The organism is Agromyces sp. Root1464 (genome assembly GCF_001427265.1).
GTDB lineage: Bacteria > Actinomycetota > Actinomycetes > Actinomycetales > Microbacteriaceae > Agromyces > Agromyces fucosus.
On sequence record NZ_LMFU01000001.1, the window covers coordinates 737,050 to 963,152 of the forward strand.

The 226,103-nt window shown below is 70.8% G+C and carries 209 protein-coding genes and 2 tRNA genes (2 of these 211 only partly in view); 103 read left to right on the plus strand and 108 right to left on the minus strand.

The features are described 5' to 3' along the window. On the minus strand, nucleotides 1–1,040 hold the 5' portion of the coding sequence (locus tag ASD23_RS03370; RefSeq protein WP_056006219.1) for an alcohol dehydrogenase catalytic domain-containing protein. 151 nt of this gene lie to the left of the window's left edge; 1,040 of the gene's 1,191 nt are visible here — the first part of the coding sequence; the start codon lies at nucleotides 1,038–1,040; the stop codon falls past the left edge of the window. Nucleotides 1,041–1,144: 104 nt separating this feature from the next. Between ASD23_RS03370 and ASD23_RS03375 the strand changes: the two genes are divergently transcribed. Then, entirely contained in the window at nucleotides 1,145–1,471 is a 327-nt protein-coding gene (locus ASD23_RS03375; RefSeq protein ID WP_056006222.1) for a DUF7882 family protein, read from the plus strand. A gap of 27 nt (nucleotides 1,472–1,498) precedes the next feature. Here the strand turns inward: ASD23_RS03375 and ASD23_RS03380 are convergent, their stop codons facing one another. Beyond that, nucleotides 1,499–1,690, minus strand: coding sequence for a hypothetical protein (locus ASD23_RS03380; RefSeq protein ID WP_056006225.1), 192 nt, complete (start codon nucleotides 1,688–1,690; stop codon nucleotides 1,499–1,501). 133 nt (nucleotides 1,691–1,823) lie between these two features. On the opposite strand from ASD23_RS03380, the gene ASD23_RS03385 reads away from it, so the two are divergent. After that, nucleotides 1,824–2,360 (plus strand): SRPBCC family protein, encoded by a 537-nt coding sequence (locus ASD23_RS03385; RefSeq protein WP_056006228.1) that lies wholly within the window; start codon nucleotides 1,824–1,826, stop codon nucleotides 2,358–2,360. Nucleotides 2,361–2,391: 31 nt separating this feature from the next. On the opposite strand, the gene ASD23_RS03390 is transcribed toward ASD23_RS03385, so the two are convergent. Then, the gene (locus tag ASD23_RS03390; RefSeq protein WP_235507615.1) at nucleotides 2,392–2,784 is read right to left on the minus strand and encodes a DUF7882 family protein; all 393 of its coding nucleotides are present in this window, start codon (nucleotides 2,782–2,784) and stop codon (nucleotides 2,392–2,394) included. A 74-nt stretch (nucleotides 2,785–2,858) separates the two neighbouring features. Beyond that, nucleotides 2,859–3,023, minus strand: coding sequence for a hypothetical protein (locus ASD23_RS19035; protein ID WP_165877426.1), 165 nt, complete (start codon nucleotides 3,021–3,023; stop codon nucleotides 2,859–2,861). A 252-nt stretch (nucleotides 3,024–3,275) separates the two neighbouring features. Here ASD23_RS19035 and ASD23_RS03395 point away from each other — a divergent pair, with 252 nt between their 5' ends. Together ASD23_RS03395 and ASD23_RS03400 are read left to right on the plus strand one after the other, a co-directional pair. Continuing rightward, the gene (locus ASD23_RS03395) at nucleotides 3,276–3,542 is read left to right on the plus strand and encodes a DUF7218 family protein (protein WP_056006231.1); all 267 of its coding nucleotides are present in this window, start codon (nucleotides 3,276–3,278) and stop codon (nucleotides 3,540–3,542) included. 89 nt (nucleotides 3,543–3,631) lie between these two features. Continuing rightward, nucleotides 3,632–4,534 (plus strand): DNA topoisomerase IB, encoded by a 903-nt coding sequence (locus ASD23_RS03400; RefSeq protein WP_235507616.1) that lies wholly within the window; start codon nucleotides 3,632–3,634, stop codon nucleotides 4,532–4,534. Nucleotides 4,535–4,570: 36 nt separating this feature from the next. On the opposite strand, the gene ASD23_RS03405 is transcribed toward ASD23_RS03400, so the two are convergent. Further along, complete coding sequence (locus ASD23_RS03405; RefSeq protein ID WP_056006234.1) at nucleotides 4,571–7,081, minus strand: ATP-dependent DNA ligase; 2,511 nt, start codon at nucleotides 7,079–7,081, stop codon at nucleotides 4,571–4,573. Between the two features lie 87 nt (nucleotides 7,082–7,168). Here ASD23_RS03405 and ku point away from each other — a divergent pair, with 87 nt between their 5' ends. Continuing rightward, nucleotides 7,169–8,083, plus strand: a complete 915-nt coding sequence (gene ku, locus ASD23_RS03410; RefSeq protein WP_056006236.1) for a non-homologous end joining protein Ku — start codon at nucleotides 7,169–7,171, stop codon at nucleotides 8,081–8,083. A 78-nt stretch (nucleotides 8,084–8,161) separates the two neighbouring features. Here ku and ASD23_RS03415 read toward each other — a convergent pair whose 3' ends face one another. The 9 genes from ASD23_RS03415 to serS form a co-directional block, all read right to left on the minus strand. Then, entirely contained in the window at nucleotides 8,162–8,611 is a 450-nt protein-coding gene (locus tag ASD23_RS03415; protein ID WP_056006239.1) for a hypothetical protein, read from the minus strand. 34 nt (nucleotides 8,612–8,645) lie between these two features. Then, on the minus strand, nucleotides 8,646–9,884 hold the full coding sequence (locus ASD23_RS03420) for a hypothetical protein (protein WP_157376994.1): 1,239 nt from the start codon (nucleotides 9,882–9,884) through the stop codon (nucleotides 8,646–8,648). A 273-nt stretch (nucleotides 9,885–10,157) separates the two neighbouring features. Beyond that, nucleotides 10,158–10,841 carry a cytochrome c biogenesis CcdA family protein gene (locus ASD23_RS03425; RefSeq protein WP_082571150.1) on the minus strand — a complete coding sequence of 228 codons (684 nt, stop codon included), beginning with the start codon at nucleotides 10,839–10,841 and terminating at the stop codon, nucleotides 10,158–10,160. A gap of 418 nt (nucleotides 10,842–11,259) precedes the next feature. After that, nucleotides 11,260–11,348: transfer RNA gene (locus ASD23_RS03430), tRNA-Ser, on the minus strand. Between the two features lie 79 nt (nucleotides 11,349–11,427). Beyond that, nucleotides 11,428–12,714, minus strand: a complete 1,287-nt coding sequence (locus ASD23_RS03435) for an LCP family protein (RefSeq protein WP_082571151.1) — start codon at nucleotides 12,712–12,714, stop codon at nucleotides 11,428–11,430. A 27-nt stretch (nucleotides 12,715–12,741) separates the two neighbouring features. Further along, nucleotides 12,742–12,826 (minus strand) — tRNA-Ser (locus tag ASD23_RS03440). A 194-nt stretch (nucleotides 12,827–13,020) separates the two neighbouring features. Then, nucleotides 13,021–14,292, minus strand: a complete 1,272-nt coding sequence (locus ASD23_RS03445) for an LCP family protein (protein WP_056006248.1) — start codon at nucleotides 14,290–14,292, stop codon at nucleotides 13,021–13,023. A 74-nt stretch (nucleotides 14,293–14,366) separates the two neighbouring features. Next, nucleotides 14,367–15,197, minus strand: a complete 831-nt coding sequence (locus ASD23_RS03450; protein WP_235507617.1) for an HAD family hydrolase — start codon at nucleotides 15,195–15,197, stop codon at nucleotides 14,367–14,369. Beyond that, nucleotides 15,194–16,459: a serine--tRNA ligase gene (serS, locus tag ASD23_RS03455; protein ID WP_056006251.1), complete on the minus strand. Its 1,266-nt coding sequence runs from the start codon at nucleotides 16,457–16,459 to the stop codon at nucleotides 15,194–15,196. The genes ASD23_RS03450 and serS overlap by 4 nt, the downstream gene beginning before the upstream one ends. Before the next feature lie 107 nt (nucleotides 16,460–16,566). Between serS and ASD23_RS03460 the strand changes: the two genes are divergently transcribed. Continuing rightward, nucleotides 16,567–17,574 (plus strand): diacylglycerol/lipid kinase family protein, encoded by a 1,008-nt coding sequence (locus tag ASD23_RS03460; RefSeq protein WP_056007767.1) that lies wholly within the window; start codon nucleotides 16,567–16,569, stop codon nucleotides 17,572–17,574. Here ASD23_RS03460 and ASD23_RS03465 read toward each other — a convergent pair. The 4 genes from ASD23_RS03465 to pheA are packed head-to-tail and all read right to left on the minus strand — an operon-like array spanning nucleotide 17,531 to nucleotide 20,284. Then, nucleotides 17,531–18,424: a hypothetical protein gene (locus ASD23_RS03465; protein ID WP_056006254.1), complete on the minus strand. Its 894-nt coding sequence runs from the start codon at nucleotides 18,422–18,424 to the stop codon at nucleotides 17,531–17,533. The two genes, ASD23_RS03460 and ASD23_RS03465, sit on opposite strands and share 44 nt — an antisense overlap. A 1-nt stretch (nucleotide 18,425) precedes the next feature. Then, nucleotides 18,426–18,680, minus strand: a complete 255-nt coding sequence (locus ASD23_RS03470) for a hypothetical protein (protein WP_056006258.1) — start codon at nucleotides 18,678–18,680, stop codon at nucleotides 18,426–18,428. 26 nt (nucleotides 18,681–18,706) lie between these two features. Continuing rightward, on the minus strand, nucleotides 18,707–19,303 hold the full coding sequence (locus ASD23_RS03475) for a hypothetical protein (protein WP_056006262.1): 597 nt from the start codon (nucleotides 19,301–19,303) through the stop codon (nucleotides 18,707–18,709). A 27-nt stretch (nucleotides 19,304–19,330) separates the two neighbouring features. Next, nucleotides 19,331–20,284 (minus strand): prephenate dehydratase, encoded by a 954-nt coding sequence (gene pheA / locus ASD23_RS03480; protein ID WP_056006266.1) that lies wholly within the window; start codon nucleotides 20,282–20,284, stop codon nucleotides 19,331–19,333. Nucleotides 20,285–20,382: 98 nt separating this feature from the next. Here pheA and ASD23_RS03485 point away from each other — a divergent pair, with 98 nt between their 5' ends. Together ASD23_RS03485 and pgm are read left to right on the plus strand one after the other, a co-directional pair. Continuing rightward, complete coding sequence (locus ASD23_RS03485) at nucleotides 20,383–21,660, plus strand: DUF445 domain-containing protein (protein ID WP_056006269.1); 1,278 nt, start codon at nucleotides 20,383–20,385, stop codon at nucleotides 21,658–21,660. 27 nt (nucleotides 21,661–21,687) lie between these two features. Then, on the plus strand, nucleotides 21,688–23,313 hold the full coding sequence (pgm, locus tag ASD23_RS03490) for a phosphoglucomutase (alpha-D-glucose-1,6-bisphosphate-dependent) (protein ID WP_056006272.1): 1,626 nt from the start codon (nucleotides 21,688–21,690) through the stop codon (nucleotides 23,311–23,313). Nucleotides 23,314–23,318: 5 nt separating this feature from the next. Here pgm and ASD23_RS03495 read toward each other — a convergent pair whose 3' ends face one another. Then, on the minus strand, nucleotides 23,319–24,629 hold the full coding sequence (locus tag ASD23_RS03495; RefSeq protein WP_056006275.1) for an amidase domain-containing protein: 1,311 nt from the start codon (nucleotides 24,627–24,629) through the stop codon (nucleotides 23,319–23,321). A gap of 205 nt (nucleotides 24,630–24,834) precedes the next feature. Between ASD23_RS03495 and ASD23_RS03500 the strand changes: the two genes are divergently transcribed. Continuing rightward, nucleotides 24,835–25,185: a GntR family transcriptional regulator gene (locus tag ASD23_RS03500; protein ID WP_056006278.1), complete on the plus strand. Its 351-nt coding sequence runs from the start codon at nucleotides 24,835–24,837 to the stop codon at nucleotides 25,183–25,185. Further along, nucleotides 25,182–26,195, plus strand: a complete 1,014-nt coding sequence (locus ASD23_RS03505; protein WP_056006281.1) for a DUF1648 domain-containing protein — start codon at nucleotides 25,182–25,184, stop codon at nucleotides 26,193–26,195. The genes ASD23_RS03500 and ASD23_RS03505 overlap by 4 nt, the downstream gene beginning before the upstream one ends. Here the strand turns inward: ASD23_RS03505 and ASD23_RS03510 are convergent. Next, entirely contained in the window at nucleotides 26,161–27,489 is a 1,329-nt protein-coding gene (locus ASD23_RS03510; RefSeq protein ID WP_056006283.1) for an MFS transporter, read from the minus strand. The two genes, ASD23_RS03505 and ASD23_RS03510, sit on opposite strands and share 35 nt — an antisense overlap. After that, nucleotides 27,482–28,294, minus strand: coding sequence for a M15 family metallopeptidase (locus ASD23_RS03515; protein WP_056006286.1), 813 nt, complete (start codon nucleotides 28,292–28,294; stop codon nucleotides 27,482–27,484). Before ASD23_RS03515 ends, ASD23_RS03510 begins: the two co-directional genes overlap by 8 nt. A gap of 228 nt (nucleotides 28,295–28,522) precedes the next feature. Here ASD23_RS03515 and ASD23_RS03520 point away from each other — a divergent pair, with 228 nt between their 5' ends. From ASD23_RS03520 to ASD23_RS03585, 15 genes are all read left to right on the plus strand, one after another. Further along, complete coding sequence (locus tag ASD23_RS03520) at nucleotides 28,523–29,824, plus strand: ABC transporter substrate-binding protein (RefSeq protein ID WP_056006289.1); 1,302 nt, start codon at nucleotides 28,523–28,525, stop codon at nucleotides 29,822–29,824. Between the two features lie 81 nt (nucleotides 29,825–29,905). Beyond that, complete coding sequence (locus tag ASD23_RS03525) at nucleotides 29,906–30,949, plus strand: carbohydrate ABC transporter permease (RefSeq protein WP_056006291.1); 1,044 nt, start codon at nucleotides 29,906–29,908, stop codon at nucleotides 30,947–30,949. 110 nt (nucleotides 30,950–31,059) lie between these two features. Then, nucleotides 31,060–31,890, plus strand: coding sequence for a carbohydrate ABC transporter permease (locus tag ASD23_RS03530; protein WP_235507651.1), 831 nt, complete (start codon nucleotides 31,060–31,062; stop codon nucleotides 31,888–31,890). Continuing rightward, nucleotides 31,887–33,359, plus strand: coding sequence for a glycoside hydrolase family 1 protein (locus ASD23_RS03535; protein WP_056006294.1), 1,473 nt, complete (start codon nucleotides 31,887–31,889; stop codon nucleotides 33,357–33,359). Before ASD23_RS03530 ends, ASD23_RS03535 begins: the two co-directional genes overlap by 4 nt. Before the next feature lie 25 nt (nucleotides 33,360–33,384). Beyond that, the gene (locus ASD23_RS03540) at nucleotides 33,385–34,404 is read left to right on the plus strand and encodes a LacI family DNA-binding transcriptional regulator (protein WP_056006297.1); all 1,020 of its coding nucleotides are present in this window, start codon (nucleotides 33,385–33,387) and stop codon (nucleotides 34,402–34,404) included. A gap of 348 nt (nucleotides 34,405–34,752) precedes the next feature. Beyond that, nucleotides 34,753–35,892, plus strand: a complete 1,140-nt coding sequence (locus tag ASD23_RS03545) for a polyprenyl synthetase family protein (protein ID WP_056006300.1) — start codon at nucleotides 34,753–34,755, stop codon at nucleotides 35,890–35,892. A 59-nt stretch (nucleotides 35,893–35,951) separates the two neighbouring features. Beyond that, nucleotides 35,952–37,196, plus strand: coding sequence for an inositol-3-phosphate synthase (locus tag ASD23_RS03550; protein ID WP_056006303.1), 1,245 nt, complete (start codon nucleotides 35,952–35,954; stop codon nucleotides 37,194–37,196). Continuing rightward, nucleotides 37,193–38,137 carry an SCO3242 family prenyltransferase gene (locus ASD23_RS03555; protein ID WP_056006306.1) on the plus strand — a complete coding sequence of 315 codons (945 nt, stop codon included), beginning with the start codon at nucleotides 37,193–37,195 and terminating at the stop codon, nucleotides 38,135–38,137. The genes ASD23_RS03550 and ASD23_RS03555 overlap by 4 nt, the downstream gene beginning before the upstream one ends. After that, the gene (locus ASD23_RS19040) at nucleotides 38,134–38,979 is read left to right on the plus strand and encodes a sugar phosphate isomerase/epimerase family protein (protein WP_200941669.1); all 846 of its coding nucleotides are present in this window, start codon (nucleotides 38,134–38,136) and stop codon (nucleotides 38,977–38,979) included. Before ASD23_RS03555 ends, ASD23_RS19040 begins: the two co-directional genes overlap by 4 nt. Further along, nucleotides 38,976–39,608 (plus strand): EboA domain-containing protein, encoded by a 633-nt coding sequence (locus ASD23_RS19045; protein WP_200941670.1) that lies wholly within the window; start codon nucleotides 38,976–38,978, stop codon nucleotides 39,606–39,608. Before ASD23_RS19040 ends, ASD23_RS19045 begins: the two co-directional genes overlap by 4 nt. Before the next feature lie 2 nt (nucleotides 39,609–39,610). Further along, complete coding sequence (locus ASD23_RS03565) at nucleotides 39,611–40,528, plus strand: TatD family hydrolase (protein ID WP_056006310.1); 918 nt, start codon at nucleotides 39,611–39,613, stop codon at nucleotides 40,526–40,528. Beyond that, nucleotides 40,528–41,694 (plus strand): metabolite traffic protein EboE, encoded by a 1,167-nt coding sequence (gene eboE / locus ASD23_RS03570; RefSeq protein ID WP_056006313.1) that lies wholly within the window; start codon nucleotides 40,528–40,530, stop codon nucleotides 41,692–41,694. Before ASD23_RS03565 ends, eboE begins: the two co-directional genes overlap by 1 nt. Next, nucleotides 41,691–43,100, plus strand: coding sequence for an alkaline phosphatase family protein (locus ASD23_RS03575; protein WP_129231319.1), 1,410 nt, complete (start codon nucleotides 41,691–41,693; stop codon nucleotides 43,098–43,100). The genes eboE and ASD23_RS03575 overlap by 4 nt, the downstream gene beginning before the upstream one ends. Further along, the gene (gene idi, locus ASD23_RS03580) at nucleotides 43,097–43,681 is read left to right on the plus strand and encodes an isopentenyl-diphosphate Delta-isomerase (RefSeq protein WP_056006316.1); all 585 of its coding nucleotides are present in this window, start codon (nucleotides 43,097–43,099) and stop codon (nucleotides 43,679–43,681) included. The genes ASD23_RS03575 and idi (ASD23_RS03580) overlap by 4 nt, the downstream gene beginning before the upstream one ends. Before the next feature lie 112 nt (nucleotides 43,682–43,793). Then, nucleotides 43,794–45,947, plus strand: coding sequence for a hypothetical protein (locus ASD23_RS03585; protein WP_056006319.1), 2,154 nt, complete (start codon nucleotides 43,794–43,796; stop codon nucleotides 45,945–45,947). Nucleotides 45,948–46,070: 123 nt separating this feature from the next. On the opposite strand, the gene ASD23_RS03590 is transcribed toward ASD23_RS03585, so the two are convergent. The 3 genes from ASD23_RS03590 to ASD23_RS03600 all read right to left on the minus strand — a co-directional run bounded on the left by ASD23_RS03590 (nucleotide 46,071) and on the right by ASD23_RS03600 (nucleotide 48,488). Next, nucleotides 46,071–46,955: a DNA-methyltransferase gene (locus tag ASD23_RS03590; protein WP_056006322.1), complete on the minus strand. Its 885-nt coding sequence runs from the start codon at nucleotides 46,953–46,955 to the stop codon at nucleotides 46,071–46,073. Between the two features lie 92 nt (nucleotides 46,956–47,047). Continuing rightward, on the minus strand, nucleotides 47,048–47,383 hold the full coding sequence (locus ASD23_RS03595; protein WP_056006323.1) for a hypothetical protein: 336 nt from the start codon (nucleotides 47,381–47,383) through the stop codon (nucleotides 47,048–47,050). A 55-nt stretch (nucleotides 47,384–47,438) separates the two neighbouring features. Next, nucleotides 47,439–48,488 carry a lipoate--protein ligase family protein gene (locus ASD23_RS03600; RefSeq protein ID WP_056006326.1) on the minus strand — a complete coding sequence of 350 codons (1,050 nt, stop codon included), beginning with the start codon at nucleotides 48,486–48,488 and terminating at the stop codon, nucleotides 47,439–47,441. Between the two features lie 70 nt (nucleotides 48,489–48,558). Between ASD23_RS03600 and ASD23_RS03605 the strand changes: the two genes are divergently transcribed. Beyond that, nucleotides 48,559–49,203, plus strand: a complete 645-nt coding sequence (locus ASD23_RS03605) for a histidine phosphatase family protein (protein ID WP_082571152.1) — start codon at nucleotides 48,559–48,561, stop codon at nucleotides 49,201–49,203. A 60-nt stretch (nucleotides 49,204–49,263) separates the two neighbouring features. On the opposite strand, the gene ASD23_RS03610 is transcribed toward ASD23_RS03605, so the two are convergent. Then, the gene (locus ASD23_RS03610; protein ID WP_056006329.1) at nucleotides 49,264–50,112 is read right to left on the minus strand and encodes an alpha/beta fold hydrolase; all 849 of its coding nucleotides are present in this window, start codon (nucleotides 50,110–50,112) and stop codon (nucleotides 49,264–49,266) included. Between the two features lie 194 nt (nucleotides 50,113–50,306). Between ASD23_RS03610 and ASD23_RS03615 the strand changes: the two genes are divergently transcribed. The 5 genes from ASD23_RS03615 to ASD23_RS03635 all read left to right on the plus strand — a co-directional run bounded on the left by ASD23_RS03615 (nucleotide 50,307) and on the right by ASD23_RS03635 (nucleotide 59,914). Then, the gene (locus ASD23_RS03615) at nucleotides 50,307–54,410 is read left to right on the plus strand and encodes an NPCBM/NEW2 domain-containing protein (protein ID WP_082571153.1); all 4,104 of its coding nucleotides are present in this window, start codon (nucleotides 50,307–50,309) and stop codon (nucleotides 54,408–54,410) included. 44 nt (nucleotides 54,411–54,454) lie between these two features. Further along, the gene (locus ASD23_RS03620; protein ID WP_056006332.1) at nucleotides 54,455–55,099 is read left to right on the plus strand and encodes a hypothetical protein; all 645 of its coding nucleotides are present in this window, start codon (nucleotides 54,455–54,457) and stop codon (nucleotides 55,097–55,099) included. 216 nt (nucleotides 55,100–55,315) lie between these two features. Then, a complete protein-coding gene (locus ASD23_RS03625; protein ID WP_082571154.1) occupies nucleotides 55,316–55,813 on the plus strand; it encodes a MarR family winged helix-turn-helix transcriptional regulator in 498 nt (165 codons plus the stop codon). Between the two features lie 5 nt (nucleotides 55,814–55,818). Then, on the plus strand, nucleotides 55,819–57,321 hold the full coding sequence (locus tag ASD23_RS03630; protein ID WP_082571155.1) for an MFS transporter: 1,503 nt from the start codon (nucleotides 55,819–55,821) through the stop codon (nucleotides 57,319–57,321). A gap of 295 nt (nucleotides 57,322–57,616) precedes the next feature. Beyond that, on the plus strand, nucleotides 57,617–59,914 hold the full coding sequence (locus ASD23_RS03635) for a PQQ-binding-like beta-propeller repeat protein (RefSeq protein WP_157376998.1): 2,298 nt from the start codon (nucleotides 57,617–57,619) through the stop codon (nucleotides 59,912–59,914). Between the two features lie 4 nt (nucleotides 59,915–59,918). Here the strand turns inward: ASD23_RS03635 and gdhA are convergent, their stop codons facing one another. After that, nucleotides 59,919–61,277, minus strand: coding sequence for an NADP-specific glutamate dehydrogenase (gdhA, locus tag ASD23_RS03640; protein ID WP_056006337.1), 1,359 nt, complete (start codon nucleotides 61,275–61,277; stop codon nucleotides 59,919–59,921). A 140-nt stretch (nucleotides 61,278–61,417) separates the two neighbouring features. On the opposite strand from gdhA, the gene ASD23_RS03645 reads away from it, so the two are divergent. Both ASD23_RS03645 and ASD23_RS03650 read left to right on the plus strand, forming a co-directional pair. Continuing rightward, nucleotides 61,418–62,344: a 2-hydroxyacid dehydrogenase gene (locus tag ASD23_RS03645; protein ID WP_056006339.1), complete on the plus strand. Its 927-nt coding sequence runs from the start codon at nucleotides 61,418–61,420 to the stop codon at nucleotides 62,342–62,344. Between the two features lie 67 nt (nucleotides 62,345–62,411). Further along, the gene (locus tag ASD23_RS03650) at nucleotides 62,412–63,395 is read left to right on the plus strand and encodes a serine hydrolase domain-containing protein (protein WP_056006342.1); all 984 of its coding nucleotides are present in this window, start codon (nucleotides 62,412–62,414) and stop codon (nucleotides 63,393–63,395) included. 11 nt (nucleotides 63,396–63,406) lie between these two features. Here ASD23_RS03650 and ASD23_RS03655 read toward each other — a convergent pair whose 3' ends face one another. The 3 genes from ASD23_RS03655 to ASD23_RS03665 form a co-directional block, all read right to left on the minus strand. Beyond that, nucleotides 63,407–65,044, minus strand: a complete 1,638-nt coding sequence (locus ASD23_RS03655) for an alpha/beta hydrolase (protein WP_056006345.1) — start codon at nucleotides 65,042–65,044, stop codon at nucleotides 63,407–63,409. 136 nt (nucleotides 65,045–65,180) lie between these two features. Then, complete coding sequence (locus tag ASD23_RS03660; protein WP_056006348.1) at nucleotides 65,181–66,152, minus strand: aldo/keto reductase; 972 nt, start codon at nucleotides 66,150–66,152, stop codon at nucleotides 65,181–65,183. 148 nt (nucleotides 66,153–66,300) lie between these two features. Then, nucleotides 66,301–67,077 (minus strand): IclR family transcriptional regulator, encoded by a 777-nt coding sequence (locus ASD23_RS03665; RefSeq protein ID WP_056006351.1) that lies wholly within the window; start codon nucleotides 67,075–67,077, stop codon nucleotides 66,301–66,303. A gap of 214 nt (nucleotides 67,078–67,291) precedes the next feature. On the opposite strand from ASD23_RS03665, the gene ASD23_RS03670 reads away from it, so the two are divergent. The 5 genes from ASD23_RS03670 (at nucleotide 67,292) to ASD23_RS03690 (ending at nucleotide 72,542) form a co-directional block, all read left to right on the plus strand. Next, a complete protein-coding gene (locus ASD23_RS03670) occupies nucleotides 67,292–67,882 on the plus strand; it encodes a DJ-1/PfpI family protein (RefSeq protein ID WP_056006354.1) in 591 nt (196 codons plus the stop codon). Between the two features lie 79 nt (nucleotides 67,883–67,961). Next, complete coding sequence (locus ASD23_RS03675) at nucleotides 67,962–69,131, plus strand: NYN domain-containing protein (protein WP_082571156.1); 1,170 nt, start codon at nucleotides 67,962–67,964, stop codon at nucleotides 69,129–69,131. A 104-nt stretch (nucleotides 69,132–69,235) separates the two neighbouring features. Continuing rightward, nucleotides 69,236–70,270, plus strand: a complete 1,035-nt coding sequence (locus tag ASD23_RS03680; protein ID WP_056006356.1) for an NAD(P)-dependent alcohol dehydrogenase — start codon at nucleotides 69,236–69,238, stop codon at nucleotides 70,268–70,270. A gap of 87 nt (nucleotides 70,271–70,357) precedes the next feature. After that, on the plus strand, nucleotides 70,358–71,080 hold the full coding sequence (locus ASD23_RS03685) for a FadR/GntR family transcriptional regulator (RefSeq protein WP_056006359.1): 723 nt from the start codon (nucleotides 70,358–70,360) through the stop codon (nucleotides 71,078–71,080). A 79-nt stretch (nucleotides 71,081–71,159) separates the two neighbouring features. Then, entirely contained in the window at nucleotides 71,160–72,542 is a 1,383-nt protein-coding gene (locus ASD23_RS03690) for an alpha-hydroxy acid oxidase (protein ID WP_056006362.1), read from the plus strand. Here the strand turns inward: ASD23_RS03690 and ASD23_RS03695 are convergent. The 3 genes from ASD23_RS03695 to ASD23_RS03705 are packed head-to-tail and all read right to left on the minus strand — an operon-like array spanning nucleotide 72,532 to nucleotide 73,771. Next, nucleotides 72,532–73,059, minus strand: a complete 528-nt coding sequence (locus ASD23_RS03695; RefSeq protein ID WP_056006365.1) for a hypothetical protein — start codon at nucleotides 73,057–73,059, stop codon at nucleotides 72,532–72,534. The genes ASD23_RS03690 and ASD23_RS03695 overlap by 11 nt on opposite strands. 3 nt (nucleotides 73,060–73,062) lie before the next feature. After that, a complete protein-coding gene (locus ASD23_RS03700) occupies nucleotides 73,063–73,410 on the minus strand; it encodes a hypothetical protein (RefSeq protein ID WP_056006368.1) in 348 nt (115 codons plus the stop codon). Next, nucleotides 73,391–73,771 carry a hypothetical protein gene (locus ASD23_RS03705; protein ID WP_199470624.1) on the minus strand — a complete coding sequence of 127 codons (381 nt, stop codon included), beginning with the start codon at nucleotides 73,769–73,771 and terminating at the stop codon, nucleotides 73,391–73,393. The genes ASD23_RS03700 and ASD23_RS03705 overlap by 20 nt, the downstream gene beginning before the upstream one ends. A 252-nt stretch (nucleotides 73,772–74,023) precedes the next feature. On the opposite strand from ASD23_RS03705, the gene ASD23_RS03710 reads away from it, so the two are divergent. Then, on the plus strand, nucleotides 74,024–75,787 hold the full coding sequence (locus tag ASD23_RS03710; RefSeq protein WP_082571157.1) for a SulP family inorganic anion transporter: 1,764 nt from the start codon (nucleotides 74,024–74,026) through the stop codon (nucleotides 75,785–75,787). Here ASD23_RS03710 and ASD23_RS03715 read toward each other — a convergent pair whose 3' ends face one another. The 4 genes from ASD23_RS03715 to ASD23_RS03730 form a co-directional block, all read right to left on the minus strand. Beyond that, on the minus strand, nucleotides 75,788–76,771 hold the full coding sequence (locus ASD23_RS03715; RefSeq protein WP_056006371.1) for an endonuclease/exonuclease/phosphatase family protein: 984 nt from the start codon (nucleotides 76,769–76,771) through the stop codon (nucleotides 75,788–75,790). Nucleotides 76,772–76,893: 122 nt separating this feature from the next. Next, nucleotides 76,894–79,179: a glycoside hydrolase family 3 C-terminal domain-containing protein gene (locus ASD23_RS03720; protein WP_056006374.1), complete on the minus strand. Its 2,286-nt coding sequence runs from the start codon at nucleotides 79,177–79,179 to the stop codon at nucleotides 76,894–76,896. Continuing rightward, nucleotides 79,176–79,958 carry a phosphatase PAP2 family protein gene (locus tag ASD23_RS03725; protein ID WP_056006377.1) on the minus strand — a complete coding sequence of 261 codons (783 nt, stop codon included), beginning with the start codon at nucleotides 79,956–79,958 and terminating at the stop codon, nucleotides 79,176–79,178. Before ASD23_RS03725 ends, ASD23_RS03720 begins: the two co-directional genes overlap by 4 nt. Then, nucleotides 79,958–81,274 (minus strand): MFS transporter, encoded by a 1,317-nt coding sequence (locus ASD23_RS03730; protein ID WP_056006380.1) that lies wholly within the window; start codon nucleotides 81,272–81,274, stop codon nucleotides 79,958–79,960. Before ASD23_RS03730 ends, ASD23_RS03725 begins: the two co-directional genes overlap by 1 nt. Before the next feature lie 89 nt (nucleotides 81,275–81,363). Between ASD23_RS03730 and ASD23_RS03735 the strand changes: the two genes are divergently transcribed. The 5 genes from ASD23_RS03735 to ASD23_RS03755 all read left to right on the plus strand — a co-directional run bounded on the left by ASD23_RS03735 (nucleotide 81,364) and on the right by ASD23_RS03755 (nucleotide 87,476). Further along, nucleotides 81,364–81,942, plus strand: a complete 579-nt coding sequence (locus ASD23_RS03735; RefSeq protein ID WP_056006383.1) for a TetR/AcrR family transcriptional regulator — start codon at nucleotides 81,364–81,366, stop codon at nucleotides 81,940–81,942. Nucleotides 81,943–81,946: 4 nt separating this feature from the next. Beyond that, nucleotides 81,947–83,158 carry an ROK family protein gene (locus tag ASD23_RS03740; protein ID WP_056006386.1) on the plus strand — a complete coding sequence of 404 codons (1,212 nt, stop codon included), beginning with the start codon at nucleotides 81,947–81,949 and terminating at the stop codon, nucleotides 83,156–83,158. Between the two features lie 166 nt (nucleotides 83,159–83,324). After that, a complete protein-coding gene (locus ASD23_RS03745; RefSeq protein ID WP_235507618.1) occupies nucleotides 83,325–84,641 on the plus strand; it encodes an MFS transporter in 1,317 nt (438 codons plus the stop codon). Nucleotides 84,642–84,653: 12 nt separating this feature from the next. After that, nucleotides 84,654–86,135 carry a carboxylesterase/lipase family protein gene (locus tag ASD23_RS03750; RefSeq protein ID WP_056006389.1) on the plus strand — a complete coding sequence of 494 codons (1,482 nt, stop codon included), beginning with the start codon at nucleotides 84,654–84,656 and terminating at the stop codon, nucleotides 86,133–86,135. A gap of 84 nt (nucleotides 86,136–86,219) precedes the next feature. Further along, nucleotides 86,220–87,476 carry an ROK family protein gene (locus tag ASD23_RS03755; RefSeq protein WP_056006394.1) on the plus strand — a complete coding sequence of 419 codons (1,257 nt, stop codon included), beginning with the start codon at nucleotides 86,220–86,222 and terminating at the stop codon, nucleotides 87,474–87,476. On the opposite strand, the gene ASD23_RS03760 is transcribed toward ASD23_RS03755, so the two are convergent. Together ASD23_RS03760 and ASD23_RS03765 are read right to left on the minus strand one after the other, a co-directional pair. Continuing rightward, nucleotides 87,428–88,204, minus strand: a complete 777-nt coding sequence (locus tag ASD23_RS03760; protein ID WP_056006397.1) for a polyprenol monophosphomannose synthase — start codon at nucleotides 88,202–88,204, stop codon at nucleotides 87,428–87,430. The genes ASD23_RS03755 and ASD23_RS03760 overlap by 49 nt on opposite strands. A gap of 73 nt (nucleotides 88,205–88,277) precedes the next feature. Further along, complete coding sequence (locus tag ASD23_RS03765; RefSeq protein ID WP_056006399.1) at nucleotides 88,278–89,756, minus strand: peptide MFS transporter; 1,479 nt, start codon at nucleotides 89,754–89,756, stop codon at nucleotides 88,278–88,280. A gap of 141 nt (nucleotides 89,757–89,897) precedes the next feature. On the opposite strand from ASD23_RS03765, the gene ASD23_RS03770 reads away from it, so the two are divergent. Beyond that, nucleotides 89,898–90,461 (plus strand): RNA polymerase sigma factor, encoded by a 564-nt coding sequence (locus tag ASD23_RS03770; RefSeq protein WP_056006402.1) that lies wholly within the window; start codon nucleotides 89,898–89,900, stop codon nucleotides 90,459–90,461. Nucleotides 90,462–90,789: 328 nt separating this feature from the next. After that, nucleotides 90,790–91,398 carry a hypothetical protein gene (locus ASD23_RS03775; RefSeq protein WP_157376999.1) on the plus strand — a complete coding sequence of 203 codons (609 nt, stop codon included), beginning with the start codon at nucleotides 90,790–90,792 and terminating at the stop codon, nucleotides 91,396–91,398. 25 nt (nucleotides 91,399–91,423) lie between these two features. On the opposite strand, the gene ASD23_RS03780 is transcribed toward ASD23_RS03775, so the two are convergent. Continuing rightward, the gene (locus ASD23_RS03780) at nucleotides 91,424–91,939 is read right to left on the minus strand and encodes a CGNR zinc finger domain-containing protein (protein WP_056006409.1); all 516 of its coding nucleotides are present in this window, start codon (nucleotides 91,937–91,939) and stop codon (nucleotides 91,424–91,426) included. Between the two features lie 132 nt (nucleotides 91,940–92,071). On the opposite strand from ASD23_RS03780, the gene ASD23_RS03785 reads away from it, so the two are divergent. From ASD23_RS03785 to ASD23_RS03795, 3 genes are all read left to right on the plus strand, one after another. After that, nucleotides 92,072–92,905: an alpha/beta fold hydrolase gene (locus tag ASD23_RS03785; protein WP_056006412.1), complete on the plus strand. Its 834-nt coding sequence runs from the start codon at nucleotides 92,072–92,074 to the stop codon at nucleotides 92,903–92,905. Nucleotides 92,906–93,124: 219 nt separating this feature from the next. Next, the gene (locus tag ASD23_RS03790) at nucleotides 93,125–94,600 is read left to right on the plus strand and encodes an APC family permease (RefSeq protein WP_056006415.1); all 1,476 of its coding nucleotides are present in this window, start codon (nucleotides 93,125–93,127) and stop codon (nucleotides 94,598–94,600) included. Continuing rightward, the gene (locus ASD23_RS03795; protein ID WP_056006418.1) at nucleotides 94,597–95,358 is read left to right on the plus strand and encodes an IclR family transcriptional regulator; all 762 of its coding nucleotides are present in this window, start codon (nucleotides 94,597–94,599) and stop codon (nucleotides 95,356–95,358) included. The genes ASD23_RS03790 and ASD23_RS03795 overlap by 4 nt, the downstream gene beginning before the upstream one ends. 40 nt (nucleotides 95,359–95,398) lie before the next feature. Here ASD23_RS03795 and lepB read toward each other — a convergent pair whose 3' ends face one another. The 4 genes from lepB to ASD23_RS03815 form a co-directional block, all read right to left on the minus strand. Beyond that, the gene (lepB, locus tag ASD23_RS03800; protein ID WP_056006420.1) at nucleotides 95,399–95,932 is read right to left on the minus strand and encodes a signal peptidase I; all 534 of its coding nucleotides are present in this window, start codon (nucleotides 95,930–95,932) and stop codon (nucleotides 95,399–95,401) included. Next, nucleotides 95,929–96,591, minus strand: a complete 663-nt coding sequence (locus ASD23_RS03805; RefSeq protein WP_056006423.1) for a DUF305 domain-containing protein — start codon at nucleotides 96,589–96,591, stop codon at nucleotides 95,929–95,931. The genes lepB and ASD23_RS03805 overlap by 4 nt, the downstream gene beginning before the upstream one ends. Nucleotides 96,592–96,652: 61 nt before the next feature. Continuing rightward, complete coding sequence (locus ASD23_RS03810) at nucleotides 96,653–98,518, minus strand: copper amine oxidase (RefSeq protein WP_082571159.1); 1,866 nt, start codon at nucleotides 98,516–98,518, stop codon at nucleotides 96,653–96,655. 11 nt (nucleotides 98,519–98,529) lie between these two features. Continuing rightward, nucleotides 98,530–99,279 (minus strand): hypothetical protein, encoded by a 750-nt coding sequence (locus tag ASD23_RS03815; RefSeq protein ID WP_056006430.1) that lies wholly within the window; start codon nucleotides 99,277–99,279, stop codon nucleotides 98,530–98,532. A gap of 279 nt (nucleotides 99,280–99,558) precedes the next feature. On the opposite strand from ASD23_RS03815, the gene ASD23_RS03820 reads away from it, so the two are divergent. Beyond that, nucleotides 99,559–100,299: a DUF4097 family beta strand repeat-containing protein gene (locus ASD23_RS03820; RefSeq protein WP_056006432.1), complete on the plus strand. Its 741-nt coding sequence runs from the start codon at nucleotides 99,559–99,561 to the stop codon at nucleotides 100,297–100,299. Here the strand turns inward: ASD23_RS03820 and rocD are convergent. Together rocD and ddaH are read right to left on the minus strand one after the other, a co-directional pair. Continuing rightward, nucleotides 100,286–101,533, minus strand: a complete 1,248-nt coding sequence (gene rocD / locus ASD23_RS03825) for an ornithine--oxo-acid transaminase (protein WP_056006434.1) — start codon at nucleotides 101,531–101,533, stop codon at nucleotides 100,286–100,288. The genes ASD23_RS03820 and rocD overlap by 14 nt on opposite strands. Further along, nucleotides 101,530–102,315, minus strand: coding sequence for a dimethylargininase (gene ddaH / locus ASD23_RS03830; protein ID WP_235507653.1), 786 nt, complete (start codon nucleotides 102,313–102,315; stop codon nucleotides 101,530–101,532). Before ddaH ends, rocD begins: the two co-directional genes overlap by 4 nt. Before the next feature lie 450 nt (nucleotides 102,316–102,765). On the opposite strand from ddaH, the gene ASD23_RS03835 reads away from it, so the two are divergent. Together ASD23_RS03835 and ASD23_RS03840 are read left to right on the plus strand one after the other, a co-directional pair. After that, complete coding sequence (locus ASD23_RS03835; protein WP_056006438.1) at nucleotides 102,766–103,674, plus strand: hypothetical protein; 909 nt, start codon at nucleotides 102,766–102,768, stop codon at nucleotides 103,672–103,674. Further along, the gene (locus ASD23_RS03840; protein WP_056006441.1) at nucleotides 103,671–104,438 is read left to right on the plus strand and encodes a hypothetical protein; all 768 of its coding nucleotides are present in this window, start codon (nucleotides 103,671–103,673) and stop codon (nucleotides 104,436–104,438) included. The genes ASD23_RS03835 and ASD23_RS03840 overlap by 4 nt, the downstream gene beginning before the upstream one ends. Before the next feature lie 24 nt (nucleotides 104,439–104,462). Here the strand turns inward: ASD23_RS03840 and ASD23_RS03845 are convergent, their stop codons facing one another. Then, a complete protein-coding gene (locus ASD23_RS03845) occupies nucleotides 104,463–105,263 on the minus strand; it encodes an LLM class F420-dependent oxidoreductase (RefSeq protein WP_056006444.1) in 801 nt (266 codons plus the stop codon). Nucleotides 105,264–105,353: 90 nt separating this feature from the next. On the opposite strand from ASD23_RS03845, the gene ASD23_RS03850 reads away from it, so the two are divergent. Together ASD23_RS03850 and ASD23_RS03855 are read left to right on the plus strand one after the other, a co-directional pair. Next, on the plus strand, nucleotides 105,354–105,791 hold the full coding sequence (locus ASD23_RS03850; protein WP_056006447.1) for an Lrp/AsnC family transcriptional regulator: 438 nt from the start codon (nucleotides 105,354–105,356) through the stop codon (nucleotides 105,789–105,791). Nucleotides 105,792–105,825: 34 nt separating this feature from the next. Then, complete coding sequence (locus ASD23_RS03855) at nucleotides 105,826–106,188, plus strand: GntR family transcriptional regulator (RefSeq protein ID WP_056006450.1); 363 nt, start codon at nucleotides 105,826–105,828, stop codon at nucleotides 106,186–106,188. A gap of 136 nt (nucleotides 106,189–106,324) precedes the next feature. Here ASD23_RS03855 and rimK read toward each other — a convergent pair whose 3' ends face one another. Continuing rightward, nucleotides 106,325–107,515, minus strand: coding sequence for a 30S ribosomal protein S6--L-glutamate ligase (gene rimK / locus ASD23_RS03860; RefSeq protein WP_056006453.1), 1,191 nt, complete (start codon nucleotides 107,513–107,515; stop codon nucleotides 106,325–106,327). 25 nt (nucleotides 107,516–107,540) lie between these two features. On the opposite strand from rimK, the gene ASD23_RS03865 reads away from it, so the two are divergent. Together ASD23_RS03865 and ASD23_RS03870 are read left to right on the plus strand one after the other, a co-directional pair. Next, the gene (locus ASD23_RS03865; RefSeq protein WP_056006456.1) at nucleotides 107,541–108,032 is read left to right on the plus strand and encodes an ATP-dependent zinc protease family protein; all 492 of its coding nucleotides are present in this window, start codon (nucleotides 107,541–107,543) and stop codon (nucleotides 108,030–108,032) included. A gap of 3 nt (nucleotides 108,033–108,035) precedes the next feature. Continuing rightward, complete coding sequence (locus ASD23_RS03870; RefSeq protein WP_056006465.1) at nucleotides 108,036–109,043, plus strand: hypothetical protein; 1,008 nt, start codon at nucleotides 108,036–108,038, stop codon at nucleotides 109,041–109,043. A gap of 31 nt (nucleotides 109,044–109,074) precedes the next feature. Here ASD23_RS03870 and ASD23_RS03875 read toward each other — a convergent pair whose 3' ends face one another. After that, nucleotides 109,075–112,089: an alpha-N-acetylglucosaminidase TIM-barrel domain-containing protein gene (locus ASD23_RS03875; protein ID WP_162248726.1), complete on the minus strand. Its 3,015-nt coding sequence runs from the start codon at nucleotides 112,087–112,089 to the stop codon at nucleotides 109,075–109,077. 167 nt (nucleotides 112,090–112,256) lie between these two features. Between ASD23_RS03875 and ASD23_RS03880 the strand changes: the two genes are divergently transcribed. Further along, complete coding sequence (locus ASD23_RS03880) at nucleotides 112,257–113,477, plus strand: ROK family transcriptional regulator (protein ID WP_082571162.1); 1,221 nt, start codon at nucleotides 112,257–112,259, stop codon at nucleotides 113,475–113,477. Nucleotides 113,478–113,498: 21 nt separating this feature from the next. Here the strand turns inward: ASD23_RS03880 and ASD23_RS03885 are convergent, their stop codons facing one another. Further along, the gene (locus ASD23_RS03885) at nucleotides 113,499–117,116 is read right to left on the minus strand and encodes a proline dehydrogenase family protein (RefSeq protein ID WP_056006474.1); all 3,618 of its coding nucleotides are present in this window, start codon (nucleotides 117,114–117,116) and stop codon (nucleotides 113,499–113,501) included. A 154-nt stretch (nucleotides 117,117–117,270) separates the two neighbouring features. Between ASD23_RS03885 and ASD23_RS03890 the strand changes: the two genes are divergently transcribed. Together ASD23_RS03890 and ASD23_RS03895 are read left to right on the plus strand one after the other, a co-directional pair. Then, nucleotides 117,271–118,254, plus strand: a complete 984-nt coding sequence (locus ASD23_RS03890) for a LysR family transcriptional regulator (protein WP_056006477.1) — start codon at nucleotides 117,271–117,273, stop codon at nucleotides 118,252–118,254. A 25-nt stretch (nucleotides 118,255–118,279) separates the two neighbouring features. Beyond that, nucleotides 118,280–118,681: an META domain-containing protein gene (locus tag ASD23_RS03895; protein ID WP_056006480.1), complete on the plus strand. Its 402-nt coding sequence runs from the start codon at nucleotides 118,280–118,282 to the stop codon at nucleotides 118,679–118,681. Between the two features lie 3 nt (nucleotides 118,682–118,684). Here the strand turns inward: ASD23_RS03895 and ASD23_RS03900 are convergent, their stop codons facing one another. Beyond that, on the minus strand, nucleotides 118,685–119,677 hold the full coding sequence (locus ASD23_RS03900) for a helix-turn-helix transcriptional regulator (RefSeq protein WP_056006483.1): 993 nt from the start codon (nucleotides 119,675–119,677) through the stop codon (nucleotides 118,685–118,687). Between the two features lie 60 nt (nucleotides 119,678–119,737). Between ASD23_RS03900 and ASD23_RS03905 the strand changes: the two genes are divergently transcribed. From ASD23_RS03905 to ASD23_RS03915, 3 genes are all read left to right on the plus strand, one after another. Further along, nucleotides 119,738–120,718, plus strand: a complete 981-nt coding sequence (locus ASD23_RS03905; protein WP_200941671.1) for an ATP-binding cassette domain-containing protein — start codon at nucleotides 119,738–119,740, stop codon at nucleotides 120,716–120,718. Between the two features lie 31 nt (nucleotides 120,719–120,749). After that, on the plus strand, nucleotides 120,750–121,532 hold the full coding sequence (locus ASD23_RS03910; protein WP_056007795.1) for an ABC transporter permease: 783 nt from the start codon (nucleotides 120,750–120,752) through the stop codon (nucleotides 121,530–121,532). Between the two features lie 80 nt (nucleotides 121,533–121,612). Beyond that, the gene (locus ASD23_RS03915) at nucleotides 121,613–122,503 is read left to right on the plus strand and encodes a LysR family transcriptional regulator (RefSeq protein WP_056006486.1); all 891 of its coding nucleotides are present in this window, start codon (nucleotides 121,613–121,615) and stop codon (nucleotides 122,501–122,503) included. Between the two features lie 126 nt (nucleotides 122,504–122,629). Here the strand turns inward: ASD23_RS03915 and ASD23_RS03920 are convergent, their stop codons facing one another. The 4 genes from ASD23_RS03920 to phnA all read right to left on the minus strand — a co-directional run bounded on the left by ASD23_RS03920 (nucleotide 122,630) and on the right by phnA (nucleotide 128,095). After that, a complete protein-coding gene (locus tag ASD23_RS03920) occupies nucleotides 122,630–124,144 on the minus strand; it encodes an aldehyde dehydrogenase family protein (RefSeq protein WP_200941672.1) in 1,515 nt (504 codons plus the stop codon). A gap of 15 nt (nucleotides 124,145–124,159) precedes the next feature. Beyond that, nucleotides 124,160–125,251: a zinc-binding dehydrogenase gene (locus ASD23_RS03925; RefSeq protein ID WP_200941673.1), complete on the minus strand. Its 1,092-nt coding sequence runs from the start codon at nucleotides 125,249–125,251 to the stop codon at nucleotides 124,160–124,162. Between the two features lie 95 nt (nucleotides 125,252–125,346). Then, on the minus strand, nucleotides 125,347–126,681 hold the full coding sequence (locus ASD23_RS03930; protein WP_056006492.1) for an MFS transporter: 1,335 nt from the start codon (nucleotides 126,679–126,681) through the stop codon (nucleotides 125,347–125,349). Between the two features lie 58 nt (nucleotides 126,682–126,739). Next, nucleotides 126,740–128,095: a phosphonoacetate hydrolase gene (phnA, locus tag ASD23_RS03935; protein ID WP_056006495.1), complete on the minus strand. Its 1,356-nt coding sequence runs from the start codon at nucleotides 128,093–128,095 to the stop codon at nucleotides 126,740–126,742. Nucleotides 128,096–128,265: 170 nt separating this feature from the next. Between phnA and ASD23_RS03940 the strand changes: the two genes are divergently transcribed. Continuing rightward, nucleotides 128,266–129,906 carry a phytoene desaturase family protein gene (locus ASD23_RS03940; protein ID WP_056006498.1) on the plus strand — a complete coding sequence of 547 codons (1,641 nt, stop codon included), beginning with the start codon at nucleotides 128,266–128,268 and terminating at the stop codon, nucleotides 129,904–129,906. Here ASD23_RS03940 and ASD23_RS03945 read toward each other — a convergent pair whose 3' ends face one another. Both ASD23_RS03945 and ASD23_RS03950 read right to left on the minus strand, forming a co-directional pair. After that, the gene (locus ASD23_RS03945) at nucleotides 129,907–130,266 is read right to left on the minus strand and encodes a DoxX family protein (protein ID WP_056006501.1); all 360 of its coding nucleotides are present in this window, start codon (nucleotides 130,264–130,266) and stop codon (nucleotides 129,907–129,909) included. 211 nt (nucleotides 130,267–130,477) lie between these two features. After that, on the minus strand, nucleotides 130,478–130,909 hold the full coding sequence (locus ASD23_RS03950) for a hypothetical protein (protein WP_235507619.1): 432 nt from the start codon (nucleotides 130,907–130,909) through the stop codon (nucleotides 130,478–130,480). 85 nt (nucleotides 130,910–130,994) lie between these two features. On the opposite strand from ASD23_RS03950, the gene ASD23_RS03955 reads away from it, so the two are divergent. After that, complete coding sequence (locus ASD23_RS03955) at nucleotides 130,995–131,504, plus strand: SRPBCC domain-containing protein (RefSeq protein ID WP_056006510.1); 510 nt, start codon at nucleotides 130,995–130,997, stop codon at nucleotides 131,502–131,504. A gap of 117 nt (nucleotides 131,505–131,621) precedes the next feature. Beyond that, nucleotides 131,622–132,731, plus strand: coding sequence for an AI-2E family transporter (locus tag ASD23_RS03960; protein ID WP_056006512.1), 1,110 nt, complete (start codon nucleotides 131,622–131,624; stop codon nucleotides 132,729–132,731). A 3-nt stretch (nucleotides 132,732–132,734) separates the two neighbouring features. On the opposite strand, the gene ASD23_RS03965 is transcribed toward ASD23_RS03960, so the two are convergent. The 7 genes from ASD23_RS03965 to ASD23_RS03995 all read right to left on the minus strand — a co-directional run bounded on the left by ASD23_RS03965 (nucleotide 132,735) and on the right by ASD23_RS03995 (nucleotide 139,609). Further along, nucleotides 132,735–133,298, minus strand: coding sequence for an acyl-CoA thioesterase (locus ASD23_RS03965; protein WP_056006515.1), 564 nt, complete (start codon nucleotides 133,296–133,298; stop codon nucleotides 132,735–132,737). A gap of 104 nt (nucleotides 133,299–133,402) precedes the next feature. Then, nucleotides 133,403–134,047, minus strand: coding sequence for a dihydrofolate reductase family protein (locus ASD23_RS03970; RefSeq protein ID WP_056006518.1), 645 nt, complete (start codon nucleotides 134,045–134,047; stop codon nucleotides 133,403–133,405). Between the two features lie 5 nt (nucleotides 134,048–134,052). Further along, nucleotides 134,053–135,204: a bifunctional 2-methylcitrate synthase/citrate synthase gene (locus ASD23_RS03975; protein WP_235507620.1), complete on the minus strand. Its 1,152-nt coding sequence runs from the start codon at nucleotides 135,202–135,204 to the stop codon at nucleotides 134,053–134,055. Nucleotides 135,205–135,251: 47 nt separating this feature from the next. Continuing rightward, a complete protein-coding gene (prpB, locus tag ASD23_RS03980) occupies nucleotides 135,252–136,163 on the minus strand; it encodes a methylisocitrate lyase (RefSeq protein ID WP_056006521.1) in 912 nt (303 codons plus the stop codon). Next, entirely contained in the window at nucleotides 136,163–137,701 is a 1,539-nt protein-coding gene (locus ASD23_RS03985) for an MmgE/PrpD family protein (RefSeq protein ID WP_056006524.1), read from the minus strand. The genes prpB and ASD23_RS03985 overlap by 1 nt, the downstream gene beginning before the upstream one ends. A 31-nt stretch (nucleotides 137,702–137,732) precedes the next feature. Then, complete coding sequence (locus tag ASD23_RS03990) at nucleotides 137,733–138,398, minus strand: GntR family transcriptional regulator (protein ID WP_056006526.1); 666 nt, start codon at nucleotides 138,396–138,398, stop codon at nucleotides 137,733–137,735. A gap of 83 nt (nucleotides 138,399–138,481) precedes the next feature. Beyond that, nucleotides 138,482–139,609, minus strand: coding sequence for an enoyl-CoA hydratase/isomerase family protein (locus ASD23_RS03995; protein WP_056007807.1), 1,128 nt, complete (start codon nucleotides 139,607–139,609; stop codon nucleotides 138,482–138,484). Nucleotides 139,610–139,681: 72 nt separating this feature from the next. On the opposite strand from ASD23_RS03995, the gene ASD23_RS04000 reads away from it, so the two are divergent. Further along, nucleotides 139,682–140,128 (plus strand): ArsR/SmtB family transcription factor, encoded by a 447-nt coding sequence (locus tag ASD23_RS04000; RefSeq protein WP_056006529.1) that lies wholly within the window; start codon nucleotides 139,682–139,684, stop codon nucleotides 140,126–140,128. A gap of 301 nt (nucleotides 140,129–140,429) precedes the next feature. Further along, complete coding sequence (gene trhO, locus ASD23_RS04005) at nucleotides 140,430–141,338, plus strand: oxygen-dependent tRNA uridine(34) hydroxylase TrhO (RefSeq protein WP_056006533.1); 909 nt, start codon at nucleotides 140,430–140,432, stop codon at nucleotides 141,336–141,338. 9 nt (nucleotides 141,339–141,347) lie between these two features. On the opposite strand, the gene ASD23_RS04010 is transcribed toward trhO, so the two are convergent. Both ASD23_RS04010 and ASD23_RS04015 read right to left on the minus strand, forming a co-directional pair. Continuing rightward, complete coding sequence (locus ASD23_RS04010; RefSeq protein ID WP_056006536.1) at nucleotides 141,348–142,223, minus strand: carbon-nitrogen hydrolase family protein; 876 nt, start codon at nucleotides 142,221–142,223, stop codon at nucleotides 141,348–141,350. A 1-nt stretch (nucleotide 142,224) separates the two neighbouring features. Continuing rightward, nucleotides 142,225–143,808 (minus strand): APC family permease, encoded by a 1,584-nt coding sequence (locus tag ASD23_RS04015; protein WP_082571164.1) that lies wholly within the window; start codon nucleotides 143,806–143,808, stop codon nucleotides 142,225–142,227. Between the two features lie 139 nt (nucleotides 143,809–143,947). Between ASD23_RS04015 and ASD23_RS04020 the strand changes: the two genes are divergently transcribed. Beyond that, the gene (locus ASD23_RS04020) at nucleotides 143,948–144,547 is read left to right on the plus strand and encodes a TetR/AcrR family transcriptional regulator (RefSeq protein WP_056006539.1); all 600 of its coding nucleotides are present in this window, start codon (nucleotides 143,948–143,950) and stop codon (nucleotides 144,545–144,547) included. 28 nt (nucleotides 144,548–144,575) lie between these two features. Here the strand turns inward: ASD23_RS04020 and ASD23_RS04025 are convergent, their stop codons facing one another. Next, the gene (locus ASD23_RS04025) at nucleotides 144,576–145,679 is read right to left on the minus strand and encodes a serine hydrolase domain-containing protein (protein ID WP_056006542.1); all 1,104 of its coding nucleotides are present in this window, start codon (nucleotides 145,677–145,679) and stop codon (nucleotides 144,576–144,578) included. A gap of 49 nt (nucleotides 145,680–145,728) precedes the next feature. Continuing rightward, nucleotides 145,729–146,322, minus strand: coding sequence for a TetR/AcrR family transcriptional regulator (locus ASD23_RS04030; RefSeq protein WP_056006545.1), 594 nt, complete (start codon nucleotides 146,320–146,322; stop codon nucleotides 145,729–145,731). Nucleotides 146,323–146,427: 105 nt separating this feature from the next. Between ASD23_RS04030 and ASD23_RS04035 the strand changes: the two genes are divergently transcribed. Beyond that, nucleotides 146,428–147,687, plus strand: a complete 1,260-nt coding sequence (locus ASD23_RS04035) for an FAD-dependent monooxygenase (protein ID WP_056006548.1) — start codon at nucleotides 146,428–146,430, stop codon at nucleotides 147,685–147,687. Nucleotides 147,688–147,798: 111 nt separating this feature from the next. Here ASD23_RS04035 and ASD23_RS04040 read toward each other — a convergent pair whose 3' ends face one another. The 3 genes from ASD23_RS04040 to ASD23_RS04050 form a co-directional block, all read right to left on the minus strand. Beyond that, on the minus strand, nucleotides 147,799–149,253 hold the full coding sequence (locus ASD23_RS04040) for an aminobutyraldehyde dehydrogenase (protein WP_056006550.1): 1,455 nt from the start codon (nucleotides 149,251–149,253) through the stop codon (nucleotides 147,799–147,801). A 72-nt stretch (nucleotides 149,254–149,325) separates the two neighbouring features. Further along, the gene (locus ASD23_RS04045) at nucleotides 149,326–150,744 is read right to left on the minus strand and encodes an NAD(P)/FAD-dependent oxidoreductase (RefSeq protein ID WP_235507621.1); all 1,419 of its coding nucleotides are present in this window, start codon (nucleotides 150,742–150,744) and stop codon (nucleotides 149,326–149,328) included. Further along, complete coding sequence (locus tag ASD23_RS04050) at nucleotides 150,741–152,042, minus strand: glycosyltransferase (protein ID WP_056006554.1); 1,302 nt, start codon at nucleotides 152,040–152,042, stop codon at nucleotides 150,741–150,743. The genes ASD23_RS04045 and ASD23_RS04050 overlap by 4 nt, the downstream gene beginning before the upstream one ends. Before the next feature lie 133 nt (nucleotides 152,043–152,175). Between ASD23_RS04050 and ASD23_RS04055 the strand changes: the two genes are divergently transcribed. Continuing rightward, nucleotides 152,176–152,787, plus strand: coding sequence for a TetR/AcrR family transcriptional regulator (locus ASD23_RS04055; RefSeq protein WP_056006557.1), 612 nt, complete (start codon nucleotides 152,176–152,178; stop codon nucleotides 152,785–152,787). On the opposite strand, the gene ASD23_RS04060 is transcribed toward ASD23_RS04055, so the two are convergent. Genes ASD23_RS04060 through ASD23_RS04075 form a run of 4 tightly spaced genes read right to left on the minus strand, consistent with a single transcriptional unit; the run spans nucleotide 152,766 to nucleotide 156,729 of the window. After that, nucleotides 152,766–153,893, minus strand: a complete 1,128-nt coding sequence (locus ASD23_RS04060; protein WP_082571165.1) for an ABC transporter ATP-binding protein — start codon at nucleotides 153,891–153,893, stop codon at nucleotides 152,766–152,768. The genes ASD23_RS04055 and ASD23_RS04060 overlap by 22 nt on opposite strands. Beyond that, on the minus strand, nucleotides 153,890–154,732 hold the full coding sequence (locus ASD23_RS04065; RefSeq protein WP_200941675.1) for an ABC transporter permease: 843 nt from the start codon (nucleotides 154,730–154,732) through the stop codon (nucleotides 153,890–153,892). Before ASD23_RS04065 ends, ASD23_RS04060 begins: the two co-directional genes overlap by 4 nt. Then, nucleotides 154,725–155,621, minus strand: a complete 897-nt coding sequence (locus ASD23_RS04070) for an ABC transporter permease (protein WP_199470631.1) — start codon at nucleotides 155,619–155,621, stop codon at nucleotides 154,725–154,727. The genes ASD23_RS04065 and ASD23_RS04070 overlap by 8 nt, the downstream gene beginning before the upstream one ends. Before the next feature lie 4 nt (nucleotides 155,622–155,625). Further along, entirely contained in the window at nucleotides 155,626–156,729 is a 1,104-nt protein-coding gene (locus ASD23_RS04075) for a polyamine ABC transporter substrate-binding protein (protein WP_056006560.1), read from the minus strand. A 121-nt stretch (nucleotides 156,730–156,850) separates the two neighbouring features. Between ASD23_RS04075 and ASD23_RS04080 the strand changes: the two genes are divergently transcribed. Both ASD23_RS04080 and ASD23_RS04085 read left to right on the plus strand, forming a co-directional pair. Continuing rightward, nucleotides 156,851–158,032: a hypothetical protein gene (locus tag ASD23_RS04080; protein WP_056006562.1), complete on the plus strand. Its 1,182-nt coding sequence runs from the start codon at nucleotides 156,851–156,853 to the stop codon at nucleotides 158,030–158,032. After that, entirely contained in the window at nucleotides 157,996–158,964 is a 969-nt protein-coding gene (locus ASD23_RS04085) for an SIS domain-containing protein (RefSeq protein ID WP_056006564.1), read from the plus strand. The genes ASD23_RS04080 and ASD23_RS04085 overlap by 37 nt, the downstream gene beginning before the upstream one ends. Nucleotides 158,965–159,037: 73 nt before the next feature. Here ASD23_RS04085 and ASD23_RS04090 read toward each other — a convergent pair whose 3' ends face one another. Then, nucleotides 159,038–159,556 carry a hypothetical protein gene (locus tag ASD23_RS04090; protein ID WP_056006567.1) on the minus strand — a complete coding sequence of 173 codons (519 nt, stop codon included), beginning with the start codon at nucleotides 159,554–159,556 and terminating at the stop codon, nucleotides 159,038–159,040. Then, nucleotides 159,553–160,452 (minus strand): LssY C-terminal domain-containing protein, encoded by a 900-nt coding sequence (locus tag ASD23_RS04095; RefSeq protein ID WP_082571166.1) that lies wholly within the window; start codon nucleotides 160,450–160,452, stop codon nucleotides 159,553–159,555. Before ASD23_RS04095 ends, ASD23_RS04090 begins: the two co-directional genes overlap by 4 nt. A 48-nt stretch (nucleotides 160,453–160,500) precedes the next feature. Between ASD23_RS04095 and ASD23_RS04100 the strand changes: the two genes are divergently transcribed. The 5 genes from ASD23_RS04100 to ASD23_RS04120 all read left to right on the plus strand — a co-directional run bounded on the left by ASD23_RS04100 (nucleotide 160,501) and on the right by ASD23_RS04120 (nucleotide 165,637). Then, the gene (locus ASD23_RS04100; RefSeq protein WP_056006569.1) at nucleotides 160,501–161,715 is read left to right on the plus strand and encodes a cysteine desulfurase-like protein; all 1,215 of its coding nucleotides are present in this window, start codon (nucleotides 160,501–160,503) and stop codon (nucleotides 161,713–161,715) included. An 84-nt stretch (nucleotides 161,716–161,799) separates the two neighbouring features. After that, a complete protein-coding gene (locus tag ASD23_RS04105; protein WP_056006573.1) occupies nucleotides 161,800–162,573 on the plus strand; it encodes an isocitrate lyase/PEP mutase family protein in 774 nt (257 codons plus the stop codon). A 186-nt stretch (nucleotides 162,574–162,759) separates the two neighbouring features. Next, entirely contained in the window at nucleotides 162,760–163,659 is a 900-nt protein-coding gene (locus tag ASD23_RS04110; RefSeq protein WP_056006576.1) for an ATP-binding cassette domain-containing protein, read from the plus strand. After that, complete coding sequence (locus ASD23_RS04115) at nucleotides 163,656–164,486, plus strand: ABC transporter permease (RefSeq protein ID WP_056006579.1); 831 nt, start codon at nucleotides 163,656–163,658, stop codon at nucleotides 164,484–164,486. Before ASD23_RS04110 ends, ASD23_RS04115 begins: the two co-directional genes overlap by 4 nt. A 2-nt stretch (nucleotides 164,487–164,488) precedes the next feature. After that, entirely contained in the window at nucleotides 164,489–165,637 is a 1,149-nt protein-coding gene (locus ASD23_RS04120) for a winged helix DNA-binding domain-containing protein (RefSeq protein WP_056006582.1), read from the plus strand. 15 nt (nucleotides 165,638–165,652) lie between these two features. Here ASD23_RS04120 and ASD23_RS04125 read toward each other — a convergent pair whose 3' ends face one another. Further along, the gene (locus ASD23_RS04125; protein WP_056006584.1) at nucleotides 165,653–166,042 is read right to left on the minus strand and encodes a winged helix-turn-helix transcriptional regulator; all 390 of its coding nucleotides are present in this window, start codon (nucleotides 166,040–166,042) and stop codon (nucleotides 165,653–165,655) included. Nucleotides 166,043–166,219: 177 nt separating this feature from the next. Here ASD23_RS04125 and ASD23_RS04130 point away from each other — a divergent pair, with 177 nt between their 5' ends. Next, nucleotides 166,220–166,870, plus strand: coding sequence for an FMN-dependent NADH-azoreductase (locus ASD23_RS04130; protein WP_056006587.1), 651 nt, complete (start codon nucleotides 166,220–166,222; stop codon nucleotides 166,868–166,870). Between the two features lie 40 nt (nucleotides 166,871–166,910). After that, nucleotides 166,911–167,291: a DUF1304 domain-containing protein gene (locus tag ASD23_RS04135; RefSeq protein ID WP_056006594.1), complete on the plus strand. Its 381-nt coding sequence runs from the start codon at nucleotides 166,911–166,913 to the stop codon at nucleotides 167,289–167,291. Between the two features lie 223 nt (nucleotides 167,292–167,514). On the opposite strand, the gene ASD23_RS04140 is transcribed toward ASD23_RS04135, so the two are convergent. From ASD23_RS04140 to hemB, 3 genes are all read right to left on the minus strand, one after another. After that, entirely contained in the window at nucleotides 167,515–167,889 is a 375-nt protein-coding gene (locus ASD23_RS04140) for a hypothetical protein (protein ID WP_056006597.1), read from the minus strand. 130 nt (nucleotides 167,890–168,019) lie between these two features. Further along, entirely contained in the window at nucleotides 168,020–169,345 is a 1,326-nt protein-coding gene (hemL, locus tag ASD23_RS04145) for a glutamate-1-semialdehyde 2,1-aminomutase (protein ID WP_056006599.1), read from the minus strand. Further along, entirely contained in the window at nucleotides 169,342–170,340 is a 999-nt protein-coding gene (gene hemB / locus ASD23_RS04150) for a porphobilinogen synthase (protein ID WP_082571168.1), read from the minus strand. Before hemB ends, hemL begins: the two co-directional genes overlap by 4 nt. A 96-nt stretch (nucleotides 170,341–170,436) precedes the next feature. Here hemB and ASD23_RS04155 point away from each other — a divergent pair, with 96 nt between their 5' ends. Next, on the plus strand, nucleotides 170,437–171,336 hold the full coding sequence (locus ASD23_RS04155) for an SDR family NAD(P)-dependent oxidoreductase (RefSeq protein ID WP_082571169.1): 900 nt from the start codon (nucleotides 170,437–170,439) through the stop codon (nucleotides 171,334–171,336). 67 nt (nucleotides 171,337–171,403) lie between these two features. Here the strand turns inward: ASD23_RS04155 and ASD23_RS04160 are convergent, their stop codons facing one another. From ASD23_RS04160 to hemQ, 4 genes are read right to left on the minus strand one after another with little or no spacing between them, the layout of a single operon-like run. After that, nucleotides 171,404–172,198 carry a uroporphyrinogen-III synthase gene (locus ASD23_RS04160; protein ID WP_056007832.1) on the minus strand — a complete coding sequence of 265 codons (795 nt, stop codon included), beginning with the start codon at nucleotides 172,196–172,198 and terminating at the stop codon, nucleotides 171,404–171,406. A 14-nt stretch (nucleotides 172,199–172,212) separates the two neighbouring features. After that, nucleotides 172,213–173,166, minus strand: coding sequence for a hydroxymethylbilane synthase (hemC, locus tag ASD23_RS04165; RefSeq protein WP_268753184.1), 954 nt, complete (start codon nucleotides 173,164–173,166; stop codon nucleotides 172,213–172,215). Continuing rightward, nucleotides 173,163–174,413, minus strand: coding sequence for a ferrochelatase (locus ASD23_RS04170; RefSeq protein WP_056006601.1), 1,251 nt, complete (start codon nucleotides 174,411–174,413; stop codon nucleotides 173,163–173,165). The genes hemC and ASD23_RS04170 overlap by 4 nt, the downstream gene beginning before the upstream one ends. Continuing rightward, nucleotides 174,413–175,147, minus strand: a complete 735-nt coding sequence (gene hemQ / locus ASD23_RS04175; protein ID WP_056006604.1) for a hydrogen peroxide-dependent heme synthase — start codon at nucleotides 175,145–175,147, stop codon at nucleotides 174,413–174,415. The genes ASD23_RS04170 and hemQ overlap by 1 nt, the downstream gene beginning before the upstream one ends. A 73-nt stretch (nucleotides 175,148–175,220) precedes the next feature. Here hemQ and ASD23_RS04180 point away from each other — a divergent pair, with 73 nt between their 5' ends. Further along, complete coding sequence (locus tag ASD23_RS04180; RefSeq protein ID WP_056006607.1) at nucleotides 175,221–175,661, plus strand: pyrimidine dimer DNA glycosylase/endonuclease V; 441 nt, start codon at nucleotides 175,221–175,223, stop codon at nucleotides 175,659–175,661. Nucleotides 175,662–175,667: 6 nt separating this feature from the next. Here the strand turns inward: ASD23_RS04180 and ASD23_RS04185 are convergent, their stop codons facing one another. Beyond that, the gene (locus ASD23_RS04185) at nucleotides 175,668–176,237 is read right to left on the minus strand and encodes a MarR family winged helix-turn-helix transcriptional regulator (RefSeq protein ID WP_056006610.1); all 570 of its coding nucleotides are present in this window, start codon (nucleotides 176,235–176,237) and stop codon (nucleotides 175,668–175,670) included. Between the two features lie 74 nt (nucleotides 176,238–176,311). Here ASD23_RS04185 and idi (ASD23_RS04190) point away from each other — a divergent pair, with 74 nt between their 5' ends. Genes idi (ASD23_RS04190) through ASD23_RS04220 form a run of 7 tightly spaced genes read left to right on the plus strand, consistent with a single transcriptional unit; the run spans nucleotide 176,312 to nucleotide 181,926 of the window. Next, the gene (gene idi / locus ASD23_RS04190; RefSeq protein WP_056006614.1) at nucleotides 176,312–176,875 is read left to right on the plus strand and encodes an isopentenyl-diphosphate Delta-isomerase; all 564 of its coding nucleotides are present in this window, start codon (nucleotides 176,312–176,314) and stop codon (nucleotides 176,873–176,875) included. Beyond that, on the plus strand, nucleotides 176,872–177,936 hold the full coding sequence (locus ASD23_RS04195) for a polyprenyl synthetase family protein (RefSeq protein ID WP_056006616.1): 1,065 nt from the start codon (nucleotides 176,872–176,874) through the stop codon (nucleotides 177,934–177,936). The genes idi (ASD23_RS04190) and ASD23_RS04195 overlap by 4 nt, the downstream gene beginning before the upstream one ends. Then, nucleotides 177,933–178,856: a phytoene/squalene synthase family protein gene (locus tag ASD23_RS04200; RefSeq protein WP_056006619.1), complete on the plus strand. Its 924-nt coding sequence runs from the start codon at nucleotides 177,933–177,935 to the stop codon at nucleotides 178,854–178,856. Before ASD23_RS04195 ends, ASD23_RS04200 begins: the two co-directional genes overlap by 4 nt. Continuing rightward, entirely contained in the window at nucleotides 178,853–180,418 is a 1,566-nt protein-coding gene (gene crtI, locus ASD23_RS04205; RefSeq protein ID WP_056006622.1) for a phytoene desaturase family protein, read from the plus strand. The genes ASD23_RS04200 and crtI overlap by 4 nt, the downstream gene beginning before the upstream one ends. Further along, nucleotides 180,415–180,750, plus strand: coding sequence for a lycopene cyclase domain-containing protein (locus tag ASD23_RS04210; RefSeq protein ID WP_056006625.1), 336 nt, complete (start codon nucleotides 180,415–180,417; stop codon nucleotides 180,748–180,750). The genes crtI and ASD23_RS04210 overlap by 4 nt, the downstream gene beginning before the upstream one ends. Beyond that, nucleotides 180,747–181,052 (plus strand): lycopene cyclase domain-containing protein, encoded by a 306-nt coding sequence (locus tag ASD23_RS04215; RefSeq protein ID WP_056006628.1) that lies wholly within the window; start codon nucleotides 180,747–180,749, stop codon nucleotides 181,050–181,052. Before ASD23_RS04210 ends, ASD23_RS04215 begins: the two co-directional genes overlap by 4 nt. After that, nucleotides 181,042–181,926 (plus strand): prenyltransferase, encoded by an 885-nt coding sequence (locus ASD23_RS04220; protein ID WP_056006631.1) that lies wholly within the window; start codon nucleotides 181,042–181,044, stop codon nucleotides 181,924–181,926. Before ASD23_RS04215 ends, ASD23_RS04220 begins: the two co-directional genes overlap by 11 nt. Before the next feature lie 46 nt (nucleotides 181,927–181,972). Here ASD23_RS04220 and ASD23_RS04225 read toward each other — a convergent pair whose 3' ends face one another. From ASD23_RS04225 to ASD23_RS04265, 9 genes are all read right to left on the minus strand, one after another. Beyond that, nucleotides 181,973–183,082, minus strand: coding sequence for a class I SAM-dependent methyltransferase (locus ASD23_RS04225; RefSeq protein WP_235507622.1), 1,110 nt, complete (start codon nucleotides 183,080–183,082; stop codon nucleotides 181,973–181,975). Nucleotides 183,083–183,119: 37 nt separating this feature from the next. Then, a complete protein-coding gene (locus ASD23_RS04230) occupies nucleotides 183,120–183,788 on the minus strand; it encodes a GntR family transcriptional regulator (protein WP_056006634.1) in 669 nt (222 codons plus the stop codon). A 7-nt stretch (nucleotides 183,789–183,795) separates the two neighbouring features. Continuing rightward, nucleotides 183,796–184,107, minus strand: coding sequence for a DUF3618 domain-containing protein (locus tag ASD23_RS04235; protein WP_157377000.1), 312 nt, complete (start codon nucleotides 184,105–184,107; stop codon nucleotides 183,796–183,798). Continuing rightward, a complete protein-coding gene (locus tag ASD23_RS04240) occupies nucleotides 184,091–184,498 on the minus strand; it encodes a phage holin family protein (protein WP_056006637.1) in 408 nt (135 codons plus the stop codon). Before ASD23_RS04240 ends, ASD23_RS04235 begins: the two co-directional genes overlap by 17 nt. A 19-nt stretch (nucleotides 184,499–184,517) precedes the next feature. Continuing rightward, on the minus strand, nucleotides 184,518–185,003 hold the full coding sequence (locus tag ASD23_RS19050) for a hypothetical protein (protein ID WP_056006640.1): 486 nt from the start codon (nucleotides 185,001–185,003) through the stop codon (nucleotides 184,518–184,520). 99 nt (nucleotides 185,004–185,102) lie between these two features. After that, a complete protein-coding gene (gene hemG, locus ASD23_RS04250; protein ID WP_082571172.1) occupies nucleotides 185,103–186,644 on the minus strand; it encodes a protoporphyrinogen oxidase in 1,542 nt (513 codons plus the stop codon). After that, on the minus strand, nucleotides 186,641–187,801 hold the full coding sequence (gene hemE, locus ASD23_RS04255; protein ID WP_056006644.1) for a uroporphyrinogen decarboxylase: 1,161 nt from the start codon (nucleotides 187,799–187,801) through the stop codon (nucleotides 186,641–186,643). The genes hemG and hemE overlap by 4 nt, the downstream gene beginning before the upstream one ends. 304 nt (nucleotides 187,802–188,105) lie before the next feature. Next, nucleotides 188,106–188,930, minus strand: coding sequence for an SGNH/GDSL hydrolase family protein (locus ASD23_RS04260; RefSeq protein WP_056006649.1), 825 nt, complete (start codon nucleotides 188,928–188,930; stop codon nucleotides 188,106–188,108). Next, the gene (locus ASD23_RS04265) at nucleotides 188,927–189,712 is read right to left on the minus strand and encodes a hypothetical protein (protein WP_200941676.1); all 786 of its coding nucleotides are present in this window, start codon (nucleotides 189,710–189,712) and stop codon (nucleotides 188,927–188,929) included. Before ASD23_RS04265 ends, ASD23_RS04260 begins: the two co-directional genes overlap by 4 nt. A 52-nt stretch (nucleotides 189,713–189,764) precedes the next feature. Between ASD23_RS04265 and ASD23_RS04270 the strand changes: the two genes are divergently transcribed. The 7 genes from ASD23_RS04270 to ASD23_RS04300 all read left to right on the plus strand — a co-directional run bounded on the left by ASD23_RS04270 (nucleotide 189,765) and on the right by ASD23_RS04300 (nucleotide 196,173). Next, the gene (locus tag ASD23_RS04270; RefSeq protein WP_056006652.1) at nucleotides 189,765–190,256 is read left to right on the plus strand and encodes a MarR family winged helix-turn-helix transcriptional regulator; all 492 of its coding nucleotides are present in this window, start codon (nucleotides 189,765–189,767) and stop codon (nucleotides 190,254–190,256) included. A gap of 121 nt (nucleotides 190,257–190,377) precedes the next feature. Next, on the plus strand, nucleotides 190,378–190,878 hold the full coding sequence (locus ASD23_RS04275) for a hypothetical protein (protein ID WP_056006657.1): 501 nt from the start codon (nucleotides 190,378–190,380) through the stop codon (nucleotides 190,876–190,878). Beyond that, on the plus strand, nucleotides 190,875–191,195 hold the full coding sequence (locus ASD23_RS04280; RefSeq protein ID WP_056006660.1) for an ArsR/SmtB family transcription factor: 321 nt from the start codon (nucleotides 190,875–190,877) through the stop codon (nucleotides 191,193–191,195). The genes ASD23_RS04275 and ASD23_RS04280 overlap by 4 nt, the downstream gene beginning before the upstream one ends. A gap of 220 nt (nucleotides 191,196–191,415) precedes the next feature. After that, nucleotides 191,416–192,141: a hypothetical protein gene (locus ASD23_RS04285; RefSeq protein ID WP_056006663.1), complete on the plus strand. Its 726-nt coding sequence runs from the start codon at nucleotides 191,416–191,418 to the stop codon at nucleotides 192,139–192,141. 57 nt (nucleotides 192,142–192,198) lie between these two features. Next, on the plus strand, nucleotides 192,199–193,611 hold the full coding sequence (locus ASD23_RS04290) for a glutamyl-tRNA reductase (protein WP_082571247.1): 1,413 nt from the start codon (nucleotides 192,199–192,201) through the stop codon (nucleotides 193,609–193,611). Further along, nucleotides 193,589–194,413 carry a GNAT family N-acetyltransferase gene (locus tag ASD23_RS04295; protein ID WP_162248727.1) on the plus strand — a complete coding sequence of 275 codons (825 nt, stop codon included), beginning with the start codon at nucleotides 193,589–193,591 and terminating at the stop codon, nucleotides 194,411–194,413. Before ASD23_RS04290 ends, ASD23_RS04295 begins: the two co-directional genes overlap by 23 nt. A 200-nt stretch (nucleotides 194,414–194,613) precedes the next feature. Next, nucleotides 194,614–196,173 (plus strand): HNH endonuclease signature motif containing protein, encoded by a 1,560-nt coding sequence (locus ASD23_RS04300; protein WP_056006669.1) that lies wholly within the window; start codon nucleotides 194,614–194,616, stop codon nucleotides 196,171–196,173. 345 nt (nucleotides 196,174–196,518) lie between these two features. Here ASD23_RS04300 and ASD23_RS04305 read toward each other — a convergent pair whose 3' ends face one another. Then, a complete protein-coding gene (locus tag ASD23_RS04305) occupies nucleotides 196,519–197,904 on the minus strand; it encodes a glycine--tRNA ligase (RefSeq protein ID WP_056006672.1) in 1,386 nt (461 codons plus the stop codon). Between the two features lie 127 nt (nucleotides 197,905–198,031). Here ASD23_RS04305 and ASD23_RS04310 point away from each other — a divergent pair, with 127 nt between their 5' ends. The 4 genes from ASD23_RS04310 (at nucleotide 198,032) to ASD23_RS04325 (ending at nucleotide 206,277) form a co-directional block, all read left to right on the plus strand. Beyond that, the gene (locus ASD23_RS04310; protein WP_162248728.1) at nucleotides 198,032–199,366 is read left to right on the plus strand and encodes an alpha/beta hydrolase-fold protein; all 1,335 of its coding nucleotides are present in this window, start codon (nucleotides 198,032–198,034) and stop codon (nucleotides 199,364–199,366) included. Next, a complete protein-coding gene (locus tag ASD23_RS04315; protein ID WP_056006675.1) occupies nucleotides 199,363–201,948 on the plus strand; it encodes a rhomboid family intramembrane serine protease in 2,586 nt (861 codons plus the stop codon). Before ASD23_RS04310 ends, ASD23_RS04315 begins: the two co-directional genes overlap by 4 nt. A gap of 310 nt (nucleotides 201,949–202,258) precedes the next feature. After that, nucleotides 202,259–203,419 (plus strand): sugar phosphate isomerase/epimerase family protein, encoded by a 1,161-nt coding sequence (locus ASD23_RS04320; protein WP_056006678.1) that lies wholly within the window; start codon nucleotides 202,259–202,261, stop codon nucleotides 203,417–203,419. 83 nt (nucleotides 203,420–203,502) lie between these two features. After that, nucleotides 203,503–206,277 (plus strand): PQQ-dependent sugar dehydrogenase, encoded by a 2,775-nt coding sequence (locus tag ASD23_RS04325; protein WP_082571176.1) that lies wholly within the window; start codon nucleotides 203,503–203,505, stop codon nucleotides 206,275–206,277. 264 nt (nucleotides 206,278–206,541) lie between these two features. Here ASD23_RS04325 and ASD23_RS04330 read toward each other — a convergent pair whose 3' ends face one another. Further along, nucleotides 206,542–207,882 carry an alpha-hydroxy-acid oxidizing protein gene (locus tag ASD23_RS04330; RefSeq protein ID WP_056006684.1) on the minus strand — a complete coding sequence of 447 codons (1,341 nt, stop codon included), beginning with the start codon at nucleotides 207,880–207,882 and terminating at the stop codon, nucleotides 206,542–206,544. Between the two features lie 125 nt (nucleotides 207,883–208,007). Between ASD23_RS04330 and ASD23_RS04335 the strand changes: the two genes are divergently transcribed. Continuing rightward, the gene (locus ASD23_RS04335) at nucleotides 208,008–208,415 is read left to right on the plus strand and encodes an NUDIX domain-containing protein (protein ID WP_056006687.1); all 408 of its coding nucleotides are present in this window, start codon (nucleotides 208,008–208,010) and stop codon (nucleotides 208,413–208,415) included. A 65-nt stretch (nucleotides 208,416–208,480) separates the two neighbouring features. Next, the gene (locus ASD23_RS18510) at nucleotides 208,481–210,262 is read left to right on the plus strand and encodes an alpha/beta fold hydrolase (protein ID WP_082571177.1); all 1,782 of its coding nucleotides are present in this window, start codon (nucleotides 208,481–208,483) and stop codon (nucleotides 210,260–210,262) included. Here the strand turns inward: ASD23_RS18510 and ASD23_RS04345 are convergent. The 3 genes from ASD23_RS04345 to ASD23_RS04355 all read right to left on the minus strand — a co-directional run bounded on the left by ASD23_RS04345 (nucleotide 210,235) and on the right by ASD23_RS04355 (nucleotide 213,825). Then, complete coding sequence (locus ASD23_RS04345; RefSeq protein ID WP_056006690.1) at nucleotides 210,235–210,756, minus strand: GNAT family N-acetyltransferase; 522 nt, start codon at nucleotides 210,754–210,756, stop codon at nucleotides 210,235–210,237. The two genes, ASD23_RS18510 and ASD23_RS04345, sit on opposite strands and share 28 nt — an antisense overlap. A gap of 1 nt (nucleotide 210,757) precedes the next feature. Beyond that, nucleotides 210,758–211,666, minus strand: coding sequence for a serine hydrolase (locus ASD23_RS04350; protein ID WP_056006693.1), 909 nt, complete (start codon nucleotides 211,664–211,666; stop codon nucleotides 210,758–210,760). 86 nt (nucleotides 211,667–211,752) lie between these two features. Further along, on the minus strand, nucleotides 211,753–213,825 hold the full coding sequence (locus ASD23_RS04355; protein WP_056006699.1) for a M13 family metallopeptidase: 2,073 nt from the start codon (nucleotides 213,823–213,825) through the stop codon (nucleotides 211,753–211,755). Nucleotides 213,826–214,003: 178 nt separating this feature from the next. Here ASD23_RS04355 and ASD23_RS04360 point away from each other — a divergent pair, with 178 nt between their 5' ends. Next, nucleotides 214,004–215,425, plus strand: coding sequence for an MATE family efflux transporter (locus ASD23_RS04360; RefSeq protein WP_082571178.1), 1,422 nt, complete (start codon nucleotides 214,004–214,006; stop codon nucleotides 215,423–215,425). Nucleotides 215,426–215,469: 44 nt separating this feature from the next. On the opposite strand, the gene ASD23_RS04365 is transcribed toward ASD23_RS04360, so the two are convergent. The 5 genes from ASD23_RS04365 to ASD23_RS04385 all read right to left on the minus strand — a co-directional run bounded on the left by ASD23_RS04365 (nucleotide 215,470) and on the right by ASD23_RS04385 (nucleotide 221,204). Then, the gene (locus tag ASD23_RS04365) at nucleotides 215,470–216,696 is read right to left on the minus strand and encodes an amidohydrolase (protein ID WP_056006702.1); all 1,227 of its coding nucleotides are present in this window, start codon (nucleotides 216,694–216,696) and stop codon (nucleotides 215,470–215,472) included. Between the two features lie 31 nt (nucleotides 216,697–216,727). Then, nucleotides 216,728–217,195: a GbsR/MarR family transcriptional regulator gene (locus ASD23_RS04370; protein WP_056006705.1), complete on the minus strand. Its 468-nt coding sequence runs from the start codon at nucleotides 217,193–217,195 to the stop codon at nucleotides 216,728–216,730. Between the two features lie 52 nt (nucleotides 217,196–217,247). Then, a complete protein-coding gene (locus ASD23_RS04375; RefSeq protein ID WP_056006708.1) occupies nucleotides 217,248–218,894 on the minus strand; it encodes an ABC transporter permease in 1,647 nt (548 codons plus the stop codon). Continuing rightward, complete coding sequence (locus ASD23_RS04380) at nucleotides 218,891–219,832, minus strand: ABC transporter ATP-binding protein (RefSeq protein WP_056006711.1); 942 nt, start codon at nucleotides 219,830–219,832, stop codon at nucleotides 218,891–218,893. Before ASD23_RS04380 ends, ASD23_RS04375 begins: the two co-directional genes overlap by 4 nt. 304 nt (nucleotides 219,833–220,136) lie before the next feature. After that, entirely contained in the window at nucleotides 220,137–221,204 is a 1,068-nt protein-coding gene (locus tag ASD23_RS04385) for a LacI family DNA-binding transcriptional regulator (RefSeq protein ID WP_056006718.1), read from the minus strand. An 86-nt stretch (nucleotides 221,205–221,290) separates the two neighbouring features. Here ASD23_RS04385 and ASD23_RS04390 point away from each other — a divergent pair, with 86 nt between their 5' ends. Continuing rightward, nucleotides 221,291–222,055 carry an SDR family NAD(P)-dependent oxidoreductase gene (locus ASD23_RS04390; protein WP_056006721.1) on the plus strand — a complete coding sequence of 255 codons (765 nt, stop codon included), beginning with the start codon at nucleotides 221,291–221,293 and terminating at the stop codon, nucleotides 222,053–222,055. A gap of 90 nt (nucleotides 222,056–222,145) precedes the next feature. Here the strand turns inward: ASD23_RS04390 and ASD23_RS04395 are convergent, their stop codons facing one another. The 4 genes from ASD23_RS04395 to ASD23_RS04410 form a co-directional block, all read right to left on the minus strand. After that, on the minus strand, nucleotides 222,146–223,336 hold the full coding sequence (locus ASD23_RS04395) for a glycine C-acetyltransferase (RefSeq protein ID WP_056006725.1): 1,191 nt from the start codon (nucleotides 223,334–223,336) through the stop codon (nucleotides 222,146–222,148). 2 nt (nucleotides 223,337–223,338) lie between these two features. Beyond that, complete coding sequence (gene tdh, locus ASD23_RS04400) at nucleotides 223,339–224,382, minus strand: L-threonine 3-dehydrogenase (protein ID WP_056006729.1); 1,044 nt, start codon at nucleotides 224,380–224,382, stop codon at nucleotides 223,339–223,341. Nucleotides 224,383–224,502: 120 nt separating this feature from the next. Then, a complete protein-coding gene (locus ASD23_RS04405; protein WP_056006734.1) occupies nucleotides 224,503–225,693 on the minus strand; it encodes a Gfo/Idh/MocA family protein in 1,191 nt (396 codons plus the stop codon). Nucleotides 225,694–225,730: 37 nt separating this feature from the next. Continuing rightward, nucleotides 225,731–226,103, minus strand: the end of a protein-coding gene (locus ASD23_RS04410; protein WP_157377001.1) for a LacI family DNA-binding transcriptional regulator. 743 nt of this gene lie beyond the right edge of the window; the window shows 373 of its 1,116 coding nt (coding positions 744–1,116); its start codon lies beyond the right edge, outside the window; its stop codon occupies nucleotides 225,731–225,733.

A 226,103-nucleotide genomic window follows, 5' to 3' on the forward strand; every position in this document is an offset into this window, starting at 1 on the left:
AGCGGCATCAGCTCGGGAAGCCAGTGCTGCACGTTCGCCTGGCCGAACCGCATCGTGAGCTGCTTGTCGAAGATCGTCATCATGGGCATCGGGTCGAGGTTGCCCGCGTAGACCCCCACGACCGACACCGTGCCCCCACGACGCACCGCCTCGATGGCGAGGTGCAGGGCCGCGAGGCGGTCGAGGCCGGCCTTCGTCATGACGGGCTTGGCGATGCCGCTCGGCAGGACCCCCACCGCGTTCTGCGCGAGGGCCGCGGCCGGACTGCCGTCGGCCTCGAGCCCGACGGCATCGACGACGGCATCCGGACCTCGACCGCGTGTGAGCTCACGGATGCGCTCCAGCACGTCATCGTCGAGGTCGAGCGTTTCGGCGCCGTACCGCTCGGCCATCAAACGCCGTTCGACGACGGGGTCCACGGCGATCACCCGGATCCCGTCGTGCACGGCGATCCGCACCACCATCTGCCCGATGGGTCCGAGGCCGAGCACGGCGATCGATCCGCCGGGCGGGACGCCGGCGTACCGGACCGCCTGCCAGGCCGTCGGCAGCACGTCCGTGAGGAAGAGGTACCGCTCGTCGGGGAGGTCATGACCGACGACGTGCGCGTTCGCGTCGGCGAGGCGCACGCGCAGGTACTCGGCCTGGCCGCCGGGAACCCGACCGTAGAGCTCCGTGTAGCCGTAGAGCATGGCGCCGGTGCCGTGGTCCGTGTTCCGGGTGGTCTCGCACTGGCTGCTCAGGCCGCGGACGCACATGTGGCACGTTCCGCACGCGATCACGAACGGCACGACCACCCGGTCGCCCGCCTTCACCCGCCGAACGGCCGCCCCGACCTCCTCGACGACCCCCATGGCCTCGTGCCCGAGGATGTCGCCGCGGTGCATGAATGGACCGAAGACGTCGTACAGGTGCAGGTCCGAGCCGCAGATCGCGGTGGACGTCACGCGCACGATCGCGTCGGTCGGCTCGATCAGCCCCGGATCGGCGACCACGGAGACCTCGACGGAGCGCGCTGAATGCCAGGTGACTGCTCTCATGCTCCGTTCCTAGTCCCGACACGGCGTCGCGTGCAGGGGCTTGACACCGCCCCGCCACGGATGCCGCGTGCGAACGAGCGGCCTGAACGGCTAGAGTCCCGGCCATGGGCAAGTTCATCTACAACTCATCCCCCCGCGAGATCGAAATCGACGATCGCACCCTCGCCCACTTGCGTGTCGCGATCCTCAACAAGCTGCGACGCTCCGAGAGCTTCGCCATGACCTGGGATCACGGCGTGGAGAACGGCAGCGGCCGCACGACCTTCTGGCTCCACGACTCGGTTCCGCTGCAGTTCGTCTTCAGCGGCAATCGTCCGCCGGTGCTGAACCGCCTCTGGATCGAGCAGATGCTGCTCTCGGCCAACAGCACCGCCGGGCTGCACTTCGTGCCCGAGCCGCCCGAGAGCGAACAGTTCGAGGGCGTCGAGTAGCTCGCCCGCGCCGGGCGAACCTCGCGCTCAGTCGACCGCTTCGACCTGGGTGCGGATGAAGGCCTCGTCGGACGGCGACAACCGCGACGGGGCCGTCTCTCCCGTGATCGCCTCGATTTCCCGTGCCGTCTCGGCATCGATCGGCGCACTCAGGTCGGCCAGCACTCGATGCTTGGCCGCGATCGTCAGGTGCGGCCACCACGTCTCGACGTTCGACATCGCAACTCCATCCCTCATACCTCCCGTCTAGCAGGTGCTCCCGCGGGCGACAAGCCCCTCGCGGGTGCGCGGGGGGCGTGCCTAGCGTTGATCTCGGACGCCGAACGTGCGTCCGGAACAGGAGGACACGACCATGAGCACGACCCTGACGGCCTCGACCGAAGCCGATGTCCCCGTGCGCACCGCCTACGACCAGTGGACGCAGTTCGAATCCTTCCCCGAGTTCCTCGGAGGCGTCGAGGAGGTGCGCCAGGTCGATGACGCACTCACGCACTGGGTCGTCTCGATCGGCGGCGTGAAGCGCGAGTTCGACGCCGAGATCGGCGACCAGGTACCCGACGATCACGTGGCCTGGTCTTCGATCGGCGAAGTGGTGCATCGCGGACGCGTCGAGTTCACCCCGGTGGAGGCCGATCGCACGCGCATCGACCTCGAGATCGAGTGGGAGCCCGAGGGCTTCGTCGAAGAGGCGGGAGCCGCTCTTCAGCTCGACGACATGCAGGTCCAGCGCGATCTCGCGCGCTTCAAGGACTTCATCGAGGATCGTCATCGCGCGACCGGCGCCTGGCGCGGCGAGATCCACGGTGGCGACACCGGTCGCAGCCTCGGATCGAATGCGGTGATGCAGGACGACGACGTGATCGGCACGGATCCCGACCTGCGCGTCTGACCGCGACCTGGGTCGGTCGGGGCTCGCTCCGCTAGACCCCGACCGGTGCGTCGTCGGTCTCGACCTGCTGGACGTCGACACCGACCTGCACGGGCTGATCGGCGAGCATCGGGATCGGATCGGTGTCGAGGTTCTCGGGCACGAGACGGATGCCACCGGTGCTGTTCGCCGAGCGCATCAGGTCTTCGATCCACTGGCGGCTGAGTTCCGGTGCCACGGGCTCGTCGAAGACGAAGCGCAGCGGAATGCTCGCGTGCACCCAGAGGGTGCTCCGCCCGCGCGGCTGGTCTTCGGCGTGCTGCCACGACAGCGTGAACGACTCGCCCCGCCGGAGCTTCGTCGTGATGGCGATCTTCAGGTGGGCGAGGGTGCGGTCTTCGATGCCGATCGGGGTGCCGGAGTCGCCGTAGTACAAGGTTCCCACGCGTCCGATTATACGGCGTGGACACGCAGAACGGGCGGCCCGAGGGCCGCCCGTTCCGGGAGTCGAAGTGCCGGTCAGACCGTGCGGTTCCCGCCGATGAAGCGAACGAGGAACACGATGAGCGCGATGACCGCCAGGACGACGCCGACCCAGATCAGGAAGTTGAGTGCAGGGACGACTCCGCCGGTGATGAGCAGGACGACGGCGGCGATGGCGATGATGGCGACGAGGATGTTCATGATTCTCCTTCAGGTGTTCCGCGCTCGTGATCGACGAGCGCGGCGAGTGGTTCACGCCCGACGGGCAGAACCTCGAGGCGGGGGTACGCCTCGTCCCTCGACGCTATGGCCCAGCCGGCACCGGCGGCTAGGGGTTGACCCCCGCTCTCGCCGGCTGCTACTTGCGCGTGCGCGCAGGGCTGTCAATCCCCTCCCCTCGAGCGACGTCCGGGCGTAGCGTGGCTCGCGGAATCGATGAGAGGAGCACCCGCCATGCCAGGACGCAGGAACGCATCGCTGAAGGACCCCGAACTCTACGAGGAGCTCCGCGACGACGGGGCGTCGAAGGAGAAGGCCGCGCGGATCTCGAACGCCGCCGCCAAGCAGGGCCGCAGTGCCGTCGGCCGCAAGGGCGGCAAGCACGGCGACTACGAGGATTGGACGGTCGACGCCCTGCGCAAGCGGGCGAAGGAGCTGGGGATCAGCGGCTACAGCGGCAAGCGCAAGTCCGAACTCATCTCCGCGCTCCGCAACCACTGACGGCCCCGGCCGTGCCGCGTCTCAAACGGGTCGAGCCCTACCTGTCCCCCGGGTTCGTCCGGGTGAGACGCGGTCGCGGATTCGGCTACGTGCACAGCACGGGGAGCAGCGCGAGCCGGGCGGAGCGAGCGCGCATCACCGATCTCGCGATCCCGCCGGCGTGGCAGGACGTCTGGATCTCGGATGCTGCGAACGCCCACATCCTCGCCGTCGGCGTGGACGCCGCCGGGAGGCGGCAGTACCTCTACCACCCGGTGTGGCGCGAACGACAGGACGCCGAGAAGTTCGAGCGCATGACCGCACTCGCCTCCGCCCTGCCCGCGGCCCGTCGGAGCGCCGCCCGCGACCTGAAAGCGTCCGAGCTCACGCGCGAACGGGTGCTCGCCGCCGCCTTCCGCACGCTCGATCTCGGCGGCATCCGCATCGGTTCGGAGGAATCCCTCGCCGGCTTCCGCAGCCGCGGCCTGACGACATTGCTGGTGCGCAACGCCCGGCTCGAAGACGACGACACCGTTCGCTTCCGATTCCGCGCGAAGGGCGGCGTCGCGCAGGACCTGCGGATCTCGGATGCCGCGCTGGCGGGGTTCATCGAGCACACTGATGGCGAGCGGTCGCCCGCTGGCCGCCTCTATGCGTGGCGCGACGGCCGCTCGATGCGCGCGGCAGCTCCCGTCGACGTGAACGGCGACATCCGAGAGCGCACCGGCGGCGGCTTCACGGCGAAGGACTTCCGTACGCTCCGCGGCACCATGACCGCCGCCGAGCACTTGGCCGGCATCGGTCCGGAGCCCTCCACCCGCGCCCGCAAGGCGGCCGTCCGCGAGGCGATCGAGGAGGCGGCTCGCGTACTCGGCAACACACCCGCGATCGCGCGCGGCAGCTACATCGACCCGCGGGTGCTCGTCGCCTACGAGGACGGCGTCGTCGTGGCATCCGGCGCCGATCGCGAGGCGCGCCTGATCGAGCTGCTCGATCACGTCGGCGGTGCCTGACGCCCGGGGTCATGTCGAGCCGGCCGGCTCAACGCCTCAGGTCTCGCGAACGACCTCGGCCGGTGACTTGTCGGGCCGAAGGCCCCGCCACCGCGGATGCCGCGCGACCCCGGTGGTCGTCCAGTCGCCGAGTTCGATCTCGCCGACGAGTTCGGGGCGCACCCAGACCGCGTCGCGCACGTCTGCCGCGGGCACCTGCACGAACGGCGACCCGGCCTGCTCGAGCGGCTGCAACGCCGCCAGCAGCCGATCGAGCTCGCGTTCGCCGAACCCGGAGCCGACGCGGCCGGCGTACTCGAGGCCGCCGACCTCGAGGCCGCCGTCGCCGGGAATGCCGACGAGCAACGAGCGGATGCGCCCGGTGCGCGTGCCGATGCCGCGGCGGTAGCCACCGATCACGACCTCCTGCGTGAGGGTGAGCTTGAGCTTCAGCCAGTCGCTGCTGCGGGCGCCGGGCCGGTAGCGGGAGTCGGGCCGTTTCGCGACGAGCCCCTCGAGCCCGAGCCGGCGGCTCTCCTCCAGCGCCTCATCGGGACTGCCCGTGGCGGGTGCGGGAACCTCGACCGGCACGCCCCGTTTCATCCTGACGAGGCCGGCGAGTCGTGCGCGGCGTTCGCGGTACGGTTCGTCCACGACCGGTCGTCCGTCGACCTCGAGGACGTCGAAGAGCAGCAGGCGCACGGGCACGGATGCCGCGACGCGCTCGATCTCGCGCAGCTTCGTGAGGTTCATCCGTCGCTGCAGCCGCCCGAAGTCGGGCCGCCCGTCGGCATCGAGCGCGACGATCTCCCCGTCGAGCAGTGCGTCGCCGCGGACGACGGCGGGGAGGCCTGCGAGCTCGGGGTAGCGGGAGGTGATGTCGATCCCGTTGCGGCTGAGGAGTCGCACGCCGCCGGCGCCGACGCGCGCGAGCACGCGGATGCCGTCCCACTTCCACTCGAGCGCCCAGTCCTCACCCGCGAGCATGCCGGGGGTGCCCGGCGTCGCGAGCATCGGCCGTTGAGTGATCGGGCCGACGCGGTGGACACTGCTGGTTGAGCCCGTCGAAATACTGCGGGCTGAGCCTGCCGAAACCGGGGGGCCGGCACGATGAACCGGCTCGGCTTCGGCGGGCTCGACCCGCCGAACGGGGTTGCGCGCCTCCTCGACTCGCTCGGGGCGGGCGCTCTGGTCCTTCATGCGGTGCAGCAGCCACGAACTCTTCTCGCCCTGTCCGTCGGTGCGGATGAGCGCGAGTCGCACCGCCCCGCCGAGCGGCCCGCCGGGCTGCCCGTCGACGTCGATGATGATCTCGTCGTCACGCCATTTCTCGGTCGCGTAGGTGCCGGAATCCCAGATCGTCATGGAACCGGCGCCGTACTCGCCCTTCGGGATGGTGCCCTCGAACGAGGCGTACTCCATCGGGTGATCCTCGGTCTGCACGGCGAGGTGGTTCGTGCCCGACGACTCCGGCACGCCCTTCGGCACCGCCCAGCTCTTCAGCACCCCGTCGCGCTCGAGTCGCAGGTCGAAGTGCAGACGCCTCGCGCGGTGCTCCTGGATCACGAAGCGCGGCTCCCCTGCGCTCGCCGCGCCCCATGCCGATGCCGGCATGGGCTCGGGAGTGGCCGAGGCGCTCCGCATCGACAGGTACTGCGCGAGCGGCCCGCCGTGCGAGGCATCCGTGATCGCGCGCATCGGGTCGCCGGCCGCGGCGACACGTTCGAGCACCTCGGATGCCTCGAGCTGACGGAGCCCGGCATCCTCGAGCTCCTCCCACGTGCGCGGCGCTGCGACGGTCGGCCACGGTCGCCCCCGCAGCGAGTACGGCGCGATCGTCGTCTTCTTGCCGTTGTTCTGGCTCCAGTCGATGAGCACCCGGCCCGTGCGCAGGGTCTTGCGCATGCTCGACACGACGAGTTCGGGGTGATCGGCCTCGAGCGCCCTGGCGAGCTCGTGCGCGACCGCGGAGACCTGGTCGGAGGTCTGCGAACCGTCGAGCGCGGTGTAGAGGTGGATCCCCTTGCTGCCGCTCGTGACGGGCATCGCCTCGAGGCCCATGCCCGCGACGAGGTCGCGCACGAGCCTCGCGACCTCCGCGCACTCGGCGAGCCCCATGCCCTCACCCGGGTCGAGGTCGAAGACCATGCGGTCGGGGTTGGCCGGCTCCCCCGTGGCATCGAACCGCCACTGCGGCACATGCACCTCGAGTGACGCCTGCTGGGCGAGCCAGACGAGCGTCGCCCGGTCCCCGGCGATCGGATACGCCTTGTCGCCGTCGGAGTGGTGCTGGATGCCGCGGCGCACCCACTCGGGCGCATGCTCGGCGAGGTTCTTCTCGAAGAACGGCGGCTCCGGGGCATCCGCGGTGCCGACGCCGTGCACCCAGCGCTTTCGCGTCACCGGACGCCCGGCGACGAGCGGCACCATGACGGGGGCGATCTCCGCGTAGTAGGAGATCACCTCGCCCTTCGTCATGCCCGTCTCGGGATACATGACCTTGTCGAGGTTCGTCAGCCGCAGGCGGCGGCCGTCGACCTCGACGAGTTGGCGCGCGCCGTCGGCCATGTCCACCATCATGCCGGTGTCGGCGCCGGATCACGAGGATGCCGCGAGGGGTATCGCACACGCCTGCCCCTGGTGTGTACTGGAGGCATGCGAGCCGTCTGGAAGGGGGCGGTCACATTCGGCCTCGTCAATGTGCCCGTCAAGCTGTACAGCGCCACCGAAGACCACGACGTGTCACTGCACCAGGTGCACGACGAAGACGGTGGGCGCATCAGGTACCAACGCAAGTGCGAGGTCTGCGGCAAGGTCGTCGACTACAAGAACATCGACAAGGCGTACGACGACGGCGAGCAGACCGTCGTCATCACCGACGACGACCTGAAGTCGCTGCCGGCCGAGCGCAGCCGCGAGATCGAGGTCGTCGAGTTCGTGCCGAACGACCAGATCGACCCGATCATGTTCGATCGCAGCTACTACCTCGAGCCCGATTCCGCATCGTCCAAGGCGTACGTGCTGCTGCGCGAGACCCTCGAGTCGACCGACCGCACCGCGATCGTGCAGATGGCGCTGCGGCAGAAGACCCGGCTCGCGGCGCTGCGCGTGCACGGTGACGTGCTCATGGTGCAGACGCTGCTCTGGAGCGACGAGGTGCGCGCCGCCGAGTTCGCCTCGCTCTCCGAGCCGGTCAAGATCTCGGCGAAGGAGCTCGATCTCTCGAAGCAGCTCGTCGAGAGCCTCGTCTCCGACTTCGACCCCGAGCAGTACGTCGACGAGTACCAGCAGGAGCTGCGCACCCTCATCAAGGCCAAGCTCGAGCAGGGCGAGGGCATCGACACCGCCGCCACGTTCGGCGAGGAGCCCGAGGAGGAGACCGGCGGCGAGGTCATCGACCTCATGGAGGCGTTGCGCCAGTCGATCGCTGCGAAACGCGAGGCGGGCGATTCTGGCGGCAAGGGCTCGAAGAGCACTGCGAAGGGCACGGGGAAGAAGAAGGCGACGTCGAAGTCCTCGCAGGGCGAGAAGAAGACGACGAGCACGCGAAAGCGCGCGGCCTCCGAGTGAACGGATGCCGCGCGCTCATCGAATGCGTGCAGGTTGGCGACCTTCGGCGTGCTGCCGGAGGCGCCCCTTCGTCGAACCCTATTCGGCGGTGCACACCTCGGTGACCTTGACCGCAGCGGCCTGGATGTCCTCGGTCTGCGCGGCCTGGGCATCGGCGTCGATCTCGGCGCCCGCCTCGACCTCGGCCTCGGTGGGCAGCGTCTCGGCCCAGTCGCTCGCGGCGTCGATCTTCTCGTCGAACGCATCGAGCGCATCCGCGAGGGCCGAGTCGTCGGCGGCCTGCTCGTCGAGCGCGTCGACGCGCTCGGAGAGCTCGTCGAGGTAGGCCTGGAGTTCGGCCGGGTCGGACGCGGTCAGGATCGCGTTCTGCGCCCCGTTCGAGATGTCGCGCACCTCGACGCGGACGACCTCGCACGAGTCGGCCGTCGCGCTCGCCTCGGTGCCGCCGCCCGTGCCGCCGGTGGCGCAGCCCGAGAGAAGCAGCGCGCCCGCGAAGACGAGCGCAGTGGAAGTGATGATTCGTTGCATATGCAATGCCCCCAGATCGTTGAACCAGAAAAGTCTACTCAGGGTCGCCGACACGCGCTCTGGAGCGCGTTCTCACCCTCGCCACGAGCGCGGCCCCGACGAGGATCGCCGCGAGCGCCGTCGTCGCGGCGCCGATGAGGCGAGGCTCGCTCGGCCCGCTCTCCGCGAGCTGCGGATTCGGAGCGGCCGCGGCACCCGAAGGGACCGGGCTCGGCGTCGGAACGGCCGGAGCGAGCATCGCCTGCATGATGATCCGCCCGCCGACGGAGTCGAAGCCGACCCTCTTGCCGACGAAGAAGGCGAACCCGGTGTTGAAGTGGCCGTTGTTGTCGGGAACGTCACTGCAGTGGAGCATGTTCGGCGGAGCATCCGACGTGACGAATGACGCGAACGGCGTCGCACCCTCGCTTGCGGCCATCGTCACGTGCAGGCCGGCGGGGAACTTGCCGTCCTGGTATTGGGCGCAGTCGAATGCCTCGTCGTAGACGGTACCCTGCGGCTCGTCGGTGTCGAAGGTCGTGTCGTGGCACGCGGCATCGTCTCCGACCGTCCAGCACACCGGCGGCGCCTTGACATAACGGACCTGGCCGCTCGCGTAGGTACCTCCTGCCGGAATCTGTTGGACGACGACGCCGTCGGGTGCCGGTGCGACACCGCCGATCGAGAGCGTCCCGCCCTCGAGCGACGGGATGTCGAGGAGGAAGCCGGCCGCAGCAGGCCCCGCGGCAGTGGCGGACATGAACGGGGACTCGAGCGAGCCGTGCGGTCCTGCCCCGGCGACCTGCCCGATGCCGAGCACGCCGCCCGCCGCACCGTGCAGCGGCCACGACGCCGGACATGGCGTGTCCGGCTTCGAGCAGTCGATCTCGTCGCCCTTCAGGAACTCGACCCCTGACAGGGTGTTCGTGCCGAACGTGATGTCGGCTGTGCCGAGCTCGCCCGTGATCACCGCACTCACGTAGTCCTGCGAGGCACGCTCGCCCAGCGGCTGCCAGACGTCGACGACCACGCCGGGTGCGAGCACGAGGCCGTTCGACCCGGTGTCGAGGTTGACCTGCACGGGAGTGCTTCCGACGATGATGGTGACCATCGGGGCCGCGTCGACGGGCGGATCGTCATCGATCGTGATCGGCATCGTCGCCCAGGCCTGCCCGTCGTCGGCCGATGCGGGCATCGAGCTCGCCCCCGCGAGCAGCACCGCCGCCCCGAACGTGCTGGTGATCGCCGCTGCGACCCGCGTGATGCCTCTGGTCCCCCACCGAATGCTCCCCATGCGGTCCGACTCTGGCAGGCCGTCGCCCGCCGGGGTCGGCGGCGCGCGCGGATCGAGCGAGCGAGCAGGTCGGGCGTATCGCACTCGACGTCAATGTGACGTGAAGAATGGCATCGAAAAGGAGAAAAGGCCCCCGCGAAACGCGGGAGCCTGTCGAGTGGGGGAGGTCTGAAAACTCGGAGTTAGGCGTCAGGCCAAAGGGTACGGAGCGTGCGGCACATCAATGGGCCTCTACACAGCATCAGGCTCGGGGCTGAACAGTTTGACACCAACTCACAAAAGGGTGGTACCCGCCGTTTGGCTGACGATCCACGTCGATATTGGACCCCACAGCCCTGTCAGGACCAGCAGCCCGATCACGAGAAGGCAGCAAGACAGCGCAACGTTGACGTATCGTCCAACACGGCGAGCCCAGACGCGCTGTCTGCCGAAACGCGCGAAGAGCAGCCCAAACAGTACGAGTGGCGTGACCAGCCCGAGGAAGTAGGCGAAGCCGAGGCCAATGCCGACAGGGACGGTCGAGATTTGGCTGCCAAGTCCGTAGATCATTGCGAGCGAGGGGCCCAGGCAGGGGTACCAAACCGCTGCAAGGGTCATGCCCAGCAAAGGAGCCTTGACCCACGGCGCCACGGCATCGAGATTCGTCCCCTGGGGCACCCGGATCTTCACGTAGCCGAGCGCCGCGAGTCCCGCGACGATTAGCAACGCTCCCGCGATCCAGGAGAACGGCGGCTGCGTGAGATCGACCCTCACGCTGAAGGCGAGCGCGAGTGCAACGGACCCGACGAGCACGATCGATGCGCCCAACGCGAAAGACGCCGCGAGCCCGATCGCGCGCGGGAGACTTCCGGTGCTGCCACCGCCGCGGACTGCACTCATAACACCGGGAAGAATCGGCAGCGTGCACGGGGACAGCAGAGCGAGCGTGCCTGCTGCGAACGCCAGTAGAACCTGCATCGCCACCTCCCAACACTAGCGCCGGGCCCATGAGCCCGGCGCTAGCGCCATCATCGCCCGACTAGATCGTGAAGCTCATCGAGATGCGGGCTGACGCGGAGGCGTACTTGACCGCTTTCCGCGGTTTTCTGCTGAATCTGCTGGTCCGGGAAACGATGCACCGGTCGGGCGCCACGCACCTCGAGGCCCGCCCCGCGTACGGTTGTGCGCCGCTGGGGAGCTTCGGCCAACCGGCGTGCCCAAAAACAAGAACCTGAGACTATCCGGCGGCTCCCGGCGCAAAGTCGCTCGGCCAACAGCTAATCAGAGCCGCAGACGCCACCAGGAACACGAAAAGCCCCCGCAGACCGCGGGGGCTTTTTCATTTCGGGCGAGATTTCAGACCATTTGAATCAAGAAATCAGATCTCGCCGTTGTGCGGAGACGAGGGGATTTGAACCCCTGGTCCCCTTACGGGGACTCCACCTTAGCAGGGTGGTGCACTCGGCCGGACTATGCGACGTCTCCTCGCGCGCACTTGCGTGACACGCGAAAGTCATCATAACCCGACGACGCCTCGGATGACGATTCGGCCGAGTCGGTCGGGCTACTGGTCGTCGAGCGTTCGCCCGGCGGAGCACCGGGTCTCGGCCGCGGTCTGCCCCGTGACGTCGCTCGGCAGCGCTTCGACCGTCGGCGCGGGCGCCGCAGGGTCCGCTGGGGGCGCCTCTCCCTCGACCGGAGCTTCGGGCGCCGGGGCGGCATCGACCGCGGTCGGGTCGCCCGCCGAGGCGAAGGACGCCTCCTGCGCCGCGGGATCGAACGTCACGGGCAGGTCGTTCTGCAGGGCGATGCGAATGGCTTCCGCCGATTCCGCCGGCACCTGCGCGCCATCTGCACTGTAGGTGGGGTATTGGATGAAGGCGATCTTGTCCAGATCGGTGTCCTTCAGCGCCTTCGCGATCGAGATCATCGTGTTGGGGTTCATGAGGCTGTCAGACAGCTGCATGTTCGCGAGCGCTGCCTTCGCGATGCCGTAGAGCTTGACGGGGTCGCCCAGCGTGCCGTTCGACTGCAGGGTGCGCGCGAGCGCCGACATGAAGACCTGCTGGTTCGAGATGCGGCCGAGGTCGCTGCCGTCGCCGACGCCGTGTCGGGTCCGGAGGAACTGGAGCGCCTGGAGGCCGGCGAGCTCGTGCATGCCGGCGGGAAGGTAGAGGTCGGTGTGCTCGTCTTCGATCGGCTCAGCGACGCACACGGGGACGCCGCCGACAGCCTCGGACAGACCGGCGACGCCCATGAACTGCACGGTGCCGGCGAACGGAATGGTCACGCCGACGAGCTGCTCGACGGTCTTCACGACGCACGGCATGCCGCCGAGCGAGAGCACCGAGTTGATCTTCACGCCGTACTGCTCCGACAGCGGATCACCGGCCGGGTCCGCCGGATCGACGCACTCCGGCACATCGACGAGCATGTCGCGCGGGAAGCTGATCACCGAGGCGTTCGAGTGGTCTTCCGAGATGTGCATGAGCATCGTGACGTCGTTGAGGACCGCCGTCTCCTCGTCGGGGTCGCCGAAGCCGTCGCCCTGACCTTCACGGCTGTCGCTGCCGATGAGCAGCAGGTTCACGCCGCCCGGCATCGCGCCGATGTCGGGCACGCCCTCGAGCACGTCTTCGTTGCCGAGCGTGACCGTGGGCTTCGCGGTGTTGGCGAGATCCCATGCGGCGTACGCCGCGACCGCGGAGCCGGACACCAGCGCAACGGCGAGGACCGAGGCCGTCGCCTTGCCGATCGTCTTCCAGATGGAACGTCGCTTGAGTCGTCCGTGCCGGACGACAGGGGTCGACCCCACGGCGCGTCGTGCACTCGAGCGCAGTTCGTCTGCCACCGCTGTCCTTTCGTCTCGTCGGTCTCGCGGAGGGCGTGGGATTCGAACCCACGAGGCATTGCTGCCCACTGGTTTTCAAGACCAGCTCCATCGGCCGCTCGGACAGCCCTCCATGCCCGCGCGACGCACCCGGAGGTGCTCGATCGTGCAGACAGGCCCGATTCTAGCCGAAGCATGTTTCAGCCAGACTTCGAGCCGAAGCAGGTCTCCGTCGGATCTCCAGCCGAAGCATGTTTCAGCCAGCCTCTCAGGCCAGCCTGAAAAGGCGCTGAAGCGCGACCGAGGGACGGTCGGCGGAGCCCCGGATCAGCCCTCGTTGGCCTTGGCGCACCGCACCGTGTCACCGGTGATGCCCGTCACGTCACCGGGCAGCGGAGCGGTCGGCGGCGCGCTCGCCTCGGCAGGCGGTGCCTCGGCCGAGCCGTCGACGGGCGGAGCGGCCGGGTCGGCCACTGTGCCGAACTCGGAGTTGTCGATGGCGGTCGGGTCGATCACCAGCGGCTGATCGGCCTGCAGCGCGGCGTTCACCGCCTCGGCGGAATCTGCCGGGAGCACCCGAGTGCGGTCGTCGGAGTATTCGGTCGGGTACTGCACGAACGCGATCTTCGACAGGTCGACGTCGGCGAGGGTACGAGCGATCGAGACGAGCGTCGTCGGATTCTGGAGCGCGTTGGAGAGTTCCATGTTCGAGAGCATCGCCTTGGCGATCGAGTAGAGCTTCACCGGGTCACTGAGCGTTCCGTCGCTCTGCAGCGTTCGTGCGAGCGAGGCGAGGAAGGCCTGCTGGCTGGCGATGCGGCCGAGGTCGCTGCCATCGCCGACGCCATGCCGGGTGCGAAGGAAGGCGAGCGCCTCGTACCCCGAGATGCTGTGCGTGCCGGCATCGAGGTGCAGGCCCGAATAGTCGTCGTCGACCCGGTCGGCGAGGCAGACCTCGACACCGCCGACGGCTTCGGACAGCGCCGCCACGCCATTGAACTCGACGACACCCGCGACCGTGATCGGGACCCCGGTCAGCTGGCTGATCGTGCTGACGACGCACCCGAGTCCGCCGTGGCCGAGCACGCTGTTGAGGGGCACGCCCGACATCGACGAGAGCGGCCCGCTCTCGGGGTCGACCGGATCGGGGCACTCGGGCACCGGCACGATCATGTCGCGCGGGAAGCTGACGACTTCGACGTGCGAATGGTCCTGCGAGATGTGCAGCAGCATCGTCACGTCGTTGAGTACAGCGGAGTCCTCTTCAGGGTCACCGAAGGATCCGTCCGCGGGACGCTTGTCGCTGCCGACGAGCAGGAAGCTGAGCCCGCCCTCCATGGCACCGATGTCGGGCACCCCGGCGAGCAGATGCTCGTCCTCGAGTTCGGTGCCGGGCTTGATCGACTGCACGAGATCGACGGCGGCGTACGCGGCGATCGACGTCGCGGCCACGGCGAGCACGGCGATGACGGATGCCGCGAGCTTCAGGTACGTCGAAGCGGCGCCGTGCTTCGGCAGCCGACCGTGCCTCGGCACCGTCGCCGGCTCGGCGGTCACCGCCTGATCGGCAGCGGCCTGCTGTTCGCCCGAATCGCTCATCGCACCCCCTCTGACTGGCCGATTCTATGCTGGCGGCCTCGGAGGTTCCCGTCACGCGCGCAGCGGCCCGGCCGTCATGGCAGCGAGTCGAGCACCGCCGCGAGCCCGGCCTCGTCGACCGGGCCCCCCACCTCGTTCGCGGCTTCGCGCACCTCGTCGGGCGCCTGGCCCATCGCGACGGCGCGGCCCGCAGCGCCCGCCCACGCGAACATCTCGAGGTCGTTGCGGCCGTCGCCGGCAGCCAGCACCCGGTCGTTCGGCAGGTCGAGCCACCCTCTGACCCGTTCGAGCGCGGTCGCCTTGTTGACGCCGTCGGGCGCGATGTCGAGCCAGGCGGTCCAGCCGATGGCGTAGCTCACGTGGTGCAGGCCCATCTGGTCGACGATGCCGAAGAACTCATCGAGTCCGTGCTCGAGGCTCGTGACCACGACACGCGTCGCGCGCTGGTCGAGCAGCTCCTCGAAGCGCACCTCGCGGGCGTTCTCGAGGTTCCACTCGGTCATGCCCTCGGTGTAGAGGCGGTAGCCGTCGGGCAGTTCGACCATGAACTTGCCGGAGGGCAGGAACCCGCGGATGCGCTCGAGCACGAGCGTCGGGTCGAAGGTCTCGACGTGGCGACGGAGGTACCCGCCGGGGGCCGAGTCGTCGCGCTGCATCGTGATGGCACCGTTCGCGCACACCACGTACTCGGGCGTGAGGCCGAGCTGCTCGAGCACGGGCGCGGTCGTCGCCCACGAGCGCCCGGTCGCGAGCGTCACGATGTGGCCCCGGTCGCGTGCTGCGGCGACGGCCACGACGACCTCGGGGTCGATCGAGCCGTCTTCGTGCATGATGGTGCCGTCGACGTCGAGCGCGACGAACCACTGCTCGTCGACGTCGAGCCGCGGCATCCGCTCGATGCTCATGCGATCGGCTCGAGCACCTCGAGGCCGCCGAGGTAGCCGCGAAGCGCCTCGGGCACCACGACCGAACCGTCGGCCTGCTGGTGGGTCTCGAGGATCGCGACGAGCCAGCGCGTGGTCGCGAGCGTGCCGTTGAGCGTCGCGACAGGCGCCGTCTTGCCGCTCTCGGTGCGGTGGCGGATGTCGAGGCGGCGCGCCTGGAACGTCGTGCAGTTCGAGGTCGAGGTGAGCTCGCGGTAGGCGTTCTGCGTGGGAACCCAGGCCTCGACGTCGTACTTGCGGGCTGCGCTCGAACCCAGGTCGCCCGCCGCGGTGTCGATCACGCGGTACGAGAGCCCGAGGTCTTGCAGCATTCCCTCTTGCCAGCCGAGCAGGCGCTCGTGCTCGGCCTCGGCGTCGGCCGGGTCGATGTAGGTGAACATCTCGAGCTTGTTGAACTGGTGCACGCGGATGATGCCGCGGGTGTCTTTGCCGTGGCTGCCGGCCTCGCTGCGGTAGCAGGTCGACCAGCCGGCGTAGCGGATCGGGCCGTTCGACACGTCGATGATCTCGTCGGCGTGGTAGCCCGCGAGGGCGACCTCGCTCGTGCCCGTCAGGTAGAGCTCCTGCTCGGGCAGGTAGTACACCTCGTCGGAGTGGGCGCCGAGGAACCCGGTGCCCTGCATGATCTCGGGCCGCACGAGCGTCGGCGTGATGAGCGGGGTGAAGCCCGCCGCGATCGCCCGGTCGAGGCCCATGTTCATGAGCGCGAGCTCGAGTCGGGCGCCGATGCCCTTCAGGTAGTGGAAGCGCGCGCCCGAGACCTTGGCACCGCGCTGCATGTCGATCGCGTCGAGCAGCTCGCCGATCTCGAGGTGATCACGGGGCTCGAAATCGAACGCCGGGATCTCGCCGACTTCGCGCAGCACGATGAAGTCGTCTTCGCCGCCGGCCGGCACGCCGTCGATGACGATGTTGCCGAGTCGCTGCACCGCGAGCGTGAACTCGGCCTCGGCGTCGCCCGCGGCCTGGTTCGCAGCCTTCACGCGCGCGGCGAGTTCCTGCGCCTCGGCCACGAGGGCGGCCTTGGCGTCTTTCGGCGCCTGCGCGACCTGCTTGCCGAAGGCGTTCTGCTCGGCTCGGAGCGCTTCGAACACCGTGATGGCCGTGCGCCTCGCGGCATCGGCCTCGACCGCGGCGTCGACGAGCGCCACGGACTCGCCACGGAGCTCTTGCGAGCGCTTGATGAGGTCGGGGTTCTCGCGAAGCAGCACGGGATCGATCACCCGAGCAAGTCTAGCCGCGGCATCCGACCGCCTGATCTGCGGTTCCGCCGAACGCGGTCGCAGGCCGCCGGGGTGAATTCACGGCGCGATGCAATACCGTGGGCTGCGTGACGGCAGAACAGCAGGGGGCAGCGGATGTCGCGGGCCGACGCCCGCGGGCGGCCGTGATCTTCAATCCGACGAAGCAGGGCGTCGAGGCCCTCCGCGCCGCCGTCGGCGCGGCCGAGGAGCGCCAGCACTTCGCTCCGACGCTGTGGATCGAGACCGAGGCCGACGACCCCGGCAAGGGCATGGCGCGCGAGGCGATCGAGGCGGGCGTCGACCTCGTGATCGCCGCGGGGGGCGACGGCACCGTGCGCTCGGTCGCCGCCGGCCTGCGCGGCACCGGCGTGCCGCTCGGACTCGTGCCCATCGGCACGGGCAACCTCTTCGCCCGCAACCTCGAGATCCCCGTCAGCGACCAGGCCGACGCCGTCGTGCTCGCCTTCGCGGGCCTCGACCGCGCCGTCGACGTCATCGTGGCCGACGTCACTCGCCCCGACGGAAGCGAGGAGACCCACGTCTCGCTCGTGATGAGCGGCATCGGCATCGACGCCGCGATGATCTCGAACACGAACCCCGATCTGAAGAAGCGCGTCGGCTGGCTGGCCTACGTCGACGCCGGCCTGCGGGCGCTGCCCGCGTCGAAGCCGTTCCGCGCCGTGCACCGGGTCGACACCGGCCGGCACCACCGTTCGAAGGTCTCGAGCATCCTCGTCGCGAACCTCGGCTACCTGCCGGGCAACATCGAGTTGATCCCCGACGCCGAGATCGACGACGGGCGCCTCGACGTGGTCGTGCTGGCGCCGCGCAACCTGTTCGGCTGGCTCCTCATCTGGCGCAAGGTCACCTGGGAGAACCGGGTGCTGCGGAAGTCGGCCCTCGGCCGGCAGTTCCTCGACCTCACGGGCGGCAACCGGCGCAGCGAGATCGTCTACCTGCGCGGTCGCGCCGTCGACCTCGAGATCGAGGGCGACGCCGAGGAGTTCGAGATCGACGGCGACGAGTTCGGGCTCGTGACCGCGGCGCGGTTCACGGTCGATCCGGCGGCGCTGATCGTGCGCGTGCCGCGGTGAGCGTCGCGCGTCGCACCTCGACCGCGACGAGCGCCACGAACGCCGCGATCGCGGCGAGCGCGAGCGATCCGACGAGGGACTGGGCGAACTGGCCGAGCTCGATCCGGGCGAACACCTCTGCCTGATCGGCGACGTCGGCGGGGTTCCCGTTCCCGTCGAGCATGAGGCTGCCGTTCGCGTTCGACCCCTCGAAGACCCTGCCGATGGCCCACACGACCCCGATGACGGCGACCGCGGCGATGCCGACGAGCGCCCACCACGCGGCCCCTCGACCGAACCGCGGACCACCGCCCTCGGTGGCCGCGTCGTCGCCCCGGGTGGGCATGAGCGCTGCGACCGCGGTCACGACGACGACGCCCATCGCGCCGGCCGTGAGCAGTGACGGTGCCAGCGTCCAGCCGAGTTCCCTGAGCCACTGGTCCTCGTTCGAGAACGATCCCGTCGAGTACCCGATGTCGGAGCTCACGATCCACGACAGGAGAGCCCCGGCTGCGAACACCGCCGCCGTGACCGCCCATCCGGCGATGAGCCAGGCGCGCACCGACGGGCCCGAGGCCCCGGGCTCGGGGGCGAACACGTCGGAGTCCTCGCGCGTCTCGACCGACACGGGCAGCGGATCGGGATCGGATGTCGCACCAGCCGTCGGGGCCGGGGCTGCGGGCTCGGGCACGGGCACGGGCGCCGCCACCGTCTCTGCGGCGGTCACCGGCACCGGCACCGGATCGCGAGGGTCGGCGATCGGCTTCTCCGCAGGCGCGACCGGCACAGCATCCGTCTCCCGCCCGGAGTACCCGCGCTGGTAGCGCGGGTCGAACCGCGGATCGAGACCGCTCGCAGGGTCGTCGGTCACGTCAGCCCCTCGGGTCCGGATGAGCAGTCCGACTCCTGCTCGCGGAGGCGATCACCAGGATGCCGAGCACTGCTGCCACTCCGACGAACGTCCCGATCGGCGGGACGAAGTTGGCGACGCGGATCATCCGGAGCTGCCACAGTTGCTCCTCGGTCGGCTCGCCCTCGGTCATGATCCCCTGATCGGTCGCCAGCATCTGGACGCCCCAAACGGCGACGACAGCGCTGAGTACGGCCACGACCACGAGCAGGATCACGGCAGGATTCGTCGCGAGTCGGGCGATCATGGTCGCTCCGCGGTTACATCTGAAGCCATGGTCGCCTCGACACCCCGAGGAGGGCGGGGTCCCACCTGGGTACGGGCACGCCGAATGCCGCTCCACACGAGCATCACCACGACGCCCAGGCATCCGACCTCCACCAGCGTCGGTGCCACGCTCCACGAGACCGTCTGGAGCAGGCGATCGGCTTCGTTCGAAGGCCCGAAGTAGTTCGCGCTCGAGATGCCCGCCCAGAAGAGCGCGGCCCCGATCGCGATGGCCACCGCCGACACCGCCCAGCCCGCGAGGTATGGCACGTCGACTCCGGGTTCGGGGGCGGGCTCCGCCTCGGCGATCCACCCCGCGAACGCCTCGGGGCCGTCATCGCCGGCCACCGGCCGCTCCGCGAGCGCTCCGGCGGGATCGACCCCGCGATCGCGCGACGGGGCGATCAGCGAACGCATCGACTCCGGCGGCTCGGGCACCCGTGACACCGCCGGCAGCGGCGCGGCGGCGGCATCCGCTCGGGTGGCGGCATCCGAGCCCGCGTGCCCGGTGTACCCGCGCTGATAGCGCGGGTCGAACCGCGGATCGATTCCGGTCGTGGCGCCTTCGCTCACAGAACTCCTCGGGTCAGGGCTTCCCGATCAGTCGGGTTCGCCGCTCAAGAGGCCCCGCAGCCAGTCGCGCGCCTCGATGAAGATGCCGTCATCGTACTTCGAGTGGTAGGCGACCGTCTGCTCGTCGGCCCGCGGATACGAGCCCAGGAAGATGACATTGGGACTCGTGCGCCTGAGGCCGAGCAGGGCGTCGGCGACGCGCTCGTCGGCGATGTGCCCATCGACGTCGACGACGAAGCGGTAGCGGCCGAGGGCATCGCCGATGGGCCGCGACTGGATGAGCGAGAGGTTCACGCCCCGGGTCGAGAACTGCTCGAGCATCGCGAGCAGGGCGCCCGGCTCGTCGTCGGGCAGCTCGACGATGAGGCTCGTCTTGTCGGCGCCGGTCGGCTCGGGCAGTTCGCGCGAACGGCTGACGAGCACGAAGCGCGTGACGGCGTTGGGGTTGTCGCCGATGTCGCGGGCGAGCACGTCGACGTCGAGGTGGTCGGTGATGCCGGGCGGCGCGACGGCCGCGTCGGCCTGGCTGCCTTCGAAGAGGGATGCCGCGGCGGAGACGTTGCTCGTCGCGGGGATGTGCCCGTGGTTCGGTAGCTCGCGCTCGAGCCACCCGCGCGACTGGGCGTAGGCGACGGGGTGGGCGTTCACGACGCGAACGTCGGCCAGCGCGGTGCCCGGCCGGGCGACGAGCACGAAGTTCACCGGCACGAGGTACTCGCCGAGGATGCGGAGGCCGGGCACGGTCGCGAGGGCGTCCTGCGTGGCCGAGACACCGCCGTCGACCGAGTTCTCGATCGCGATCATCGCGGCCGTCGAGCGACCGCTCGTGACGTCGGCGAGCGCTTCGCCGACGTTGTTGACGCCGCGCCAGTGCTTTCCGGATGCCGCGGCGACCTGCTTCAGCGCCGCCTCGGTGAACGTGCCCGCCGGCCCCAGGTAGGAGTAGGTCTCCTCGGGCGGTGTGGGCGCGGCATCCGTCATGCAGGCCAGCCTAGCCACCGGGTCATGGGCGAGCGGCTAGCGTCGACACCGTGCGACGCGGTTCGATCGCGGAGCGCCTCGCACGTGAGGAGGGACCGATGACCACGATCGACGCGAACCGGACCGTGCCCACCGATGCCGAACGGCTCGCGGCGCTGCGACGCATGAAGCGCGTCGCGGCCGGGCTGCTCGTCGTCGCGGCGGTCGTCTTCGCGGTGTCGTTCTCGCTGCAGGACGAGGTGCCGTGGCTCGCCTACGTTCGCGCGGCCGCCGAGGGCGCCATGGTCGGCGCGATCGCCGACTGGTTCGCGGTGACGGCGCTGTTCCGTCATCCGCTCGGCATCCCCATCCCGCACACCGCGATCATCCCGAGGCGCAAGGACGAGATCGGCGCGACCCTCGGCGCGTTCGTCGAGCACGAGTTCCTCTCCGACGAGGTCGTGCTCGGCAAGCTCCGCTCGATCGGCATCGCCCGCCGGCTCGGCGGCTGGCTCGCGACGCCCGCCAATGCCGAGCGGCTGACCGCCGAGGCATCCGTCGCCGCACGCGGCGTGCTGACCCTGCTCGGCGACGACGACGTCGAGGACGTGATCGAGCGGCTCGCCCGCCGGCACCTGTTCGAGCCCGAGTGGGCTCCGGCGATCGGCCGCGTGGGCGCCCAACTCGTGGCCGCCGACCAGCAGCGCGCGGCCGTCGACGTCGTGCTCGAGAAGGCCGAGGCGTGGCTCGAGGCGCATCCCGAGGCGTTCGGCAGCATGGTCTCCGACCGTCTCCCCCGCTGGCTTCCCGGCTTCGTCGACCGGCTCGTCGACGACCGCGCCTCCCGCGAGGTGCTCGCGTTCGTGCGCGCCGTGCGCGCCGATCCCGCGCATCCGCTGCGCCTCGCGATCGACCGCTACCTCGCAGAGCTCGCCGATGAGCTGCAGCACGACCCGGCGATGATCGCGCGCGTCGAGAACCTCAAGGCCGAGCTGCTCGCGAGCCCGCGCGTGCGCGAGTTCGCCGGCGAGGCGTGGGCCTCGGTGAAGGCGACGCTCGACGCCGCGCTCGCCGACCCGTCGAGCGAGCTGCGGGCCGGCCTCACCTCGGCGGTCGTCGAGGTCGGCGCACGCCTCGTCGTCGATGAGCAGCTCGCCGGCAAGGTCGACGCGTGGGTGACGGATGCCGCGGCTTACGTCGTGCGCAACTACCGCCACGAGATCGCGGGGGTCATCACCGAGACCGTCGAACGCTGGGATCCCCGGGAGACGACCGAGAAGCTCGAGCTGCAGGTCGGGCGCGACCTGCAGTTCATCCGCATCAACGGCACCGTCGTCGGCGCGCTCGCCGGGCTCGCCATCTACTCGATCGCCACTGCGGTGCACGCCCTCGTCTGAGCCGCCGCTCGGTGCCAGACTGGTCGCATGCACGAGCGCGCAGGCACCCCGGCCATCGAATCCGACCTCATCGACGTGGAGGCCCTCGTGAGGGCCTACTACGAGCTGCATCCGGATGCCTCGGTGCCCGAGCAGCGCGTCGCCTTCGGCACCTCGGGCCACCGCGGCTCGGCCTTCAACACGGCGTTCAACGAAGACCACATCCTCGCGATCACGCAGGCGATCGTCGAGTACCGCGCCTCGCAGGGCATCACCGGCCCCCTGTTCATCGGCGCCGACACGCATGCGCTGAGCGCCCCGGCGCAGACGACCGCACTCGACGTGCTCGTCGCCAACCGAGTGCGCGTGCTCGCCGACGAGTTCGACGACTACGTGCCGACGCCGGCGCTCTCGCACGCGATCCTGAAGTGGAACAACGACCCGGCCAAGCGCGCAGAGGGCGAGGCCGACGGCATCGTCATCACGCCGTCGCACAACCCGCCCCAAGACGGCGGGTTCAAGTACAACCCGCCGCACGGCGGGCCCGCCGACTCGGATGCCACGAAGTGGATCGCCGACCGCGCCAACGAACTCATCGCGGGCGGCCTGAAGGACGTCAAGCAGGCCGAGCCGAGCGGCGTCGAGACCTACGACTTCCGCGGCAACTACGTGGACGACCTCGCGAACATCATCGACTTCGACGCGATCCGCGAATCCGGCATCCGCATCGGGGCCGACCCCCTCGGCGGGGCATCCGTCTCGTACTGGGGCGCGATCCGCGACCGCTACGAGCTCGACCTGACCGTCGTGAACGAGCGCGTCGACCCCGCCTGGTCGTTCATGACGCTCGACTGGGACGGCAAGATCCGCATGGACCCGTCATCGCCGAGCGCCATGGCCTCGGTGCTCGCGCACGAGGGATACGACATCCTCACGGGCAACGACGCCGACGCCGACCGGCACGGCATCGTCACGCCCGACGGCGGACTCATGAACCCCAACCACTACCTCGCCGTCGCGATCGAGTACCTGTTCGCGCACCGACCCGAATGGCGAGCGGATGCCGCGATTGGCAAGACCCTCGTCTCGAGCTCGATGATCGACCGGGTCGCCGCGGCGCTCGGCCGTCGCCTCTGGGAGGTGCCGGTCGGCTTCAAGTGGTTCGTGCCCGGACTCGTCGACGGCTCGGTCGGCTTCGGTGGTGAAGAGAGCGCGGGCGCCTCGTTCCTGCGCTTCGACGGCACCGTCTGGACGACCGACAAAGACGGCATCCTGCTCTGCCTGCTCGCATCCGAGATCCGCGCGGTCACCGGGAAGTCGCCGTCGGCGCTCTACGCGGAGCTCGTCGAGCGGTTCGGCGACCCCGCCTACGAGCGCACGGATGCCGCGGCATCCGCTGCCCAGAAGGCGGCCCTCGGCAAGCTCGACGGCGACGCGATCCCGGCGACGGAGCTCGCGGGCCAGCCGATCACGGCGAAGCTCTCGCACGCACCCGGCAACGGCGCGGCGATCGGCGGCGTGAAGGTCGAGACGGCCGACGCGTGGTTCGCGGCCCGCCCGAGCGGCACCGAAGACGTCTACAAGATCTACGCCGAGTCGTTCAAGGGGCCGGAGCACCTGCGGCTCGTGCAGGCCGAGGCGAAGGCGATCGTCGACGGGGCGCTCGGGGGCTGAGCGGCCTACTTCAGCGAGAAGTAGGTGACGCTGCCGCCGCCCGAGGCGAGCGCCTCGTCGACGTTCCAGTAGTCGGCGTCCTTCGTGTGGCCGCCGACCCAGACGGTCGTGCCGTTCGCGCCGTGCTCGACCCGGGTGACGACGGCGGTGTGGTCGCGATCGCCCGAGCCGTCCCAGTCGAACTGCGCGATGTCGCCGACCTTGACGAGCCCGCGCTGCGAGTCGTCGAGCGGGGTCGCGAGGTCGGGGCGGCCGTACAGCCAGTCGCGCATCGCGGTCGAGCTCGACCAGCTCGGCGACATCGCGCCGGTCGCCTGGTCGTAGTACCAGCCGGCGTCCATGGCCCAGCCGCGGGCGACGAGCGACTGGCTCGTGAAGTTCGCGCAGTCGACACCGCTCAAGACGGTGTACTGCGCGGTGTTGTAACTGCTCCAATAGGTGAGCACGTAGCCCACCTGGGCGTCGATCGCGGGGTTCGAGGTGTACGTGAGCGTGAGGGACGTGGTCGGCGCGTACACGGCGGCCTCGTCGATCTCGGTGAGCTGGGCGGCGAGTGAGGCCGGAGCCGCGGCACCGGCGACGGTCGCGGTGCCGGGGGTGGCGACGGCGACCGGGGCGCCCGAGGCATCCGTGAACGCCACGGCCACGGCGCCGAGGGCGGTGTCGGCGACTGCGGGCACCTGGAAGGTCAACTGCTCGGCGGTCGCGGCGACGATGGGAGCCGCAACGCCGCCGACGGCCACCTGGGCGACCTGGTCGAGCTGCTCGCCGGCGACCGTGACCTGCGTGCCGCCGGTGAACGGCGCAGCTGCGGTCGAGAGCCCGCTCGTGACGGTCGGTCGCTTCGCGATCGAGACCGGCGCGCTGATGACGTCGCGTTCGGCGGCGGATGCGGCCGAGGTGATCGAGGCCTCCTGAGCCGCGGCGAGCCGCGTCTCGTCATCGGCGGATGCCGCGGCGACGGCGCCGAACGCGCTGACGCTCAGGATCGCGCTCGCGCAGCCGAGCGCCATGAACCTGCGGGGCGCGCCGCTCGACGGGCGGCGGTTGCGCACGCGCTCGGCTCGGTGGCGCGCACGGCGTTCGGCGCGACGCTCGAGCTCGGCGCTGTCGGCGCTGTCGGCGCGCGCAGCACCGGCGTCGGCGGAAGCACCAGCGGCCGAAGCACCGGCGTCGGACGTCGCCGCGGTGACGGCATCCGTCGCGGATTCGCCGGGGAGTGCAGCGGCCCCCGATGACGGAGCGCGATACGTCGAGCGGCGTCGTGCGGGGAGTTCAGCGGGCGTGGAGGCAGACGAGAAGAAGGCGAAGGGCACAGGCGGGGGGATTCCGGGTACGTGATCGGGGGGCGGTTGACACCCCATCACGCGAATTTGTGAGGAAGCCTCTCAAACTCTGGGAAGCCGGTGAGAGCGCGCTCTCGCCGGAAATCCGGGGCCGCGACCGACCATCCGGCCCCCGTGCGCGCGGGCTGATCAAAACTGTTCTAGTATTTATAGAACAGTTTGAAAGGTTCACCGCATGCTGATCCGAGTCGACCCCGCGAGCGACACGCCGATCTTCGCCCAGATCGTCGCGTCCGTGCACGCCGACGGTGCCGCGGGACGACTCGCCGCGGGCGACCGCCTGCCCTCGGCCCGTGATGTCGCCGGCTCGCTCGGCATCAACCTGCACACGGTGCTGCGCGCCTACCAGCAGCTCCGCGACGAGGGACTCGTCGACATGCGGCGCGGCCGAGGGGCCGTCGTCACCGATGCGGTCGAGCCCCTCGCGCACCTGCACCACGACATCGCCGCGCTGGTCGCGCGTGCGCGCACCCTCGGCCTCGCCGCCGACACCCTCGCCGCCCTCGTGAAGGAGACCTACCGATGACCGCGCACGCCGACGTCCGCATCGCCCGCCGCCGCTTCCTGCTGATCGGCTGCGCGCTGCCGGCCGCCATCACCCTCGTCGCCGTCGCCCTCATGGTCGCCTGGCTCCCTGACGTTCCGCCGACGGTCGCCACGCACTGGAGCGGGAGCGGCCCCGATGGATTCGGTCCCGCCTGGGTCGTCCCACTCGCCACGGCCGTGCTCGGGTTCGGCCTCGCAGCGCTCTTCGCGGGCATCATGTTCGTCGGCACGCGCGACGGCCAGTGGGGGCCGATGCTGCGGCTGCTCGGCGCGCTCTCGATCGGCACCAACGTGCTGCTGGTCGTCGGCATCACCTGGACGTTCGGGATGCAGCGCGGACTCGCCGACCCGCAGGACGCCCCCGGCGTCGGATGGCCGCTGCTCGTGAGCGGGCTGCTCGCCGTCGGCGCGGGAGTCGGCGCATGGTTCGCGCAGCCGAACGTCACGACCGACGGTCGCACCCCGGCTCGCACGGTCGAACCGCTCGACCTCGCCGCCGGCGAGCGGGCGATGTGGGTGCGCACGACGGCCATGGCCCCAGCGGCCGTGGTCGCGATCATCCTGAGCATCGTCGCCCTCGCGATCGGCACCGCGGTCGTCGCCGCCGCGGGCTCGACGGCCTGGTGGGTGATGCTCGGGGTGACCGTGCTGCTCGTGCTCCTCGCCGTCACGACGTTCGTGTTCCGGGTCCGCGTCGACGACCGCGGCCTCCTCGTGCGCTCCCCCGTCGGCGTCCCGCGCTTCAGCGTGCCGCTCGCCGAAGTCGAGGCGGTGTCCGTCAGGAACGTGCACCCGACCGCCGAGTTCGGCGGCTGGGGCATCCGCATCGCACCCGACGGCGCGTTCGGCATCGTGCTCCGCGCCGGCGAGGCGCTGCAGGTCACGCGTCGGGGCGGTCGGCGATTCGTCGTGACCGTCGACGACGCCGCCACCGCGGCCGCACTGCTCGAGGCACTCAGCTCACGGGAGCGCGTCGACCCGCCTCGCTGAGCCCGGCACGGCGGGCACGCAGCCCGGCGACGATGAGCGGCACGAGCACGAGCAGCGCGACGACGTTCACTCCGGCGAAGCCCGCGGCTCCCAGCACGACCCCCGAGAGTGCAGCGGATGCCGCGGCCGCGAGGTTCATCGCGGCGTCGGTGGCGCCCTGCAACGGCACCCGGATCGACGGCTCGACCGAGGTCGTGAGCAGCGTCGATCCGCCGATGAGTCCGCACGACCAGCCGAGGCCCAGGAGGCCGAGCGCGAGCGGCACGAGCAGCATGTCGTCGGCGGGCGCGAGGATGCCGATGAGCGCCGCCGCCGTGAGGATGCCGACGCCGATCACGATCACGCGCGGCGGGCCGATGCGGTCGGCGAGCCAGCCGACGAGCGGGCTCGCCCCGTACATGCCGATGATGTGGATGCTGATCACGACGCCGACGAGCGAGAGCGAGAGGCCGTGGGCGGTCATGTGCACCGGGGTCATCACCATGACGCCCACCATGACGGTGTGCGAGCACACGATGGCGAGGATCGCGAAGAGCGACCGCGGTTCTCGCACGGCGATGCGGAACGCGGCCCACGCCCCGATGGGCTCGGCGGCGGGCGCCGCTCCCCCGGCGTCGACGACGCGGTCGGGGGCGAGCTCATCGGCCTGCGTCCCGGCGGCGTCGGGAGCGCTGCTCGCGGCATCCGTCGCCATCGTGCCCGGCTTCGGGAGCCGAAGGAGCGTGGCAACGAGCAGGGTCGAGAGCGCGAACGCGACGCCCGAGAAGAGGAACGGGCCGACGAGCGGCGGCAGGCCGAGCGCGATGCCGACGGCGTTCCCCGTGGCCGACAGCAACGGCCCCGCGACCGAGCCGATGGTGGTCGCCCAGAGCACGATCGACATCGAGCGTGCCTCGAACCCCGCGGCCGCGACCTCGGTCGCGGCGAAGCGCGCCTGCAGGCCCGCGGCACTGCCGGCACCGAACGCCGCCAGGCCGAGGAAGACGAGGGGAACCCAGCCGCTCGCAGCGGCGGCGATCACGAGCAGGGCGCCCGTCATCGCGAGCGCATAGCCCGTCGCGAGCGCCACGTGGCGGCCCGAGCGGACCGCGAGCCGCGCGAGCGGGATTGCGACGATCGCGGCCCCGAGCACGCTCGCCGACTGGGCGAGGCCCGCGAGGGCGACGACGCCCGTCAGCTCTTCGACGAGGAGCGCGGCGACGGCGATGCCCGAGGCCACGCCGACGCCCGCGAGCAGTTGGTTGACGACCAGCACCGTGAGCGAGAGGCCGCGATGCGGCACGCGCTCACTCATACTCGGGCGCTGCGGGCAGGCCGAAGAACTCCTCGAGCGTCGTGATGCCGGTCTCGTGCATCTCGGTCGCGAGCGGCACCCCGACGTAGCGGAAGTGCCACGGCTCGAACTCGTAGCCGGTGACGGGCGTCTTGTCGGCCGGGTAGCGCAGGATGAAGCCGAAGCGCCAGGCGTTGTCGCGCAGCCAGACGCCCTCTGCGGTGTCGGCGAAGCACGCGTCGAGCGAGCAGTCGCCGCTCTCGGCGCCGATGTCCATCACGAGGCCGGTCTGGTGCTCGCTGAACCCGGGCCGGGCCGTCAGCAGGTCGTCGCCGTCGTAGATCTCCTCTTGGGCGCTGTACGAGCGGAACGCGCTGTTCGACGCGAGCGTCAGGTCGGCCTCGTCGGACGCGGCCTGGAACATCGCGACGACCGCGTCGGCCGCCTCCTGTCGCATCATCGGGTCCCAGGTGTGCGGCACGTCGACGTCGACGAGGTCGTCGGGCTCGAAGTCCTGTGGATTCAGGGGGCGCAGCTTGTCGACGACCACCCAGATGCTGTTCGGGTCGTCGAGGGAGTGCGCCGTGCGGTCGAAGGTGTCGACGGCGGCGGGCTCCTGCGCCGCGCCGGACACCGGACGTGGGGTCGCGCTCTCGGCCGAATCGGATGCCCCGGCGCCGGGCGAACCCGCGGCCGAACCGCCCGCGACCGCGCCGATCACGACGACGGCGACGGCGAGCAGGGCGAGGCTCAGCGAGCCGGCGATCACGAGACGACGCTTCTGCTGCGCCTCGTCGGACGGGTGCTGGCGTTCACTCGATGACACCGTTCGAGTCTACGCGGGGCTTGCTGACCGCCCACCAGAGCCCGCCTCCGATGCCCGAAGAGAACGCGCGGGCCAGCGACGGGAACACGGCGTGAGAGCGCTCTCTTGACTTTTGCCGGACGACTGCATAGAGTCACCTCTCGAATCGTGAGAGCGCTCTCACCGGTTGGGAAGAGAGCGCTCTCACGCTGCGCACATTCCCGTCCACGCACACACAAAGGAGTGACCGTGAAGCTCTCACGCCACACGAAGGTCGCCGCAGCCGTTGCCGGCGCAGCGACCATCGCCCTCCTCGCCTCCGCCTGCTCGTCCGGCGGCGGCGAAGAGACCGACGGCGACATCACACTGACCGTCACGACGTTCGGCACGTTCGGATACGACGACCTCTACACCGAGTACGAGGAAGCCAACCCCGGCGTCACGATCGAGGCGACCAACATCGACACGGGCGGCAACGCCCGCACCGACGCCTTCACCAAGCTCGCCGCCGGCTCGGGCCTCTCCGACGTCGTCGCGATCGAGGAGGGCTGGCTCGGCGCGATCATGGAGGTCTCCGACCAGTTCGTCGACCTCACCGAGTACGGCATCGACGACCGCAAGGCCGACTGGGTCGACTGGAAGTACGAGCAGGCGACCGACCCCGAGGGCCGCGTCATCGGCTACGGCACCGACATCGGCCCGAGCGGCATCTGCTACAACGGCCCGGCACTCGAGGCTGCCGGCCTCGCGAGCGACCGCGAGAGCGTCGCCGAACTGCTGAACGGCGACTGGGCGCACTACTTCGACGTCGGACGCCAGTACCAGCAGGCGACCGGCAAGGCCTGGTTCGACCACTCGGGCTTCGTCTGGAACTCGATGGTCAACCAGATGCCCGAGGGGTACTACACGAGCGACGGCGAACTGAACGTCGAAGACAACGCGGACCTCAAGGCGAACTTCGACCTGCTCTCGGGCGCGGTCGACGACGGTCTCTCGGCTGCCCAGGCGGCGTGGGACTGGAACGGCGGCAAGTCGTTCGTCGACGGCACCTTCGCGACCTTCGTCTGCCCGGGCTGGATGCTCGGCGTGGTCGAAGGCCAGGTCGAGACCGGCGGCGGCGACGCCTCCACCGGCTGGGACTTCGCCGACGTCTTCCCCGGTGGCGCAGCCAACTGGGGCGGCGCCTTCCTCTCGGTCCCCGAGACCTCGGAGCACAAGGAAGCCGCAGCGAAGCTCGCGGACTGGCTCACCCAGCCGGAGCAGCAGGTGAAGCAGTCGGCGGCCGCAGGCAACTTCCCGAGCACGGTCGAAGCACAGGAGACCCTCGCCTCGGAGGCGACGCCGAACGAGTTCTTCAACGGCGCACCCACGGGCGCCATCCTCGCCGCTCGCGCTGAGGGCGTCGTCGCCCAGTTCAAGGGCCCCGACGACTCCGTGATCCAGGAGAACGTCTTCGGCCCGGCGCTGTCGGCGCTCGACCGCGGCGAGGTCGACGGCACCGCCGCATGGGACCAGGCGATCGAGCTGCTCCACGAGCTCGTCGGCGAGTAACCCCGCCACGGTACGGATGTCCCTCGGGCACGTCGCCCGAGGGACATCCCTCCCCCGCCAACTCCCACGACTGGACTTCGCATGACCACGACCATTCGGCCCCCCGCGAGCGGGACCCCGACGCCGCAGCGCCGATCCGCGGCATCCGAACCCCTGACCTTCCGTCAGCGCCTCTCGCGCTTCGACGTCAAGGCGAGCCCGTACTTCTACGTCTCGCCCTTCTTCATCCTCTTCGCCCTCGTCGGCCTCTTCCCGCTCGGCTACACGCTCGTCGTCTCGATGCACGAGTGGGACCTCCTGAAGGGCCAGGGGCCGTTCGTCGGGTTCGAGAACTTCGTCGAGATCCTCGGCGACTCCATGTTCTGGAACTCGATCGGCAACACGATCAGCATCTTCCTGCTGTCGTCGATCCCCCAGCTGACGATCGCCCTCATCGTCGCGTACCTGCTCGACCAGGGCCTGCGCGCGCCGACCTTCTGGCGCATGAGCGTCCTGCTGCCCTACATCGTGACCCCCGTCGCAGTGGCGATCATCTTCTCGAGCGCGTTCAACGAGGCCGACGGCCTCGTCAACAACATCCTCAACGTCTTCGGCATCCCCGACCAGGCGTGGAAGCACGACACCTTCCTCAGCCACATCGCGATCGCCACGATGGTCAACTTCCGCTGGACGGGCTACAACGCCCTCATCCTGCTCGCGGCGATGCAGTCGGTGCCGCGCGATCTCTACGAGTCGGCCGCGATCGACGGCGCCGGCGCCGTTCGCCGCTTCTTCTCGATCACGATCCCCTCGATCCGCCCGACGCTCATCTTCGTCATCATCACCGCCACGATCGGCGGCCTGCAGATCTTCACCGAGCCGCGCCTCTTCGACGTCTCGACCGCCGGCGGCATCGGCGGCAGCGATCGACAGTTCCAGACGACCGTGCTGTTCATGTGGGAGCTCGCCTTCTTCCGCCGCGACTTCGGCGAGGCCGCCGCCGTCGCCTGGCTGCTGTTCCTGCTCATCGTCGGATTCGGCCTCATCAACTTCCTGATCTCCCGGCGCATCGCCACCGGCGGCGACAAACCCGACCGCCGCGCGCGCCGTGCACGCGAACGCGCCACCCGAGGAGGAGCGGCATGAGCACCCTGATCCCCGAACCCATCCCCGCGGTGATGATCGATGACGACGTCGAACCCGATCGACCCGCGCGTCCCCGCTGGGGCGACGGCGGCAACGGCCGCCGTCGCGCGATGGGCACGGCCGGCATCGGCAGCCGTCCCGGCTTCCTCACCTATGGGCTGCTCGCCGCGTTCATCATCGGCGGCGCCTACCCCCTCTGGTGGTCGGTCGTCGTCGGCAGCGGCACGAACGCCACCCGCGGCGAGACGCTCCCGCTCCTGCCGGGCGGCAACTTCCTCGCCAACGCGACCAAGGTGCTCGACGCGATCCCGTTCTGGCTCGCCCTCGGCAACTCGATCATCATCTCGTCCGTCATCACGATCTCGGTCGTGACGTTCTCGACGCTCGCCGGATACGCGTTCGCCAAGCTCCGCTTCCGCGGCCGCGACGGACTCATGGTGTTCGTCATCGCGACCATGGCGATCCCCACGCAGCTCGGCATCATCCCGCTGTTCATGGTCATGCGCGAGTTCGGCTGGACGGGCACCATCGGCGCCGTCATCGTGCCGACGCTCGTCACCGCCTTCGGCGTGTTCTTCATGCGGCAGTACCTCGTCGACGTCATCCCCGACGAGCTCATCGAGGCCGCCCGCGTCGACGGCGCGAACCAGATCCGCACCTTCTTCAACGTCGCACTGCCCGCCGCTCGGCCCGCGATGGCGATCCTCGGCCTCTTCACCTTCATGATGGCGTGGACCGACTACCTGTGGCCGCTCATCGTGCTGAGCCCGACCAACCCCACGCTGCAGACGGCGCTCAGCCAACTGCAGTCGGGGTACTACGTCGACTACTCCGTCGTGCTGACCGGCGCGGTGCTCGCCACCATCCCCCTGCTCGTGCTGTTCGTCATCGCGGGCAAGCAACTCATCTCGGGAATCATGCAAGGAGCTGTGAAGGGTTGAACGAGAATCACGCGTCGTTCCGACGGAACTGGCCGGCCGACTTCATCTGGGGCTCGGCGACCGCCGCGGCCCAGATCGAGGGCGCCGCGCACGAAGGCGGCAAGGAGGACTCCATCTGGGATGCCTTCGCACGAGTCCCCGGGGCCGTCGCCGGCGGCGACACCCCCGACCGAGCGGTCGACCACTACCACCGCATGCCGGAGGACGTGGCGCTCATGCGCGGGCTCGGCCTCGACTCCTACCGGTTCTCGACGAGCTGGGCGCGGGTCGTGCCCGGCGGTCGGAGCGTCAACCAGGAGGGACTCGACTTCTACTCGAGGCTCGTCGACGAACTGCTCGGCGCCGGCATCCTGCCGTGGCTCACGCTCTACCACTGGGACCTGCCGCAGGCCCTGCAGGAGCGCGGCGGCTGGGCGAACCGCGACACCGCGTACCGCTTCGCGGACTACGCCGAGGCCGTGTACGGCGCACTCGGCGACCGCGTCACGCACTGGACGACGTTCAACGAGCCGCTCTGCTCGTCGCTCATCGGCTACGTCGGGGGCGAGCACGCACCCGGCCTGAACGACCCGGTCGCGGGGCTCGCAGCCGTGCATCACCAGCACCTCGCGCACGGCCTCGCCGTCGAGCGGCTCAGGGGCCTCGCGGCAGCGTCTTCGGAATCTGGCGCGGGGCGCGACATCCGGCTCGGCATCACGCTGAACCTCACGAACGCGGTGCCGAACGATCCCGCCGACCCGGTCGACCTCGAGGCCGCACGCCGTATCGACGCCCTCTGGAACCGGATGTACCTCGACCCCCTGCTGCTCGGCGCGTACCCCGACGACCTGCTCGGCGACGTGCGGGAGTTCGGGCTCGACGAGCGGATCCTGCCCGGCGACCTGGCGCAGATCTCGCAGCCGATCGACTTCCTCGGCGTGAACCACTACCACGACGACAACGTCTCGGGACATCCGCTGCCCGCCGATGCCGCGCCATCCCTGCGACCGACCGACCGGCCGGGCCGCTCGCCGTTCCCCGGCAGCGAATACGTCTCGATGCCGTCTCGGGGGCTGCCCCGCACGGCGATGGACTGGGAGGTCAACCCCGCGGGCCTCACCCGCCTGCTCGTGCGGCTCGGTGCCGAGTATCCGAACCTGCCGCCGCTCTTCGTGACGGAGAACGGCGCCGCCTACGACGACGTCGTCTCGGCCGACGGCGCCGTGCATGACCTCGAGCGCACCCGGTACGTGCTCGACCACGTCGATGCGATCGCCGAGGCGATCGAGCAGGGCGCGGACGTGCGCGGGTACTTCGTCTGGTCGCTGCTCGACAACTTCGAGTGGGCCTGGGGCTACGAGAAGCGGTTCGGCATCGTGCGCGTCGACTACGACACGTTCGAGCGGACGCCGAAGGACAGCGCGCACGCGTTCGCGGCGTTGATCGCGAACGCGAAGAGGCAGCTCGCCGCGACGACTATCGTGGGGTGAACCGGAGCACTGGAAGGGGCCCACGATGAGGGGGAGCATTCCGGCCGGCCACGCGCCGACCCTCGAGATGGTCGCGGCTCAGGCCGGCGTCTCTCGCGCCACGGTCTCCCGGGTCGTCAACGGCTCGCCGAAGGTGAGCCCCGAGGTCGTGGAGACCGTGCAGGCCGCGATCACGGCCCTGAACTACGTGCCGAACCGTGCAGCGCGATCGCTCGCGAGCCGGCGCACCCAGGCGATCGCCCTCATCGTTCCCGAGTCGGCCGCCCGCGTCTTCGATGACCCGTTCTTCGCCTCGATCGTGCAGGGGGCCGCGCTGGCACTGGCGGGCACCGAGTACACCCTGAACATGCTCATCGAGTCGGAGCTCGACCCCGACAAGACCCGGCGCTACCTGCTCGGCGGCAACGTCGACGGCGCGCTCGTCGTCTCGCATCACACGGGTGACCATTCCTTCGCGCACCTCTCGCGCTCACTGCCCCTCGTGTTCGGCGGGCGACCGCTCGACCCCGAGGAGTCGAGCGGGTACACCGTCGACGTCGACAACGAGCAGGGCGCCACGGCAGCCGCGCAGCACCTCATCGGTGCCGGACGCACCCGCATCGCGACGATCGCCGGCCCACAGGACATGCCGCCCGGAGTCGATCGCCTGCACGGGTTCACCACGGTCGTCACCGGAGCCGGGCTCGCCGACGACCTCATCGAGTTCGGCGACTTCACGGCCGCCTCCGGCGCCGCGGCGATGCACCGACTGCTCGAGCGCGCGCCGGAGCTCGATGCCGTCTTCGCCGCCAACGACCAGATGGCGATGGGCGCCCTCTCCGCCCTCGCGGACGCCGGTCGCTCGGTGCCCGACGACGTCGCCGTCGTCGGCTTCGACGACGACCGCTACGCCGCCACCGCGGTGCCGCCGCTCACGACCGTGCGGCAGCCGTCGTCCGAGATGGGTGCCGAGATGGCACGCAAGCTCGTGCGCCTCATCGCCGGCGAAGACGTCGAGTCGGCGACGATCCTGCCGACCGAGCTCGTAGTGCGCCAGTCGGGCTGAGCCCGCCCGCTCGGTTCGTACCGGGACGCCGCCGCCGCGAACCGGCCGCCCCGGTCGAGCCATTCGTCCCGGTTCTCTTCGCCGACGCCCGCGAGAACGACGGCCTGAATTCCCTCGTCCACGGCGGAAGTCCGCGTTGGAACGAGCGCCGCTCACCCCGATCGGCGTGAGTTTCGCAACCACGCCCGGAAGTTTTGTCGATTGACGTTCAACTTCTGCGCGACTTATGCTGAGCTTCAGTAAGAAGCTGAGCGTTTTTGACACTTCTGTCGACATATTCGACGGGGTGACCAAACCTCCCCTGCGAGGACACGCCACCGCCCTGTCAACGTCGACGGAGGAGTAGCCATGAAGCCGACCCCGGCGACCGCGATCGCGGCCGCGCCCGAAGCGGCCCGCGCGAGCGCCGTCCTCGAGGCGGAAGCCCCGACCTTGGCCCTGCTCGTCGAGGAGTTCGCGCGACGGGCGCCGGCGATCACCGCGGCCCACTGGGACCGGGTACAGGCGCGGTGCGCCGCCGCGGGCCCCGCCGCGGGCGAGCTCATCGCCGAGGCCCGGGCGTCCGACGGCGGCAAGCACATGCGGCCCCGACTCGTCGCAGCCGCGTTCCTCGGCATGGGCGGCTCCGACGCCGACCTGCTCGCCGAGGTCGCCGGCGCCCAGCAGCTCCTGCACCTCGGCCTCTGCATGCACGACGACCTCATCGACGGCGATCGCGTGCGACATGGCCGGCCCAACCTCGTCGCCCGATACGCCGACGCCGGGCGGGTCGCCGGGCTGCCGGCCGTCGCGGCCGAGCGTCAGGCGATGACCGCCGCCCTGCTCGCCGGCGACCTCGCGATCAACGCTGCGCTGCTGGCGCTCCTCGAAGCGCCGGCTCCGGCGTCGGTGCAGCAACGACTCGCCGCCGAGGCATCCGCCGCACTCGAGACCACGATCGCGGGCGAGTTCCTCGACGTCCGCTCCGAACTGCTGCGGCCCGATGCATCCGAGCCGCTGCTCGTCGCCGAACTGAAGACCGCCGCCTACAGCGTGGCCCTCCCCCTGCGTCTCGGCGCCGTCGCGAGCGGCGCCGCGTCTGCGGCCGAGCTCGAGTGCCTGCAGCAGATCGGCATCGCCTTCGGCATCGCGTACCAGCTCGCCGACGACGAGCTCGGCCTCTTCGGCTCGGCTGACGCGACCGGCAAGTCGGTGCTCTCCGACGTGCAGCAGGGCAAGCGCACCGAGCACGTGCGCCTCGCCTACCAGCGGGCCGACGTTGCCGGCCGTGCGCGGCTCGACGCGACACTGGGCGACCCGGCTGCTACCGAGGCGGATGCCGCCGCGATCCGCGACATCGTGACCCGCACCGGCGCGCGCGCCGCGGTCACCCGCACGATCGACGAGCACGTGGCACGCGGCATCCGCCTCGCCGAAGCCGGACTGCCCGAGCGGCTCGCCCGCTACCTGACCGATCTCGCCCGATCCCTTCGGGGGCGGACGAGTTGAACGACGACGACACCCGTCACGACACGACCCATCGACCAGACACCACCCGGAGGAACGACATGACGCAGCACGAGACATCCGCGACGGCGATCGGTACCGACGCCTGGCACGAGGGTCCGGTCGGTCTCTGGCTCATCGGCGCACGCGGCTCGATCGGCACCGTGGTCGCCGTCGGACTGCACGCGATGCGCGCCGAGCTCGCCCCGCCGACCGGGTGCACGACCGCGGGCGAGGCGTTCGCGGGCGTCCCGCTGCCGGCGTTCGCCGACCTCGTGATCGGCGGGCACGACGTCAGCACGACCCCGCTCCGTGAACGGGCGCACGCGCTCGTCGACTCCGGCATGCTCGCGCACCGCTTCGTGGCGACGGCCGACGACGCGCTCGATCGCGCCGACGCCGAGATCCGTCCGGGATACGACCGGAGGACCCACACCGGGTCGCAGGCCGACGCCGTTCGCCGCATGGCCGCCGACATCACCGACTTCCGCGAGCGGCACGGCCTCGGTCGGGTCGTCGTCGTCGACATCTCCTCGACGGAGCCGATCCTCGAGGACCACGTCGAGTTCCACGACCCCGAGCTGTTCACCGCCGCGCTCGAGGACCCCGATCGGCCCCTGCTGCCGGCGAGCTCGATCGCCGCCCTCGCCGCGATCGAGTCGGGCAGCGCGTACGCGTGCTTCACCCCCTCTGCCGGCATCGACGTGCCCGTCATCCGCTCCCTCGCGACCGAACGCGGCATCCCCTTCGCCGGTCAGGACGGCAAGACCGGCGAGACGCTGCTGCGCACCGCGCTCGCCCCGATGTTCACGGCTCGCGGCATGCGCGTGCTCTCGTGGGCCGGCTCCAACCTCCTCGGCGGCGGCGACGGCGCCACCCTCGCCGACCCCGAGGCCGTGCGCAGCAAGCTCGCGACCAAGACCCGTGGCCTCGTCAGCCTCGTCGGCGACCACGTCGTCGCTCCCCTGCACATCGACAACGTGCCCGACCTCGGCGACGTGAAGACCGCCTGGGACCACATCCACGCCGAGGGATTCCTCTCGTCGCGCATCACGATGCAGACCATCTGGAGCGCGTACGACTCGATGCTCGCGGCACCGCTCATCCTCGACATCGCCCGGCTCCTCGCCCTCGCCGCCGCCGACGGCCAGCGCGGTGCCATCCCCGCGTTCGGGTTCTTCTTCAAGGACCCGTGGGGCAGCGATGTGCACGACTTCTCGCAGCAGACGATCGCCCTGCATGACTGGGCGCATGCCACGGGAACGCGTGTCCGTGCCGCCGCGGAGAGCGCGGTGACGCCGGCATGACCTCGCCCGGGGACCTCCTCGACCTCGTCCGCGCGCCCGCCGCGCTGACGGTGATCGGCGACACCCTCGCCGGCGGGCACGCCGGGGGCGCCCGGTTCACCGGCCGGCAGTGGCTGCTGCCCGCGGCATCCGTGCTGCTCTACAGCGGCGGCATGGCGCTGAACGACTACGCCGACCGCGAGCTCGACGCCGAGGAGCGGCCCGAGCGGCCCATCCCCTCGGGTCGGGTGTCGGCGGGCACCGCGCTCGCAGTCGTGAGCGGATGCTTCGCGGCGGGCCTCGCCCTCGCGGCGGCGGGCGGCGGACGGCGGGGCCTCGGCGTCGCGATGCCGCTCGTCGGCGCGATCGTGCTCTACAACACCGTGGCGAAGTCGACGCCGCTCGGGCCGGTCTCGATGGCCGCCTGCCGCGGGCTCGACGTCATGATGGGGGCGGGCGGAGCGCGACGGGCCGCTCCCGCCGCCGCGACCGTCGCGCTGCACACGGCCGGGGTCACGCTGCAATCGCGCGGCGAAGTGCACGGCGGATCGGTCGGCGTCGCCAGCGCGACCCTCGCGATGACCGCGGCGAGCGCGGTCGCGGCCGCTGCCGGCGACCGCGGCGCCTTCGACGCGCGGATCGCCGCGAGTCGGGTCGACCCGACCGGCATCAGCCCGACCGGGAAGGCCTCGACCGCGTGGCGCATCGGCGCCACGCTCGCGACCGTCGCCGCGGCGGCGTCCTACCTCGCCGCGACGGTGCCGACGCAGCTCCGCACGCTCGACGACCCGTCGGCGGGGAACGTCCGCACCGCCACCCGGGCGGGCATCGGCGCGATGATCCCGCTGCAGACCACGCTCGTCGCGCGCACCGGCGCCCTCGGCTCTGCCGCGCTCCTCACGGGCGTCGATCTCGCGCGTCGCGCGCTCTCGGCGCGCCGCAAGCGGGGCGATGTGACATGAGCCGCGGCTTCAGCATCGGCTACGGCACGAACGGATTCGCCGACCACACCCTCGACGACACGCTCACGGTGCTCGAGGCCGAGGGATACGGAGCCCTCGCGCTCACGCTCGGCCATCCGCACCTCGACCCGTTCGCCGACGACGCGTTCGAGCGCGCCGCACGGCTTCGCGGACGCCTCGACGAGCTCGGCTGGCCGGTCGTCGTCGAGACCGGCAGCCGGTACCTGCTCGACCCCTTCGTGAAGCACCGCCCGACGCTCGTCGACCGGGAGGCCGAGCCGCGACTGCGCTTCCTCGCGCGCGCCGTCGAACTCGCAGCGGTGCTCCGTGCCGACTGCGTCTCGCTCTGGTCGGGGGTCGTGCCGGGCGACGTCGCAGCCGACGAAGCATGGTCGATGCTCGTGGAGCGCATGCGCGAGGTCGTCGACCTCGCTGACGCCGCCGGCGTGCGCCTCGGCTTCGAGCCCGAGCCGGGCATGCTCGTCGAGACGGTCGCCGACGCCCTGCGCCTCCGCGACGAACTGGGCCGCCCCGAGGCGTTCGGCATCACCGTCGACCTCGGCCACTGCGTCGCGGTCGAGCCCGACGGCGTCGTCGGCGCCCTCCGCGCCGCGGGCGACCTGCTCGTCAACGTGCAGGTCGACGACATGATGCCCGGCGTGCACGAGCACCTCGAACTCGGGCAGGGCCGGCTCGATCTCGCGGCGGCCCTCGCGACGCTGGAGGAACTCGGCTATCGGGGCGTGGCAGCCATCGAGCTGCCGCGACACTCGCACGATGCGCCGGGCGCAGCAGCCCGCGGCATCCGTGCCATTCACGAGGTGTTGAAGGAGGAACGATGACCCATCCATGGACGATCGCGGCGGTCGACGACGTGACGGCGGACCCACGGCGCATCTCGGTGCTCTTCCCGGCGGCCGGGCGTTCCGTCGGACGCGACCCCGTCGACCCCGAGCACGATCCGCTCGGACTCGTGCACGGCACCGACGACGACCGGGCCCGCGCGGTGCTCGTGCAGGCGCTCATCGCCGCCGTCGACGACGACGGCATCGCGGCCGACACTGTCGCCGAGCTCTACCGGTACGGCGACGACGCCGAGCGGCGCGGCGTGCTCCGCGGCCTGAACGCGCTGTGCGGGCCGAACGCCGAGCCGATGCTCGCCGCGCCGCTCGTCGCGACCGGTCGCGAACTCGTCGCCGACGCACTGCGCACGAACGACCCGCGCCTCGTCGCCGCCGCGCTCGGTGACTTCTCGGCCCGCGAGCTCGACCAGCACGGCTGGCGCCACGGCGTGCTGAAGGCGCTCTTCATGGGCATCCCCCTCGACGCCGTCGCGGGCATCGACTCGCGCGGCGACGCCGAGCTCGCCCGCATGGCCGCAGCGCTCATCGCCGAGCGCCGCGCCGCCGGCCGCGAGATCAGCGCCGACATGACCCGACTCTCCACGATCCAGACCACGCCCGGAGGCTGACCATGCGAATCTTCGACCCGCACATCCACATGAGCGCGCGCACCACGAACGACTACGCGGCGATGTACCTCGCCGGCGTCCGCGCCGTCGTCGAACCGGCGTTCTGGCTCGGGCAGCCGCGCACGAACGTCGGCAGCTTCGTCGACTACTTCGACGGGCTCATCGGCTGGGAGCGGTTCCGCGCCGCGCAGTACGGCATCCGCCATCACGCCACGATCGGACTGAACCCGAAGGAGGCCAACGACCCGCGCTGCCGCGAGGTGCTGGCCGTGCTGCCGCGCTACCTCGCCAAGGACGGCGTGGTGGCGGTCGGCGAACTCGGCTACGACTCGATGACCGCCGAGGAGGACGAGGTCTTCGTCGCGCAGCTCGCGCTCGCCCGCGAGTTCGAACTGCCCGCGATGGTGCACACGCCGCATCGCGACAAGGCGGCCGGCACGCTGCGCACGCTCGACGTGATCCGCGACGCCGGCATCGACCCCGGGATGGTCGTCGTCGACCACCTCAACGAGACGACGGTCGCATCCGTCGCCGACAGCGGCTGCTGGATGGGCTTCTCGATCTATCCCGACACGAAGATGGACGAGGCGCGCATGGTCGCGATCCTCCGCGAGCACGGCACCGAACGGGTCCTCGTGAACTCGGCGGCCGATTGGGGCAACTCCGACCCGCTGAAGACCCGCAAGACGGGCCACGCCATGCTCGACGCCGGCTTCACCGAGCACGACGTCGACGTGGTGCTCTGGCAGAACCCGGTCGCGTTCTACGGCCAGAGCGGGCGGCTGCACCTCGACCCGGTGCCCGGGTTCGACGAGTCGACGGATGCCTCGGGCGCTGCGGATGCCTCGAACGCTCCCACCGTCCCCGCGGCCGGCGCGACCTTCGAGGGCAACTCCGTGCTGCGGGGGGCGAGGGTCTGATGGAGCTCTCGTACTGCACCAACGTGCACCCGGCCGAAGACCTCGAGGGGGTGCTCGAGCAGCTCGACGCCTTCGCCGGCCCGGTGCGCGAGCAGGCCGGCCTCGACCGGCTCGGCGTCGGCCTCTGGCTGCCCGCCGAGCTCGCCCTCCGGCTCGCGTCCAGCGAGCCCGACCGCGAGCGGCTGCGCGAGCGCCTCGACGCCAACGGGCTCGAGCTCCGCACGGTCAACGCCTTCCCGTACAGCGCGTTCCACGCCGACGTCGTGAAGCTCGACGTGTACCGACCCGACTGGACCGACCCGCGCCGCGCGTCCTTCACGCTCGACTGCGCGCGCGTGCTCGCCGAGCTGCTGCCCGCCGGGGCATCCGGCAGCATCTCGACGCTGCCGCTCGGCTGGCGCGACCCGTGGACCGCCGGTGATGACGCGCGCGCAACCGAGGCGCTCGTGCACGTGTCGCGGGAGCTCCGGCGCCTGCGCGACGAGACCGGCCGCACCGTGCGCCTCGCGATCGAGCCCGAGCCGGGCTGCACGCTCGACACCGTCGACGACGTCGTGCGCTGGCTCGCGCCGCGCGTGGCCGAGGGCATCGACCCCGAGTTCATCGGCGTCTGCCTCGACACCTGCCACCTGGCCGTCTCGTTCGCCGACCCGGTCGCCGCCGTTCGGCAGATCGCCGAAGCGGGCCTCCGCGTCGTGAAGGTGCAGGCCTCGGCCGCGCTGCACGTCGAGCACCCCGGCGACCCGGCGAACCGCGAGGCGGTCGCCGCCTTCGTCGAGCAGCGCTACCTGCATCAGACGCGCGAGCTCTCCCCCGACGGCACGGTGCTCGCCGTCGACGACCTGCCCGAGGCGCTCGCCGAGCTGCCGGCCGACGGCCCGTGGCGCGTGCACTTCCACGTGCCGCTGCACCTGGCGCCGAGCGCGCCGATCTCGGCGACGACCGAGGTGCTGCGAGCCGCCGTCGACGCGGTGCGCGGCATCCCCCACGGCGACGAGGCCCACCTCGACGTCGAGACCTACACCTGGAGCGTGCTGCCCGGCGGCGTCGACGACCTCGTCGCCGGCATCGCGGGCGAGGTGCGCTGGGCGGCCGACGAGCTGCTCGGCGCGCCGCCCCGGCCCGCCCCGGCCGACACCCGCTCACTCTCGGAGGTGGCCTCGTGACATCCGTTCTGCTGCTCGACGTCGTCGGCCTGACACCGCGCGCCCTCTCGCACATGCCGAGGCTTCGCGCCATGGCCGCGTCGGGCGCCCAGACGAGTCTCGGCACCGTGCTGCCCGCCGTGACGTGCAGCGTGCAGTCGACGATGCTGACCGGGCTCGCCCCCGCCCAGCACGGCATCGTGGGCAACGGCTGGTACTTCCGCGACCAGGGCGAGGTGCACCTGTGGCGCCAGCACAACAGGCTCGTGCAGGGCGAGAAGGTCTGGGAGACCGCGCGCCGGGCGAAGCCCGGGTTCACCGCCGCGAACGTCGGCTGGTGGTACGCGATGGGCGCGACGACCGACATCACCGTGACCCCGCGGCCGATCTACCACGCCGACGGGCGCAAGTCGCCCGACGCCTACGTGCGACCGCCCGCACTGCACGACGAGCTCGTGGGCGCACTCGGCGAGTTCCCGCTGTTCCAGTACTGGGGTCCGACGGCCACCATCGCCTCGACGCGATGGATCGTCGAGGCGACCCGCAAGATCATGCGCGAACAGCGCTCCGACCTCGTGATGGCCTACCTGCCCCACCTCGACTACGACCTGCAGCGCTTCGGTCCCGACGGGCCGGAGGCCGACGCCGCCGCCGCCGAACTCGACTCCGCGCTCGCGCCCCTGCTCGACGATGCCGCCGCATCGGGCGTCACCGTGATCGCGGTCGCCGAGTACGGCATCGCCGAGGCGCGGCATCCGGTCGACGTCAACCGGGCGCTCCGACGCGAGGGACTGCTCGAGGTCTACGTGCAAGACGGCCGCGAGCAGCTCGACCCCTGGACGTCTCGGGCCTTCGCCGTCGCCGACCACCAGGTGGCGCACGTCTACGTCGCCGACGACGCCGACCTGCGCCGCGTGCGCGAGGTGCTCGAGGCGCTGCCGGGCGTCGACGAGGTGCTCGATCGCGAAGCGCAGGCCCGCTACGGCCTCGACCACGAACGCTCGGGCGAGCTCGTCGTGGTCGCCGAACCCGGCGCCTGGTTCACGTACTACTACTGGCTCGACGACGACCGGGCTCCCGAGTTCGCGCGCGGCGTCGACATCCACCGCAAGCCCGGGTACGACCCGGCCGAGCTGTTCTTCGACCCGGCCGACCGCCTCGCGAAGGCCAAGGCGGGGCTCGGCCTCGTGCGCAAGAAGCTCGGCCTGCGGTACGCGATGAACGTCGTGCCGCTCGACCCCTCGTGGGTGCGCGGCACGCACGGCCGGCTGCCCGACAGCGCCGCCGACACGCCGCTGCTGCTGTGCTCGGACGCGAGCCTGCCGTTCTGGGGCGCGCGGTCGGCCGACGACCTCGTGCCGGCGGCGAGCGTGCGCGACCTCGTGCTGCAGGCGTCGGGGGTTCCTGCGACCGCGGTGGCGCGATGAGCGCGTCGCCGATCGGCGCGCCCGCCGTCGGTGTGCCGATCGGCACGCCGGCCGCGGTCGAGCAGGTCGTGCTGCTCGACCTCAACGGGGCACCGATCGGCACGATGGACAAGGCCGCGGTGCACACCGCCGACACCCCGCTGCACCTCGCCTTCTCGTGCTACGTCTTCGACCGGGACGGGCGGATGCTGCTGACCCGCCGTTCGCTGCGGAAGCGCACCTGGCCCGGGGTCTGGACCAACACGGCGTGCGGGCACCCGGCTCCCGACGAGCCGGTCGAGGAGGCCGTTCGCCGGCGGCTCGCCACCGAGCTCGGCGTGACGGCGGTCGCGCTCCGAGCCGCACTGCCCGACTTCCGCTATCGGGCGGTGGCGCCCGACGGCGTCGTCGAGAACGAGGTCTGTCCCGTCTACCTCGCCGAGTTCACGGGCGACCCGGCGCCCGATCCCGACGAGGTGATGGACTGGCGATGGGTCGACCCGGCGGCGTTCGCGCGCACGGCCGTCGAGGCGCCGTTCCTCCTCAGCCCGTGGAGCGTGCTGCAGGCGAAGGGCCTGCTCGAAGCCGGCTTCCTGGCCTGAGTCGCCGCCGCGCACGCCGCGATTCCGGCGCAGGGGGACACCGCTCCGCCTATGGCGGCCATAGGCTCAAGTGGTATTGCACATGTGACATACCATTCGCGACGCTTGGCCCATGAACCTACGCGCCAGCAGTCGCAGCATTGCGGCCGCAACGACCGGAACACTTGTCCTGACCGCCCTCACGCTCGGCGTCCCCTCCGCGCACGCCGCCGAGGCCGGCGGAGCGGCCGCCGCATCCGCCCCCCAGTCGTGCACCATCGCCCCACCGGCCAACGAGCTCTCCGAGTCGCCCGTCGGCTGCGTCACCGCCGCGGTCGCGCTCGACCGGGTGCCGGGGCTCGGCGAGACGGCGACCGTCACGGTCCAACTCGACACCGAGGTCCCGATCGACGACGCCCAGCTCGCCGTGCGCCTGCCCGCGGGCCTGCGAATCGTCACCGACGGATTCTCGGCTCCGACCGAGCGCGGCCTCGACACCGTCGCGACGCAGGACCTCGCACTCGACGAGTCCGGCCGGACCGTGACCTTCGAGGTGATCGCCGACGTCGCCGGTCCCGCGCAGATCCAGGTCGACGTCGTCGATACCGCCCAGCCGGCCGAGGAGCGCAGCGCGCACGCCTCGACCGAGCTCACGATCGGCCGGACCGCCGCCGAGTCGGCGCCCGGCGCGGCCGGAACATCGTCGACCACCCACGGGAAGAACGGCGACGCCGACACCAAGCGCTCGGCGACCGAGAAGCCGAAGGTCGGCGAGGTGACCGCGGCATCCGACGCGATCTGCGCCGTCGGCGACCTCGACATCGCCGACTGGACGGGCGACTGGCGTGCCGCGCGTCGGGTCGCCGTCGCGGTCCTCGGGCAGACGACCCCCGACGCCCCCGCGGCGACGCTGGCGACCGGCCTCACCGATGCCGAGGACGGCAGCTACGAACTCTGCTTCACCTCGCCGGCTCCCGAGCTCGCGTCGCTGAGCGTCGAGTTCACCACCCGCAACGCGTGGTGGGAGATCGACGACATGACGGGTGCCACCTCGTACACGACCCGCTCCGCCCCGGTCACCGACGTCGCGGCGGGCACCGTGCAGGACTTCGGCACCTCGGTGCCGAGCGCCCTGCACATGCGGGCGTTCAACGCCTTCGACATCCACAACGCGCTCTACGAGCTGCGCGGTTCGGGCACCGACTGCTGGACCGCGGAGCAGACGACCGACTGCGAGAAGCTCAAGGCGCGCTGGGCACCGGGCAACACCGACGGCGGCTACTACCAGACCGCCGCGAACGTGCGCTCCGTCTACCTCACCGACGCGATGCCCGACACCCTGCACACGGTCGTGCACGAAGCCGGGCACAACTTCCAGCACCTGCTCTACAACTGGCGCTGGCCGACGGGCGACTGCCCCTCGCCGCACTCGCTGCACCGCGTCACGGGGGCGATGTGCGCCTGGACCGAAGGATTCGCGAACGCCGTCACGGGCTACGCCATGGGCGACGGCCGCTACTACTACAACACGACCGACTGGATGGACCTCATGCAGACGGGACTTCAGGACACGACGATCGCGCCGGCTCGGCCCAACCCCGACAACGGCGAGCACGTCGAAGGCCGCGTCGCGGGGGCGATGATCTCGCTGTGGCGCGAGCTCGACGGCGGCCCCGAGGCGACCTTCCGCAACCTCGACCAGTACGACTCGTTCGACTTCGCCGAGTGGTTCAACGTCGATCGACCGAAGTCGGGGCTCTCAGTCGACCGGCAGGCACGCGACATCCTGAACGAGCACACGATCGACTTCCGCGATGTGCGTCGCACCGAGTCCCTCGTCAACGGCGACCTCGAAGACCAGGCCGCGGGATGGGACATCACCGGTGGCGTCGTCGGCACCTGGAGCTACTTCGGCGCGGAGAGCGGCCGGTACTACGCCTGGATGGGCGGCAACGGCGTCGCGAATGTCGACTCGCTGAGCCAGCCGGGCGTGCAGATCCCGAGGAAGGGCACCACGGTGCTCGATTTCTTCATGCGCATCAACAGCCCCTCCGAGGATCGCACGGTCAAGGCCGACAAGCTCGAACTGCAGATCGAAGCCGGCGGCCAGACCACCACCGTGTACACCTGGTGGAACGGCGACCGGGTGCCCGCCTACTCGAAGCGAAGCGTCGACTTGTCCCGATTCGCGGGCCAGACGGTCACCCTGAAGTTCGTGAGCACCGAAGACGACGGTCAGCAGACCGACTTCGTGATCGACGATCTGTCGGTGCAGACCACGCGCTGACGCGTCGCACGACACAGCGGCTGATCCGGCCGCACGGCACGCGGGCCTCGCCCGGGCACACCCGCCCGAGCGGGGCCCGCGTCGTCGCGGTCGGCGCGACTCACGGGCAACCACCTCAGCCCGTTACGGCGTCGGGCCTGCCTGGAACACGACGCCCGCGACATCCGTGAACCGGCCCTTCATGACGGCGATCGCCTCGGGGTTCTCGTCGACGAGCACGAAGCGCCGGCCCAGGGTCGCCGCGACGGCGCCCGTCGTGCCCGACCCCGCGAAGAAGTCGAGCACCCAGTCGCCCTCGCGCGTCGAGGCCTGCACGATGCGGCGGAGGATGCCCTCGGGCTTCTGCGTCGGGTAGCCGGTCTTCTCACGGCCCGTCGGCGACACGATCGTGTGCCACCACACGTCGGTCGGCAGCTTGCCGAGCTCCGCCTTCTCGGGCGTCACGAGCCCGGGCGCCATGTAGGGCTCGCGGTCGACGGCACTCGAGTCGAACCAATACCCCGACGGGTTCTTCACGTAGACGAGGATCGTGTCGTGCTTCGTCGGCCACTTGCGCTTGGCCTTCGCGCCGTAGTCGTAGGCCCAGATGAGCTCGTTGAGGAAGCACTCGCGACCGAACAGGGCGTCGAGCAGCACCTTCGCGTAGTGCGCCTCGCGGTAGTCGAGGTGCAGGTACAGGGTGCCGTCGTCGGCGAGCAGTCGCCACGCTTCGATGAGGCGCGGCTCGAGGAAGCCCCAGTAGTCGTCGAAGCGGTCGTCGTAGCGCAGCAGGTCGCCGCGGATGCGCTCGTAGCGCTTGCCCGCGAACCCGGTGATGGCTCCGGATGGCTCGGGCTCGGCGTCATCCGTCGGTACGACGCGCACGTGGCGGGTCGACTGCCGCGACTGCGCGCGGCCGGTGTTGAACGGCGGGTCGAGGTAGATGAGCGTGAAGCGGCCGTCGGGGAAGGTCGGCAGCACGGCGAGGTTGTCCGCATGGATGATGCGGTCGGGTTCGTCGAAGCTCACCGGTCCAGTCTGTCAGTCGTCGAGACATCCGCCGGCGGAGCAGCGAAGCGTATCGAGGCAGCCCATGGCCCGACCCGGCCGAGGGAGGAAACTCAGTCGCGGTCGACGTCGAGGCGGATCGTGCCGCGGAAGCGGTCGGCCCCTGCAGGCTCGGGCCGCGAGGCATCCGTGCCGTCATCGTCGAACGCGATGCCCTTGTCGCCGTCACCCGGAATCGGCGAGGGAACCGGCAGGCGGCTCTGCCGGTCGAGCTCGACCTGCGCCTCGTGCTTGCGGGGCGCGAAGACCTCGTCGCCGATCATCATGACGCCGCCGCCACCGCCACCGCGCTTGGTCTTGTCGGAGAGGTCGATCCAGCCGCGCCGCACGGCGAACGCCACGAAGGCGCAGGCCACCGCGGCGATGCCGACCCAGATCCACCAATCCACCCGGCGAGTCTAACGGGGATCGCTGAGCCTTCCTCGCGCGCGGGTCGGTGCGCGGTCAGGGCACCCGCTGGAGCCACTCCTGCGTCGAGAACTTGGACTCCACGAGCGCCTCGGCCTCGGCGAGTTCGTCGGCACTCACAGTGCCCGGCGTCGCGCCGTAGAGCGAGGCGAAGGTCTGCTTCAGGCTCTCGATGATCGCCGCCCGCGACAGCCCGGTCTGCGAACGCAGCGGGTCGACGCGCTTCGCAGCGCTCGCGATGCCCTTGTCGCTGATCTTCTCGCGACCGATGCGCAGTACCTCGAGCATCTTCTCGTTGTCGAGGTCGTAGGCCATGGTCACGTGGTGCAGCACCCCGCCCGAGCCGAGCCGCTTCTGGGCGGCGCCGCCGATCTTGCCGAGCGGGCTCGCGATGTCGTTGAGCGGCTGGTACGTCGCCTCGATGCCGATAGCACGCAGCCCCTGCAGCACCCAGTCGTCGAGGAACGCGTAGGAGTCGGCGAAGCTCATGCCCTGCACGAGCTCGCCCGGTACGTAGAGCGAGTACGTGACGACATTGCCGCGCTCCATCATCATCGCGCCGCCGCCCGAGATGCGGCGCACGACCTCGAAGCCGTACTTCTCGGCGCCTTCGGGGTCGACCTCGTTCCTGACCGACTGGAAGCTGCCGATGACGACCGCAGACTCGTCCCACTCCCAGAAGCGCAGCGTGGGCTTGCGGCGGCCCTCGCCGACGCGGGTCGCGAGCACCTCGTCGAGCGCGAGGTGCGTGCGCGGCGGCACGGCCGCGTCGTGCACGATCTCCCATTCGTAGTCGGCCCAGCTCGTGGCATCCGTCATCGCCCGTCGCACCGCGACTGCGATCGCCTCGGGCGAGAAGCCGAGCATGACCGCGTCGTGGCGGAGGCCGGCGGTGATCGCCGCGGCGATCTGCTTCGCATCGGATGCCGCGGAGAGGCCGGTGAGCGCCGCGTCGAGGTCGCCCAGCGCCTCGTCGGGCTCGAGGAAGAAGTCGCCCGCCACGCGCGGATCCGTGATCACCCCGTCGCGCACCTCGAAATCGACGACCACGAGCTTGCCACCGGGCACCTTGTATTCACCGTGCATGCGGTACAGCCTACGGATGCCGGGCTTGGATGCGGCAGCCTACGATCGAGGGGACGGCAGGGGGCCCGAGATGACGACGTTCTACCTGGCACGCCACGGCGAGACGACCTGGCACGCCGACCACCGGTACGCGGGCAATTCGGATGTCCCGCTGACGCGCCACGGCCTCGGCCAGGCCGCGGCACTCGGCGCCTGGGCGGTCGATGCGAGCCTGGATGCGATCGTGGCCTCGCCACTCTCCCGCGCGCGGCGTTCGGCCGCGCCATCCGTCGAGACGACCGGCCTCGCCCTCCGCATCGACGACCGCCTCGTCGAGATCGACTTCGGCGACGGCGAGGGGCTCACCCCGACCGAGCTCGCCGAGCGCTTCCCCCAGGAGTGGGCGGCATTCTGCCGCGCGCCTGCGACGAACCCGCTGCCGGGCGGCGAACGCGGCCGCGACGGCATCGCCCGCGCCCTGCCGGTGTTCGATGAACTCGTCGAGGAGTTCCCCGAGGGACGCGTGCTCGTCGTCGGGCACGCGACGCTCATCAGGCTGATGTTCTGCGAGCTCGCGGGTATGGACCCAGACGGCTACCGCGACTTGCTGCCGGTGCTCGGCAACTGCAACATCACGACGATCGTCTATCCGTGGGCGACCGAGTCGCAGCTCACGAGCCATCCGCGCATCCGGCTGCTCGGCTTCGACGTGCCCCCGGGGCGCGCGGCGATCTGAGGCGCGTGCGGCCGCGGCATCCGCTGCCGCCGTCGAGCCCGCGAGCGGTCGGACGCCCGCTCAGTCGGCCGCGAAGCGCTCGTCGAGCCAGCCGATGAGGTCGGCGCGCACCTCGGCACGGTTCGTCTCGTTGAACACCTCGTGCCGCGCGCCCGCGTAGACGATGAGCTGAACGTCGACGAGGCCCGAGCGGTGCACGTAGGCGTTCGCGAGCTTCACCGCACTCGCTTCGCCGCCGAGCGTGTCGTCGGAGCCGACCATGATGAGCAGCGGCAGTTCGGCGGGCAGGTGACGTGCCGGGCGACCGAGCAGGCGCGCCGCGTCGATCGTGCCGAAGAGCTTCCGCAGCGGAACGTGGGTCGTGTACGGGTCGGCCATGAACGCCGTCGCGACTTCGGGGTCGCGGCTCAGCCACTCGACCGGCGTGGGTCCGTGCCGCTTGTGCCGGGCGTTCAGGTCGCCGCCGTTCATGTCGACGAGCGTGCGATGAGCCGTGCCGGTGAGCACGACGCCGTCGTACTTCTCGGCGCTGCGGTTCACAATGATCTGCGACATGAGCGAGCCCCACGAGTGCCCGAGCAGCACGAGCGGCGACTCGGGCCCTTCGGCGTCGCGGATGACTCCGGTGAACTGCTCGACCGCGTCGATCGTCGCCCGGAGCCCGCCGGGGCCGAGCCGGCCCATGCGCGTCAGGTCGCCGCCGTGCTGCTCGAAGCCGGTCTGCCCGTGCCCGCGATGGTCGTCGGCCCAGACCGAGTAGCCCGCGCCGTTCAGCGCCTCGATGAGCTCGGCGTACCGGCCGATGTGCTCGCCGACGCCGTGAGCGAGCTGGATCACGGCGGTCGCGTCGGGCACTCGCCACGACTCGTAGTGGATCCGGACCCCGTGCTCATCGGTGAAGGTCGCCATGCCGACATCATGGCAGGCGACCGGGTCCGCGGGCCCCCGGGCGGGGAGGAATCCGCCGGACCTGCCACCGAGCTATCGAGCGAATCACGGATTCGTGTCCCGTACCCCTTGACCCGAGTGACCAAGAAGTGATCTCATATGAGCGTTTGGCCCTTCTTAACGTCAATTGCAATCAACGGTGAAAGCGAGCAACGATGAGCCCCGACCGCACGAGCCGCGCACGACGGGGCCATCGCGCCTCGTCGGTCGTCGCGGCAGCAGCCATCGCCGTGCTGGCGACGACGGGCGTCTCGCCCGCCTTCGCCGCACCTGAGCCACCGGCTGCAGCCGCCGGCGCGGCGGCCGCGACCACGCCGATCACCCCGAAGCCGGTGACCCCCGAGGTCGCCGTCGACGCCGCGGGCACTCCCCTCGGCGCGATCAGCGCCGTGGAGCAGGACGGCGCGAGCGTCACCCTCACCGCGGCGGGCGGCGCGATGCGCGTCTCGTTCCTCGACGACCGCACCTTCCGGCTCGAAGCCGATCCGAGCGGCAGCTTCACCGACCCGGCCAACACCCCGCAGAACGACCCCGCGCGCACGGCGAACATCGTCGTCGGCGCCGACAGCTTCGACGCCCCGCAGATCACCGTCACCGAGGGCGACACGATCACCATCGCGACCGAGGCCGTCTCGCTCGTCATCGACCGCGCGACCGGCGCCTCGACCGCGACCCGTGCCGACGGCTCGGTCATCTGGTCGGAATCCGCCCCGATCACCTTCGGCGCCTCGAGCGCCACGCAGCACCTCGCCCCGATCGAGGGCGAGCAGTTCATCGGCGGCGGCATGCAGAACGGCCGCTCGGTGCACACCGGCGCCACCGTCAACATCGCGAAGAACTTCGACTGGGACGACGACGGCTACCCCAACGCGGTGCCGTACTACATGTCGTCCAACGGCTACGGCGTGCTCCGCAACACCTTCGCCCGCGGCAGCTACGACTTCGCCGCGCACACGACGACGCACGAGGAGAGGCGGTTCGACGCGTACTACTTCGTCGGCGACTACAAGCAGTCGCTCGACTCCTACACCCAGCTCACGGGTCGCCCGATGATGCCGCCGGTCTACGGACTCGAGTACGGCGACGCCGACTGCTACAACCGCGGCAGCTCGACGTACACGGCGTTCAAGGACCCCGCCAAGCTGCAGACCCCCCAGGCGCTCGACTTCGCGAAGGACTTCGTCGAGAACGACATGCCCGCCGGCTGGATGCTCGTCAACGACGGGTACGGCTGCGAGTACGTGGACCTGCCCCAGACCGTCGACGCCATTGAGCAGGAGACCGGCCTGAAGACCGGCCTCTGGACCCAGCGCTCCCTCACCAACCAGGAGTTCGAGGTCGGCGAGGCCGGCGTTCGCCTGCGCAAGCTCGACGTCGCGTGGGTCGGCCAGGGCTACCGTCAGGCACTCACGGGCTGCGAGGCCGCGCACGGCGGCATCGAGCAGTACTCCGACGCACGCGGCACCTCTCTCATGGTCGAGGGCTGGGCCGGATCGCAGCGCTGCGGCATGCAGTGGACCGGCGACCACTCGGGCAACCTCGACGCGGTGCGCTGGCAGGTCTCGGCGCTCACCGGCGCCGGCAACTCGGGCCTCGCCTTCAGCACGGGCGACGTCGACGGCATCTTCGGCGGTTCGACGAAGAGCTACGTCCGCGACCTGCAGTGGAAGGCCTTCGCCCCCGCGCTCTACTCCATGAGCGGCTGGGCGCAGACCGACAAGCGGCCGTGGCTGTACGGCGACGAGGCGACCGCGATCAACCGCGACTACCTGCAGCTCCGTCAGCGCCTGATGCCCTACATCTACACGCTCGCCGAGGAGTCGCACCGCACGGGCGTCTCCATGATGCGCTCGATCGCGCTCGAGTACCCGAGCGACCCCGGCGCCTACAGCGTCGAGGCGAACAACGAGTTCCTGCTCGGCGAGGACTACCTCGTGGCGCCGGTGTTCACCGACTCCGATGTGCGCAACGGCATCTACCTGCCCGCCGGCGACCGCTGGGTCGACTACTGGACCGGCACGGTCCACGAGGGCGGCAAGGTCGTCAACGGTTACTCGGCCCCGCTCGACACGCTGCCGATCTTCGTTCGCGCCGGCGCGGTGGTGCCGCAGGGCATCACGGCCCGCAACGCCTCGCTCGTGCCCGAGGACTCGGCGATCACCCTGACGACGTACCCGCAGGGCGACTCCTCGTTCACGCTCTACGAGGACGACAAGGTCACGCGTTCGCACGCCGAGGGCGAGGCGAGCCACCAGGACTTCGAGGTCAGCGCACCCGCTGCCGCTGCGGAGGGCGACGTGACCGTCACCCTCGGCGAGCGCGAGGGCGAGTACGACGGCAAGGCCGCCGGCCGCGACTACCGCCTCGAGGTGCACACGGGCTCGGAGCCCGCCGCGGTCGAACTCGACGGCACGGCACTCGAGCAGGTCGACGACGTCGCCGCACTCGAGGGACGCACCGGCTGGGCCTACGACGGCGACCGCACCGGCGGCGTCGTGGTGGTCTCGACCGGCGAACTGGCATCGGATGCCTCGGCGCAGGTCGTGCTCTCCGGCACGAGCGCCGTGGGCGGCCGCGATCAGGACGCCTCGGCGGCATCCGTCGACGTCACCCTCGACGACCGCGTGTTCCAGGGGGCGCAGACGACGGCCACCGCGACGTTCACCAACACGGGCACCGCGGCGAAGGACGACGTGGTGCTCTCCCCCGTGCTGCCCGAGGGCTGGAACCTCGTGTCCACGACGGGCGGAACGGCCGACCGCGTCGAGCCCGGCGCTTCGATCACCGCCGAGTTCGTGCTCGAGGTGACCCCGGAATCGGGCGCCGACCTGCAGACCCTCACCGTGAAGGCCGCCTACACGTCGGCGTCGAACCAGCAGGTCGAGGTGACGGGGGCGAACCAGCTCTACGTCGCCTACGGTTCGCTGCAGGGCGCGTTCAACGCGGTGTCGATCACCGACCTCGACACGGCGACCGCCGGCAACTTCGACGGCGGCGGGGCATCCTTCTCGAAGGCCGCCCTCGAGACCGCGGGGGTCACCCCCGGCGGCACCGTCACCGTTGGCACCGGAGACACGGCGATCGAGTACACGTGGCCCACCCCGGTCGGCACGCCGAACTCGGTGACGCCGGCGGGGCAGACCATCGCCCTCTCGGGTCAGGGCACGCACCTCGCGGTGCTCGCCTCGGCGGCGACAGGAGCCGGCGTCAACCCCGAGCTGACGATCACCTACACCGACGGCACCACCGCGAAGCAGAACATCTACTTCCCGAACTGGCTGCTGCAGGCCTCGGGCCTGCAGGGCTCGACCGTCGCCATCACGTCGCTCGGCCGCAACAGCGCCACGAACCCCGCCGTGTACGAGTACCCGACGGGCAAGTACCAGGTCTACTCGAACCTCATCCGCCTGAACCCGGGCAAGGAGGTCGCCTCGGTCGTGCTGCCGAACGAGAGCCGGATGAAGATCTTCGACTGGCAGATCGTCGACCAGCCGCTGCCGGCGGTGCCGGAGGGCTCCGCGTGGGCATCCGACCTCGACTGGCTGAGCGCCACGAACGGGTGGGGCGTCATCGGCAAGGACGTCGCGAACAAGGACTCGGCGTCGTCGCCCGACCTGCCCCTGAAGATCAACTACACGGACCCCGCCACCGGCACGTCGCCCGTGTACGAGAAGGGGCTCGGCGTCCACGCCCAGTCGAAGATCACCTACTTCGTCGGCGGCAAGTGCTCGGCCTTCACCGCAGAGGTGGGGCTCGAGTCGGGCTTCGGCGGCAACGTGATCTTCAAGGTCGACACCGACGGCGTCAACCGCTACCAGTCGCGCACGTTCACGCCGGGCTTCGCGCCCGAGTCGGTGGACATCGACCTGACCGGTGCGCAGTACGTCGACCTCATCGTCCAGGCGCCCGGCAGCATCAACGGGGCGCACGGCATCTGGGGCGACGCCCGGTTCGAATGCGAGTCGGCCGTTCCCGAGGTCGACGTCGAGGTCGTCGCCGAGACCCGGTGCATCGCCTCGAAGGCGTACGTGACCGTGAAGGCGACGAACCGCGAGGACGAGGCGATCTCGGTGAAGACCACGAGCGCCTACGGCGAGAAGTCGTTCGCCACGGTCGCCGCCGGCAAGAACGCGGTCGCGACGTTCAACTCGCGAGCGGTGAGCGTCGAAGCGGGTCAGGTCACCGTCGAGGCGACCCGCACCTCCGACGGAACCGTGACACCGCGTGTCGTGGACTACGACGCCCGCAACTGCGGGTGATCGCCGAAGCCCCGTCCAATCCCCATCCGAGTAAAGGAATCGAAATGAAGAAGATCAGCACCTCCACCGCGTTGCGGGTCACCGCCGTGACGTTCGGCGCGCTCATGTTGACGGCGGCGGGCGCTGCCGCGGCGAACGCGGCCGACCCCGTCGGCGACGACAGCACGGTCGACGTGAACGTCGAGGTCACCGAGTTGAACGAGCCCGGCGTGCTAGCGATGACCGTCGCCGGCACCTCCGTCACGCTGGCGGAGGACGGCTCGACCGACCTGGTGCGCCAGTTCACGGGAACGCTCCCGACCGTCACCGTGACCGACACGCGCGCGGCCGAGGACATCCCCGAGGGTGCCGCCTGGTACGTGCTCGGCTCGAGCACGGCCTTCGCCGGCGACGCCGGGCAGCCCGACATCGGGGCGGGCCACCTCGGCTGGAGCCCGGAGCTCATCGACGGCGGCGAGTCGGGCCTGGTCGCCATCGGCGACGAGGTCGACACCGTGGTCGACGACGACGCCGACCCGGCGAACAACGTCGGCCTCGTCGACCAGGAGCTCTTCGCCTCGGCGTGGAACTCCGGCGAGATCGCCAGCGAGGGCGCATGGACCGCGAACGCGGGCCTGTTCCTCCGCACCGAGAGCTCGGTCGCGGCCGGCAACTACAGCTCGACGCTGACGCTGTCACTGTTCGAGTAACGCCCCAGAGACGCCCGCATCCGTGAGGATGCGCGGTGCAGCTCCGACGTGGTCGACCCATGGGTCCTGCGGCGGCGCACACAGGAACCGGATGCCCCGGACCGCACGCGGTCCGGGGCATCCGCCGTTCCCGGGGCATCCGCTGTCCTGCCCGGTCGCCCGCGGTGCCGGGCGGTGCATTTTCCTTAGCAAAGCTAATTTGTTACACTAAGCAATATGACGGATGTCGCGCGCCCTGCCTCGGCCGAACGATCGACCCCTGCGGCGGCGACGCGAGCACCGGCCGCCAGGCGCCGCACGCTCGCCGAGCAGAGCACCGAACTGCGCATCGCGATCATGCGACTCTCCCGCCGGCTCCGCCAGGAGCGCACCGAGACCGAGCTCAGCGGCTCGCAGTTCTCGACCCTCGGCTGGATCTCGACCGAGGGGCCGCTCACCATCGGCCGGCTCGCCGAGCTCGAGCGGGTCACTGCGCCGTCGATGAACCGCACGGTGAACTGCCTCGTCGACGCGGGCTACGCCACCCGTGCGGCATCGCCCGACGACGGCCGCAAGGTCATCGTCGCGGCGACCGCGACCGGCGAGGCGATCGTGCTCGAGACCCGCCGCCGTCGCGACGCCTGGCTCGCGAAGCGCTTCGCGGCCCTCACCCCAGCCGAACGCGAGACGCTCGCCGCGGCCACGACCATCCTCAGGAGGCTCACCGACCAGTGAGTGCAATGTTCCGATCCCTCGCCCACCGCAACTACCGAATCTGGTTCATCGGCGCCCTCGTCTCGAACGTCGGCGCCTGGATGCAGGCCACCGCCCAGAACTGGGTGGTGCTGACCGAGCTCACCGACAACGACGCCTTCGCCGTCGGCATCACCATGGCCCTGCAGTTCGCGCCGCAGCTGCTGCTCGTGCCGATCACCGGCCTCATCGCCGACCGCTTCGACCGCCGCAAGATCCTCATGGTCACGCAGAGCCTGCTCATGCTGCTCGGGCTCGGGCTCGGGCTCCTGCTCGTCTTCGGCACCGCCGAACTCTGGCACCTCTACCTCTTCGCGCTCGCCCTCGGCCTCGTGAACGCCATCGACAACCCGGCACGGCAGACCTTCGTCTCCGACCTCGTCTCCAACTCCGACATGTCGAACGCCGTCGCCCTGAACTCGGCGTCGTTCAACACCGCCCGCATGATCGGCCCAGCCGTCGCGGGCTTCCTCATCGTGCTCGTGGGGTCGGGCTGGGTCTTCATCATCAACGCGTTCACCTTCCTCGCGGTGCTGGGCGCGCTCGCGATGCTGAAGGGCCGGCAGCTGAAGCGCTCCCCTCGAGCGCCCCGCGCCAAGGGCCAGTTCGTCGCAGGGTTCCGCTACGTGGCCGGCAGGCCCGACCTCGTCGTCGTGTTCGTGATGGTCTTCCTCATCGGCGCGTTCGGCATGAACTTCCCGATCTTCTCCTCGACGATGGCCGTCGAGTTCGGCCGCGGCGCCGGCGAGTACGGACTCCTCTCGTCGATCCTCGCGATCGGCTCGCTGACCGGTGCGCTCCTCGCCGCGCGACGTGAGCGGGCGCGCATCCGCGTCGTCATCCTCGCGTGCGCGTTCCTCGGCTTCGCGACGCTCACCGCCGCGCTCATGCCCACCTACTGGACCTTCGCGGCCTCGACGATCCTCATCGGACTCGGCGCGGTGACGATCCTCACGACGGCGAACGGGTACGTGCAGACCACGACGGAGCCCGAGCTTCGCGGCCGCGTGATGGCCCTCTACATGGCGATCCTCGCCGGCGGCACGCCCATCGGCGCCCCGATCGTGGGCGCGGTCGCCGACGGCATGGGCCCGCGCTGGGCGCTCGGACTCGCTGCCGTCGCCGCGATGGTCGCCGCGCTCATCGGCCTCGGCTGGCTCGTGGTGTCACGGGGAATGCGGCTCACGCGGCATCCGCGATACGCCTGGCGACCCGCCGTGCGGTTCTCGGATGCCCCGACCGCTGCGATCGCGGCCGTGACCACGCAGGCCGTGCCGACGCTGCAGGTCGATCAGCTCGAGCGCGAGATCGAGCGGGAGTTCGGGCGGGATCGAGTGCCCGAGCGTTCACGCCGGGCAGGGCGCGACCGAGGGGCGGACCGCGAGCGCGAGCTCGTGCCGACCGTGCCGAATGACCACCTCGTGCCCGCCGACTTCTCCGAGGAAGTGGCACTCACCTCGCCGATCCGGCTGCCGAAGCCCCGCGCGTAGCGCCGCTCCCTCCACCCTCCGGAGCGCAACGCCCGCCAGCAGTCACGCGCGCCATCGATCGAGATGACCCGTGTTGTCGGTCGGCGCAACGCGGAACCGACAACACGGGTCATCTCGATGCTGCGCGCTCAGCAGAGGCCGCGTCGGGCGGCTGCAGTTGTGCGGTTCTGATCGCTTTGCGCGGTTTCCCTTGAGGTGCGCGTCTCCTGGGTGAAACATGCCCATTCAGGCACGACGCGACTCCCCCGGCCGCACGGATCGATGCCGACGGACACACTCGATGAGGAGTAACGCCATGTCGTGCGATTTCAGCAGGCGCCAGATGCTCGTGCTCGGCGGCATCGGCGGGCTCGCGCTCGCGTTCGGTGCAGCAGCCCCCGGCTGGGCGGCGCCCGCGGCCGGCGGCGTCGTCGGGCAGGCCCTGGCGGCGGGTGCGCGCATTCGCGACCTCGGCCCCGGCGTCGTGCAGTTCCCGCTGATGAGCGGGCTCCTCGTCGGCGACACGATGTACATCGGCTCGCGGAACCTCAGCCCGGCCCGGGTCGTCGGATTCCACCTGCCGACGCGCACGGTGACGAGCCGAACGGACCTGCCATCTGGCTACAGCATCCAGGCGCTCGCCGCCGACCCCGCTCGCAACCGGCTCTTCATCGGCATGCTTCGTGACTCCATGGAGGGCGCGAACGTCTACCAGTGGGACCTCACCCGCCCCGATACCCCTGCCGTCGCGATCGGCGCCACCGGCGACCGCGACGTGCGGGCGTTGGCGGTCGCGCCCGACGGGAAGGTCTACGCGGCCGGCGGCGGCGAACCCACGACGGCGAGCGCGCCGAGCCTCTGGGAACTCGACCCGACGACGAACACCATCACGAGCTGGGGCATCCCGAGCCCGGGCGCGACGATCGCCCAGGCCGTCGCCGCCACCGACACCACCGTGTACTTCGGCACCGGCAGCGTGCTCGCGGGCGGCGGCGGGGCGAGCCTCGCGAAACTGTTCGCCTTCGACCGCGCAACCCGCACGCCCGTCGACGTGCTGCCCGCCGAGTTCGCCGCCGCCGTCTCGGTCACCTCCCTCTCGGTGCTCGACGGCACGCTCGGGGTGGGCCTCAAGGGCCCCGGCAAGTCGGTGCTGCTGAACCTGGCGAACCCGTCGACGTACCAGACCATCGCGCGCACCGGGGTGCTCTTCGCGCAGCAGGGCGACACCGTGTACTTCGCGAAGGACCCCACCGTCTACGCCTACTCGATCACGAAGAAGACGATGACGGCGGTGCAGGACACCGACATCGGCACGCTGTGGGGACTCGGCATCCGTGGGGATCGCCTCGTCGCTGCATCCGGCTACAGCTTCATCGCCGCGATCGACCCGGCGACGCGCACGACCACCACGACCGACCTCGTCGGCGCCGGTGCGCCCGCGGGTCCCCAGACGGCGATGGGCCTCGCCGTCGGCGCCGGCCGCGTCTACGTCGGCGGCACCGGTGCGATCGCCCGCCACGACCTCGACACCGAGGCGGTCACGAACCTGCGCACCCCCGGCGAGCAGAAGGACGGCGTCGTCGTCGACGGCGTGCTCTACTCGGGCCAGTACAACTCGAAGGGACTCTGGTCGTACGACCCGGCGAGCGACGTGGACCCCCACCAGATCGCCTCATTCCCCGCCAACCAGAACCGCCCGCTCGACGTGTGCTGGGATCCCGTGAACCGGCTCGTGCTCATCGCGACCCAGAACGACACCCAGGGCGGCGGCTCCCTGACGGCCTACAACCCGGCGACGCGCACGGCAGCGTCATGGGTGAACCCGATCGACGCCCAGCAGATGGTGCGCGCGGTCACGACCTCGGCCGGCGTCGCCTACCTCGGCGGCGACAACCTCTACCAGACCGGGCCGCGCAGCACGGTCGTCGCGTGGAACCCCGTCACCGGCACCGAGCTGTGGCGCGTCGACACGGGCGTCGGCGCCGGCATCGCCGCGCTCGCGACGGTCGGCGACCGCCTCTTCGGCCTCGCCAGGCACGGCGCCGGCGTGTTCGTCATCGACATCCCGAGCCGCACCGTCGTGCAGACCCTCGATGCGGCCGCCGTCTCCACCGACTTCGGCTCGATGACCGTCAGCCGCGGCCTGGTCTACGCGGCCTCCGACACCACGGTCTTCCGCATCGACCCGCAGACGCTCACGATCACGACCGTCGTGGCGGGCATCGACGGCGGCTGGTACAGCGGCCCGCACATCGAGTCCGACGAGGACGGGCTGCTCTACACGATGCGCGGCCTGAACGTCGTGCAGATCGACGACGGGCCTGCGGTCGAGGTCGCGGCCGTCGCCGAGGCCCGATGCATCGGCTCGAAGGCGTATCTCGCCGTGAAGGTGACGAACGCCGAGCCGGTGCCCGTCTCGGTGAAGGTCGTCACCCCGTACGGCGAGCGCACCTTCGCCGAGGTACTGCCGGGACGGAGCGCCGCGCACACGTTCGCGGTGCGGGCGTCGACCGTGCACGAGGGCGCCGTGACGATCGAGGCGAGCCGGGTCGCCGACGGGTCGACGATCACGCAGAGCCGATCAGTGGCGTATTCGGCGAACTCCTGCGGCTGAGGCGTCAGATGACGCCGAGGGCGAGCATCGCGTCAGCGACCCGCGTGAACCCGGCGATGTTGGCGCCGACCACGTAGTCGCCCGGCACGCCGTACTCGTCGGCGGTCGCCGCCGTGCGCTCGTGGATACCCGCCATGATCTCGGAGAGCCGCTCCTCGGTGTGCTCGAAGCCCCACGAGTCGCGCGAGGCGTTCTGCTGCATCTCGAGGGCGGAGGTCGCGACGCCGCCGGCGTTCGCGGCCTTGCCCGGGCCGAAGAGCACGCCGGCCTCGCGCAGCACGCGGAGCGCGCCGGGAGTCGTCGGCATGTTCGCGCCCTCGGCGACGGCGACGACGCCTGCGGCCACGAGCTTCACGGCCTGCGCCTCGGAGAGCTCGTTCTGCGTCGCGCACGGCAGGGCGACGTCGATGCGCTCGGCGCTCTCGATGTCCCACACGGATGCCCCGGGCAAGAACCTCACCCGGCCCCCGCGCTCATCGGCGTAGACGGAGATGCGCTCGCGGCGCCGTTCCTTGATGTCGCGGAGCAGCTCGAGGTCGACGCCGTCGGGGTCGTGGATCGCGCCGGACGAGTCGGACGCGCCGACGACGATGCCGCCGAGCGCCTGCACCTTCTCGATCGCGTAGACGGCGACGTTGCCCGAGCCGGAGACCAGCACGCGGGCGCCGTCGAGGGAGCGGCCGCGGGTCGCGAGCATGTGCTCGGTGAAGTAGACGGCGCCGTAGCCCGTGGCCTCGGTGCGCACGAGCGAGCCGCCCCACGTCACGCCCTTGCCGGTGAGCACGCCCGACTCGTAGCGGTTGGTGATGCGCTTGTACTGGCCGAACAGGTAGCCGATCTCACGCGCACCGACGCCGATGTCGCCCGCAGGGACATCCGTGTACTCGCCGATGTGCCGGTAGGCCTCCGTCATGAACGACTGGCAGAAGCGCATGATCTCGCCGTCGGAGCGGCCCTTGGGATCGAAGTCGCTGCCGCCCTTGCCGCCGCCGATGGGCATGCCTGTGAGCGCGTTCTTGAAGACCTGCTCGAAGCCGAGGAACTTCACGGTGCCGAGCAGCACGGTCGGGTGGAAGCGCAGGCCGCCCTTGTACGGGCCGAGCGCCGAGTTGAACTGCACGCGGAATCCGCGGTTGATGCGCACCTGGCCGGCGTCGTCGACCCACGGCACCCGGAAGATGATCTGCCGCTCGGGCTCGCAGATGCGCTCGAGGATCGACGCCTGCACGTACTGCGGGTTCTTGTCGAGCACGCGCCCGAGCGAGTCGAACACCTCGCGCACGGCCTGGTGGAACTCGACCTCGCCGGGGTTGCGCCGCAACGTGTCGGCGTAGATGTCTTCGATGGTGCTGCGGTTCGGCAACGCGCGCCCTTCTCTCGAACGGATGCCACGTGGTGCAGGTCGCGCGCGGCCTTTTCCACACTACCCAGTGCCGAGGAAGGGTCCGCGCGTGTGACGTGCGCGGGTTCACCCCCGTCGACCGGGTTTGAGAGGATGGCGGAATGACTGATCGCGACCTCCTCGTGACCGTGCCGGGCCAGGCCCTGCTGACCGCCCTCGGCACGCCGCCCGCGGGAGCCGAGGTTCGCGTCTGGGACCTCACCGGCGAGGCGCCCGCCGATCGCATCGACCTCGTCGTGCCGCCGTACATGGGCGCCTCCGCGCGTCTCGGCGCGCTCGAGGGCGTGGCGACGCAGCTCGTGCAGTCGCAGTCGATCGGCTACGACGACGTGCCGGGCGCACTGCCGCCGGGCCACGTCTATGCCAACGCCGCGAGCGTGCACGAGACCTCGACCGCCGAGCTGACGCTCGCGCTCATCCTCGCTTCGCAGCGCGGGATCCCCGACTTCGTCCGCGCGGCCGGTGAGGGCCGGTGGGCCGCCGCCCGCTACGAGAGCCTCGCCGACCGGCGCGTGCTGCTCATCGGCTACGGCGGCGTCGGCCGGGCCATCGAGGCGCGCCTGGCACCCTTCGAGGTGCACCTGACGCGCGTCGCGAGCCGCGCCCGATCCGACGAGCAGGGCTTCATCCGCGGCATCGACGAGCTGCCGACCCTGCTGCCCGAGTCCGACATCGTGATCGTGGGCGTGCCTCTCTCCGACTCCACGACGGGACTCGTCGACGCCGACTTCCTCGCCGCACTGCCCGACGGCGCCCTGGTCGTGAACATCGCGCGCGGAAAGGTCGCCGACACCGACGCGATCATCGCGGAGGCCGGGTCAGGCCGGCTGCGGTTCGCGCTCGACGTCACCGACCCAGAGCCGCTGCCGGCGGGGCATCCGCTCTTCGCGCTGCCGAACGTGCTCGTCAGCCCGCACGTGGGTGGCGCCTCGACGGCGATGATGCCGCGCATGGCGCGGCTCCTGCGAGAGCAGATCGAGCGGATGCTGCGCGGCGACGCTCCCCTGAACGTCGTCTACCGCAGCTGATCCCGACCCCGACTTCCCGCCGGTCGGCCGTTCGGCCCCGGCAGCCAATCCCACCGAGAGGACCCTCATGCCCCGTTTCGACGACGCCCTAGACTGGACGCGACGCCACGTCGACAGCGGGGCGCTCCCGACCGCCGTGCTGGGCATCGCCACGAGCGAGGGCGTGGTCGCACTCGAGGCGTTCGGCACCGAACGCGGGCGCGCGGCATCCGTCGACGACCTCTATCCGCTCTTCTCGGTGACGAAGCCGCTCGTCGGCCTCGCCGCCCTGCGCCTCGTCGAGCGCGGTCGGCTCACGCCCGACACGCCCCTCTCGAGCGCCCTGCCCGAGTTCGGGGAAGGGCGCGACGACGTCGTGCGGCTGCGGCACCTCGTGAGCCACAGCTCGGGCATCTCCGAGCCGCCGATGGACCAGGGCGGACTGCGCGCATCGCTCGTCGCACCGGGCCGCGACTTCGAGGCCGGCACGGCGACGCGGTACTCGACCCTCGCCTTCGACGGCGTCGCCGCGATGATCGAGCACGCCGGAGGCGAACCCTGGTTCGACGCCGTCACCGCCGTGGCGGCACGAGCCGGCGCCACGGGCTTCACGCTCGACCCCGACGCGTCGCCGCACGAGGTCGTCGACGCTGCCGCGCAGGGCCTCGACTACCCGCGCTTCGCGGCGCTCGGGCACCCCGGTGCCGGCGTACTCGGGCGCGCGAGCGACCTGCTGGCCATCGGCAGCGCACTGCTCCGCGGCGACGGTTCGCTCATCGCCCCCGCCACCGTCGAGGCGATGCTTCGCCCGCTGACCGTCGGCATGACGAAGCTCGAGCCCTACCCCGCCTCGCGCGGCCAGGACTGGGGCTTCACCTGGAACCTGCGCAACGCCGCGCCGAGCCTCCTGGTCCGCGACGCGTACGGCCACGGCGGATGGGGCGGATGCGAGTTCTGGATCACGCCGTCGCAGGGCGTCTGCTTCGTGCTGCTCACCAACGTCGGCGGCGGGGTGCGGCGTCTCGGCGTCGAGGCCGACGAGCTGCACAACGCGGTGGTCGCGGGGGCCTGAGGCGTCCGCGACTATTCGCTGACGCTGCCGACGGGCTGCACCTCCGCATACCCCTCGAGCACGCCCTGGATGCGCGCCATCGCGGCGGCGTCGAACCCTCCGTCGCCGGTGACCGCCTGCCAGCCGTCGAGCACCACGTCGCCGTAGTTGTGTCCGTGGCTGGCGGGCACGCTCTCGCCCATGAACATGTCGATGACGACCTGCAACGCGGTCACGGCGGGGATCCAGCGCATCGAGTCGCTGACCTCGTCGGCACGCTCCTCGGGGGTCAGCCAGTCCGGCTCCGCCCAGATCAGCTCGAGCCCGAGCCAGGTGACGGGATCGTTCGCGTGCTGCAGGTACGCGACGCGCGGCGCCTCCCACTCGGGTCCGAGTGCGTGGAAGTCACCGGGTACCGAGAGCCAGCGCACCTCGCGGCCGCCGTCGACGACGGGCTGCCACTGCGGACTGCCGGCGTCGCGCCCCTCGGTGAGTTCCCGCCACATCGTGGCACCGTTCGGGCTGCCGACGAGGAGCGCGCCGTCGGCGTTCGCACGCAGGTCGTCCAGGCCGTCGAACGCCTCCTGCGTCCCATGCGCGCCGAGGCTCAGGCCGTAGACCACGAGCTGCGGGCGACTCGCTTCGGGCAGGGTCTCCCACTTCGCCCGCACGGCCTCGAACAGGGCGACGGATGACGCGACCGGCGCATCGGGGTCGAAGACGAACGACACCCAGCTCGGCGTGTACGCGTACTGCATCGACACGATCGCGGTGTCGCCGCCGTGAAGGTACTCGACGGCGTCGACGGCCTGAGGCTCCAGCCACCCGGAGCCGGTCGTCGTGGCGACGACGAGCACGTCGCGATCGAACGCGCCGGTGCGCTCCAGTTCGCGCACCGCGATGGCGGCACGTTCCTCGACGGTCGGCGCGTTCGCCTGCCCGACGTAGACGCGCACGGGCTCGAGCGCCGGCTCGCCGGTGAGCTCCTCGATGTCGGCGGCCTTCGGACCGCCTCCGAGGAAGGCGGTGCCGTGCCGCCCCACGAGATCCCATTCGACCTCGGAATCGGGCCCCGCCGACCGGAAGGCGCTCATCGGCTCGGTGACCCACGGGGCCGCAGGGCCGTTGTTCGCGAGGTAGAGCCGGTCGAGGCCGAACATCACGACCGAGACGAGGACAACGGTCGAGGCGACGACGATCGCCACCGCGGCAGTCACGCCCCAGCCGTGCCCGAGTCGGGCGGACAACCGCCTGCCGAGTCGTCGCTCGGCGCGGGCGAGGGCGATGCCGATGAGGACGACCGGCACGAACCCGACGGCGAACAGCAGGCCGTCGAAGCCGTCGATCTCCGGCAGCTCGACCGTTCGGCGAACCTCGTTCTGCCACCCGACCGAGGCGAATGCCAGCACGATCGCGAGCACCACGGCGACACCGAGATACGCCCACCAGGCGACGCGGCGGTGTTCGGGCTTCGGACGCCAGCGCACGAAGCGGCGCACCAGCCACCACACGCCGACTCCGACGCCGTAGCCGATGAGGAACGCGAACGCGGTGATGATCCCCTGGAAGAGCGCCGGGCGCGGCAGCAGCGACGGGGTCATCGACAACGCGGCGATGAGCAGACCGACGAGGGCGCCGCCCGGGTCGAGCCTCCACCAGCGAGCGTGCACGCCGACCCCCGTCCGCCGTCGCGATCGAGCGACGTCACCGCATCATTCCACGACGACGGTCCGGAGCGCCGCGAACGCTGCACTTCACCGGCCGTGTCGCCGCGACCGCGGCGGATGCCTCCGCGCCCCGGCCGCCTCAGGCCGAGGCGCGGGCGAGTGCCGCGAGCTCCTCATCGGTCAGTTCGAGCTGGATCGACGCGAGGAGGTCGCCCAACTGCTCGACGGTACGCGCGCTGGCGATGGGGGCGACGACGGTCGGCTGCTGACGGAGCCACGCGAGCGACACGGAGGCGACGGATGCCCCGTGGGCCGCCGCGACCTCGTCGAGCACCGAGAGCACTCGGGTACCGCGTTCGCCGAGGTAGGGCGCCGCGCCACCGGCGCGAACGCTCGCGCCCTCGGCGGTGACATCCGCCGCGGTGCGGTACTTGCCGGCGAGGAAGCCCTTCGCGAGCGAGAAGTAGGGGAAGACCGCGAGCCCCTCGCGTTCGGCGCGCTCGCGCAGGCCGTTTGACTCGAAATCCCGCTCGACGAGGTTGTAGTGCGGCTGCAGGGCGACCGCGCGGTGCAGTCCGTTCGCCTCGGTCACCCGGAACCACTCGTCGATGCGCTCGGGCGTGTAGTTCGAGATGCCGATCGCACGCACCTTGCCGGCGTCCACGAGCGCAGAGAAGGCCCCCACGGTCTCCTCGAGCGTCACGTCGGCATCGTCGAAGTGGGCGTAGTAGAGGTCGATCACATCGGTGCCGAGGCGCTGGAGCGAGGCATCCGCCGCCGCCTGGATGTTCGCGGCCGAGAGACCCGTGAACTCGGGGTGTGTGCTCACCTTGGTGGCGATGACGACGTCATCGCGCGCATCGCGTGACGCGATCCACTCGCCGATGAGGCGCTCGCTGTCACCACCCGTGTTCCCGGGCACCCAGGCCGAGTACCCGTCGGCGGTGTCGAGGAAGTTCCCGCCGCCGGCGGTGAACGCGTCGAGCACGGCGAACGTCGCGTCGCGGTCGGCGGTCCAGCCGAAGACGTTCGTGCCGAGCGACAGGGGCGCGATCTCGAGGTCGGAAGCGCCGATGCGGACGCGGTCGGCGATCTGGGCGGGTTCGGTCATGCGGGCTCCTCGGAAGGTTCGGACGATGGGTGGGCGGCGGTCCGGGACTCGCTGGTGGGCGAACGCCTGCGACCGACATCCGAAGCCAACCGCACCGAGTCGGCGGGTGTTCCCGGATTCGCCGAGATCACCGCATGCGACGCGGGACTCAGCCGGAGACCCGCGCCGAGACCTGCCACGCGCCGCGGCGCACCGCACGCTCGAGCTGCGCCGACCGGGCGGCGAAGTCCTTCGCCTGCACCGAGACCGAGACCGCTCCGACGGTGCGGCCCGCAGCCGATCGCACCGGCGCCGCGATGCACGCGAGCTTCGGCAGGTACTCCTCGATCTCGACGGCGAGCTGCTGGGCCCGGATCTCGTCGAGCTGGTCGTTCAGCGCCGCGGCATCCGTGATGCTCGACGCGGTGAGGCGCGTCGGCGAGTGCCGCTCGAGGAACCGGGCGACCCCTGCATCGTCGCGGGAGGCCAGCATGAGCTTGCCGAACGCGGTCGCGTGCGACGCCTCGGAGAAGCCCACGTGCAGCTGCCCGATGCGGGGGTGCGCCGCCGAGTCCTCAATGTGCGCCACGGCGATGTCGTCGCCCCGGAAGACCGTGAGGTACGCGGGTGCGCCGACCGCGTCGTGCATCGCGCGCAACACCTGTCGCACCGGGTCGGTCGCGACGAGCTGGTACTGCAGTGCGCGGCCGAGCTGGTCGACCGTGCGGCCGAGGATGTAGCGGTGCTCCCCCGACTGGCGCGCGAGGTAGTCCTGGCGGTGCAGGGTCGCGAGCAGGCGGTAGGTCGTCGACTGCCCGAGGCCGAGCCGCTTGGCGATCTCGGCGGCGGTCAGGCCGGTGGGCGCCGCGCCGACGAGCTCGAGGATGCGCAGGACGCGCTCGGCCGACTGGATGCCCGCGCCGCCATGACGCTCCTCTGCGCTCATGCCCCGATGCTACGCCGGGCCCGGGGCCCGCGATACGGGCCGGCCGCGGCGAGCGCGGCGGATCCAGGGGCGTTTCGCACATAGTGCGAACGAGGTGTGACACCGGCGGATCGGCGGGCGCAGACTCAGCCCGTCGACGCAGACGCGGCGGCCCGCCCGAGTCGCCGACCCGCGGCATCCGTACAGCGAAGTACACACCCCGGAGGTACCCCTCATGACCAAGATCCTCATCATCACCGGCGACGCCGCAGAGACGCTCGAGGTGCTCTACCCCTACGAGCGCCTGAAGGAGGAGGGATTCGAGGTGCACATCGGCGCGCCCGAGGTTCGCAAGCTGCAGTTCGTCGTGCACGACTTCGTCGACGGCTTCGACACGTACACCGAGAAGCTCGGCCACACCTGGCCCGCGGATGTCGCGCTCGCCGACGTCGACCCGTCCGACTACGCCGCGATCGTCATCCCCGGCGGCCGCGCGCCCGAGTACCTGCGCAACAACGAGGACGCGAAGCGCATCGTGCGTCACTTCTTCGCGACGGATGCCCCGGTGGCGGCCACCTGTCACGGACCCCTGCTGCTCGCGGCGGCCGGGGTGCTCGCCGGACGCACCTCGTCGATCTACCCCGAGCTGGCGATCGACGTCGAGGTCGTGGGCGGCGTCTTCGAGAACGGCGGCGGCGTGGTCGACGGCAATCTCGTCACCTCGCGCGCCTGGCCCGACAACGGCACGTGGATGAAGGCGTTCCTCGGCGTGCTCGACGCCGCGGGGGTCCGGGCCGAGAGCGCGCTCGCCGCGGCATCCGCCTGACACCGTCCCGGGGGTGCCTTCGGGTCTCGCACAGCCCGCGGGCGTAGCATCGAAGGCACACCCCCGATGGAAGGTCTTCATGCCCATCTCGGCAGAACCCCGCGTGGCCCTGTACTTCGATTTCGACAACATCGTCATCTCGCGCTACGACCAACTGCACGGCGACCCCGGCTCGCGCAGGGTCAGCGCGTACCGCAAGGACACCTCGACGAGCAAGGCACCCGCCGCCGGATCGGAGACGGCGAAGAAGCTCGCCGAGGCGACGGTCGACGTCGACGCCGTGCTCGACTTCGCCGCGACGTTCGGCACGATCGCGATCGCCCGCGCCTACGCCGACTGGTCGACGCCCGTCAACGCGAGCTACCGCGGCCAGCTCATCGACCGAGCCGTCGACCTCGTGCAGCTCTTCCCGCTCTCGGCGACGAAGAACGGCGCCGACATCCGCCTCGCGGTCGACGCCGTGGAAGACATGTTCCGCATCGACGACCTCACCCACATCGTGATCGTCGCCGGCGACTCCGACTACGTCGCCCTCGCCCAGAAGGCGAAACGCCTCGGCCGCTACGTCGTCGGCATCGGCGTCGCGGGCGGCACGAGCCGCGCGCTCACCGCGGCGTGCGACGAGTACGCCGACTACGACACCCTGCTCGCGACGGATGCCGCGGTCGCCGAAGACGAGGCAGCGGATGCCGCGGCGCACGCAGCACCCGAGGCAGCCGCCGCCCCACCGGCGACGGGCCGCCGGTCGCGGGCGAAGTCCGCCGCACCAGAGGCGACGAACGCTGCGGCGACCGAAGCGCCGACGGAGCAGGTCGCGGAGACGGCCCCCGCGCCGAACCGACGGCGCCGCGCCACGTCGAAGTCCGTCGCGGAGGCGGCGGGCACGTCGGCAGTCGAGAAGCCCGAGACGAACGAGGCGCCCGAACCGCCCGCGAAGCGCGCGTCGGCCCGGGCCCTGCAGTTCGTCGCACCGACCGACCACGCGCCGGCCGACGAACCCGCCGGCGGCAGCCCCCGCAACCCCAGCCGCCTGCTGCTCAAGGCGCTCGAACTGCTCCACGCGAAGAACGACGAGGAGTGGCAGTCGTCGAGCACGGTGAAGAACCAGATGATGCGCATGGATCCGAGCTTCCAGGAGCGCCGCCTCGGCTTCGCCTCGTTCACCGAGTTCCTGAAGTCGCGTGGCGGCGTGGTCGAGCTCGACGAGACCGGCCGCGGCCGCGTGCGGCTCCGACCGACGAAGGACTGACCCCGCGGCATCCGCTCACTGCCGTTCACCGACACCGTTCAGGCCCGGGGAGAAGACTGGGGGTGTCCGGCGTACTGGACGCCGGAGTCGAACGGGAGGGTGCCATGAAGGCGGTGCAGTATCGGACCATCGGCGGATCACCGGAGGTCGTCGAGATCAAGGTTCCGGAGCCCGGACCGGGCGAGGTGCGGTTGAAGGTGACCGCCGCCGGCGCCTGCCACTCCGACAGCTTCGTGATGGGCCTGACCGAGGAGCAGTACACCTACGGCCTGCCGCTCACGCTCGGTCATGAGGGCGCCGGCATCGTCGACAAGCTCGGCGACGGCGTCACGGGCGTCGCGATCGGCGACTCGGTCGCGGTCTACGGGCCCCAGGGCTGCGGGCGCTGCTACCAGTGCGCTCAGGGCAAGGAGAACTATTGCGAGCGCGCCGCCGAGCTCGGCATCGCTCCTCCCGGCCTCGGATCGCCCGGGGCGATGGCCGAGTACATGATCGTGCGGAGCGATCGGCACCTGCTGCCGCTCGGCGACCTCGACCCCGTGCAGAACGTCGCACTCACCGACGCGGGGCTCACGCCGTACCACGCGATCAAGATGTCGCTGCCGAAGCTCGTGCCCGGCTCGACCGCCGTCGTGATCGGCGCCGGCGGGCTCGGTCACGTCGCGATCCAGATCCTGCGGGCGATCACCCCGTCGACGGTCATCGCGCTCGACCTCGGCGAGGAGAAGCTCGCGCTCGCCCGCGAGGTCGGGGCCCACCACGCCTTCGCCTCCGATGCCGAGGCCGCAGAGCGGATCCGCGAGGCCACGGGCGGACGCCCCGTGACCGCGGTGTTCGACTTCGTCGCGATCCAGCCCACCATCGATCTCGGCCGCAGCGTGGCCGGCGTCGAGAGCGACCACGTGATCGTCGGGGTCGGCGCCGGGATGCTGCCGGTCGGCATGCTCGGCGCACCCTACGACTCGACCGTGCGCGCGCCCTACTGGGGATCCCGCGCCGAGTTGTTCGAGGTGTTCGACCTGGCCCGCGCCGGGCTCGTGAAGGTCGAGACCGAGGTGTTCCCGATCGACGAGGCGCCCGAGGCCTACCGACGCCTGCACGACGGCACGCTGCGCGGGCGCGCGATCATCGTTCCGTAGCGCGTCCGCGCCGAACTCGACCCGACCTGTGGTCTGACCACACATGCTACTGTGGTCAGACCACAGGCACGGGAGAGGACGATCGGCATGGGCGCTGAGACATCCGATGCACCGCGCGCCTGGCGCACCGTGCTTGAGCACGTCGAGACGCAACTGCTCGAGGGCGCCCTGCGCCCCGGCGATCGCCTGCCCGGCGAGCGCGCCCTCTCCGCCGAACTCGGCGTCGGCCGCTCGAGCGTCCGCGAGGCCCTGCGCGTGCTCGAGGTGCTCGGACTCATCCGAACCTCCGCGGGCTCGGGCCCGACGTCGGGCGCCATCATCATCGCGACGCCCGGCGGCGGCATGTCGGCCCTCATGCGCCTGCAGGTCGCGGCGAGCGGCTTCCCCGTCGCCGACATCGTGCGCACGCGCCTCATCCTCGAGAGCTCGGTCGCCGGAGACCTCGCCGAGGCCACGGCACCCGACCTCGCCCCCGCCGAACTCCTGCTCGACGCGATGGACTCCCCCGACCTCGCACCGACCGAGTTCCTCGCGCTCGACGCCGCCTTCCACCTCGCCCTCGCCGAGGCCTCGGGCAACCAGGTGATCACCGCGACGATGGCCGGCCTCCGCAGCGGCATCGAGGGGTACGCCCTCGAGGGCGTCGCCGCGATCGCCGACTGGCACGCGACATCCGCTCGCCTGCGGGCCGAGCACCGCGGCATCGTCGACGCCATCCAGCGAGCGGATGCCGCGTCCGCACGAACCCGTACCCACGACCACATCTCGGGCTACTACGCCGAGACATTCGTCGACACCTCACCGAGGTGACGCGGACCGACCTTCCGCCCCATCGCGAAGGTCGATCCGCGTCACCTCACCCGGCCCCCAGAAAGAGAGCAGCACCGACATGGTCCAGCGCCAGTTCCCGAACCCCAAGGAGCTCGCCGAGCTCATGCGCTTCAAGGCGCCGACGCTGAACGCGAAGCAGCGCCGCCTCGACAAGGCGCTGACGATCTCCGACCTCCGCGACATCGCGAAGCGCCGCACGCCGAAGGCGCCGTTCGACTACACCGAGGGCGCCGCCGAGGGCGAGATCTCGCTCGCCCGCGCGCGCCAGGCGTTCGAGGACATCGAGTTCCACCCGGCGATCCTGCGCAACGTCCCCGTGGTCGACATGAGCCGTGAGGTGCTCGGCGGCCCGACCGCCATGCCGTTCGGCATCGCACCCACGGGCTTCACGCGCATGATGCAGACCGAGGGCGAGACCGCGGGTGCCGGCGCCGCGGGAGCAGCCGGCATCCCCTTCACCCTCTCGACCATGGGCACGACCTCGATCGAAGACGTGAAGGCCGCGAACCCGAACGGCCGCAACTGGTTCCAGCTCTACGTGATGCGCGACCGCGAGAAGTCCTACGAGCTCGTGCGTCGCGCGGCCGCCGCGGGCTTCGACACCCTCTTCTTCACGGTCGACACCCCGGTCGCGGGCGCTCGCCTGCGCGACACGCGCAACGGCTTCTCGATCCCGCCGCAGCTCACGCCCGCGACCGTCGTCAACGCGATCCCCCGCCCCGAGTGGTGGATCAACTTCCTCACGACCCCGAAGCTCGAGTTCGCCTCGCTCTCCTCGACCGGCGGCACCGTCGGCGAGCTCATCGACGGCATGTTCGACCCCACCATCTCGTTCGAGGACCTCGAGACGATCCGCGCCATGTGGCCCGGCAAGATCGTCGTCAAGGGCGTGCAGACCGTGCAGGACGCGCAGATCCTCGCCGGCAAGGGCGTCGACGGCATCGTGCTCTCCAACCACGGCGGCCGCCAGCTCGACCGCGCGCCGATCCCCTTCCACCTCCTGCCGCATGTCGTGCGCGAGGTCGGCTCCGACATGGAGGTGCACCTCGACACCGGCATCATGTCGGGCGCCGACATCGTGGCATCCGTCGCCCTCGGCGCCCGCTTCACCCTCATCGGCCGCGCCTACCTCTACGGCCTCATGGCCGGCGGACGCGAGGGCGTCGACAAGACGATCTCGATCCTCTCGACGCAGATCGCCCGGACGATGAAGCTGCTCGAGGTGTCGACGCTCGACGAGCTCGGCCCGCAGCACGTCACGCAGCTGTCGCGCTTCACGGCGCTGCCGAAGCCGATGACGGATGCCGCGGAGCAGGCCGTTGCTGCGAAGCCGAAGACGGTGCGCGCGCCCCGTGCCGCCGGTTCGGCGGCGAAGTCGACCACGAAGTCCGCCGCCGCCAAGTCGGCGACTGCCGCGAAGCCCGCGACCGTCAAGAAGTAGCGCGGCCGGCCGCCGACGAGCCGTGCGCTCGTCGGCGGTTCGCCGCCTGCCGCCTGTCCTGCCGCCGGTCCTGTCGTCGTTCGTCGTCGGTCGGCGTCGTCACAGCGGCGACGATCGTTCCCCGCGCCACCGTCTTGGCCATCTTCTGCGCCTGCTTCGCCTGTGCGCGACGCCGCTTGATCAGTCTCGCCCTGGCCTCGGCCCGCTCGTCGGCGTCCAGCAGCCCCGCCAACGGCGGCTGCTTGTCTCCACGGCGCAGACCGCTGATGCGGGTGGCGCGCTCGAGCCCGGCGACTGCGGAGTCCGCGCGTCGTGCTGCGCGGCGCGGGTCGGCCCGGCGTTCGGCCTCGGCGGCTCTCCGGGCGGCCCTCGCCTCGGCGACGGCCCGTTCGAGCCATGCCCGCTGGGTGCCCTTGGGCAGCTCCTTCGCGAGACGTCGCACCTCGGACTCCGCCCGCTTCGACTGCGCGATCGCGCGCTTCGCCGTGGCGCGCTCGGCTCGCGTGGCTGCGGCCATCGATCAGCCCTCGTCGATCAGGCTCAGGAGCCGGTTGGCTGCGTCGCGGATCTCGTCGTGGTCGTACTGGCCGGCGCGACTCTCGAGCGAGATCACACCGCAGCGGTGCACCTTGCGGAAGTCGCCATACGGGAACGAATACGCCTCCTTCGTCTCCTCGTCGGCCTCGTCGTCGATGCCGAGGTGCCAGTGGCGGAACTCGGTCCACCCCTCGCGTTCGATGAACGCGTTCTCCTCGTCGGCCGTGGGGGCGTCCTCGCTCCAGGCATCGCGTTCGTCGCGCACCACGTCGCCGTCGCGCACGAGCGATCGCGCGTGGCGCAGCGCCGTCTCATTCAGTCGGATCGCCATCGTCGCGTTCCTCCTCTCCGCCCGCGCGGCTGACGCGGACACGTTCCGGTCTACGCGAGGCGCGGGGGCCGCGACAAGGGGTTGCGGATCGCGTCCGAGCGAGTGCAGCACGGGATCGGAGGAACCAGACGAGCATGAGCAGGGAGGAGACGACGTAGAAGGAGTGCAGGAACCAGATCGGACCGAACGGCAGGCTGAACACGTACGCGGAGTACACCGCATTGCCGACGTTCGTGATCGCGAGGTTGCCGAGGCTGTACGACGCGAGGTCCTTCGTGCGCACGGCCTTCGCCAGCATGGGCACGTAGCTCATGGCGAAGAGGCCGGTCGAGACGACGCCGGCGAATACGGCGAGATCCATGGAAGCGACGGTACGGATCGCGCCCATACGCCCGCATCGGGAGAATCCCCCATCCCGGTGCGCGAATCCGCTCCACTCCATCAGGGCGTGCTCGTAGGCGCACGAGTCACGCCGAGATGACGCGTGTCGTCGCTTCACGAACCCGATGGCGACAACTCGCGTCATCTCGACCGTGTCCGTGCCCACCGAGTGAGCCCGCGCGAGCGCCCACCCTATGATGAGCGCGGGGAATCGATGAGCGCAGGGGGTCGCATGTCCGATGGTGCTGGCGAGACCACGCCCGACGCCGGCAAGCGGGGCCTGCCCGCACCGATACGCCGCTACTTCGCGCGCTTCGGCACGCGCCGCACGGTGCTCGCCGACGCCCGCGCCGGTCTCGTGCTCGGCATCGAGAGCATCCCCGACGGGCTCGCATCGGGCGTCCTCGCCGGGGTGAATCCGGTCTACGGGCTCTACGGCTACCTCTTCGGCACGCTCGGCGGCGCCCTCGCGACCGGGTCGGTCTTCATGTCGGTGCAGGCGACCGGCGCGATGTCGGTCATGATCGCCGACGTGCCCGCGGTCGTCGACTCCGACCGCCAGGGGGTCGCGGTCGCGACGCTCGCCCTGCTCACCGGCATCATCATGCTCGGCCTCGGGCTCGCACGCCTCGGCTCGCTCGTGCGCTTCATCCCGACGGCGGTGCTCGTCGGATTCGTCAACGCCGTGGCCGTGAACATCGTGCTCGGCCAGCTCTCGAACCTCACCGGCTACGAGGGCGAGGGCCCGAACCGGATCATGCGCAGCCTCGACATCCTGCTGCACCTCCCCTCGATCCACTGGCAGAGCCTCCTGCTCGGCGTGGTCACCGCGGCACTCATCCTCGTGCTCGAGCGGACCTTCCTCGGACCGCTCTCGCTCGTCGTCGCGGTCGCCGCTGCGTCAGCACTGACCCTCATCCCCTGGTTCGGCGGCGTGGCGATCGTCGGCGACATCACCGAGGTGCCGAACGCCGTGCCGATGCCGGCCCTGCCCGACTTCGCGCTGACCGCCGAACTCCTCATCCCGGCGCTGTCCCTGGCACTCGTCGGCCTCGTGCAGGGGGCCGCGATCTCCGGGGCCACGCCGAACCCCGACGGCCGCTACCCCGACCCGTCTGCGGACTTCCGCGGCCAGGGCGTCGCCAACCTCGCGAGCGGACTCTTCCAGGGCCTGCCGGTGGGCGGCTCGATGTCGGCGACCGCGATCGTCCGCGCGGCCGGCGCGAAGAGCGCGCTGGCGAACGTGTTCACCGCGGTCGTGATGGTGATCGGCATCCTCGCGCTCGGCGGTGTGATCTCGCAGGTCGCAATGCCCGCCCTCGCCGCGCTCCTCATCCTCGTCGGCGTGCGCACCTTCAAGCCGCGCGACCTCGCGATGGTGTGGCGCACGGGGCGCATCCAGGCGAGCGTGCTCGGCGTCACCTTCGTGCTCACCCTCATCGTGCCGCTGCAGTACGCGGTGCTCGTGGGCGTCGGCCTCGCGGTCGTGCTGCACGTCGCCCGGCAGTCGAACCGCGTCGTCGTGCGCCGCTGGGTCTACGACGCGTCGAGTCCGCACCCCGTCGAGACCGAGCCGCCGGACCGCGTCGAGGCGGGTGAGATCGTCGTGCTCGTGCCGTACGGCAGCCTGTTCTTCGCCGCGGCGCCCATCTTCGCCGCGCAGCTTCCCGAGGTGCCCGATCGCTGCGAGCGCGCCGCGGTGGTGCTTCGCCTCCGCGGCACCGACGAGCTCGGCGCGACCTTCATCCGCGTCGTCACGCGCTACGCCGAGCAGCTGCGCGCCGCCGGAGGGACGCTCGTCCTCGTCGGGCTCAGCCCCCGCGTGATGAACCAGCTCGAGACGACCGGGGCGATCGACACGATCGGACGCGACCGCGTGTTCCCCGCGACGCCGCGCATCGGGGATTCGCTCGACGCAGGGCTCGCGTCGGCACGCGCCTTCGCCGGCGAGCCCGGGACGTCCGACACATCCGGCGCATCGGGCGACGCCCGCTGACTACTCGAGGTTCAGTGTCGCGACGACCGCGAGGTGGTCGCCGCCGCCGACCTGCGTCGTCGTGTTCGAGACGACCTCCATGCCGCGCTGGAACACGTGGTCGAGGCGAACGACGGGAGCGACGGCCGGCCAGGTGAAGCCGAAGCCGCCGCCCGTCTGGTTCGCCTCCGTGAGCTGGGCGGTGACGTCGCGGAGCGCCCGGTCCGACGAGCCCGCGTTGAAGTCGCCGATCGCGACGACGCGGGCGTTCTCATCGCGCGCCAGGTGCTCGCCGAGATTCGCGAGCATGACGTCGCGTTCGCCACTCGCCGCCGGCCGAGCGGATGCCGCGTGCACGACGTAGATGCTCACCGGCCCGCTCGGCGTCTCGAGGTCGGCGGCGAGCCCGCGCTTCCAGCCGAGGCCGAGATCGAGCATCTGGGCGTTCTCGATCGGGAACACGCTCCAGACGCCGACCGTGCCGACGCCGTAGCGATGCGGGTAGACCTCGTCGAGCACCGAGCCGGCCGCCTCGCGCGACTCGGCGTCCATCTCCTGCAGCGCGACCACGTCGGCGCCGGTGGCCGCCAGCGCCGCGGCGGAGTCGGCGGCCGTGCCGGAGCCGGCCTCGACGTTCTGGCTCGCCACCGTGAGCTGGGAGTCCGTCGCCGAAGCGGCCGTCCACGAGAGCGGGACGACCGACGGCACGAACACGAGGCACCAGACGACAGCGGCAAGCACGACCGTGGCGATCGCGGCACGGCTTCGCGCGACGAACGCGCCGACGAGGAGCAGCGGCACGACGAGCCCGAGCCACGGGAGCGCCGTGTCGACGATGAGGCCGAGGCCCGCGACATCCGGTACGAGGGCATGGAACACGAGCACGAGTGCGAGGGCGGCACCGAGCAGCGCCGTGAACCGGGCGAGTCCCACCCGACGGCGTCGGGCCGGCTGAGGCCTCGCGGGGCCGCCGGCGGCGAGCTCGGGTGGCGCGATCACGGTCATCGGACCATCCTCGCCGCCGTGTCTGTGCGATTGCCCATCACCCCTGCCGGAGACGGCGAACGCGGGGAGACGACGAACGGCCGCCCCTCGCGAGGGACGGCCGTTCGTTCCGCTGCGGTCGACTACGCCTGCTGCGAGTTCGACAGGTCGATCAGCTGCTGGATCTGCTCGGGCGTCACGGGAACGCCCGGGAAGCCGGCGAGCTTGCCGACCGGGAACGACGCCATCATCTTGTCGAGGCCGCCCTCGTCGAAGATGTCGGTGTCGGCCATGCCCGACGCGAACGAGCCCATCGCCTGCATGACGATCGGCCCGGCGATCGGGTCGGCCGCGAGCTCGGCGATCGACGACTCGAGCGAGAGCGGGATCCGCACCTGCTCGCCCTCGACCTCGACGACGGCGCTCAGACGGATGTCGCGGCTCGACGCGCCGACCTCGACGCTGTAGGCGCCGGGCTCGACGATCCAGCGGTCGACGCGGATGTCCCAGTACGCGAGGTCCTCGCCCCGAACGGCGATCTCGACCTGGCGCGACTCACCGACCTCGAGGGCGACGTTGGCGAAGGCCTTGATCTCGCGCGGGGCGCGCTGCACGCCCGAGGCGGCGAGGCCCGTGTAGACCTGCACGACCTCGCGGCCGGCGCGGTCGCCGGTGTTCGTCACCGTGACGCGTACCGTGATCCCCGATGCATCCGCTGCCACCGACAGGTCGGAGTAGCCGAAGGTCGTGTACGACAGGCCGTGGCCGAACGGGTAGCGCACCTCGGCGTCGCGCGCGTCGTACCAGCGGTAGCCCACGAAGAGGCCCTCGCCGTAGCGCACGTGACCGAAGTCGCCCGGGAAGTTCAGGTACGCGGGGGTGTCCGAGAGCTTCAGCGGGATGGTCTCGGCGAGACGACCCGAGGGGTTGACGGCGCCGTAGAGCACGTCGGCGATGGCGGAGCCGCCCGCCTGGCCGCCGAGCCAGCCCTCGAGGATCGCGGGCACGTCACCCGCGAACGGCAGTTCGACGACACCGCCGTTGGCGAGCACGACGACGGTGCGCGGGTTCGCCGCGACGACGGCCGCGAGCAGCGCGAGCTGCTCCGCCGGCAGGTGCAGGTCGTCGCGGTCGAAGCCCTCGGACTCGTAGGAACCCGGCAGGCCGAGGAACAGCACGACGACGTCCTTTGAGGCGGCGAGCTCGACGGCGGGGGCGACGAGGGCGGCACCGTCGGAGCCGTCGGTCGTGAAGCCGGCGGCGAAGGCCACATTCGACTCACCCGCGTACTCGGTGATGGCGTCGAGCGCGTTGTCGAGCTTCGTGGGGTTGATGAGCGAGGAGCCGGCGCCCTGGTAGCGCGGCTTCTCGGCGAACGCGCCGATGACGGCGACCGAGGTCGCGGCGCCGAGCGGCAGGATCGCATCGTCGTTCTTCAGCAGCACCGCACCGCGGCCGGCGGCCTCGCGAGCGAGGGCGTGGTGCGCGTCGACGTCGTAGGCGGCGTCGGATGCACCGGCGACGGCCTTCTGCACGAGCTCGACGACGCGGCGTGCGCCGAGGTCGAGCGCCGACTCGTCGAGCGAGCCGTCGGCGACGGCCGCGAGGAGTGCAGCCGCCGAGCGGCCGTCCGACGACGGCATCTCGAGGTCGAGACCGGCGGGCAGGCCCACGACACGGTCGTTGACGGCTCCCCAGTCGCTGACGACGAGACCCTCGAAGCCCCAGTCGTCGCGCAGCACCGTGTTCAGCAGCCACGGGTCCTCGCTCGTGTAGACGCCGTTCAGGCGGTTGTACGAGCACATGACGGTCCACGGCTGCGCATCTTCGACGACACGCTGGAAGCCGCGCAGGTAGATCTCGCGCAGCGGCCGCGGGTCCACGTCGCTCGACGAGCTCATGCGCTCGTGCTCCTGGTTGTTCGCCGCGAAGTGCTTGAGCGATCCGCCGACGCCCTGCGACTGCAGGCCGTTCACGAGGGCGGCGCCGAGCACGCCCGAGACGATCGGGTCCTCGGAGAGGTACTCGAAGTTGCGGCCGCACAGGGGCGAGCGCTTGATGTTGACGCCCGGGCCGAGCAGCACGCCGACGCCTTCGGCGCGCGCCTCCTCGCCGAGAGCCGTGCCGACGCGCTCGAGCAGCTCGGGGTCGAACGTCGAGCCGAGCGCCACGGCGGGCGGGAAGCACGTGGCCGGCACGCTGTCGCCGATGCCGAGGTGGTCGGCGCTGCCCTTCTGCAGGCGCACGCCGTGCGGGCCGTCGGTGAGCACGATCGCGGGGATGCCGGCGCGCTCGATGCCCTGCGTCGTCCAGAAGCTCGCGCCGCTCGTGAGCGACGCCTTCTCCTCGAGCGTGAGCTCCGCCACGATGTCGGCGGCGGGGGCGTCGAGGCCGGTTCCGGTGCCGGTGGTGTTCAGGGTGTCCGTCATGATGCTCCTTCTGTAGCCGGTGCTTCGATACGCCGCCGGAAGAGTGGTTTTCCGTAGTCCTTCTGCAGCAGGGTCGCGAAGGCCCACCACAGGATGAGCGTCGCCGAGGCTCCGCCGATGATGCCGAACAGCGCGTCCGAGAACCAGTGCGCGTTGATCAGCGTGCGCTGCCAGATCATGCCGACCACGAGCAGCGCGCCGATGATCCACCACACGAGTCGCTTCGTGGGCGGGAACAGGGCGGCGACCGCGACGAGCAGGATGCCCGTGCTCACGGCGTGCCCAGAGGGGAACGAGCCGTGGTCGACCTCGAACAGCGGCCCGTAGAGGCCGTTCGCGAGGTCGTCGGCCGGGCGGGGCCGGTCGACGAGGTTCTTGGTGAGCTGCGACACGCCGAAGTTGCCCACGAGCTCGGCGGCGAGGAAGAACAGCGCCGACCGCCAGCGGCGGATCACGAAGAGCCAGACCGGGATGAGCAGCAGCGTCAGCACCGCACCCGGGATCTGCCCGAGGTGCTGGAACAGCATCGGCAGCGCCCAGGTCTCTCCGCCCGTGCCCGGCTCGAGTCCGGCGAGGGCGCGCCATGCGTCGTCGATGGCCTGCGTGAACGGGCTCTCGGGGTTCGCGGCCACGGCGAGGCCGAAGGCTGCGAAGAGCGCCATGCCGACGAGACCGGTCACGAGCAACGAGCGAGGCCGACGAATTGCGGATGCCCCCGGCTCACCCGCCACGGGCGGCGTCACGACGGCCGAGGCCGAAGGGGCGGCGGCATCCGACATCACTTCACCGCCTTGATCGGCCAGACGGCGAACGCGCCGATGATCGAGAGCACGATCGCGACGGGGAACAGTGCGGCGTAGCCCATCGATATCACGATCGCGCCGGCGACGCCGGGCGCCAGGGTCTGCGGCAGGGTCGCCGCGATGTTCACGACGCCGAGGTCCTTCGCGAAGGACTTCGCCGACGGCAGCACCTCGCTCATGAGCGCGGTGTCGACGGCCTGGAACATGCCGAAGCCGAGGCCGGAGATGAAGGTCATGATCATCCAGGCGGTGATGTCGGGCCAGACCCACGGCAACAGGAACGCGACACCGGTGACGACCGAGGAGGCGAAGACGAAGATCTTGCGGCGGCCGAGCTTGTCGGAGAGCGGGCCCGAGACGGCGGTCGCGATCAGGATGCCGGCGAGGCTGATGAGGCCGAGCATCGGGATGACCTCGCCCGGCTTCTCGACCCCGAAGTAGTCGGTGAGCAGGAAGAACTGGAAGCCGGTCACTGCGAAGTAGCCCGTGTAGAGCAGCAGCCGGCCCGTGAAGGCCCAGAAGAAGTCGGGGTGCTTGATCGGGTTGACCCAGAAGGTGCGGAGGAAGTCGCCGAGCTTGAACGGCTCGCGTTCGATCTCCTTCGAGGAGTAGTCGGGGTTGAAGACGATGAACAGCGTGAGGATGACGAGCGAGAACACCGCGAAGGTCACATAACCGGCCGTGATGCTGCCGAGGAACATCGATCCGACGATCTGGCCGCCGATGGCACCGACCATGAGGCCGATGCCCGAGAGCGCGGCGAACGTACCTCGGCGGTTGAGGGGAACGCGGTCGGGCATGACGGCGCTGAGCGGGCCCTGCGCGATGTTGTAGGTGATCTGCACGAGGCTCCACGCGATGATGACGCCGACGAGGCTGTCCGCGAACGCGAGGCCGATGAGGGCGAGGCCGCCCGCGAGCGAGCCGAGGAAGATCCACGGCGCACGACGGCCGAACCGCGAGCGCGTGCGGTCGGAGATCTGGCCGGCGATCGGCTGCGCGAGCATGGAGCAGAAGGCGCCGATCGTCGCGACGATCGTGAGGTTCGCAACCTTGTCTGCCTCGCCGAACTGCGCGGCGATCTGGGCGGGCAGGAGGATGCCGGGAATGGCACCCCAGATCAGGAAGATGCCGAAGTTCGCGGGGATGATCCAGCCGAGGAGGCGGCGGACGCCCTTGATCGGGGTGGGCGGGTCTTCGTTGCCGGCGGCCTCTTCGAAGAAGGCGAGGGCCTCCTCGGGTTCGTCGAGGCGTGGGTCGGCTGCAGGCTGGGGGGTCGACGCCGTTGTCATGTGCGGTCCTTTCAGAGCCTCGACAGCGAGGCGGGGTGGCAAAACCATACATCGCTCGGTTTTCAACCGCAAGCGACTACCATTCACGTATGGCACGCAGAGGTTCATATGCGAAAGGCGTCGCGAAGCGCGAGGAGATCCTCACCACGGCGCTCGACGTCATCGCACGCAACGGCTACCGGCGCACGAGCGTGCGCGAGCTGGCCGACGCCGTGGGTCTCAGCCAGGCCGGCCTGCTCCACTACTTCTCGTCGAAGGAGGAGCTCTTCCAGGAGATCCTCCGCAAGCGCGACGAGGTCGACACAGAGATGTTCGACTTCGACTCGGAGCAGCCGATCGGGGCCTTCTTCGACGTGATCCGGCACAACAGCGAGGTCCCCGGCCTGGTCCAGCTCTACGCCCAGCTCTCGACCGAGGCGGGCGACCCCGAACACCCGTCCCACGAGTACTTCGTCGAGCGCTATGCGGCGTTCCGTGGCATGTTCGGCGGCATGCTGCGCGACGAGCAGGCCGCCGGCCGACTCGACGCCGATCTCGACCTCGACCGCATCGGCAACCTCTTCCTCGCGGCTGCCGACGGCCTGCAGACGCAGTGGATGCTCGACCCCTCGATCGACATGGCCGAGCATGTCGCCTACCTCTGGCAGCTCATCACGCGCAAGGCCTGAGCGGATGCCCCGCCTCCCGCGCTCGCTCGTCTCCGGCGACGTGCGCCGGCACAACCTGACGCTCGTGCTCGAGCACATCGTGCGCTCCGGCCCGAGCGCGCGCAGCGAGATCGCCGAGGCGACGGGGCTCACCCGCGGTGCCGTGACCGCGCTCGCGGCTGCGCTCACCGAAGCGGGCGTGCTCCGTGAGACCGATCCGGTCGCGAGCGGCAAGGGCCGCCCGATCACGAGGCTCGAGCTCGCGGCATCCGACCTCGCCGTGCTCGTCGCGCAGGTCGACGCCGACACCGCCACCGCACTGTTGACCACCCTCGCCGGTGACGAGCTGTTCCGGGTCTCCGCGCGGCACGGCCGCCCGATGGGCGAGCCCGACGTCGTGCTCGACGTGCTCGCCTCGGTGGTCGCCGAGGCGCTCGGCGTCGCTTCCGGGCTCGGTCGCCGAGTGGTCGAGATGCCGGTCGTCGTCTTCGCCCCGGTCGGCGGCGAACCGCCCGTCGTGCTGGCCGACACCGACCTCGGGTGGGGCGAGGTCGATGCCATCGGCGGATTGCGCTCGCGCCTTCCGTCACTTCCCTCGACGATGAGCCTCGAGTCCGACGCCTGGCTCGCCGCACTCGCAGAACGCACGGTGCTCGAGAGCACCGAGAGCATGCTCTACATCAAGAGCAACTCGGGCATCGGAGGCGCCATCCTCCTGGAGGGGCGACTCGTCGAAGGTGCGCACGGAGTGGGCGGGGCGCTCGGCCACATCGTCATCGTGCCCGACGGCGAGCCCTGCGAGTGCGGCCAGAGCGGATGCCTCGTGACCGTCGCCGGCCCCGACGTACTGCTCGAGCGGGCGGGCCTCGCCGATCTCGTGGCCGAGCGCGGCCTCGCCACGGCGATCGACGAGCTCTCGTCGCAGATCGCCGCCGGAGCGACGCCCGCCGCCGCGGCATGGGACGACGCCCTGCCGTGGATCGCGCGTTCACTCCAGGTGCTCTCGATGGCGACCGACCCCGACGCCATCGTCATCGGCGGGTTCTGGGCAGCGCACACCGCATCGATCGAGCAGGCGTTCCGGGCGAATCGGCCGACGCTCGCCGGACCACGTGCGGGCGCTCCCGCGATTCCCGCAGTGGTGGCCGGACGGCTCGGCGCGGATGCCGCGCTGTTCGGTGCCGTGTGGGCGGCTCGCGACGCGGTGCTCGCCGATCCGAGCCGCCTCGGCGTCTGACACCCCGGGCCGGGACCGCGGCGATGCGGGGACGCCTGTCCACGCTTTTAGTTCAACGGTTGAATTCCAACGGGATTCGGCGCATACTCATTGCCGAGCGCCATTCGGTTTTCGCTCGGATGAGCGCGCCCCCAGCAGGCAGTTCTCAATGAAGAGGAGCCACCCTTTGTCCATCCAACCCCCAGCCCCGGGCGACCCCACCCCCCTCCTCGCCCCCACCGGGGCCATCTCGTCGACCGAACCGCTCCCCGGCGAAGCACCGGCGAGCCCGCCGCCCACCAAGCGCACGCTCCCCGGCATCCTGCTCGTCGCCCTCACGCTCTTCGGCACCTACGGCGGCCTGATCGCGATCCTCCTGCCGCTCCAGGTCGCGATCATCGACGAGGCGAACAAGGTCGCGAACCTCGCCTTCGTCTCGACGATCTCGTTCGTGTTCACACTGTTCGCCCAGCCGATCGTCGGAGCGATCAGCGACCGCACACGCTCGCGCTTCGGGCGCCGCGCACCGTGGATGGTCGGCGGGTCGCTCATCGGCGGCGTGCTCCTGCTGGGCATGGGCTTCCTCGACTCGATCGTCTGGATCGCGATCTTCTGGGTGCTCATCCAGGTTTCGCTGAATGCCATCCAGGGGCCGCTCTCGGCGATCACGCCCGACCGGTTCCCGCGCGACAAGCGCGGCGCCGCGAGTGCCATGTTCGGCATCGGCATGCAGGTCGGCATGACCCTCGGCATCATGGTCGCCGGGCAGTTCGCCGCGAACTTCGGCATGGGCTACGCCGTCTTCGGCATCGCCATCATCGTCGTCACCGTGGCGTACGTCGTGATCGACCGCGACTGGTCGTCGAAGGAGGCCGCCGTCGAGCCGTGGAGCTGGAAGGCGTTCTTCGGCGGCTTCTGGATCGACCCGCGTACGAACCCCGACTTCTTCTGGGCGTTCACGGCCCGATTCCTGCTCATGCTCGGCTACTTCGTCGTGGCCGCCTTCCAGTTCTACATCCTGACCGACTACATCGGCATGGAGCTCGTGGACGCGACCGGGGCGGTCGTCACCCTGACGCTCGTGGCGCTCGTGCCGACGCTCGTCGCCATCGCGGTCTCGGGCTGGTGGAGCGACAAGGCCGGCCGGCGCAAGGTCTTCATCTACGTGGCGTCGGCCGTCATGGTCGCGGGCTTCATCATGCCGCTCCTCATGCCGGACATGACCGGCATGATCGCGATGAGCGTGATCAACGGCATCGGCTTCGGTCTCTACATGTCCGTCGACACCGCACTCATGACCGAGGTCCTGCCTGGCGGAGGTTCCGCGGCCGCCAAGGATCTCGGCATCCTGAACATCGCCACCAACATCCCCCAGGCCATGAGCGCCGCGATCGCCGGCATCATCATCGGTACGCTCGGCGGATATCCGATGCTGTTCGTCTTCGGCGGCGTCTTCGTCATCATCGCGGCTCTGGCAGTCATCCCCATCAAGAGCGTTCGTTAGGAGCACCACCCCATGACCCAGACCAGCACCGGTACCTTCGTCGAGGTCGACACCACCGCGGGCCGCGTTCGCGGCGCCTGGCGCGGCGAACCCGGCGCGGCACCCGCTTCGGCCGGATTCCTCGGCATCCCCTTCGCCGAGGCGCCCGTCGGGGACCTGCGCTTCGCCGCCCCGGTGCCGAAGGCGCCGTGGGACGGCGTGCGCGACGCGCTCGAGTTCGGTGCGACCGCGCAGCGCGGCGACCCCGGCGTGACGCTCATCCCCGAGCCCAGCGTGCCCGGCGACTCGACCCTCAACGTCAACGTCTTCACTCCGGCGCCCTCGACCGACGTGGCGCTGCCGGTGCTGGTCTGGATCCACGGCGGCGGCTTCTTCGCCGGCTCGCCCGCGAGCCTCTGGTACGACGGCGGGCGCTTCAATCGCGACGGCGTCGTGACCGTGACGATCTCGTACCGCCTCGGGTTCGACGGCTTCGGCTGGATCTCCGATGCCCCGTCGAACCGCGGCGTGCGCGACTGGCTCCTCGCCCTCCAGTGGGTGCAGGAGAACATCGCGTCCTTCGGCGGCGACCCGTCGCGCGTGACCATCGCCGGCCAATCGGCCGGCGGCGGCGCCGTGCTCACCCTGCTCGGCATGGAGTCGGCGCAGCACCTCTTCCAGGGGGTCTACGCGATCTCCGGCGCCCTCGCCGACGTCACGCCGGCGCGTGGCGAGAGATTCGGCCGAGAGCTCGCAGCGGCCGGCGGCGTCGAGCCGACGGTCGCCGGGTTCTCGAGCCTCTCCGAAGACCGCATCCTCGAGCTGCAGAAGAAGGCGACCGAACTCGGCCCCGACTCCCTGCAGAGCATGATCGACGAGGGACTGGGCCTCGGCCCGGCGATCGACGGCGAGCTGCTCACCCGCTCGACGAAGGACTCGCTCGCGGCGGGGGTCGGCTCCGACAAGCCCCTCGTCATCGGCGCCACCGACGATGAGTTCACGATGGCCTTCGCCGAGGCCGAGAAGAAGCTCCGCTGGATCCCGAAGTCGCTGATGCTGAAGAAGCTCGGCATGCCGAAGGCGAAGCTGAAGCCCTACCTCGCGGCGAACGCCGAGGTCGCCGGCAAGGGCACGGCGCGCATCGCGGGCCGGTTCCTCACCGACCAGATGTTCCGCACCGCGCTGATCAAGATCGTCGCGCTGCGCGGTGATGCACCGACGTGGGTGTACCGGTTCTCATGGCCGTCGGGCACGTTCGGCTTCGCCGAGCACTGCCTCGACGTGCCGTTCTTCTTCGACTGCCTCGACTCCATCGCGATGGAGCCGCTCGCGGGGCCGAACCCGCCGCAGCGCCTCGCTGACGAGGTCCACGGCGGCGCCGTGGCGTTCATCACGACGGGTGATCCGGGCTGGCCGCGGTACTCGGAGGCCGAGCGGACGACGCGCGTCTACGACACCCCGTCGACCGTGGTGGCCGACGGCTACGCCAGCGTGCGTCCGCTGCTCGCCGGCTGATCCGGTCGCGCGCCGGGGCCTTCGGGTCGTGTACCCCGAACGGGGTACGTGACCCGGAGGCCCCGTTGCACGCATGCTTCTCACATGACAACGGCCGGCGAGACCTCAGTTCCCACCACCACCGGCCCGCTCGACGAGGTGCATCGCGAGCAGTCCGCACGCCTCGTCGACCACCTGGTCGATCATGGCCCGGCGACCCGCAGCGAGCTCGCCGCCGCGACGGGCCTCGGCCGCGGGGCGATCGCCGGGCTCACCTCGCGGCTGCTCGACGCCGGCGTGCTGCGACCCGAGGCGGCGGACGCCGCCGGCGACCACCGAACCTCACCGCTCACCCTCGCCGCCGCCGACCACGTGCTCGTCACCGCCCACCTGGGGCCCGACGACGCCGTCGCCACCATCGCATCGCTCGGCGGCGACGAGCTGGCCCGCTTCACCGCACCGCTCCGCCCCGATCCCTCCCCCGTCGACACGTCGGTCTCCGACCCGAGCCCGCTCGAACTGCTCGCGGTCGTGCTGGGCCGGGCCATCGCCAGGGCCGAGCGCGCCGAACGGCGGATCGCCGACGTCACCGTGCTCGTCGACGGCGCCGTCGCCGGAACCCCCTCGATCGTGCTCACCGACGATCGGCTCGGCGTCGAGCCCGTCGACGTGCTCGGCGAACTCCGCGCGCGCACGCCCGGGCTGGCCGAGATCGAGGGCGAGCTCCCCGTGCCCATCGCGCTCGTACCGGCGGCAGTGGCCGCGGCATCCGTCGAGCTGGGGGGCCTGGTCTCACGCGACCTGTTCTACCTCGCCGGCGATACCGGCATCGTCGCCGCCGCCGTCGTCGACGGCCGACCGATGCGCGGCGCCCACGGACTCGCCGCGACGTTCGCGCACCTGCCGATCGTGCCCGGCGGCGTGCGATGCGCCTGCGGACAGCGCGGATGCCTCGCCACCGTCGCCTCCCCCGAGATCGTGCTCGAGCGGGCGGGCCTCACCGGGTTCGCGGCCGCCAACGGCCGTCGCGCCGCGCTCGAGGAGCTCGTCGCCCTGGTCGACGCCGCCGACGACCGCGCCCGCTGGTCGTGGCTCGACGCCGCCTTGTGGATCGGCCGATCGCTCCAATTGGTCGCCCCCACCCTCGACCCCGCGTACATCGTGGTGGGCGGCTACTGGGCGGCACTGGTCGGCGACATCGAGACCGCGTTCCGCGACAACCGCCCGACCATCGGCGGCGGTGCCCTCGAGTCGATCCCCACGATCGTGGCTTCGCAACATGGCGGCGAAGCCGCGGTCGCCGGCGCCCGGCGTCAGGCTCGCGAGCGCTTGGTCTCCGAGCCGTTGCTGCTCGCGGGCTGAGGCAGTCCGCGGCCGAGCCGACTGCGGATACCCCAGCCGGTGACGCGCATCATCGCCTCGATCACGATGCCGGCGCTCATCTTCGACCGCCCGCGCTCGCGCTCGACGAAGGTGACGGGAACCTCGACCACGACGAGCCCGGCCTCGCGCGCGTGCCAGAGCATGTCGACCTGGAACCCGTAGCCGCGCGTGTGCACGTCGTCGAGCCGGATACGCCGCAGCGCGTCGGCCCGGAACGCCCGATACCCCGCCGTGGCATCCCTCGTCGGGAGGCGAAGCACCCAGCGCGCGTAGGCGCTGCCGCCCCGCGAGAGCCACTGGCGGCGGCGCGGCCAGTTCTCGATCGAGCCGCCGTCGATCCAGCGCGAGCCGATCACGAGGTCGACCGGGGGCTCGGCGGCGAGCGCGTCGAGCAACCGCGTGAGCTGCTCCGGCTGGTGCGATCCGTCGGCGTCCATCTGCACGATGGGGTCGAACCCCTCGGCGAGCGCCCAGGCGAAGGCGTCGAGGTAGGCCGCCCCTAGGCCGTTCTTCTCGGTGCGGTGCAGCACGTGCACCGAGGCATCCGTCGCCGCCAGCTCGTCGGCGATCACGCCGGTGCCGTCGGGCGAGGAGTCGTCGACCACGAGCACGGATGCCGCGGGCACGGCGGTGCGCACACGGGAGACGATCGCAGCAATGTTCTCGCGCTCGTTGTAGGTGGGAATCACCACCAGGGCTCGGGTCATCACTCGAATCGTAGTCGCCCGCGGGCATGCCCCGCGTCAGCGGGTCGGCCGCCGGTGGCCGGGCCCGCCTGGATCAGCGCACGCCCGCCATGAGCTTCAGGACCCCGCGGCTGCCGACGGCGAGCGCAGCGCCGAGCGCGATCGCGATGCCGCCGAGCACGCCGAAGTAGACCACCTCGTTGTCGGCCGAGTAGAAGGTCGCGAGCTGGCCCGAGATCGCCGTGCCGAGCGCGACCGACAGGAAGAACAGCGCCACCATCTGCGTGTGGAACACCTTCGGAGCCAGCTTCGTCGTCACCGAGAGGCCGACCGGCGACAGCAGGAGCTCGGCCACGGTGAACACGAACAGGATGCCGATGATCGCAAGCAGCGGGGTCGAGTTCGCCGCGCCGCCGGCGAACGGGATGAAGAGCAGGAACGCCACACCCATGATCGCCGTGCCGAGCGCGAACTTGATCGGCGTCGACGGCTGGCGGTCGCCGAGCTTCGTCCAGATGGCCGCGAACACGCCCGACAGGATGATGATGAAGATCGGGTTGATCGACTGCACCCACGAGACGGGCATCTCCCAGCCGAAGAGATCGCGGTTCAGCTGCTTGTCGGAGTAGATCGTGAGCACCGTGAACTGCTGCTGGTACAGCGACCAGAAGGCGACGCTCGCGACGAACAGCGGGATGAAGCCGAACACCCGGCTGCGCTCGACGGTCGTGATGCGCTTGCTCGACAGGATCACCGCGAAGTACCCCACCGCGGCCACGATCACGGAACCGATGACCCAGGTGACGAGGTTCGTCGCGGTGATGAGGCCCGTGACGACGAGCACCACGACGGCGACGATCGCAGCGACGGCGATGCCGATGACGAGGCCGACGCGGTCACGAGGCAGCGGGTTCGGGACGACGGATGCCTCGGCCGGCAGGCGCTTGCGCCCGAACGAGTACTGGGTGAGCCCGATCGCCATGCCGACCGCGGCGAGCGCGAAGCCCCAGTGGAAGCCGAGCGTCGACGCGAGGAGGCCCGTGAGGATCGGGCCGAAGAACGCACCGAGGTTGATGCCGAGGTAGAAGATCGAGAACCCGGCGTCGCGGCGCGGGTCGTGCTCGGAGTAGAGCGTGCCGACGACGCTCGTGGCGTTCGCCTTGAGGCCGCCGGAGCCGAAGGCGACGAGGACCAGGCCGACGCCGACGCCGACGAACCCCGGCAGGAGCGCGAGCGCGATGTGACCGGCCATGATGACGATGGCGCTGTAGAAGAGCACCTTCTCGCTGCCGAGCACGCGATCGGCGAGCCATGCCCCGAGGATGGTCGAGAGGTAGACCCCGCCGCCATAGGCGCCGACGATGCCGGCCGCCGCCGTCTCCTCCATGCCGAGGCCGCCCTCGGCGACCGAGTAGTACAGGTAGATCAGCAGGATCCCCTGCATGCCGTAGAAGCTGAACCGCTCCCACATCTCGACGCCGAAGATGTTCGCGAGCGATCTCGGCTGCCCGAAGAAGCCGTGGTCGCGCTTGATATCGCTCGGCTCCGAGACCGGCTCGGTGACACTCCCCATGGCGGTTAACACTACCGGAGCGCCCTGCCGCGGCCCCGGCTCTTCACGGCGACGATCGTGGGCGACATCCGAGTGCATCATTGTCTTCGGAACGTGTGACCTTCGGCGATCCCGAGACATTCCTGAGTTGAGGAGGTGCACGTGGATCAGAGCGTGAGCACCGACGCCGATCTCCTGGTGAGGCTGGCGCGCGGTGACGAGATGGCGTTGTCGATGCTGTTCGATCGACACGCGGCAACGGTGACGAGGTACGCCTGGGCGCTCGCGTCGAGTCGAATGGACGTGGAGGAGATCGTTCAGGACACCTTCTTCACGGCTTGGCGAAAGAGCGGCCAGATCACGATGACCGATGCCTCGCTACTCCCCTGGCTGCTCGTCACGTGCCGGAACTTCGCCCTGAACCTGCGCCGGAAGGCGATCCGCAATGAGGCCGACGCTCTCCCCGATGAAGGGTTCACCGAGCTCCCGGGTGCAGCGCGGACCCTGCGCGAAGCGGAGGCGGCGCGCGACCAGGTCCGCTGGGTGCTCGACGAGATCGAACGACTGGCCCCGATCGATCGACAGGTCTGCGAGCTGTGCCTCATCGAGGGACTTCCGTACTCCGAGGCCGCGTCGCGCCTGAACCTGAGCGTGGGCGCCGTGAAGCAACGAGTGTCCCGGAGTCGGGCACGACTGAGGAAGGCGGTGACCGTCGATGAGAACTGATCCACCGACCGGCGACGAACTGGCACGCATGCTCGTGTCGATGAAACGCGATGTCCTCGACCGAGCCGCTTCGGCGAAAGGTACTGAGTCGCAACGGAGGACGCTGAGCGACCGTGTGCTCGGCGTGATCGTCGCGGTGGCCATCCTCCTCGGGCTCGGCGCTGCAGGCACAGCGCTCGCAATCAGCCTCGGCCCGCAACCCTCGAACAGTCCTGCCGGGGCCCTCTCGACTCCGACGCCGAGTCGCACTCCGAGCCCGACGCCTGTCTCGGAGTACGACGTCGCGACCGCGACGCCGACCCCTCCTCCGATCGATCCCCTGCTCACGGTGACCACCATCGTCGTCCGACCTGAGCGGCTCGATCTCGCGGACGCCGCCGGGACCGTCGTGCGAGAAGTCTCGTACGACGATGACACCGCGCAGATTGTCGGCGCGCTCACGATCGCCCTCGGAGAGGAGCCGACCCTCGAGGAGCGTTCGGCCGACGGCGTGGTCGTTTCGCGAGACTACGCCTGGCCCGGCCTCATCATCATGGACAGTCTCAGGTCCGGACCAGGCCACCTCCCGATGAACGTGATGGTGAGGTTCGAACAGCCGACGCTCGGCGACGGCGTCGCCGTCCTCACCGTGGCCGGGTTCGCCCCTGGAGACGATCTCGCGGCGTATGCCACCTCGGTCGGCGAGCCGTACTCTCCCGAGGGGTACGCCGAGAACCTGGTACCCCTCGAGGTCGGACCCGAGCTCGGGCCTTCCTACGATCCGAACCACCCCAGTGCATACACGGTCGCCGCCAGCGACTGGGGCATCGACAACGGGCCTTCGACGGTCTTCGCACCGTTCGATTTCGGGAGGAATCCACAACCGGGATTGCCGCCCGAGAACGGCGGTAACGCCGTTCAGCCCGTTCCGACTGGCGGAGCCGCAGTCGTCGGCTGAGGGTCCAGTCCCTCGCGCGGTCGAGCTACTCCTCGGCGCTTCCGGGCAGCACTGCGAGCTTCGACTTCGCGTAGTGCCTGCGGGCCTTCGCCCGGTTGCCGCACGTCTCCATCGAGTGCCACTTGCGGGCGTTCGCACGGCTCTCGTCGATCAGGAAGTGCTGGCAGTCATGTGCTGCGCACGGCCGGATGCGCGAGCCCTGCTCACCCTGCAGCGCCGCCCATTCGCCCACGGCCCTCGCCCCGATCGCCCGTTCGGGGTCGATCTCGTCGATCCACTCGAGCCCGCTCAGGCCGACGCGGGCGCGCTTGCGCATCGCGTCTGCCCACGGCTCGAGCGCCGCGGCATCCGCTTCGCCTCTGAGGAAGGGCACGAGCGCGGCGCGCGCCGCCCGGGCGTCGGCGACCTCGGCCGGCGAGCCGAGCGCCCCGTGCACGCGAAGCCATGCGGATGCCGCTGCGTCGTCGCCGAGTTCGTCGTGCACCTGCTCGCCGATCACGAGCCGCGAGTTCACGAGGTCGAGCAAGAGGGAGGCGGACATCGGGTCTCGATTCTGAACAGAAGGTTATAACCATCATAACGCGGTAGACAGGTTGGAAGGTTCGCGCTATGGTTTCGTTATAACCAACACACCGAACCAAACCGGTTAGGTACCAGTCACAAGGAGCACGACATGTCGACCATCACCGTCGGAACCGAGAACAGCACCCCCATCGAGCTGTACTACGAAGACCACGGCACCGGGCAGCCGGTCGTGCTGATCCACGGCTACCCGCTCAACGGCCGCTCATGGGAGAAGCAGTCGGCCGCGCTCCTCGACGCCGGCTACCGGGTCATCACCTACGACCGCCGCGGCTTCGGGCTCTCGAGCCAGCCGACCACCGGGTACGACTACGACACCTTCGCCGCCGACCTGAACACGGTGCTCGAGACGCTCGATGTGCGCGATGCCGTGCTGGTCGGCTTCTCGATGGGCACCGGCGAGGTCGCTCGCTACCTGAGCACCTACGGCAGCGAGCGCGTGGCGAAGGCGGCGTTCCTCGCCTCGCTCGAACCGTTCCTCCTGCAGACCGACGACAACCCCACGGGCGTGCCCGCCTCGGTGTTCGAGGGCATCGAGCAGACGGCGAAGTCCGACCGCTACGCCTGGTTCGACGGGTTCTTCCAGGACTTCTACAACCTCGACGAGACCCTCGGATCGCGCATCAGCGAAGGCGCGTTGCGCGGCAGCTGGAACGTCGCAGCCGGCTCCTCGTGGTTCGCCTCCTCGGCGGTCGTGCAGTCGTGGCTCACGGACTTCCGCGGTGACATCGAGAAGGTCGACGTCCCGTCGCTCATCCTGCACGGCACCGCCGACCGCATCCTGCCGATCGACGCGACCGCCCGCGAATTCACGAAGCGCCTGCCCGCCGCCGACTACGTCGAGATCGAGGGTGCGCCGCACGGCCTGCTCTGGACCCACGGCGCCGAGGTCAACGAGGCGCTGCTCGCCTTCCTCGCGAAGTAGGGCGGCCGAACCCGCACGGGGGTTCCGGGGGCATGCCCGGAACCCCCGTGCGGGCGCGCCAACGGCTTTGCTCGGACCCGTCGCCACAGCGTCGGCGCCGGTCAGGATGCCGCGAGCGTCGTTCGCCGTGTCCCGTCTCGTGTCACCGACCCGAAACACGTCGCTGACCGCGGCGAAACCCGCGACGAATACGCTTCCGGCATCCGAGGAGGCAGAGACATGAGCTCACTGAGCGACGCGATCACGCGGGGACTGCCCGATGCGAGCCTCGGGTCGGTGTCGCCACTGCACGGACTCCGGCGCGGGTCGGTGCGCACCATCGACTTGGTGGCGCAGTCCGTCGCCGCCGTCGCCCCGGCCGGTGGCCTCCTCATCCTGACGGGCGGCCTCATCACCCGCACGGGTTCGTTCGCCTTCGCGACCCTGTTGCTGACCGCGGCAGCCGTGATCCTCGTGGCGTTGGCCACCTCGATCTTCGCGCGCCGCATCTCGGCCGCCGGGGGTCTCTACACCTTCGTCACCAAGGGCATCGGCCCGACCGCGGGGATCGTCGCCGGCGTCGCCCTCCTGCTCGGTTACGGGGGCGTCTCGATCGACACCCTCCGCAGTGCGGTCCACCGTCTCGACGCGGCATTCGGCGGCACCGAACGATGGGCAGCTGGAGGGCTGGTGCCCACCCTGCTCACCGTCGGCATCGGTGCGGCGATCACGGCGGTCATCGCCCTCGGCCCGAAGATGTCGACACGGGTCATGCTGGCCGTCGAGGCGGTCGCGGTCACGGCCCTCGTCGCACTCTCGATCACGGTGTTCGCCGCTTCGGGGTGGAATCTCTCGGGCATCCTGCCCGACATCGACGCCGCACCGTCGCTCCCCTCCTTCGCCGAGGGCATCGGGTTCGCGTTGATCTGCTTCGTCGGCTTCGAGAGCGGTGCAGCGCTCGGCCCCGAGAGCCGTCGACCGCTCGCGAGCGTGCCGCGGGCGCTCGTCTGGACCGTCGCCGCCGTCGCCGCGGTGTACCTGTTCGGGATGATGGCCCAACTCTCCGCGGTGGCCGACGGCGGGTCGGCACGGCTGCTCACGGATGCCGACCTCGCCGCGAGCCCGTGGTTGGACCCTCTGATCCATGCGGTCGTGGCCGCCTCCTGGATCGCGTGCACCCTCGCGTTCACCAACGCGCTCGTGCGCCTCGTCTTCACGATGGCCCGCGAAGGCGTGCTACCGAGGGCGCTCGGTCGCACGTCGATCCGGTACGCGACACCGCACGTGGCCGCCGTCGTCGTCGGCGCCTCGCTCATCGTCGGCACGCTGCTCCTGGCCGGGGCGGGGCGGACCTCGCTCTACCGCGACGTCGTGCACCTGGCCGCGAGCATGGCGTTCATCATCGCCTACCTCGCGGTCTGCGCGGCGGCGACCCCCTACCTCGTTCGCATCGAGGAGTTCAGCCTCCGCGAGGCGTGGCCCGCACTCCTCGGCACCCTGGTGCTCGCAGGCGTCGCGGTCACCGAGACACTCGCCGAAGCCGGCGACGACCCGACTGCGCTCGCCGTCCTCGTCGCGATCATCGCGGTCACGACGGTCACCCATCTGCTGCGGGTCCGTTCCGGCTCCGGCCTCGCGAGGCGAGTCGGTGCCTACGACACGCCAGTGGCGTCCGACGCCATCTCGTTCCCGGGCGCTCCACCCACTCGCTCGTGAGCGGCCCGTCGGGCGCCGGTGGTGTCGCCCTCGCCCTCGCGGTGCTCGAGGAGGTCGCGCGCGGCGGCCCCACGCTCTCCGCGAACCGCATCGCCCAGTTGCTCGGGATGCCGCGTGCCAGCGCCTACCGCCTGATCAACTCGCTCACGAGCGAGGAGTACCTGCTGCGGCATCCGAGTCTCGACGGATTCGTGCTCGGCGTGCGAGTGGTCGAGCTCGCGCACCTGATCGCGCCGCGCCGCGCCGACCCGGTGCCCGATCTCATCGCCGGCCTCCGCAGGCGAACCGGCGCGGCGGTGCACTTCGTGCGGTACACGGGCGGGCGGGTTCTGGTCGTCGACGAGGACCCCGACCTCCCCCTTCTCTCGATCGACCGAACGCGCCGCCAGCTCGGAGCGACGGCGATCGGACGGCTGCTCATCGCCGAGTATCCGCCCCTCGAGGCGACCACCGATCCTGGAGCGGCGAAGGCAGTAGCGGTATCGGCGCATGCAGCGGGCATCTCGATCGAGGAGCGTCGGCGCATCGCCGTCGACGTGTCCCGGCTGGGCTATGCGAACTGCATCGAGCCGGGCCCCGACGCCCGCGTATGCATCGCTGTGCCGGTGCGCTCGCCCGAGGGCGATCTCGCCGCGGCCGTCGCGCTGACGGTCCCGGGCGTGGATCTCGCGGCCGCCGTCCGCCATCTCGGCGCGGTGACCGCCGCGGTCGAGGAACTCGCGCGCGCGTCCTATTCGATGGGTTCGGCGACGGCCTGAACGAACGAGCGGATGCCGCGGGCGGACACGTGCGCCGGGCTCAACCGCCGAGCGGGACCACGAACTGCAGCGTGCCGATCAGGGAAGCGATCGGAACCGACCCGAGGTACCGGGAGTCGATCGACGCGGCCCGTGCATCACCGAGCACGAAGACCGAGCCTGCCGGCACGGTCCTGTCGAACGCGAGCACGCTTGCGAGCTCGTCGCCCGCCTCTCGGTAGTCCTCGGCGAGCGGTTCGCCGTCGATCGTCAGCGCGCCGCCCGCCGTGCAGCAGGCGACTCGTTCACCCGGCAGCCCGATCACGCGTTTCACGAAGGTCGAGGGCCTGTCCTCGCGGCCGAGCAGCCCGGCGACACGCTCGCCCCAGCCGCCGGGATCCGTGAAGACGACGACGTCGCCCCGCCCCGGTTCCCCGCCACGATGGCGTGCGGCGACCACGACGTCCCCGACCTCGATGGTGGGCGACATGGAGTCCGAGTCCGCCCGGAACACTGTCTCCGTGGTCAACGCCGATGCCGCACAGACGGCGAGCGTGACGATCACGATCCAGGCGACGGCGCGGCGACGGCTCACAGCTCGGCCCGTCGCAGGATCATCGCCTCGATCTCGCGCTCCTGCTCGGCCGCGATGTGCTTGGCGAGCGAGCGGATGTAGCTGTTGGCGCCCTCGGCGATCGCCTCGTCGGCCATCGTGAGCGCGCCGCGGTGGTGGGCGATCATCAGGTCGAGGAACCGCGCCTCGGCCTGCCCGCCCGAGAGCGCGTCGAACGTCGCGACCTGCTCGGGCGTCGCCATACCGGACATGATGCCGCCGCCGTGGTTCATGACGCCGACCCCGTGCCAGGCCTCGGTCCAGGCCCGCATCGCCGTGATCTCGTTCATCTGGTCGGTCTCGATGAAGGCCGCGAGCGAGCGCGAGAACTCATCGATGCCGGGCGTCGCCGCGAGGATCCCCGAGAGCTCGATCGCCTGCTCGTGATGCGGGATCATCATCATCGCGAACGTCATGTCCGCGTCGTTCGGCGGATCCTCCACACCCACGGTCGCCTCAGCCGGCACGGCGGCGATCTCTTCGTCACGTTGGGATGCCGCGATCACGGTGCGGCCCGGTGCGGCGTCGACGCGCTCGGCGGCCCTGGCCGCATCGGATGCCGCGAGCCACGGTCCGACGGCGGACGCGCCGGCGACGAGGATCACGACGAGGGCGACGGTCGTGGCGATGGGACGCCGCATGGTGCTCCTTCGAAGGATCGGAGGCGGCGGTCCGGCCGATGCCGGACCGCCGCCAGGTGGATCAGGCCGACGTGATCGCCGACCGACGGCGTCGCCGGAGCAGCAGCAGGCCGCCGGCGGCGAGTAGCACGACCGCAGCCGATGCCGCGGCGATCGGGAGCGCCGTGCCGGTGAACGCGAGCATGCCGGCGCCCGAGCCGCCGCCGGCCGCCGCGGCGCCCGCCGGCGCGGACACGACCGTGACGGCGACTTCCGCGGTCAGACCCGACTCGGCTCCGGTCACGACGATCGTGTGCTCACCGGCGACGGCCGCCGCGGGCAGCTCGAGCGTCCCGGCGATCACGCCTTCCGCGTCGGCGGTGAGGGTCCCCACCGTGATCGACTCGGAGTGCAGCACGACCTCGACGGCCTCATCGGCGGCGAAGCCCGCACCCTCGAGCTCGAAGCTCTCGCCGGGCGAGAGCTCCGTCGACGAGATCGAGAGGCTCGGGGCATCCTCGCCCTCGGTCGGCGTCGGCGTCTCCGTCGGGGTCTCCGTCGGCGGCGTCGTCTCGGGCGGGGTCGTCGGCTCGACGGCCTCGCACGGCGACTCGTCGCTGTGGATCTCGCCGCCCGGATCGCCGTCGATGCACGAGCGCCCGTCGGGCGTGCTCATCGACTGCGCCGTCCAGTCTCGCGGCATGATCGAGAACGACTGCCAGTGCGTCTGCATCGGGCTCTGGTCCTCGTCGCGCACGACGTGGTGGAACCCGCTGTTGACCCACGCGACCGGATCGGTCAGCGCCGCATCCGCACTGTTCGCGACGTAGTCGAGCACGCTCAGGTTCGGGCAAGCCGGGTTGAGGTTGTTGCTCGCGAACTGCTCGCAGTCGGCATAGTTCGTGACGCTGATGAGCGGCTGCGTGATCGGGTTGCCCTGGTAGAGCTGCGAACCGGGGAACACGAACTCGTACGACCTGGCGTGGTTGTCGGCGTTGCGGCTCTCGGGTGCCACGACCCGCCACCAGGTGGTGTCGGCTGCGGGCACGAGATTGGCCGGGTGCTCGACGGTCGCGCCGGTCGTGTGCATGAGCGGCGCCTGCTCACCCGGCTCGCCGAGCGTCGAGTCGTACTGCTCGACCTGCTGCAGCGCCTGGCCGTCGAGCCCGAAGTCGAGCCGCCAGAATGCGTTGTGCCAGTGCGAGGCCGCGTAGTCCGCGGCATCCGTGCCGATCGGCCAGCCCGTGGTGGCGTCGGCGTCGAAGTCCTCGTACGAGACGTCGCCGGTCGCACCCAGGTTGAACGAGATCGCGCCCTCGTCGGTGAACTCGACCTTCGTGGCGTATTCGTACCAGTCGACCTTCGAGACGATCGTGAGGTCGAACGCCTGCCCGGTCGCGGTGAACAGCGGGGCGTCCTCGATCGAGCCCCAGGTCTGCTCGTGCGAGCGGTATGCGAGGTCCCGGGTCGTGTCGGTGATGCACAGCGACGGGATCGTGCGCAGGTAGTTCGTCGTCTCACCGCGGCGCGTGATGCTCCAGGCCTGGCCGTAGTCGTGGAGCGTGCCGGTGCTGCACTCGGCGGCGCTGAGCTTCTGCAGGTACTGGTTGCCGAAGCCGTACGACGTGATGTCGTTCCACACGTTCTTGCCGGTGTCGTACGGCACGTTGAGCTGGCCGAGGCTCACGGAGTCGAGTACGCGACGGTACGAGTCCTCGCCCGGCGCCTTGACGGCGACCTGCTCGAGCACGAGGCCGTGCTTGCTGTCGATGCGCCAGCACATCTGCCATTCGGTGCCGTTGTCGAACGACTTCTCGATGCGCGCGTCGCCCGAGCAGTTGACGGTCGGCGCCGCGGCGGTGGCCGCGGACACCGGCACGACGGCGAGGCCGGCGGCGACCGCGACCGTTGCCGCCGCGAGGGCGATCGCCCGGGACATCCTCTTCATCACTGCGCCTTTCACTTGATGCCGATCACGGACTCGGTGGACAGGTCGACGACGAACCCGGTGGTGTCGAGGTATCCGCCGCGCGGCACGCGGAACTGCATCTCGACGCAGCGGTCGATGCTGCAGGCATCGGCGCCCAGGGTGCCGGCATCCGGCACGAAGGCCCCGCCCGTGACGGCGAGCTGCTCGATCGACTCGAGCTCGTCGCCCGTCACAGCCGTGTACTCGGCCCGCACCGCCGCGCTCGCGACGGGGTCGCCGAGGAAGACGCCGAACGCGTAGTCGACCTCGTCGGGGGTGGGCGGCGGCTGCACGCCTGCCCTCGACGTGCTCTCGACGCTGCCGGCGGTGAGGTCGACCGTCTGCAGGAAGGTCTGGTTCGAGGTGTAGTCGAACAGGAAGACGTCGACGAGCCGGTCGGGCGAATCGACGTTCCGGGTCGAGATGTCGACCGAGAGCACCTGCGGCGCGGCCGAGCCGTCGACCGAGGTGACGTCGTCGGGCACGCTCGCATCGCTGCTCGCGAGGTGGATGGCGTAGCTGAGCTCGGCCGGGCTGAGCGGGTCGCGCGCCGACCCGAGCTCGGGCTTCGAGGTGACGTCCTCGAGCTCCCTGGCCTCTGAACTCTCGGCGCCGTTCGCGCCGCTGACGGCCGGGATGGCCATGAAGCCGCCGACGATCGCGGCTGCGGCGACGACGCCGCCTCCGAGGATCGCGTACGGCAGCCGTCTCGCGCGGGTGCTGCTCGGTGGTGATTGCATCGAACCTCCTGGACACTGTCGTTCGCGCTTGCGAACACGGCGACCCTAGGAAGACCGTGTTTCGGGGCGTCGCGGCGACTGTTTCGTCCGCGTGAATGAGCTTGAGACGGGTTGGTCTCCGCGTTGCGGCGACCCCGAGGCGCTGCTCGCCTTCCTCGTGAAGGAGCGCGGCGCGGCCGATCCGCACGGGGGTTCCGGGGGCATGCCCCCGTGCGGGCACGCCACCGGCCTCGTTATGGTCGCAGGAGGGGGCGGATACGAGCGCCCGAGGGAGAGATCATGAATCGCACGGCACGCTCGATCGCGATCGGCACCGCCGCCACGGCAGCGGCACTGCTCTTGAGCGGATGCGGCCTCCTCACCCCGCCCGAACGGTTCAGCGACGAGGCGACCCTCGGCGAGCAGGTCCACACGATCGAGATCGACCAGCCCGCTGGCGGCGTCACGGTGGAGGGTGACGACGAGGCCACGGAGATCGAGGTCTCGCGCACCGTCTCGTACCACGGCGACCGCGAGGTCGGGTCGACGTTCCAGGTCGACGACGGCGTGCTCGTGCTCAGCGGGTGCGGTCGTCGCTGCACGGTCGAGTACTCGGTCTCGCTCCCGCCGGGCGTCGACGTGCGCGGCGCCACGTCGAACGGCGCGATCGAGCTCACGAAGGTGAACGAGGTCGACGTGGCGACGAACAACGGGCGCATCGAACTCGACGACGTCACCGGCTCGATCGAGGTGGAGACGAGCAACGGGCGCATCGAGGGTCGCGGCCTCGCCGGCAGCGGCGTGCGGGCATCGACCTCGAACGGCGGGATCGAACTGCGGCTCAGCGCCGCGCAAGACGTCGAGGCGCGCACCTCCAACGGCGCGATCGACCTCGCAGTGCCGACCGACAGCGCCGGCTACCGCGTCACGACCGACACATCGAACGGAGCGGTCGACATCGACATCGACGAGGACTCCGACGGCGAGTTCGAACTCGATCTCGCCACCTCGAACGGAGCGATCCGGGTCACCGGTCGCTGACCGCGAGCTCCTCGAGCACGTCGGCGAGCTGGTCGACGGCCCAGTCGAGGTCGGCCTGCTCGACCACGATCGGCGGCGCCAGCCGGATGGTCGAGCCGTGCGTGTCCTTCGCGAGCACCCCTCGGCGCATGAGCGCCTCGCAGACCTCGCGACCGGTCGCGAGCGTCGGGTCGATGTCGACGCCGGCCCAGAGGCCCGCACCGCGCACCTCCACGACGCCGCGCCCGACGAGTGCGCTCAGGCGGGACTGCAGATGGGTGCCGAGCTCCCGCGCGCGCTCCTGCGGCCGGCCGCTCGCGAGCATGCGCACGACTTCGAGGCCGACGGATGCCGCGAGCGGATTGCCCCCGAAGGTCGATCCGTGCTCGCCGGGGCGGAGCACCCCGAGCACCTCCCGGTCGCCGACGACCGCGGAGACCGGCACGATGCCCCCGCCGAGCGCCTTGCCGAGCAGGTACAGGTCGGGCACGACGCCGACGAGGTCGCACGCGAACGTCGCGCCCACCCGACCGAGCCCCGACTGGATCTCATCGGCGATGAGCAGCACCCGGCGCTCCGTGCAGAGCGCACGCAGCGACGGCAGGAAGTCGGCGGGCGGCACGACGATGCCGGCCTCCCCCTGGATCGGCTCGACGAGCACGGCGACGGTGTTCTCGTCGATCGCGGCGGCCACCGCGGCGGCGTCCCCGTAGGGCACCGTGCGGAAGCCCGGCGTGTACGGCCCGAAGTCATCGCGCGCGTCGGGGTCGTCGCTGAAGGAGATGATCGTCGTCGTGCGGCCGTGGAAGTTGCCGGCCATCACGACGATGTTCGCGGCCTCGGCTGCGACGCCCTTCACCCGGTAACCCCAGGCCCGCGCGACCTTGACGGCCGACTCGACGGCCTCGGCGCCCGTGTTCATGGGCAGCACCATGTCCTTGCCGCAGAGCACCGCGAGCTCGGTGACGAACGGGCCGAGCCGGTCGTTGTGGAACGCGCGGCTGGTGAGCGTGATGCGGCCGAGCTGCTCGCGGGCTGCCTCGACGAGCTGCGGGTTGCCGTGACCGAAGTTCACCGCCGAGTAGGCGGCGAGGCAATCGAGGTAGCGCCGCCCCTCGACATCCGTCACCCAGGCGCCCTCGCCCGAGGCGACGACGACCGGCAGCGGATGGTAGTTGTGCGCCGCGTGCTCGTCTTCGAGCAGGATCGCATCGGCGGTGCGGTCGGTGGTCGTGGCGGGTCGATTCAGGGTCATCGGCGCAGCTCCAGGGTGCAGCATTTGACGCCGCCCCCGCCGAGCAGCAGCTCGGAGAGGTCGACGCCGATCGGGTGGTATCCGTGTTCGCGGAGTTGTCGTTCGAAGTCGGTCGCCCGTGAGGCGATGACCACGTGGTAGCCGTCGCTGAACGAGTTGAGGCCGAGCACCGCGGCATCCGTCTCGTTCACGATGATCGCGTCGGGGAAGCGCGCCTGCAGCAGGGCGACGGATGCCTCGTCGAACGCGCTCGGCAGGTAGGCGATGTGCTCCTGGCCGGGCGTCGGGTCGAGCACGGCGACCGCCGTGTCGAGGTGGTAGAAGTTCGGGTCAACGAGCCGCAGCGTCACGACCTCGCGGCCGAAGATCCCGGCGAGCTCCTCGTGGGACCGCGAGTCGCTGCGGAACCCCGTGCCGGCGAGGATCGCGTCGCCGACGAGCAGGAAGTCGCCCTCGCCCTCGTTGACCTCGACCGGCTCCCGCACGTCGAATCCAGCCTCGCGGAACCAGTCCATGTAGGCCGGACCCTCGGGCTGGCGCTCGGCGTAGGTGAACTTGGCCCCGTAGGCGATGCCGTCGATCACGAACCCGCCGTTCGCGGCGTAGACCATGTCGGGAAGGCCCGCGATCGGGTCGACGAGCTGCACGTCGTAGCCGAGGCCGACGTAGGTGTCGTGCAGCACCTGCCACTGCGCGAGCGCGAGGCCCGTGTCGGTCGGCGCGGCCGGATCCATCCAGGGATTGATGCGGTAGACGACGGTGAAATGCTCGGGGCGGCACATGAGCACGCTGCGGGCGGTGGGCCGGCGTTCGGGGCGCACGATCTGTTCAGCGGGCCGCTCGCCGGGTTGGCCACCGGTCGCGATCATCGTCGACATCTCGCTCCTTCGAAGGGGGAGCGGATGCCGCTTGGGGGCCTGCGGCATCCGCTCCGTGCAACGTCGGCGCACCGACTCGCTGTTCGCGAGTCCGACGGCAGCGTTCGGGTTTCGCCGCCGTCGGGTCGCCTGCTTCAAGTGTGGGTGCAATCACGGCGTGGTTGGTGGCGTGCTGCGCAAGATTCGTGCCCGTTCGACGATCTGGCGCCGCATCCGTGCGTGAGCGCGTGAACGGATGAGGCGTCTGACGCGTTCCTCTCTCGCTTGCCGTCGGCACGACCCTGAGGCATGCTGAAGCGACCCGGACCTGCGCGACCCGACGTGCCACCGCCGGGCGGAGCGACGGAGACCGGCATGACTGACCTGGACGACGGGTCCCGCGCCGACTCCCCCGACCGCGGCGTCGACGCCGACACCGATGCAGCTGCCGCTGCCGCTGCCGCTGCCGCTGCCGCTGCCGCCCGCAGGGCGGAACTGCAGCGCATCGTGTTCGGCGCCGACGCCTCGGAGTCGGAGCGGCACTCGGCCGCCGCCGAGCTGGAACAACTGCAGCGAGCCGAAGCGGATGCCGCGGCGGAGCGCGAAGCCCGGTCGATCCTCGCTGCCCTCCGCACGGCCGGAGCGAGACCTGGCGAGCCGACCGAGGTCGAGCCCGGATCCGCGTCGCCGTTCGAGCCGCTGCCCGCCTCGGCGCCGAGGGATGCCCGCGGCGTCCGCTGGGCGATCGCGGCCGGCGCCGTTGCGCTCGCACTCGGGCTGGGCATCGGGTGGCAGCTCGACGGCCGTTCGGTGCCGCCCTCGGAGCCCATGTCGACGGCGGGCCCGGATGCCTCCATCACCGTGCCGACCGCACCCGCCACCGTTCCGCTCGGCGAGACGTCGATGGTCGGCGGACTCGACCGACCGCAAGCGGAGTCCGATCTCCTCGACCCGGAGTTCGTGCAGAGCTACCTGCTCGACGGCGAGAGCGCCCGACGCCTGCTCAGTCGGCCCGACGGGCTCGTGGTCTACTCGGCGGTCCGCGACGGCGAGCTCTGCCTCATCGCGAGCTGGACGGCCGGCGCGGAGGACGGCGCACCGGCCTGCACCACCGCTCAGATCGTGAACGGCGAGGGCCTGCGCACGACCGTCGCGAACGGGACGACGGCGACGACGGCGACGACGGTGCTCTGGCGACGCGACGGCGCCGTGGAACTGACTCCGGCGGGCGAACCGGCCGCGGAGCCCGTGGTCGCCGAAGAGGACGAGGGGGGTGCGGAGTGACCGCCGACCGCATCGCCGATCTCGAGCGGCTCGTCTACGGCTCCGGCGCGAGCGACGACGAGCGGGAAGGGGCCGCGCGCGAACTGCTCGAGCTCCGGGCCTCGGCAGTTCACGAGAGTGCCTCTGCCGACGCCGACGCCGACGCCGACGCGACGCCTGCTCCGACTGCACCGTCCGACATCGATGCGGCCGGAGCCGACGGCCTTGCCGTCGACATGCCGCCGGCCGCTGCCACCGCCGCCGATCCTCGCCGCCGAGTGCGGCGCGTGATCATCGCCGCGACCACGGCCCTCGTCATCGGCGTGCTCGCCGGCTGGCAGCTCGGCGCCCGAGAGGCCGAGCAGCAGGCGGAGCTCGCCGCCGCTGCCGAGTCGGTGTTCCCGGGCCCGCGCACGCAGGCCGAGTTTCTCGCATCCCAGCCGGCTGCAGCTGGGTCAGCCGCGGCTGCGGTGTTCGTTCGCCCCGCGACCGACGCCGACGTGCCTCCGGCCAGCATGGTTCCCGACTTCGGCAACGGACCAATGGAGACCCGCTTGCTCGCGACGCGCGCCGACGGCTCACTCGTTTTCGCTGGGCGCGACGACACCGAGTTCTGCCTCGTCCTCACCATGGGTAACGACCTGGGTGGGGCGGCGACCTGCACGATCGATGGCCGGTTCCCACACGAGGGGCTGAGCGTCGGCTGGTCGAGCTCCGGCGCAGTGCCGAGCCTCGACGTGACCTGGCAGCCGGATGGATCGCTGACCGTGTCGACGGCCCGCTAGTCGGCGTCAGGGCGCCGCGACGGCTCAGCCGTTCTTCGCGTCGCGCCAGGCGAGCCAGCGTCGCACCGGGTCGAGGTCGTACGCCGGGCCGCCGATGCCGATCGTGAAGAGCCGCACGCCGGCGTCGAAGAGGGCCTCGGCGTGCTCGACGTCGTGGCCCGCTCGATCGAGTTCGTTCGAGACGGTGATCTCCGAGACATCCCGCCCCACCTCGTCGCCCCAGCGGGCGAGCACGTCGAGCTTGTGCCGCAGCTCGTCGGGCGCGACGAAGGAGTGCCAGATGTCGGCGTGCCGGGCGACGATGCGCAGCGTCTTCTGCTCGCCCTTGCCGCCGATCATCACGGGGATCCGCCGGGTCGGCGGCGGGTTCAGCTTCGCCCACCGGGCCTCGATGCGGGGCATGGCATCCGCGAGCGCGTTCAGCCGCGAGCCGCGGGTGCCGAATTCGTAGCCGTACTCGTCGTAGTCGCGCTCGAACCAGCCGGATCCGGTGCCGAAGATGAACCGGCCGGTGCCGCCCTTCGCGCTGATGTGGTCGAGGGTGCGGGCCATGTCGGCCTGCAGGTCGGCGCCGCGGTACGAGTTGCAGTTCACGAGGGTGCCGAACTCGATGCGCTCGGTCTGCTCGGCCCACGCGCCGAGCATGGTCCACGCCTCGAAGTGCAGGCCGTCGCGATCCCCGGTCAGGGGGAAGAAGTGGTCCCAGTTGAAGACCACGTCGACGCCGAGTTCCTCGAGGCGCATGACGGTGTCGCGGATGGCGGGGTACTCGGCGTGCTGCGGCTGCACCTGCACGGCCAGACGCACGGGGGAATCGATCGGCATCCCTCCAGCCTAGGCCGGGAATCCGCGCAGGGCGCAGGAAATGTGCGCCATCTTCTGCAGGAACGCAAAGGATCGACATACAATCCGAGAATGGACAACCTCGATCGCGCCATCCTCGATCTGCTGCGGCAGAACTCCCGGGCAGGGTACGGCGACATCGGATCGTCGGTGGGCCTCTCGGCCTCGGCCGTGAAGCGCCGTGTCGACCGGCTCGTCGCCGACGGGGTCATCCGCTCGTTCACCATCCAGGTCGACCCGACCGTCGACGGCATGTCGACCGAGGCCTACGTCGAACTCTTCTGCCGCGGCACCGTCGCGCCCGACGAGCTCCAGCGCATCCTGCAGGGTGTGCCCGAGGTCGTCTACGCAGGCACCGTGACCGGCAGCGCCGACGCGATCGTGCACATGCGCGCCCGCGACATCGCCTCACTCGAAGAGGCGCTCGAGCGCGTGCGCATCGCGCCGAACGTCGACCACACCCGCAGCGCGATCGTGCTGTCGCGGCTCGTCAACCGCAACCGGGACTGACGATGACGGATGCCTCGGGCACGGAGCAGCGGGCATGAAGCTGTCGATCGACCCCGCCGCCTCTGCGCCGCCGTTCGAGCAGTTGCGCCGACAGGTGATCGATGCCGTCGCGGGCGGTTCGCTCGCGCCGGGCACTCGGCTGCCGACGGTTCGCGCCCTCGCGGCCGAACTCGGACTCGCCGTGAACACCGTCGCCAAGGCGTACCGCGCACTCGAAGACGACCACGTGATCGAGGGGCGCGGGCGTGCAGGCTCCTTCGTCTCCGAGACCGGCGACGCGGTCACGCGTGAGGCGCAGGTCGCGGCCATCGCATTCGCCGACCGGGTGCACCGTCTCGGCATCGACCGTGAAGCTGCCCTGGCCCTGATCGGGTCGGCCCTCGACGCCGAACGCTGAGCGTTCCCGTCGGCCTCATGTGAAGCTCGCCTCACATGAGGCGAGCTTCACATGAGCGATCTGCGGCACATCGGGGCACGCATCGCCGCCGCGGCATCCGCTCGAATCACCCGATCGCCGCAATGAGCGACCGGGCTCACTCCTCGGGGATCGGCTGCTTCGGGAGCTTCCGCACCTTCGACCGGCGACGACGGCGCTCGGGGATCATCGAGCGCATCTCCTCGAGCTTGCCGAAGCACAGCAGGCGGTCTTCGCCCTCGAGCACGACGCCCTTGCGCGGGTTGGGGATGACGGTCGTGCCTCGGTGCAGCGTGAGCACGGTGATGTCGCGCTCCCAGAGGCCCGACTCCCCGAGCGTCGTGCCGACGAGGTCGGCCCCGCCGTGCACCATCAGCTCGGCGACGCCGTAGCCGGTCGAGACGGTGAGCCGCTGGCGCACGTCGATCTCGGGGAAGGCGACCTGGTTCGCGATGTGGTCGATGATCGCGCCGGCCACGTCGAGCTTCGTGGCCGTCTCGATGCCCTCGAGGCCCGGCGAGGAGTTGACCTCCATGACGAGCGGGCCGTCGTCGCCCTCGAGCATGTCGACGCCCGCGACGCGCAGGCCCATGATCTGCGCCGAGCGCACGGCCGCCTGCTCGTACTCGGGCGTCAGCTCGACGGCCTCGACGGTGCCGCCGCGGTGCACGTTCGAACGGAACTCGTCGCCGCTCGCACTGCGACGCATGGCCGCGACCACGCGGTCGCCGACGACGAGGGCACGGATGTCGCGGCCCCTGCTCTCCTTGATGAAGCGCTGGATCAACACGTTCTGCTTCGTCGAGTGCAGCGTCTCGATGATCGCCTCGGCGACCTTGACCTCGGGTGCCAGGATGACGCCGATGCCCTGCGTGCCCTCGAGCAGCTTGATGACGACGGGTGCTCCCCCGACGCGTTCGATCGCCGGCCGCACGTCGGCGCGGTTGCGCACGAACGCCGTCGCGGGCATGCCGATGTTGTGGCGCGAGAGGATCTGGTTCGCGCGCAGCTTGTCGCGCGAGTTCGTGATGCCGTTCGCGGTGTTCGGCGTGTAGACGTCCATCTGCTCGAACTGACGCACCACGGCGGTGCCGAAGTAGGTCACCGAATTGCCGATGCGCGGCAGCACGGCGTCGTAGTCGGAGAGCCGGCGCCCGCGGTACTGCAGATCGGGTTCGGGCCCGGAAAGGTCGATCGCGAAGCGCAGGGTGTCGAGCACCTTGACCTCGTGACCGCGCTGTTGGGCGGCCGTGCGCAGCCGTTGTGTGGAATACGCCTGCGGGGCGCGCGAGAGGATCGCCAGTTTCATCGTGTGCCCCTGCGAAGATGGTGGAGTGGAAGAGCCCGTCTATTCAAACACCATCGCGGGATGGCGCGAATGGGTGAGCCTGCCCGGAGCCGGAGTTCCGTGGATCAAGGCGAAGCTCGACACGGGTGCGCGCACCTCGTCGCTGCACGCCTTCGACCTCGAAGAGGTGCAGCGCGGTGCCCAGTCGATCGTCCGATTCGGCGTGCATCCGTGGCAGAACTCCGATGAGGACGCCGTCGTCGTCGAGTGCCCCGTGCACGACCGCCGCTCGGTGCGAAGCTCGTCCGGTCACACCGAGGAGCGCATCGTCGTGCTCATGGACGTCGTGCTCATGGGCCGCACGATGACCGCCGAGGTGACGCTCACCAATCGCGACGAGATGGGCTTCCGCATGCTCATCGGCCGCGAGGCGCTGCGACAGGGCTTCATCGTCGACTCCGCCCGATCCTTCGTCGGGGGGCGCGCGCCCCGCGGCATCCGTCGCCGCAATCGCGGCCGCACCACCGCCCACGCCTGAGCAGTGACCGCGTCATCTGCGGCGACCATCGGCGCGCCCGCGCCGCGCCGACGCCGACTCGTCGGCAGCCCGCTCGTGTGGGCGGCGATCTGCCTCGCGCTGGTCGTTCCGTGGGGGCTCGCCGGCCAGGCGACCGAGTTGATCCCGTATCTGCTGATGCTCGTCGGGGGCTGGCTGTGCGGGTTCTCGTTCGTCAACGCGACGTTCCGCATGACGCCCGTGCGCCGAGGGGTCATCGTGCACGTGATCGGCGCGATCGTGTCAGCGGCGTTCGTGGTGACGGCCGTCGAGTTCGGCGGCGCGCTGCTCGCGACCACACCGGAGCTCGTGCGGATCTCGTTCCTCATCATGCAGTTCGCGGCGATCCCCGCGGCGGGCTGGATCTGGCTCGGCCTGATCTCCCGTGTCTCCTCGATCGTGGGCACGTCGAAGGCGAAGGCGGCGCTGACCACGCCCGAATGGGTCCGCGCCGAGCACGGCCACGGCTCCGAGGTGCGCTTCTCGGCGGTGCCGATCACGATGCGGGCACTCACGACCGCCATCGTCGTGATCGTCGTCGTAATGGGCGGGCTCGCCGCAGCAGCACTCGTCGCGGCGGGCGACCTCGTCTACGCCTTCGGCCCCCGGTTGACGGTCATCGGCATCGGGGTCGTCTTCGCCCTGCCGGCGTACCTCGCCGTGCTCGCGGTGGTGCGGCGACGAACCGTCGCCGGTGTCATCGGCTTCGGGAATGATCGGCTGTGGCTCAGCATCGGGTCGACGACCACGATCGTCGCGTTCCGCGACCTCGAGCGTCTCGTCTGGCGATGCAGGAGCGACTACGCCCGCATCGAGGTGCGCGGTGCGGGACTCGACGTCTCACTCGTCACGGGCATCGCGAAGCCGGTGCCCGGCACCACCGCCGTACTCCCGGCCCTGCCCCGGCGCGTGCTCGGCCGGCTGCAGGACGAGGGGTTCACGCTCGAGCGCTCGCGGCGGGGCGAGGTGCTCACGTTCCGGCGCGCCGGCTGAACCGACGCGCCTGGTCCGACCCGAGGTACCGTCAGCCGCAGCTGCGCGCCTCGTAGGCGACGGTGCTCGTCGCGGTCACGCCGTCGGCGAGGCGTTTCGCCTCGACGGTGACCGTGCCCGCTGGCACCTCGGCGGCGCGAGCGTTGAATGCCGCGGTCGCGTTCCGGCCGGCCGCGATGCTCGCGAACTCCTTGTCTCCGTATGCGGAGCGGACTGCGATCGAGACCGGCGTGGACTCGCCGTTCGTCGCTCGCACCGACACGTGCACCTTCGACGCGATGCAGCGGGTCTCGACGACGGTCTGGACCGCGAGCACCGGCTCCGGCTCGCCGCAGTCGATCTCTGCATCGGCCCAGTCCGCGCGGTCCCACCACTCGGCCGCACCGGCGGGCGAGGCGGCGGCATTGGGGTCGACCTCCAGCGTGAGGATCTCGATCCCCGTTGTGTCGACGCTGACGGACTTCGCCTGTCCCTTCAGCATCGCGCCGCTGTCGAAGAGCACCGTACCGTCGCCCGTGACCCGGAAGATCACGTTCGGGTTCGCACCGGCCTTGTCCATGATGTCGTCGATGCCGACGACGGAGCTGAACGCGGTGCATCGCCCGCCGAGATTGAACGCGATCGTCGTCGGCGAGTTCACGCCGAGGCCTTTCGCGTACTGGGTACCGGCAAGCCGGATGGGCTGCCCGTCGCCGGCGGCGGGCTCGCCGATCTCGGTATCCCGTTCGATCGGTCCGTACGCCGAGTTGAGCTTCACCGAGGCGAAGGGCAGGTCCGACAGGAAGTGCGTGCCTGCGGCGGGCGGATCGGGAAGCTCGGCGGCGGCAGCGTCGTGTGCAGTCTGCGCCCGCCCCGCGAGCGCAACGATGTCGCCCTCGGGCTCGGTCAGGAATTCCGACGTGTCAGTCGAGCCGCTGAACTCGGCGCCGACGGCATACCAGTCGATGCCCTGCGGGGCCTTCCCGGTGTCGAAGGACGTCTGGATGCTCTGGAAGAAGCGCTCCCAGCGATCCGTGTAGTAGGTGCCGACGAGGCCTTGCCACTCGCGGTTCGCGTAGTCGTTCAGCCCCGCGTTCACGGCACTTCGATCGCCCCAAGTGGTGACCACGGCGCGAGCATCGAACTCGAGCCGATCGGCCTCGGCCTCATCGGCGGCGGCAGCACGGGCATCCGCGATCCAGCGCCCGAACAGCATCTGCGGCTGGGTGCCCGAGATCTCGTCGAGGAGCTCCATGTTCGCAAGCCATTCTTCGCTCAACTGGGTGAATGCGGTGCGATCGCGGTTGCCGTACGCCTGCTGCAGCTGCGGAAGCAGGGTTCGCGAGGTGTTGGCGGTCACCTGCCGCGCCACATCCATCAGGTCGTACCGGTAGCTCGCGAGATCCGAGGCGGCGGGCGCTGCGGCGAGCAGATGGTCCAGAGCCACGGCGAACCGCTCGGAGTCGTAGGCGAAATCGGTCGGCGACCACGACGCCGCAGTCGAGGCCGAGAGCGAGGGCTGGTCGGCGTACAGGCTGTCCTGCGCCTCGGCGAAGCTGTCGTTCGTGGGCAGCGCATACGCCGTCTCGGCGAGGATGCGCCACGCGGCCTTCAGCTCCGGGTCGTCCGTGCCGTAGCGACGCTCGGTCCAGTCGTCGAACCAGGCGTTCACGTCGACCGGGTCATCGCGCCAGGCCATGCCGGCGAAGAACTCGATCGCGACGGGATTGTTGAGCCCGCCCTCGGGAAGCGCGGCGATGCCGTCGAGCTTGCTGCCCGCCTTGGTGCGCAACTGCGTGAACCGCTCGTTCCAGACCTTCACCTCCGCACCCATGGTGGTGTGGCCGCCGTAGTTCCAGATCGTGCCGAAGGCGTACGGGATACCGCTCCACTGCGACTCGAGCTTGTCGCGGATCCCGTATCGGTCGGAGAGCCCGTCGACGATGAATGTCGTCTCGGGGTTGACTGCGGCGGCGACATCGGCGGGCGGATTGCTCTGCCAGCCGAGCAACACCCACGTCGCACCGGGCTGCGCGGTCTGCAGCGCCGTCTCGATGGCACGCGAGGCGGCTGGCACGTCCACTTGGCCGCGTTGCCCACCCTCGTGCAGTACGTCCATCTTGTAGGCGGTCGATGCGCCGAGCAGTCGCTCGGAGACGTCGTAGAACGCGTCGGCCACGGCCGGAAACGCCGCCGAGTTCGGGTCGAGCCAGCCCGGGCGCTGGAAGCCGACCCAGCCGCCCTGCGGCTCGACCCGCGAACCGGCGTTGCGGGTGGCGAAGTCGGTCGGCACCGTGCCGAAGTAACCGGGCAGCACCGGTGTGATGTCGAGTTCGCGGAGTCGGTCGGCGATCTTGCGCCCGAGCTCGGTGCGCTGTTCGAGCAGTGCGTCGCTCGTGCCGGCCGGGTAGCTCGCCATGTTCTGCAGCAGCCACCATGGCTGGTGCGCGGGCAGCGGGATCCACGCCCGCGCCTCCTCGGCCGAGTAGCCGAACTGCTGCAGCACCTCGAAGTACACCGCCTCGGAGCCGACCGGCATGAAGACCTCGTTGAAGCCGAGCGCGGCGAGCTCGTCGATCTCTCGCTCCCACTGCTCCCAGGTGCGGTAGGCCCCGGTGTAGCCGTCCTCGGTGTCGTTGCCGTAGAACCGGTGGCTGACATTCGCGGTCGACGAGATGAGCTGGTCCGGGAGCGGCAGCTCGGCATCGCGGTCGACGTTGCGGACGTTCCAGGAGATGTTCTGGCCGATGCTGCCGAGGTACGCGTTCAGACCGGCGAGCGCGGTGCCCGGTGTCGTCGCGGCGATGCGGATCCGTCCGTCGACGGCGCCCACCTCGTAGCGGTCGGCCCCGTCCACCGGTTCGAGCGAGGTGAAGTCGATGCCACCGGCCCCAGTGCCGATCAGGCGGGCCGCGGCGTCGCGAGCGGGACCGAAACCATCGTCAGTGACGACCACGTCGGCCGCCGTCGCTGCTCGGACGTGGACGCTCGTGGACGCCGCGAACGCAGGTCCGGCGCCGATGGGGGCCACGAGCAACGCAGCTGCCAGCACAGCGATCAGACTCACTCGACGTTGAGGAGTGGGGAACATGGATACGCCCTTTCGAGAGATCGCATGGGAAGCCGACGACGGGGGTTGTACGTCGCAATGGAACCAGTTGACCTCGAATAACGCAAGGACAATTTCAAATTGACGATGCGATATGCTGCTCGCAGGACCTGGAGGGCGCGGCCATGACAGTCGTCAGAACGGGCGGCACATCGATCGTCAAGCGGGTCAATACCGGACGGGTGCTGGCAGATCTCCGCCGGCGAGATGCTCCGGCGCGCATCATCGAGATCGCCGAGGCCACCGGACTCGCCCGACCGACCGTCGCCCAGATCGTCGACGAACTCGTCACCACCGGCTGGCTGCACGTGCACGACAGCCTCGAAACCGTCGGTCGCCCCGCCGTCCGGGTCTCGCTCAACGTCAGGCGAGTGGCCTCCCTCGGACTCGACGTCGGTCCGCATCGCATCGTCGCTCAGGTTCGCGACGGGTTCGGGCAGCTCCTCGGCGGCACGGAGCTGCGACACGACGTTCGCGACGGACATCTCCTCCTCGATCTCGCGCTGAAGGTCACGGCACAGGCCATCGAGTTCGCCGGGATCGCCTCGAACGACCTCGCGGCCGCATGCGTCGCAAGCATCGGCGTCGTCGACCGGACCAGCGGACGCATCCACGTCGTTCGCGAGATCGACGGGTGGGAGCAGATCGATATCGGCGCCGAGCTCGGTGCCGCGCTCGGATGCGCCGTCAGGGTCGACAACGATGCGAACCTCGCAGCGCGCGCGATGCTCTCCCTCGAGGAGACGCCCGCATCGTTCATGACGATCCAATGGGGAGAGCGGGTCGGCGCGGGTCTCGTGCTGGATCGACGCCTGTTCCGGGGCGGGAACTCGGCCGCCGGGGAGATCGGCTCGTTGCCGGTGCGCGATCCGTGGGCGGCCGAATGGGCCAGCCTCGAGCAGGTGATCGGTTCGAAGCGGATCGGAGAGGTCGCGCGCCTGTTCGCCGCGCGCGACCCGGATGGATCGTTCGCGGCCGGAGTCGATGACGCCGACCCGACCGAGTACGTGTTCCGGAAGGCAGCCGAGGGCAATCGCACTGCCGAGCTCATCATCGACGAGGTCGCCGATGTCGCGATCGGGGCGATCGCGCCGATCGCGCTCGCACTCGACCTGAACTGCATCTACGTCACCGGCGGAATAGCGCGCGGAGGTGCGGTGCTCGCCGGCGCGCTCGAACGCCGGTTGCATGGCAAGACCCTGGTTCCGATCGTCGTCAGGATCTCGCCGTTCGCCGAGGACACCGTCGTTCGCGGTGCATGCTCGATCGCAGTCGACGACGCATGGGATCGCATCCTCACCGAAGAGCTCGGTGCCGTGGAGCTCCAGTCGGCTGCCGGGGCGTGACCCCGGCAGCCTCCCGCCGAATCAGATCACGCCGTCGGAGATCGTCGTCGGGTTGCCGAAGCGGTGGTTCGTGATCGAGATCGCCTGCTCGTGCAGGAACGGCAGCAGCTCGACGCGGCCCGAGGGCGTGACGGGGTGCGACCACACCGCGACATCCGGAGTGCCGTCGAGCGCCTCGGCCAGGGCGGAGGCGCCGCCGCCCACGAGACGCACGCGCGGCGTCGTAATGCCGCCCTTGGCTGCACGGCCGAGCCACGCTGCGTCGCCCTCGCGCACGACCCGGAAGTCCCGCGCCGAGAGCAGCGTGCGCACGCCCTTCGGCAGCTCGACCGCGGTCGAGACCGAGAGGGGCGACTTCGCGAGCAGGCCGGCCGCGATGACGCGGAGTCCCTCGGCGAGGCTCGCCTGCTCGCCGATGCGCACCGTCACGGGCAGCGGCCGGTAGCGGAAGAGGTTGCGCTCGACGCCGACCCCCGAGACATCCTTCACGACGCCGTACTCCTCGGCCCAGGCGAGCTCGTCGGAGAGCGCCGAACGGCGCAGCACGTCGAACGAGTCGTAGTCGAGCGCCGACTGCGAGGCCTCGATCAGCTCGGCGACGCGCTTCTCGAGCCCGCGCAGGTGCAGGGTGCTCGAGGAGGCGCCGTGCTGCGGCAGCCACTCGCCGAGGCCGAACAGGTAGTTCGGTCCGCCGGCCTTGGCGCCGGCGCCGACGGCGGAGCGCTTCCATCCGCCGAACGGCTGGCGCTGCACGATCGCGCCGGTGATGCCGCGGTTGACGTAGAGGTTGCCGGCCTCGACCCGGTCGAACCAGGTGCCGAGCTCGTTCGCGTCGAGCGAGTGCAGGCCAGCGGTCAGGCCGTAGTCGACGGCGTTCTGCAGGCGGATCGCCTCGTCGAGGTCCTTCGCGTGCATGATGCCGAGCACGGGGCCGAAGAACTCGGTGAGGTGGAAGTACGAGCCGGGCGCGACGCCCGTGCGGATGCCCGGCGACCAGAGCCGGCCGGTGTCGTCGAGCTGCTGCGGCTCGACGAGCCACTCCTCGCCGATGCCGAGCTGGGTGAGCGCGTGCAGCAGCTTGCCGTTCGCGGGCTCGACGATCGGGCCCATCTGGCTCGTGGCGTGCTCGGGCCATCCGACTCGAAGCGAGCGGGTCGCGTCGACGAGCTGGCGGCGGAACCGCTCGGACTTCGCGACCGAGCCGACGAGGATCACGAGCGAGGCGGCCGAGCACTTCTGGCCGGCGTGGCCAAAGGCGCTCTTGACGACGTCGGATGCCGCGAGGTCGAGGTCGGCCGACGGCGTCACGATGATCGCGTTCTTGCCACTCGTCTCGGCGAGCAGCGGCAGGTCCTTGCGGAACGAGCGGAAGAGCTGCGCCGTCTCGTAGGCGCCCGTGAGGATGACCCGGTCGACCGCGGGGTGGGAGACGAGTTCCTTGCCGAGCTCCCGCTCCCCGATGTCGACGAGCGTGAGGAGCTCCCGCGGGATGCCGGCCTCCCACAGCGCCTCGACCATGACCGCGCCCGAACGCTGGGCGAGCTTCGCGGGCTTGATGATGACGCCGGAGCCCGCGGCGAGCGCGGAGAGCACGCCGCCGGCCGGGATCGCGACGGGGAAGTTCCACGGGGGCGTGATGACCGTGAGCTTCGACGGCACGAAGACGGCACCCTGCACGTGGTCGAGCTCGCGGGCGCGCTCGGCGTAGTAGTGCGCGAAGTCGATCGCCTCGCTGATCTCGGGGTCGGCCTCGGCGATGGTCTTGCCGGTCTCGGCGGCCATGACCTCGATCAGCCGGTCGCGGTTCGCGGCGAGCGCGTAGCCGGCGCGGTGCAGCACGGCGGCGCGCTCGGCACCGGGCAGTTCGCCCCAGGCCCGGCCGCGGGCGGCGACCGTCTGGATGACGCGCTCGAGCGTGGCCGCATCGTCGACGCGGGCGGCTGCGATCGTGGCGACGCCGAGCGTCGAGCCTGGCACGCGCTCGAGGATGCGGCGACCCCACTCGCGGTTCGCGGCGAGGGCGGGGTCGGTGTCGGGCTCGTTGCGGAAGCCCGGCGTCACGCCGGAGCCGGCGGGGAAGGCGGATGCCGCGGCATCCGCCAGCTCTGCGCCGTCCATGCCCGATGACCCGCGGGTGATGCCGAGCACCACGCTCGTGAGCGAGGGGTCGTCGTCGTGCTCGGTGCCGGGCGCCGGGGCATCCGGAACCGTCATCGCGGCCGCGAGGGTCTCGTCGGTCCACTCGGTGTGGCGGTTCTGGGTGCGGTTCGGCGCAGGCGCCGTCACGACCGTCGGCTCGAGGGCCGCCAGCGAGGCGAGGTAGCGCGCCTGCTCCCGCTGGAACAGTGGCTCGCTCGTGCTCAGCTCGAACACGGCCGACATGAAGTTCTCCTGGCTCGCGTTCTCTTCGAGGCGGCGGATCAGGTAGGCGATGGCGACGTCGAACTCGCTCGGGTTCACGACGGGCGTGTAGAGCAGCAGGTTGCCGACGTCGCGGCGCACGGCCTCGGCCTGGCCGGTCGCCATGCCGAGCAGCATCTCGAACTCGACGCGCGAGTCGACGCCGCGCTCGCGGGCGGTGAGCCAGGCGTGGGCGACATCGAAGAGGTTGTGGCCGGCGACGCCGAGCTTGACCGCGTCGGTGCGCTCGGGGGTCATCGACCAGTCGAGCACGCGCTTGTAGTTGGTGTCGGAGTCCTGCTTGGAGTCGTAGGTGGCGAGCGGCCAGTCGTGCACGGCGGCGTCGACGTGCTCCATGGCGAGGTTCGCGCCCTTGACGACGCGTACCTTGATGGGAGCGCCGCCCTGCGCGCGGCGGTTCTTCGCCCACGCGGTGAGCTCCTGCATCGCGCCGAGCGCGTCGGGCAGGTACGTCTGCAGCACGATGCCGGCCTCGAGTCCGCGCAGCTGCGGCTGGTCGAGCAGGGTCGTGAAGACCGCGATCGTCAGGTCGAGGTCGCGGTACTCCTCCATGTCGAGGTTGATGAACTTCGGCGTGCGGCTCTTGGCGGCGAGCTCGTAGAGCGGGGTGAGCTTCGCGACGACCTTGGCGACGGCCTCGTCGAACGACCACATCGAGAGCTGGCTGACGACGCTCGACACCTTGATCGACACGTAGTCGACGTCGTCGCGGGCGAGGAACTCGTAGGTGCCCGAGAGGCGACGGTCGGCCTCCTCTTCACCGAGCACGGCCTCGCCGAGGAGGTTGAGGTTCAGGCGGTTGCCCGACTGGCGCAGGGTCGCGATGGCCGGGCCGAGCTTGTCGGGCGTGGCGTCGAGCACGAGGTGGCCGACCATGGCGCGCAGCACCCGGCGGGCGATCGGGATGACAATCCACGGCAGCACGGGGGCGACGACCCCGCCGACGCGGATCGCGGCCTTCAAATACCAGGGCAGGAACTTCGGCGTGAGCTTCGCGACCTGCTCGAGGTTGCGGCCCGCGACGCCGAGGTCTTCGGGGCGCATGACGCCGTCGACGAAGCCGACGGTGAAGTCGAGGCCACGCGGGTCCTTCAGCACGCCGGCGAGGCGCTCGGCGGCCGGATCGGCGGGGTGCTCCGCGCTCTCGGCGAGCCAGCGGCGCACGAGGGCGACGACGTGATCGGTGTTCGGCCGGGCGTCCGTGGCGGCGTTCGACATGGTCACGAGGGTACTGTCCTTTGCTTCGAGCGCGCCGGGGGTCGCGCGCCTGTCGGGTTCAGTATGCGCCGGGACATCCGTTCGGTAAAGCGAATGAATCTGAACGATACTGTTCGGAAGAACCGAAAGATCAGCGGATGCCCCGGAGGTGCCCATGCTCGACGTGCGACGCCTGCGACTGCTCGTGGAACTCAGCGACCGCGGCACGCTCTCCGCGGTCGCCGAGGCGCTCTCGTACAGCCCCTCGTCGGTCTCGCAGCAGCTCAGCCAGCTCGAGCGCGAGGCCGGCGTGCCGTTGCTCGTGCAGGTCGGTCGCCGGGTGCAGCTGACCCCGCAGGCCGAGGTGCTCGTCGGACACGCCCGCGCCGTGCTCGACCGGCTCGAAGAGGCTGAGTCCGAGGTCGCCCGCTCGCTCACCGCCGTCGGCGGCACCGTGCGCATCGCCGTGTTCCAGTCGGCGGCGCACGCCGTGGTGCCGCAGGCGCTGACCCTGCTGCGCGCCGAGCACCCCGCCCTGCGCGTCGAGGTCACCGAGCGCGAGCCCGACGTCGGGTTGTTCGAGGTCTCGGCGCGCGACTTCGACCTCGTGATCGCCGAGCAGTACCCGGGCCACACGCGGGCCCACCGCGAGGAGCTCGACCGCGTGCACCTCGTCGCCGACACCATCCGGCTCGCACTGCCGCCGCACCCGTCGCGCGGGCGGAGGACGCAACGTGTCGGAATGTCCGACGCAGAGCGACCTTACGCGTCCTCTCGACAGGGATCCGGCCCTGCAGAACCATCGCTGCTCGCCGCCGCGACGATGCCCTGGGTGCTCGAGCCCGAGGGCACGGCCTCGCGCGACTGGGCCGAGCAGCTCTGCCGCGAGGCCGGCTTCGAGCCCGACGTGCGGTTCGAGACCGCCGACCTCATGGCGCACATCCGCCTGATCCGCTCGGGCAACGCCGTCGGGCTCCTGCCCGACCTCGTGTGGGCCGGCGAAGCGCCGAGCGTGACCCTCGTCGACCTGCCGGGGCATCCGGAACGCGAGGTCTTCACGTCGACCCGGCTCGCTGCGGCCGCCCGACCGGCCGTCGTCGCCTGCCGTGACGCCCTCGCCCGGGCCGCGCGCGCGACGGCGACGCCTTCGGCCCGCTGAGGCCTCCGGTCGCTACGCTGTGCCCATGTCACGAACGCTGCAGCGCCTCGCCCTGTCCGGCACCATCCTGCTCGCAGCGACGCTGCTGACCGCCTGCGCCGGCAATGCCGGCACCGCCGGCACCGATTCCGCCGAGGCCGTCGACCCCGTCGGCACCTGGGGCGATGTCGCCACGACCGACGAGCCATCGCTCGTGCTCGGTGACGACGGCTCGCTCACCGGCACCGACGGCTGCAACCGCCTGGTCGGCAGCTGGACCGCCGAGGCCGACACCGTGACGTTCGTCGACGTCGCCTCGACGCGCATGGCCTGCGAGGGTGTCGACACGTGGCTCTCGGCGCTCGCGACGGGCACGATCGCCGGCGACACGCTCACCGTCCTCGACGAGTCGGGTGACGAGATCGGCACGCTGCCGCGTACCGAGTAGCGGTCACGCCCGAGCGGATGCCTCCGCGAAGCGCTCGGCCTGCATCGCGATGAAGTCGAGCACCTCGGCGGGCCCCTCGACGCGGTAGCGCACGCCGCGCGGCATCCACATGAGGGTCATCGAGAGGTTCTCGACCGTGTCGGCCTCGAGCGGCCACGCGCAGTGCGCGGCATCGATCGCCACGACGTCGCGCCCGTACCAGCCGAGGTGCTCGACGAGCTCCGCCTGCGGCAGCTCGGCGACGACGCGGGCCTTCACGCTCCGGTCGCGCCAGCGCACCGCCGCCTCGACGCGCGCCCGGGCGTCGTCGTCGCTCATCGGCCGGGGTTCGAACCGCACCCGGGTCGGGAAGACGTCGCTCATGCGGTCGAGCCGGAAGGTGCGCCAGTCCTCGCGCTGGCGATCCCATGCGAGCAGGTACCAGCGCCGGGCGACGGGCACGAGCCGGTACGGCTCGACGACGCGGGCCGACGCCTCGCCCGCGGCATCCGTGTAGGTGAACCGCAGCCGCTCGGAGTCGCGGCAGCCGAGCGCGAGGAGGCCGAGCAGTTCGGCGTCGACCTCGGGCGTCGGGCGGCCCGAGCGGGCGGATCCGGGCCCGCCGGCCCCGGTCGCGGCGTGGGATTGCAGCGCCTCGATGCGGCGACGCAGGGCGGGCGGCAGCACCTGCTCGATCTTCGCGAGCGCGCTGAGCGTCGTGTGCTCGGCGCCGCGGAGCCCGGCGGTCGCCTGCGAGCGCAGGCCGACGGCGATCGCGACGCCCTCGTCATCGCTCAGCAGCAGGGGCGGCAGCCCGGTGCCGGCCTCGAGCCGGTAGCCGCCGGTCGAGCCGCGCGCCGACTCGATGCCGTAGCCAAGCTCGCGAAGTCGGTCGACGTCGCGTCGCAGGGTTCGGTCGGAGACGCCGAGCCGGTCGACGAGTTCGCGCGCCGACCAGTGCCGGTGACTCTGCAGCAGGGAGAGCAGTTCGAGGGTTCGCGAGGTCGTTGCGGCCATGCTCCAAGTTTCCCATCCATGCGGACGGAAACTGACCGGATGCCTCGGAAGACTGCAGGTATGACGAACCAGATGATCTCCGCTCAGGGCCTCACGAAGACGTTCCCCGCCAAGGGGAAGGTCGTCGAGGCCGTCCGTTCCGTCGACCTCGAGGTCGGCGCCGGCGAGCTCGTCGCCTTCCTCGGCCCGAACGGCGCCGGCAAGTCGACGACGCTCCGCATGCTCACCACCCTGCTGCCCCCGACGAGCGGCGAGGCGATCGTCGCCGGCTCCGACATCCGCCGTGACCCGGCCGGCGTGCGCCGCCGCATCGGCTACGTCGGGCAGGGCAGCTCGGGCGGGCACACCCAGCGCGTGCGCGACGAGCTGCACGCCCAGGGCTCCTTCTACGGCATGGGCCGCCGCGAGACCCGGGCGCGCGCCGCCGAGCTCATCGAGTCGCTCGAGCTCGGCCAGGTCGCCGGCCGGCAGGTGCAGTCGCTCTCGGGCGGCCAGAAGCGCCGGCTCGACATCGCGCTCGGCCTCATCCACCGGCCCGAGCTGCTCTTCCTCGACGAGCCGTCGACGGGCCTCGACCCGCACAGCCGCGCGAACCTCTGGGAGCACATCGTCGACCTCCGCAGCGAGACGGGCACGACGATCTTCCTGACGACCCACTACCTCGACGAGGCCGACCAGCTCGCCGAGCGCGTGATGGTGATGGATCACGGACAGGTCATCGCCGACGACACGGCCTGGGCGCTCAAGGAATCGCTCGCGGGCGACCGCGTGAGCCTCACCTTCGAGACGGCAGCGGATGCCTCGGCCGCCGCGGCCCGCATCGGCGGCGCGGCCTCCGGGCAGGTCGTCACTGTGACGGCGCCCGGCGGCGATCGGGCGCTGCCCCGATACATCCGCTCGCTCGGCGACGCCGGACTCGAGGTCACCGCCGCCACCCACCGGCAGCCGACCCTCGACGACGTGTTCCTCGCCCTCACGGGCCGCACCCTTCGCGAGGAGGCCGCGCACGCCGAGGCATCCGCCGAGCCGGCTCTCGCCTGATCCACCCCCGACGAACATGAAGGAGCAACTCATGACCACCATCGACGCCACCGCCCGCCCGACGGGCTTCCTCCGAGACACCGCCTCGGTCTTCGTCCGAGAGTCGCGCCCGCTCGTCCGCGACCCGTTCAGCGTGATCTTCTCGCTCGTGCAGCCGCTCGTCTTCCTCGGGCTGTTCGGCCCGCTGCTGATCGGCGCCTCCGGCGGGGACGCCGCGGGCACGCTGCAGTGGTTCGTGCCAGGCATCCTCGTGATGGTCGCGCTGTTCGGCACGGCCTCGACGGGCGCCAACCTGCTCTTCGAGATGCAGACGGGATCGCACGAGCGCACGCTCGTCGCCCCGCTCTCGCGGAGCGCACTGCTCGTCGGCCGCGCCCTCAAGGAGGTCGTGCCCCTCGTGATCCAGGGCACGATCGTGGTGCTCGTCGCCGTGCCGTTCGGCTTCTCGCTCGACGTGCCCGGGCTCGTCGCCGGCCTCGCGGTGCTCGCCGTCTTCGGCATCGGGTTCGGCGCGCTCAGCTACACGCTCGCCCTCGCCTGCCGCAACCGCGACTGGATGTTCTGGATGGTGCACCAGACGCTGCTCTTCCCGCTCATGATCCTCTCGGGCATGCTGCTGCCGCTCGAGGATGGCCCCGCGTGGATGCAGGTCGCCGCGGCGATCAATCCGCTGAGCTACCTCGTCGGTGCCGAGCGAGCGCTCCTCGCGGGCGACTTCGGCGCTCCCGCCGTCATCGGCGGCGTCATCGCCGCCGCGGTGACCTGCGCGATCGGCGTCGTGGTCGGCGTGCGGGCGATGAAGCGGGCCCGCTGAGCCGGCGCCTGAGCTGCACCGCCACGTCCTCGACGGACTACGATTCGTCGAGGACGTTGGCGTGTCGGTGAGGACGGATCATGGTCAGCTTGAACCAGCTCGAGGTGCTCGTCGCCGTCGTCGAGGCCGGCGGGTTCTCCGGGGCGGCGAAGCGGCTCTACATGAGCCAGCCGTCGGTGTCGAACCACGTGCGCAACCTCGAGCTCTCCCTCGGGGTGCACCTCGTCGAGCGCACGACCCAGGGGGCCCGGCCCACTCCGGCCGGCGACGTCGTCGTCGACCACGCGCGCAGGATCTTCGCGCAGCTCGAATCCCTCGAGCACAGCATCGCGGGCTTCCAGGGCCTCGAGGCCGGGCGACTCACGGTCGCCGGCACCACGACCCTCGGCACCTACCTGCTGCCCCGCCTCGTCGCCGACTTCACCGCCCGTGCCCCGAAGATCGACTGCCAGATCCGGGTCGGCAACGAGGAGGCCGTCGAGGGGTGGGTGATCCGCGGCGAGGTCGCGCTCGGCCTGTGCATCGGCGAGCCCAAGGAACCGCTCGACTCCGAGGCGCTGCTCACTGAGGAGATGGTGCTGGTCGCGGCATCCGACTCGCCGCTCGTCGGCAAGCGGCTCGTGCCCGGCGACCTGGCCGGCCAGCGCTTCCTGGTGCGCGAGAAGGGATCGGCCACCCGTCGCCAGCAGGAGGACATCCTGCTGCAATGGGGCCTCGAGTCCGCCGAGCGGTGGGAGATGTGGGGGCCGGACACCCTCAAGGAGGCCGCCTACCAGGGGCTCGGTGTCGCCCTGCTCTCCGAGCATGCGATCGCCCGGGAGCGTTCGATGGGCCACCTCGTCGCCCTCGAGGTCGACCCGGCACCGCCGAGCCGCACCGTCTCGCTCATCCGCCGGGCCGACCGGGTGCTGACGCCGCCCGAAGAGGCGTTCGTGACCCAGTTGCGCGCGATCGCCGTCTGGCCCAGCTGAGGCAGCGCTCGACGCCCGCGGCGGCTGGGGCGGGGTCGGACGAAGAACCCGCGGCGGTCACGGTGGGCGGGTGGGGCAGGCGGACACCACCCGCCCACGGCGACCGCCGCGGGCAGCGCTGAGCGGTCAGTACCTGATGCAGGCCGACCGCAGGTCGGTGTAGAAGTTCCACACGTCGGGCGAGCACTCGGGTGCGCCGAGCTGCGACGCCTTCGCGCCCATGTGCGGCAGGTGCGAATAGGCGCCCACGCCGGGACGGTTGACGTGCAGCATGCCCGCCTGGAAGTCCTGCAGCGCCTGGAAGATGCGGGCGGGGTCCTGCGTGAAGATCGTGCCCGACATGCCGTACTTGACCGAGTTGCTGATGCGCATCGCGTCGTCGTAGCCCTCGCACGTGATCACCGAGAGCACGGGACCGAAGACCTCCTCCTGGGCGAGGTGCGAGTCCCACGCCACCTGGTCGAGCACCGTCGGCTGCACGAAGTAGCCGGGCGTCTCGAGTTCCGCAGCGCCTCCGCCGACGGCGACCTCGGCGCCATCGGCGACCGCGCGCTCGATCGCGGTGAGGCAGGCGACCTGGCGCTCCTCGTTGACGACCGGTCCGATGTCGGCCCAGTCCTGGTCGCCTGCGCCGATCCGCATCGCCTGCACCCGCGGAACGAGGCGGGAGAGCAGCTCGTCGTGCACCGCCGCGTCGACGATCACCCGGCTGGTCGCGCTGCAGCGCTGCCCGCTCTGGCCGAACGCGCCATGGATGATCGCGTCGGTCGCGGCGTCGAGGTCGGCGTCGGCGAGCACGATCAGCGCGTTCTTGCCGCCGAGCTCGAGCTGGGTGCGCATGAGGCGGTTCGCGCCGGCGCGGTTGATCGCCTGCCCGACCGGCAGCGATCCGGTGAACGAGATGCCGGCGACCCTCGGGTCGTTCACGATCGCCTCGCCCGCCTCGCGGTCGCCCTGGATCAGGTTGAGCACGCCGTCGGGCAGGCCGGCGTCGGCGAACGCCTGCACGAGCAGCGCCGAGGTCCACGGGGTCAGGGGCGACGGCTTCAGCACCGCGCCGCAGCCGGCGAGGAGCGCGGGCGCGACCTTCCACATGGGGATGGCCACCGGGAAGTTCCAGGGCGTGATCAGGCCGACGACGCCGAGAGGACGCCGGAAGGTCATCACGACGGTGCGAGGCTCTTCAGCCGGGGTGGTGACGCCGTTGATGCGTCGCGCCTCGCCGATCGTGAACTCGAGGATCGCGAGGGAGCGGGTGACCTCGCCGCGAGCCTCCGAGAGGCGCTTGCCCTGCTCGCGGGTGATCGCCGCGGCGAAGAGGTCGATGCGCTCCTCGATGAGGCGGGCGGCGCGAGTGAGCACCTTCGCCCGCTCGATCGGGCCGATCGCGTCCCATGCGGGCTGCGCGGCCTCCGCCGCGTCGACGGCGGCGGTGACGTCGGCGGTGATCGACTCCGTGAACGCGCCGATCACGTCATCGGTGTTCGCCGGATTGCGGTTGTCGCGGGTGTCGCCGCTCGCACTGGCGGTCCAGACCCCGTCGATGTGGTTCAGGAGGTGATCGGACTGGGGCTGAGGCGTCACGTCGGCTCCTTCGGCACGGGTCGGGTCGAGGGTCAGCGGGGGGTGGAGATCGGTCACGAGAGGGCTCCTCGGTCAGTTGGGGCGAACGGCGATGCGCGGCGCTGCACCGGTGCGCGCGAAGGCGACGGCGTCGTCGATGTCGGCCAGGTCGAATGCGTCGGGGATGAGGTCGACGAACAATTGCTGCGCCGGCGTGCGGCGGAGGAAGTCGATCGCCTCGACGAGGTCGTCGATGCGGTAGTTGTGGCTGCCGACGACGGTCGTCAGGTTCTTGACGTACCCGCTCGGCTCGAAACTGATCTCGGGCGCCGGCGAGACGGAGCCGACGAGCGCGATCCGGCCGCCCATGTCGACGATGTCGAAGGCCGACTGCACCGCGCGGCTGTTGCCGGAGAGCTCGAAGACGACGTCGGCGCCGTGCTCCTTCGCCGTCGCGGCCAGATCTTCGGGCGCGACGGCGAAGGTGGCGCCGAACTCCAGGGCGAGCGCCCGTCGGGCGGGATCGATGTCCACCGCGATCACCGTCTCGACGCCCCGGTCCTTGGCGTACGCCACGGCCGTCAGGCCGAGCATGCCGCATCCGAGCACGACGACCACGTCGTCGGCGTCGAGCTCGACGCGCCGGGCCGCGCACGTGACGGTGGCGGTGGCGCAGTTCGCGGGTGCGGCGATGGCCGCGGGCAGATCATCGGGCACCGGCACCAGTCCGGTGCCCGAGATCAGGTGGCAGTGCGAGGCGAAGCCGCCGTTGAGCTTCCAGTGGTCGTCCATCGCCTCGTGCCCGTACTTGCGCACGGTCGTGCACTTCTGCGGGATGCCCCGCTGACAACGGCGGCAGGTGCCGCACGAGGTGCCGATGGTCCAGGTGACCCGGTCCCCGACGGCCAGGGTGCGACCGTCGGGGCCCAGTGCGTCGCCCCCGATGGCGACGACATGGCCGACCGCCTCGTGCCCGAGCACGGTGGGGAGCGGTGTCGGCCGGTCACCGGCGATGGTGTGCAGATCGCTGCCGCAGATCGTCGCGAGCTCGATCGCCACCAGCACCTCCCCGGCGCGGAGCTCGGGCAGCGGCTGGAGGTCGACGGAGAATCCCTCGTCGACGCCCGACCACACCGCTGCCGTTGCGACGGTGGTCGTCGACGTCTTCGTCACGTCATTGGCCATGGTCGTCATTGTCCTACTCCTCGTCGGGTACCGGATGGGACCGGGGCGGTCCCGTTTCGCCGGGTGCAGTGAAGCGCGTCAGCGCCTGGTGGAGGTCAGCGCCTGATCGCCGAGGCGACGAGCGCGCTGCAGGCGCAGCAGACCGCCACGATCGGGAAGATCAGGCTGGCGTCACCGCCGTTGGCGTCCATGATGTGCCCGATGATCGGCTCGGCGGCACCCGCGAACAGGTAGGAGAAGAAGTTCACCGCTCCGATCGCCGTGCCGGCCATGACCTTGCCGGCGAGGTCGGGGCAGAGCGCCCAGAACGACGACTGCGGGCCGTAGATGAAGAAGCCGCAGAGGAACAGCAGCACGATGCCGAGTGCGGGGCCGGGGTTGAGCAGCCACATCGCCATCGCCGACAGTGCGCCGAGCGACATGAAGAGCATGATGGGGCGGTCGCGGCGGGATCCGAAGAGCCGGTCGGAGAGCTGGCCGTTGACCAGTGCGCCGACGGCCATGCCGACGGGAAGCGAGAGCGAGATCCAGAGACCGCCCGGGGTCGCCTTCCATTCGTCGCCGAGGAAGAACACCGGAACCCAGATGAGCATGCCGTAGCGGGCCGAGTTCTGGAAGCCGATCGCGATGCCCGTGAGCCAGATCTTCGGGATGCCGAGCACCGTCTTGTACCGGGTGATCGACTTCACCGGGGCCTCCGCCTCGGCGACGTCGAGCGCGCCGACCGACGACGTCGTCGTGGCGATCGTCTTCTCGGCGTGGTCGGCGTCCTTCGTGAAGGACTCCGGGGGGATGACGCCGGCCGACTTGGGGGTGTCGCGAGCGATGAGGTAGAAGGTGATGCCGCCGACGAGCATGAGCAGCACGGGCAGGCGGAACAGCCACTGCCACTCGAGGTCGAACGTGTCGACCACGAGCGTCGACGTCGCGAACACGAGCACCGAGGAGCAGCCCGCCGCGAGCGTGTAGAACCCGAACGTCTTGCCGCGCTCGGAGTGGCTCCACCAGTTGGAGATCACCCGGCCGCCGGCCGACCAGCCCATCGACTGCGCGACGCCGTTCGCACCGAGCATGGCGCCCATGCCGACCGGTGTTCCCGTGAAGCTGGCGCCGACGCAGAACGCGGTCGAGGCGATCGAGCCGACCGTGGCCATGCGACGGCCGCCGAACTTGTCGGAGAGGTTGCCGTTGATGAGCTGGCCGACGGCGTACGACCAGAGCGCGATTCCGCTGATGGCGCCGATCGTCGCCTTGGTCCAGCCGAACTCCTCCTGGATGCCGGGGATCGCGAAGCCGAAGGCCTGGCGCCCGGTATAGAAGAACAGGTACATGAACATGGACGCCAGCAGCATTCGCCACGCCATCTTGCGGAACGTCGGTGCGTCGAGCTGCTTACCGGTCGCCATTGGCCGGTCGATGGTGCTTGACATGGTTACCAATCTCCAAGTCGCAGTCAGCCTGCGGGTTTCAGGGGGTGGGGGGAGAGAGTCACACGGCGGTCAGTGCCGTGTGCTCGTGCTGGGAGACCAGGGTGGTCGCAACCCAGTACGCGTCGTAGTTGTGGATGTAGGCGGGGCGGCCCCACGGCTCGTCGAGCTGTTCCGGCTGGGGCAGCTGCCGGTTGATGATGAACGGGATCTGCAGTTCGCCGAGCGCCCCGTGCGAACGGAGCGGCGCGTCGAGGCCGCTCAGGTCGTGCCACGCGGCGTAGCGGCCGACGGCCGTGCCCTCCTCGCCGAGCACGATGATGTCGCCGATGCGGTCGGCCGGCATCGAGAACGTCTCTGCGGCCTCCTCGCGGGTCAGCGCGACCTGCACGCCGGGGATGAGGCGCAGCGCCTCGATCGTCGCGTCGCGGTCGGCGCCCTCGGGGAGGTAGACCGACGCGAACGAGCCCAGCGCGCCGTGGTGCACGGTGTAGGGATCGGTGATCGGCAGGATGACCCGCAGCCCGTCGGTGCCCGGCTCGACGTCGGAACTGCCGAGGATCGTGCGCACCTCGTCTTCGACGAAGAGCACGTTGGCCTTGCCCGAGGCATCCGTCTTCGCGCTCATGCCGTGGTCGGCGGTCAGCACCACGATCGCCCCGAGCGCCTCGAGCTCCGACGCGTAGCGGTCGATCTCGGCGTAGAGGTCGTTGGCAGGCTCGGTGCCCGGTGCGTTCTTGTGCTGGATGTAGTCGGTCAGCGACAGGTACATGAGGTCGACGTGCCGGCTGCGCAGGATCTCGACGCCGGCGGCGAGCGCGAAGATCGACAGCTCGGCCGAGTAGACGCTCGCGAGCGGCTTGCCGACGAGTTCGAGCACGTTCTCGATGCCGTTGTCTTCGAGGGTGACCTGATCGGCCTTCTCAGCCGAGAAGCAGATCCCGGTGCGCCGCGGCTCGACGAACTCGCCGCTGCCGTCGAGGCTGGGCCCCGCTTCGACGACGCCCGCGCCGAGGAGGCGGCGGAGCTTGTCCTTCGCGGTGACGATGACCACGTCGAGCCCGGCGTCGTTCGCGGCACCGAAGATGGTGGGGGCCCGCAGGAACTTCTTGTCGTTCATGAGCACCTCCTCACCCGTCGTGGTGTCGAAGATGTAGTTGCCGCTGATGCCGTGCACGGCCGGCGGCTGACCCGTCGCGATCGAGATGTTGTTGGGGTTCGTCAGCGCGGGCATGGCGCAGTGCGCCTCCCACGAGCTGGCGTTCGACTCGAGCGACTGCGCGAGCCAGGGCATGCGGCCGGCCTTGATCGCCTCGAGGTGGTAGTCGGGCTCGCTGCCGTCGATGCAGATGACCACGACCGGTGCCTCCGGGGTCGTGTAGGTGCGGTCGTTGACGGTGAAGGTCTCGGCGGTCACGGTTCTCTCTTTCCTCGCTGTGCTCGGGCTGAGTCCACTCTGATCACCGACGTGCGATGCGGGAACCCAGATCGGCGCTATCGGCGCCATAGCGTTCGGCGATGCAGCCCCGGGATCGCCCGATTTCCGGGGCCGGGGGCCGCGCCGTCGCCGTCGCGTACGCTCGTGGGATGCCCCACGACGTCGTGATCCTCGGCGGTGGCCACAACGGCCTCACCGCCGCCGCCTACCTCGCCCGAGCGGGCAAGCGCGTGCTGCTGCTCGAGCGCAGCGACCACCTCGGCGGCGCCGCCGTCTCGGCCGACGCGTTCGAGGGCGTCGACGCGCGCCTCTCGCGCTACTCGTACCTCGTGAGCCTGCTGCCGCAGCGCATCATCGACGACCTCGGCCTCGACGTGCGCCTCGTGCGCCGGCGCTTCTCGTCGTACACTCCCGACCCCGCCGACCCGTCGCGCGGCCTGCTCGTCGACGCCGAGGCCCCTTCGACAGGCTCAGGGAGCACGGCGGCCGCCTTCGCCCGGGTCGACGCCGAACCCGACGCGGCCGCGTGGCAGGCGTTCTACGCCGACACGGCCCGGTTGGCCGAGCGCCTCTTCCCGACGCTCACCGAACCCCTGCCGACCCGCGACGAGGCGCGCGCGCTGCTCGGCGACGAGCGGCTCTGGCGCGAGTTCGTCGAGCGGCCGCTCGGCGAGGTGATCGACGCCCGGTTCACGAGCGACCTCGTGCGCGGCGTCGTCGCGACCGACGGGCTCATCGGCACGTTCACCGAGCTCGACGACCCGTCGCTCGACGCGAACCGCTGCTTCCTGTATCACGTGATCGGCGGCGGCACCGGCGACTGGGACGTGCCGGTCGGCGGCATGGGCGCCGTCACCGGCGAACTCGCGCGCGCGGCCCGCGAGGCCGGCGCCGAGCTCGTGACGGGCGCAGAGGTCGTCGCGGTCGATCCGTCGGGCGAGGTGCGCTGGCGACACGGAGACGAACCGGGCGAGCGGATGTCGGAGGCGCGCGTCATCCTCGCGAACGTCGCGCCCGCGGTGCTCGACCGGCTGCTCGAAGCGGGTGCGCAGGCCTCACCCGCTTCGGCGACGACGACCGGGGTGCCCTCCGTCGTGCGCGAACGCCTGCGCCACCTGAACGCGCCAGAGGGCGCGCAGGTGAAGGTGAACCTGCTGCTCACCCGGCTGCCGGAACTGCGCGACTCGACCGTCGCCCCAGAGGCCGCGTTCGCGGGCACGTTCCACATCAACGAACTCGCGTCGCAGCTCGAGACCGCCTACGGCGAGGCGGCCCGCGGTCGCATTCCCTCGCAGCTGCCGTGCGAGATCTACTGCCACACCCTGAGCGACCCGTCGATCCTCTCGCCCGGGCTCGCGGCATCCGGCGCCCACACCCTGACCGTCTTCGGCCTGCACGTGCCGCACCGGCTGCTCGAGCGCTTCGGCAACGACGAGCTGCGGGCGCGACTGCAGGCGGCGGTGCTCGCCTCGCTGAACTCGGTGCTCGCGGAGCCGATCGAGGGCGTCATCGCGACGGATGCCGCCGGCAACCCCTGCATCGAGACGAAGACGACCCTCGACCTCGAGGAGGCGCTCGCGATGCCGGGCGGCAACATCTTCCACGGCGGGCTGTCCTGGCCGTGGGCGGAGCCGGGCGCCGCCCTCTCGACGCCGGCAGAGCGCTGGGGCGTCGCGACGGCGCATCCCGGCATCCTGCTCTGCGGATCGGGTGCCGTGCGCGGCGGGGCCGTGAGCGGCATCGGCGGCCACAACGCGGCGATGGCGGTGCTCGAGGCATCCGCCGGCTGATCAGCCGAGCGCGACCCAGCCGACGCCCACGACCACCGCGACGATGCCGAGCACGAGGCTCGGAACGAACGCCTCCTTGCGCTTCACGTGCAGGGCGACGGCGAACACCATCGTGATCGCGAGCGCGAACGCCGCAACGGGCGTGAGCCACGGCAGGATGCCGGTGGCGGCGGGCAGCACGAGGCCGATCGCTCCCAGCACCTCGACCAGGCCGATGGTCTTGAGCTGGCCGGCGCTCACGTCTTCGACCCAGGGCATGTTCGCGAGCACGGCCTCGCGCGACTTGGTCGCCTTCATGGTGCCGGCCATGCCGAACAGGAGGGCGAGCAGGCCGGTGACGATCCAGAGTGCGATGAGCAAGGTCTCTCCAAGTGTTGGTTACTGTTCGTGCGTAACGCACGAACGGTGACACTAACGCATGGAGGCCACGCACTTCACCGTGCGTGACGCACCACGAGGTGCGTAACGCTGTGCTCTCGGTCGAGCCTGTCGAAACCGGGTTGAGCCTGTTCTGTGGGTCGAGCCTGTCGAAACCGGGTTTCGACAGGCTCAACCAGTTGAGTTCGGTGACCTAGAAGACGAAGACCTGGCCGAGCACCATGATGGCGATGATGAAGAGCGCGATGATGGCGCCCACGACCGCCAGCGACTTCACCGAGAGCTTCGCGACGAGGTAGCCGACGAGGAACGGCAGCGCGAACAGGAAGATCGTCACGGTCCACCAGAAGAACTGGTAGCCGCCCTGGGTCGCCTCGGAGAGTCGACCGGCGAAAAGCTGCTGGGAGTGCGGCGTCGTCGCGAACGTGAACGCGGCCGACAGCGGAATGGCGATGAATGCGAACACGACCAGACCGGCGAGTGCGCCCCAGAGGCCGGCCTTGTTGTTCTCGGGGTCGATGTCGAGCGTCTCTTCTCTACTCGCCGACCGCCCGCTCGACGACGTCTTCACGCCCGATGATGTCTGCCCACTCGACGCACGCTTGCGTCCCCCACTCGATCCCATGGCCACACTCTAGTGGGCGGCGGGCCGCTCTGGCGGTTGGCGCGCAGCGGGATTAGCCTGAGGGAACGAGCGAACGGGGGCCGAGATGACCGCGAGACCGACCGGGCACTACGTGCTGAAAGACGACGGCCTGTACCTGCAGTTCGACCGCCTCTTCCACGCTCCCATCGAAGACGTCTGGTTCAGCCTCACGAATCCGAACGCCATGCGCGCCTGGATCGGCACGTACACCGGCAGCCCGGCGACCGGCGGCGTGCGGTTCCGCATGGAGGCCGAAGGCGAGGGCGAGTGGCAGAATGTCACGATCCTCGAGTGCGCGGCGCCGCACCGGTTCACCGCCGACTCGGGCCCCGGCCCGACGGGCATCCGAGTCTTCTGCCATCTCGTCGAGGGCGGGGGCATGACGACGCTCACGCTCGGTCAGCGCCTGCGCGACCCCGCCGAATCGGCCGACATGGGCCCCGGGTGGGACTACTACCTCGACCGACTCGCGGCCGCCCGCGCCGGCATGCCGCAGCCCGCATGGGAGACCTACTACCCGGCGTTCGCCCGGCACTACCGGGAGCTCCAGGTTCCGACCGCCGCGAACAGCTGAAGCACGCCTCGGCGCGCTCCCCTGCGGCGGAGCCGCGCCGCCCTCGACCGACGCCGTGCTGAAGCACGCTCCGGCGCGCTCCCCGGCGGCGGAACGGCCCCGCCCTAGACTGACGCCGTGAAGAGCATCGAACGCCAGGCCCGCGAGTCCACGGAAACCGCGGGCTGGCGCGCACGCAACGCGAACCTGATGGCCGACAAGCCGTTCCAGTGGGCGTTCGTCGCGACCCTCGGCGTCGTGGTCGCGCTCGGCATCGCCGCCGCGTTCGCGAGCATCTCGAGCGTCGTCTTCTCGGTGCTCGCCGCCGCGTTCGTCACGCTCGGGCTCGACCCGCTCGTGCGCTGGTTCGAGCGCCGCGGCCTGAAGCGCGGCGCCGCCATCGTCACCGTCATCATCCTGTTCATCGTCGTGATCGCCGGCATGCTCTGGCTCGTGCTGCCCATCGTCATCACCCAGGCGAGCGCATTCATCAACAGCCTTCCCGCCATGTACAAGGACCTGCAGACGCAGGACTGGTTCCAGGACGCGCAGGCCGGCTCGGGCGGCGTGCTCGGCTCCGTCTACAAGTGGGTCGTCGACACCATCAGCGACCCGAACTTCTGGGCGACCATCGGCGGCGGCGCACTGAACGTCGGCTTCGCGATCATCGGCGGCCTCTCGAGCGCGTTCTTCATCTTCATCCTGACGATCTACTTCACGGCGACCCTCGACTCGTCGAAGCGGGCGATCTACACACTCATCTCGGCGTCGCACCGCGAGCGCGTCGTCGGCTACGCCGAGCGCATCATGCAGAACGTCGGCCGCTACCTCAGCGGCATGGTCGTGCTCGCGTTCTTCAACGCGGTCTACAGCTTCATCCTGCTGCTGCTCGTGGGAGTGCCGTTCGCGCTCGTGATCGCGGTGGCGGCATTCTTCATCACGCTCATCCCGCTCATCGGAACGGTGCTGACGACGGCGGTCATGACGGTGATCGCCCTGTTCGTCTCGCCGGTGGCGGCCCTCATCGTGCTCGTCTTCATGCTCATCTACATGCAGGTCGAGGCCTACATCCTCACGCCGAAGGTCATGAGCAAGGCCGTGCAGGTGCCCGGCTCGATCGTGCTCATCGCCGCGCTCGCGGGCGGCACGCTCGGCGGGCTGCCCGGTGCGCTCGTCGCGATCCCCGTCGCCGCCGGCATCCTGCTCATCATCAAAGAGGTCGTCGTGCCGAAGAAGGCGCGTAGCTAGCGGTCAGTTCCAGATCGACGGCGCCGCCGCGCGAGTGGCGGGCAGCGCGACATCCGTGCCCCATCGCTCCATCCAATCGGGGATGTCGTCGGCGTCCGAGACACCGAGCGCCTCGACGATGTCGGACATCGGCACCGTGCCGCCGCCCTTCTTGAGGAACCGCGCGCGGATGAACCCCTGCGCGTAGATCTCGGGCTCGCCGTCGGCGCCGGGCCGCACATAGCGCTGCTCCATGTAGACGGCCTTGTCGTCGTGGCCGACGAGCCGCGACTCGATCGTGAAGCGCTGCCACAACTGCAGGGACTTCCGGAACGTGATCGTCTCGCTCGCGACGACGGGGTACCAGTTCTTCTCGCGCATCATGGCCCAGACGCCGTTGCGCACGAGCATGTCGAAGCGCGCGACATCCATGATCGAGAAGTAGACGCCGTTGTTCATGTGCCGGTTGATGTCGAGGTCGGTGGGCAGGGTGATGAAGTTCGTGCGGGCGACATCCCAGTGCCCGAGGTCGGGCTTGCGCCGAGACAGGAACAGCACGTGGAGCAGGGTGCGGAAGAACATGTGCATGATCCACGACTGTATGACGAATTCATGGTGGATCATCCGACATTGGCGGAAGCCACAGTCGCGCGACCGGATGCCGCGGCTCTCGTTGTGCGAGCCCGCGACGACTACTCGGCGACGGTCGGCACGCGGTAGCGCAGGTGCGTCGCCCGTGCTCCCTGAACTGCGGAGATCGGCTCGAGCTCCACCCGATGCGGAGCCGCGTCGGGGAAGAGCCGGTCGCCGCCGCCGAGCAGCACCGGAACGATGTGGAGACGCGCCTCGTCGACGAGTCCGAGGGCGAGGGCCTGCCTCGCGACATCCGCACCGCCGATGACGCAGACGGATGCCGCGCTCGCAGCCGCGCCGGCACGGGCGATCGCTTCGCCCACTCCACCGGTGACGAACTCGTAGCGCGAACCGCCTCGAGAGTACGGCTCGTGGGGTCGACTGGTGACGACGAAGCACGGGCGTCCCTGGAACACGGGCTCGTCGCCCCAGACGGCCTCCCGGACGTCGAGCGTGCGTCGGCCGAGCACGAAGGCGCCGGTCGACTCGTAGAGGTGCGCGACGGCGTCGCGATCGACCTCTTCAGCCGAGTCGTCGATCAGGCCGTCGCGGTCGTCGTCGCCGGGCGAACCGGCGAACACCGAGTCGCGCATCCACGAGTGCACCCGCTCCCCCTCGAGCCCGAACGGATGCTCGAGACTCACGCCCACCGCCGCGGTGAATCCGTCGACGGTCATCGTCATCTCGAGGAAGACGTGGGACACGGGGATCAGCCCTTGACGGGCACGTGTCGCTCGTCGACGCCGTTGTAGACCGACAGCGGGCGGATGAGGGCGTTGGACGCCGCCTGCTCCATGATGTGGGCCGTCCAGCCCGTGATGCGGCTCGCGACGAACAGCGGCGTGAAGGTCAGGGTGTCGAAGCCCATGAGGTGGTAGGCCGGGCCGGCCGGGTAGTCGAGGTTCGGCTTGATGCCCTTGCGCTCGCCCATCGCCTGCTCGAGGGCGACGTACAGCTCGAGCAGGTCGGGCCGCTCGTAGTACTCGACCATGCGCTCCATGGCATCGCGCATCGTCGGCACGCGGGAGTCGCCGTTCTTGTAGACCCGGTGGCCGAAGCCCATGATCTTGCGCTTCTCGGCGAGTGCGGTGTCGAGCCAGGCGACCGCGCGCTCGGCGCCGCCGGGGCCTGCCCCGATCTCCTCGAAGGTGTGCATGACGGCCTCGTTGGCGCCGCCGTGCAGCGCGCCCTTGAGTGCGCCGATCGCACCGGTGACCGCGGAGTAGAGGTCGGCGAGCGTCGAGGTGATGACGCGGGCGGTGAACGTCGAGGCGTTGAACGAGTGCTCGGCGTAGAGGATCATCGACACGTCGAAGGCGCTCACGACGGGCAGCTCGGGAAGCTCGCCGAACGTCTGCCAGAGGAAGTTCGCCGAGAAGCCGAGGTCGCCGCGCGGCTCGACGAACTCGAGTTCGTGCCGGCGCCGCTGGTCGTAGGAGACGATCGACGGTAGCTTCGCGAGCAGGCGGATCGACTTGTCGAGGTTGGCCTCGACGCTGTCGTCGGGGGTCGCGGGGTCGCTCGCGCCGATCACCGAGACCGCGGTGCGCACGACGTCCATGGGGTGGGCGGTGAGCGGCAGCTCATCGATGATGCGCTTCACCTCGTGGTCGAGGCCGCGGAGCGAGCGCTCGCGCTCCTCGAACTCGGCCAGCTGCGCGTCATCCGGCAGCTCGCCGTTCCACAGCAGGTAGGCGACCTCCTCGAACGTCGAAGACGCCGCGAGTTCCTGCACCGGGTAGCCGCGGTAGAGCAGGGAGTTCGACTCGGGATTCACCTTCGAGATCGCGGTGTAGTCGACCGGGACGCCGGCCAGGCCCTTGTAGATCTCGGGCGGTGCTGCGATCTCGTGCTCAGCCAATGTGTGCTCCCTTGCGTTGGCGTGGTCTGGATAGGGCGCTTGCGCGTCTATTCGACCGGCGTCTTGGTGACGGTGAAGTTGAAGATACTCGTATCGAAGCGGTTGTAGCCCTCGTAGTCGATGAGTTCGTAGAGATCGGCGCGGTGCTGCATCTCGTCGAGCTTGCCGATGAGCGAGCCCGTCGCCTCGATCGCGTCGAGGCCGCGCACGGCGGAACCCATCGCAAGGCGCAGCAGCGACACCGGCCAGATGACGATGTTCATGCCGACGTCGGCGAGCTGGCGCACCGTGAAGAGCTCGCTCTTGCCGAACTCGGTCATGTTGGCGAGCAGCGGCACGTCGACCGCGGCGCGCACCGCCTCGAACTCGGCGAGCGAACGCATCGCCTCGGGGAAGATCGCGTCGGCGCCTGCATCGACGAGCGCCTTCGCGCGATCGACCGCGGCGGCGAGCCCGTCGACCGCGGCGATGTCGGTACGCGCCATGACGAGGAAATTCGGGTCGCGGCGGGCATCGACGGCGGCGCGGATGCGCTGCAACGCCGTCGCCTCGTCGACGACCTGCTTGCCGTCGAGGTGGCCGCAGCGCTTCGGGTTCACCTGGTCCTCGATGTGGAGGCCGGCGAGGCCGGCGTCCTCCATCTCCTGCACGGTGCGGGCGACGTTCATCGGCTCGCCGAAGCCGGTGTCGGCGTCGATGATCGCCGGCAGCTCGGTCATCCGGGTGATCTGCTTGCCGCGGCCCGCGACCTCGGTGAGGGTCGTGAGGCCGATGTCGGGCAGGCCGAGGTCGGCCGAGAGCACGGCGCCCGAGATGTAGACGCCCTCGAAGCCCTTCTGCTCGATGAGCCTCGCCGAGAGCGGGTTGAACGCCCCGGGGAAGCGCATGATCTCACCGGTCGCGAGTCGCTCGCGGAAGAGCCGGCGCTTCTCGGACGGGGTGGTCGTCGCGTACAGCATCAGAACAGTCCCTCGGGCACCTCGACGCCGACGAGCGCGCCGGGGGCGACGTTGAACGTGAGGCCGCCGAGCTCATCGGGGCCGAGCTCGGGCAGTCGCTGCGCGACGTCGAGGAAGCGCTCGATCTCTTCGGGCGTCAGCGCCCACTCGGCGAGCGTGCGGAACTTCTGCACGTACTGCTCGCGCGCGAACGGCCGGGCGCCGAGCGGGTGCGCGTCGGCCACGGCGATCTCGTCGACGATCTCGCCGCCGTCGGCGAGCTTGATGACGACTCGACCGCCGAACGCCTTCTCGGCGATGTCGTTCGAGTGGTAGCGGCGCGTCCACTCCTCGTCTTCGACCGTGGTGACCTTCTTCCACAGCTCGATGGTGTCGGCGCGGTGGGCGCGCTCGGGCGAGTACGACTCGGCGTGGTTCCACGTGCCGTCCTGCAGGGCGACGGTGAAGATGTACGGGATCGAGTGGTCGAGCGTCTCGCGCGAGGCATCGGGGTCGTACTTCTGAGGGTCGTTCGCGCCCGAGCCGATGACGTAGTGCGTGTGGTGCGAGGTGTGCAGGACGATCGACTCGATGCGCGACGGGTCGTCGAGGATCAGGGGGTACTCGTCGTGGAGCTTGCGGGCGAGGTCGATCCACGCCTGCGCCTGGTACTCGGCCGAGTGCTCCTTCGTGTACGAGTCGAGGATGGCGCGCTTGGCCTCCCCCACCTCGGGCAGCGGCACCTCGTACGAGGCATCCGGCCCGTCGAGGAGCCATGCGACGACGCCGTCTTCGCCCTCGTAGATCGGCACCGGGCTCGTCTGGCCGCGCATCGCGCGGTCGACCGCTTCGACAGCCATCTTGCCGGCGAACGCGGGGGCGTGCGCCTTCCACGTCGAGATCTCGCCCTTGCGCGACTGCCGCGTGGCGGTGGTCGTGTGCAGTGCCTGGCCGATCGCCTGGAAGATCGTCTCCTGGTCGAGGCCGAGCAGGGTGCCGATGCCGGCTGCGGCCGACGGACCGAGGTGTGCCACATGGTCGATCTTGTGCTTGTGCAGCGAGATCGCCTTCACGAGGTCGATCTGGATCTCGTAGCCCGTCGCGATGCCGCGCACGATGTCGCGCCCCGTGAGGCCGCGATTCGCCGCGAGGTGCTGGGCGACGGCGACGATCGGCGGGATGTTGTCGCCGGGGTGCGAGTACTCCGCGGCGAGGAAGGTGTCGTGGAAGTCGAGTTCGCGCACAGCCACTCCGTTGGCCCACGCCGCCCACTCGGGCGACGTGCGGCGCGCGGCATCCGCACCGAAGACGGTGGCGCCGTCGCCGCCGATCGAGACGGGGTGGGCGAGCGCCTGGCTGCGGGCCGAGACGACGGGGCCGCGGGCGATCGAGGCGGCCGCGACAGCTGCGTTGTCGATCACGCGGTTCACCACCATGTCGACGACGACGTCGTCGAGCTCGACCGGGTCGGTCGCGACGCTCGCGAGCTTCCAGGCGAGCTGGCCCTCACGGGCGAGGTTCTCGTCGCTGCGGTGCGTGCGAAGGTGGTGGAGGTGCATGTTGACGGCCCTTTCAGAACTGTTCCAACGGTCAGGCTACGCGGTGCCCATCGGACTGACGAGACTCGATGGATGCGAGTGCGTGACGAAGGCTCATGTGCAGGTGCACATGGCTGGCATGGGCGGCGAGCGAGGCGTCGCCGGCGATGATCGCCTCGACGATCAAGAGGTGCTCGGATGCCGCGGCGCGGAGCCGATCGGGATTGTGTCGGGCCAGTCGCCGCACCCGGACCGAGTGCAGGCGGGCACTGCGGAGCGCCGCGACGAGCATGGGGTTGGCAGTAGCGGCGTCGATCGCCTCGTCGAGCGCTTCGACGGTGTCGTAGTAGGTGCGCAGGCCGTCGTCGCCGCTGTCGAGCAACCGCGGTGCTGCCGCGAGCCGTTCGTGGAGCTCGGTGAATCGCGCCGGGTCGCGGCGGGACGCGGCGAGCCGGGCCGCCTGCTCCTCGAGCGCCTCGCGCAGCTCGTACAGCGCGGTGATGCTCGCGGGCGAGAGTTCGCTCACCTGCAGCACTCGTGCGGAGGCCGCGGTGGCGAGACCATCGGCCTCGAGTCGGGCGAGGGCTTCGCGCACCGGAGTGCGAGAGACGCCGAGCCGGGTCGCCTGCTCGACCTCGGCGAGCGCGGTGCCCGGTGCGAGCACGCCGTCGAGGATCTCCTCGCGGAGCTCCCGATATGCGCGCTCGCTGGCTCTCATGCTCACCCTCCCCCACTTATGTATACGCTGCGGCAGAGGATCGCGCAAATGGTCATCCAGCTTGCGCTTGATGTATACAAACGCTAGGCGGGCGGCCAGACCGGTTCGAAGCGCGCATCGTCGAGCACCCTCGTCGCGAGACCGGGCTCGACCTCGGCGAGCGTCGACGGGTTCCAGCGGGGGTTGCGGTCCTTGTCGATGACCTGGGCGCGGATGCCCTCGCGCAGGTCGTGCTGTTCGATGAACCACGAGACGAGCCGGAACTCCTGCTCGAGGGCGTCTTCGAGGCTGCGCAGCGTGCGGGCGCGGCGCACCGACTCGAGCGTCACGGTGAGCGCGGTCGGCGAGAGCGTCTCGAGCTCGTCGGCGGCGGCGGCCGCGTAGGCGGTCGCGCCGGGGTCGAGCGGATGCTGCGGGAAGGAGCTCGACGAGGCGCCCCCGGTGGTCGCCGTCACCCGTCCGTCGGCGAAGGCACGAAGTCGCTCGATGATCTCGGCGACCGTGGGCGCCGAATAGCAGGCGTCGACCCAGTCGCGAGCGAGCGCGAGCGCCGACGGGCCGGGCGTCTCGTCGAAGAGCATGACGATCTCGGCCGGGCTGCCGGGGTCCGCTCGCTCGGCGAGCGCTTGGATGACGTGCGGCAACCGCTCGGAGGGCACGAACGAGTCGGCGAACCCGGCGTGCATCGCGTCCGCGGCATCCATCGTGCGTGAGTTCAGCGCGAGGTGCACGCCGAGCTCACCCGGGGCTTTCGCGAGCAACCAGCTGCCACCGACATCCGGAGTGAAGCCGATGCGGGTCTCGGGCATCGCGACGCGCGAGCGCTCGGTCACGATGCGGATCGAGGCGTGGCCGGCGAGGCCGATGCCGCCGCCCATCGTGATGCCATCCATCAGCGCGACGACGGGCTTCGAGTAGCGCGCGATCATCGCGTCGAGGCGGTACTCCGCGCGGAAGAACGCCCGGGCCTCGGCGTGGTCGTCGTTCGAGGCGTACGTGTAGAGCTCGCGGATGTCGCCGCCGGCGCAGAAGCCGCGCTCCCCCGCGCCGTCGAGCACGACGACGCCGACCTCGGAGTCGGTGCGCCAGAGCTCGAAGATCGCGGCGAGCTCGCGGATCATCTCGTAGCTGAGGGCATTCAGCGCCTGCGGACGGTCGAGCGTGACGTGGCCGACACCGTCGGCGACGCTCGCGGAGATGTGGTCGCTCACGAGTGCCACCGTAGCCGCATCTCCTGTGGACAGGCGGGCCGCACACGGGCGCCCGCTCGGTACGCTGCCGCGATGATGCATCCGTTCGAGATCGTCGCTGAGCCTGTTCGGCGCAGGATCATCGAGGTGCTCGCGGTCGGCGAGCACCCGGTCGGGATCCTGAACGACGTGATCGCGATGGAGTTCTCGATCTCCCGATCCGCCGTCTCGCACCACTTGCGCATCTTGCGAGACGAGGGCGTCGTGAGCGTCGCGCCCGACCAGGGCTTGCCGCAGTCGCGACTCTACGTCGTGAACGGCGAGTACCTCGAACGCCTCGATGATGCCGTCGGTGAGCTTTTCACCCTGTGGGAGCAGCGCTACGGCACGGGCGTTCGTCGCGCGCCGCAGTTCCCTGCGCACCCTGCGTCGCCGACGCGTCAACCGCACATGCACCGCGCGGGTCGCCGGGGGCAACGCGGCCGCCGCGATGGCCGGCGGAGCGAGCCGCCCGAGTCGGACCACCTCTCGACTGACTGACTGGGGGTCCCTCGGGCTCCAAAGGCTCGACGGGCTCACTTGCTGCCTGCCGACTCGTCGCGCCGACCCTGGCGTCGACCGACTCTTGACCGGATCGGTATGCCAGTTCCCCCTCATCGATGAGGGGGAACTGGCATATCCGAAATGGAAAAGGTTGGGCTGCGGGGTCGCCCGAGCACGTACCGAAGGGGGAGATCCGAAGAACGCCGGAAGGAGCCGCCGACCGCACTCAGGCCGACCGGCCGTACTGCAACCTCACCGCTCCCGGCGGCCACGCGGCATCCGCCCGTATGATCTCGGGGTGGCCCTCGCCAAGATCCTCCTCTACTACGTCTTCACCCCGCTCGCCGACCCCGTCGCCGTGCGCCTGTGGCAGCGCGACCTCGCCGAGTCGCTGGGGCTCCGCGGGCGCATCCTGATCTCCGAGCACGGGCTGAACGGCACGCTCGGCGGCGAGATGAAGGCGCTGAAGCGCTATGTGCGCAAGACCCGCGAGTACCCCGCGTTCAAGCACATCGACTTCAAGTGGAGCGAGGGCACCGGCCTCGACGAGCACGGCGCGAGCACCGACTTCCCGAAGCTGAGCGTGAAGGTGCGCGATGAGATCGTCTCGTTCGGCGCACCCGGCGAGCTCTCCGTCGACGAGCAGGGCGTCGTCGGCGGCGGCACGAAGCTGACCCCCGAGGCGCTGCACGAGCTCATGGCCGAGCGCGGCGACGACGTCGTCTTCTTCGACGGGCGCAACGCCCTCGAGGCCGCGATCGGCCGCTTCGCCGGCGCCGTCGTGCCCGACGTCGAGACGACGCGCGACTTCGTCGAAGAACTCGACTCCGGGAAATACGACGAGCTGAAGGGCAAGCCCGTCGTCACCTACTGCACCGGCGGCATCCGCTGCGAGGTGCTCTCGAGCCTCATGACGAGCCGCGGCTTCGGCGAGGTCTACCAACTCGAGGGCGGCATCGTGCGCTACGGCGAGCGATTCGGCGACGACGGCCTCTGGCGGGGTTCGCTCTACGTCTTCGACCAACGCGGCTCGATCGACTTCAGCGACCACGCGGCCGTCATCGGAACCTGCGCGCGCTGCGGCTCCGCGACCAATCGCACCGCCAACTGCACGGATGCCTCGTGCGACGCGGAGTTCGTGCTGTGCGCGTCGTGCGACACCGCGACCTGCGAGCTGCACGCCGCGGCGTCGACGCCGGTCGAATAGCGGCGACCGCTACCCGACCGACCCGGTCGCCCAGGCCGGCGGCACGAACTTCGCTCCGCCGAACATCGGGTACTCGACGAGCGCGCACTGGTCGGCGAGCTGGGCCCACGGCCGGTTGAGGCCGAAGGTGCCGTACTCGCGCACCTGCGTCACCCGGTCGAGGTCGAGCACGGCGAACAGCACCTCCTCGCCGCCCGAGGCGTGCTGCATGATCGTGCCTTCGGGGTCGACGATCACGCTCTCGCCGACGCCCGACGGCGCCGCGCCGTTCAGATTCACGACGAACACCTGATTCGCGAACGCGTTCGAGCGTGCCATGACGACCTCCATCTCGCGATCGCGGGTCGTGGTGAGGGTCGGCTGGATGATCACCTCGGCGCCGAGCCACGCGAGCTGGCGGGCGACCTCGGGGAAGCTGCCGTCATAGCAGATCGCGAGACCGACCCGACCGACGTCGGGGATCTCGAACGTCGTGAAGTCGCGCCCCGGCTGCAGCTCTTCGTAGGGCCGCCACGGGAAGAGCTTCCGGTAGCGCGCGGCGATCTCGCCCTGCGGGGAGATCGCGACGGCGGTGTTGTAGAGCACGTCGCCGTCGCGCTCGACGAGCGAGCCCGGCACGAGCCACACGCCGAGCTCGCGGGCGAGCGCCCCGAGCCGGTCGGTCAGTGGACCGGGGATCGTCGTCGCCGCGCGCTCGTCGAAGTCGGGGTCGTCGACGAGCATCGGCGCCGGCGCCGCGAGCAGCAGCTCGGGCACCACGACGAGGTCGACGTGGGGACACAGGGCGACGACCTTTCGCACCTGCTGCTCGAACTGCGCCCAGGTGGCGTCGACGTCGCGGGCGACCGCGGCGGTCTGGATGGCGGCGATGGACAGGGTGCGCACGTCAGCGCTCCTCTCGGGTCGGGGAATCGGTGACGGATGAGGGGGTACCGGCCGGGGCATCCGCGGGGTCGGCGATGGTGAAGTCGTGGTCGCGAACCGTGCCGACCGGGATCGTCCGCCGCCCGAAGAACTCGGGGAAGGCCGGCCGCAGTGCCAGCGTGACGACGACGCCGACCACGAGTGCGCCGACACCGATCCAGAACACGGTGCCGACGCCGAGGATCGCCTCGCCGACGTACTCCGGGCTCGCCATGTCGATCGCACTCACGACGAACGCGACGACCATGAGGAGCGCGCCGAGGGCCGGCAGGATGCCGGCGACCACGAGCTGCCGCGGATCGCGGCGGAACTCCGGAGCGAAGTACACGACCGCGGCGATCGCGGTCGCGGCGTAGTACGCGGCGACGAGCAGGCCGATCGCGAGGATCGCGAGGCCGATGAAGTCGGTCGAGAGCAGCGTGAGCAGCACGATCGTGGCGGCGCTGATGCCCGCCCACCACCACGTGGCGGCATTCGGCGTGCGGCGCACCGGGTGCACGCGCGTGATGGCGGCGGGCAGCGCGCGGTACGTCGCCATGCTGAGCCAGCCGCGAGGGGTGCTGACGGCGACGGTGAAGAGCGCAGCGAGTGCCGAGAGGCCGATCGCGAGGGTGATGACGCGCCCGAAGACGTCGCCGGTGGCGAGCGGTCCGAGCACCGAGAGCACGTCGTCGATCGCGGCATCCGAGGTGATGAGCTCGACGCCGCCGAAGCCGAGCGCCGCGACCGAGGCGGCGCAGTAGAGCACGAGCAGGATGACGGTCGAGATCACGACGGCGCGGCCGGGCGTGCGCGAGCGTTCGGTCGTCTCCTCGTTGACCGAGATGAGCGCGTCCCAGCCCCAGTAGATGAACAGGCAGAGGATGACGCCCGCCACGAGGCCGCTCGGGTCGTCGACGGCGAACGGGTTGAACCACGAGAGGCTCACCGGCTCGCCGGTCGAGGGCGCCGTGCCGGCCGCCATCGCGCTGAACGCGCCGAAGCAGAAGCCGCCGATCGCGACGATCTGCAGGGCGATGAGCGCGTACTGCACCCACGCCGCGAGCTGGATTCCCCGCACGGCGATCAGCGCGCTGATCCCGATGAGCGCGACGGCGAGGGAGACCGTCGCGACCGGGTTCTCGGCGACCGCCTCGAGGCCGAAGGTCGCGAGCAGGTACACCGTCGCGACCTGGGCGAGCGCGGCCGTCGCGATGAAGGTCGCGATCTGCGGCACCCAGCCGCCGAAGAACCAGCCGGCGACCGGACCGAGCGCCCGCGAGATCCATACGAAGACACCGCCGCAGTCTGGCATGGCTCGATTGAGGTCGCGGAAGGCGAACGCCGTGAACAGGATCGGCACGAAGCCGAGCAGGAAGGCGGCCGGGGTGTGCACGCCGACGGCGCCGACGACGTAGCCGAGCGTGACCGCGAGGCTGTACGCCGGGGCGACCGCGGCCAGGCCGAGCGCGACGATCCGGCCGAGGCCGATCGCGTCGGGTTTGAGGCCCTTGTCGGGGGCTTCGGCGACGACGGGCGGTACCGCGTCGACAGGGGTGTGGCTCATCGAGTCTCCTTCGACCGAGAGGTAAGTTGAATGGCATTCAAACAACTGCGGGCGGCCTTTGTCAAGGTTTTCGGAACGACATTCAGATTTCGGGCGCGGATGTCTCGCCCGACGCGTCGCGCTGCGGCAGAATGAACGGATGCCCCGCCCCAACCGCCGCGCCGAACGCCGCCTCGCGATCCTCGAGGCCGCTAGGGGCGTCGCCGTGCGCGAGGGCGCCGAGGGCACCACGCTGCGTGCCATCGCGACGGCGGCCGGCATGGAGCCGTCGGCGGTGCTCTACTACTTCGACGGCCTCGGCGAGCTCGTGCGCGAACTCGTCTACGCCGCGAGCGACCGGTTCATCGACACCATCCACGAGGCGGTCGAGGCGGCGACAGGCCCCGCCGCACGGCTCGACGCGGCGATCGAGGCCGGCTCGACCGGCGGGCTCGCGGGCGACGAGTCCCGCATCCTCTACGAGTTCTGGTCGCTCGGGCTGCGCGACGACTCGCTCAACGACGCCGACCATGCCCTCGACCGGCGACAGGTCGCGATCTACCGCGAGATCCTCGACGACGGCATCGCGAACGGGGTGTTCCGGCCGCGTCTGGGGGTCGACGACATCGCGTGGGCTCTCGTCGCCCTCGAAGACGGGCTCGTGATGGACATCCTCGCGGGCACGAAGACCCGCGACGAGGTCACCGCCCTCATCCGCTCGGTCGCCGAGGCGATGCTCGACGTGACCCTGCGGGGCTGAGCGGCCGGGGTCGAGGAGCGACGCGGGTTCAGTCCTCGTTGTCGGCCTCGACGAGGTAGCGCAGCGCGAGTTCGTCGACGTCGCGCTGGGCGTTCACGAGCACGATCGAGGCGATGCCGGCGTCCCGATCGATCATGAGCGCGCTGCGGAAGCCGTCGGTCATTCCGCCGTGCCCGGTGATGGTGCGTGGGCGCATCTCGCTGATGGCCCAGAAGTAGCCGATCTGATCGAACCGATTGACGCCCGGTGCGACGGGCTCGAGTGCGGCGCTGTCGCTGAGCGGACCGTCGATCACGGCTCGGGCGAGCGCGACGAGGTCGTCGAGCGTGGCGTGCACGAATCCCGCCGGTGCGAACCCCTCGCCCCACCACGGCCCGATCGGATCGCCGGACACGTCGGTACCGCCGGCGTGACCGTCGGGCACCTCCTCGGACATCGTGGCGACCACGGCGTCGTCCATGCCGAGCGGCTCGAACACGCGATCGGCGAGCAGGGTGCGGTAGTCGGTGCCGGCCGCAGCGGCGAGCGCCTGGCCGAGCAGCGCCGCACCGAAGTTGCTGTACACGGGGGCCTCCGACGGCACGACGGCTTCGACGCGAGCGAGCGCGAGCATCTCCTCGAGCGAGGCCGAATAGGGATTGCGCCCCGCCTCGAACTCGGCCGTCGCCTCGGCCACCCATGCCGGATCGGTCGGCTCGAAGGGCAGTCCGCTCCGGTGCGTCGCGAGCGACTCGAGCGTGACGGATGCCGCGGGCACGTCGCCGAGCGGCAGGTGGACGCCGAGGGGATCGTCGAGCGCGACCTCGCCCCGTTCGACCGCGATCGCCAGCAGTTCCCCGGTCAGCACCTTGGTGATCGAGCCGATCTCGAAGAACGTCTCCTCATCGGAGCGCTCGTAGACCGTGGACACCTCGCCGTCCTCGATCACGGCGACGGCGGCTCGCTCGTAGTCGTTGGTGAACGACCGTCGCACGTCCGCTTCGAGCGACGACTCGACGGGACCGTCCGCGCCGGCGGCGCCCGACGGATCGCCCACGGGTGCGATGCAACCGGAGAGCGCGACCGCGATGATGCCTGCGAGGAGGATCGCGACCCTCCGGGCGTCTCGAGTCGACACCTGCCGCGCGGGCATAGCCGCATCGTACGCCCGGGTGGGCGCCGCCGTGGGAGTTCTTCCGTGGTCAGCCCGCGGGCGCGGCCGCGGGCGGCTCAGCGCCCGAGATGACGGCCACGGCCCTGGCCAGCTCGTCGCCGCTCGGCAGGCTGTCGGGGGCGAGCAGCCAGAGGATGCCGAGGCTCTGCACGAGCGCGAAGTCGAGCTTCGCGACTGCGTCGACCTGTTCGTCGGAGAGTTCGGGCCGCGCTGCGCGGAGCTGCTCGGCGATGCCCAGGTAGCCCTCCCCCGCCGCCTCGGCGAGATGCCGGCTCGCCTCGGGGTCGCGCAGCACCCGCACGGTGTTGTCGAGGCTCGCGAGCAGCGGCTCGCGATTCGCGGCGAACACCTCGGGCATGCGGTTCCAGAGCGCGGCGAAGCCGTCGAGCAGCGGCAGGGCGGCGGTCTCGCCGACGACGGCCTCCATGCTGTCGCCGATGCCGTCGCCGAGCGACTCCATGAGCGCCTCGGTGATCAACTGCTCCTTGGAGCCGAAGTGATAGCCGATCGCGGCGAGGCTCACACCGGCGGCCGTCGCGATGTCGCGAGCGGTCGCCTTTGCGACTCCGCGCTCGACGATCACCCGGCGCGCACCGGCCAGCAGGTCTTCACGATTGCCCATGCGTCGATCGTAGCGAACGATTCAGACATTCGTACTAGACATCTGTCTCAATCGTTGTTAGACATGCGTATGAGACAAACGTCTGAATCGAAGAGAGGCACGGCGATGACCACCACCGACACCACCCCGCACATCCTGATCTCCGGCGGCGGCATCGCTGGGCACGCGCTCGCGCTGCAGCTCGTGCGCAGCGGCATCCGCACCACCGTCGTCGAGCGTGCCGACGCTCCCCGAGCCGGCGGCCAGGCCGTCGACCTGCGCGGAGCCAGCCGCGAGGTCGCCGAGCGCATGGGGCTCATGCCCGGTATCGAGGCCCGGCTGCTGCACGAACGCGGTCTCTCCTACGTCGACGGCAGCGGCCGGGTGTTCGGCCGCATGTCCATGGAGGACTTCGACGGCAAGGGCGCGGTCGCCGAGATCGAGATCGCCCGCGGCGACCTCGACGAGGTGCTGCGCGAGGCGCTCGCGGCGGCGAGCGCGGAAGCGCCGGGCCTCCTCGACCTTCGCTACGGTGACTGCATCGCGGCCATCGCGCAGGATGCCGACGGCGTCGACGTCGCCTTCGAGCGCGCGGCCGGCGAGCGATTCGACCTCGTCGTGGGCGCCGACGGCGTGCACTCGGCGACCCGCCGCCTCGCCTTCGGACCGGAAGAGGACTTCTCGACGTACCTCGGCGGCTACATGGCGTTCTTCACGCTTCCGACGCCCTCCGACGTCGAGCCGGGCTGGTTCTCGATGCGGTTCGTGCCGGGGGCGACCTTCGGCATCCGGCCCGACTTCGACCCCGCGACCTCGAAGGCGATCATCACGCTGCGCGTCGACCGCGACCCCGCGCTGCGCGGCGACCGGGCCGCACAGGAGGCGCTCGTCCGCAGGTCCCTCGAAGACGCCGGATGGCACGCGCCCACGGTGATCGACGCCATGCGCGAGGCATCCGACTTCTACTTCGACGAGCTCGCCCGCATCGACGTTCCCGAGGCGGCGAACGGCCGGGTCGTGCTCATCGGCGACGCTGGGGCGTGCGGCTCGCCGATGTCGGGCATGGGCACGGCGACCGCGCTCATCGGTGCGTACCTGCTCGGCGCTCGCATCGCCCAGACCCCCGGCGACCCGGCGGCCGCGGCACGGCGGTACTCGGCCGACATCGTGCCGTTCGCCGAGGCCGGCAAGCAGCTCATGGGCGGCGGCATCCAGCGCATGGTGCCGGCGAACCGGTTCGAAGCGCTGATGTCGCGGGCGATGACGAAGGTGATGCTCTCAAGGCTCGCCCGACCCATCGTGAAGAAGATGTTCGCCGCGAACCAGGGGGAGCTGCCGCTCCCCGTCACGGCGCCCGCCCCGGTGCGCGCTACGCCGGTCGAGTAGCGACGAAGGAGCGTATCGAGGCCTGTCGAGAGGTCTCGATACGCTTCGCTGCTCGACCGACGACAACGTGGTCTCGATACGCTTCGCTACTCGACCGGCCGGGCGACGGCGTCAGGCCGGGCGGAAGCCCGTCGTCTCGGGCGGCGGCGCGTGCCGGATCATGAGGTGGCGCGTGACCGAGTAGTCGAGCATCGGCTCGATCGACATGTCCTTGCCGAAGCCCGATCCCTTCACGCCGCCGTGCGGCGCCTCCGACGCGATCGGCAGGTGGTCGTTGACCCACGTCACGCCGACGTCGAGCGACTGGCTGACGCGCAGGGCGCGCGAGACATCCGAGGTCCACACCGACGAGGCGAGCCCGTAGGCGTTGTCGTTCGCGAGGGCGATGCCCTCGGCCTCGCCGTCGAACGGGAGCACGACGAGCACGGGGCCGAAGACCTCGCCCTGCACGATCTCCGACGATTGCGCGGCGCCGACGAGCAGGGTCGGCGCGAAGTACGAGCCGATGCGGTCGATCGCGTGGCCGCCGGCGAGTGCTTCGGCGCCCTCGGCGACGGCGCGGGAGACGAAGCCCGACACGCGCTCGAGGTGGCTCTTCGAGATGAGCGGGCCGATGTGCGTGTCGGCGTCCATCGGGTCGCCGGCCACGATGCCCGAGATGGCGGCGCGCAGCGCTGCGACGCCGTCGTCGTAGACCGAGCGCTCGAGGTAGACCCGGGTGGCTGCAGTGCAGTCCTGGCCCGTGTTGTAGGTCGCGCCGAGGGCGACGGCGTGCGCCATGGCACCGAGTTCGGCGTCCTTGAACACGATGACGGGTGCCTTGCCGCCGAGTTCGAGGTGCACGCGCTTGACGCCCTCGACGGCGCCGCGCATGACGGCCTTGCCGGTCTGGGTCGAGCCGGTCACGCTCACCATGTCGACCTCGCGGTGCGTGACGAGCGCCTGACCCACCTCGGCGTCGCCGGTGACGACGTTGAAGAGGCCGGCGGGAAGGCCCGCCTGCAGGGCGAGCTCGGCGAAGCGAAGGGTCGTGCGCGGTGTGGCCGGAGCGGGCTTCACGATCACGGCGTTGCCCGCGGCGAGCGCGGGCCCCGCCTTCCAGATCGCCATGATGAGCGGGAAGTTCCACGGCGTGATGCCCGCCACGACGCCGACCGGGCGGCGCGTCATGATCGACGTGTACCCGTTCGAGAGCGTGCCCGCGCCGGTGCCGTCGAGCGAGCGGGCGGCGCCCGCGAAGAAGCGCAGGTTGTCGATGCCGAACGGCAGCTCGCCGTCGTACGCGGTCGTCCAGGGCTTGCCAGAGTCCTCGACCTCGAGCTTCGCCAGGTTCTCTGCATCGGCCTCGAGCGCGTCGGCCAGGCGCAGCAGGGCGAGCGAGCGCTCCCCCGGCGTCTTCGCCGCCCACTCGGGCTGCGCGGCGCGTGCCGCGGCCGCGGCCTCGTCGACGTCGGCGACACCCGAGGTCGTGAACGACGCGACCTCCTGCTCGGTCGCGGGGTTCGTGATGACGGTGTCGCCGCCCGATCCGCTGCGGTACTCGCCGATGAAGGTGCCGGTGGTCATGGTGTTCCTTTCGGGCCGCGACGGGTGCCGCGTGCCGGTGCTGCTCGGACGTCGCCGTTCATGGCGTGCTGCTCAGGAGTTGAAGCCGAGACCGAAGCGGTCGAGGGTGCGGAGCCAGAGGTTGCGCCGCCCCTCGTGCGCATCGGCGGCGAGGATCGAGTGCCGGGTGAACTGGATGATGGGGTTGCGGAACGGCTCCGGCGGGATCGGGAACGGACGGCGCCGCACGATGTCGTAGCGCAGCCGCGACGTCGCCTCGCCCGAGAGCAGGTCGAGCGCGACATCCGCTGAGAACCGCGAAGCGCCCACGCCGAGGCCGGTGTGCCCGACCGCGTACGCGACCCGGCCGCCGCGCGCGGTGCCGTAGGCGGCGGTGAACCGGGTGGTCGAGTCGATCGGGCCGGCCCAGCGGTGCGTGAAGCTCAGCCCGCCGAGCTGGGGGAACGTCTCGAAGAAGTGCCGGGCGAGCAGCTCGTGCGAGCTGTCGCGCTGTTCGAGGCTCGCGTCGACCCTGCCGCCGCGGTAGTACACGGCGTCCCATCCCCCGAAGAGGATGCGCCCGTCGGCGGTGGGCCGGTAGTAGTGGAACTGGTTGCCCGCGTCGGTGAGGCCCTGCCCCTCGCTCCAGCCGATCGACGCCTGTTGGGCGGGGGTCAGCGGCTCGGTCATGAGCACGTGGTCGTAGAGCGGCATGATGTACGAGCCGAGGCGCTTCAGCGGCGCCGGGTAGGCGGCCGTCGCGATCACCGCGTGACGGGCGTCGACGTGGCCGAGCGCGGTGCGCACGCGCACGCCCGGCCCGTTGGTCTCGATGCCGGTGGCGGCGGATGCCTCGAAGATCCGCGCCCCGCGACGCCGGAGCTCGGCGGCCATCCCCCACGCGAGTCGCGCCGGGTCGATGAGCACGGTGCCCGTGCGATCGCGGAGGCCGCCGAGGTAGCTCGGCGAGTGCACGTCGGCCTGCACCTCGTCGCGCGACTGCAGCTCGAGCTCGACGCCGTGCCGGGCACCGAGCTCCTGCGCCTCGCGGAGGCCGGCGAGCTGCCATTCCTCGACGGCGAGGGTCGTCTTGCCCGAGCGGCGCAGGTCGCAGTCGATGCCCGCGGCCTCGATCGTCGCGACGAGGTCTGCGAGATTGCGGTCGCCCTCCTCGGCGAGCGCGCCGACCTGGTCGGGCCAGATCGCGGTGCCGTGCGTGAGGCCGTGGGTCAGCGAGCTCGCGACGAAGCCGCCGTTGCGCCCGGTCGCGCCGTGGGCGACGCGGTCGGCCTCGAGCACGACGACGGATGCTCCGGGGTCGCGCTCGAGCGCCCGCCACGCCGTCCACAACCCGGTGAAGCCGGCACCGATGACGACGAGATCGGCCTCGGCGCGGTCGGCGAGCGGCGCGCCAGGGCCGGGCGCGTCGGCCCGGTCCATCCAGTACGGCTTCGGCGCGGCGCCTGCGAGAGCGGATGCCGCGGCATCCGTCGCCTGTTGCTGCGTGCTCACACGTGCTCCGACACCGCGACGCGCTCGATCACGTCGGCAGCGTTCGCGAGACCGCGGCGCGAGCGGATGTCGGCGCCGACGGCGGCGATGCGCTCGCGGAGCGCCTCGTCGTCGAGGAGGGCCTGCACGGCGCCCGTGAGTTCCTCGGGCGTGAAGCGGTACGGGTCGAGGCGCAGGCCGAAGCCGCGCTCGTGCACGCGCTGGGCGTTGTCGTACTGGTCCCAGAAGAGCGGCAGCACGATCATGGGCTTGCCGAAGTGCAGCGCCTCGGTGGTCGTGTTGTTGCCGCCGTGCGTGATCACGAGGTCGGCGAGCGGCAGCAGCTTCGTCTGCGGCAGGAACTCGGCGCCCCACATGTTGTCGGCGAGCTCGAACTCGTCGTGGAGCGGCCCCTTCGAGACGATGACGTTCACGGGGGCGTCGGCGAGCGCGGCGATGACCCGGCGCATGAGCCCGACATCCGCTGAGCCGAGCGAGCCGAGGCTGAAGTAGACGAGGGGCCGCGAGCCGTCGGTGAAGGAGGCAGGCAGCTCGGGCAGCTCGGTCTCGGTCTCGCGCACCGAGGAGTCGACGCGGTGCCAGCTCTCGGGCAGCGGTCGCTCGGCGTCGTAGTCGAGCGCCTCGGGGAAGACGTAGACGTTGGCGTCTCCATGGTGGATGAACTCGAGGTCGGGCAGTGGCGCCGCGCCCTGCTCCTGCACCCAGGCGTCGAAGGACCGCCAGAGCGCACGGTGCGTGCGGTCGTACTCGGCGCGGAACTCGGACCAGCCGGCGCGGTCGTCGGCGGCGAGTCCGGAGAAGGCCGGCGCGATGCCCTCGCCCGGCACCTCGAGCGGGTTGCACGAGACGATGCGCACGAAGGGGCGTCCGGCGGTCTCGAGCGCCGGAAAGGTCAGCACGTTGTCCTCGATGATGACGTCGGGCTGTACGCGGTCGATGATCGCCTTCAGCTGCGGTTCGCAGAACTTCGCGCCATCGACGAGCGCCTCCCAGATGGGCAGCACCACGGTCTCGAGCTGCTCGGCGGTCGTCTTCCGGAACTCGGGAGAGATCTCCTTGATGTAGTCCTTCCAGAACTGCCCGGCGTCCTGCTCGACCTCCTCCTCGGGTGCCGGGGCGAGGTCGACGAGGTCCTCCTCGAAGCCGAGGGCGGCGAGCTTGCCCTCCCACGAGCGCTCCGCGGCGAAGACGACCCGGTGCCCGCGGCGGAGCAGCTCGTCACCGATGCCGATGCAATTGTTCGTCGGGCCGTAGGCGCTCTCGGGCATGAACAGGAACGTGCGGCGTTCTTCCGTCATCGGTGACTCCTTCGACAATTCCTTGCATATGGATAGAGAGAATTCTTCCGGGCTGCGCCCATGTGTTTTCAAGTCAGTTCGGCCTAATATTGACCATCGATGCAGACAATCTGTCTGATCTGGAGGGAGCACGATGGCCAGGCCGAAACGCCAGGAGGAGCGACGGAGCCAGTTGGTGGCTGCGGCGCAGCGCGCCATCGCGGCGCACGGCCCCGACGGGGCGCGTCTCAACCGGGTCGCCGAGGAGGCGGGCCTCACCTCGGGCGCGGTGCTCTACTACTACCCCGACATCGACGAGCTCATGTTCGAGGCCAACCGCGCCGGCATGGAGCGGTTCTACGAAGAGCGCGTGCGCATGCTGGAGGCCCTCGACGACGACCCGGTCGAGCGCCTGCTCGCCCTCGCGAAGTCCGGCCTGCCGAGCGGCGCCGGCGACACCGAGGTGCGGCTGCTCTGCGAGCTCGGCGGCTCGGCCGGCCGCAACCCGCTCATGGCCTCGCTCCTCACGACGCTCTACGACCGCCAGGTCGGCATGTACCAGGTCGTGCTCGAGCAGGGTGCGGCCCGCGGCCACTTCACACTCTCGCAGCCCTCGCTCGTGATCGCCCGCAACCTCGTCGCGCTCGAAGACGCCTACGGCTACCGCATCATCGCCCAGCACCCGACGATCGACCACGACGCTGCCCTCGAGCTCATCGTGTCGTACGCCAGGCTCGCCACGGGTCACGCGCTGACCTCCTCCTGAGGCGCCGGCGCCTCGGGAGCAACAGGCGGCACCTGAGCGGATGCCTCGGCGCCCGCGCCGGCCTCGCGGGCGACCGCTGTCGCCCGGCCGAAGCGCACCCCGACACGTGCGCCCCGCTCGAGCCGGGTCGCCCCGTGCACCGTCGCGAGGAGCGGGTCGGCGTGACCGGGCATCTCGATCGAGATCGTCGTCGCCCCGCCGAGGAAATAGGTGTCGACCACGGTGCCCGAGAGGGCGGCGGCCGCAGCATCCGCTGTCAGCTCGACGTCTTCCGGCCGCACGACCGCCGTCGCCGGCGAGCCCGCCGCGAGCGCGTGCGAAGCGACGACCGCACCGAACCCGGGCACCTCGACGGCGCCTGCCGTCGCCGTGCCGTCGAGCAGGTTCGCCGTGCCGATGAAGGAGGCGACGAAGCGCGAGGCCGGGTGCGCGTAGAGCTCCTGCGGCGAGGCGAGCTGCTCGAGGCGCCCGTCGCGGAGCACCGCGATGCGATCGGCCATCGACATCGCCTCCTCCTGGTCGTGCGTGACGACGACGAAGGTGAGGCCGACCTCGTGCTGCAGCCGCTTCAGCTCGAGCTGCATCGACGCGCGCACCTGGCGGTCGAGCGCCGAGAGCGGCTCGTCGAGCAGCAGCAGCTTCGGCCGCTTCACGATTGCACGGGCGAGCGCGACGCGCTGGCGCTGGCCGCCCGACAGTTGGGTCGGGCGGCGCTTGGCGAGCGGGCCGAGCCCGACGACGTCCATCACGTCGGCGACGCGCGAGCGCACCTCGGCGGCGCCGATGCCATCGGCCTCGAGCCCGTAGGCGACGTTCTTCTCCACGCTCATATGCGGGAACAGCGCGTAGCTCTGGAACATCATGTTGACCGGCCGCTTGTGCGCGGGCAGGCGCAGCAGGTCTTCACCGTCGACCTCGATGCGGCCCTCGGCCGGCGTCTCGAATCCGGCGATCGAGCGCAACAGGGTCGTCTTGCCGCAGCCCGACGGGCCGAGCAGGGCGAAGAACTCGTTGTGGGCGATGTCGAGCGAGACGCCGTGCAGGGCGACGGTGTCGCCGTACACGGCGCGAACGCCGTCGACGCGGAGCAGTGGGACGGAGCTCATCGTGTGGTTCCTGTCAGTCGGGTCAGTCGTTGCGCCGCGATCACCGTCACGACGCTCACGAGGAGGAGGATGGTGGCGAGGGCGTTGACCTCGGGGGTCACGCCGAACCGCACCATCGAGTAGATGACGATCGGCAGGGTGGGCTGCGTCGGCGCGGTCGTGAAGAACGCGATCACGAACTCGTCGATCGAGAGCGTGAAGGCGAGCAGCGCCCCCGCGACGATGCCGGGTGCGAGCTGCGGCAGCGTCACCCGCATGAAGGTGCGCACCGCCCCGGCGCCGAGGTCGCGCGAGGCCTCCTCGAGGCTCGGGTCGAGGTTCGCCATGCGGGCGAGAACGATCGCCGTGACGAAGGCCGTCGCGAAGACGCCGTGCGCGAGGATCACCGAGTGCAGCCCGAGCGTCACGCTCGCGAGCGAGAACAGCGTGAGCAGGCCGATGCCGAGCAGCAGGTCGGGCAGGATCGCCGGGGCGATCGCGAACGCCCTGATGAGCCCGCCGCGCGTGTAGTGCTGGATGCCGTAGGCGAGCAGCGTGCCGAGCACGGTCGCGATCGCGGTGGCGCCCGTCGCGACGATGAGCGTGTTGCCGAGGCCCTGCATGATCTTCTCGTCGGCGAAGAGCTCGGGGTACCAGCGCAGCGAGAAGCCCTTCCAGACGAAGAGGTTCTCCGACGCGTTGAAGCTCATGATCACGACGATGAGGATCGGCAGGTACAGGAACACGTAGCCGAGCCAGAGGGGCACGAGGATGCCGCGGGGCTTGCGCACCACCCTCGGGCGGGCCCCGGGCTCGAGCTCCCGCATCGCCGTCGTCGTCGGCGCAGTCGTGTCAACCACGGCGCGGTCCTTCCGTGAGGCGGCGCGACACCGCGGTCTGCACGACGATGACGATGACGAGCAGGATCGTGAGGAGGAGGGCGAGCGTCGCGCCGAACGGCCAGTCGCGGGCCTCGAAGAACTGGTCGCGCACGAGGTTGCCGACCATGATCGTCTTGCCGCCGCCGATGAGCTCGGGGATCACGAAGTTCGACATCGCGGGCACGAACACGAAGATGCAGCCGGTCAGCGCGCCCGGGATCGAGAGCGGGAGGGTGATCGTGCGGAACGCCCGCCACGGCGTCGCGCCGAGGTTCGTCGCCGCCTCGCGGAGCGAGGGGTCGAGCTGCTGCAGCGAGGCGTAGAGCGGCAGCACCATGAGCGGCAGGTACATGTAGAGCAGTCCCACGACGATCGCCTGCGGGGTGTAGAGCATGCTGATCGGGGCATCCGTGATGCCGAGCCCCTGCAGCCACTGGTTGACCCAGCCGGCGTTGTTCAGGAGCAGGATCCAGGCGTAGGTGCGGATGAGGAAGTTCGTCCAGAACGGAAGCACGACGGCGATGAGCGCGACCGTGCGCCACTTCGGCGAGAGCCCCGCGATCGCGTACGCCATCGGGTAGCCGATGAGGAGCGCGAGCAGCGTCACGATGCCCGCCAGCACGATCGACTGCAGGATGACGCCGACGTAGAGCGGTTCGAGGAGCTTCACCCAGTTGTCGAGGGTGAACTCGAACACGATGCCGCCGAATCGCCCGCGCTTGAAGAAGGTGTAGAAGGCGAGGAGGCCCACGGGCAGCGCCATGAACAGGATCAGGTAGATCATGCCGGGCGCGAGGAAGGGAACGGGCGCGAGCCCCCGCCGCACGGTGCGTGCGGCGGGGGCGGCCGGGTGGTTCGTCGAGGTCACGGTGCTAGTTCGTGGCGAGCACTTCGGCGTTCAGGTCGACGTACTTCAACGTGTCCTCGCCGAGGTCGACGATCGCCTCCTGCTCCATGAGCTCGTCGACGGTGATGCCGAGGGTCGGGTACGACTCGATGAGGGCCGGGTCGAGCGCCTCCATGGCGGCCTTGTTGGGAACCTTGTAGAGGATGTTCTCGGCGACCCACGTCTGCACCTCGGGGTCGAGGATGTAGTTCAGGAAGGCCATCGCGGCCTCCTTGTTCTTCGACGACTCGAGCACGGTCATGGTGTCGACCCAGAGGTCGGAGCCCTCTTCGGGCACGACGAACTTGATCGACGGGTCTTCGGCGATGCCGTAGTTGCACCAGCCGTCCCACGCCTGCACCATCGCGGCCTCGCCCGAGACGAGCTTCGAGTAGAACGTCGTGTCGTCGTAGGCGAGGAGCGTGGACTTGGTCTCGAGCAGCTGCTCCTTGGCCGCGGCGAGTTCGTCGTCGTCGGTCGTGTTGATCGAGGCACCGGCGGCCTTGAGGGCGGGTTCGGCGAGCCAGCGGTCGGTCGAGAGCATCGTGGTCTTACCGACGAGCTCGGGCTTCGGGTTCAGCAGGTCGTTCCACGAGGTGGGGTCGTAGCCTGTCAGGTCGGGCCGGTAGCAGAGGCCCGTGGTGCCCCAGGCGTACGGCTCGGAGTAGACGTTGCCCGGGTCGTACGCGAGCTCGAGCGCCTCGGGGTAGAGGTGCTCCTCGTTCGGGATGAGCGACTTGTCGAGCTCGGCCAGCAGGCCCTGCTCACCGAGCGCCTGGGCGTACTGCCCCGAGACGAAGGCGACGTCGATGCCCGAGTCCGCGCTCGCGGTGAGCTTGGCGACGATGTCCTCGTTCGTCGTGTGGTTCACGATCGTGGTCTTCACGCCCGTCGCGGCCTCGAACTGCTCGGCGAGGTCTTCCGGCGAGTAGTCGGCCCAGATCGAGACGGTGAGCGTCTGCTCGCTGAGGTCGGCGTTCGGGTCGAGCGTCTCCGCGGCTTCACCGCCGCCGGAGGAGCAGGATGAGACGGCGAAGGCGAGGGCGATCGTGCCGGCCGCGGCCGCCACGATACGTCGCGTCGTGGTCATGTGGTACCTCCAGAGACAGGCGGGAAAGGTTGAGCGATTGTTGCACCAAGGATCAAGAAACCGCAATGGTTCTGGGACAGGGCTGGAATGACGGATGCCGAATAGTTACAATCCGAATTCAATGAACTCCATACTTCAGGGTGAACGCATCGTCGTCGGCGACCATGCGCTCCTCGTCGACGCCGACGGCCGGGTGCTCGCCGGCGAGGCGCGACCGGCAGCGGGCGACGGCATCGCGCGTGCCGTCGCGCGCCTCGTGGACGACACTGTCGAGGCGGATGCCCCCGAGCGGGCCATCACCGTCGACCAGACCAACACCTCGGTGATCGTCGGCGAACGGCTCATCGTGAAGCTCGTCGGCAGGTGGAGCGCCGCCGACCGCGCCTCGGCACTGCTCGAGCGCCTCGCGGCCGCCGGTTCCGACGACGTCGACCGCTTCGTGGGGCGCGTCGAGTGGCGGCATCCCTCGCTCGGCACCTCGACGCTCGCGGTCGTGACCGAGTACATGCCCGGCGCGGTCGACGGGTGGACCTGGGCCGTCGACGACGTCGTCGCGGCACTCGAAGGCGGACCGGAGCCGGCGTGGCCCGCGATCCTCGGCGAGCGCGTCGCGCGCATCCACGGTGTGCTCGGCGAGGAGGCCGTGCACTCCGAAGCCGAGGCCCCGGCGGCCAGGGCCGATCGCGCGTCGACGGCGCTCCGATCGGCGCTGCGGCTCGCGAGCGGCGAGGCCGGGGCGCGCCTCCGCAATCGCCACGAGTCGCTCGCCCGCGACATCCGCTCGCTCGGATCGACCGCCCCGGGCGTCGAGTTCCCGATCCACGGCGACCTGCACGTCGGGCAGGTGCTGCGCTCCCCCGGCACCGGAGACGGCACCGACGCGCCCCGGTACACCGTGATCGACTTCGACGGCGACCCGCAGCTCGCCGTCGACGAGCGAGAGGCTCCGGATGCCGCGGCGCGCGACATCGCGCACATGCTCGTCTCGTTCGACCTCGTCGCGGCCGTCGCCCAGAAGCGGATGCAGCGGGCCGACGCGCGTGCCTTCGCGTGGTCCGATCGGGCGCGACGCGACTTCCTCGACGCCTATCGTGCGCACGTACCGAACGGCGAGCTGCTCGACGAGGCGCTGCTGCCGGGCTTCGAAGCCGAGCAGCTCGTGGCCGAGCTGCGCTACGCCGACCGCTTCCTGCCCGTCTGGGTGTACGCGCCCGACGCCGCGATCACGTACCGTCATCCGTCGACGAACGAACACCCGGAGGAACCGTGGACACCACCGCCTTTCGAGCCGACCTCGAGCTGATCCCCGAGACCCTCGACGCCCTCGCCGACGCGCTCGACGCCGAGCTGCCCGGCGCCTCTCGCCTGCCCGTGCTCGGCGCCTCGCGGGTGCTCGTGCTCGGCATGGGCTCGAGCCGCTATGCCGCCGACGTCGTCGCGCGGCGCTTCCGTGCGATCGGCGCGAACGTCGTCGTGGAGCTCGCGAGCGCCGAGCTGCTCCCGCCCTCGGCGCCAGACCTCGCCGTCGTGGCCGTCTCGGCGACCGGCGGCAGCGCCGAGGTGCTGCGGGCGGTCGAGCGCTATCGCGGCACCGGTCGGCTCGTCGCGGTGACGAACCGGCCCGACTCGGCGCTCGGGCGCATCGCCGACATCATCGTGCCCCTCCTCGCGGGCGTCGAGGCGTCGGGCGTGGCGTGCCGCACGTTCCGCGCGACCTTCCCGGTGCTCGACGCGGTGCTCGAGGGCCTGCTCGGCACGGCGCCGGCCGAGCGGTTCGACGCGGCATCCGTGCGCGCCGCGGCATCCGCGACCCGCTCGCTGTTCGAGACGCAGGCCGAGTGGCTGCCCCCGCTCGCCGATCTCCTCGCCGCACCCATGGGCACGTGGGCGCTCGCCCCCGCCGAGCGCGCCTCGAGCGCGCAGCAGGCCGCGCTCATGCTGCGCGAGGTGCCGAGGCGCGCCGCCTATGCCTCGGAGACGGGCGACTGGTCGCACGTCGACGTGTACCTCACGAAGACCCAGGACTACCGGGCGCTCGTGTTCGCCGGGTCGGCCTGGGACGCCCAGGCGCTCGACTGGATGGCGCAGCGCGGCTCGCGGTTCGCCTCGATCGGCCGCGAGCTGCCGGGTGCCGAGCTCACGATCCGCTTCCCCGGGGACGAGCGCGACGAGGTCGCCGCGCTCACCGAGGTGCTCGTCGGCGAACTCGTCGCCGACCGGTGGCTGCGGGCCTGAACAGGGCGGCCGGTGCAGCACCACCGAGGTGACGCGAATCAATGCCGGCGAGGGTGCACGAGGTCGAATCGCGTCACTTCGCCCGGGCGCGCGGTCGCCGCGCGTAGGCACGCGCGTTCCGGCTCGAGAGCGCGAGCAGCACGAGGATGTCGAGGGCGAGCGTGACGAGGGTCGTGCGCAGCGTGATCTCGGCGTCCGCCCCGAAGTAGTCGAACGCCGAACCCGTGATGCTGAGCGTCGCGAAGACCATCACCGTGATGCGGGCCCAGTTGCTGCCGCGGTAGATCAGCAGCGCGAGCACGAGTTCGACGGCGAGCACGACCGCGCCGACGCCGAGCACCACGGCGAGCACCGCGTTCGAGCCCGCGTCGGCCTCGACATCGGAGTCGAGCGGCACGCCGAGATCCTCGACGAGCGTCTTCCGCCACAGCAGCCCGAGCGAGACGAGCCAGATGACGCCGGCGAGCACCCGCAGCACGACGAGCACCGCCCCGAACGTCGTGGCGACCGGGCGGCGCAGCATGGGCGCGACCGGCGCAGGCCTCACGAGCACGGCGGGCGGCTCGAATGCCGGCCGCTTCTCGACGCTCATCGGGCGACCTCCGGCACGACCGGCACCGCGCCGACGTCGACGACCGGGAGGTCGCCGTCGGTCGTGATGGTGTCGCCGCCGCCGTTCCTCGAGTGGTACCCCGTCGAGAAGTCGGCGAGCAGGTCGACCCGCGCCTCGGGGTTCGCGGCGATCACCGTGTCGACGATGTGGTCGCGCTCGATGTCGATGTCGGCGTCGATCTTGTGCGTGATCTGCAGCGTGAAGAGCGAGAAGCCGACGGCCCGGTCGAAGGTGCCGGCCGCGAGCCAGTCGACGCGGCGGCCGCCGGGCAGCAGCCAGCCGTCGGGCGTGCGCCAGAACCGCACGTGGTGGCGCCTGGCCGGGTTGCCCTCGACCTCCTGCTGGTAGGCGAAGTCCTGCTGCCTGCCGAAGAGGAAGAGCGGGCTGACCGGTGCTTCGTCGTAGCTCCGACGGGTGACGGTCGAGGCGATGATGCGCCAGCTCGACACCCCGGTGACGTCGTCGGCGCGCGTCCATCCGGCCGTCCGCATCGCCGCGTGCACGGATGCCTCGTCGCCGTCGAAGGCGAGGTTCACCGGGTCTCCGAGCAGTCCGTCGCTCGTGCGTGCGCGCCCGATGAAGTAGTCGGGCACGTAGATGGTCGTGAGGATCCGGTGCAGTCGCGGCAGCACGAGATAGGCGAGCACGACCCAGAAGGCGAGGAAGAACAGGATGCCGAACCAGCCGAACGCGAACGACTCGGTGAGCACGAGCCACGCGAGCCACACGGCGGCGATGCCCGCGTAGACGAAGAAGAAGCCGTCGAGCACGGCGTTGAACGAGACCCGGCGCGGGCGCTCGACCGCGATCGGCGCGCCGCCGACCGGAACCCCGCCGATCGGGCCACCGGATGCCTCGGCCCCCACCTCGCCCATGTGTGCATGCTATCCGTGCGCGGTGCTCCGGGTGGCTATCCTCGCTCCATGGCCTACGACGTCGCACGCATCCGTTCGGAGTTCCCGTCGCTCGAGAGCGGGTGGGCGCAGTTCGACGGGCCGGGCGGCACGCAGACGCCGCGGTCGGTGGGCGACGCCGTGGCATCCGTGCTCACCGGCCCGCTCTCGAACCGCGGCACGACCGGTGTCTCCGAGGAGCGCGCCGAGGCTGCCGTTCACGGATTCCGGCTCGCGATGGCCGATCTCGTCGACGGGCACCCGCGCGGCATCGTGCAGGGGCGCAGCGCCACGCAGCTCGCCTACGACTTCTCGCGCCACCTCTCGAAGCAGTGGGCCGCCGGTGACGAGGTCGTCGTGACGCGGCTCGACCACGACTCGAACGTGCGCCCGTGGGTGCAGGCCGCCGAGCGCGTCGGTGCCGTCGTGCGCTGGGCGGACTTCGACCCGGCCACGGGTGAGCTGCCGGTGGAGGCCGTCGCCGATGTGCTGTCGAGCCGCACGAGGCTCGTCGCCGTCACGGCGGCCTCGAACCTCATCGGCACGATGCCCGACATCCCCGGGATCGCGGCGGCAGCGCACGCGATCGGGGCACTCGTCTACGTCGACGGCGTGCACTCCGCGGCGCACGAGCTGCCCGACATCGGGGCGCTCGGGGCCGACTTCTTCACGTGCTCGCCGTACAAGTTCCTCGGACCGCACTTCGGCGTGCTCGCGGCCGCCCCCGAACTGCTCGAGTCGATCGTGCCCGACAAGCTGGCGCCGTCGACGAACGCCGTGCCCGAGCGGTTCGAGTTCGGCACGCTGCCCTACGAGCTGCTCGCGGGAGCAACCGCGGCGGTCGACGCCCTGGCGGCTCTCGTGGGCAACGGCGAAGCGGATGCCGCGGGCTCGCGCCGCGCTCGGCTCATCGCCTCGTACGCGGCACTGCACGAGCACGAGGCGGCGCTCCTCGCCAGGATCGAGGCCGGGCTCGCCGAGCTGCCCGGGGTCACCGTGTGGTCGCGGGCCGCCCGCCGAACTCCCACGCTGCTCATGACGTTCGACGGCCACGAGGCATCCGAGGTCACGAAGCGCCTCGCCGAGGGCAGGGTGCTCGCGCCGAGCAGCAACTTCTACGCGCTCGAGGCGTCACGGCGCCTCGGGCTCGGCGACGCCGGCGGCCTGCGAGTGGGCCTCGCGCCGTACACCGATGCGAGCGAGGTCGAGCGGCTGCTCGACGGGCTCGCGGCGGCGATCGGCTGACCCGCACTCGACCGACCTGGCGGGAAACGGACCCGACCCCGCAACCCGGTCATCGGGACCATCGGCTCGCCATACGCTGGATTCATGACTCTCGCCGACACCGCCGCCGAACTCCGCCGCCTGCACACCGCACCCGAACTGCTCCAGGTGGTGAACGTCTGGGACGTCGTGAGCGCCGCCGCGGTCGCAGCCCTGCCGCAGACCCGGGCGATCGCCACGGCGAGCCACTCGATCGCCGCGACGTTCGGCTACCCCGACGGCGAGCAGATCCCCGTCGAGCTCATGCTCGACATGTGCGGCCGCATCGCGCGAGCCGTCGACGTTCCGGTGAGCGCCGACCTCGAAGCGGGCTACGGCGACGCCGGCGACACCGTCCGCCGCGCGATCGCCGAGGGCATCGCGGGTGCGAACCTCGAAGACCAGCTGAAGCCGCTCGCCGACTCCGTCGCCGCCGTGACCGCCGCAGTGGCCGCCGCCGATGCCGAGGGCGTCCCCTTCGCCCTGAACGCGCGCACCGACGCCTTCCTCCGCGGCCGCGAGCGCCCGCTCGAGGTGAACGTCGCCGACGCCATCGAGCGCGGCCGTGCCTACCTCGACGCCGGCGCCACGAGTGTGTTCGTGCCCGGCATCTTCGGCGAAGAGGTCGTGGCCGAGCTCGTCGCCGGCATCGGCGAGCTGAAGGTGACGCTCATCGGCCTGCCCGGCGTGCCGGCGCCCGCGCGCCTGCAGGAGCTCGGCGTCGCCCGGGTCTCATACGGACCCACCACCCAGCGCGTCGCCCTCGGCGCCCTGCAGGACCTCGCGACGAGCCTCTACGACGGCGGCGTGCTGCCCGAGGGCATCCGGCCGCTCAACTGACGCTGATCCGATGCCGGGGCCGCCGCAGCGGCCCCGGTGATCCGCACCCGAATCCGCGAATCCCCCGCGCGACGGATGCATCCGGCCCCGCTTGCTCGCTAGGGTGAGCGTGAGGCGGCCTGGCTGCCCGGGTCGTGCGGGGGTGCGACCTGCGCGACCGAGCTCGCCCCCACGTGAGGAGAGCGCATGGCGAGCGGCATCCCCATCGAGATCTCGGGGCTCAGCAAGCACTTCGGCCCGGTGACCGCGGTCGACGACCTGAGCTTCACGGTGCAACCGGGCAAGGTCACCGGATTCCTCGGTCCGAACGGCGCGGGCAAGACCACGACGCTGCGGGTGCTGCTCGGGCTGGAGCGCGCGAGCGCCGGCACCGCGACCTTCGACGGCACCCCGTACTCCGCGCTGCCGCGGCCGCTCGAGACGGTGGGCGCCGCGCTCGACGCGAACTTCCACCCGGGGCGCACGGCGCGCAACCACCTGAAGGTCTACGCGACGGCGGCCGGGCTGTCGTCGTCTCGCGTGCCGGCCGTGCTCGAGCAGGTCGGCATGTCCGACTACGCCGACCGACGGGTCGGCGGCTACTCGCTCGGCATGCGCCAGCGACTCGCACTCGCGTACACGCTGCTCGGCGACCCCGGCGTCTTCGTACTCGACGAACCGATCAACGGGCTCGACCCCGAGGGCATCAAGTGGATCCGCGGGTTCCTGCAGAACCTCGCCCGCGAGGGGCGCACCGTCCTCGTCTCCTCGCACCTGCTCAGCGAGGTGCAGCAGAGTGTCGACGAGGTCGTCATCATCGCGAAGGGCCGGCTCATGAAGAGCGGCACGCTCTCGAGCCTCGAACTCGACTCGGCGCCGCGCACGATCGCCGACTCCCCCGATCGACCGGCCCTGGCCGCCGCGCTCGAGGCAGCGGGACTCGAGTACACCGAGGGCCGCAGCGGATTCATCGTCGACGAGCCCGACCCCGCCAGGGTCGGGCATGCCGCCTTCGTCGGTGGCGTCGAACTCGCGGCCCTGCACCGGCTGAGATCGGGGCTCGAGGAGTCGTTCCTCTCCCTCGTCGGCGGCGGTGAGGAGTCGTGAACCTCGTGCGCGCCATCGGCTCCGAGTTCCAGAAGGTCTTCACGACGCGCATGTGGTGGCTCCTCGCGATCCTCCTCGCCGCCTACGTCGCCTTCATGTCGGGCGGCCTCGGCGCCTTCCTGGGCTGGGCGAGCGAGAATCCGGATGCCGCGGCATCCGCCGGGGGCTCGACGACCGTGCCGCCCGGCACCGAACTCGCGCCGCTGATCTACAGCTTCGCCTCGTCGGTCGGCTACGTCTTCCCGGTGCTGCTCGGCGCCCTCGCCGTGACCGGGGAGTTCCGTCACAAGACCCTCACGCCGACCTTCCTCGCCGAGCCACACCGCACGGTCGTGCTGAGCGCGAAGTTCATCTCGCAGCTCGTGATCGGTGCGGGCCTCGGCGTCGTCGCCTTCGCCGTCTCCGTCGGCGCGGGCGCAGCGGCTCTCGCCGCCTTCGGCCTCGACACGGGACTCGACTCGAGCGACACGTGGGCGCTCGTCGGCCGCGGCGTGCTCGCGATGGCGCTCTGGGGTGCCATCGGCGTCGGCCTCGGCGTGCTCGTCGTCAACCAGGTGGCCGCGATCGTGATCGTCATCGCGTTCACCCAGTTCCTCGAGCCGATCCTGCGGGTCGTGGCCTCGCTCAGCGACGTCACCGCCTCGATCGGCCGGTTCCTGCCGGGCGCTGCGAGCGACGCGCTGGTCGGGGCATCCTTCTACAACATCGCCTCGCTCGGCTCGACCGACACCCTCGAGTGGTGGCAGGGCGGGCTCGTGCTGCTCGGCATCGCGGTCGTGGCGACCGTGATCGGCGGCGCGACGACCTGGCGACGGGACGTGTCGTAGGGGTGCAGCTCGCCGAGCTCCGCCGCATCCGCCTGCACGTGCAGGGGTTGCGAGCCGAGCGCGCGACCTCGGCCCCGGCCGTCGTGCGCGACTTCGTCGCCGTGCAGTCGCAGGAGTTCGTGCCCGCGCAGTGGGGACTCGCGATGCGGGTTCCGGCCGAGCGCCGTCCCGACCTCGCGGCGGTGACGGCGGCACTCGACCGCGGCGAGATCCTGCGTACCCACGTGCTGCGGCCGACCTGGCACTTCGTCGACCCGGCGGATGCCCGGTGGCTCATGGAGCTCTCGGCCGAGCGGGTGCACCGTGCGAACGCGACCTACTACCGGCGCACGGGCGTCGACGGGGAGGCCGGCACGAGCGCGCTCGACACCGTCGCCGCCTCGCTCGCGGGCGGTCACCGCACGCGAGCCGAGCTCGCCGCCGCGCTCGACGCCGCCGGGCAGCCGTCGACCGGGCTCGGCTTCACCTACGTGCTCATGCTCGCCGAACTCGAGCGGGTCGCGATCAGCGGCGCGAACGCCGGCCGGCAGCGCACCTATGCGGCCTTCGACGAGCGGGTGCCGGCGTCGGCCCCGAAGTCGCGTGACGAGGTGCTCGTCGAGCTCGCGGCACGATTCATCCGCTCGCGGGGGCCGGTGACCGATCGCGACTTCGCGGCGTGGTCGGGCTTCACGCTCGGCGACACGCGCCGGGCGTTCGCGGCGGTCGTCGACGGGGGCGGCGGAGACAGCAGTGGCGGCGCCCACGTCGGCGCCGTCGAGACGATCGAGGTCGACGGGGCGACGCACTGGCACGACGTCGAGCAGACGGCGGCGGCGATGGATGCCCTGCCTCCACCAGCAGGCGCGGTCGACCTGCTCCAGGCCTACGACGAGTACATCATGGGCTACGCCGCACCCAGGGCCTTCCTGCAGCCGCCCGGCCGCACCACTCCCGTGCACCCCGAGTTCCCGATGCACGCGCTCATGATCGACGGCGTGATGGCCGGCCGCTGGGCGCCCGTGACCTCCGGGAGGAACGCGGTCGTCAGGCTCGTGCCGTGGCGCACGTTCTCGGCACGCGAGGAGCGCGGGCTCGCGGCATCCGTCGCCGAGGTCGAGCGGTTCCTCGGCGCGCCGGTCACGATCGAGCGCGAACGCCCGGCCGACTGACGCCGCAGCGCCGGCTCACGACTCGGCGGCCCGCCGGTGCCACTCGACCTCCGCCATGTTCGCGTCGGCCCAGACCTTCATGTGATGCACGATCGGCATCAGGCTCTCGCCGAGGGCGGTGAGCGAGTACTCGACGTGCGCCGGGTAGACCTGCTTCACCTCCCGGGCGACGAGGCCGTCGCGTTCGAGCAGGCGCAACGTCTCGGTGAGCATCTTCTGGCTGGCGCCCGCGACCCGGGCGCGCAACTGCGAGTGCCGCTGGGGTCCCTCCTCGAGCGGCAGGAGCACGAGCGTCGCCCATTTCGCGCCGAGGATGTCGAGCACCTGGCGTGACGGGCATTCGGCGAGGTACGACGCATAGGCGTCCTTCGCGGCGGCGCGCTGCTGGTCGGCGGTCAGGGTCACTGGGTCTCCAAGCTCTCGGTCGACGAAGGTCGGTCGACACGGACGGATGGGCACCTCCGGCATCCCACGGCACTCTGAAGTGCCTGCTGGTGCCGGTTTCACGGCGATGTGACGATCGAAACCGCCACAGGGGCCCATCCATTCCCGGATCCCCCGTCGATCACCGAAGGACACCAGATGACCCACCTGCTGCACGTCAACGCCTCCGCGAGGGGCGACGCCAGCCGCTCGCTCGAGCTCGCGACCCGCTTCATCGACGAACTCCACACCGTCGACGAGGCACTGACCGTCGACCGCCTCGACGTCTTCGACGGCTCGCTGCCCGAGTTCGGCACCGACGCCGCCGGCGCCAAGATGGCCACGTTCGCCGGGCAGGGCCACTCCGTCGCCGAGGAGCGAGCCTGGTCGCAGGCGCGCACCGTGTTCGACCGGTTCGACGCCGCCGACGCCTATGTCTTCAACGTGCCCTTCTGGAACGCGGGCGTGCCGTACCCCCTGAAGCAGCTCATCGACGTGATCACCCAGCCCGGCTGGGCCTTCGCCTTCTCGCCGGACTCGGGGTACCGGGGCCTGCTGCAGGGCAAGCGCGCCTTCGTCGTGTACACGAGCGGGGTCTACGCCGAGGGGCTGCCGCCGTCGTTCGGGGCCGACTTCACCACGAACTTCTTCCGCGACTGGCTCGGCTTCATCGGCATCGCCGACGTCGAGGAGGTGCACTTCGCACCGACCGTCGTGAACCCCGATGTCGAGGCGTCGCGCCGCGTGGCGCTCGCTGCCACGATCGAGGCGGCGCAGCGGTTCGCGGATTCGGAGCGGTTCGCCGCGTGAGCTGAGGGCCGGCGAGGGCGCCGCCCGCTACGATCACGACATGGCCGTCATCGGAACCGTGTTCGTCGCCCTCGCCGCGCTGCTGCACGGCTACATCTTCCTGATGGAGAGCGTGTGGTGGACCCGGCCCTCCACGTGGAAGCGCTTCGGCGTCGCCGACCAGGCGGCCGCCGATGTCACGAAGCCCATGGCCTACAACCAGGGCTTCTACAACCTCTTCCTCGGAATCGGCGCGGCCCTCGGCCTCGTGCTGTACTGGGCCGACGCGATGGCCGTCGGCAAGACGCTCGTGCTCTTCGCGACGGCGTGCATGTTCCTCGCGGCCGCGGTGCTCACGACGACCGGGCGCGGCTACCTGAAGCCCGCGCTCGTGCAGGGCACGCTGCCGCTCATCGGCTTCGTGCTGTTCGCCTTCGCCTGAGCAGAACGGATGCCGCGCCCCGTCCCGTACGGCTTCGTGCTGTTCGCCTTCGCCTGAGCAGAACGGATGCCGCGCCCCGTCCCGTACGGCTTCGTGCTGTTCGCCTTCGCCTGAGCCGAACGGATGCCGCGCCCCGTCCCGTACGGCTTCGTGCTGTTCGCCTTCGCCTGAGCCGACGAGGAGCCGAGCGAGCGGATGCCGCGGCACTCGTCGCCCGTACCGGTCAGTCGCCCTCGACGATGTCGGGCGTCGCCGTGAGCTTCAACCGGTCGATGAGCTCTGCGGCGTGATTCGTGCTCAGGATGATGCGCGTGAACTCCCCCGCGGCGAGCTCGAGCACGACCGCCTGGCGCTTGCCCTTGACGATCACGAAATCGCTGCCGCCGTGGTACTTCCAGACGCCGACGGCGACGACGAGCGGCACCTCGGTGCCGCGACGACGGATGCCGCGGATCCAGATCCAGGGGTCGTCGGTGATCGTCGCCGAGCGGATGTCATCGCGTTGCACGACGAGATCGGCGCTGCGGAGCGCGAGCGACTTCTCGGCCGGGGTGAGGTGTACCTCGATCCGGTCGGTGTGCACGCGCAGCTTCGCCATGCTTCCATCCTGCCCGAGTCGCGCACCCGGTGTCGTGTCGACGCCCCACAAAGCGATAACGGTTTCCTCTGCGGGTCGAGCCTGTCGAGACCATCGGGGAGGTCTCGACAGGCTCAACCTGCACAGGCGGTTACACCGGTCGAGCGGATGCCGCAGCGCGCGCCGCAGCCGGAAGCGCCTCGAACACCCGGGCGATGGCCGTGTCGTCGTGCGCCGCCGTGACGAACCACGCCTCGAACACGCTCGGCGGCAGCGAGACCCCTGCGTCGAGCATCGCATGGAAGAACGGGGCGTAGCGCCACGACTCCTGTCGCTGCACGGTCGCGTAGTCGCGCACGGGCGCGGAGGCGGCCTCCTCGCCGAACACGAAGCTGAAGAGGTTGCCGGCGTGCTGCACGCGGTGCGCGACCCCCTCGGCGTCGAGCGCGGCCGAGACGGCGTCGCTGATCGCCTCGGCGGTGGCGTCGAGCTTGCGGTAGACCGAGGCATCCGCTGCCCTGAGGGTGGCGACGCCGGCGGCGACCGCGACGGGGTTCCCCGAGAGCGTGCCCGCCTGGTAGACGGGGCCGAGGGGCGCGAGCTGGTCCATGATCTCGGCGCGGCCGCCGAGGGCGGCGACCGGCATGCCGCCGCCGATGACCTTGCCGAAGGTCAGGAGGTCGGGCGGGTACGAGGTGTCGGTGCCGTCTTCGATCCCCCACCATCCGGCCGCCGAGACGCGGAAGCCGGTGAGCACCTCGTCGGAGATGACGAGCGAGCCGTGCGCGTGCGCGAGCTCGACGACGGCGCGGTTGAACCCGGCGACCGGGGGCACGACGCCCATGTTCGCCGCCGCTGCCTCGGTGATGACGGCGGCGATGCGGTCGCCGTGCTCGGCGAACACCGCCGCGAGCGCGTCGAGGTCGTTGTAGGGCACCACGAGCGTGAGCGCGGCGATGTCGGCCGGCACGCCCGCCGACCCCGGCAGCGCGAAGGTCGCGAGACCCGAACCGGCCTCGGCGAGGAGTCCGTCGGAGTGGCCGTGGTAGTGCCCGGCGAACTTCACGAGGAGGTCGCGGCCCGTGAAGCCGCGCGCGAGGCGGATGGCGCTCATCGTCGCCTCGGTGCCCGTCGAGACGAGCCGCAGCTTCCCGACCGGGCCGACACGCTGTTCGACGAGCTCGGCGAGCTCGGTCTCCGCGGGAGTCGACGCGCCGAACGAGAGGCCGCGAGCCGCGGCATCCGTCACCGCCTCGATGACCCGGGCGTCGGCGTGACCCAGGATCGCGGGTCCCCAGCCGGCGACGAGGTCGACGTACTCGCGACCCTCGACGTCGGTGACGTACGGGCCGCGGGCCGACACGAGGAATCGCGGCGTACCGCCGACCGAGCGGAAGGCGCGCACGGGCGAGTTCACCCCGCCCGGGATCGCAGCCTGCGCGCGGGCGAACAGCTGGTCATTGGTGGGGGCGCTCATGCCGCGTCTCCTTCGCGGATCCACTCGGCCAGTTCGACGGCCCAGTAGGTGAGCACGGCGTCGGCGCCCGCGCGGCGGATGCCGCGCACCGACTCGATGACGGCGCGCTTGCGATCGATCCAGCCATGGGCGGCGGCGGCCTCGATCATCGAGTACTCCCCCGACACCTGGTAGGCCCAGACCGGCACCTCGGATGCCGCGGCGACATCGGCGAGCACGTCGAGGTAGCTGCCGGCGGGCTTGACCATGACCACGTCGGCGCCCTCGTCGATGTCGATCATCGCCTCGCGGAGCCCCTCGCGGCGGTTGCCGGGGTCGAGCTGGTACGTGCGGCGGTCGCCGTCGAGCGTCGACTCGACCGCGTCGCGGAACGGGCCGTAGTACGCGCTCGCGTACTTGGCCGAGTAGGCGAGGATCGCCGCGTCGTGGTGCCCGGCGTCGTCGAGGGCGTCGCGCACCGCGGCGACCTGGCCGTCCATCATTCCCGAGAGGCCGAGGAGCTCGGAACCGGCGCGGACCTGCGCGAGGGCCATCGAGGTGTAGCGCTCGAGGGTGGCGTCGTTGTCGACGCGGCCCCGCTCGTCGAGCACGCCGCAGTGCCCGTGGTCGGTGAACTCGTCGAGGCACAGGTCGGTCTGCACGACGAGCCGGCCGGCGGATGCCTCGGCGGCGACCCTCGTCGCGAGGTTGAGGATGCCGTCGGGGTCGGTGGCACCCGTGCCGCGCGCGTCGCGCACCTCGGGGACGCCGAAGAGCATGACGCCGCCGACGCCTGCTGCTGCCGCCTGCTCGACGGCGTCGGGCAGGCTCGAGAGCGAGTGCTGCACGACGCCCGGCATCGAGCCGATCGGCACGGGGGCGGAGACGCCCTCGCGGACGAAGATCGGGAGCACGAGCTCGGCGGGGTGCAACCGGGTCTCGGAGACCAGACGGCGCAGGGCCGGGGTCTCACGCAGGCGGCGCGGGCGGACACGGGGAACGGGCGTGGGGCTCACCCGTCAAGCCTACGTCGGCCGCGCTGGACGGTCGCTGACGTGATAGATTCCCGGATCGAACCGGCGCCGAGGTGGTCGCCACGAAGGAACCCGACCATGCCACGCATCAACCCCGCCTACCGTTCCCGCCGCGCGCGCCTCGAGCTTCGCGACGCCGTCTGCGTCGTCACCGGCGCGGCGAGCGGAATGGGCCTCGAGTCCGCCCGCCTCCTCGCCCAGCGCGGCGCCGAACTCGTGATCGTCGACCGCGATGGCGCGGCGCTGCACGACCTCGCCGTGGAACTGCGTGCGGGCGGCACCACGGTCAGCATGCACGTCATCGACCTGCGCGAAACCGACGCGATCGAGGCGCTGCCGGCCGCGGTGCTCGCCACCCACGGTCGCGTCGATGTCCTCCTGAACTGCGCCGGAGTCTCGATGCTCGGGCGCTTCGAGCAGTTGAGCCTCGACGAGTTCCGCTGGGTCGTCGACATCAACCTCTGGGGCACCGTCGCGATGAACAAGGCGTTCCTGCCGGCGCTCGCTCGGCGGCCCGCGGCGCACATCGCCAATGTCGCGAGCCTCTACGCGCTCGGCGCTCCGGCCGGTCGGGTGCCGTACGTCACCTCGAAGTTCGCCGTGCGCGGCTTCACGGACGCGCTGCGCCACGAGCTCGAGCGCACCGGCATCACGATGTCCGCCGTCTACCCGGGAGGAGTGCGGACGGCCATCATCCACAACGCACGGGTCGCGGAGGGAGTGCCCGCCGACATCGCGGCGCGAGCCGCCGACGCACAGGCATCGCTGTATCGCACCACGGCACAGGAGGCCGCCGCGCGCATCGTCGACGGCATCGAACGACGCCGGCCGCGGGTGTTCATCGGGCGCGACGCACGACTCGCCGACATCGCGACGCGGCTCGCCCCCGTCTGGTACTGGTCGGTGATGCGTGGCGTCGTCGCGAAGGCGGGCGACACGGAAACGGCATCGGGGGCCTCCGCGGCACATGCGCGGTGACACGGCTGACGCCGTGACCCGGCTGCCGGCCGGGCGCAAGGAAGCGCGCCGATGACCCGGCTGCGGGTCAGGCCTTGGCGGTGGCGGCGTCGACGACGGCGTCGATGAGCGACTCCGCGGTGCGTTCGCGCGCGACCACGTCGACCCGGAGGCCGACCTGGGCGGCGTCCTTCTTCGTCTGCGGGCCGATCGCGGCCACGAGGATCGACTCGGGGATCGGACCGAGCTGCTCCTGCACCTGCTCGGCGACGCTGCCCGACGTCACGAGCACGGCGTTGACACGGCCCGAGCGCACGTCTTCGGCGACCTTCGCGGAGACCGGCACGCCGATCGTGCGGTAGGCGACGACCGCCTCGACATGGTGGCCCATGCGCTCGAGGCCGATGGAGAGCACCTGCTTCGCGATCGCCGAACGCAGTGCGAGCACCTTCAGCCCCGACGCGCCGTCGGTCGCGGCCTCCCACTCCTCGAGCATGCCGCGCGCGGAGTTGTCTTCGGAGGGCACGATGTCGGCCTGGTACCCCGCCGCGATGAGCGCGGCTGCGGTGGTCTCCCCGACCGCAGCGACCTTCGTCGTCTCGGGGATGACCGCGTTGTAGGTCGAGAGCACGTCGACCGTCGTCGCGCTCGTGACCGTGAGCCAGTCGAAGCCGCCGGCGGCGAGCTTCGCGAGCGCAGCCTCGAGGGCCGGCTGGTCGTCGCTCGGCGCGAAGTTGATCAGCGGGGCGACCACGGGCGAGGCGCCACGGGCGCGCAGGGCGGCGGCGACGCCATCACCCCAGGGCCCGCCGCGCGGCACGAGCACCCGCCATCCGGCGAGCGGCTTGCCGGCGGAGGCAGGCAGGTTGATGGCACCCGTCATCGATTCGAATTCGCTCACAGCGACTCCTCTGGTGGTGCAAGATCAGCGGCGCCGTTGCCGAGGAGTTCCGCGACGACGCGTTGGGCGAGGTCGCGCGCCGCATCCGCCAGGTCGGCGGCCGAGCGGCTTTCGGGGGTGGCCGCGTGCGAACTCACGAGTCGCCGGGCCCCGTCGGCACTGTACACGCTCGCCGACAGGAACAGAAGTTCGTCCTCCATGAACGCGGTGGCGCCGATGGGGGCCGAGCAACCGGCCTCGAGACCGGCGAGCACGAGGCGCTCGGCGAGCACCGTGGCACGCGTCATCGTGTGGTCGACGGCGTCGAGTGCGCGTTCGAGCGCATGGTCGCCCTGCTCGCGGCGCACCTCGATCGCGAGGGCGCCTTGGCCCGGCGCCGTCGGCCAGTCGCCGAGCGACAGCAGGTCGGTCACGGCATCGGAACGGCCGAGCCGGCCGAGGCCCGCTGCGGCGAGCAGCACGGCGTCGAGCTCCCCCGCCTCGACCTTGCCGAGGCGCGTGTCGATGTTGCCGCGCAGGTCGACGGCGATCACGTCGGGGCGCGCGGCACCCAGCTGGGCGATGCGACGCGGCGAGCCCGTGCCGACGCGCGCACCCTCGGGCAGCGTCGCGATCGTGAACCCGTCGCGCGCGCAGAGCGCGTCGCGGGCGTCGGCCCGCTTCGGCACGGCCCCGAGGCGGAGCCCCTCGTGCTCGGCGGTCGGCAGGTCTTTCAGGGAGTGCACGACGACGTCGCACTCGCCGGCGAGGAGCGCTTCGCGGAGCGCGGCGGCGAAGACGCCCGTGCCGCCGATCGACGCGAGCGAGGCGCGAGAGGTGTCGCCCTGCGTGGTGATCGGCACGAGTTCGATCTCGGCCTTCGCGGCCTTCGCGAGCCGCTCGGAGATCTGGCGGGTCTGCGCCATCGCGAGCGCGCTGCCCCGCGTGCCGACGCGGATGACCGGGCTCACGGCGCGATCCCGGCGAGCGCGGGCCGGAACCCGAGGCGGACGTTCTCGCAACACCCTGGGCGACACACGTCGTACCAGGGACCGAGCTCGGTCTCGGCGGGTCGCTCCGCGACCGGCGTGCCGTTGACACGCTCGAGCACGAGGTCGACGAGGCCGGCGACGTAGGCCGGGTGCGTGCCGGGCGTCGGCACGCGCACGGCAGCGAGGCCGTGCTGCTCCGCGGTCTCGAGCGCCTCGTTGTCGAGGTCCCAGAGCACCTCCATGTGGTCGCTCACGAAGCCGAGCGGCACGATCACGACGGCCTTGCGGCCTGCGGCGGGCAGCTCTTCGATGGCGTCGTTGATGTCGGGCTCGAGCCACGGCATCGACGGCGGGCCGCTGCGCGACTGGTAGACGAGCTGCCACGGGACATCCGCCGCCCCCGCCTTGGCCATGACGACCTCGGCGACCGCGCGGTGCTGCGCAGCGTACGCGCCGCCCTCGCCGAAGCCGCGCTCGGCGGGGCCGGACTTCGCGGCATCGGTCGACGGGATCGAGTGCGTCGCGAAGAGCACCTCGATCTCGGTGGTGCGGTTCAGGTCTCCGGATGCCTCGAGGCCCGCGAGGCCGTCTCGCACGCCCTCGACGAACGGGGCGACGAAACCGGGGTGATCGAAGAACTGCCGCACCTTGTCGATCTGCACCTCGTCGCCGAGGCCCGTGTCGGCGAGCGCGTCGGCGAAGTCCTCGCGGTACTGCCGGCAGCTCGAGTACGAGCTGTAGGCGCTCGTGGCGATGGCGATGAGCCTCGTGTGCCCTGCGGCCTTCGCCTCGGCGAGCGCGTCGTTGAGGTACGGGTCCCAGTTGCGGTTGCCCCAGTAGACGGGCAGGTCGATGCCGCGGCTGGCGAGCTCGGACTCGAGCGCCGCCTTCAGCTCGCGGTTCTGCTGGTTGATGGGGCTCGTGCCGCCGAAGTGGCGGTAGTGGTGGGCGACCTCTTCGAGCCGCTCGTCGGGGATGCCGCGGCCGCTCGTGACGTTCCGCAGGAACGGGATGACGTCATCCTGCCCCTCGGGTCCGCCGAAGCCCGCGAGCAGGATCGCGTCGTAGGCGACGGGCTCGGTGACGTGCTCGGGGCCGTCCTGCGCGGCCGGGGTCGCGCCCGGCACGATCGCCCCGAGGGCGCACGGTGCGGAGGCGGCGGGAGCCGGCTTGCGGCCGTGGGACGGTGCCGTCGCGGCATCCGAGCCGAGGTTGACCGCGGCCATTACTGCAGCACCTCCACGAGCTCGGCGGTCGTGATGCGGCGGCCCGTGTAGAAGGGCACCTCTTCGCGCACGTGTCGGCGGGCGTCGGTGTCGCGGAGCTCGCGCATGAGGTCGACGAGCTCGGTGAGCTCGTCGGACTCGATGGGCAGCAGCCACTCGTAGTCGCCGAGCGCGAAGGCGCTGACGGTGTTGGCGATGGCCCCGCGGAACGCGGCACCCTTGCGGCCGTGGTCGGCGAGCATGCGACTGCGCTCCTCGGAGGGCAGGAGGTACCACTCGTAGCTGCGCACGAAGGGGTAGACGGTGAGCCACGACTTGGGCTCGATGCCGCGGAGGAAGCCCGGCACGTGCGACTTGTTGAACTCGGCGTCGCGGTGCACGCCCATCGCGTTCCAGGTCGGCAGGAGGTGCTTCAGGATACGGGCGCGGCGGAGCTCGCGGAGGGCCCACTGCAGGCCCTCGGCGGTGGGGCCGTGCAGCCACAGCATCACGTCGGCGTCGGCGCGGAGCCCCGAGACGTCGTAGATGCCGCGAAGGGTGACCCCTTCGTTCTCGACGAGCGCGATGACGCCGTCGAGTTCTTCGACGACCCGGCGCACGTCGTGGCCGTCGTAGTCATCGGGCCTCGCCGGATCCCGCCGGAGCACGGCGAACACCGTGAAGCCCTCGGGAGAATCGGTTTCGGATTCGGGACGGAGCGCGTCGGCTGCCGCTTCGGCAGCGGGGGAAGACATGTCTCCAGTCTCCCCCTTTCCGCGTGATCGGCCAAAAGAGCGTGCGGATGACCCGGCGACGTACGCTCGTCGGATGAGGATCTGGTCGCTGCACCCGCGCTACCTCGATCGCCAGGGGCTCACGGCCTGCTGGCGCGAGACCCTGCTCGCGCAGGCGGTGCTCGAGGGTGCGACCCGGGGCTACACCCGGCACCCGCAGCTCGAACGGTTCCGCGCCGCGTCCGACCCCCTCGGCGCGATCGGCGACCACCTCGCCGGCATCGCCGAGGAGGCGACCGCCCGCGGCTACCGCTTCGACGGCAGCAAGGTGCACCGGCGGAGTGCGCCCGCGGTGCGGCTCGAGGTGACGGACGGCCAGCTCGCGCTCGAGTGGGAGCACCTGCTCAGGAAGCTGTCGGTCAGGAGCCCCGAGCTGGCTGCCCGGTGGTCGGGCATCGAGCTGCCCGACCCGCATCCGCTCTTCACGGTCGTCGACGGTCCGGTCGCGACCTGGGAGCGCGCGGCCGCGCCGTGATCGCGGCTACTCGTGATCCTGCTCGGTCGCCTGATCCTGCTCGGTCGCGCTGAGCGCGTCGAGGAACCGGATCACGACCTCGCGCTCGTCTGGGGTGAGCGCGGCCGCGGCGTCGAATCGGCGGGCGTGCAAGCGGCCCACCGACTCGCGCGCGACGATGCGGGTGTCGTCGGTCACCGAGATGGCGAGCGCGCGCCGATCGCTCGGGTGCGGCGCCCGCACGATGTGGCCGCCGCGCTCGAGCCGGTCGAGCAGCTTGGTCGTCGACGCGCTCGAGATGCCGAGGTACTCGCTGATCGCGCCGGGCGTCGCGATCTCGCCCTGGTTGCGGGCGGCGATGAGGAAGCGCAGGGCGCGCATGTCGGTGGGGTTGAGCTTCATGTAGCGGCTCGACGCCTCGCTCATGCGGCGCTCCGCCTCGTGCCATCCGCGCAGGCTCTGCATGACGCGCACGATCTGGTCGACCTGCTCGTCGTCGAGTCCGGACCGGTTCACGAGTTCTTCGTCGTGGTCGGAGATGCGGGGGTCGTGCATCGCGGCCGCGATGTCGTGCCGCCCCTCCCGCTCAGTTGCCATGGCTTGATTCTAGCCAGTTTGTGTATTTCTCGCTAAGCTAACTTCTAGCCAATGCAGCAAAGGAGGGAGTCCCCATGACCCTCAGCGACATCGAAGAGGTCGTGCTCCTCGACGCCGACGGCCGTGCCATCGGCCGGGCCCCGAAGTCGAGCGTGCACGGCGCGGACACCGCGCGCCACCTGGCGTTCTCCTGCCACGTCTTCAACGAGCGCGACGAGCTCCTCGTGACACGGCGCGCCCTCTCGAAGCAGACCTGGCCGGGCGTCTGGACCAACTCGTTCTGCGGCCATCCCGCCCCGGCGGAGACCCTGACGCACGCGATCCGCCGACGCGGCGAGTTCGAGCTCGGGCTCTCGCTCGAGGGCATCGAGCCGGTGCTCCCGTTCTTCCACTACCGGGCGACGGATGCCTCGGGGCTCGTCGAGAACGAGCTCTGCCCCGTCTACACGGCGTACGCGACCTCCGAGCTCGAGCCGCACCCGGGCGAGGTCATGGACTTCGCCTGGGTGGCGCCGCATCGTCTCGCCTCGGCGATCGAGCACGCGCCGTGGGCGTTCAGCCCGTGGTTCGTGCTGCAGGCTCAGCTGCTGCCGTTCCTCGGGGGCTCCCTCGACCGGCGCGAGGCCATCGCATCATGATCGGCGCGACCCTCGATCGACGGATCGACGGCGGCGGCATCGCCGTCTCCGAGTTCCTCGACGACTACTTCGCCCGGCAGCTCGAGCGCGCCGCGAGCCATGGCGACGACTACGTCCGGCTCTGGGTCGCCGCCCGCGACGGCGCCGCGGGCGGCAAGCGCATCCGCCCCGAGCTCGTGCTCGCCGCCCATGCCGCATTCGCCGGTGGGAGCACGGCGGAAGCGGTGCGGCTGGCCTCGGCGTTCGAGCTCCTGCACACCGCGTTCCTCATGCACGACGACGTGATCGACCACGACCTCGTGCGACGGGGAGCGCCCAACGTCGCCGGCCGCTTCGCGCTCGACGGGGTGGGCCGCGGGCTGCCGGTCGATCGGGCCAACGACTACGGCGAGGCATCCGCCATTCTCGCCGGCGACCTGCTCATCGCGGGCGCCCTGCGGGTGGTGGCCGAGCTCGAGACGCCGCGCCAGGTACGGGCCTCGTTGCTCGAGATCGTCGACGAGTGCGTCTTCCTCGCGGCGGCGGGCGAGCACGCCGACGTGCGGCACGCCGGTGCCGCCCCCGGCGAGCGCGACATCCTCGCGATGATCGAGAACAAGACCGCCTCGTATTCGTTCAGTGCGCCCCTCCAGGCCGGAGCGGTGCTCGGCGGCGCCTCGGCGGCCTCGGTCGCCCGACTCGGTGAGATCGGCCGCCATCTGGGCGTCGCGTTCCAGTTGCGCGATGACGTGCTCGGCGTCTTCGGCTCGGCGACGGTCACCGGCAAGTCCTCGCTCTCCGACCTGCGCGAGGGCAAGGAGACGCTGCTCGTCGCCTATGCCCGCGTGCATCCCGACTGGGATCGCGCCGCCGCCGGCTTCGGAAGTCCCGAGCTCGACGACGCCGGGGCGACCGGACTCCGACGCGCGATCGAGTCGAGCGGCGCCCGCGACCGCGTCGAGCGGCTCATCGACGCGCGCTGCGCCGCCGCCGTCGATTCGATCGGGGCGGCAGGCCTGCCGCACGACCTGCAGGAGTCGCTGACCATGACGGCCCGCACGTGCACGGAGCGTGCACGATGACCGGGGCGACCGGGCTCGCGCTCTACGATCGCGCGGCCCACCTCGGCTCCGCCCAGGTCATCACGCACTACTCGACGTCGTTCGGGCTCGCGAGCCGCCTGTGCTCGCGCCCGGTGCGCGACCACCTCGCCGACGTCTACGCGCTCGTGCGCATCGCCGACGAGATCGTCGACGGCCCGGCAGAGGAGGCCGGGCTCGGGCCGGACGAACGGCGCGCGATGCTCGACGCCCTCGAGGTCGAGACCGAGCAGGCGATGGCCCGCGGATACAGCTCGAACCTCGTCGTGCACGCCTTCGCCCGCACGGCCCGCACCACGGGGTTCGGGCGCGAGCTGACGCGGCCGTTCTTCGCGTCGATGCGGCGCGACCTCGACCCGGTGGACTTCGACGAGGCCGAGCTCCGCGAGTACATCCACGGCTCGGCGGAGGTCGTCGGGCTGATGTGCCTGCGCGCCTTCAGCGAGGGGCTTCCCGTCGACGACGAGCGCGACGCGCGCTGGCAGCGGGGGGCCCGGCATCTCGGCGCGGCGTTCCAGAAGGTGAACTTCCTGCGCGACCTCGCCGACGACTACGGTTCCCTCGGCCGCCGCTACTTCCCGGGCGTGGACCCCGCGCACCTCGGCGAAGCCGACAAGCTGCGCCTGCTCGACGACCTCGATCGAGATCTCGCGATCGCCGCCGAGGTGATTCCCGAGCTGCCGAGCGGATGCCGCAGGGCCGTCGCCGCCGCGCACGCGCTGTTCTCCGCCCTGTCGGCACGGCTGCGCCGCACGCCGGCGCGCGAGCTGCTCGTCGCGAGGGTGCGCGTGTCGACGCCGCGGAAGCTCCTCCTCCTCGCCGCAGCCGCCGGCACGCGACCGCGGCGGGCACCCGCGGCGTCGGCGTCGCGGCCCGCTCCGCTGCCCGGGGCGCCGGCATGAGCCGGGTCGCGATCGTCGGGGGCGGCATCGCAGGCCTCGCGACGGCGGCGCTGCTCGCCCGCGACGGGCACGACGTGACCGTCTACGAGGCGAACGAGACCGTCGGCGGTCGTGCCGGCCGATGGGACGCCGGCGGCTTCCGCTTCGACACCGGCCCGTCGTGGTACCTCATGCCCGAGGTGTTCGAGCACTTCTACCGGCTGATGGGCACGAGCGCCGCCGCCGAGCTCGACCTCGTGCGACTGGAGCCCGGGTACCGCGTGCTCTTCGAGCACCGGTCCGAGCCGCTCGACCTCGCGTCCGACCGGACACGGGCGGCGGCGGCGTTCGAGGCGATCGAGCCGGGCGCCGGGCGCCGCCTCGAGCAGTACCTCGACTCGGCCGGGGAGACGACGCGTCTCGCGCTCGACCACTTCCTCTACAACGACTTCTCCTCCCCGGGCACCCTGCTCGTCCCGCCGGTGCTGCGGCGCATCGGTCGCCTCGGCCGGCTGCTCCTGCAGCCCCTCGATCGCTTCATCGCCCGACGCTTCCGCGACCCGCGCCTGCGCCAGGTGCTCGGCTATCCCGCCGTGTTCCTCGGCACGTCACCGGCGGCGGCGCCGAGCCTGTACCACCTGATGAGCCATTTCGACCTCGACGACGGCGTGTTCTATCCCCAGGGCGGATTCCGCGAGGTCATCGACAGCGTGGCCCGGCTGGCGCAGGAGGCCGGGGCGCGCATCGTGACGGGCGCGAGGGTCACGGGCATCACCGTCGAGTCGGGCGCGGCGCGCGGCATCCGCTACGTCGATCGTGACGGAATCGCGCATGAGGCCGAGGCCGACGTCGTCGTCTCGGCCGCCGACCTGCATCACACCGAGACGGCGTTGCTGCCTCCCGCGTCGAGGAGCCGGTCGGATGCCTCGTGGCGCCGCGCCGACCCCGGTCCCGGCGCGGTCCTCGTCATGCTCGGCGTGCGCGGCGAACTCCCCCAGCTGCTGCACCACACCCTGCTGTTCACCGAGGACTGGGCGGCGAACTTCGACCGCATCTTCGGCCGCTCGCCCTCGGTGCCCGACCCGGCGTCGCTCTACGTGTGCCGTCCGAGCGCGACGGATCCCTCGGTGGCGCCCGCCGGCCACGAGAACCTCTTCGTGCTCGTGCCGGTGCCGGCCGACCCGTCGATCGGACTCGGCGGCGTCGACGGCGCAGGCGACGACTCGGTCGAGCGCATCGCCGACGCGGTGATCGCCCAGATCGCCTCGTGGGCGGGCGTGCCCGACCTCGCTGATCGCGTCGTCGTGCGCCGCACGGTCGGCCCGGCCGACTTCGAGGCCGACTTCAACTCGTGGCGCGGCTCGGCGCTCGGACCGGCGCACGTGCTGCGCCAGAGCGCCTTCCTGCGGGGGCGCACCGCATCGAGCACGGTCAAGGACCTGTACTTCGCGGGAGCGACCACGGTGCCCGGCATCGGGCTGCCGATGTGCCTGATCAGCGCCGAGCTCGTGGCGAAGGCGCTGCTCGGCGAGCGCGGCGCCGGCCCGCTCGCCGAGCCCACCGTGCGGAGCGTGACGGCATGACGCTCGCCTACCTCGGGGTGCTCCTCGCCGCCATCGCCTGCATGGCGCTGCTCGACGCCCGGTTCCGACTCGTGTTCGGCGTCCCCGGACGGCGACTGCGGGCGATCGTCGTGCTCGGTGCAGGGCTCGTGTTCTTCCTGGCGTGGGACATCGCGGGCATCGCCCTCGGCATCTTCCATCGTGGCGAGAACGCGGTGAGCACCGGCATCCTGCTCGCTCCCGAACTGCCCCTCGAAGAGCTCGTCTTCCTGGGCTTCCTCTGCTACCTGACGCTCGTGCTCTACACCGGCGCGCTCCGCCTGATCGCAGTGAAGGAGGCGGTGCGTCGATGACCTACCTGCTGCTCTCCGCCGCCTTCCTCCTGGTGGCGGGCATCGTCGCCGCGGCCGCCTGGCATCGCGGGCCACGCGGCCATGGGCGGGCGGTGCTGCTCTCCGCGCTCGTGCTCGTCGCGCTCACGATCGCGTTCGACTCGATCATGATCGCGACGGGGCTGTTCGACTACGCCGATGCGCACATCTCGGGAGTCCGCGTGGGCCTCGCCCCGCTCGAAGACCTCGCCTATCCGATCGCCGGCGTGCTCCTCCTCAGCGGACTCTGGAACCTCATGGGAGGACGAACCGATGCCGACTGACACCCGCCGCAGCGTGATCGCCGACCTCTTCACCGCCTCCCGGCCACTGAGCTGGGTGAACACCGCGTTCCCGTTCGTCGCCGCGTACCTGCTGACCGCACGCGAGATCGACGTCGCGTTCGTCGTCGGGACGCTCTTCTTCCTGGTGCCGTACAACCTCGCGATGTACGGCGTGAACGACGTCTTCGACTACGCCTCGGACGCCGCGAACCCGCGCAAGGGCGGCGTCGAGGGGGCGCTCCTCGTGCCGGATCGGCATCGCCTGACGATCATCGCGGCCATCGCGAGCTGCGTGCCGTTCGTCGTCGTGCTGCTCGCGATGGGCGGGCCTGCGTCATGGGCGGTGCTCGCCGTGAGCCTCTTCGCGGTCGCGGCGTACTCGGTGCCCGGGCTGCGCTTCAAGGAGGTGCCGTTCCTCGATTCGCTGACGTCGAGCGTGCACTTCGTGAGCCCGGCGGTGTACGGTCTCGTGCTCGCGGGAGCGGCGTTCACGCCGCCCCTCATCGCACTGCTGCTCGCGTTCCTGGCGTGGGGCATCGCGAGCCACGCCTTCGGTGCCGTGCAGGACGTGGTGCCCGACCGCGCCGCGGGCATCGCCTCGATCGCGACCGCCCTCGGTGCACGACGCACCGTGCGGTTCGCGATCGCCATGTGGGCGACGGCGGGCGTGCTCATGCTCGCCACCTCGTGGCCGGGCCCGCTCGCTGCGGTGCTCGTGGTGCCGTACATCGCGGCGGCCGCACCGTTCAGGAGCGTCACCGACGCGTCGTCGGGTCGCGCGAACGCCGGGTGGCGGCTCTTCCTCGTCATCAACTACGTCGTCGGATTCCTCGTGACGATGCTGCTCATCTGGTACGCCGCCATCACGGCGTGACCGTCAGCTCAACGGAGCAGCCGCAACTCAGGAGAGCAGCTTCAGCTCAGTGGAGCAGCCGCGTGAAGCGGAAGAACGCGAACCCCTCGATCGGCAGCAGCTCGATGCCCGAGAACCCCGCCTCTCGGGCGTACCGCTCGAGCCTCGATTGGCGCATCACGGTACCGGTGCCGACCGAACCGGGCGTGGACAGCCCGTCGGGCAGGCACATGAAGATGCTGTACCCGTACATGACGCGCTCGACGTCGTCGCCGTCGGGCGCGAACGCCTCGGCCACCGCCTCGTCCATGATCACGACCTCGCCGTCGCGCTTCACGGCCCGCCTGATCGAGGTCAGCACCTCGACCGGGAACGGCATGTCGTGCAGCGCCTCGAACACGAAAGCCGCGTCGAAGACGGCCTCCTGCGGCATTCCCTCGCCGGCCACATGGTGGAAGCGCACCCGGTCGGCGAGATGCGCCTCGGCGGCGTGCCCGCGTGCCGCGACGACCGACTCGGCGTCGACGTCGAAGCCCTCGACCCGCGCAGACGGGTACGCCTGTGCGAGGGCGATCGACGACCAGCCGTGCCCCATGCCGATGTCCGCGATGCGCGCCCCCGGCCGCGAGAGCACGTCATGCAGCGACGGGACGCTCGCCAGCGCGTCGCCGAGCCGGTGCAGGAACCACGGCCGGTTGACATCGCCCTGTGCCGATCGGGCGTCGTCGCCGAGCTGCGCCCATGAGACGCCTCCACCCGATCGATATGCCTCGAGCAGGGGCCCGAGTTGCGCGCCGACCGCGGCGATGAAGCGTCCGAGGGGAGCGACGTAGTCGAGCGAGTCGGGATTCACGAGGGCATCGGCGTGCGCCGGCGGCAGGACGAATCGGCGAGCGGATGCCTCGGGCTCGGCGTCCTCGACGGTGAGGATGCCGGAGACCGCCTGCTGCTCGAGCCACTCGCGGGCGTAGCGCTCATCCGTTCCCGTTCGCTCGGCGAGCGCACGCGGGTCGAGCGGCCCCCCGTCGGCGAGCGCACGATACCAACCGAGCCGATCGCCGAGGTGGATGCTGAGCAGTTCGAACGCGCCGAGCATGTCGCCGAAGACCCGTTCCGCGAAGGCCGTCGTCCCGTCGCCGCTCGGGGGCGTGGGCGTCTCGTCGGGCTGTTCCGTCACGTCGACGTCCCCTTCCTTCCGGCCCGGTGCGGTCGCGTCAGGCGCCGGTGAGGAGTCTCGTGGAGTGCTCGAGGTGCTCCCGCACGGCGTCGCCGCCGCGGGTCGGGAGCTCGTCGAGCAGGGCACGGTGCTCCTCGATGAGCGTGTCGAGCGTGTAGTGCGGGCGCACGTGCAGCAGGAAGAGCAGCAGTTCGCTGCCGAGTGCCGCGTGGGCCTCGATGATGCGCGGGCTCATCGACGCGGCGACGACCGCGTGATGGAACTCGGCGTGCAGGCGCTCGACCTCGAGCCAGTCGATGCCCCCACCTGCGTCGGCGACGGCGAGCCGATCGAGCGCGTCGAGCGTCGCTCGCGCCGGCGCGAGCACCCCGTCGGGCCAGGCATCGCCGTGGCGCTCACCGGTGATGCGCACGGCCTCGACCTCGAGCGCCGCGCGGTACTGCTGCAGAGCGATCACGTGAGCACGGTCGAAGCTCGCCACCCGCACTCCGCGGTATGCCTCGGCGACGGCGAGCCGTTCGGAGACGAGCCGCTGGAACGCGGCGCGCACGGTGTGGCGCGAGACCCCGAACTGCTCGGCGGCCGCCTCCTCGCGAAGCGGCGTGTCGGGGGCGAGCACCCCGCTCAGGATCTCGGCCCGCACGAGGCCGGCGACCCGGTCGACGGTGGTGCCAGCGGTGCCGCTGCTATCGGTGGCTGAGGCCACGGCGCGATCAGTCGAACTTCGAGCGCACGATGAGCCACACGCCGATGCCGACGACGGCCACGACGCCGACGGCGGCGACGACCGCCGCCACGGGCTGCTCATCGGCGAATCGGCGCAGCTTGCGCTTGGCGCGCTCGGTGCGGATGCCCACCTGCTTCGGCACGTTGAGCTTGTCTTCGAGGGCGTTGAGCGTCTCGGCGAACTCGGCCCTGGCCTGCTGCGAGGCGACCTTCGCCTGCACGCGCGTCAGGTTGCGCTCGCGCGCCGCGGCGTCGCGCTTCGAGGATCGGGGGCCGGGGGCGTCAGTAGCGGCGGTCATAGTCACCCGTTCCCTTCAGGGCGTCGAGGTCGGCCTTCAGGCTCTCGACGGACTCGAGGGGCTCCGAGCCCCGCTTGAAGTTGACGTAGGCGATCCACAGCAGGACCGCGATGATGAGCAGCAGCACGCCCGACACCGTGAGCGCGGCCGCCCACGCGGGCATCACGAGCGCGAGCGCGAAGATCGCGGTGGTGATGAGCGTGAAGAGCAGGAAGACGCCGACCACGGCGGCGCCCGCGACGAGCCCCGACCCGATGCCGAAGTGCTTGACCTTGTAGGAGATCTCGGCCTTGATCTGGTCGATCTCGGCGCGCACGAGCGACGAGATCGTGTCGGGCAGGTCGCCGATCAGCGTGAACAGTGAGCGGTCGTCGTTCGAGGGCGCGGTCATCGCGTCAACACCTCCGTGTTCAGGAGTCGGATGCGGCGGGCTCGGCCTTGCCCGTGGTGCCGCGCTTCGCCGGCGGGCGCTTCGCGGTGCTCTTCGCCCCGCCCTTCGCCCCGGATGCCGCGGATGAAGCGACCTCTGCGGCATCGTCGATCGCGTCTCCGAGCGCGGAGGCCGCACTGTCGACGGCCGACTTCGCCGCGGCGGCGGTCTTCGACACGTTCTGCTTCGCGGACTTCGCCGCCCCGCTGACGTCGCCCTTCGTGGCGCCGGCGCCGCGGGTCGCGTTGCCGATGAACGACTTCACGCCGTCGAGCACGGTGTCGGAGAGGTCGCCGACCTTGTCGGCCGCGAACCCCTTGACGGAGTCGACTCCCTGCTGCACGGCCGGCGTGTTCCACACGCCCTCGGCCGCCTTGCGGATCTGCTCGTAGCGCTCTCGACCGGCCCGCGTACCGAGCACGTAGCCGACTCCGAGCCCCACGACGAAGAGGATCTTGCCTTTCATGTGCACCCCATCTCCCCCTGTGGTTCACCACAGCTCGTTTCAAGCGTAGACCCCGCACGAGGCCGCGCAAGGGGGTTGCGTCGAAATATTCCGTTCCGGCTATGCGTTGCCGTCGGGCTGCACCCGGCGGTGACGCACGCGGCGTGCAGCCTCGAGCGCATGGGGCACCACCGAGGCGAGACCGGTGCCGGCGACCCACGAGCCGGTCGCCTCGATGCCGGGCTCCGCGGCGAGCGCGTCCTCGAGCGCGTGCACCCGCTCGTGCTGGCCGATGGTCGCCTGCGAGATGGCGTCGCGCCACACGGTGCGGCCCGAGGCGCGGAGCATCCGCTCGTCGAGCTGCACGCCGAGCAGCTGCGAGGCATCGGCGAGCGCGAGTTCCGCGACCTCGGCGTCGGAACGCCCGTCGAGGGGGTTCGCCGCGCCGGCGCGCCCGTAGGAGAGGCGCACGACGTGGCGGCCGCCCGCCTGCTCGGCGAGCCACGACCACTTCGCGGTCGAGTGGGTGAGGGCCTTCGCCGTCACCCCGGGCGCGTCGGCCGCGACGAGCACGCCGGTGCCGCGCGGGGCGGCATCGAGGGCGGGCGCGTCGAGCACGAGGGTGACGAGTTCGACGGATGCGGCGGCGGGCCAGGCCGCGCCGTCGGCGTCGCTCGTGTGCGTCCAGCCGTCGAGCGCGTCGTCGACGAGCGAGAGTGCGGCATGGCCCGAGGCGGCGAGCACGACGTCGGGGGCGGTCACCAGCAGCCGGCCGGTCGAGGTCGTCGCGGTGACGAGCCATCCGGATGCCTCGGCCGACGACGCGGCGTCGCGCTCGCGGGTCGCTGCGTCGCGCTCGAGGCCCGTGACCTCGGCGCCGCGCACGACCGTGACGCCGAAGCGGTCGAGCTCGCGTTCGAGGGCGTCGACGAGCCGGTGCATGCCGCCTCGGATGCCGCGCACGGCACTGCCGGCCTTCCGCTCCTCGAGGAGCTGCCCGACACCTCCCGACAGCGAACCGGTACGCGTCATCGCCTCGTTGAGCCCGGGGGCGACGACATCGAGGTCGAGGGCGACGGGATCGGTCGAGTAGACGCCCGCCGAGATGGGCGTGACGAGCCGGTCGAGCACGGCCTGGCCCATGCGCTCGCGCACCAGTTCGCCGAGGCTGCGGGCGCGGCCGATGCGGAGGATCGGCTTCACGCGGTCGAGGTAGGCGCGGATCGCGCCGTTCCAGCCGATGATGCGCCGCACGTCGTCGCCGAGCGGGTTGGCCGGGATGCCGAGCATGCCCGTCTTCGGCAGCGGCGCCGCGTCGAGGCCCTGCTTGCCGGGCATCACGAGCCAGGCGCCGGCGGGGTTCGGGTTCTCGACGTCGGCGTCGAGGCCGAGGGAGGTCAGCAGTTCGGCGACCGTGCCGCCGCGGGTCGCGAACGACTCGGCTCCGCTGTCGAGCGTGAGCCCGTCGAGCTCGATGCGCCCGACGCATCCGCCGAGTTCCTCGCGGCGCTCGAGCAGGGTGACCTGCAGACCGACCTTCGCGCACTCGAGTGCCGCGACGAGGCCGGCGACACCGCCGCCGATCACGACGACGTCGGCGGCGACATGCTCGACGACGGGCTCTGCGGCCGGGTCGCCCGCCGGCGTCGGGCGATCGCTCATGCCGAGGCCTCGTGCACGAGTTCGACGACGCGCGTCAGCACGGTCGGGTCGGTCTCGGGCGGCACGCCGTGGCCGAGGTTGAAGACGTGCGCGGGAGCGGCCTGCCCACGGCGGAGCACGTCGCGCACGGCGGCCTCGAGCACGGGCCACGGGGCGGCGAGCAGGGCGGGGTCGAGGTTGCCCTGCAGCGGCACGCCCTCCCCGACGCGCGCCGCGGCGACGTCGAGCGGGATGCGGTAGTCGACGCCCACCGTGTCGACGCCGATGCCGTGCATCGCGCCGAGCAGCTCGCCGGTGCCGACGCCGAAGTGCACGACGGGCACGCTGCGGGTGGTCGGTGCGGCATCGGCGCCGCGCGAGGCATCCGCGGTCTCGTAGGCGAGGTCGTGCACGTGGGCGAGGGCCGCCGCCGAGGCCGGGGCGACGTGCGTCTCGTAGTCGGCGAGCGAGATGGCGCCGGCCCACGAGTCGAAGAGCTGGGCGGCGGATGCCCCGGCGAGCACCTGCGTGCGGAGGAAGCGGCCGGTGAGCTCGGCGGTCCAGTCCATGAGCGCGCGCCATGCGCCGGGATCGGCGTGCATAAGGGTGCGGGCGGCGAGGTGGTCCTTCGAGGGGCCGCCCTCGGTGAGGTACGCCGCGAGCGTGAACGGGGCGCCGGCGAAGCCGATGAGCGGGGTCGGGGTGCCCGAGCCGTTGTCGGTCGCGTTCAGCTCGGCGACCGTGCGGGCGACGGCCTCGGTGATGGGGGCGGATGCCTCGTCGAGCCGTGCAGGGTCGATCGCCGTGAGCTCGGCGACGCCCGCGGCATCCGCGTAGGCCCGCCCGAAGACCGGACCGCGACCCGGCTGGATCTCGACGTCGACGCCCACGAGCTTCAGCGGCACGACGATGTCGCTGAAGAAGATGCCGGCGTCGACCTTGTGGCGGCGCACGGGCTGCAGCGTGATCTCGCTCGCCATCGCCGGGTCGAGGCAGGCGTCGAGCATGCGGGTGCCGACCCGGAGGTCGCGGTACTCGGGCAGCGAGCGCCCCGCCTGCCGCATGAACCAGACGGGCGTCGCGTCGGCGCGCTCTCCCCGGTATGCGCGCACGAGTCGCGAGTCGGAGGTCAGGCCGGCGGAGAGCGGATGCTGCGGGGAGAGGATCACGCCTGACATTGTCTCGTATCGGCCTGAGTGAAGATCCGCGATCGGATGCAGCACCCACGACCACCGACATCGTCTCGTATCGGCCTGAGTGAAGATCCCCGACCGGATGCAGCACCCACGACCACCGACATCGTCTCGTATCGGCCTGAGTGAAGATCCGCGATCGGATGCAGCACCCACGACCACTGACATTGTCTCGTATCGGCCTGAGTGAAGATCCGCGATCGGATGCAGCACCCACGACCACTGACATTGTCTCGTATCGGCCTGAGTGAAGATCCGCGAAGTAAAGGATCCACGATCCCGTGCAGGCTCAGCGCTCGGGCCCAGCCAGCATCTCGAGCACATGCGCCGCGAGCGTCGCCTGCGCCGTGAGCTGCGGGTGGAGGCCGTCGTCGAGGAGGGGCAACGGGCCGGAAGCGTTCGCCGGGTCGATGACGAGGTCTCCCGGCTCGGCCACCCCTCGCAGGATCGCGGCGGTGCCGCGCACGTCGGCGTCGGTCCAGGCGAGCCCGGTCCCGCCGAGATAGGGGTGGGCGGCGACCTGCTGCTCGTCGATCGGCGTCGGTGCGACCCAGATCCAGCGCACGCCGGGCGCGCTCGCGGCGTCGCGGCGGATGAGCTGCAGGTTGCGGGTGGTCTCGGCTGTGCTCACGAGCCGGTCGCCGCCTGCGCCGGGAAAGCGACGGGCGTCGTTGGTCCCGAGCATGCAGAAGACGACGTCGGGTTGCCGCCGCCGGACGGAGGGAAGGCTCGCGAGGGTCTGCGTGGACGTGGACCCCGAGATCGCGAGGTTCTCGAACTGCAGCTCGAGTTGCGGCCGCTCGGCGGCGAACAGCTCGGTGAGCAGCTCGAACCACGAGAGCCGATCGGCCGTCGTGCTCTCGCCGAGCGCGAGGATTCGCGCGCCGGTTGCGAACGGCCCTCGGCCGAGTGCGGCCTGCGCCGACGGCGCTGCTGCGAGGCGACGAACGGCGTCGGTGCGCTGGGCGTCGAGGGCGTGCACCGCGTCGGCGTAGGACTGTGGATCAGCGCCGAAGACGCCCGCCCTCGCGGCGTCGTCCATCGCCCAGGCATAGGGAAGGGAGCGCTCCGGCCGCTCGAAGCGTACGAGCTTGTCGAGCACGGCATCCCTCACGACCGCGGCTCCGAGGTCGCGTCGGAACGGTTGCGCGCGGGCCGCGCGACATCCGTTCGCCGCAGTGGAAGCAGGAATGCGCAGAGCACGATCCACGCGAACGACGGGAAGCGCACGATCGGCAGCAGCACCGCGAGCTCGGGGATCGCGACCACGAGCGTTGCGACCATGGCGAGGCCGGCCAGCACGAGTCCCGCCCACGCGTGCCAGCGCGGCAGCAGGCCGGCCAGCAGTCCCGGTACGGCGAGCCCGGCGATGAGGAGACCGAGGGGCACGATGAACCCCGGGCCGCCGGCGAAGAACGCCAGGTCGTGCAGGAGGCGCACGATGCCGGGCTCCTCGAGCAGTTCCGGCCGCGTGAGCGCCCAGCTGAAGCCGGCCGACAACGCCATCGACGCCGCGGCGATGATGCCTCCGGCGAAGCCGATCGACACCCCCGGCGCGCGCACGCCGAGCTGGGTGAGTCGCGTCGTCGCTGCGGCCGCGAAGATCGCGAGCGGCACGGATGCCGCGAACTGCAGCAGCGCCGCGATCAGCACCGAGAGCTCGTGCTCACGGAAGTAGGCGACGATCGCATCGCCGTCACCGAACGGCGACGGGTAGGTCGCGCCGCCGGCGAGCACGGTCGGCAGCACGATCGAGGCCATCGAGAGCGCGACGACGACGATCGCGAGCGGCGGCAACGGCGGCCCCGCGGGTGCGCGCCGCGCGCCGGTGGACGAGGCGGAGTGCTGGGACTCGGCCGCGGCGGTTCCGACCGCCGCACCATTCGTTCTGTTCATGTAATCATTCATAGCACAGAATGATTCATCCGCAACTGGTAGAGTCGTCGACATGGAGACGACCGCGCACGAGGCACCGTTCCGGCCGCCCGCCGACCGCGTCGGGTTCCTGCTCTCGCAGGTCGGCGCCTTCGCCTCGACACGCTTCGCGGAACGCCTCGCCGAGCTCGACGTGCAACCGAGCGATGTCGGGCTGCTGCGCATGATCGCGGTCGAGCCCGGCCTCAGTCAGCAGTCGCTCGCTCGCAAGCTCGGCGTGGTCCCGAGTCGCGTCGTCGCACTCGTGGACGCGCTCGAGCGCAAGGAGCTCGTCACCCGCACCCGCAGCACCACGGATCGACGCACGCACGAACTGCATCTCGCCGACCGCGGTCGCGATGTGATGGCGCAGATGCGCCGCATCGGCCGCGAGCACGAGGATGATCTCGTCGCAGAGCTCAGCCAGGAGGAGCGGCAGACGCTCGGGCGGCTGCTCGCGCGCATCGCGGCTGCTCATGAGCTCGATCCCGAGGTGCATCCCGGCTATCGGGCATCGCGCGGCTGAGTCCACATCGAATCCCGTCGGAATCGCACCGCCTTGCAGTGCAACAAAAACATTGCACTTCGCGGCGAGTAGTGCAACGATTGCATTGCACATCATTCAGCACGACACTCGAGGAGGACGCATGAACGGCACCACCGGATCACTCGACCGGATCGAACAGCAGATCGACATCGACGCCTCGGCGGAGCGCGTGTGGGAGCTCGTCTCCACCGCGGGCTGGTGGATCAACGACGACAGAGTCGTCGAGCACCGCATCGAGGAACAGGGCTCGCGCGTCGTCGTGCACGACGAGAAGTGGGGCTCGTTCACGCTCGGCGTCGAATCGCTCGACGCCCCGCGCTACGCCGCGTTCCGGTGGTTCAACGCGCCCCCCACCTCAGCCGAGCCGAACCCCGCACTCGATGCACTCACGTCGACGCTCGTCGAGTTCTGGATCGAGGAACGCGCCGACGGCGGTGTCGTACTGCGCGTCGCCGAGAGCGGGTTCGAGGGGCTCGACCGCAGCGCCGAGGAGCGCCGCAGGATGTTCGACGAGAACACCGAGGGCTGGGCCATCGAACTCGGGTACGCGCGCGACCACGTCGCGAACGAGACCTCGGTCGACGTCGCGGCGGGTCGATGACCATCGGCACCGAGAGCCTCCCTGCCGCGTTCGCCGCCCTGGGCGACGACACGCGGTGGGGGCTCCTGCAGCGACTCGGCACGGCGCCCGCCTCGGCGACGGCACTCGCGGCCGACCAGCCGATCAGCAGGCAGGCCGTCGCCCGGCACCTCGAGGTGCTGCGCGAGGCCGGTCTCGTCGAGACCGAGATCCATGGCCGCGAGGTGCGCTACCGCGCGATCGGGTCGCGCCTGAGCGCCCTCGCGCGCGACCTCGACGCCCTCGCACAGGGGTGGGAGAGCCGCCTGCGCTCGATCAAGGCGGCTGCTGAGGGGTAACAGCAGGACGACCGGGACTCGTTCGGCCGATTCGTTCGGAAGCCTTACATTCGCGCTCCCATCAGCGCTATGGTCGAGACGTTGTGCGCCCCCGAGCACGACGACGCACGAGTCCCCGGGCACGTGCGCCTCCGCATCCCACGGAGAATCACATGTCCCCACTGCGCCTGTCGTCCCCCCGCCTGCCATACCCCGCTCCCCGAGCCACGCGAGCCATGCGATGAACGCGGCCGCACCGCATCGCACCGGCGTCACCTTCATGGTCGCCGCCGCCGCCGCGATCGTCATCGGAGCGCTCATCGCCGGATCGGGCTTCCTCGACCGCGTGATGTTCCGACTCCCCGAGATCCCGGGCGGCGAACGCATCGCCGTCGGCGTCTCCGTGCTCGCGCTCATCACCGCGCTGGTCTGGATGCTCGTGCGCCTCGGCGAGCTGGGCCGGGCCCGCTCCCGTCGCCGCGCCCTCGAGGCCAGCGTTCGCGGCGAGGTGAGCTGCGGCATCCGTCGCCGTGAGCTCGTCGCCCGCCTGAACGAGCTGACGACGGATGACGCGCCGCCGATCGCACTCGCGGCGCGCTACTCGATCGTGGCCGACGAACTCGGCGTCGCGTTCTGGAACGGCGGGCGCCGCCCGCGTCGCGCCGCGCACTTCGCGTGGCGCGAGGTCCGCGGCATCCGCAGCGATTCGCTCATCGCGGGCGAGACGGTGCTCTCCGTGCTCGTGCTGCGCGTGCGCCGCGCCGGCGTGAGCGTCGAGCTGCCGATCGTGCTCGCCGCGGAACGACCGGGCCGGTACGCGCTCTCCGACGCCCCGTTCTTCGCCGTGGTTCGCAGCTGGAAGGCCAAGCACCGCGAAGCGCTCGCGGCCGAGGGCCTCGAACTGCCGCCGCTCACGGCGCCGATCCAGATCATCCCGCAGAACGCGGGGGCGCTCGCCGGTCGCTGAGTTTCCCTCGGAGTCGCTCTGGGCGAACCCGGATTCGACGGCGAGTAGAATCCCTTCGTGCTCATCTGCCTCACCGCGAGTCACAAGAACGCCGGGTTCGACATGCTCGAGCGTCTCTCAGCGACCGCGGACGCCGCCGGTCCCCGTATCCGCAACGGCCACTCCGCCGTGCAGGGTGCCGTCGTCGTCGCCACCTGCAACCGCTTCGAGGCGTACCTCGACCTTGACGCAGCCGAGGGCGACTCGCCGGTGCCCGCGGTGCACGAGGCCATCCGCTCGGTCGGCGCCGTCGCCGGCCTCGAGCCCGAAGAGTTGCGCTCGACGTTCGGCTTCGTACACGGCAACGCGGTCGCCGGCCACCTCTTCGCAGTGGCCTCGGGCCTCGAGTCGGTCGTCGTCGGCGAAGGAGAGATCGCCGGCCAGGTGCGCCGTTCGCTCGAGCGAGCCCGCGCCGAGGGCACGACGACCCCCGACCTCGAACGACTCTTCCAGCGCGCCTCGCAGATCTCGCGCCGCGTGAAGAACGAGACCGGCATCGGCAACGAGGGCCGCTCGGTCGTGCGCCTCGCGCTCGAACTCGCCGAGAGCCGCATCACCGACTGGTCGGCCACTCGCGTGCTGCTCGTCGGCACGGGCCGCTTCGCAGGGGCCTCGCTCGCCGCGCTCCGCGACCGCGGCGTCACCGACGTGCGCGTCTTCTCCCCCTCCGGCCGCGCCGCGAAGTTCGCCACGAGCCACGGCATCGAGGCGGTCGGGCATCGCGACGTCGCTGCGGCGGCCGCCACCTCCGACGTCATCGTCACGTGCACGACGGCCGAGCACCACGTCGTCGACCGCGCGCTGCTCGAAGCGGGCCGGGCCGGGTTCGGGGCATCCGCTGGTTCTGCTGCTGCCGGTTCTGCTGCTGCCGGAACTGCTGCTGCCGCTCGGCCGCTCGGCCTCGTCGCCGGACCCGCCGAAGCCCCCGTCGAGCGCCAGCTCGTGATCGACCTCGGCCTTCCCCGCAACGTCGCGCCCGACGTCGTCGAGGTGCACGGCGTCGAACTGCTCGACCTCGAGACGATCCGCATCCACGCCCCGCTGGAAGAGTTCGGTGCGACGGATGCCGCGCGCGCGATCGTCGGCGGAGCGGCCCGGGCCTTCGGCGAGTCCCGCGAGGAGCAGGATGTCGCGCCCGCCGTCGTCGCCCTCCGGCGCCACGTCTTCGACCTGCTCGACGGCGAGATCGAACGCGCCCGCACGCGCGGCGACGCCGATGGACGCACCGAGGAGGCCCTGCGCCACATGGCCGGCGTGCTGCTGCACACGCCCATGGTGCGCTCGCGCGAACTCGCGCGCGCCGGCGAGCAGCAGGCCTGGATCGACGGCATCGCCGCCATCTTCGGCGTCACCCCCGCAGCGGATGCCTCGGCCGCCACGTCGGAGGCGCGCGCTACGCTTCGTGACGATGCACGAGAACGCCACGCCTGACCCCGTAACCACGACCACGACCGCGCCGACCGCACTCGACCGCGCCGCCGCGGCAGCCGCCGACGGGCCACCCGCGCTGCGGTTCCCCTTCGATGCGACCGCGCTCACCGAGACGCCGATCAACACGGAGCGTCTCGTGCTGCGGCCGCTCGAGGCATCCGATGCGCCAGACGTCTTCGAGTACCAGCGCATCCCCGAGGTGCTGAGGTACCTGCCGTGGCCCGAGCGCGACCGCGCCGAGGCGTACGAGCACACGGCGAAGCGCGCCGCCGCACGGGTGCTCGAGGGTGATGGCGACTTCTTCGTGCTCGCGATGACGCTGCCCGGCGTGCCGTCGGTCGAGGAGTCGACGGGTGGGGCGTCGACGGGTGCGATGTCGACCGGGGCGATGTCGACGGGTGCGATGTCGACCGGTACGGCGCCGACGGGTGGGGAGCCGATCGGTGCGGAGCCGACGAGCTCGACGGCGCGCGACCGCGTGATCGGCGACATGATGGTGCGCGTCTCGAGCGCCAAGCACGCTCAGCTCGAACTCGGCTGGGTCGTTCATCCCGACTTCCAGGGCAAGGGCTATGCCCGCGAGGCCGCGATCGCCATCAGGGACTTCGCGTTCGAGATGCTGCGGCCGCACCGCATCCAGGCATTCCTCGACGCGCGCAACGAGGCATCCGCCGGGCTGTGCGAGCGGCTCGGCATGCGACGCGAGGCGACGATCCTCGAAGAGCAGTACAACGACGGCGAATGGCAGGACACGGCGTTGTACGGCGTGCTGCGGCGCGAGTGGGCGGGCGCTCGGGAGTAGGCAGGCACTTCCCGTTCCCTGCCCCCACTTTCGACACTCCTCGCCCTCACCGCCTCGCCCTCACTGCCCCGTCACCGCCTCGCCCCACCACCCTCGCCCTTCCTCGCCCTCACCGCCCCGTCACCACCGATTCTCCACAGACTTATCCACAGACTGTGGAACATACGTTCGAATGTCGGCCGCCCGCGAGACAATGGAACATGGCCGAAGCGCTCCCCGACTTCAGCGGTCTGACCGCCCTGATGTCGTCGTGCGCACCGTCGTCGAGCACCTTCAGCGCGCTCGACGATCGCGCCCTCGTCGAGGCGGTCGAGGCCATCACCGCGCTCCGGCACGAGGTCGAGCGAGCCCAGGCTCTCGCGGCCGCCGAGGTGGTGCGGCGTTCGAAAGTCGCCTTCGGGCTGCAAGGGCTCGCTCAGCGCACCGGCCACGCGAGCGCGGGCGATCTGCTGCAGTCGATCACGCATTCGTCGAAACGTGAGACCGCCGCTCTCGTCGGGGTCGGCCGCATGGTCGCCGAGACCGAGGCGGTCGCCGAGCTCGAGCTCGCACGACTCGATGATCCCGAGCTCGCCGCGGTCGTGCCCGAACCGGTCGCGCCGTGGTTCTCCGAATTGAGCCGTGCCGTGGCCAGCGGGGTGCTGACCGTGGCGGTCGCCGACGCGATCCGTTCCGGGCTCGGTGAACCCGGCGGCGATGCCGACGAGTCGGCGTTGGCCTCGGCGTTGGCATCCGTACTCGCGAGCATCTTGGCCGACCGTCGCGGGCTGCACGCCGACGCGGCTCGTCGCCTCGCCCGTCAAGCGCGCGATCGCATCGACGCCGCCGGCGTGGCCGCGCGCACCGAGCACCAGCGTGAGGCGCAGTTCTGGCGCGTGTGGGTGAAGCCCGACGGCATGGTGCGCGGGGAGTTCGAACTCGACGCCGAGAGCGGCATGCTCATCAAGGCGGTGTTCGACCAGCTCACCCATCCTCGACGCACGGCGGCCCCTGTGCGACGCAGCTTCGGCGATCCGGTGCGGGGCGACGCAGCCTTCTCCGATGCTCGTGCGACGCGCGAGCGCGACGCGGCCGAAGGCCTCGTGCAGTTGCTCCGTGCCGGCGCGAGTGTCGACCCGACCCGCCTGCTCAACGACAAGAAGCCATCGGTCCGACTCATCGTGAACGCGGTCTCACTCAGTACGGGCGAGGGCTCGGGCGCCATCGAGGGCCACCCCGACCGCGTTCCGCTCGTCGACATCCGCACGGGGCTCTGCGAGGGTTACCTGCCGGTCCTCTTCGATGCCGACGGCGCCTGCCTCGACCTCGGCCGTGACGAGCGACTCTTCACCGACAAGCAGAAGACGGCACTCGCAATTCGCGACGGCGGATGTCTCGATCCCGACTGCACTCGCCCGCCTTCCTGGACCGAAGCCCATCACATCGACCACTGGCAACGCGACGGCGGGCGCACCGATCTGGCCGACGGCATCCTGCTCTGCCGTCGAGATCATCTCAGGTACCACAATCAGGGTTGGGAGGTGCGGCGCACCGGCACGAACTACTGGCTCATACCTCCGCCGGGCGTCGATCCAGACCAGACCCCGAGATTGATGCGAGCGAAGACGCCCGCAGATCTCATCAATCCGGTCGACCCGGAGCGTCTCGCGAACCCGGGCGATGCCCGGCTCGCGGATCCTGTCGATCCGGCGCGGCCCCACCTCGCATCTGTCCGAGCGAGGCCGGCCGAGCCTGAACGAGTGCTTCCGGTCGCTGGGTAGAGCTCTGCCCAGCGCGGCCCAGTGCGGCTCAGCGCGGCGAATACTCGAGCGCGGTGGCGGCTGGCGCACGGGAGTCGACGGAGCCTGAACGCGCGGACGCGAGCGGACGCCGGCGTACGAAGACGTGGCGGTTACCGGCGCGCCGGAAACCGGACACGGCACAACCCGGACACGTGGAAACCGATCTCGCTGGAAACCGGTCTCAGGCGCCCCGGACGGGCGAGCCCGATGCCGGCGCTGCAGATTTCGCCATGCAGCTCCCGCGACGCGCGGCGCAAAGCCCGCCTTCGTCGTGCAGCTCCCGCGACGCGCGGCGCAAAGCCCGCCTTCGCCGTGCAGCTCCCGCTACGCGCCGACGAGGCGCGACGCCAGGAAGCCCTCGAGCTCGGCGAGCGGCACGCGCACCTGTTCCATGCTGTCGCGCTCGCGAACGGTCACCGCGTTGTCGTCGAGCGAGTCGAAGTCGACCGTGATGCAGAACGGCGTACCGATCTCATCCTGCCGACGGTACCGACGCCCGATGGCACCGGCATCGTCGAAGTCGACGTTCCAGTGCTTGCGCAGCGACGCGGCGACCTCACGAGCGAGCGGCGACAACTTCTCGTTACGACTCAGCGGAAGCACGGCGGCCTTCACCGGCGCGAGACGCGGATCGAGGCGCAGCACCGTGCGGGTGTCGACGCCGCCCTTCGCGTTCGGCACCTCTTCGACGTGGTACGCGTCGACGAGGAATGCCATGAGCGAGCGGGTGAGACCGGCCGCGGGCTCGATCACGTACGGGATCCAGCGCTCGTTCTTCGACTGGTCGAAGTACGACAGCTCCTTGCCCGAGTGCTCCGAGTGGGTCGTGAGGTCGAAGTCGGTGCGGTTCGCGACGCCCTCGAGCTCACCCCACTCACCACCGGTGAAGCCGAAGCGGTACTCGATGTCGACGGTGCGCTTCGAGTAGTGCGACAGCTTCTCTGCGGGGTGCTCGAAGCGACGCAGGTTCTCGGGGTCGACGCCGAGGTCGACGTACCACTGCCAGCGGTAGTCGAGCCAGTACTCGAACCACTGGTCGTCGGTGCCGGGCTCGACGAAGAACTCGAGCTCCATCTGCTCGAACTCGCGCGTACGGAAGATGAAGTTTCCGGGCGTGATCTCGTTGCGGAACGACTTGCCGATCTGACCGATGCCGAACGGCGGCTTCATGCGAGCGGCCTGCAGCACGTTCGCGAAGTTCGTGAAGATGCCCTGAGCGGTCTCGGGGCGGAGGTAGTGCAGCCCCGATTCATCCTGAACCGGGCCCAGGTAGGTCTGCAGCATCATGTTGAAGTCGCGCGGCGGAGTCCACTGACCGCGGGTACCGCAGTTCGGGCACGCGATGTCGCCCATGCCGTTCTCGGGGGCGCGACCCTTCTTCTCCTCGAAGGCCTCGAGCAGGTGGTCTTCACGGAACCGCTTGTGGCAGTGCAGGCACTCGACGAGCGGGTCGGTGAAGACGCCGACGTGCCCGGAGGCGATCCAGACCTGCTTCGGCAGGATGACGCTCGAGTCGAGACCGACGACGTCGTCGCGACCGGTGACCATGTACCGCCACCACTGCCGCTTGATGTTCTCCTTCAGCTCGACGCCGAGGGGGCCGTAGTCCCACGCGGAGCGGGATCCGCCGTAGATCTCGCCGGCCTGGAAGACGAACCCCCGGTGCTGGGCGAGGGCGATGACGGATTCGAGACGGCTGGGTGCGGCCACGGTGGCTCCAATGGTCCTGGGGATCGGGCGAAGGCGAATGCCGAAGACGGGCGAATGCCGGAAAACGACACGGTGTCACCATCCTACGGGCGGGTGCCGCCACGAACGAGCGCACGGTCGGTACGCTGTGCCCATCACGACCATGGCCGAGGGGGCGACGGTGTGGGATCTCATCTGGGAACTGAACGTGATCGACGGCCCGTTCGTCGTCGCGGTGTACGGCCTCGCGGCGCTGGTGTTCCTGTACCTGCTGTTCCGCGGCCCCGGCTGGTCGTGGGTGCTGACGGTCATCGTGCTGCTCATCGTGGGTTCGCTCATCGGGGTCGCGGTGCTCTGGATCGGCGTCAACGTGCTCGACGCGTTCGGCGGCCCGGTCGATGATTCGGCGTGGCTCTGGGTGCCGGCGGCGTTCGCCGGCATCACGGTGGCGATCTGGAACCTCTGGTACTCGCGGTGGTGGCGCAAGCTCATCGCCCTGCTCGCGATCCCGTTGTTCTCGGCGACTGCGGCGTTCGGCGTGAACGCCGCATACGGACTGAATCCGACGCTCGGCTCGATGTTCCACATCTCGACCGCCGACACGATCGACCCGCCCGTGCCCGACCCCGCGACGATCGCCGAACCGGCGGAACCGCTGTACGCGACGTGGACGCCACCGCCCGACATGCCCGAGTCGGGAGAGGTCGGCATCGTGCAGGGCGGCGTGCCGAACACGCTGTCGGGCTTCGAGGCCCGGCCCGCCCAGATCTACCTGCCGCCCGCCGCGCTCGTGACGGATGCCCCGCGCCTCCCCCTCGTCGTCATGATGATGGGCCAGCCCGGCGACCCCGATGCGAGCTTCATCGGCGAGGTGCTCGACGACTTCGCGGCCGACCACGACGGACTCGCACCGATCGCCCTCGTCATCGACCAGCTGGGCGACCCCTCAGCCGATCCGCTCTGCCTCGACAGCGAGCTCGGCAAAGTCGAGAGCTACGTCATGCAGGATGTCGTGCCGTGGGCCAGGCAGCGACTCGGCGTGTTGCAGGGCGCGACGTTCACGACCGTCGCCGGGTACTCGAACGGCGGCGGCTGCGCCGCCTACTTCGGCGCGAAGTACCCCGAGGTGTTCGGCAACCTGCTCGCGGTCTCCCCCGTCGAGTACGCGGGCGCCGAAAACCCAGACGAGGTGCTCGCGGAGATCTTCGGCGGCGACCGGTTCGCCTACGACCTCGTGAAGCCCGCGAACATCATGGCGGCGAAGGCCCCGTACCCCGACTCGGCGGCCGTCTTCACGGTCGGCGAGAACGACCTCGCGTTCGTCAGCGGCACCGAACGACTGGCGGATGCCGCGACGGCCGCGGCCATGCAGACGACGCTGTTCCTCGTGCCCGGCGCAGACCACGACGTCGTGGCGCTCACGGGCGGCCTCGAGAAGGGATTCGACGTGCTCTCTCCGCGACTCGGGTTGTCGGCGCCATGACCGAGACGACTGGGCGTGTCGGAGACGCCGAGAACACCGAGGACCTCGAGCCGAGCGGGCGTCTGCGCTCGACGGCGGAGGCGCTCGGCGGATTCATCCGTCGCGTGCCCTTCAGCATCGCCGTCGCGGTGCTGCTCGTCGTGACGGCGCTCGTGACGGGCACGTTCTTCGGCGCCACATCCGACGAGACCGCCACCACGTGGGCGGCCGGGGTGATCACGACCGTCGACGGTCGGCAGTGGTGGACCGTCGCGACGGCGCTCGTCATCCCGTTCGACCCGTTCCAGCTCGTGTTCGGCGTGCTCGCGGCACTCGTGCTGCTCGGCGTCGCCGAGCGACGCATGGGCACGTGGCGCACGATCGTCGCGTTCCTCGTGACGGGTGCGATCGGCGTCGCGGTGGGAACGCTCCTGCAGTGGGTCGGCTCCCTCGCCGGCGAGTGGTGGGCGACCGGCACCGCCGCGGACCTGACGCTCGACCCGCTCGCCGGCATCGTGGGCGCACTCATGACGGCCACGGCGTTCATGGGCAGGCTGTGGCGCCGACGCATCCGAGTCGTGACGATCGCCTTCATCCTCGTGTTCGTGCTCTACGACGGCGACTCGTCGAATGCCTACCGACTGGTCGCGGCGATCGCGGGCTACCTGCTCGGCGCCGTGCTGACTCGCGACGCCTCGACCCTCTCGGCCAAGCGCAGCTCCCACCGTGAGACCCGCACGCTCGTGGCCGCCGTCGTCGCGGTCACCGCCGTCGGTCCGATCGTCGCCCTCGTGAACCGCTCCGAGCTCACGCCCTTCGCCTTCGGCTCGTACCTCTTCGCTGACGAGCCGCTCGAGCTCGCAGCCGTGATGGCCACGTGCGGCGGGGAGGCGGCCACGGCTGCCGCCGCGGCATCCGAGTCGTGCACCGCCCAGCTCGCACTGCTCAGCGCGCAGGGATTCGGCATGTTCCTGCTGTCGTTCGTGCCGGTGCTGCTCCTGCTCGTCGCCGCGTGGGGGCTGCGCCACGGTCGCCGCTTCGCGCGCTGGCTCGCGATCGCGGTGAACGCCGCGATCCTGCTCTTCGCCCGCACGGCCTACGACGTCACGGTGACGACGGCCGACGTCGACGACGGCACCTGGACCGTGTTCGATCTCGGCGAGCTCGTCGTGTGGGCCGTCGCGGTGCTCGCACTGCCGATCGGCATCATCGTCATGCTGGTCGTGACCAGACGGCACTTCCAGATCCGCGCACCGAAGGGGGCGTTCGCCCGGTTCGCCGGGGTCGTCGTCGGCACCTTCGTCGTGCTCGCCGGCGTCTACCTCGTGGCCGGGCTCGCGACCGTGGGCGAGTACTGGCCGGCCGCGACCGGGTGGGACGTGCTGCTCGACACGTTCAAGCGGTTCGTGCCGCCGCACTTCCTCGCCGTCGTCGACCCGATCGTGCTGCCCGGGCATGACGTCACGAGCTTCCTCGCCCAGGCGGTCGGTCCCGTGTTCTGGGCGGTGTTCATCGCCGCGTCGATCCGGCTGATGTCGCGCACCGGCTCGGCGGCGAAGACCGCCGACGACGCCCGGCTCCGCGAACTGCTGCACCGCAACGGCGGCGGCACGCTCGGGTTCATGGCGACCTGGCCGGGCAACGTCGCGTGGTTCAGCGACGACGGCGACTCGGCCGTGGCGTACCGGGTGATCAACGGCGTCGCCATCACGATGTCCGACCCGATCTGCGCGGCGGGGAACGGCGGCCGCGTCGTCCGCGAGTTCGCCGCCTTCTGCGACGCGAACAGCTGGGTGCCGGTCTTCTACAGCGTGCATCCCCAGTACCTGCCGGTGTTCGACGAACTCGGCTGGCAGCACATGTCGGTCGGCGAGGAGACGCTCGTGCGCACGACGGGGCTCGAGCTCGCCGGCAAGCCGTGGCAGAAGGTGCGGCAGGCGCTGAACCGCGGCATCAAGGAGGGCATGACCACGGTCTGGACGAGTTGGGACGAACTGCCCCTCGCCACGCTCGCGGAGATCGAGGCGATCTCCGAGGAGTGGGTCGCCGAGAAGGAGCTGCCCGAGATGGGCTTCACGCTCGGCGGCATGGAGGAGCTGAAGGACCCCGAGGTCCGGCTCATGCTCGCGATCGGGCCCGACGGGCGGTTGCAGGCGGTGACGAGCTGGCTGCCCGTGCATCGCGACGGTTCCGTGATCGGCTGGACCATCGACTTCATGCGCCGCGCCGACGGCAGCATGAACGGCATCATGGAGTTCCTCATCGCGTCGGCGGCGCTGCACATGAAGGACACGGGTGCCGAGGTGCTGAGCCTCTCGGGTGCACCGCTCGCGACGAAGCCGCTCGAACCGGGCGAGACGCCGCCCGAGCCGACGGTGATGACGCGGCTCCTCGACTTCCTCGCCTCGACGCTCGAACCGGCGTACGGGTTCTCGTCGTTGTTCAGGTTCAAGGCGAAGTTCAACCCCGACTACGAGACCATCTCGATGGCCTACCCCGACCCGCTCGCCCTGCCGACGATCGGCCTCGCGATCGGCAAGGCGTATCTGCCGGAGGTCTCGCCGGCGGAGGCCGTCGCCCTCGTGAAGACGCTCACGAAGTAGCGTTCGCCGACCACATCGAGCGGATGCCACCGCCAGCCACCGCGCGCGGCGAATCGCCTTTTGTGCAACGAAACTTTTGCCGAACAACTGACGAAAGAATACCGTATAGCATCCGACTTTCGCTTGACCCGTCCGCAAGATGTGGCGTACCGTTCGAAAAAGAACGCCGGTCGGTATTTACGACTGGCCGACTGGGGACGCGGAGACCGGTGCGAACCAGGGCATCGCGCATCCTTGCGAGGCGCGGTTTCGGCGCGAGGTGGCGACGGTGCCGAGTCTCGATCCATCCCTCTTCATGCAAAGGAGCATCATGGACGATCTCATCGACCGCGACGACAACCCCGAGCTGGGCCGGCGCCTTGGTCTTTCCCGCCGACAACTGCTCGCAGCGACGACCGGCATGGCTGCGGCCGCGGCACTCGGCGCGGCGGCCTTCGGCGGAGGGCCGGCCCACGCCGTCACTCGCGGAGCCGCCGCCTCCGGGGGCGTGAAGGCAGCCGGCAACGGCGTGCTCCTGCCCCCGGGCAAGCGCGGCATCATCCTCTACACGGTTCGCGACGCCATCTCGCGCGACCCGAACACGACCGATCTGGCATCGGGCTTCAAGGAGGTGTTCCAGGAGCTCTCGCGCATCGGCTACAAGCAGATCGAGTTCGCCGGTTACGGACAGCACGCGAATGCCGACGGCGGCAATGTCAACAACGTCGCCGGCGCCCAGCTGCTGCGCACCTGGCTCGACGACAACGGGCTCGAGGCCGAGGGCAACCACGGCAACATCCCGTCGACCATCAGCGACGCGACGATCGCCGCGTTCGACGCACAGTGCGAGGTCGCGAACATCCTCGGATTCGGCCACATCGGAACCGGCAACGACCCGACGGGCAGCGCGTTCGTCGCCGACTGGGATCTCGCCGCAGAGCGGTGGAACTTCTTCGGCGAGCGCGCCGCGTCGCACGGGCTGAAGCTGTACACGCACAACCATGACATCGCGTACAGCTTCCTGCTCGACAGCGGTCCGCTCGACGCGCTCGGCCGGCCGACGCGCTCCAGCGGCATCCGCCGCCTGGAGTACTTCCTGGCGAACACCGACCCGAGCTACGTCTACCTCGAGATGGACATCTACTGGGCCCACGTCGCGCAGTACAAGCACCGCAGCTTCACTGCGCCCGACGGCACCGTGGTCGAGAGCCTCTTCGACCCGGCCGGGGTCGTCTCGGCGCAGACCACCCGGTTCCCGCTGTTCCACACCAAGGACGGGCGCATCAACACGGCGACCCCGAACGGGTACGACATGGTGCCGTTCGGCCAGGGAGACATCGACTACACGACGTTCTTCCAGCGCATCGGCGCCAAGGGGTACCACAACTCGATGTGGGAGCAGGACACGGCACCGGGCGGCGGCGCGAACCCCGGCCAGTCGCTGGCGTTCGCACAGGTCGCGTACGACGGCATGGCCGCGCTCCGCGGCTGACGCAACACACTGCCCCGGGCCAGGCCGTAACCCGGCCCGGGGCATTCCTCGTTTCAGCACACCCCTCTTCCAAGGAGACATCCATGTCCACATCCAGAATCCGGTTGGGCGCCCTCGTGCTCAGCGGACTGCTGGCGGCCACGTCGCTCACCGTGAGCGCCGGGGCCGCCGCCTTCGCACATGACGGCGAGGACCACGGCGACGAGGTCAGCGCCACCACCTGGGCCAATTACGAACGCGTGACCCTCACGAGAGACGTCGGCGAGCCGATCGACCTCGCGGTGATGCCCGACTCGCGCGTGCTGCACACGACGCGCAACGGGCAGGTGCGCCTCACCGATCCCTCGCAGGGCACCACGACGGTCGTCAACACGATCGACGTCTATGCGAACTCCGAGGACGGCCTGCAGACGATCGCCCTCGACCCGGCCTTCGAGGAGAACGGCTGGGTCTACCTCTACTACGCGCCCCGCACGATGGTGTCGCCCTACCCGGCGACGACGCCGACGGGATCGGCACCGAACACCCTGCCGGCGGGCGCCGACGAGTCGTATTGGAACCAGTGGAAGGGCTACAACCAGCTCAGCCGCTTCCACTGGAACGCTGAGACGAACTCGCTCGACCTCGCGAGCGAACAGGTGATCATCACGGTCGAGGTGCAGCGCGGCCAGTGCTGCCACGTCGCGGGTGACGTCGCGTTCGACAACGACGGCAACGTGCTGCTCGCCACCGGCGACAACACGCCGGCGAGCACGCCCGGCGCCAACGGCTATGCCCCGAACAACGACCGCATCGGGTACAACCCCGGTCTCGACTCGCGTCGCGGCGCCGGCAACTCGAACGACCTGCGCGGCAAGATCCTGCGGATCGACGTGCAGGACGACGGCAGCTACACGATCCCCGCCGGCAACCTGTTCGCCCCGGGCACCCCGCAGACCCGCCCCGAGATCTACGTCATGGGCGTGCGCAACCCGTTCCGCATCGACTACGACCCCGTGACGAGCGCGCTGACGTGGGGCGACTACGGCCCCGACGCGGGCACTGCGAGCGACCTGCGCGGCCCGATGGGGTACGTGGAGTGGCAGAGCACGACGAAGCCGATCAACGGCGGTTGGCCCTACTGCCACGGACCGAACGCGAACTACAACGACTGGGACTACGAGACGCTCACCCAGGGCGACTGGTTCGACTGCGACGCCGGGCCGACGAACACCTCGCGCCACAACACCGGCCTGACGCAGCTGCCCGCCGCGACGGCGCCGCAGATCTGGTACGGCGACCAGGCGACCCATCAGCCGTGGCCCGAGCTCGGCGCCGGCGGACAGGCCCCGATGGGCGGCCCGACCTACCGGTATGACGAGGAGAACGCGTCGACGACGAAGTTCCCCGAGTACTGGAGCGGCAAGACGTTCATGGCCGAGTTCTCACGCGACCGCATCTTCGCCTTCAGCCAGGAGGACCCCGACGGCGAGGTCACGAAGATCGAGGACTTCCTGCCGAACGCCGCACTCAACGCGGCGGGCATGCCCCCGTGGGACAACGTGATCGACTTCGAGTTCGGCCCCGACGGATCGCTCTACGTGCTCGACTACGGCGACGGCTTCTTCCGCCCGAACCCCGACGCCGGCCTCTACCGGGTCGACTACGTCGAGGGCACGAAGGGTCCGCGCGTCGACCTCGACGCCTCGGTGACGTCGGGCCAGGGTCCGCTCGAGGTCGACTTCTCGGCCGCCGGCAGCACCCACCCCGACGGCCTCGCGCTCAGCTTCGCGTGGGACCTCGAGGGAACCGGCACCTTCACCGACGGCCCCGCCGAGGTGAGCCACACGTACACGGCCGACGGCCAGTACACGGCTCGCGTGCGGGTCACCGACTCGAGCGGACGCGTCAGCCTCTCGTCGGTCGTGATCACGGTCGGCAACACCGCGCCGACCATCGAGATCGTGACTCCCGAGAACGGCTCGTTCGCCGACTGGGGCGACACCGTCGCCTTCGAGGTGAAGGTCACCGACCCTGAAGACACGACGATCGACTGCTCGCGCGTGAACTGGAGCTACGCACTGGGTCACGACAACACGCACGCCCACCCGCTGTTCACCGGCACCGGCTGCACGGCCGAGATCGAGATGCAGGAGGAGGCCGGCCACGGCGAGACCGAGAACATCTACGCCCAGATCGGCGCCTCGTACACCGACGGCGGCAGTGCCACGGCTCCGGCGCTCTCGGCCGACGACGTGACGCTGCTGAACCCTCGCGAGCTGCAGGCCGAGCACGCCGACGCGAAGGGCGGCGAGACGACGATCGTCGACGACGAGACAGCTCGCGCCTTCCGCAAGGTCACCTCGTTCGACGCCGGCGACTGGCTGGCGTACGACCCGGTGAACCTCGTGGGCATCACCGGTGTCGAGGCACGCGCGACCGGCACCGGCTCGCTCTCACTGCGGTGGGGCAGCGCCGAGGCCGAGCCGTTCCTGACGATCGACGTGGCCAGTGCCGGCGCCGAGTGGCTGGAGGCATCCGCGCCGCTGGTCACCGTGCCCGAGGGAACCGATCGGCTGTACGTGACGAGCACGGGCGGAGTCGACCTCGACCAGCTCGAGTTCACCACGTCGACGAGCGATATCCGTGCGCTGCTCGGCAGCCTCGACGACGACGGCCGCATCACCCACGGCGCGGCGGCATCGTTCGGGGACACGCTGGCCGAGGCCGACGCGGCCCTCGCCGCCGGCGACACCGCCACGGCGATCAGCAAGCTCGAGTTCATCGTCGCGAAGGTGCCGAGCCGCATCCGCACCGATGCCGAGGCTGCGGCGCTCGTCATCCGCGCGGCGGAGGCGGTGATCGCCGACCTCCGATAGCGCAGCTGCGCTGACACCCGGGAGCCCCGGTTCGCCTCGGCGGGCTGGGGCTCTCGCACGCCTGGCTGCAGGCGGCGCATTCCGGGCCGCACCCGTAACGCGCGACCCGGAACGCTGTGCCACCCCTCTTCCAGAAAGGCAGGCCACTCAGGCTACACCGCGGCAAGCGACCCGGCCCGGCCTCGGACGCACCCCGACCAGGGGCCGACATCCCACGGCCGACTCGAGCGCCTGCGCGTTTCCACACCGAGCGGATGCCGCGGCTCACGCCTCGGTCAGCGAGCCCGGCCCGATCTCGGCGACCGAGCGATGGCCTGCGAGCCCGAGGGTGAGATCGAACTCGGCGATGTGGTTGCGCACGACCTCGCGCACCCCCGTGGCCCCGGCGACCGCGAGGCCGAAGACGTAGGGGCGGCCGATCCCCACAGCCGTGGCGCCGAGGGCGAGGGCGATGAACGCGTCGGCGCCGCCCCGCACGCCGCTGTCGAGGATGACGGGCACGCGCCCGCCCACCCGCTCGACGACGCCGGGCAGGGCGTCGAGGCTCGCGACGGAGTCGTCGACCTGGCGCCCGCCGTGGTTCGAGACGACGAGGCCGTCGACACCGTGGTCGAGCGCCTGCGCCGCGTCATCCGGATGCAGCACGCCCTTCAGCAGCACCGGCAGCTTCGTCCACTCGCGCAGCTTCGCGAGGTCGGCCCAGGTGAGCGCCGGGTTCGAGAACACGTCGAGGAAGGTCTCGATCGCGGCCCGCGGGAGCGGCGAGCGCAGGGCCGCGCGCACGCCGCCGTCGACGAGCGGAGTTCTCGCGCCGGCGCGGGCGATCGAGAACGCCGAGGCGAGCAGCTTCGGGGTGACCTTCGGGCGTGCTCCCCCGCCGGCACCGGCGGCGGCCCGCTGCCGCACGAGCTCGGCGAAGACCGGGTCGCTCGTGTACTGCGCGATGCCCTGCCCCCGCGTGAACGGCAGGGAGGCGGCGTCGAGATCGCGCGTGCGCCAGCCGAGCAGGTGCGTGTCGAGCGTGACGACGATCGCCTCGCAACCGGATGCCTCGGCGCGACGCACGAAGGAGGCGTTGAGCTCGTCGGAGGCGCTCCAGTAGAGCTGGAACCACCGGGAACGCGAGCCCATCGCGGCCGCGACCTCCTCCATCGGGCGCGAGGCCTGGTTCGACAGCAGGTAGGGCACGTCGAGCGCTGCGGCCGCCCGGCCCACCGCGACATCCGCTTCGGGGTGGGCCATCTCGGCGACGCCGATGGGCGACAACACGAAGGGCGTCGCGCGCTTCCGGCCGAGCAGCTCGATCGAGAGGTCGCGCTCCGAGACGTCGCGGAGCACCCGCGGCCAGATGCGCCGCCGTGCAAACGCCGCGCGATTCGCCGCCATCGTCGCCTCGGCACCCGCGCCACCGGCGAGGTATGCGAACGCCTCGGCCGAGACCGCCTTGCGTGCAGCACGCTCGAGGGCGTCGTGGTCGACGGGCACCGCGGGGCGGATGCCCGAGAGCCCGGCCCGATACACCTCGGACTGCACGTCGCGCGCGAATCCTCGCGGGACGGCCCCGGATGCGCTCTCGCCGGCGCCGGGTGCTCTCGTGCTGGCCATCGGCTCGCTCCTTCGCGGTGTCGGGTGCGAGCCAGCGTAGCCGTGACGCGACGGCCGGCGACAGTGCAGCCGCGCCCTCGTCGTCGCCGCCGCCCCGTCACCCGACACGACGTAGGGTGGAACGGATGCCTCAGCTCCCCGATCTCCGCGTCGCCGCCATCGCCCTCGTGCGCGACCGGCGCGTGCTCATGGTCACTGCGCGGGACCGCGAGGTGTACTACATGCCGGGAGGCAAGATCGACGCGGGCGAGACGGCGGCCGAGGCCGCAGCGCGCGAAGCCCTCGAAGAGGTCGCCCTCGTGCTCGACCCCGCCGAACTCGTCGAGCTCTTCGAGGTCGTGGTGCAGGCGCACGGCGAACCCGATGGTCGCCTCGTGCGCATGCGGGTCTTCCGCGCCGAGACGGATGCCGCGCCCTTCGCCTCGGCCGAGGTGGGCAGCCTGCACTGGGTGACGACCGCCGACGTCGATCGATGCCCGCCCGCCGGGGCCGAGGTGCTCGAGCGCCTCTCCGCCGCCGGTCTCATCGACTGACCCGCCGCGGCAGACGGGCGCGCGTGGCTGCTGATGGAGCCGGCTCCCCCTCGTAGACTTCGCTCATGCCGACCATCCGCGAGTTCCGCCGTGGCGACCGGGTCACGCGCATCACTCGCACCGGCATCGACGACGGCCCCGGCTACGTGCTCGTGCACGGCATCGGCATGGCGCACGAGTACTGGTCGGATGTCGCGGAATCACTCGGCCGCACCGGACCCGTGCACGCCCTCGACCTCCCCGGCTTCGGAGACACGCCCGAACCGGAGCACCCGTTGTCGATGCCCGCGGCCGGTGACCTCCTCGCCGAGCTCGTGCAGGCCGAGGGCATCGAGAACCCCGTGCTCATCGGGCACTCGTCGGGCGCGCAGGCCGTTGCCGAGGCGGCAGCCCGGCACCCGCAGCTCTTCGAGCGCATCGTCCTCATCGGTCCGACGGTCAACCCGCGCGAGCGATCCGTGCCGAAGCAGGCGGCGAGGCTCGCGCAGGACCTCGTGCTCGCGCACCCGAAGGTGCTCGGCCTGGGGCTGTGGTCGTACGCTCGAGCCGGCGTGGGCTGGTATCTCGAGACCCTGCGCCCCGTCATGGCCCATCGCATCGAACGCACGCTGCCGGGCATCTCCGCGCAGACCCTCGTCATCCGCGGCGAGCGCGACCGCATCGTGCCCCGCGAGTGGGCCGAACAGGTGACGCGGATGGTGCCGCATGCACGCCTCGTCGAGGTGCCCGGTCGTGGGCACGAGACGATGATCACGGCCGGTGCACAGGTGGGCGACCTCATCGTGCGGCATGCACGCGGCGACCTCGTCGGATCCGAGGTGCCCGGCATCGCCGCCGCGGACGCCGCGGTCACCGCCGACACCGCCGCCACGGGCGCCACCGCCGCCGAGGCGATCGCCCCGACGAAGGGCATCGACGTCGAACGGGCGAAGCCGATCCCGCTCCTCGCCGCGGCGGTGTGGTGGGCGCTCGACTACCTCGATGCCGCGAAGCAGCAGCTGCGCGTGCTCACGGTGCCGAAGCTGCCGAAGCGATGGGCGCGAGGCGACACGGGCAAGCCGACGATCCTGCTGCTGCCCGGCGTCTACGAGCACTGGTCGTTCATGGAGCCGCTCGGCGACGCGCTGAACGCCCGTGGCTACCGGGTGCAGGTCGCCCACGGGCTCGGCGCGAACCTGCTCGCGATCCCCGACACCGCCGAGCGGGTGTCGCGCGCGCTCGCGCGCATCCCGACGCCGCCGGAGGGCCGGGTCGTCGTCGCCCACTCCAAGGGCGGGCTCATCGGCAAGCTGTTGCTGCTCCGCGATCTCGACCACCATCTCGACCTGCGAGGGCTCGTCGCGATCGCCACCCCCTTCGGCGGCGCGCGGCTCGCCCGCTACCTGCTCGACCCGAGCATGCGGGAGTTCGACCCCGACAGCGCGACGATCGTCGAGCTCGCGAGCGCGGCATCCGTCAACTCGCGCATCGTGTCGCTCTTCGGGGTCTTCGACCCTCACCTGCCCGAGGGCAGTTCGCTCGCCGGCGCCACGAACCGCCGACTGCCGGTGGCCGGCCACTTCCGGATCCTCTCGGCGCCCGAGACGGCCGCGGCCGTCGTCACCGCGGTCGAGTCGCTCTCGGCCCCACCGGAGGCGGTCATCGCCGCCGCGGTGGCGACCATCGCCGCAGCGATCGACACCGACGCGGACGCCGACACGGGTGCGGATGCAGCGGCGGACGCACTTTCGGGCGAAGATGCGGGCGCAGAGGCGGACGCCGACACGAGCGCAGTTGCGGGCGGAGAGGCGGACGCCGACGCGCCGGACGGTCCGACCGCTCAGAGCTCCTCGAAGGGACGCGCGTAGCGGAACGCGCCGCGGTGCGCGTCGGTGACAGCTGCGAGGGGCAGCGCCTGGAAGTACTCGCCCCACGCGGGCTCGGGCGCGACGATGCCGAGCTCGGAGCCCGGGACGAATCCGAACCGCCCGTAGTACGCAGGGTCGCCGAGCAGCACGATCGCGCCCTCGCCGTGCGCCTCGGCGACGCGCACGGTCTCGGCGATGAGTGCGGAGCCGACGCCGAGTCGCTGCTGGCCCGGCAGCACGCCGATGGGCCCGAGACCGAGCGCCTCGGCCTCGCCGATGCTCGCGCGGGTGCTGATGCAGTAGCCGATGACCTCGCCGTCGAGCTCGGCGACGAGCGCGAGGTGCGGGAGCAGCGCGTCGGAGTCGAGCAGCGCCGTGTTCAGCCCGACCTCGATCGGCGGCGCATCGGCGGTCGTGGCCGGGGTGGCGAACGCGACCGCCAGCAGGTGCTCGACCGCGGCGTGATCGGCGGATTCGAGTGACCGGATCAGCATGTCAGTGCACGTACTCCAGCAGGTCGAGGCCGACCTGGCGCATGCCGTCGAGCACCGCGAGACGGGAGGAGATCATCGTGTCGGCGTAGTACATCGAGACGGCGTACGACACGCTCGCGCGCGGCCCGCGGAGCACGCCGACCTCGCTGCGCACGCCGCCGTCGGTGCCCGTCTTGTTCATGAGCAGCACGTTGTGGTCGGGGGTGCGGTGCGCGAGCGGGTCGAGCCCGAACGCGCTCGCCACCATCGAGAGGTCGGCGTTCAGCGAGAGCCAGCCGACCACGCGCTGCGACACCTCGGGCGAGACGATCTCGCCGCGGGCGAGCGAGGCGAACAGCCAGGTCAGCTCCTTCGCCGAGCCGATCGAGAGCTGCGGGGCGTCGTCGGGACCGCGGTGGTCGCGCACGAGGTCGAGCAGCGCCGTGCGGGTCAGGCCGAGCGCCTCGGTGCGGGCGCGCACCGCCTCGAGGCCGACGTGGCGGATGAGCACGTTCGTCGCGAGGTTGTCGCTCGTCGCACCGATGAGCGCCGCTAGGTCGGCGAGCGGCAGCGACGGCGACTGCATGTGCTGCCAGATGCCGGAGTCGCCGACGGCGTCACGCGGCGCCCGGTCGAGCACCGTGAACGACTCGCTGCTGTCGCCCGCGAGCCGTGACGCGACCTCGACGAGCAGCAGCACCTTGCCGATCGACGCCGTCGGCATGACGACGTGGTCGTCGACGGAGAAGAGCACCTTGCCGGTCGCGAGGTCGGTCGCCCGAGCCGACACCTGCACGCCGGCGAGCGCGAGCTCGCCGAGCGCGTCGAACCCGCGGGCGAAGTTCTCGCCGGGCTCCTCGGTGCGATGCTTGCCGCGCCTCAGGTCGCTGTGCCGTGCACGCCGCTCCGAACCCTGCGACGACGTCACCACGGTGCTCCCACGGCCTTCCTCTGACGGTCGGCGCTCCCCCACCGCTGAAGCGGCGCGCTCGATATTGCTCGAATGTACGTACAGGACTACCAGATCGTCACACGCTCGGCTGGGTCGAGCCAGAGGGCGTCGTCGGGAGTCACTTCGAAGCTAGCGTAGAACTCGTCGATGTTCCTGACGATCTGGTTGCAGCGGAACTCGTTGGGCGAGTGCGGGTCGATCGCGAGCAGCCGCACGACCTCCTCGTCGCGGCCCTTCATCTGCCAGGCCTGCGCCCACGACAGGAAGAAGCGCTGCGCGGCGGTGAGGCCGTCGATCACCGGAGCCGACTCGACGTCGCCGCCGAGCGAGATGACGTAGGCCCTCCATGCGATCGCGAGTCCGCCGAGGTCGCCGATGTTCTCGCCGATCGTGAGGGCGCCGTTGACGTGCGGCGCGTCGCCCGCGTCATCCGCCTCAGGCTGCTGCTCGTTGTCGGCCGCGTCATCGTTCCCGCCGTCTGCGGGCTCGATCTGCGAGGCCTCGAGCTGTGCCGGCACGAGCGCGTCGTACTGGGCGATGAGGGCCGCCGTGCGCTCCTCGAACGCGGCGCGGTCGGCCTCGGTCCACCAGTCGGTGAGGCGCCCGTCGCCGTCGTACTTCGAGCCCTGGTCGTCGAAGCCGTGGCCGATCTCGTGCCCGATCACGGCGCCGATCGCACCGTAGTTCGCGGCGGCGTCGCGCTCGGCGTCGAAGAACGGGTACTGCAGGATCGCCGCCGGGAAGACGATCTCGTTGAACCCGGGGTTGTAGTACGCGTTGATCGTCTGCGGTGTCATGAACCACTCGTCGCGGTCGAGCGGCTTGCCGATCTTGCCGAGTTCGCGGTTGAACTCGTACTCCGCGGTCGCCCGCACGTTGCCGACCAGGTCGTCGGTGATCTCGAGCACCGAGTAGTCGCGCCACTTCACCGGGAACCCGATCTTCGGGGTGAACTTCGCGAGCTTGTCGAGCGCCTTCGCCCGGGTCTCCTCGCCCATCCACTCGAGCGCGTCGATCGACTGCCGGTACGCCTCGACGAGGTTCGCGACGAGGTCGTCCATCGCCTCCTTCGCGGCGGGCGGGAAGTGCCGCTCGACGTAGATGCGGCCGACGGCCTCTCCCATGGCGCCCTCGACGAGCGAGACGCCGCGCTTCCACCGCTCGCGCATCTGCGGGGTGCCGGTGAGCGTGCGGCCGTAGAAGTCGAAGTTCGCCTCGACGAAGTCGTTCGAGAGGTACGCGGCGCTGCCGCGCACGACCTGCCAGGCGAGCCAGTCCTTCCACGCCGGCAGGCGGTCTTCGGTGAGCAGCGCGCCGAGGCCCTGCACGAACGAGGGCTCGCGCAGCACGATCTCGTCGAACGCACCGGCGGGCACGCCCATGGCGTCGCGCCAGGTGTTCAGGTCGACGTTGCCGTCAGTGCCCTGCCGAGCGGATGCCTCTGCGACCGCGTCGTCCCACGAGAACAGGTTGTACGTCTTCTCGCTGTCGCGAGTCTCGACGTTGCTCCAGTGCGCCGCGGCGATCGCGGTCTCGAGCTCGAACACCCGGGCGGCGCGCTCGCCCGGCGCTTCGAGCTGCGCGAGCCGGAGCATCCGCTCGAGGTGCGACCGGTACGCCTCGCGCACGGACTCGAAGCGGTCTTCGCGGAAGTAGCTCTCGTCGGGCAGGCCGATGCCGCCCTGCTCGACGAAGACGAGGTAGCGCTCGGGGTCGCCGGGGTCGTTGTCGACGTAGAGCTGCAGGAAGCCCGGCACGCCCTGGCGCTCGAGCCGCCCGAGGGTCGCGAGGAAGGCGTCGACCGAGTCGATCAGGTCGACCTCGACGAGCTGGCCGGCGATCGGAGTGGCGCCCAGCAGGTTCGCCCGCTCCTCGTTCATGAAGCTCGCGTAGAGGTCGCCGACCTTGCGCGCCTCGGTGCCGGGCTCGGCGCCTTGCGACTCCTCGATGATCTCGCGCACGGCTTGCTCGGCCTCCTCGTGCAGCACGAGGAACGAGCCGTACCTGGCCTTGTCGGCCGGGATGTCGGTGCGCTCGATCCACCTGCCGTTGACGTGTCGGAAGAGGTCGTCTTGCGGGCGGATGCCCGCGTCGAGTTCGTCCTGCTTGATTCCGGAGGGCAGCGCGACATCGGTCATCCCCCCAGCCTAGGCGGCGGTCCGGCGCGGGGTCACGCGTCTGGCGGAAGGTGCGTGAAACTCCCAGAGATCGCCGCGATCCCGGCGCGGTGCCGTCGTCTCGCGTGCCCCGCGCCGGCACGTCGAGGGGCCGCGGACGATCTCGTCGTCGGCGGACGCCCGTAGGCTCGAGACGCCCATGAACGAGCCCCGCGACGAACCACCGAGCCCCTCCCCGGCGGCGACTCCGCCGACGGTGCCGCCTGGGATCCCACCAGCGGTCCCACCGACGATCCGGTCACGCAGCGGGGTCGACCGCGAGATCCTCCGGCTCGCGGTGCCCGCGCTCGGCGCACTCATCGCCGAGCCGCTCTTCCTGCTCGCCGACACCGCGATGATCGGCCACCTCGGCGCGACGCCCCTCGCCGGTCTCGGCATCGCGAGCGCGGTGCTGCAGACGATCATCGGGCTCATGGTCTTCCTCGCCTACGCGACCACGCCCGCCGTCGCGCGTCGGGTCGGGCTCGGCGACGTGCGGGGCGCCGTCGCCTCGGGCATCGACGGGCTGTGGCTCGCACTCGGCATCGGCGTCGTGCTCGCCGTCGCCGGATGGTTCGCGGCACCGATGCTCGTCGGACTCTTCGGCGCCTCCGAGGCCGTGACCGCCGAGGCATCCGTCTACCTCTCGATCTCGATGGCCGGCCTCCCGGCGATGCTCATCGTGTTCGCGGCCACCGGCCTCCTTCGCGGACTGCAGGACACGCGCACCCCGCTCTGGGTCGCCGGCATCGGCTTCGCGGTGAACATCGCACTGAACTACGTCTTCATCTACGTCGCCGGCTGGGGCATCGCGGGCTCGGCCGTCGGCACCGTCGTCGCGCAGTGGGGCATGGTCGCCGTCTACCTCGTGGTCGTCGCCCGGCACGCGGCCCGCGCCGGCGCGAGCCCCTGGCCGCACCATGCGGGAGTGCTGCGCGGAGCGGCATCCGGCGGCTGGCTGTTCCTCCGCACGTTGAGCCTCCGGCTCGCACTGCTGCTCGCGACGTGGGCGGCGACCTCGCTCGGCTCGAACGAGCTCGCCGCGTTCCAGGTCGCGATGACGATCTACTTCACGATCGGCTTCGCGCTCGACGCCCTCGCCATCGCCGCGCAGGCCCTCATCGGTCGCGACCTCGGTGCCGGCGACCTCGCCGGCGTGCGCGCGGTGCTGCGACGCTGCCTGCAATGGGGCGTCGGCAGCGGCGCCGTGATCGGCGTGCTGCTGCTCTCGACGGCGTGGGTGCTGCCCGCCCTCTTCACGAGTTCGGCGGAGGTCGCGGCGCTCCTGCCCCCGACGCTCGTGGTGCTCGCGCTCTCCGCCCCGCTCGGCGGCATCGTGTTCGTGCTCGACGGCGTGCTCATCGGCGCCGGCGACGCCCGGTACCTCGCGTGGACCGGCATCGTGAACCTCGTCGTGTTCGTGCCGCTCGCCCTCTGGGTGGTCGCCGTCGCCCCGGCCGGAGCCGCCGGACCGGCGTGGCTCATGGCGGCGTTCGCGATCGGCTACCTCGGGGCGCGGGCGGTCACGCTCGGGCTGCGGGCACGCGGTGCGGCGTGGATGGTGGTCGGCGAGGGGCGCTGAACCGCGCGCCGGCGATCAGGCCGTCAGGAGACCTGCGGCCGTCGTCAGGCGGTCGCCTCGCCCAGCCACTCGCGCGCGCCGGCGACGAGCGCGGCGACCCCGACCTCGAGCGTGGGCTCGATGAGCGGAGCGAAGAACGGCGAGTGGTTCGACGGGATGTCATCGGGCATGCGCCCGGTCGCGAGCGCGTCGCCGAAGAGGGCGGGGTCGGAGCCGCCGAGGATCCAGTAGACGAGCGGCACTCCCGCGGCCGTCGCGAGCACGCCGACGTCTTCGCTGCCCGAGATCACCCCGGGGTCGATCACGCGCGCCTCGCCGAGCACCCCGCGCAACGCTGCCGCCGTGCGCTCGGTGGCCGCCACGTCGTTCACGGTGACCGGGAAGCGCTCCTCGTAGTCGAAGTCGGGCTCGCGCGGTGCACCCGACGCGGCGGCCTCCGCCTTCGCGATGCGCTCGATCGCCGACAGCACCTTCGTGCGCACGGTCTCGTCGAAGCTGCGGATGCTGAGGCCGAGGGAGGCCTCGGCCGGGATGATGTTGTTCTTCGTGCCGGCGTGGATCTGGCCGACCGACACCACGGCCGCATCCGTCGCGGCGAGTTCTCGAGCGACGATGCCCTGCAGCCGGACGACCGTCGACGCGGCGAGGTAGACGGGGTCGACCGTCGTCTCGGGTCGCGAGCCGTGCCCGCCCGTGCCGTGCAGCCGGATCGTGAGCGAGTCGGCGCCCGCCATCGCCACGCCGCCGCGCACCGCCGCGAATCCAGCGGGCAGGGGCGCCACATGCTGGCCGAGCACGATGTCGGGCTTCGGCACGCGATCGAAGAGTCCGTCGGCGACCATCGCCTCGGCGCCGCCGCCCCACTCCTCGGCGGGCTGGAAGAGCGCCACCAGCGTGCCGGACCACTCGGCGCGATCCGCGACGAGCCGCTCGGTCGCGCCGAGCAGGCACGTGACGTGCACGTCGTGCCCGCAGGCGTGCATGACGGGCACGTCGTTGCCCTCGTGGTCGGTGCCGCGCGCCGTGCTCGCGTAGGGCAGGCCGGTCGCCTCGAGAACGGGCAGTCCGTCCATGTCGGCGCGGAGCAGCACGGTCGGGCCGTCGCCGTTCTCGAGCACTCCCACGACGCCCGTGCGGCCGATGCCGGTCGTGACCGTCAATCCGAGCGCGGTCAGCGTCTCGGCCACGATGCCCGCGGTGCGGTGCTCCTGGAACGAGAGTTCGGGGTTGGCGTGCAGGTCGCGGTAGACGGCGGCGAGATCGAGGCTCATGCCGTCAGCCTAGGCCGGGGTCGACGGGCGCTCAGGCCCCGCGCTCGGCGCGCCATTCGACGAGCAGCTCGGGCATGCGGCGCTGGATGAAGAGGAAGAAGTCGCTCATCTCGGCGATGCGCTGCGAGGCGAGCGAGTCGGGGTCGTCGATCGCCGCGACGGCCTTCGACGCGAGCGCCTCGAGGTGGTCGTAGAGCGGGTTCTTGCCCATCGTCACCGTGTACCAGGCGTGCTCGGGCAGCTCGTAGAGCACCCGACGCGAGCCGGGCTGCGACACGCGGCGCACCATGCGCAGCGTCTGCAGGTACCGCACGGCGCCCGAGATCGCGGCGGCGCTCGCGACGAGCTGGTCGCTCAGCTCGCGGGCTGTGAGCCCGTTCGACTCGGCGGCGATGAGCGCCATGAGTACTCGCGCGGGCATGCGAGGGAAGCCCGCCTCGGCCATCGCCGCGGCGGACTGCTCGACGAACTCGTTCATCGCCTGTTCGTCTCGCGCCATCTCCCCATCCTCACAGAACGAGCGGGGCCGAGCGGATGCCCCGCGCCCGCCGTCACCCGCCGAGTGCCAGGTCCCGTCGCCGCACGAGGGCCGTGGCCCCCGCGGCCACGACGACCGCGATGCCCGACATGACCCACGCGGCCGACCAGTCGATCGTCTCGGCCGTGACGATCGGCGTGTGGGTGAACGGCGAGAGGTCGCGCACCCACTCGGGGAACCCGAAGAGACCGCCGAACTGCCCCAGTACGATCGCGACGAGCAGCACCGCCCAGCCGAGGGCGATCGACGCCCGAGGCACGAGGGCGAACACGAGGGCGGCGACCGCGACGATCACGAGGCAGGCCGGCAGCTGGGCGAGCCCCGCCTCGGCGACGGTCGACATGCGCTCACCGGCATCCGGCGACCCGATGAGTCCGACGAAGGCGCCGAGCACCGCGAAGGCCAGCACCGCGGCGACCGAGACGGCGCCGATCAGGAGGTACGCGGAGAACCAGCGGAACCGCGAGACGGGCGCGGCGAGCACGAGTTCTGCCGTGCCGCCGGCCTCATCCTGCCGGGCGCGCATGATCGCCTGCACGCCGCCGACCGCGGCGAGCACCCCGACGAATCCGAAGAGCCCGGTCGTGAAGAGGTCGATCAGCCCGCCCTCGGCGTTCGGCCCCGCGATCGCGGCGAGGGTGTCGGTGATCGCCTGCCCGGCCTCCTGGCCGTCGGGGGTGTTCACGAGGTCGACGACCGTCTGCCCGACGGCGCCCAGTACGAGTCCGAAGAGCGCACCGCCGACGGTCCAGCCGATGACGGGGTTGCGGAGCGTGCGCCAGACGAGGCCGATCGGGCCCGAGAGGCTCAGCGGCGCATGCAGGCGGCCCGCCCGCTCGGGCACGATGCTCGAGTCGAGGTCGCGGTGCGACTGCAGCCACGCGGAGGCGGCGAAGAGCACCGCCCCGAGGGCGACGCAGAGCGCGAGCGGCCAGAGTCGCTGATGCGTGTACGGCGCGACCGCCTGGCCCCAGCCGATCGGGCTGAGCCAGCTCCACCAGCCCGCCTCCATGCTGAGCCCGTCGGGCTGCACGGTGCCCGTGGCATCCCCCATCGCGCGGAAGGCGTAGCCGAGGGTCACGATCGCGGCCGCGAGCCCGTTCGCCCCGCGCGAGGTGCGCATGAGCTGCGCGCACGCGAGCCCGACGCCGAGGTACGCGATGCCCACGGCCGACAGTGCCGCGCCGTAGAGCAGGGCGCCCGAGGCATCCGCCCCGTACGCGAAGGCCACGCCGCCCATGATCGCGCCGACCAGCGCACTCAGGATGACGCCCTCGAGCGCCGTCGCGAGCAGCGGCGCGATGCGGCCGGCGGGAGTGGATCCGACGAGCTCGGCCCTGCCCGCCTCCTCGTCGCCGCGCGTGTGTCGCACGGCGAGGAACGTCATCATCAGGCCGACCATGAGTCCCAGGAAGCCGAAGAGCAGGAAGAACTGGAATGCGTCGGGGTCGGTGCCCTGCGGAGTGCCGCGGAGCATCAGGATGGCGGGGCTCATGATCACGAGCCTGATGACACTCGCCCGTTCGGCGTCATCGCCGTAGGTCTCGGTGACGGCGCCGCGACCGGCGACCTCGAGCAGCGCGAAGAGCGCGAGCCACACGATGATCTGCACCCGGTCGCGGCGGAACCGCGCGAGGAGCAGGGTCGGCAGGGTCTTCATCGCACGCCCTCGAGACTCGATCGCGCCGGCTCGTCGATCTCGTCGTGGTAGTGCCGCATGAAGAGCTCCTCGAGCGAGGGCGGGTTCACGGTGACACCGGTCGCGCGCAGGCGACCGAGGGCGGCGAGCACGTCGGGCATGGCGTCGGAGTCGGCGGTGAAGCGCACACGGGCGCCGTCGACCACGAGGTCGTGCGCGCCGGGGATCGTGGCGAAGCCCGCCGCGTCGAGTCCTTCACCCGCGAAGGAGACCTCGGTGCGGGTGAGGTGGCGGAGCTCGGCGAGCGTGCCCGTCTCGACCGTGCGCCCGGCGCGGATGATGCTCACGCGGTCGCACAGGTGCTCGACCTCCGAGAGGATGTGGCTCGACAGGAGCACGGTCGCGCCGTCGCCGAGGAGGGCCGCGATCTCCTGACGGAAGACCGCCTCCATGAGCGGGTCGAGGCCCGAGGTGGGCTCGTCGAGGATGTAGAGGTCGGCTGGCGTGGCGAGCGCGGCGATGAGCGCGACCTTCTGCCGGTTGCCCTTCGAGTAGGTGCGGCCCTTCTTCGACGGGTCGAACTGGAAGACCTCGGCGAGGTGCTCGCGCCGCGCCGCGTAGGCGCGCTTGTCGGTCGTGCCGCCCCGCAGGCGCGTGAGGAGGTCGATCGACTCACCGCCCGAGAGGTTCGACCAGAGGTTCACGTCGCCCGGCACGTAGGCGATGCGCCGGTGCAGCTCGACGGCGTCGCGCCAGGGGTCGCGGCTGAAGAGCGTCGCGTTGCCGCCGCTGGCCCGGATGAGGCCGAGCAGCACGCGAATGGTGGTGGACTTCCCCGCGCCGTTCGGGCCGAGGAACCCGTGCACCTCGCCGGCCTCGACGCTGAGGTCGAGCCCGTCGAGTGCACGCACGCGGCCGAAGTGCTTCTCGAGGCCGCGTGTTTCGATGACGGTGTTCATGAGGCCGACACTACGCTCGTTTCACAAATTTGTGAATCTTCCTAACGGAACCCTTACAGGGGGGTCGGATGCCGCGGGGCGACCGGACTGCGTGGCCCTGCGGCGTCACCGGGGCACGCGCGTGGGCGCATCCTTGGGGCGCATGCCCGGGGTGCGCGGCGTCGAGGTGACACAAGTCGAGGTGACGCAAGTTGTCGCATCGACACGGCCGCAACCGGCAACGAGTGGCATCTCGTTGACCGGAGAGCCGGTGCGAGCAGCGGGCGGCCAGCGGTGAGCAGCCAGCAGCGAGCAGCGAGCGCCGTCAGCCCGCCACTCGGGGCACGGCCGTCGTGTCGCCGACGTGCAGCGTGCTCGTGAAGCACCGCGACGCCGGCGGCTCGCCCGAGAGCAGCTGCACGACGGCCTCGCCGGCCGCCCGCCCCTTCGCGACCGAGGGCTGCGCGAGCGTCGTGAGGTCGTGCTGCAGGCCGTCGACCCGGATGCCGTCGAAGCCGAGCACGCTGAGATCGGCCGGCACCTGCATGCCGAGCTCCTCGGCCGCCTGGATGACACCCGCCGCCAGCAGGTCGCTCTGCGCGATGATCGCCGTCGGACGGTTCTCCGGGTCGGCGAGCAGCGCCCGCGCAGCCTCGAGTCCCTCCTCGATCGAGCTCGCCCCGGCGGCGCGGCCCGTCGCCTCGGGGAAGATCTCGCGAGCGCCGGCGAGGCGCTGGCTCGCCGTGGCTGCCGTGCTCGACTCCAGCAGCTCCCTGGTGAGGGGGCCCCGAGTGCGCGCCGCGTCGAAGGGCAGCGTCACGATCGCGACATCCGTATGGCCCAATTGCCGCAGGTACTCGGCGCCCCGCCGAGTCGCCTGGAGGTTGTCGATCGAGATCTCGGGGATGTCCTCACCGGTGTCGCCCTCGATGGCGACGGCGGGGATGCCGCGGCGACGCAGCGCCTCGATCGTGACGCCGAGGCGCGGACTGCAGCCCACGAGCACGACGGCGTCGACGGGCGCGCTCTCGATGCTGACGGCGTTCTCGCCCGCCTCTCCGGTGTCGGTGAGCAGCAGGAGGCCGGCGCCGAGCGGCGCGATGCCCTCGGAGATGCCGTCGAGCATCTGGATCTTCACGGGGTCGAGGAACGCCGCGCGCACGCGCTCCTCGAGCACGACGCCGACGATGCCCGAACGCCCGCGGCGCAGCGAGCGGGCGCGCGGGTCGGGACCGGCGTAACCGAGATCGGATGCCGCGGCGAGCACGCGCTCCTTCGTGGCGGCGGACACGGGGCCCGAGCCGCTGAAGGCGAGCGAGGCGGTCGACTGCGAGACGCCCGCGCGTGCCGCGACATCGGCGAGCGTCGGGCGTTGAGCGGCATCGGGCTGCATGGGGCCGAGTCTAGGCCGAATCGATTCGATCGGCGATCCGCGGCGTGCCGAGCGCTCGACCCGCGGCATCGCCTAGGCTCGGCCGCATGTCGAGAACCGCCCTCATCACCGGCGCGAGCTCCGGGCTCGGCGCCGAGTTCGCCAGACAGCTCGCCGCCACCGGCGCCCACCTCGTGCTCGTGGCGCGCGACCGCACCGCCCTCGACGAGCTGGCCATGCGGATCCGCCGCGAGCACGGCGTCGAGGTCGAGGTGCTGCCGGCCGACCTGCTGAAGCCGCGTCACCTGGCGCGGGTGGTCGAGCGCCTCTCCGATGCCGCACGGCCGATCGACCTGCTCGTCAACAACGCGGGGTTCGGCCTGCCGCTCGACTTCGCGGCCAACGACGTCGAGGTCGAGGTGCGCCATCTGCACCTGCACGTCGAGGTGCCCCTGCGTCTGAGCCACGCAGCCCTGCGGTCGATGCTCCCCCGCCGACGGGGGCGGATCATCAACATCGCGTCGGTCGGCGCGTTCATTCCGCGATCGACATATGGCGCCTGCAAGCGCTGGCTGGTCGTGTTCAGCGAGTGGGCGAACGGGCAGTACGCGCGGCAAGGCGTCACGACGACGGCCGTGTGCCCCGGCTACACGCACACGAAGTTCCACGAACGGCTGGGACTGCCGCCGGGCCAGGAAGGGGTTCCGGGCTGGATGTGGCTCGACGCGCGGAAGGTCGTCGCCGAGGCGCTGCGGGACACCGCCCGCGGCAAGTCCCTCTCGGTGCCCTCGCTCCGCTACCGGTTGCTCGTCGGCCTCGCGCGATTCGCGCCCGGATCGGTCGGCGCCCGCATCGGGGCCCGCGGGCGCTGACACGCCTGCCTCGTGGGTTGAGGAGCAAGCGCAGCGAGCGTCTCGAAACCTGCTTCTGGGAGCACGGGTCTCGATACGGCGCTGGCGCGCCTACTCGACCGGCGAGACGACCTCGTCGCGAGCCGTGACGAACGCGGCGACGCAGCGCCGGATCTCCTCCTCGGAGTGCGCAGCGGAGAGCTGCACGCGGATGCGCGCCGCCCCGCGGGGCACCACCGGGAAGCTGAAGGCCGTGACGTACACCCCGTGCCGCTGCAGCGCGTCGGCCATGCGTGCGGTGAGGGCGGCATCGCCGAACATCACGGGCACGATCGGGTGCTCACCGGGGAGCAGGTCGAAGCCGGCATCCGTCATCAGGGAGCGGAAGAGCGACGCGTTCGCCCGCAGTTTCTCGCGCAGCTCGCCCGAGGAGGCGAGCAGCTCGAGCGCCTGGATCGTGCCCGCCACGATCGCCGGGGCGAGGGTGTTGGAGAAGAGGTAGGGCCGAGCGCGCTGGCGCAGCAGATCGACGATCTCCTGGCGGGCGGCGACATAGCCGCCGGATGCCCCGCCGAGCGCCTTGCCGAAGGTGCCGGTCGTGATGTCGACGCGACCCTCGACGCCGCAGTGCTCGGGCGTGCCGCGGCCGTGCTCGCCGACGAAGCCGACGGCGTGCGAGTCGTCGACGAAGACGAGCGCGTCGTACTTGTCGGCGAGGTCGCAGATCTCGGCAAGGGGCGCGATGTAGCCGTCCATCGAGAAGACGCCGTCGGTCACGATCACGCGGCGACGGGCATCGGATGCCGTGACCAGCTGCGCCTCGAGGTCCGCCATGTCGCGGTTCTGGTAGCGGTACCGGCCCGCCTTCGAGAGCCGGATGCCGTCGATGATCGAGGCGTGGTTCAGCTCGTCGGAGATGATCGCGTCGTCGGGCCCGAAGAGCACCTCGAAGACGCCGCCGTTGGCGTCGAAGCACGAGGAGAAGAGGATCGTGTCGTCGTAGCCGAGGAATGACGAGACCCGCTGCTCGAGTTCGAGGTGCAGCTCCTGCGTGCCGCAGATGAACCGCACGCTCGCGAGTCCGTAGCCCCACTCGTCGAGCCCGGCGTGCGCCGCCGCGACGATGCGCGGGTCGTTCGCGAGCCCGAGGTAGTTGTTGGCGCAGAAGTTCAGCACCTCGCGCCCGGCGACCTCGATCTCGGAGGACTGCGGGCCGTGGATGCCGCGCTCGCGCTTCGTGAGACCCGCAGCCTCGATCTCGTCGAGCTCGTTGCGAAGCTGGTCGCGAACCGTTCCGTACATGTCTAGAGCTCCGTCCAGTCGAGGATGACCTTGCCGACGCCGCCGGAGGCGGCCGCGTCGAACGCCGCACGCCACTCGCGCGCCGGGTAGCGATCGCTGATGATCGAGGCGACGCGCGAGCGCAGCTGCGGGCTCGTCTGCAGCATCGCGCTCATCGAGTTCCAGGTCTCGAACATCTCGCGTCCGTAGATGCCCTTCATGGTGAGCATGTGGGTGACGACCTTGCCCCAGTCGATCGCGTACGGCTCCGCCGGCAGGCCGAGCAGCGCCATGCGACCGCCGTGGTTCATGTTCTCGATCATCTCGGGCAGCGCCTTCGCCGAGCCCGACATCTCGAACCCGACGTCGAAGCCCTCGCGCATGCCGAGTCGCTCCTGCGCCGACCGCACCCGTTCCTTCGAAACGTCGACGACGGCGTCGGCGCCCATCTCGAGCGCCAGCGACAGGCGTGCCGGCGAGACATCCGTGGCGACGATGAAGCGGGCGCCGACATGCCGGGCGACCGCGATCGACATGAGCCCGATCGGGCCGCAGCCCGTGACGAGCACGTCTTCGCCGACGACCGAGAAGGCGAGCGCGGTGTGCACCGCGTTGCCGAAGGGGTCGAAGATCGCCCCGACCTCGGGCTCGACCGAGGCGTGGTGCACCCACACGTTCTCGCCGGGGATGACGATGTACTCCGCGAACGCGCCGTCGCGATGGAGGCCAACGCCCTTGGTGCGGATGCACATCTGGCGGCGGCCCGCGCGGCAGTTGCGGCACATGCCGCACACGATGTGTCCCTCGCCCGAGACGCGGTCGCCGACGGCGACGTCGTGCACGAGCGGCCCGACCTCGACCACCTCGCCGAAGAACTCGTGGCCGGGGATGAGCGGTGCGGCGATCGTCGACGCGGCCCAGTCGTCCCACTTCTCGATGTGCAGGTCGGTGCCGCAGATGCCGGTGCGCAGCACCCGGATCTTCACGTCTGCGGGGCCCGTCTCGGGCTCCGGCCGCTCGACGTACTCCAGGCCGGCGCCGGGGGCGGGTTTGAAGAGGGCCTTCATCGCAGAAACTCCGTTGTTCAGAACATGAGCCACTGGGTGCGGCGGCTCATGCGAGTGGTCCGGTGGGTGCGCCGGATGACAGGTCAATCGTATCGGCGCGGAGTAATATGTTACGCAGCGTCAGCGGTGCGCCGACGCGGGCTCGACCTGGCCCGCCTCGAAGTAGTCGACGAGGTCGGGTGCCAGCTGCGGCACGGCGAGGGTGGCGCCGTCGCCGCGCAGCGACTCCGTCGCCCGGACGCCGACCGCGACGGCCTCGCGGGCCGCGACCGGAGACGTCTCGGTCGTGCCGCCGTCTCGCACGAACCGCAGGAACTCCGCGACGAGGAGCGCGTCGGCGCCGTCGTGCCCGACGTCTTCGGGCGCCTCGGGCACGATGAAGGTCTCGTCGGCCGGCGCCGCACCCTGATGGCGGCGGTTCCAGAGCCGCACCTCCGAGCCCGAGACATCCCCGAAGTTCTCGATGCGCCCCTCGGTGCCGATGACGGTGTAGTTGCGCCAGTAGTCGGGCGTGAAGTGGCACTGCTGGTAGCTCGCGAGCACCCCGTTGCCGAGGCGCATGTTGACCATCGAGATGTCCTCGACGTCGATCACGGGGTTGAGCCCGCTCTGCGCGGCCGGCGGCCAGTTGTCGAGGCTGAACCAGTCGCGCATGCGCTCCCCCGAACGGTCGCGGCGGTCGCCGATGTCGCCGTACACGCTGAGCGAGCCCATCGCCTGCACCTCGCTCGTGTACGCCCCGGCCAGCCAGTGGATGACGTCGAGGTCGTGCGCGCCCTTCTGGAGGAGCAGCCCCGTCGTCTTCTCGCGCTCCGCATGCCAGTCCTTGAAGTAGTAGTCGCCGCCGTTGCCCACGAAGTGGCGGCACCAGATCGCCTTCACCTCGCCGATGCGCCCCTCGAGGATGAGTCGCCGCATGAGCAGCACGACCGACATGTGCCGCATGTTGTGCCCGACGTACAACCGGGTGCCCGTGCGCCGCGCGGTCTCGAGGATCGCGTCGGCGTCGTCGACCGTCACGGCGAGCGGCTTCTCGCAGAAGACGGGCACGCCCGCCTCGAGCGCGGCGATCGCGACCGGCGCGTGCTGGTGGTCGGGCGTCAGCACCATCACTGCGTCGATCCCGCTCGCGAGCAGTTCGTCGAGCGAATCGGTGACGGATGCCTCGGGCAGCACTGCCCGCGCATCGGCCCGTGACCGCTCGGCGAGATCGCACACGGCGACGACGCGGGAGCCCCGGCCGGGGCGGTGCGCCTCCTTCCAGAGGGTCGAGCGTGCGCCGAAGCCGACGATGCCGATGTTCAGATCCACGGGGTGGTGCTCCTTCAGGTGTTCCGCGTGCGCGGGGTCACAGCGTGCGCGCCGCGCGAGGCGGGGCGTCGAGATCGGTCGAGCCGCCCGGAACGAGCGACCAGGGGAATTCGTGCAGGCGGGCCTCGGTCGCGTCCGGCTCGAGCGCGCGCGCCACGATGATCTCCGCCTGCCGGCGGTAGAAGTCGGTCGGGCCGACGGTCGTCAGGGTCGGCGCGACCGACTGCGCGTCTGGGGTGTTGCCGACGCCGATGACAGCGACGTCGTGCGGCACACGGAGGCCGAGCATGTGCGCGGCGTTGATCGCCGCGATCGCCGCGAAGTCGGTCGTGGCGTAGACGGCCGTCGGACGATCCTTCCGCGAGAGCAGTCCGACGGCCGCGGTGAAGGCGCTCGCCTGCGTTCCGGCG

Bases quoted from the DNA above. Each gene is read 5' to 3' on its own strand.
- ASD23_RS03375 (WP_056006222.1), top strand. From the start codon at position 1,145: ATGGGCAAGTTCATCTACAACTCATCCCCCCGCGAGATCGAAATCGAC.
- ASD23_RS03380 (WP_056006225.1), bottom strand. From the start codon at position 1,690: ATGTCGAACGTCGAGACGTGGTGGCCGCACCTGACGATCGCGGCCAAG.
- ASD23_RS03385 (WP_056006228.1), top strand. From the start codon at position 1,824: ATGAGCACGACCCTGACGGCCTCGACCGAAGCCGATGTCCCCGTGCGC.
- ASD23_RS19035 (WP_165877426.1), bottom strand. From the start codon at position 3,023: ATGAACATCCTCGTCGCCATCATCGCCATCGCCGCCGTCGTCCTGCTC.
- ASD23_RS03395 (WP_056006231.1), top strand. From the start codon at position 3,276: ATGCCAGGACGCAGGAACGCATCGCTGAAGGACCCCGAACTCTACGAG.
- ASD23_RS03405 (WP_056006234.1), bottom strand. From the start codon at position 7,081: ATGGCCGACGGCGCGCGCCAACTCGTCGAGGTCGACGGCCGCCGCCTG.
- ku (WP_056006236.1), top strand. From the start codon at position 7,169: ATGCGAGCCGTCTGGAAGGGGGCGGTCACATTCGGCCTCGTCAATGTG.
- ASD23_RS03415 (WP_056006239.1), bottom strand. From the start codon at position 8,611: ATGCAACGAATCATCACTTCCACTGCGCTCGTCTTCGCGGGCGCGCTG.
- ASD23_RS03420 (WP_157376994.1), bottom strand. From the start codon at position 9,884: ATGGGGAGCATTCGGTGGGGGACCAGAGGCATCACGCGGGTCGCAGCG.
- ASD23_RS03425 (WP_082571150.1), bottom strand. From the start codon at position 10,841: ATGCAGGTTCTACTGGCGTTCGCAGCAGGCACGCTCGCTCTGCTGTCC.
- ASD23_RS03445 (WP_056006248.1), bottom strand. From the start codon at position 14,292: ATGAGCGATTCGGGCGAACAGCAGGCCGCTGCCGATCAGGCGGTGACC.
- ASD23_RS03450 (WP_235507617.1), bottom strand. From the start codon at position 15,197: ATGAGCATCGAGCGGATGCCGCGGCTCGACGTCGACGAGCAGTGGTTC.
- pheA (WP_056006266.1), bottom strand. From the start codon at position 20,284: ATGACGGATGCCGCGCCCACACCGCCCGAGGAGACCTACTCCTACCTG.
- ASD23_RS03485 (WP_056006269.1), top strand. From the start codon at position 20,383: ATGACCACGATCGACGCGAACCGGACCGTGCCCACCGATGCCGAACGG.
- pgm (WP_056006272.1), top strand. From the start codon at position 21,688: ATGCACGAGCGCGCAGGCACCCCGGCCATCGAATCCGACCTCATCGAC.
- ASD23_RS03500 (WP_056006278.1), top strand. From the start codon at position 24,835: ATGCTGATCCGAGTCGACCCCGCGAGCGACACGCCGATCTTCGCCCAG.
- ASD23_RS03505 (WP_056006281.1), top strand. From the start codon at position 25,182: ATGACCGCGCACGCCGACGTCCGCATCGCCCGCCGCCGCTTCCTGCTG.
- ASD23_RS03510 (WP_056006283.1), bottom strand. From the start codon at position 27,489: ATGAGTGAGCGCGTGCCGCATCGCGGCCTCTCGCTCACGGTGCTGGTC.
- ASD23_RS03525 (WP_056006291.1), top strand. From the start codon at position 29,906: ATGACCACGACCATTCGGCCCCCCGCGAGCGGGACCCCGACGCCGCAG.
- ASD23_RS03530 (WP_235507651.1), top strand. From the start codon at position 31,060: ATGGGCACGGCCGGCATCGGCAGCCGTCCCGGCTTCCTCACCTATGGG.
- ASD23_RS03540 (WP_056006297.1), top strand. From the start codon at position 33,385: ATGAGGGGGAGCATTCCGGCCGGCCACGCGCCGACCCTCGAGATGGTC.
- ASD23_RS03545 (WP_056006300.1), top strand. From the start codon at position 34,753: ATGAAGCCGACCCCGGCGACCGCGATCGCGGCCGCGCCCGAAGCGGCC.
- ASD23_RS03550 (WP_056006303.1), top strand. From the start codon at position 35,952: ATGACGCAGCACGAGACATCCGCGACGGCGATCGGTACCGACGCCTGG.
- ASD23_RS03555 (WP_056006306.1), top strand. From the start codon at position 37,193: ATGACCTCGCCCGGGGACCTCCTCGACCTCGTCCGCGCGCCCGCCGCG.
- ASD23_RS19040 (WP_200941669.1), top strand. From the start codon at position 38,134: ATGAGCCGCGGCTTCAGCATCGGCTACGGCACGAACGGATTCGCCGAC.
- ASD23_RS19045 (WP_200941670.1), top strand. From the start codon at position 38,976: ATGACCCATCCATGGACGATCGCGGCGGTCGACGACGTGACGGCGGAC.
- ASD23_RS03565 (WP_056006310.1), top strand. From the start codon at position 39,611: ATGCGAATCTTCGACCCGCACATCCACATGAGCGCGCGCACCACGAAC.
- eboE (WP_056006313.1), top strand. From the start codon at position 40,528: ATGGAGCTCTCGTACTGCACCAACGTGCACCCGGCCGAAGACCTCGAG.
- idi (WP_056006316.1), top strand. From the start codon at position 43,097: ATGAGCGCGTCGCCGATCGGCGCGCCCGCCGTCGGTGTGCCGATCGGC.
- ASD23_RS03585 (WP_056006319.1), top strand. From the start codon at position 43,794: ATGAACCTACGCGCCAGCAGTCGCAGCATTGCGGCCGCAACGACCGGA.
- ASD23_RS03600 (WP_056006326.1), bottom strand. From the start codon at position 48,488: ATGCACGGTGAATACAAGGTGCCCGGTGGCAAGCTCGTGGTCGTCGAT.
- ASD23_RS03605 (WP_082571152.1), top strand. From the start codon at position 48,559: ATGACGACGTTCTACCTGGCACGCCACGGCGAGACGACCTGGCACGCC.
- ASD23_RS03610 (WP_056006329.1), bottom strand. From the start codon at position 50,112: ATGGCGACCTTCACCGATGAGCACGGGGTCCGGATCCACTACGAGTCG.
- ASD23_RS03615 (WP_082571153.1), top strand. From the start codon at position 50,307: ATGAGCCCCGACCGCACGAGCCGCGCACGACGGGGCCATCGCGCCTCG.
- ASD23_RS03620 (WP_056006332.1), top strand. From the start codon at position 54,455: ATGAAGAAGATCAGCACCTCCACCGCGTTGCGGGTCACCGCCGTGACG.
- ASD23_RS03625 (WP_082571154.1), top strand. From the start codon at position 55,316: ATGACGGATGTCGCGCGCCCTGCCTCGGCCGAACGATCGACCCCTGCG.
- ASD23_RS03630 (WP_082571155.1), top strand. From the start codon at position 55,819: ATGTTCCGATCCCTCGCCCACCGCAACTACCGAATCTGGTTCATCGGC.
- ASD23_RS03635 (WP_157376998.1), top strand. From the start codon at position 57,617: ATGTCGTGCGATTTCAGCAGGCGCCAGATGCTCGTGCTCGGCGGCATC.
- ASD23_RS03645 (WP_056006339.1), top strand. From the start codon at position 61,418: ATGACTGATCGCGACCTCCTCGTGACCGTGCCGGGCCAGGCCCTGCTG.
- ASD23_RS03650 (WP_056006342.1), top strand. From the start codon at position 62,412: ATGCCCCGTTTCGACGACGCCCTAGACTGGACGCGACGCCACGTCGAC.
- ASD23_RS03660 (WP_056006348.1), bottom strand. From the start codon at position 66,152: ATGACCGAACCCGCCCAGATCGCCGACCGCGTCCGCATCGGCGCTTCC.
- ASD23_RS03665 (WP_056006351.1), bottom strand. From the start codon at position 67,077: ATGAGCGCAGAGGAGCGTCATGGCGGCGCGGGCATCCAGTCGGCCGAG.
- ASD23_RS03670 (WP_056006354.1), top strand. From the start codon at position 67,292: ATGACCAAGATCCTCATCATCACCGGCGACGCCGCAGAGACGCTCGAG.
- ASD23_RS03675 (WP_082571156.1), top strand. From the start codon at position 67,962: ATGCCCATCTCGGCAGAACCCCGCGTGGCCCTGTACTTCGATTTCGAC.
- ASD23_RS03680 (WP_056006356.1), top strand. From the start codon at position 69,236: ATGAAGGCGGTGCAGTATCGGACCATCGGCGGATCACCGGAGGTCGTC.
- ASD23_RS03685 (WP_056006359.1), top strand. From the start codon at position 70,358: ATGGGCGCTGAGACATCCGATGCACCGCGCGCCTGGCGCACCGTGCTT.
- ASD23_RS03690 (WP_056006362.1), top strand. From the start codon at position 71,160: ATGGTCCAGCGCCAGTTCCCGAACCCCAAGGAGCTCGCCGAGCTCATG.
- ASD23_RS03695 (WP_056006365.1), bottom strand. From the start codon at position 73,059: ATGGCCGCAGCCACGCGAGCCGAGCGCGCCACGGCGAAGCGCGCGATC.
- ASD23_RS03700 (WP_056006368.1), bottom strand. From the start codon at position 73,410: ATGGCGATCCGACTGAATGAGACGGCGCTGCGCCACGCGCGATCGCTC.
- ASD23_RS03705 (WP_199470624.1), bottom strand. From the start codon at position 73,771: ATGGATCTCGCCGTATTCGCCGGCGTCGTCTCGACCGGCCTCTTCGCC.
- ASD23_RS03710 (WP_082571157.1), top strand. From the start codon at position 74,024: ATGTCCGATGGTGCTGGCGAGACCACGCCCGACGCCGGCAAGCGGGGC.
- ASD23_RS03715 (WP_056006371.1), bottom strand. From the start codon at position 76,771: ATGACCGTGATCGCGCCACCCGAGCTCGCCGCCGGCGGCCCCGCGAGG.
- ASD23_RS03720 (WP_056006374.1), bottom strand. From the start codon at position 79,179: ATGACGGACACCCTGAACACCACCGGCACCGGAACCGGCCTCGACGCC.
- ASD23_RS03725 (WP_056006377.1), bottom strand. From the start codon at position 79,958: ATGTCGGATGCCGCCGCCCCTTCGGCCTCGGCCGTCGTGACGCCGCCC.
- ASD23_RS03730 (WP_056006380.1), bottom strand. From the start codon at position 81,274: ATGACAACGGCGTCGACCCCCCAGCCTGCAGCCGACCCACGCCTCGAC.
- ASD23_RS03735 (WP_056006383.1), top strand. From the start codon at position 81,364: ATGGCACGCAGAGGTTCATATGCGAAAGGCGTCGCGAAGCGCGAGGAG.
- ASD23_RS03740 (WP_056006386.1), top strand. From the start codon at position 81,947: ATGCCCCGCCTCCCGCGCTCGCTCGTCTCCGGCGACGTGCGCCGGCAC.
- ASD23_RS03750 (WP_056006389.1), top strand. From the start codon at position 84,654: ATGACCCAGACCAGCACCGGTACCTTCGTCGAGGTCGACACCACCGCG.
- ASD23_RS03755 (WP_056006394.1), top strand. From the start codon at position 86,220: ATGACAACGGCCGGCGAGACCTCAGTTCCCACCACCACCGGCCCGCTC.
- ASD23_RS03760 (WP_056006397.1), bottom strand. From the start codon at position 88,204: ATGACCCGAGCCCTGGTGGTGATTCCCACCTACAACGAGCGCGAGAAC.
- ASD23_RS03765 (WP_056006399.1), bottom strand. From the start codon at position 89,756: ATGGGGAGTGTCACCGAGCCGGTCTCGGAGCCGAGCGATATCAAGCGC.
- ASD23_RS03780 (WP_056006409.1), bottom strand. From the start codon at position 91,939: ATGTCCGCCTCCCTCTTGCTCGACCTCGTGAACTCGCGGCTCGTGATC.
- ASD23_RS03785 (WP_056006412.1), top strand. From the start codon at position 92,072: ATGTCGACCATCACCGTCGGAACCGAGAACAGCACCCCCATCGAGCTG.
- ASD23_RS03790 (WP_056006415.1), top strand. From the start codon at position 93,125: ATGAGCTCACTGAGCGACGCGATCACGCGGGGACTGCCCGATGCGAGC.
- ASD23_RS03805 (WP_056006423.1), bottom strand. From the start codon at position 96,591: ATGCGGCGTCCCATCGCCACGACCGTCGCCCTCGTCGTGATCCTCGTC.
- ASD23_RS03810 (WP_082571159.1), bottom strand. From the start codon at position 98,518: ATGAAGAGGATGTCCCGGGCGATCGCCCTCGCGGCGGCAACGGTCGCG.
- ASD23_RS03815 (WP_056006430.1), bottom strand. From the start codon at position 99,279: ATGCAATCACCACCGAGCAGCACCCGCGCGAGACGGCTGCCGTACGCG.
- ASD23_RS03820 (WP_056006432.1), top strand. From the start codon at position 99,559: ATGAATCGCACGGCACGCTCGATCGCGATCGGCACCGCCGCCACGGCA.
- rocD (WP_056006434.1), bottom strand. From the start codon at position 101,533: ATGACCCTGAATCGACCCGCCACGACCACCGACCGCACCGCCGATGCG.
- ddaH (WP_235507653.1), bottom strand. From the start codon at position 102,315: ATGTGCCGCCCCGAGCATTTCACCGTCGTCTACCGCATCAATCCCTGG.
- ASD23_RS03835 (WP_056006438.1), top strand. From the start codon at position 102,766: ATGACTGACCTGGACGACGGGTCCCGCGCCGACTCCCCCGACCGCGGC.
- ASD23_RS03845 (WP_056006444.1), bottom strand. From the start codon at position 105,263: ATGCCGATCGATTCCCCCGTGCGTCTGGCCGTGCAGGTGCAGCCGCAG.
- ASD23_RS03850 (WP_056006447.1), top strand. From the start codon at position 105,354: ATGGACAACCTCGATCGCGCCATCCTCGATCTGCTGCGGCAGAACTCC.
- ASD23_RS03855 (WP_056006450.1), top strand. From the start codon at position 105,826: ATGAAGCTGTCGATCGACCCCGCCGCCTCTGCGCCGCCGTTCGAGCAG.
- rimK (WP_056006453.1), bottom strand. From the start codon at position 107,515: ATGAAACTGGCGATCCTCTCGCGCGCCCCGCAGGCGTATTCCACACAA.
- ASD23_RS03880 (WP_082571162.1), top strand. From the start codon at position 112,257: ATGACAGTCGTCAGAACGGGCGGCACATCGATCGTCAAGCGGGTCAAT.
- ASD23_RS03885 (WP_056006474.1), bottom strand. From the start codon at position 117,116: ATGTCGAACGCCGCCACGGACGCCCGGCCGAACACCGATCACGTCGTC.
- ASD23_RS03890 (WP_056006477.1), top strand. From the start codon at position 117,271: ATGCTCGACGTGCGACGCCTGCGACTGCTCGTGGAACTCAGCGACCGC.
- ASD23_RS03895 (WP_056006480.1), top strand. From the start codon at position 118,280: ATGTCACGAACGCTGCAGCGCCTCGCCCTGTCCGGCACCATCCTGCTC.
- ASD23_RS03900 (WP_056006483.1), bottom strand. From the start codon at position 119,677: ATGGCCGCAACGACCTCGCGAACCCTCGAACTGCTCTCCCTGCTGCAG.
- ASD23_RS03905 (WP_200941671.1), top strand. From the start codon at position 119,738: ATGACGAACCAGATGATCTCCGCTCAGGGCCTCACGAAGACGTTCCCC.
- ASD23_RS03910 (WP_056007795.1), top strand. From the start codon at position 120,750: ATGACCACCATCGACGCCACCGCCCGCCCGACGGGCTTCCTCCGAGAC.
- ASD23_RS03915 (WP_056006486.1), top strand. From the start codon at position 121,613: ATGGTCAGCTTGAACCAGCTCGAGGTGCTCGTCGCCGTCGTCGAGGCC.
- ASD23_RS03925 (WP_200941673.1), bottom strand. From the start codon at position 125,251: ATGGCCAATGACGTGACGAAGACGTCGACGACCACCGTCGCAACGGCA.
- ASD23_RS03930 (WP_056006492.1), bottom strand. From the start codon at position 126,681: ATGTCAAGCACCATCGACCGGCCAATGGCGACCGGTAAGCAGCTCGAC.
- ASD23_RS03940 (WP_056006498.1), top strand. From the start codon at position 128,266: ATGCCCCACGACGTCGTGATCCTCGGCGGTGGCCACAACGGCCTCACC.
- ASD23_RS03950 (WP_235507619.1), bottom strand. From the start codon at position 130,909: ATGGGATCGAGTGGGGGACGCAAGCGTGCGTCGAGTGGGCAGACATCA.
- ASD23_RS03955 (WP_056006510.1), top strand. From the start codon at position 130,995: ATGACCGCGAGACCGACCGGGCACTACGTGCTGAAAGACGACGGCCTG.
- ASD23_RS03965 (WP_056006515.1), bottom strand. From the start codon at position 133,298: ATGCACATGTTCTTCCGCACCCTGCTCCACGTGCTGTTCCTGTCTCGG.
- prpB (WP_056006521.1), bottom strand. From the start codon at position 136,163: ATGCTGTACGCGACGACCACCCCGTCCGAGAAGCGCCGGCTCTTCCGC.
- ASD23_RS03985 (WP_056006524.1), bottom strand. From the start codon at position 137,701: ATGCACCTCCACCACCTTCGCACGCACCGCAGCGACGAGAACCTCGCC.
- ASD23_RS03990 (WP_056006526.1), bottom strand. From the start codon at position 138,398: ATGAGAGCCAGCGAGCGCGCATATCGGGAGCTCCGCGAGGAGATCCTC.
- ASD23_RS04000 (WP_056006529.1), top strand. From the start codon at position 139,682: ATGATGCATCCGTTCGAGATCGTCGCTGAGCCTGTTCGGCGCAGGATC.
- ASD23_RS04015 (WP_082571164.1), bottom strand. From the start codon at position 143,808: ATGAGCCACACCCCTGTCGACGCGGTACCGCCCGTCGTCGCCGAAGCC.
- ASD23_RS04020 (WP_056006539.1), top strand. From the start codon at position 143,948: ATGCCCCGCCCCAACCGCCGCGCCGAACGCCGCCTCGCGATCCTCGAG.
- ASD23_RS04025 (WP_056006542.1), bottom strand. From the start codon at position 145,679: ATGCCCGCGCGGCAGGTGTCGACTCGAGACGCCCGGAGGGTCGCGATC.
- ASD23_RS04030 (WP_056006545.1), bottom strand. From the start codon at position 146,322: ATGGGCAATCGTGAAGACCTGCTGGCCGGTGCGCGCCGGGTGATCGTC.
- ASD23_RS04035 (WP_056006548.1), top strand. From the start codon at position 146,428: ATGACCACCACCGACACCACCCCGCACATCCTGATCTCCGGCGGCGGC.
- ASD23_RS04040 (WP_056006550.1), bottom strand. From the start codon at position 149,253: ATGACCACCGGCACCTTCATCGGCGAGTACCGCAGCGGATCGGGCGGC.
- ASD23_RS04050 (WP_056006554.1), bottom strand. From the start codon at position 152,042: ATGACGGAAGAACGCCGCACGTTCCTGTTCATGCCCGAGAGCGCCTAC.
- ASD23_RS04055 (WP_056006557.1), top strand. From the start codon at position 152,176: ATGGCCAGGCCGAAACGCCAGGAGGAGCGACGGAGCCAGTTGGTGGCT.
- ASD23_RS04060 (WP_082571165.1), bottom strand. From the start codon at position 153,893: ATGAGCTCCGTCCCACTGCTCCGCGTCGACGGCGTTCGCGCCGTGTAC.
- ASD23_RS04075 (WP_056006560.1), bottom strand. From the start codon at position 156,729: ATGACCACGACGCGACGTATCGTGGCGGCCGCGGCCGGCACGATCGCC.
- ASD23_RS04080 (WP_056006562.1), top strand. From the start codon at position 156,851: ATGAACTCCATACTTCAGGGTGAACGCATCGTCGTCGGCGACCATGCG.
- ASD23_RS04090 (WP_056006567.1), bottom strand. From the start codon at position 159,556: ATGAGCGTCGAGAAGCGGCCGGCATTCGAGCCGCCCGCCGTGCTCGTG.
- ASD23_RS04095 (WP_082571166.1), bottom strand. From the start codon at position 160,452: ATGGGCGAGGTGGGGGCCGAGGCATCCGGTGGCCCGATCGGCGGGGTT.
- ASD23_RS04100 (WP_056006569.1), top strand. From the start codon at position 160,501: ATGGCCTACGACGTCGCACGCATCCGTTCGGAGTTCCCGTCGCTCGAG.
- ASD23_RS04105 (WP_056006573.1), top strand. From the start codon at position 161,800: ATGACTCTCGCCGACACCGCCGCCGAACTCCGCCGCCTGCACACCGCA.
- ASD23_RS04110 (WP_056006576.1), top strand. From the start codon at position 162,760: ATGGCGAGCGGCATCCCCATCGAGATCTCGGGGCTCAGCAAGCACTTC.
- ASD23_RS04130 (WP_056006587.1), top strand. From the start codon at position 166,220: ATGACCCACCTGCTGCACGTCAACGCCTCCGCGAGGGGCGACGCCAGC.
- ASD23_RS04135 (WP_056006594.1), top strand. From the start codon at position 166,911: ATGGCCGTCATCGGAACCGTGTTCGTCGCCCTCGCCGCGCTGCTGCAC.
- ASD23_RS04140 (WP_056006597.1), bottom strand. From the start codon at position 167,889: ATGGCGAAGCTGCGCGTGCACACCGACCGGATCGAGGTACACCTCACC.
- hemL (WP_056006599.1), bottom strand. From the start codon at position 169,345: ATGAGCGCCCCCACCAATGACCAGCTGTTCGCCCGCGCGCAGGCTGCG.
- ASD23_RS04155 (WP_082571169.1), top strand. From the start codon at position 170,437: ATGCCACGCATCAACCCCGCCTACCGTTCCCGCCGCGCGCGCCTCGAG.
- ASD23_RS04160 (WP_056007832.1), bottom strand. From the start codon at position 172,198: ATGACGGGTGCCATCAACCTGCCTGCCTCCGCCGGCAAGCCGCTCGCC.
- ASD23_RS04170 (WP_056006601.1), bottom strand. From the start codon at position 174,413: ATGGCCGCGGTCAACCTCGGCTCGGATGCCGCGACGGCACCGTCCCAC.
- hemQ (WP_056006604.1), bottom strand. From the start codon at position 175,147: ATGTCTTCCCCCGCTGCCGAAGCGGCAGCCGACGCGCTCCGTCCCGAA.
- ASD23_RS04180 (WP_056006607.1), top strand. From the start codon at position 175,221: ATGAGGATCTGGTCGCTGCACCCGCGCTACCTCGATCGCCAGGGGCTC.
- ASD23_RS04185 (WP_056006610.1), bottom strand. From the start codon at position 176,237: ATGGCAACTGAGCGGGAGGGGCGGCACGACATCGCGGCCGCGATGCAC.
- idi (WP_056006614.1), top strand. From the start codon at position 176,312: ATGACCCTCAGCGACATCGAAGAGGTCGTGCTCCTCGACGCCGACGGC.
- ASD23_RS04195 (WP_056006616.1), top strand. From the start codon at position 176,872: ATGATCGGCGCGACCCTCGATCGACGGATCGACGGCGGCGGCATCGCC.
- ASD23_RS04200 (WP_056006619.1), top strand. From the start codon at position 177,933: ATGACCGGGGCGACCGGGCTCGCGCTCTACGATCGCGCGGCCCACCTC.
- crtI (WP_056006622.1), top strand. From the start codon at position 178,853: ATGAGCCGGGTCGCGATCGTCGGGGGCGGCATCGCAGGCCTCGCGACG.
- ASD23_RS04210 (WP_056006625.1), top strand. From the start codon at position 180,415: ATGACGCTCGCCTACCTCGGGGTGCTCCTCGCCGCCATCGCCTGCATG.
- ASD23_RS04215 (WP_056006628.1), top strand. From the start codon at position 180,747: ATGACCTACCTGCTGCTCTCCGCCGCCTTCCTCCTGGTGGCGGGCATC.
- ASD23_RS04220 (WP_056006631.1), top strand. From the start codon at position 181,042: ATGCCGACTGACACCCGCCGCAGCGTGATCGCCGACCTCTTCACCGCC.
- ASD23_RS04235 (WP_157377000.1), bottom strand. From the start codon at position 184,107: ATGACCGCCGCTACTGACGCCCCCGGCCCCCGATCCTCGAAGCGCGAC.
- ASD23_RS04240 (WP_056006637.1), bottom strand. From the start codon at position 184,498: ATGACCGCGCCCTCGAACGACGACCGCTCACTGTTCACGCTGATCGGC.
- ASD23_RS19050 (WP_056006640.1), bottom strand. From the start codon at position 185,003: ATGAAAGGCAAGATCCTCTTCGTCGTGGGGCTCGGAGTCGGCTACGTG.
- hemG (WP_082571172.1), bottom strand. From the start codon at position 186,644: ATGAGCGATCGCCCGACGCCGGCGGGCGACCCGGCCGCAGAGCCCGTC.
- hemE (WP_056006644.1), bottom strand. From the start codon at position 187,801: ATGTCAGGCGTGATCCTCTCCCCGCAGCATCCGCTCTCCGCCGGCCTG.
- ASD23_RS04265 (WP_200941676.1), bottom strand. From the start codon at position 189,712: ATGAACAGAACGAATGGTGCGGCGGTCGGAACCGCCGCGGCCGAGTCC.
- ASD23_RS04270 (WP_056006652.1), top strand. From the start codon at position 189,765: ATGGAGACGACCGCGCACGAGGCACCGTTCCGGCCGCCCGCCGACCGC.
- ASD23_RS04275 (WP_056006657.1), top strand. From the start codon at position 190,378: ATGAACGGCACCACCGGATCACTCGACCGGATCGAACAGCAGATCGAC.
- ASD23_RS04280 (WP_056006660.1), top strand. From the start codon at position 190,875: ATGACCATCGGCACCGAGAGCCTCCCTGCCGCGTTCGCCGCCCTGGGC.
- ASD23_RS04285 (WP_056006663.1), top strand. From the start codon at position 191,416: ATGAACGCGGCCGCACCGCATCGCACCGGCGTCACCTTCATGGTCGCC.
- ASD23_RS04295 (WP_162248727.1), top strand. From the start codon at position 193,589: ATGCACGAGAACGCCACGCCTGACCCCGTAACCACGACCACGACCGCG.
- ASD23_RS04300 (WP_056006669.1), top strand. From the start codon at position 194,614: ATGGCCGAAGCGCTCCCCGACTTCAGCGGTCTGACCGCCCTGATGTCG.
- ASD23_RS04315 (WP_056006675.1), top strand. From the start codon at position 199,363: ATGACCGAGACGACTGGGCGTGTCGGAGACGCCGAGAACACCGAGGAC.
- ASD23_RS04320 (WP_056006678.1), top strand. From the start codon at position 202,259: ATGGACGATCTCATCGACCGCGACGACAACCCCGAGCTGGGCCGGCGC.
- ASD23_RS04325 (WP_082571176.1), top strand. From the start codon at position 203,503: ATGTCCACATCCAGAATCCGGTTGGGCGCCCTCGTGCTCAGCGGACTG.
- ASD23_RS04330 (WP_056006684.1), bottom strand. From the start codon at position 207,882: ATGGCCAGCACGAGAGCACCCGGCGCCGGCGAGAGCGCATCCGGGGCC.
- ASD23_RS04335 (WP_056006687.1), top strand. From the start codon at position 208,008: ATGCCTCAGCTCCCCGATCTCCGCGTCGCCGCCATCGCCCTCGTGCGC.
- ASD23_RS18510 (WP_082571177.1), top strand. From the start codon at position 208,481: ATGCCGACCATCCGCGAGTTCCGCCGTGGCGACCGGGTCACGCGCATC.
- ASD23_RS04345 (WP_056006690.1), bottom strand. From the start codon at position 210,756: ATGCTGATCCGGTCACTCGAATCCGCCGATCACGCCGCGGTCGAGCAC.
- ASD23_RS04355 (WP_056006699.1), bottom strand. From the start codon at position 213,825: ATGACCGATGTCGCGCTGCCCTCCGGAATCAAGCAGGACGAACTCGAC.
- ASD23_RS04360 (WP_082571178.1), top strand. From the start codon at position 214,004: ATGAACGAGCCCCGCGACGAACCACCGAGCCCCTCCCCGGCGGCGACT.
- ASD23_RS04365 (WP_056006702.1), bottom strand. From the start codon at position 216,696: ATGAGCCTCGATCTCGCCGCCGTCTACCGCGACCTGCACGCCAACCCC.
- ASD23_RS04370 (WP_056006705.1), bottom strand. From the start codon at position 217,195: ATGGCGCGAGACGAACAGGCGATGAACGAGTTCGTCGAGCAGTCCGCC.
- ASD23_RS04375 (WP_056006708.1), bottom strand. From the start codon at position 218,894: ATGAAGACCCTGCCGACCCTGCTCCTCGCGCGGTTCCGCCGCGACCGG.
- ASD23_RS04380 (WP_056006711.1), bottom strand. From the start codon at position 219,832: ATGAACACCGTCATCGAAACACGCGGCCTCGAGAAGCACTTCGGCCGC.
- ASD23_RS04385 (WP_056006718.1), bottom strand. From the start codon at position 221,204: ATGCAGCCCGATGCCGCTCAACGCCCGACGCTCGCCGATGTCGCGGCA.
- ASD23_RS04390 (WP_056006721.1), top strand. From the start codon at position 221,291: ATGTCGAGAACCGCCCTCATCACCGGCGCGAGCTCCGGGCTCGGCGCC.
- ASD23_RS04395 (WP_056006725.1), bottom strand. From the start codon at position 223,336: ATGTACGGAACGGTTCGCGACCAGCTTCGCAACGAGCTCGACGAGATC.
- tdh (WP_056006729.1), bottom strand. From the start codon at position 224,382: ATGAAGGCCCTCTTCAAACCCGCCCCCGGCGCCGGCCTGGAGTACGTC.